Origin of the sequence: Pedobacter sp. JCM 36344, from assembly GCF_046546555.1 — a bacterium.
GTDB lineage: Bacteria > Bacteroidota > Bacteroidia > Sphingobacteriales > Sphingobacteriaceae > Pedobacter.
This window is the reverse complement of the sequence record NZ_JBKHKK010000001.1, coordinates 1-230686: the sequence shown is the minus strand read 5'-3', so window position 1 is coordinate 230686 and position 230686 is coordinate 1. Positions and strand designations below refer to the sequence as shown.

Below are 230686 nucleotides of genomic sequence, written 5' to 3'. Positions count from 1 at the left end.
ATTCCGGATGAATACCAGATCATGTACAACATGACCAATAAGAAAACTGGGGAGAAGAAGTTGCTAAGCGATAAGGAATACCTGAAAACCGAAATATGGAAAGATGACAATTGGGAAATTGTTGGAGATCCGGAAAGCAAACTGCTTAAAGCTGGTTACCAACCGAAAATTCGTGATTTGAAAATTACAGATGCCGGAGGAACGGATTATACTAAAGAAATTACTGAAAATCCGTATTACAACTTTGTTATTGTTGCATGGAATTTAAATGATACAGATGAAAAAGGCATCTCTGAACTTAATGCTTTAGCTTTAAATGCAACCGAACAATTTAATATAAGAACCGTTATGCTTACAGCCAATTCTGCCCAGGATGCAGATGCTTTCAGCAAAAGAATGAAGTTGTTCATGGAAGTTTTCTATGCTGATGCAGTTCCATTGAAAAGTATGGTTCGTGCAAACCCTGGAGTATTATTACTTAGAAACGGGGATATCATTGGCAAATGGCACTATAATCTTGTGCCTTCGTTCGACGAACTTTCTAAAAATTATTTCTCAAAATAGCTATGCTTCACTATGCCCTGAAGAAATTCTTATATGGATTCGCCGTGATGGCAGGGGTGATAGTTGTGGTGTTTCTACTATTCAACGTTTTGCCAGGAGATCCGGCAAGAATGACACTGGGGCAACGGTCTGACGTACAATCTCTGGAGGCAGTTAGGAAGGAGTTTGGCTTGGATCGTTCAAGGCCCGTACAGTTTTTTCTATATTTGAACGACCTCTCCCCAATCGGAATACATGATAATAATGCAGATTCGCGAAATAAATATCATTACCTAAAATTATTTTCTGTTGGCAGTGATGTCATTGCATTAAAGTTGCCCTATTTACGCAGATCTTATCAGACCAGGAGAGATGTGACTTCTATCTTGAGAGAAACAATTCCAAATACCTTTATCCTCGCCTTAACTGCGATGATTTTTGCGACGCTGATCGGTGTATTTCTTGGAGTAGTTTCTGCGGTAAATAAAGACACCTGGATAGACAAAGCAGCAAACGCCTTTGCAATTCTTGGAATTTCGACACCTTCATTCTTTGCGGGGATTATAATTGCCTGGCTTTTTGGATTTGTACTGAGCGATTACACCGGCTTAAGTATGTCTGGGAGTCTTTACAGTTATGATCCTTTCGAAGGGGAAATTATGACCTGGAAAAACCTAATGTTACCTATGGTAACATTAGGCTTAAGACCTCTGGCCATTATTGTTCAGCTGACGCGTAGCGCGATGCTTGACGTTTTGGCTCAAGATTATATCAGGACAGCGAGAGCGAAAGGGCTGAGCCGCAGTTCCATCATTTACAAGCATGCCTTAAGAAATGCGATGAACCCGGTAATTACTGCGATCTCTGGTTGGTTCGCCTCCCTATTAGCCGGATCTTTCTTTGTGGAGTACATCTTTGGCTACAACGGTCTAGGAAGAACAGCTGTTACCGCTTTGGAAATGTCTGACTTTCCAGTTATCATGGGATCCATTCTGTTCATCGCTCTGGTATTTGTAGTAATTAATATTTTAGTAGATATTTTATATGCCTTTGTTGATCCAAGGGTTAAATTAGCATAGTATGAGAATATTTTTAATCGGTTTTATGGGCTGCGGCAAGACTACTTTAGGCAAGAAGCTTGCTCAAAAGATGAGCTATAGTTTTATGGATCTTGATCATGAACTGGAGAAAGCAGCGGGTGTGTCTGTAAGCAATTATTTCTCGGCAAATGGTGAGGAGGCTTTCAGGATACTGGAAAAGGACACTTTGAATACGCTTGATTACCCAACTAACTGCATTATCTCCACAGGAGGCGGAACGCCATGCTTTTTTGACAACATGGAGTTTATGAATAGGAGTGGAATCACAATTTATGTGGATCTGCCACCGCTCGCTCTTGCGAAACGCCTGGAATACGGAAAGCATAAACGCCCGCTAGTTGCCAATATGGATGAACAGCAACTCGTTGCCTTTATTAAAGAAAAGCTTGAAGAAAGGAATCCTTATTATGAGCGTAGTTTTCTAACGGTGAATGGCATTAATATCACCACAGAACAGGTTAGAAATGAACTATTTCAGATCTTCTAAGTACTTTCGCGTTTCCGTCTCGATCAGATTTACTGCCGCTTTTATTGCGGATTCAACTTTAGTTGTTTCTGATGTAACTGGTAAGTTTTGTATAGTTGACAATGCGGCAACATAGTAATTGCCCCAAGTTTCCAAAATATGCTTCTCTTCGCTGAGTATCTTTCCAGAAGCAACAGCATCCCTACTTAAATCAAATTCAACCCTTAGGCGCTTTAAAGCTGCATCCCGCACTTCATTAATTGTAAACAAGGCTGTGTTTTCATCAGCATTTACAAGTGTGTAAGCAGCTGTTAATGCACTGATTCCCACATTTTTCAAGGTCCTTGCGGAAACCTTATCTAACCTATCATTGTCGGTATGGTAAAACATATCAGTAAAATGCCACATCAATAATCCTGGAATCTTATTTTGAATAAAAGGGGTATGGTCGCTACCTCCCTCAAATGGATTGTAGTTTACAGTCCACTTTGCATGTTTACCCTGCTCATTGCAAATTTTCACGATGAAGTCGTTGTAGTAGTGAGGAAACAGGTCTTTTTCTTTTGTATCGCCAGAGCCCCATTCACTGTGCTTGTCTGCTCCTCTTGTCCAGATAGCTGAAGGATCAGGCATTTTCTCAATCAGGAAACTCCCGCCTGTTTTTTGCGTATCCTCACCCACCATATCCAAACTCATGCCCCAAATGATTCCTTTTGCTCTCTCCTGATCCTCTTTGATATAGCGCTGAGTGGAAACAATTTCGTCTCCCCAAAGAAAAGTAATTGTGCGCTGTGGCTTCAATTTATTGTCTTTCAAGAGCATTGCTGTCACTCTGGCCATTTCGGCAAGCGTACCCACGCCTGTGGCATTATCATTCGCTCCCGGCTCTTGCACATGAGCACTAAATACAAAGCGTTCATCGGGAGCGACTGATCCTTTTACGTTGGCTACTATAGTCAATTCTTCAGAAGCATAAGAGTTAGCCTTGATGTTTACTTTCAGTTTGACAGGTCCTTTTGACAGCGCTTCCTTTAGGGTTTGTTTGGCTTGGTAGGATAAATTGATAGCCCAGCCTTTGTCGTCAGGATTATTGATCCCTGAAAACTGAATAGAGGTTGGATTCTTTTCAGGCTGTGTGTAAGCCGGCATTGAATACCCCAAGACGCCGATTGCTCCAGCAGTAATTGCTACATTAAATAGCCTTGCCGAACTGGTTTCTGAGAATATGATCGCTCCTTTGAAGTCTTGGTCACTCGCTTTATTAACTGCCGTAGCATCCAGATATATAACTTCCGCTGTCTGGCCTTCCGCAGGAGTAGAGGAAGAACCAATAGTAAGCATATTTCTATTAGTTTGAAATGCCAGAAAGGGCTTTGTTTGCCCCACTATCGTCAGGCTAGCATTAACTGGATCCCAGGCATTCTTTTTCATTGGCCGCTTTTCTAACCTGTAGGTAAGTGGCCCTTCCTTTTCATTGTCTTTTTGCAGTACAAATCCCGCTTTCTTAAGAATTTCCTCGACATGGTAAATGCTTTCATTGAAACCCTTATTTCCTGGCAGTCTCCACCTTTGCTCCACGAATGCAGTTGTTTCGTAAGCGTTAGACTTATTGAATGCCTTTCTGGTCAGGTTGAAGTAACGCGTTGTTGGATCTTGGGAAAACGCAGTTGATGCACCCAGCAGCAGAAGAAGTGTAAGCAGTTTGTTCATGGTTATAGGTTTTTCCAGATTTCATCAGCCTGCTTTTGTAGTATAGATGAAAATTCCGTTCTTGGTGGTAAGTTTAAATATGGATAGGTGACTTTGGAAAGATAAAGTCCCTGCGGATGAGCAGGAGTGATGAGGGCAGGGGTTTTAAGCAGGATTAAGTAGCTTTCAAATTCATCCAACGATAGCGTGCCGCTACCTATCTTAAGCAGTTGGCCCATGATGATTCTGATCATTTTACCTAAAAAGCGGTTAGAGGAGATTTGAAATCTTAGTCTGTCGCCCTTTACATCGACACTAAGCTTAGCTTCCATCACATTGCATATTGTATGCTCATATTTATCCGGACTGGTGCAAAAGGGCTTAAAATCCTTATACTTAGGTAACACAGCCGCAGCCAGTTTCATCTTATCGAAATCCAAATGGTCTAGTAAATAGAAAGAACTTAATCCATTTAAAAAAGGATCCTTGTAGGTGTGGAGGAAATAGTTGTAGGATCTGAAAACTGCATCGAATCGCGCATGAGGCTGTCCTTCCATAGGGAGAATATCAAATACCGCGATATTGACCGGCAGTGCTTTGTTGAGGCGAAACAGCAAGTCAAAGTCCCACTCCCTTTCAATATCCACATGAAAGAAGAATTGGCTTGCATGGACGTGTGCATCAGTGCGGCCACATCCATTGATAAATAACTGTGTTTTAAGAATGCTGCTTAGGGTCGTTTCAATTACACCCTGCACATTAAGTACCCCAGGTTGTTTTTGCCAGCCGTTGTATTGCAGTCCATTATAGCCGATGTGGAAAAAGTACCTCACGTTACCGTCTTCCTGCGCGTCTGTTTAATTCTTCGATTGGCATGTTCATTATTCTGCCAACCGGATCTTTTCCTTTATAGGTAATGACTTTAAGCATAGTTGCATCTTTCGGGGGCGTTAGCTTCTCTGTGTATTTTGGATAAAAGCGATCAGGGAATGAGTTGTCGAAACTGTAATAGATATCTAACCCTTCAACCTCTGAAGACAACTCGATCATTAGTTGCCTATCAGCTGATCTGCTAACACTAAATATTGGATCGTAAACACTCGGAGCATACTTGGTTTCTGCTATATCCAGTCTTTTGAAATGCTGTTCAACTTTAGGGAAAAACGTCTTCCAATTTTTTTTCTCTAAGGGAGACCATAAAGATTCTGAGATTGCAAAGCCTCTTGGCCAGGTCATATATTCTGCCTGTCTGATGTTATACACCTGCTCTGTCCAAAGATTGGCCTGACCACCCTTGATATATTTTGCATCGGAGCCATAAGGTAGAGGATCAAATTCATAGGATTTGCTGAGCCTCAACGAAGCGTAGACTTTCGGTTCAGTAATTGGATCTGCCTGCATGTAATCCAGGTAGGCATAAGTTGATGGGCTCATCACCACCTCATGTTTTTTCTTACTGGCATCGACTCCATTTTTTACGCCTCTCCAGCTCATCACCGCAGCACTTGGAGGCATGTCTCCATTTAGGATCTCATCCCAGCCCATGAACTTTTTACCTTTCGACTCTACAATCTTCTGAACACGTTTTTCAAAGTAACCCTGAACCTGATGCATGTCTTTAAGATTTTCACTTTTCATCAATGCTTTGATCGCATCGCTTTTTTGCCAAAAGTTTATCGGTGCCTCATCTCCTCCCATGTGTATGTATTCAAATGGGAACAGTTGAGCGACCTGAGTGATTACCGTATCTAAAAAACCGTATACTTTTTCATTTGCCGGGCAGAGTGTGTTGTCGATTAGTGCAATAGGAGGGGCTCCTTTCGACCAGTCCATGATACGCTCACCAGATCTCACCCGATAGTTTTCAGCTCCCTCAGTGCAGGATAATTCAGGGTAAGAAGCTATGATCGCCAGACTGTGGCCTGGAACATCAACTTCGGGAAGTATGTCTACAAAACGATTTTTAGCGTATTGAACGATTTCTTTGATATCTTCCTGGGTGTAAAATCCACCGTAGGTGCGCGGTTCATCAGCTTCAGGAGGCGAGAAGATGCCGAATTCTCCGACTTTCTTCACATTCCATGCGCCAACTTCTGTTAGCTTTGGCATTCCCTTTATTTCGATTCTCCAACCTTCATCATCAGTTAAATGCCAATGAAGCAAATTATATTTGTACCTCACCATTGCATCGATATATTGTTTCACCTCTGCTTTAGTGAAAAAGTGACGTGCGCAATCGAACATTAGGCCTCTCCATCCCACCCTTGGATAGTCGGTTACTTCAACACATGGCGCTGCCCACTCCACGTTTTCTACCAGTTCCTTTGCTTCGATCTCTTTTGGGAAAAGTTGAATCAGGCTCTGAGCACCATAAAATAAGCCCGCTGCTTTATTTGCTTTTATGGTGATCAAAGAAGGTGTTACGATGAGTGTATACCCTTCATTACCTATTGCTGCATTACTCTTGTCATTAAGGATTAATTTGATTGTAGCCGGGCCTTTAGTATCAGAGATATTGGAAACAAAGCTACCAGTAGGTGTAGAAAGTCTTTCCTGTAAAAAGGAAACGACTTGTTTAAGTTCAGGTATTGCCGCTGAGTGGATTACAACATTGGCAGGGAGTACAAAGTGTCCCTCCGTTTTTACAAGCGAGACTGGTTCAGGAATTATAGCTATTTCTGCAGTATGGTCGAATTTGCCAGCCATTTCTGCATTGAAATTATCAGAAACTATTGTCTGACTAAAAGCTGGAATCGTTAATATGAACAGTAGTAGTAATAAGGAAGATTTTCTCATAAGCTACGCAATTTACCAAATTATTTTAGGGCATCTAAAACGCGAAACAACTTTTTATTTATTCCCGACCCAGAATAGTTGTTGATATTAATGACAATAACGTATTTATTGCCACTGCCAGCAGTGTAGTAACCCGCGAACGCTGATACGTCATTAATGGTTCCGCTCTTTAATTTCATCCCATTATTTTCAGGCAACGACTTGTAGTAATCGACAAACCAGTCTTCTTGTTGCGCCTGAAATAAGACATTCGCCATTGCAAATGTGGTCACTCGTGTTCCTGGCGAAAGCCCACTGCCGTCCAATATATTTAATGCGTTTTTATCAATTCCTTTTTGCCCCCAATAGTTTACCACTGCTGTAGCACCGTTCTTAGTTGTAGGTGTCTTACCGGTTTTCCAGGCAATAGTCTTGATCAGATGCTCGCCATAGAGGTTTACGCTTTTTTTATTGAAACAATAGATGATTTCACTTAATGAAGGGGAAGAGATCGTCGTTAGCTTTTGTGAGACTACAGGCACCGGTTTTTTGTCGGCAATTAGAATTCTGCTTGTGGTGGCTTCTGCGGAAACCTTTATTCCAATTCGCTGAAGTGTATCCTGCAAGCGAAAAGCGGCGTCAAAAGCCGGATCCGGTAAGGCAGCAGAGATACCCGACTTCGGAGTTTCCAATCCCCATGTTCCTCTTAAATACGCGATGTTACTTAAAGCAGGTAAATAGGCATATACATTGTCGCCTGTTCCCTCGGCACCCGCCTTTAGCTCATTAACAATTTTTAGGTAAGGCATCGCAGGCACTGCTTTTATTATTGAAACTGAATTATCCGATCTGTTAGCGCGTAAATGCAGGTCAAATTGATTCTCTCTCCAGGTTAAGCCAGAGGCTCCGGAGCCGTAGTAATTTCCTACATCTTGCCATACCCAGCCATCAGGCGTCGTTTGTGTGCCCCAAACACTTTCATCTCCTATAACGCTACCATCAATCTTTTTAATTCCTGCATCTTTGATCGCTTGAACCCAAGAGTTTAGAATTGTTGCCTCTTTGCTGCTAGGGTATCTCCAAGAGCCTAGTGTAGGGTCACCACCGCCAACAATAATCAGATTGCCACTTAACGTTCCATCTATACTTATGGTGCCATTGTAGCCCAGCGTAGTTTGATATTTAAAATCCTTACCCAATACCCCAAATGCTGTTGCAGAGATTATTGTTTTTAATGTCGAGGCCGTGGAAACACCTAGGTTCTCGTTTCTTGCATACAAGATCTTCCCTGAGTTTGCATCCAATACGCAGAGCGAAACGGTAGCATACTTTGTTTGAATGTCCGCCAAAAGATTGTTATACGCTTGTTCAAGCTTTTGTGTTGGAGATTGTGCATGGCTTATGCCTGCTACAAGGATTAATATAATGATGAAAGATGTTTTAAGCATAGGTATAAAAAAACGTGATGTAAAAATAACAGCTCTGGTTATTTCTACATCACGTTCAACGTATTATTCTCGATAAACTATATCAGTTCTTTTCTTACCAGGTATTCAGCGATCTGAACAGCATTTGTGGCAGCACCTTTTCGTAGGTTGTCCGCAACTATCCACATATTCAGTGTATTAGGTAAGGATTCATCACGTCTTATCCTGCCAACAAATACCTCATCTTTCTCATGAGCATCTTTAGGCATTGGATATTTCGCATTTGCCGGGTCATCAACTACGATGATTCCTTCAGTTTTAGCCAGGATATCTCTTACTTCAGCAACGTCAAACTCATTTTCAAACTCAATATTGACAGACTCTGAGTGGCCGCCCATAACAGGAATCCTAACAGTGGTCGCAGTCACTCTGATGGTATCATCACCCATAATTTTACGGGTTTCCAAGATCATCTTCATTTCCTCTTTAGTATAACCATTGTCGGTGAATACATCAATTTGGGGAATCACGTTCAAGTCGATAGGGTAGGCATAGGCCATTGGTCCGTCCATGATACCTTTGCGCTCATTCATTAGCTGTTCGACCGCTTTAACGCCTGTTCCAGTAACCGACTGATAGGTTGACACAACAACGCGTTTTATCCTGTATCTATCATGCAATGGTTTCAAAGCGACCACCATCTGGATTGTTGAACAGTTGGGGTTAGCGATGATCTTGTCGTCAATTGATAAGGTATCAGCATTTACCTCAGGGACGATTAATTTTTTTGAGGGGTCCATTCTCCAGGCAGAAGAGTTGTCAATTACTGTAGTTCCAGCTTCGGCAAAACGTGGCGCATTTTCCAAAGAAGTACTTCCTCCAGCGGAGAACAAGGCAATATCAGGTCTCATTGAGATTGCAGTGTCCATGTTTACAACAGCAAACTTCTTACCCTTGAATGTGATTTGCTTACCAACGCTCTTTTCAGAAGCTACAGGAATCAATTCGGTTAATGGGAAATTACGCTCTTCTAATACCTTCAACATTACGGTGCCTACCAGTCCGGTAGCGCCTACTACTGCAATTTTCATGTTTTTTTAATTTGTTATCTATGCTCTTTTAATTGATATTTTTACGGTCTGATAAGTCTGCAAATATGTGGATTATTTACGTAAAAAAAGGGAAGGGGCTATTTTTAAACCACTTCCCTCTCATATTATAATACAGTTAGGTCTTAAATAAGCTCGTGATCTACGTAATCGAAACTCTTCTTAATGCTTACAAAAGGGTCTATGGAAAAGTTCTCTTGTTCTACAATAAGATGTTCCAATCCCGCCTCCTTAGCCTCCTTATAAATACTCTTAAAATCAATGGAGCCTGTTCCAACTTCGGTGTTTATTGTTTTGTCTGCCTTATCCATATCCTTTACATGCCACATAGGGAATCTTCCTGGATGCTTTTTAAAAAGCTCAATTGGATCGTTTCCAGATCTAACTACCCAGTACAGGTCCATTTCAAACTTCACATTGTCTTTGTCAGTTGACGAAAGTAAAGTCTCATAACCTGTTTCCTCACCATACTTTGTGAATTCAAAATCGTGGTTATGGTAGGCCATTTTCATTCCTGCAGCCTTCGCAACACCTGCTGCGGTATTTAGTCGCTCCGCAAGTCTTTTGAAATCTTCTATGCTTGTCCGCAAAGTTGGATTCAACCATGGGCAGGTAAAGTATTCCATACTCAGAGCTGCTGCGCCTTCAATAAGTGGTTTCAATTCTTCCACATTGCCGGATTTTATATAGCTATCCATGCTGAAGTGACCACTAGGTGCTGTTAGGCCATTTTCCGTAAGCAATGCTTTGAAGTCTTTGGCAGCCAATCCCCAGTAGCCGGTCTCTGCGGTATACCCGTAAGTTTCAACTTTCTTATACCCTGCCTGAGCAACTTTAGCGATTACTCCCTTAACATCTTTAGGCAATTGTTCTCTAAGTGTGTAAAGTTGAAGTCCAACTGCATTGGCCGAAGCTGAAGCAGTACAGTAAAAGTTTGGTAAAATGGCTACGCCCGCTGCCGCGATACTTGCCTGTTTTATAAAAGTTCTTCTTGAATTCATAAGCTACACATCGCAGATCATCACTGCATCATTTAGTGATTTAAATATATCTTTTTTACTTGGCAGAAATTCCTGTGCAAGGTAACCTTTAAAACCTGTTGATATAATAGCTTTAATGATTGCAGGATAAAACAACTCTTGGTTCTCATCTAACTCATGACGCCCCGGCACACCTGCGGTGTGGTAGTGGGAAATATATTGGAAGTTATTTTTAATGGTGCTGATTACATTACCTTCATCAATCTGCATGTGGTAGATATCATAAAGCAATTTAAAATTTTCTGAACCCAATCTTTTACACAACTCGACGCCCCAGGGGGTGTTATCGCATTGGTAATCTTTATGATTTACTTTGCTGTTTAACAGTTCCATCACCAACACAACATTATACTTTTCTGCGATTGGAAGAACTTGTTTCAGTCCGTCGACACAGTTTTTCCAACCCGTTTCATTATCTTTCCCACGTTTAGTACCGCTAAAGCAAATCAATTGCTTGTAACCTGCTTCAGCAACTTTTGGAATCATCTCTGTATAACGCTTAATCAAATCTGCATGGAATTTAGGTTCATTCCATCCATCGTCGATACCAAGTTCAGCACCGTTACATAATGATGAGTCGAGTCCATGTTTCTTTAAAGTTGCCCAGTCTCCAGGCCCGACAAGATCTATCGCTTTAATACCGATTTTTTTCGCTTCAACACATAGTTTATCCAGGTCTACATTACCAAAACACCAGCGACAAACTGAATGATTTACGTTTCCTTTTAGCATTGTATTTTTATATTCTGCTAGTGCAAAAGCAGGCAATGCTGCCGAAACACCTAAGGCGGCGGTTCCGGCAACAATATTTTTGAGTGCAGATCTTCTGCTAAGTTCAGATTTCATGATAATTGATTTATAATTCAAAAAGACTAGACACTTACTAAGCTTTCAGCAACCTTCTTTTTATTAGAGAAGAAGAGCGCAAAAAGTAAAAATACTGCAAGCGCGATACCCGCCGGAATAATCCAGATCATTTTCCAGTCAAAGCTTCCATCAGCCAACTTATAGCTATCAGTGATCATGCCTGCAACTTCAAACCCGATTAGCATTCCAACACCATAGGTGGCAAGTGTAATCAGACCTTGGGCAGCACTTTTGTATTTCTCACCTGCCGCAGCATTGGTGTAAATCTGACCTGCAACGAAGAAGAAATCATAACACACACCGTGTAAAGCGATACCGATGATTAACATAAAACTCAAATCACTAGCGTTACCAAATGCAAATAGCGCATAACGAACTGCCCATGCAATCATACCAATCAAGATAGTCTTTTTAAAACCAAAACGGGTAAAGAATACTGGTAATAGCAATAAGAAAAGAACTTCAGATACCTGACCTATAGTCATCTTTCCTGTCGGGTTATCTATACCTACGTTTGAAAGAAAAGGGTGGGCATTTTGGTAGTAGAAGGCTAACGGAATACAGATAAGAATGGAAGAGACAAAGAATATCGCGAAATCCCTATCCTTCAACAGTTTCAATGCGTCAAGACCAAGTATTTCAGAAATCTTAACTTTCTCTCCTGTAGAAACTTTAGGAGGTGTTTTTGGTAGAATGAAGCTGAATAAACCCAATATCACTGATACGATTCCACCCATTGCGAAAGTATTCTTAAGCATCCCGGCAGAAGTCGCTTCTGCAGTATCCCAGTGGAATATGTAGCTAATAGCCAAACCTGCTGCAATCCATCCAATTGTTCCGAAAACCCTGATGGTCGAAAACTCTTTTTCAGGATCTTTCATTTGGTTAAAGGATACAGAGTTTACCAATCCCAACGTAGGCATGAATAAAATCATGTAGCCTAAAACATAAGGATAAAAGGTGCTGATTTCTGTTGCATTGTACATTTGATACATCAAAACGGCTCCAACGAGGTGTAGCACACCCAGAATTCGCTCTGCATTGAAATATCTATCGGCAATAAGACCTATGATGAAAGGCGCGATTATAGCTCCCCAGGACTGTGTTGAAAATATGGATGAAGACTGCGCACCAGTGGCACCAAGGTTACTGCCAAGGAAAGTTCCCAATGTAACAAACCATGAGCCCCAGATAAAAAACTCCAGGAACATCATGATAGATAATTTTACTCGATTATTCGAATTCATTATTTTAATTATATCTTGTTTATTTACAGTTCTTTAATCATTACGTTGCGATACCAAACGTCTCCTCCATGATCTTGAAGTGCTATCTTACCTGTCTTGTAAGTAGCAAATCCGTTCCAGTCAGCAAACTTGCTTTGCTTTAGTAATGTAGCCCAGCTTGCATCCCAAAGTGTGGTGGTAACAATCTTAACGCCATTTAACCTAAGTTCAAGGCTTCCGTTTTTTGTAATAATTTCAGCGGTGTTCCATTCTCCAACAGGCTTAACAGGTTCTGAACTGCTCTTGATTATATCATACAAATCTCCAGCTCTGTGTTTTTGAATTTTTCCATCGTCGTGACCTTCGTTATCAAGTACCTGCATCTCTAAACCAGTACTGTAGGTAGCTCCGTATTTGGCTTTGTCCTCATGCACGAAGAAGATAATTCCACTATTTGAACCAGGAGCAACTTTCCAGTCTAGTTTTAAATGGTAGTTGGTGTACTCCTTGTCGGTAACAAGATCACCACCGCCGTCACCCTGTGTTTTGGCATCAAGAAATAAAGCGCCATCCTGAACTTTCCAGTGGTTACCTACCGTCGATTGTCCGTAAGTATGCCATCCATTGGTAGTTTTGCCATCAAAAAGTTTCATAAAACCCTTCGACGCCACAGTCTGATTTTTAGTGCTGCTGCAGCCTAGCGTTAAGGCAATGATCATCGCAGAGAAAATGTATTGTCTCATTATTGTTTTTTATAATTATTTAATTGTTACAAAGTCCAGCCTTCACGATAGTTACGCTTAACATACTGATTTACTTCCTCAAAATTCGTCACTCTCATGTTTGCATTGTCCCAAAGTAGCTTTTTAACACCACCTTTTAGATCGTGACCACGAACCGCAAGATTTGCCATTAACAAGGCTTCAGTTAATGGACCTGCAGTTTCAAACGAAGAACTAAGTTCGGTTTTGCCATAGCCGGCAATACATCCTTCCACCCATTGTTTGTAATGGCCATTCGAACCATCGGGTACACGTGCCCATTTCTGTTTTGCTTTAGCGTCTTTCATGCGTGATTTTGGAAGCAAGGTTGCCCCGTCAGAATAGGTGCTTGCATACATCTTTCCTTTGGTGCCAATAAATAAGGTTCCATTTCCTTCTTCACCACCCCATTTTTCATCCGGTAGAAGTTCAATAGGTCTTTCCGGTTGTATACCTCCGTCCATCCAGTGCATAGTAACATCACCTTTAGTTTTCGCGGTCTTAGGGAAAGTTAATGTGATGTGACTTGATGGAGGGCAACTCTCAGGGAATACACCTTTTTTGAATTCATCCACATAAACTGAACCTACGCTCGCCTGTACATCCTTTGCATAACGAATGTCTAAAACTCTGAAAGGAGCCTCCATTAGGTGACATCCCATATCTCCAAGTGCACCGGTTCCGTAATCCCACCATCCGCGCCAGTTAAACGGTACTAACTTATCTACGTAATCTTTTTGCGGAGCCGTACCTAACCAAAGGTTCCAGTCCAGTTCTTTAGGAATTTCAGCTTTGGTAGTTGGCCATGCAATTCCCTGAGGCCAAACAGGTCTGTTTGTCCAACAGTAGACCGTGTGAACATCACCGATTAAATCTGCATCATACCATTCAGAAAGTAAACGGGTTCCATCATTTGACGCTCCTTGGTTACCCATTTGAGTAACCACTTTATATTTTTTCGCGGCTTCCGTCAACATACGGGCCTCATAAATGTCATGGGTAAGTGGCTTTTGTACATAAACATGTTTGCCCAGCTGCATAGCATGGTGAGCGATGATCGCATGGTTATGGTCCGGAGTGGATACTGAGACGGCATCAAAGTTTTTTGATTCCTTATCATACATTTCTCTCCAGTCTTTATAGAACTTTGCCTTCGGAAAGTTTTTACGGGAAGTAGCCGCTCTTCTTTCGTCTACATCACAAAGGAAACCAATGTCGGCTTTGCCGCTTTTTGCGAACATAGCAATGTCCGATTCCCCTTTGCCACCAGCACCAACGCCGGCAACAATTAGCCTATCACTAGGTGCTAAAAATCCATTTCCTCCAAGAACATGACGTGGTACGATCATGAACGCTGATGCTGCAATTGCAGAAGTCTTTAGAAAGCTACGTCTTGAAGCAGCTTCCTGATCTTTTTTTATTTCTTCCATGGTTTAATTTGGTTGGGTTGTGAAATTATTTTTTTAAGGATAAAATGTATTTAACCATCTCTTTTGCATCACCTTTACTAACGGCAGGGTGTGGACTCATCGGAACTTCTCCCCATACACCAGAACCACCGGCGATGATCTTGTTAGCTAACATATCTATGTTCTCAGCAGTCGCCGGGTATTTTGCCGCTACATCTGCATAAGCAGGGCCAACAATTTTAACTTTTACATTGTGACAAGCTAGACAGTCAGATTTCTTTAGTAAGGCTTCGCCAGGCATAGCCGCTTTCGGGGTCTCTGCCTTTGCAGTTTGTTCTGCTGCTAGTGCAGGTGTCGCAGAAGCTTCGGTCGGCGGCACCCCTACCGGCCCCGCCGCTTGGGTTGCCGAAGAGCTGTCTGTTTGATTCGAATCAACAGTTTCAGCGCTCATAGCTGCCCCTGGATTAGTTTTGTTGGTGTCTAACAGATTTTTCTTTCTTGCGGCCCTTTCCTCCGGACTAGCGCAAGACGCGAATATTAAGGCTAAAAGTCCTAAAATAAACAGTTTGGATGTTTTCATTTGTGTGTATTTCTAATTATAAACCTAAAATTTTATTATTAAATTCTATGTCCCCGCCACCGGAGCTTGCGAAATCGTCAAACGCTCTATCAGTCACTTTAATGATGTGTTTTTTAATAAACTCCGCGCCTTCTTCAGCGCCAACTTGTGAGTCTTTAATTGAGCATTCCCACTCCATAACGGCCCAACCTTTAAAATCGTATTGCGCTAGTTTGCTAAATATAGTTCCAAAATCTACTTGCCCATCACCGAGAGAACGGTACCTTCCAGCGCGATTTGCCCAGCTTTGGTAACCACCGAAGGCACCTTGCTTACCTGTAGGATTGAACTCCGAATCTTTTACATGGAAAGCCTTGATACGCTCATGATAAAAGTCAATGTACTGTATGTAATCCAGCTGTTGCAGCACAAAATGTGAAGGATCATACAGCAAACACGCACGGGGGTGATTGTTTACTTTTTCAAGAAACATCTCGTAGGTGATGCCATCAAACAGATCTTCTCCAGGGTGGATTTCGTAGCAAACGTCCACACCACAGTTATCAAATTCGTTAAGAATCGGCATCCATCTCCTAGCCAGTTCTGTAAAGCCTGCATCTACTAATCCCTCAGGACGTTGTGGCCATGGATGGAACATATGCCATAATAAAGATCCGCTAAAGGTTGCATGTGCATTTAAACCTAGGTTTTGAGATGCTTTAGCGGCAAACATCAATTGCTGAACTGCCCATTCCTGTCTTGCTTTAGGATTATTTTTATATTGATCCGGAGCAAATGCGTCAAATGCCAGGTCGTAAGCAGGATTAACGGCTACCAACTGCCCTTGTAAATGTGTTGATAACTCAGTAATCTCTAGTCCATAAGATCCTACTTTACCAACCAGCTCGTCTGCATAAGTTTTGCTTTCTGCTGCTTTTTGAAGGTCAATAAATCTTGGATCGTTAGTAGGAAGCTGGATTCCTTTGAAACCTAAGCCGGCTGCCCACTCGCAAATTGTTTCTAATGAATTGAACGGTGCTTTGTCGCCGATAAATTGAGCTAAGAATACCGCTGGTCCTTTAATTGTTGTCATGCTTTTTAAGAATTAAAATCAAACCATTTTTGGTCAGACTGGCTTGATGCCACTACGCTATCAATAAATGTCATACCTCGCACGCCATCTTTCACTTTTGGGAAGTCTAACATCGCATCAGTAGGAGTTGTTCCGTGTATTTTTGCAGATAAAGTCAATGTGAAGTTTCTGTAAATATTTGCGAAAGCCTCAAGATAGCCTTCAGGATGTCCTCCCGGAACACGGGTATTGTATTTGGCAGCATCAGAAAGATAGGCTTGTCCTGCACGATAAACCTGTGTTGGCTCAGTCAGCCATTTTACCAATAAAGTGTTTGGCTCCATTTGATGCCATTCAAGACCACCTTTTTCACCATATATTCTTATAGCCAATGCATTTTCTTCTCCCGCTGCCACCTGCGATGCCGAAAGCACGCCACTGGCTCCGTTGTCGAACTTTAATAAGACGTTACCATCATCATCTAGTCCGCGACCTTCCACTACAATATTAAGATCAGCACAAAGTTTGGTAATTTTTAATCCTGATATATATTCTGCAAGTTGCGCTGCGTGGGTACCAATATCACCCATGCAACCACTTTTTCCACTTTTCTTTGGATCAGTTCGCCATGCAGCACCAGCATTTCCTTCGCGCTCAGTAAGTGTGCTTAACCATCCCTGAGGATACTCAACCATCACTTTCCTTATTTTTCCAAATGCGCCATCCTTAACCATTTGTTTGGCCTGTTTTACCATTGGATAGCCAGAGTAAGTGTGAGTAAGGCATAATAGCAAGCCTGTTTCCTCTACCTTTTGTTGTAACTGTTTTGCCTCATCTAATGAAAGAGCGATTGGTTTTTCGATCACTACATTGAATCCATTGTCTAACGCCATCATAGCTGGGCCAAAATGTGCGAAGTTTGGTGTAACGATAGTTATAAAGTCAATGCGTTTATCAGCAGGAAGTTTACTTTCCTTCTCGATCATTTCCTCGTAGGTAAGGTAAATCCTGTCTTCAGGTAAAAAAAGCATTTCGCCAGATTCGCGTGCCACATCAGGATTGATACTCAATGCTCCACAGCAGAATTCTACCTGACCGTCAATGTTTGCAGCTATGCGGTGTACGGCTCCGATGAATGCATCTTTACCTCCGCCTACCATGCCCATTCTAATTTTTCTCGTTTTCATTAAATTAAGGTTACCTATTTTGATTGTTTGAAACCAACCAATACAGCCTCTTCAAAATCATTAAATTGAAGTGATTCAAGACAGAAATGTTCTGGATCTGGCAGTTCATATTTGGTGGTTTCGTTAACTTAGTTGTGTGCTAAATATCTTTCGTTTTGTAATATTAAGAAAAAATAAATAGTTAGTGTTCTAAATACACAATTTAAGTAAAAATATTATGTTTTTGTTACTTAGGGCGTTTTTAATGCCCTGAAGGCGGTAACGCAGTTATTAGGAGTATCCACAGATCGAACTGAAACAAACGTATCACCTTGAATACGAACCTCAGCCTGCGACCTAGGCATTTAAAATTGAGAGTAGTCGCAATGACAGTCGTGCTCCTGATCGTACTTTATTTACTTTAGCACTCAGGAGCAGAAATAGGGTCATAGAAAACAACTTTTCAGTGGAAGTTTATTGCCGGGACTTTGACCAAGGCTGACTTTCCTCGTTGAGATATTGAAAGAAATTCAGCAAGGCGAAAAGGCTCAGTAGAGGTCAGGGTTTGTAATGAAGGGAAATGGTGTAATGTAAAACTTGTGATAGCAAATTCTCCATGTTATCGTCCTTGAAATAGCCTTGGTTAGCCTTTGACCTTATCAGTTCGTAACAAACTGCTTTAAAAATATCCCTGTACTGAAATGTGTTTTACTTATTAACTAATTTCGTTTTTCAAATGTTTTCTATATACCAAATAAATTGTTGCCGACTTGGGGGTGTTTGTGGCATTTTTATAACTTTGCCGCATCAATAAAAAACATGGCTGAAAAGATAATCGTATTTGGTTCGAATGGGCAAATTGGGACAGAACTGGTAAGTGCTTTACGTAAAACCTACGGAGAAGATAACGTGATCGCTTGTGATATCAGAAGACCGGATTATGACATCAAAAATTCAGGCCCCTTTGAATTCGTCAATGTTCTTGAAAAAGAGACGCTAAACGGTGTTTTTCAAAAGTACAAACCAACACACGTATACCTTTTAGCAGCATTACTTTCTGCTACGGGCGAGCAAAACCCAAAATTAGCATGGGATCTAAATATGAATGGCTTGCTGAATATCCTGGATTTGGCTATAACTTATAGAACTGCTAAAGTATATTGGCCGAGCTCGATTGCTGTTTTCGGCCCGAATTCGCCTAAGGACAATACGCCTCAGTTTTGTGTGATGGATCCAAATACGGTTTATGGAATAAGCAAACTAGCGGGCGAGCGCTGGTGCGAATACTACCACCAAAAGTTTGGACTTGATGTTAGAAGCATTCGTTATCCGGGATTGATCAGTTGGAAAGCTGCTCCAGGCGGCGGAACTACAGATTATGCCATTCACATATTTCATGAGGCCCTAAAAAAGGGCACTTATGCCTCGTTTTTGAATCCAGGTACAGAATTACCAATGATGTATATGGATGACGCCATCCGCGGAACCATTGAACTGATGAATGCGTCGGCAGATAGTATTTCCATGCGTTCCAGTTATAATTTCACAGGTGTAAGCTTTACGCCAGAAATTCTTGCAGCAGAAATTAAGAAGCATATACCTGATTTTAAATTGACCTATACAGACAATGATCCAAGGCAACTGATCGCCAACAGCTGGCCCAAATCAATTGATGATAGTTTCGCGAGAAATGACTGGGGTTGGAAGCCGGAGTTTGACCTGACTGAAATGACTGCAGATATGTTTAAAAACCTGCAAAAATAAGGCATGATAGTATTATCCTGAATTTATTTAGGGCCTCATAATAAATAATAAAAATCGTCCGTAACTTGTGAACTACAAGATATGGACCAAACTATAAGCAAACATGGGAAGAGCATTCGAATTCAGAAAAGAACGTAAATTTAAGCGCTGGGCCAAAATGGCAGTTCAGTTTACAAGGATAGGTAAAGAGATTGTCATGGCCGTTAAAGACGGAGGACCTAGCCCAGATACTAATTCCCGTCTGCGTACGGCTATTCAAAATTCAAAGGCCGTTAATATGCCAAAGCATACTGTAGATGCGGCCATCAAACGTGCATCTAATAAGGATGAAAACGGTTACGAAGAGCACGTTTATGAGGGTTATGCCGCTCATGGTGTAGCTATCCTTATTGAAACGGCTACCGATAATACAAACAGAACGGTAGCGAACGTACGCAGTTATTTCAATAAGACAGGTGGTGCGTTAGGTAAAACCGGGTCACTGGATTTTATTTTTAACCGAAAATCGATCTTCAGGTTTCTTCCTGCAGAAAAGGACCTGGAAGAATTAGAATTTGAACTAATTGATGCCGGTCTTGAAGAATTGTATTTGGAAGCTGACGAAGAAGGAACAGATGTCGCGGTGGTTCAAACAGCTTTCGAAGATTTTGGAAAAATGCAAAAGGCTTTAGAAGAACTTGGTGTTGAGATGAAAAGTGCAAAGTTGGAAAGAATCTCACTTTCGACCATGCCTATTACAGAAGAACAAGCTGTTGACGTCTTTAAATTAATTGATAAATTGGAAGAGGATGACGATGTTCAGGCCGTTTACCACAATATGGCTGAGTAAAAAAAGTGATTTGGCTGTTGAATGTCACTCATATCCAACAGCCATATCAAAATCTAGTTTTTAAGTTTGAAGGAGCTTTCCATCACGTCCATTGAATTTCCACCAATAAATATTTTGAAATCCCCCAGTTCAGAATCATATTTCAAGGCTGCATTATAGAACCTTAAGTCATCTGAACTGATCTTGAAAGTTACCGTTTTTTGCTCTCCGGGAAGCAATCTGATCTTCTGAAATCCTTTTAACTCCTTGACAGGTCTTGTTTCAGTACCTACCAAATCCTGTACATAAAGCTGGACTATTTCTCTTCCTTCTCTCGATCCGGTATTTTTTACTACGATTGAAGCGGTAACTGACCCTCCTTTCTTAAAGCTTGTGTTACTCATCTTTAAATCGCTGTAGGCGAAAGTAGTGTAGCTCAAACCATATCCAAATGGATATAGCGGATCATTATCTACATCTAGATAGTTCGATCTGAACTTTGAAAACCACTGACCTGCAACTAAAGGACGGCCAGTATTCTTATGGCTATAGTACAGAGGAATCTGACCAACATTTTTAGGGAAGGTCGTCGTCAATTTACCAGAAGGATTAACGTCGCCAAATAAAACATCCGTAACTGCTTTAGCAGTTTCTGTTCCACCAAACCAAACGTTTAGTATTGCCGGTACGTTCTGAGCCTCCCAACTCAAAGTCAAAGGTCTTCCAGAGAATAACACAAGTACTACGGGTTTTCCGGTTTTAAGTAATGCCTCAAGAAGTCTTTTTTGAGTTTCAGGAATGTCGAGATTCGTTCTGCTCGAGCTTTCGCCAGTCATTTCAGATGATTCTCCTAAAGCGGCAACTACTACATCCGATTTCTTTGCAATGTCAACAGCTTCTTTAATAATGTCTTCCTCAGATCGTGAATCTCTTGGAATATCGCGACCAAACATAGTTGCTCTTTTTTGATATTCTTCGTCAGCCATGAGGTTTGCGCCAAAACTGTGTAGTATTTTGACTTGCGAACCTAAAGCTGCCTTCATCCCATCAAGAAGTGAGACAGTATTTGCCAAGTCTGAATTGACACTCCATGTGCCAGGCATATTAGTTCCCGTATTTGATAATGGTCCAATAAGGGCTATAGTTCCTGTTTTTCTCAAAGGAAGAACGTTACCTTCATTTTTTAGCAACACAAAAGATTGTCCTGCTGCTTCGCGGGCGAGTTGCAAGTGCTCAGGTTTTAAAATTTCAGTCTTTGCACGTTCTTCGTTACAATATCTAAAGGGATCTTCAAATAAGCCAAGTTTATACTTTGCTTCAAGAATCAATCTGCAGGCCTGGTCAATCTGTGTCGTCTTTACTTTTCCTTGCTGTACAGATTTTTTTAAAGTGCTAAGAAATCCTTCTCCAACCATGTCCATGTCTACACCTGCATTTAGCGACAAAGCTGAAACTTTCTGTAAGTCACCCAAACCATGGTCAATAAGTTCATTTATTGCGGTGTAGTCGGTTACTACGAAGCCTTTAAATCCCCACTGCTTTCTTAAAAGGTCAGTCATTAACCACTTGTTAGCAGTAGCTGGTACACCGTTAATATCGTTGAAAGAGGTCATTACACTTCCCGCACCGGCCTCAATTGCAGCCTTATAAGGAGGGAGGTACTCGTTGTACATCCGGTTTAAGCTCATGTCTGTTGTGTTATAATCTCTACCTGCCTCTGCAGCGCCATAGAGCGCAAAGTGTTTTACACAAGCCATGATGGTATTATTTTTCGAAAGGTCATCACCTTGATATCCCTTAACCATTGCCATTGCAATCTGTGAACCCAGGTAGGTATCTTCACCTGACCCTTCAGAAATCCTACCCCATCTTGGATCCCTTGAAATGTCTACCATAGGGGAGAAGGTCCAATTTAAGCCATCTGCGCTCGCTTCTATTGCGGCAACACGCGCAGTTTTTTGAATTAGATCGATATCCCAGGTACAAGACATTCCCAATGGTATTGGAAAAGTAGTTTTATAACCATGGATAACATCCTGACCGAATATCATAGGAATTTTTAACCGGGTCTGGGTGACTGCAATTTCTTGTACCTTCCTGATTCTTGCAGGAGTCGTTAAACTGAAGATACCGCCAACTTGCCCTTTCCTGATTTTATCTTCGACACCAGTACTTACCACCGAACCTGTTGTCGCCTCTCCGCCCGTTAATAAGTTCAATTGGCCGATCTTTTCTTCCAGCGTCATTTTCAATAGCAGACCGTCAATGAATTTGTTCATTTTCTGATCGTGTATTGAAACTGCCTTTTTTTGCTGCGCATGAGCAGTCAGGCTTAGCAACATTGCTATGCAGAATATGTATTTAAACTTCATATTGTTGTTATTTTTTTTTTAGGTATGGAGTAATTTCTTTCGTCCAAATTGCATATCCCGCAGGCTTCATGTGAAGCATATCAGGTTGGAAGAGTTCTGGTCGGTTTGCACCAGTGCTGTCCAGCATTTTAGAGGTTATATCGATATATCCCGCATTCTTCTCTCCAGAAATGAATTCCTTGATCTTTGCATTAGCTGTCAAAATCACTTTAGAGAATTTCGCTCTAGAGGGACTTAGCTTCATGGAAATGAAAGTGATATTAGCCTTAGGAAGATTCTTGCGAAGGTTAGTAAAGAAAGTTACAAAACGATCATAAGTCTTATCTGATGTTGCGCCGGAGGCAACATCGTTTTCACCGCTATATATCACGACCTGCCTGGGTTTGTATACTAACACTAATTCTTTGATGTAATCATTTGCGTTAGTAAGTTCCGAACCACCAAATCCTCTGTTTATCGCATCGTATCTTTTGAAGGTTTGTTCTAAATCACTCCACATTCTTACTGAAGAGCTTCCAATAAAAACGATTCCATTACTTCTCGGCATGGAAATACTATCCGACTTTTCAAACTCTTTGATCTCATTCCAAAAAGGTTTATTCTGCGCAACAGCACTCATTGAAATCAATACCATTACAATCAGGGATTTTATGTTTTTAGACATGGTTTAAAATTTGAAGTTAATATAGTTATTTTTTAGAAGTTTGATCTTCGAATCCCAATTTCTTAAGTCCATCTTTAATCTCTGGATTGCTCATAAACAATTTCCACAATAGCCCTGTTCGATAGTTTTCTATCATCACTATTATCGGACCCTGATCAATCGCGAGATGTGATTTTGCGTACCAGTTTTTTTCTTCACTAAAAGCATCAATAAAACCATACTCAGTCCACAATTTTCCACCAAGGTCGAAGTAAAAATGCTTTAAAGCTTTCATTGAGTATTCAGGAGTATAAGGGAATGCCGACAATGCAGCAGTAGGGCTGATCACACCAAGATCTTCTGATGGCGAATGCGCGGCGTATCCAACCCAGCTATCGCTTGCTGTTAATCCCCAGCTGTTCTCACCGTATCCTTTAAAATTTTTGGGATTGGCAACAACATACGCCCTATTGATCAACGTATGGTTTTTGTTTTGTTCCCAATAATCAGCGTACCTGTCTTTTAATCCACGCGGGTCCAAACCCAAGAAGGAGTAATGAGAGAAAAATAGTGGGCCTCCATTATCAAAGCCCAATGGTAATTTGTAACCGTAGAACTCTTTACCATTCGTAAAGAAATTACTTTGTACCCAACCTCTGTGGTATATAGATGCAGGTACGGGGTATCTTGTAGCTGATGCAGCTAACACATAGGTAATAAGACATTCGTTATAACCTCTTAGCGGGAAATTCATCGCCCAGCCATTATTAGGGCTCCAATGCCAATATAAAACATCTTCCCCACCTTTCGTGAACCAGTCCCACTCTATGTCAGACCAAAGACCATTGATTCGATTTCTTAAGTCATTTTCTACAGGATTGTCAGCATTAAAGTACTGACGTACTGTTAATAATCCCTGGAATAAAAAGGAAGATTCTACTAAATCTGCTCCATCATCTTTGCGGCTGAAAGGTATGATCTTTCCTGTTCCTCCATTAAGCCAATGAGGAAAAACCCCGTGATATGCATCTGCCTTACCAAGAAATTTGACCATTTTCAATAAAAATCTTGCAGCTGTGTCTCTCCCAATCCATTTGCGCTCTGCGGCAACAATAGTTGCCATGACTCCAAATCCAGTTCCTCCTGTTGTTACTACTTCTGTTCCATAGTCAAAGGCAACATTGCTCCGTTCTCTCGCCATTCCACTTACCGGATGCGCGAAATCCCAGAAGTAACGGAAAGTTTGCTTTTGAACAAGGTCCAGCAATTGGTCATCAGTTAAATTCTTTTGAATCTTTAACTCCGGCTTTATCGATGCACTTTTATTTTGTGCGAATAAGCTGCCTGTGCTGAACGTTACTAATAAAAGCAGTAGGATTTTCTTCATAATGTTATAAGTTCGGACTATTAAAGCCAAGGCTCCTCATTCCAGTTTTGACTTCAGGGGTACTCATGAATAAGTTCCAAAGCAGTTTGGTCCTGTAGTTTTCAATCATGATTAGTATTGGGCCTTGGTCAATTGCCAATGTTGAGCTGGCAAACCATTGGTCTTGGAGCGAGAAGGCATCAATAAAACCATATTCCTTAAATAGTTTATCACCTAACTTGTAGTAAAAAAAGCGGAGTGCTTTCATTGAATTATCAGGAGTATAAGGCATGGAAGATAAAGCGGCGGTAGGTGCAATCACACCCCTATCATTAGTGGGTGAACTTGCTGTGTAGCCATTCTGGATATCGCTGGCAGTTAGTCCCCAGCAATTTTCACTATATCCATAATAATTCTTAGGATTCGCTATACAATAGTTGTAATTGATCTGCGTATGGGCCTTGGTTTGTGTCTCGTAGTTCGCATAACTATCTGTCAGGCCTATCGGATTGATGCCTAAGAAGGAATAATGAGAAAAAAACAAGGGGCCACCGTTTGGTTCTCCCAAAGGGAGCTGAGTCCCAAAATAGCTGTTCCCATTTCTCATAGTTCCATTTTGAGCCCATCCATTGTCATAAACTGATTTAGGTATCGCGTGCGTAGTTGAAGAGGCCGCCAGAACATAGGTGATTAATGCTTCATTCCATCCTCTTATGGGTAAATTTATATCCCAGCCGTAATTCGGGCTCCAATGCCAATACAGAACGCTTCCACCATCTCTTCTGTACCAGTCCCATTCTACAGTGTTATAGATTTGGCTGATGTCATTTCGTAAAGTAGTTTCTTCTGCTGATGCGCCATTAAAATACTGTCTGGCTGTAAGCAAACCTTGAATTAGAAGTGAAGTTTCTACCAGGTCGCCGCCGTCATCTTTGGTGCTGAACGGAATAACTTTACCGGTTGTCCCATCTATCCAGTGGGGATAAGCACCATGGAATCTTTCTGCGGTTTTCAAAAAGTTAACAATTTTTTTAACCCGGTCCAACCCTTCTGTTTTGCTAATGAAATTACGGCTTACACCCGTAACCAATGCCATAACACCAAAACCAGTTCCCCCTGAGGTAACCAAGTTACCTGAGGTATTCCGTTCTCTGGCCATGCCACTTACGGGGTGACCGAAGTCGTAAAAGTATTTAAAGGTCTGTTGCTGAACTTTGCTGAGTAATTCGTCATCTGATAGTCGTGGAAACTTATCACTATTGTCAAAACCAGTATTGAAGGTTATGGATACTTCTGATTCTAAACTCCCACCTGCTGCTGATTTCAATGTTTTCGAAACGATAACATTATAAACTTTAAAGCCTGATAGTGCAGCGGTTGGTTGGATAACGATTGTATTCCCATTTTCAATACTTGTTGTAAAAGCTACACTCCCCGCCGTTCCCAGGTCAGTAAAGCTTAGCGCGTTTGTTAGATTAGCGGAAGTAATGCTGGTGTTAAAAGTTATTTTTAATACGGGATTAAGAGATATGTTATTGAAGTTCCCGGCAACTGCTGCTTGATTGTTGATGCTGACAGCCGTTTGTTTAAAATAAGAAGGTTCTGCAGGTGCGTCGGTTCCTCCTTTCTTACAAGCAAGAAAAAGAAGAATGGCGGCGAATATGCAGAACCTTGATCTCATCATAATTTATCTTCCCTGTCTTTCTAATATTGATAAAGCAGAGACCTCGGTTGAAGTTAGTGCTTTATTATAAATCCTTACTTCATCAATTTTACCAGGGATGTAACCTGCCCAATCTTCACCAGGTGAGCCTGTTGTGCTGCTTGGTACAGTTTTAAAGTGCAATGCACCGAAAACGATTGGACCAACATTAGTAAAACGTATAGCAGTCATTCCAGAAACGGTATTGGTTCTTACCAGTGTTCCATTAACATAAGATTTAAAGTTACCAGCACCATCGTAGGTGATCAGGTATTGAACCCAATTGTTGAAGCCGTTAGCTACATCTTGAATGTTGTTATCTATTGTAACCCCATTGTCTCCATAGATAGTTTTAAAACGTGCAAGTGTATTGGTTCCACCATTTTCGAAGAAAATATTAATATTTCCCCAAAAGTTTTTAGTATCGCCAAGGCCAACTATACCTGTGGCACCAACATTCTGGGGTGTATTAACCCAGCAGCTTAAAGTGTATTGGGTCATTGCCTGCACTGCGGCACTAGCTGCTGCTGTTGCATATGCCTTTTTAGTTGCATCAGGATTTCCGGTTAATGCTTTGCCTTTTATTCCAGTCGTAAAAGTCATGCCGGCATTTGTTCCGTTTACTTTAGTGATAGAGTCTTGTACGCTATCACTGTTAAAATTATAAAAGGCGACGAGGTTGGCGGGAGATATCTGACTAGAAGCAGTATATCCACCAGCCGTAGGTGGTACGTCACCTGCTGGAAAATCGTCATCGTCATTTGATTTTGTGCAGGATGAGAGCAATACAGCTCCAACTAAAAGGCCCGCAAAGGCAGTTTTTATAGTGTTCATGGTAGTTACCTTTTAAGATTAATAATTTGGATTCGGAAGAAGTCTTCCACCACTCAAATCTCTTTGTTGTTGTGGAATAGGAAATACCTCATGTTTACCGGTGATAAACGGTTTTCCTAGCGCATTCATCACAGCACTAGCTTGTTTAGTACGAACTAAATCAAAGAACCTGTCACCTTCCATTGCCAACTCTAATCTTCTCTCGTTCCAGATATCTGAAATAGATGCTGAAGTCGTCAATAAGCCAGCTCTGCTTCTTACTCTTCTTAATGGAGTAGTTGCATCCTGACCAATATGTGTAGCAGCTTCTGCATTAATTAGCAGGACTTCTGCAAAGCGTAATATTCTGATATTCTTGGGCTTGTTGTCTTTATCATTTATGCCATTACAGCTGTTTGATTCAGAGAAAGGACTATGATATCCTTTATAGTTATAACGCTCATTCACAACCGCTGGTCTTGCTGGTAGTATAAATCCATCCCAAAGTGTCGTAGTCGCTGTTTCGCTAGTAAAAATAATAGTTCCTGCTCTTCTAACATCGCTTGCAGTATAAGCAGCTGCAAGATTTGCTGATGGGGTATTCAAGCCGAATCCTAAGTCACCCCCAGTATAAGTTTTTCCGTTTACCGTCTGTGCACCAAAAGTTCCTCTTGGCCCCTGGAAATTGCTATAGTTTTTGCTGATTGCATCACAGGAAATTCCTCCTGTAGTTTGCGTAGCAAAGTTTCCGGTCTGTACTTCGAAAAGTGACTCGATATTGTTAGCGCCTACTTCTCTAAATACTTCAGCGTAATTAGCGCCTAAATCATACTTGTTGGAATTCATTACAGCCAGAGACATATCATAAGCACCTTGCCAGTTTTCCTGATAAAGGTAAACTTTGGATAAAAGACCTTGCGCTGCACCTTTGGTGGCACGGCCGACAACTGCACCAGTTTCTGCTTTCATGGGAAGATTATCTGCTCCAAATTTTAGGTCGTCCACAATTACTTGGTAGATTTCTGCAGCAGTTGATCTAGTTTGATAGGCATCACCATTAGCTTGAGCTGGATTTGGGGTGTTAACCAATTTGATCACACCACCAAACTCTCTTACCAAGTTGAAATAAAGCAAGGCTCTGATGAATCTAACCTCACCGATTAAGCGAGTTTTTGTGGTTTCATCAATAGTACTTGAGTTCAAAATACCCAGGGCTTTATTTGCTCTGGAAATACCGAAGTAATTATCGTTCCACAGGTCGTTGAAGATCCCTGTGTTAGGATTATAATTGAACGCATCAAGGAATATTCCATCGAATCCAGGATCTGAATCAACAGATCCCTTATCTGAGTTGTCGGATGTAACATCACCAACTATGGCGAACTTCAGACCTACCGTTCCTTGTAAGTAAAGCGCGTTATAGACGCCGCCAACTAATTTATCTGCAGCAACAGGATCAATTAAAGCCTGTTCTCTGGTGAGGTCACCTTGTGGAGGGACATCAAGGAAGCTACTTTTACAGGAAACAACCAATAATGCTGATACCAGAAGTACCAGTGTTGTTATATTAAATATCTTTTTCATGATTTTCATTATTAAAATCCAAGGTTAATCCCAAAAGCAAATGTCCTTGTAGATGGATAAGTATTTACATCCACACCTTGATTCAGATTGGCTCTGTCACCAGCGGCAGTCAGGATCTCCGGGGTAAAACCACTATAGCCTGTCAAGGTGAAAAGGTTTTGTCCAGTTACATATAAACGCAGATTAGAGATCTTTGCTTTTGCAAGCATAGCTGTTGGAAGCGTATAACCAAGTGTTAGGTTATTCAATCTTAAGAAATCACCTTTCTCTAAGAAATAGGTTGAAGCCTGTAGCGCACCAGCAGTAGCTCGCGGTACTGTTGAACTTGGATTGTTAGGAGTCCAGCGATCTTTTGCAACTGAGGCCTCTATGTTATCCGTTAACTGGTTTGTACCTCTTGCTGCTTTCTTGCCATTGTAGATTTTACTTCCTGCTGTTCCATAAAAGCCAAAATTCAAATCCAAACCTTTATAACCAACATTTCCGTTGAATCCGTAGGTAAGTTTTGGTTGATAAGAACCGAAATAAGCCCTATCATAGTTGTCAATTTTACCATCTGGAACACCGGCAGGTCCACTGATATCTTTATAGATCAAGTCACCAGCTCTAGCATCTTTCTGAGCCGAAGCATCAATTTGAGCTTGGTTCTGAAATACGCCTGTATTTTCCAGCAGGAAATAACTGCCGATTGGGCGGCTATTATCTGTTCTAGTGACTGCAAAGTTTCCAACGAGGTCACCAACAAGAGGCTGACCACCGTTTAAACCTTCAACAAGATTTTTGTTGTGCGCTATATTACCTGAGAAGCCATATTTCCAATCGTCTCCGATCTGATCTGCCCAACCCAGTGAGAATTCTATACCTTTATTTGAAATGCTTGCAGCATTTGTAAGGTATTGGGTGTCTCCAAGAATACCTGGAAGTCCTACATAGATCAATGAATTATTCGTTTTTTTGCGATAATAATCCAATGTACCCGTTAATCTGTTCGCAAGAAGCGCAAAGTCTAAACCTGCATCATACTCATCAGTTATTTCCCACTTTAAGTTCGGATCGGTAACTTCATCGAAGGCAATACCTTGAAATACTTGTCCATTAAAATAATATGGGATATTTTGTCTGGCAATTGAGTAAAAAAGTGATGAGGCGATGTTATCATTACCTACACGACCAAAACTACCTCTCAATTTTAAGTTATTGAATACAGTTTGTTCCTTCATGAAACTCTCATTAGAGATATTCCATGCCACACCGGCTGATGGAAAATAACCCCAACGATTGTCTGCGCCATATTTAGAGGTACCGTCTGCCCTGAAACTTGCGGTTAATAAGTAACGATTGTCATAACCATAGTTTAATCTAGTTAAATAGGAGTTGCGGGTATATTTATCACCTGAGTTGCCTACAGACTGAGAACCTCCACTACCAGAACTCAGATACCACTGGTCTTGATTTGGCGCAATATCTCTTGCTGTACCTACCAAGCTGTTGAATTTAAACTGCTCCGCTGTAATACCTCCCAAGATTGTAAAATTGTGCTTATCGAAAGCTTTTGTGTAGGTAGCTGTATTGTCCCAAATCCACCTTGCCGCATCATTTTTAGTTAATGATAGTCTGCTGTTTGGTTGGGATTGATTTCCGCCAGCTACTAAGAAGGTGGAGGCATCATTAAGGTATTGGTAAGCATAACCAGTAGATTTCAAATAATCCAGATCAACTCCCATTGCTGACTTAAGGGTTAAACCATTAATTGGTTTATATTCTAAGGCGAAATTACCTTGAACTCTATTGTTTACTGCCCGATTGTAATTTTTATCAATATTTAACAATGGGTTTGCTACGTTACCGGCCAGGGAAGTATTGCCATATAGGTCTCCTGATTTTGCTGCAACTGTTGGCGCTGCACGATAAGAATCGCTAAATGCTCCAAAATTTGCACCTCTGGCATCTCCTCTCGTATATGATACTAGTGATGAGAGTTTCAGTTTACTACTTAAGATGTAGTCATTATTCGATCTTAAGGTAAAACGGTCATATTTATTTCCAGTCTGTATACCTTCATCGCTTAATAAACCTGCACTCAGGAAGTAGTTGATCTTCTCACTTCCACCAGATAGAGAAAGGTTATGGTTTTGCTGTAATGCGGTACGAAGAATAGCATCATACCAGTCTGTGTTTGTTCCAGTTAAACTAGAAGCAGGAATCAAATCTGTCCCACTACCATAGAATTTATTGGCTTCATTAAGGTATCCTGCATACTGATTTGCTCCAGCCATATCTACCAGATTTGTTGCCTGACGAACTCCAATGTTAGCATCATATGAAATTTTGTTGGGTCCATTAGCACCTTTTTTTGTTGTGATGATTATAACGCCATTTGCGGCACGCATCCCGTAAATAGCTGTTGCGGATGCATCCTTTAACACATCCATTGTAACAATGTCTGCGTTATTGATGTTTCTGATGTCATCAGTTAAAACTCCATCGACAACATAGAGTGGATTAGAACCTGAAAGTGTAGATCCTGTACCACGAAGTCTTACGGTTGGCAATGAGTTCGGTTCTCCTGAAGCGATTACCTGAACTCCTGCAACTTTACCCTGAATAGCTTGAGTAGGTGTTTGAACAGATTGACGTGCGATGTCTGCACCTTTCACCGATGCTACTGATCCAGTAAGATCGCTCCTCCTCTGTGTGCCATAACCAACTACTACAACTGCATCTAACTCTTGCGAAGAAGATGATAGCGATAAATTAATTGCAGTTCGATTGTTTACAGGGATTTCCTGAATCGTGTATCCAATGTAAGTGAATACCAATGTGCCAGTTGCGGGTGCGCTAATAACGTACTTACCGGAGGCGTCTGTAAGTGTTCCTGTTTTCGTTCCTTTTAGAATTACACTAACTCCCGGAAGTGGAAGGTTGTCGGCAGCATCAGTTACCGTACCCTGCACATTGATGTTTTGTGCAAAAGCTGTGTTCATACATAGGATCAAAAAAACAGAAAGAACACTTAGTCGAGTAAAATGTTTTTTCATGCTGTTTAATATTTAGTAGTGTAAATGTCCTGCTGATAATCTATCAAAACAAATTACTTGCCTCAACATTAATACATCAGCAGATTATTTGGTACTCACTTAACGTTTATAGTACACAACTTGTTTGGTAAATAACAGGTTTTTAAGTTGCTGAAACGCAGATATCAGTACTACCTGGTATTCAAGCTTAATACACATAAAAAGGATGGACTGAAAAGAGTTATGAGAGGTAATGATGTAGTGTTATATATCCATTAGGAACTCTACAAGGTTTTTGTCGTGCGGTACATCAAGCTTTTTCCTAAGCCTGTAACGTCGAATTTCGACTCCTCTTAGGGAAATATTCAAAAGTGAAGCCATTTCCTTGCTGCTCATATTCATGTGCAAATAGGCACAGAGCTTTAAATCATTAGGTACCAAATCAGGGTGGTTGGCCTTTAATTTTTTAAAGAAACTTTCATGTGCTTCATTAAAACTGCTTTCAAAAAGATTCCAATCACGCTCATCATTCATACCTTCATCAATAACTTTCTGGATCTTCCTTAATTGATCCTCCTCAAGTAGTTTTCCACTGGAGTCTTTCAGCTTATACATTTCCTGACTCAGTTTTTGCAACAATTCATTTTTGTAAACGAGGCTCATAGCAGAGTTTGCAATCTCCCGATTTTTGCCAGCCAGTTCTCCTTGTAGCTTTTCTGTTTGCAACTTGATGATTTGCTTTTCAGTGGCTTCAGCTTCCATTTTGATAAACTCTTCTTTTTCTAGTTCTAGTTTGCGTCTAAGTACTTGCTTGTCGGTGAGCAATTTCTTGTCGTAAAGCTTTTTAGATAATACTAATGAGGTTGCAATAATAATTAGGTAAAGGACTATAGCTATTCCAGATGCATAGAAAGGAGGCAAAATTTTGAATTTAAAAATAGAAATACTGGTTATTGCACCTTCATTGATCTTTGCTCTTACTTTAAATATGTAAGATCCGGCGTTTAAGTTCGTAAAGTCTTTCTCAGAAGACTCCGTCCAGTCTGACCACTGTTTTGAGTACCCATCAAGGAAGTATTGAAATCTAATTTTTGACTTCCTGTAATAAGGTAGGGCAAAGGCTATCCTTATATTGTTTCTAGTATAAGATATTTCTGGAATAGTCTTATTGTCAATTTTTTCCGTGATCAGCTTATAGGTATCTGTTACATCTGCGACCCTCCTGATTAACACCGCGGGAAGCTTTCCAGAATTATAAGCTCTAGTATCGGCAGCATTGTAGATCACAAAACCATCGTCCACGCTAATCAGGTATATTTTATTGCTTATTTTACTAATATTCTCATAGTATTGAACCATTCTGCCATCAAGCATGCTGAATCGATTCGAATCCACCTTAATTTTATCACCCTCTGTAAGGTCAGCGATTCCTACCTTCCCATCATTAATAAACCAATACTTACCTGATCCTGCATTTATGATTTTATTAGCGGTTGAAAATCCACCAAGTTTTTTATTCAGACTTTCGTATACAGAGAATTTATCGCTGATTTCGTCATAAAGCATAAAACCCTTATCTGTGGAGAATACAATTCTATTCTCCACATTAAAAATGTTGATATTGAATTCGCTAGATAATCCGTTTTTGGTGGTATAATTTTTTACATTTACCGCTTTCTTTAAATCTGGACTAAGTCTGATTTTGTAAAGTCCTTTATAAGCGTGGCTAACCCAAATGTCGCCCCGAACATCTTGCTCTACGTGTCGAGACGGTTCAGTAAAACCTGTAATTTGGTGCGAAAATATCCAATTTCCTGAGGCATCCTTCTTGAATATAACTAATCCAGTATAGCTTCCTTGTACTAAATAATTGGGGTTGTTTAATAAAGGTTTAGTTGTCCAGCCCCCCTTTATTGATGATATGTTCTCAAAATTTGCTCCCGCTATCCTGAATGTTCCGTCATTGTGACCACAAAGAAGTTGTCCATTTAGAACAGTGAGGTCCCATACCTGGCCTTGTGATCCAGGGATTAATTTAAAATCGAATGAGCTTCCATTTCCTGCAGGCCAAGGACTATAAAAGAGGCCTTGATTTGTGCCCAAGTAGATGTAATTTCCATACGTTATACTAGAGTAAACTGTTCCAAACTGACCGCTTTTGTCAAAGTAAAAATAAAGTGGGGAATTCAATTCTATCCTGTCAATCCCATTGTCTAACCCTGCCCAAAGATTTTGAGTGTTATCAGTAAAGAGACTTAGTACTGTGTTATTTTGTAATCCATGAGACTTATTAATACGCTGAATAACATTTCCTGATTCATCAATGATGATAATCCCATCTAATATGGTGCCGTAGGCATAATACTTATTAAGCAAACGGGCTCCGTTATTTAGTTGATGCGTTTTTAAAAAAGTATTAGCGGGAGAATTAAATATAGCATATTGCTGTCCATCATAAACATATAGTCCGTCTTTACTTGTTCCAATCAACAGTTTACCATCTTTATAAGGAAGTATAGATAGTATTTGTGACGGATTGATGTTGCCTGTGTTATTTAAAGGGATAAGTTTAGTTGCTTTTAATTCAAATAATCCTCTGCCTAAAGATTCCACATAAATACGGTCGCCTACCTTGTGCATGAATAGATAGATCCCTGGTCCGCTGATTACCTCTATCTTCCCATTTTGGAAAATATAGATGTTGGAGAACGACTGAAAAATAACCCGTCTACTATCGGTATAAATCTTCCAGATCTCGTCTTTTATGCCCTTATGATTCGGAATGAGACTGGTTAGTGAGGTGTATGTGAACCGGCCTTTTTTTATAGACCAGAATCCAAATTCGCCGAAAGCACCTACATAAACTTTGCCATTACCTGTGGTTACGGATCGGACAATTTGCTTATTGGGCATCTTATTTAGCTGCCAATACCCTCCGTCATAACTTAGCAAGCCTTCAGCGTTAGCAAAATACATTACTCCTTTGTCATCTTTGGCTACCGCCCAGTTTTGATTTCCGGAAAGGTATTCTGCCTTCAAATAATTCTGGACGTATGGAACACCTATACTTTTGATATCCTGAGCCTGCAGTACATTTGCGAGTGCTGTAATAATTACAAAAACGAAATAGACTTTGCTAATTTTTTTCATGAATTAGGATCCGGTAGCAGGTGCTTTTACTTGCTGCGAAACCTTCACATAATAACCTGTTCCATCGTAAGGACGCTTTCTAGGATTGCTTGTGCAGCTAATTGAACAACATCCCTGGAGGTCATTACCGCAATCATCACACTGGGTAACATGCTCATTGCATTCAGGATTTGCACAGTTGATCATTTTTGGTGTAATCTTTCCACAATTGTAACAGGTAGATACGACAGAGGGGTTGACTTTGTTCACGTCGACTGCAATTCGATTATCAAAAACGTAACACTTGCCTTCAAAATCTTCTCCTTTTGCCTCTTTTCCGTATTTTATGATGCCCCCGTGTAATTGATAAACATCACTAAATCCATGGTGAAGTAATAGTGCAGATGCTTTTTCACACTTTATACCACCTGTACAATAGGTGAGGACTTTTTTATCTTTGTATTTAGCAAGCTCGTTGATCTTTTCAGGAAATTCTCTAAAATTCTCTATGTCCAATGTAACAGCATTTTTAAATCTTCCCAGATTGTGCTCATAATTAGAACGAACGTCCAGGATAACTACATCTTCCCGATCTATCATTTTTTGAAACTCTATAGGCTCTAGGTGTTTCCCTGTCTGTTTATTTGGGTCGATGATGTTCGGATCTCTGAGGCCGGAATGAACGATCTCAGATTTGTACCTGCAATGCATTTTGACGAAGGAAGGGGCATCAACGTCGTCTATTTTAAAGTCGGTCTTTCTAAAGCGTTCATCGGCTTTGATGTATGCCATGTAAGCTTCACATGCCTCCTTAGTACCGGAAACCGTACCATTTAGCCCCTCATCAGCCACAATAATTCGGCCTACAAGATTTAAGGACTTACAGAAAGCAAGGTGATCTGTCGCAAATTGTTCTGCGTCTGCTATATAGCTATAACAGTAATAGAGTAAAGTTTGATAGGTCATAATTCATTGATACCGGTGCAAATGGCGTTTAATGCAGGGCAAAGGTAGGAAATTGTAGTTAAAAATTATTATCTTCATCGGCTCCATTAACCAAATTAATATGATAAATTCTAAAAGCTTTATATTTGCTGTCGTAATCTTAATTTCCAGTTTTAGCGTATCTGCACAAAACGTAAAATGGACGGAAAAAAAAGCCACTGACTGGTACGCTAAACTTCCATGGATGGCAGGGGCAAATTATACGCCTGCTTACGCAATAAATCAGCTGGAATTCTGGCAGTCGGCTACGTTTGATCCTGCTGTTATTGACAAAGAATTTAGTTGGGCAGAAGGAATCGGATTGAAAACCCTAAGGGTTTATTTACATGACCTGGCCTGGAAACAGGATGCAGCAGGATTCAAGAAGAATATTAATACTTTTTTAGCCTTAGCGGAGAAACATAAGATTAAGCCACTATTGGTTTTCTTTGATGATTGTTGGAACGCTAGTGGTACTGTAGGCGTTCAGCCAGCTCCAAAACCAGGTGTTCACAATTCAGGTTGGTTAAGAAGCCCGCTTCAGGCAGTTCATGATGACCCCAATCAGTGGGGATATTTGAAAGCTTATGTTCAAGATATACTTAAGACTTTTGGTAACGACAAAAGAATTCTTCTCTGGGATCTATATAATGAGCCAGGCAACTCTGGCTACGGAAGTAAGTCTATGCCTCTACTCAAGGCGGTGTTCAGTTGGGCCAGGGAGATTAACCCATCACAACCATTATCTGCAGGTGTGTGGGATGACAATTTAAGAGAATTGAATGTTTTTCAAATAGCTAACAGCGATGTTATAACCTATCATAGTTATGATAAAGCTCCAGTACATCAGAAGCGAATTAATGAATTGAAAGGCTCAAAAAGACCGCTAATTTGCACTGAATATATGGCAAGAAGAAACGGTAGCACTTTTGAAACTATACTACCGATGTTGAAGGATCAAAAGATCATTGCGATAAACTGGGGATTGGTTGATGGTAAGACGAACACCAAATATGCTTGGGATGAGCCGATAAAAGATGGTTCTGAGCCAAAGCTTTGGTTTCATGAGATATTTAGAGCTGATGGGAGCCCCTATAAGAAAGAGGAAACTGACCTGATCAAATCTCTAACACTGAAAAAGTAACTATCAGTTTTATCCCATTAGCCAAAATACCAAAGGAGTAATAGTGCGATTGCAGAAATTACGATGGCAATGATATAGCCCAATCGATCTCCCTTTCTATTACTTTTGAACTCGTATCTTCTTTTAAAATCTGCAGGTGTACGCATCTTTTCGTTTTATTTAATGATGAATTATGAGGTAGTTTTTCATAGAATTATTCATGGTGATAGGGCTCGCCTTTTAGAATGCTGAAAGCACGATAGAGTTGCTCAGCAAGAAAGAGGCGGACCATCTGGTGAGAGAATGTCATATCTGATAGCGATATTTTACCGTTGGCCCGATCATAAACTGTTTGGTCAAAACCATAGGGGCCACCAATTACAAATATCAACTGCTGAACACTTCCAATCATGTATTTGTTTAAATACTCTGAAAACTGGATAGAGGTGTATTTTTTACCCCTTTCATCCATAAGAATTATCATGTCAGGGTTGTTTATTTGCTTCAGTATTAGTTCTGCTTCTTTAGCTTTTTGTTGTGCTTCTGTTAGGTTTTTAGTGTTTTTGATGTCAGGTATGATCAGCATATTAAAGTTAATGTAGTGCTTAAGCCTTCCCAGATATTTATCTATCCCCTCTATCAGATATTTATCTTCAGTTTTACCAACAACAAGTAAAGTTATCTTCATCAATTACAATTTTTACGGGGTCATCACGCTATCTTTATCAAATCAACGCTGCGGTAGCAAAGCTGTTGTCTTAATTATTTCAGGTCAAATATAATGGTTAAAACAAGAGAAAGTATTTTAGCTTCTTATCAGAAGGATATTGCAGTTCAGGAAATAAAGATTGAAAAGCTGAAGGGTAACCTGAATAAAGTGTCATTATCTAGATTAGGGTTCTTTATTGTAGAGATACTTATTGTCGCACTGATCATTAGCGAAGGTTTCCATTGGTTACTTGGTGTGTTATTAATTGTTCCAATCATATTCTTTTTATACCTGGTGAAAAAGCAGGTAAATCTTCAGGGACAACTTAGCTATGCCAAGAAACTTCATTTTATTTTCGAAAACGAAGTGAATGTTATTCTAAGTGGTAAGCAAGGTTACGATACTGGGAACAGCTTTACGTCAGAACTCCATCCATATGCTTCCGATCTTGATATCTATGGACCAGGGTCACTTTATGCTTTAGTTAATCGGTCCAATACAATAACAGGGATGAAGCTTCTCGCGGATCGCTTGGGACGATCCTCTCCTGCAACAGAGATAGCTGAAAGACAAGAGGCCATCAAAGAATTTATAGAGAATATTGATAAGACATTTCATTTCAGGGCTGGGTTGCAAAACCAGGAACCTGAACAATTGGATATGTTGAAATACAAAGTTAGTCAGGAAATGCCTGGACAACTGACCTTTATTCAAGGTAGATTTATTCGGATGTACACGAAGGTTGCACCTTTCATTGCTGCCGCATTGTTAGCCGCTGCCATAGCTTATGGGGGGATTTTATGGCAGATATTTGGTTTGGATTTCCTTTTTAATTTATCGCTGGTATTTGTTTATCGCAAAGGTGTTTTTGGTATTTACAAGGGATTTGGAAAGAGTGCAGAGCTGTTTAATTCCCTAGCAGATACTGTTGCATGGACTAGAAGTGTGACTTGGAAAAGTGCCTACATCAATAGGCTGTTCGGGACTGAGGGCACTAATTTATCTTTGAGCGAAGAAATTAAAAAGCTATCTAAAATTATTGATGCACTTGATGCTGGTTTAAACTTTTTGCTCGCACCATTTTTACGCGGCTTTTTGTTATGGGACTTCCGTTGTGCTATCCGCCTGGATAAATGGCACAAAAAATCTGCCCTGAGCTTAGTCTCTGCGCTGGAAACAATTAGCCACTTTGAAGAATTAATTTCTTTTGCCACACTTGCACATAACGAGCCGAGTTGGATTTTTCCATTGATTACGCAGGAATTCAATTTCGAAACCGAAGCGATAGGTCACCCGCTGATTCCTGAATGCCAACGTGTATTGAATGATTTTCAACTTAATAGTACACCTACTACGGATATTGTAACAGGTTCAAATATGGCAGGCAAAAGTACTTTCTTGCGAACACTTGGAATCAATATGATTCTTGCCTTTGCAGGTGCTCCCGTTTGTGCAAGAAGATTGTCGCTTTCTATTTTTAGTCTTGTTTCCTACATGAGGATCAAAGATTCTTTGAATGATCAAACTTCTACATTTAAGGCAGAATTGAACCGGCTAAAAATGATATTAGACCTAACTGCTAATGATCCATATTCATTTGTATTGATTGATGAAATGCTTAGAGGAACGAACAGTAAAGACAAGTATCTTGGCTCAAAGGTATTTATAGAAAAGCTAATTAGTCAGCGTACACCTGCTTTGTTTGCTACTCATGATCTTCAACTCTCCGAAATGGAGAGTGATCATCCTAATGAAGTAAGGAATTACCACTTTGACATCCAGCTTTCTAAGGGGGAAATGAACTTCGACTATAAGTTAAAACATGGGCCATGTAAGACGTTCAATGCTGCCTTGTTATTGAAAGAGATAGGGCTGGCACTTAACTAATTCCCGCTAGCAAAATTAATGAGTTAAGGTTAACAGTATGTTAATATGATAACCTCATATTGTGGCTTAAAGGTTTTTGAATGATTAAAGCTTCAGATTTTGGTGATGATTTTTTATGGGGTATAGCGGTTGCCGCTGCTCAAATTGAAGGTGCTCCTGATAAATATGGCAAAGGCCCCTCTATCTGGGACACTTTTTCTAAGAAGCCGGGGAAAGCTTGCGACTTCTACCATCGTTTTCGTGATGATCTTGCTTTTGTCAAACTATTGAACTTTAAAGTTTTCCGTTTTTCTATTTCCTGGCCAAGGCTGTTGCCGTTTGGTTCCGGCCTAATCAATCAGGAAGGGATTAAGTTTTATCACGAAGTAATTGATGAGTGCTTAAGATTAGGTATTACGCCATACATTACGCTTTATCATTGGGATTTACCAGAAGCCCTCGAGCAAGAAGGTGGCTGGGCATCTTTTAGTGTAAATGGCGCTTTCAATAGTTTTGTGGAATTATGTGGACAAGAATATGGTGACAAAGTAAAGAATTGGATCGTGATAAATGAGCCTTTTGGCTTTACATCCCTAGGATATATGCTTGGCATTCATGCACCTGGTCAGACGGGTTTAACCAACTTCTTTTCTGCTGTCCACCATGCGGCAATTGCACAAGCAGATGGTGGTAGAATTTTACGATCGGAAGTGCGCAATGCCAACATAGGCACAACGTTTTCATGCTCTGAGATAATTCCTTTTACGGAGAGTGATGCTGATCACCTCGCCGCAAAACGTATGGACAGCCTTGTAAACAGGCTCTTTATTGAACCAGTATTAGGGATGGGATACCCAACAGCCGATTGGGAGCTTCTAGAGAAGTTTGCTATCAAGCATTCAACCTGGCGGCATACAGAACGTTTAACTTTCGATTTCGACTATATCGGACTGCAGAATTATTTTCCTTTAACAATTAGATATAGTCCTTTTGTCCCCATACTTCAAGCTTGGGAAGTAAAAGCTAAATCACGTAAGAAGTCATTCACGGCAATGGGCTGGGAGGTTAACGCAGATAGTTTCTACAATATCATCAAGCAATTTGCCGCCTATCCAAAGATCAAGCAATTGATGATTACAGAGAATGGTGCGGCCTATAAAGATGTCGTTGCTCCTAAGGGCAGAATTCACGATCAGGAGCGTATTGCGTACTTTGAGGCCTATCTAACTGCCTTACTCAAAGTCAAGAACGAAGGCATAAAAATTACCGGATACATGGCCTGGACATTAATGGATAACTTCGAGTGGGCTGAAGGTTTCGATAAGCGGTTTGGATTAATTTATACCGACTTTAAAACTCAGGAACGGACTATTAAGGATTCCGGATATTGGTTCAGGGACTTTCTTTCGCAATAGCGTATTTTCTAACATTTTTATTATATTTCAGGATATCAGTAAAATACTTATGGATAAAATTGTTGTTTTTGAGACTTACTATAACCCTATAGAGGCGAATATTGTCAAGGAGCGGCTGGTGGATAGTGGAATTCAGTGTTTCCTTTCAGATGAAAATACAATTACCATTAATCCATTGTACAACCAGGCAATTGGTGGAGTGAAACTACATTTGTTTGAATATGATGTAATGGCGGCAAGGAAGGTATTAGATGACCAGCACGTCCAAGTGATTCTCGCAGATGAGGTGGCTGGGTTTGATAACCATTCCGAGAGGATTTCAGAAGAAATGAAGTCAGACGAAACTTGTCCGAAATGCGGCTCTGATCACGTAGGATATGTTCAGGCTACTAAAAATCGTTTCAGTATACTCACTATGCTTTTTTCTCTATTACTAATGATTTATCCATTTAATGCCAAGAAGACACACCATTGCTTTAATTGTGGTAACGAATTTTAACCCATAAAAAAACTCCCGTTATTGGCGGGAGTTTTTATTTATAAATTAATATTGCTTATGCTTCAGCAGCTGCCGCTTTGGCTGCCGCTTCTTTTCTAATAATATTCAGTGCACCACCTGCTTTAAACCATTCAATTTGTTGAGCGTTATAGCTGTGATTTACAGAGATTTCTTCTTTAGAGCCATCTTCGTGGTTTAATACCAAGGTCAAAGGAATATTTGGTGTGAAGGTTGTCAAACCATTGATGTCAATTACATCATCCTCAAGAATTTTATCGTAATCTTCTTTATTAACGAAGGTAAGACCAAGCATACCTTGTTTTTTAAGATTTGTCTCATGTATACGGGCAAATGATTTAACCAATACCGCGCGAACGCCAAGATGACGTGGCTCCATTGCTGCGTGCTCACGACTTGATCCTTCACCATAATTTTCATCCCCGACAACGATTGAATCTAAATTTTTCGCTTTGTAAGCTCTTTGTGTTGCTGGAACGGGTCCATATTCACCTGTGAATGCATTCTTTACAGAGTCTGTTGAGTCGTTAAAGTAATTCACTGCACCAATCAACATATTGTTGGATATATTGTCAAGGTGACCACGGAATTTTAACCACGGACCAGCCATTGAAATATGGTCAGTAGTACATTTACCTTTTGCCTTAATAAGCAATTTCAAACCTTTAAGATCAGTACATTCCCATGCTTTGAATGGCTCAAGCAACTGTAACCGATGAGATGTTGGTGAAACCAATACCTGTACTCCGCTTCCATCTTCAGCTGGCTTTTGATAACCTGCGTCATCAACAGCAAAACCTCTTGGTGGAAGTTCATATCCAGATGGCTCGTCAAGTTTTACCTGTTCGCCTTTATCATTAGTAAGGGTATCTGTTAGTGGATTGAAACTTAAATCACCTGCAATCGCTAAGGCAGTTACCAGTTCTGGAGACCCTACGAAAGCAAAAGTATTTGGGTTTCCATCAGCACGTTTCGCAAAGTTTCTATTGAAAGAGTGAACGATGGTATTCTTCTCTTGCTTTTCAGCACCAACTCTATCCCACATACCAATACAAGGTCCGCATGCATTAGTGAATACCTTTGCACCGATGCCAGTGAATATCTCTAGGAAGCCATCTCTGGCAATAGTATGTCTGATCTGTTCTGAACCTGGGTTGATACAATACTCAGCTTTAGCAGTCAAACCTTTTGAGGATACTTGCTTAGCTATGCTTACCGCTCTTGAAATATCTTCGTATGATGAGTTTGTACATGAGCCGATTAAGCCTACTTCAATCTTCATCGGCCATCCATTAGCTTCCGCTACCTCTTTCATTTTAGAAATTGGTGTAGCAAGATCCGGCGTAAAAGGCCCATTTAAATAGGGCTCAAGTTCATCAAGGTTGATCTCTATAATCTGATCAAAGTAATGCTCTGGCGCTTCATAAACTTCCGGATCACCTGTTAAGTGCGCTTTGATTTCATTTGCTGCATCAGCAACTTCAGCTCTATCAGTGGCACGTAAATAACGTTCCATACTCTCGTCATAACCGAAAGTTGATGTGGTTGCACCTATTTCAGCACCCATATTACAAATTGTACCTTTACCAGTACAGCTCATGCTAGTGGCACCTTCACCAAAATATTCTACAATAGCACCGGTTCCACCTTTAACAGTTAAAATTCCTGCAACTTTAAGGATTACATCTTTAGCAGATGTCCAGCCATTCAGTTTTCCAGTAAGTTTTATGCCTATTAACTTAGGGAACTTGAGCTCCCAGGGTAAGCCTGCCATGACATCACAAGCATCAGCACCGCCAACGCCGATAGCTACCATGCCCAAACCACCTGCATTTACAGTGTGTGAGTCAGTGCCAATCATCATGCCGCCTGGAAACGCATAATTTTCAAGCACAACCTGGTGGATAATTCCTGCACCCGGTTTCCAGAAACCAATGCCGTATTTGTTTGAAACAGAAGCAAGGAAATCAAAAACTTCTTTACTTTCTGTATTTGCAGCTGGAAGATCTATTTCAGCGCCACTTTTGGCAGTAATTAAATGGTCGCAATGTACCGTCGATGGAACAGCAACTTGTGGTCTGCCTGCTTGCATGAATTGTAAAAGGGCCATTTGAGCAGTTGCATCTTGCATGGCCACACGGTCAGGAGCAAAATCAACATAGTCAGTACCCCTAACAAAAGAAGTGTTGGTATTTCCGTCCCAGAGATGGGAATAAAGAATCTTTTCTGAAAGTGTTAAAGGTCTGCCTACTAATTTACGTGCCGCCTCAACGCGGGGGCCAAAGTTTGCATACACCTTTTTGATCATTTCAATATCAAAAGCCATTGATAGTATGGGTTAAAAGGGTAAGTATTATATTATTTCTAGCGAATTTACAAAAAAAATAGGGGAGGGCCATCATCTGCATATCATTATATTATTTATACCTATTCTAAATAAATGCAGCGCGTCTTTTATAAAGAGTAAATGTGGAACGTCTACCCGAGCTGATCAAAGGTATAGCCCAGTTTGGAAAAATGTGCTAATACTCTTGGGAGTGCGTAGTATATCCTTTTTGAGGCTTTAATGCTGTCATGGAAAACGATTATAGAGCCATTTTTAGTGTGATTGATCACATTTTGCAGGCATTTTTCAGGACTCAAATTAACATCAAAGTCACCACTTAAGGTATCCCACATTACAATTTCCGTGTCAGGGTATTGCAACTTGATCTCACAGATTTGTGATTTTTTAATTCTGCCATATGGCGGACGAAATAAGTTTGTGCCGGTTTGCTGCTGGCACTTTTGAAAGTTTTGAATGTAAATATCATCGGACGTATCCCAGCCTTTTAAGTGATTAAAAGTATGGTTTCCAATGCTGTGTTCTGCATTTTTTATTCTTTCAAAGATTTGAGGATATTTTAAAATATTATCTCCAATGCAAAAAAAGGTTGCTTTAGCGCTATAGCTTCTTAAAGTTTTTAGTACAAAGTCTGTAACATCAGGTATAGGTCCATCGTCAAAGGTTAAATAAATGACTTTGTCGTCCCGTGTCTTGTTCCAGGTCAGCTGAGGATAATACCATTTTAATAGTAACGGAGATTTGACCAGGTACATGCTCAAAGATAGTAAACTGTAGTTGTACCTGAAAATTTACAAATTCAAAAAGTTGTTTATCTTATTATTGTGAAATTAAAATTATGAAGAAGCTTACCATAGCCTTATTATTTATTGTTCTTTCCGCAGGATTCGCTACTCAATCCAGTGCACAGGAAGTCATTACTATTCAACAAGCAGTGGAGCGCACATTGCAAAACAATTTGCAGATTAAGCAATCTAAGCTTAATGAATCTTTAAGTGAAGAAAATTTAAGGCAAGCTAAATATGATGTTTTACCTACACTTAACGGAAATGGAAACTATAGTTTAAATTTCGGTCGAAGTATAGATCCATCAACAAATCAATTCATAAGCCAGCGATTTTCTGGATTTAACGGAAACTTATCAGTAGGGATGGATCTCTTTGCTGGTTTTCAGAAGATGAACCAGATTAAGCAAAATAAAATTTTACTCAGTGCTGATCAGACTGCAACAGAAAAAATTAAGAATGACTTAGTCTTGCAAGTGGTAACTTCTTACATGCAGATCCTTTTTAACAGGGATTTATTAGCAGCATCAAAGCAACAACAGAATGTCGCTAAACTTACTTTGAATCAACAGCAACAATTGCTGGATGCAGGTAACAAGACGCTTGCAGACGTTTCTGAGGCAAAATCTCAGGCTGCCACAGCTGAATTGAATGTTACCAATGCTGAGAATGCACTTACCATCTCTGTTTTAACCCTGTCACAGCTAATGGAAATGCCAGCTAATACACCATATGATGTCCAGGCTCCGCTAGTTAACAGTTTTAGCGACAGCGGAACGGATACCAATATTCAGGAAGTCTATGAAAATGCCTTAAAAACTTTTCCAGATATCAAGCTTGCGTCATTGAGATCTGAGGTTTCATTAAAAGCTATGGATATTGCCAAGGGAAGTTATTTTCCGAGACTTACCTTAGGTGGAGGGGTAGGAACTAACTACTCCAGTGGGAGACAGGTTGTAATTTCCAGAACCCCAACTCTAAACCAATTTGGACAAACTGCCAGTGGTGAAGCTGTGTTTGTTCCGGGAAGCGACATTGTAACGGCTAAACAATCTTTTGGATCGCAATTTACAGACAACTTTAATCAATCAGTAGGGCTAAGACTTTCGATTCCGATCTTTAATGGGTTCTTAGTGCGCTCAAATGTACGCCGTGCTAAAATTAACTATCAGGGTAATATTCTTCAGGAGCAGACTGCCAAGAATAACCTTAACAAGGTCATCTCACAGTCTGTTGCTGATCTTCAGGCTGCCAGATCACGCTATTTATCGACGGAAAATGCTTTCATTGCGCAAAAGGATGCTTTTTTCGTAATCGAGCAGCGCTACAACGTTGGCTTGGTTAATTCGCTTGATTATAACACTTCGAGAACAAACAGAAACAAAGCTGAAACAGATTTTATACAAGCTAAATATGATCTTTTGTTCCGTGCAAAGGTGATTGACTATTATCTGGGAAGACAAATAACTTTTTAGTCCAAATTATTAATACTGAGCATAACATATAATAATATAAGTAAAAGATGAAATTAAAACCAATTTTAATAGCACTAGGCGTAATCATAGCTTTACTGGTAGTCGCAAAACTTACTGGTCTTATAGGCGGGAAGAAAGCAGAGAAAGTTACCATTGAAAAAGCTGCCGACAGAAAGGTAATTGAGACCGTTACTGCTAGTGGTAAAATACAACCAGAAACAGAGGTGAAGTTAAGCTCTGAAGTTTCAGGTGAGGTAACAGAGCTTTTAGTAAAAGAAGGTGATGTGGTTAAAAAAGGCCAATTACTTTGTAAAGTAAGACCAGACGTTTTGAAATCAGGGTTTGACCGTGCTAATGCATCCTATAGTTCGCAAAAAGCAGGTGTAGCATCTTCTCAGCAAATGCTTACCCAGAGTCAGGGTAATATGGTGAATGCCGAGGCGACCTACAAACGTAATGTAGAGTTGTTTAATAAGAAAGTGATCTCCGCTTCAGAGTTCGATGCTGCGAAAGCAGCCTATTTAACTGCCAAAACGAATCTCGGAAGAGCAAAAGCAGACTTAACTGCGGCAAAATTTATGCTTGAGCAGTCTGGCGCAACAGTTCAGGAAGCAGGTGCCAATCTTGCGAAAGCAACAATATTCGCCCCGGTAGATGGCGTGATCTCTAAGCTCTCTGTTGAGCTTGGCGATAGAATTCTTGGTACAGCTCAAATGGCTGGAACTGAGATCATGCGTATCTCAAACCTTTCCTCTATGGAGGTTAATGTTGATGTTAATGAAAATGACATCAATCGCGTGAACGTTGGGGACAGTGCTATAATTGAAGTTGATGCCTTTGCGGATAAGAAATTTAAGGGCGTGGTAACAGAGATCGCCAGTTCATCTAAAGACGTTGGTACTACAACCAGCGTGGATCAGGTCACAAACTTCAACGTTAAAGTGCGGATCATAGCTGATTCATATAGTAATGTTAAAGGTGGTGCCAAGGATTTGCCTTCTCCATTTAGACCGGGTCTTTCTGCAACCGTTGATATCGAGAGTCAATCCTTAAAAGGACTTGCAATTCCTATTCAGTGTGTATTTACTGAGGATGCAAGTAAAGTGAAGAAAGAAGGCGAATCAGCTCCTACAGATGCAAACTCGGATAAACAAAAAAGCAAGCTAACAGACAAAACGATCAAACAATATGTTTACCTGTATGCAGCAAATGGAACCGTCAAAAGAGCTGAAGTGACTACCGGTATTCAGAATGACCAGTATATTATTGTAAAATCAGGCCTAAAAGCTGGTCAGGAAGTAGTAACAGGGCCATACTCTGCTATTCAAAATAAACTCAAAGATGGTATGGCTGTAGAAAAAACAACTAAGGATCAGCTCTTTGCCTCTCCAAAATAAAATCAGTATTTACAGTCGTGATAAATAAGTAAATTGCCCCTGTCTAAAACATAAGGCCGGGGCTTTTTATTTATAAATTATGATACCTAAAGTTGCAATGATTGGTGGCGGTAGTTGGGCTACAGCTATCATAAAAATGCTTTCCGATAATACGCTGCCTAAAGAAATTTTCTGGTGGATGAGAAATACTGAAGCCATAAGCCATCTTCAAAATTATAGACACAATCCAAATTATCTGAGCTCTGTAGAAATCCGTATCCCTGCTCAAAACATATCAAATGACCTCTCAAAAGTCATTAAAGATGCTGATTATATTGTTCTGAATGTTCCAGCAGCCTTTTTAAAAGAAACCCTTGTTGGCATCACCGCAGCTCAGTTAAAGGGTAAGAAATTCATATCTGCTATTAAGGGTGTAGTTCCGGATGAGAACCTCATTATTGGAGAATTTCTTCACCAAAAATACAACATCCCCCTTTCAGATATTGTGGTTATAAGTGGACCATGTCATGCAGAGGAGGTTGCACTTGAAAAGCTTTCCTACCTTACGCTTGCTTCTGTAGATTTGAAACTTGCGGGTGCCTTGGCAGGAATGCTCAAAACGCGCTATATAAAAGCCAATATTTCTGATGATATCTTCGGAACGGAGTACGCAGCAGTTCTAAAAAATATCTATGCGGTGGCCAGTGGTATTTGTCATGGCGTCGGTTATGGAGATAATTTTCAGGCTGTGCTTATTTCCAATGCAATTCGGGAAATAAAAAGGTTTGTAGATGCGGTGCATCCAATAAACCGGGATATTAAAGAGTCGGCTTATCTAGGTGATTTACTCGTAACAGCCTATTCGCAATTTAGCAGAAACCGCACATTTGGAAATATGATAGGTAAGGGCTATACTGTCAAATCTGCCCAGTTGGAGATGAACATGATTGCTGAGGGGTACTTTGCTGTTAAATGTATCTATCACGTAAACAGAAAATACAAAGTAGACATGCCCATCTGCCGCGCTGTTTATGCTATACTCTATGAAAGGCATTCTCCAAGCACTGAAATGGCGCTACTCACTGAACAGCTGAATTAGAAAACAAAATTGTTTGTCGTTTGTTCCTAGTCTAAATCACTATACTATGAAAACGAAATATATTATTGGGCTACTAGTTATAGCACTAACAACGGTAACATCCTTTGACAGTATTGCTCAGGAGAAGAAAAAAACCGTAGGTCAAACCATTGATAAAACAGCAACTAAAGTGGGGAATAAAACAGCTGAAGTGGCAGTTAAGGGGACTTCAAAAGTGGCTGATAAAACCTGGAAAGGAATGATGGCGCCAGATGGTAGTAACGTTTACATTAACGGGAGTAACAAAAAATACTATGTTAATAAGAAAGGAGCAAAAATATACTTGAAAGCATCCCAAATAAAATCAAGGCCAAATAGCTAATTATAAATAAAAAGCCGGAATTTAAGTTCCGGCTTTTTTGTTATTATATAGGTTTAAGACCTGCGCTTTCTATCGCTACTTCCGCCTTCACGTCTCGGACCACTAGCGCTTCCGCCACGATCGTCACGACTTCTTCCGGAGAAATCTTTAAAACCACCGCCAGTACTGCTTCCGCCTTCACGTCTTCCGCCGCCACTGCTTCTGCGATCTCCGCTTCCGCCTTCACGTCTTCCGCCGCCATAGCCTCCGCTACCGCCACTTCTTCTTTCGCCACCGCCGAAGCCACGACCACCGCCGCCACCTCTGCGTTCACCACCGCCACCTTCACCTTCAGCAGTTTTCTCTATTCTAACGCCACGGTTGTTAAATTCAACAGCTTTGAAGTTTGCAAATAAAGAATCTACAGTTGCATTTTCAACCTCAAAGAATGAGTAAACACCTTTTAAGTCAATTTTACCTATACTTTTTCCGCTGATTTTTCCGTTGTTACAAACAAAAGATAATAGATCACCCCTTGTAAAATCGTCAACAGAACCAAGGTTAATAAATAATCGGGTATATCCTTCGCTACTTCTTGAACCTCTTTCGCCACGCTCACCACGTTCTCCGCGTTCTCCACGGTCGTCAGCAGATGAGTTTAAATCGGGAGCATTTTTGTAGTAATCTAAGAAACGATTAAACTCAAGCGAAGCAAAACGTTTGATCACATCATCTTTAGATAATTCCTTGAATTCTTCCATTATGCGTGGCATGTACTGCTCAATTTGATCGTCATTAACCTCCACATTATGAACCTTGTGAACCAAGCCAAACAATTGCTTTTCACAAACATCAAATCCTGTCGGAAGTTCTGCTTTAGTAAACTGCTTGCCAATAATTCTTTCAATCTGACGAATCTTGCCAATCTCTTTAGAGTTAACAATACAGATAGAAATACCGGTTTTACCAGCGCGGCCAGTACGGCCACTACGGTGGGTATAACTTTCAATTTCGTCAGGTAAAGAGTAATTAATTACGTGAGTAACGTTATTTACATCAATACCACGTGCAGCAACGTCAGTAGCAATAAGCAGTTGCATGTTACGGTCGCGGAAACGTTGCATAACCTTATCACGTTGTTGTTGAGAAAGATCTCCGTGTAAAGCATCAGCATTGTAACCATCTTTAATCAAGTGCTCTGCAACATCCTGGGTATCCAGTTTTGTTTTGCAAAATACTACAGCAAAGATTTCAGGGTTAAAGTCCACGATACGTTTCAAAGCAGCGTATTTATCTCTCGCACGTACTATGTAGTACTCATGTTCAATGTTTACGTTACCTGCATTTTTTGTACCCATGGTTAACTCTACTGGAGAGTCCATGTAATTTTTAGCTATTCTTCTAACCTCAGGAGGCATAGTTGCAGAGAATAACCATGTTTTTTTGTCGTCAGGAGTCGTGGACAAAATGTCGTTGATATCTTCCTGGAAGCCCATGTTCAACATTTCGTCAGCTTCGTCTAAAACTACAAATTTCACATTACTGAAATCTATAGCCTTACGGCCGATGATGTCTAACATACGGCCTGGTGTAGCCACTACAATTTGTACACCGATTCTAATTTCACGCAACTGCTGCATAATGTTTGCGCCACCGTAAACGGCAACTACATTAGCTCCAGAGATGTTTTTTGAGAAATTCTTGATGTCACTGGTAATCTGTAAGCAAAGCTCTCTGGTAGGGCATAAAATCAATGCCTGCGGCTTATTGCTTTTAAAGTCTATCAATTCCAACAGCGGCAAACCAAATGCGGCTGTTTTTCCTGTTCCTGTTTGGGCCAAACCAACAAAATCGTTATTGCCCTCTAACAGTACAGGAATACTTTGTTCCTGAATAGGTGTTGGATTTTCGAAACCTAAATCCTTTACAGCATTAACAACGTCATCACTTATCCCCAATTTACTAAATGGGTTTGTCATGTATCATAATTTATTGAGCCGCAAAGGTACAGTTAATAATTGGTATTTGCTAGATGCGTAACTAAATAAAAATGAGGAGATTAATTATCTTAGTCGTTCGGCAGATCTCAGCAATTGCTCGTCTTTCGTTATACCTCGTATTGCAAGTGCACAAAACACACCCGCTAAAATAGGTAGAGCAACACCCGCATCGTAGGTTGCACTACCCAATCCGCCGCTAATCTTCTGCGCGTAATTAAACGTCCAGAACGAAAGGAAAGCTATGAGTGCGATAATGGCTATACAAACGGTTTTTTGTACGGTTCTTCTTTTAAAATTGAAAATATTTGCTATACACAACACGCCAACAGCAATTACGCTGATGTAAAGTGGGGTAAATGTTTCTAATTTAATAGTGGTACCGTTCTCGTGTTGGAAAAGGCCGGTCGCCTGAATCCAAAATTCTTTGCTGCCCTGAACCCTGCTCACAACCGGAATCACTAATAATAAAAAAATCGTTATTGAAGCAAGTAGTAGCCAGATAGATTGAATTCTCTGTATCATATCAATTCCATAATTTTAACAAAGATATTAAAACACCTAAACTAAGCAATCAAAAAATAGATTTAGAACCCGTAGCTTTGCAGTGTTGAACACAAAACGGTATTTCATAGAGCTTGCGTATAACGGTACAAGTTACCATGGCTGGCAATTGCAGCCAAACGCAATCACCGTACAAGAATGTCTCGACAAAGCTTTAAGTACTTACTTTAGACAATCAATACATACCTTGGGTTGTGGCAGAACTGATTCAGGTGTGCATGCGCGACAGTTTTACGCGCATTTCGATATCGAATTTTTGGAACATATAATTTCCTTCACTAATAGCGACTTAGAACGAACAGTGTCGGGTATTAATTCGTTGCTGCCTTACGATATTTCAGTTAAAAGGATATTTTCTGTACGGGATGAGGCTCATGCAAGGTTTGAAGCTATCGAGCGAGCATACAAGTACTACATTCATTTTCACAAAGATCCTTTTAAGATTGATCGCTCCTGGTTGCTTAAGGGGACGCTGGATGTTGAGCAAATGAATGATGCTGCGGCGCTATTACTCAATTACACCGACTTCTCTTGTTTCAGCAAATCGCATACCCAAACTTTTACTAATAATTGTAAGATCACCCGGGCTTTCTTTCAGTTTGAGGATGATAGTTTAGTGTTTTCAATTACAGCAGACCGGTTTCTGCGAAATATGGTGCGTGCGATCGTTGGTACACTCCTAAGAATTGGTAAAAATGAGATCAGCCTGCTAGACTTTAAAGATATTATAGAAAGCAAAAGCAGGAGCAAGGCTGGACAATCGGTGCCGGCATGTGGACTTTACCTCGTTAGTATCAAATACCCATATTTTAATTAAGCTATGTCAAAGATCACTGGAGATGTAATAAATGTTGGCCTGCTGAAAAGAGTTTTTCAGTATATAAGGCCCTACAAAAACACCTTCGTCTGGGCAGTAATACTGACAATTCTACTTGCTGTTGTTGCTCCTTTGAGACCTATAATTATTGGTTACACATTGGATCAATATATATTCACTGGCAATTATCCTGGCCTACTCAATATGACGCTGCTAATGCTTATTCTATTGTTACTACAAACAGGTCTTCAATACAGCCACACTTTGTTAACCAATACATTGGGCCAGTCTGCAGTCAAAGATTTACGCATTAATGTATTTAACCACATCACCAAGCTCCGTTTAAAATATTTTGACAACACACCGATAGGTCAGCTGATCACACGAACGGTTTCAGATATGGAAACCATTGCGGAGATTTTTTCTGAAGGCCTGATCATGATCATCGGAGATGTGCTAATGGTTATCGTTATTGTTGGGGTAATGATAGCCCGGGACTGGACGCTTGCTGTTGTTGTATTGTTACCGGTTCCGCTTTTAATAATGGCCACATCGGTTTTCCAAAAAGCAATTAAGTCAGCTTTTCAGGAAATTCGTACAGAGGTCTCAAACTTGAACACTTACTTGCAGGAACATATTACAGGAATCTCTATTATACAATATTTTGCGCGGGAAAACCAGGAATATAAAAAGTTCGTAAACATCAATGGTCGTTATCGCGATGCCAATATTCGGTCCAACTGGTATTATTCGATCTTCTTTCCTGTAGTCGAGGTAATTTCCGCCATATCAATGGGATTACTAATCTGGTATGGATCTAAGACAATTCTGGCACATCCCTCAAGCATCAAACCCGGAATTATCACAGAATTTATTATGTATTTAGGAATGCTCTTTCGCCCAATCCGAGAACTAGCGGATAAATTTAATACGCTTCAAATGGGAATGGTGGGTGCGGAACGCGTGTTCAAAGTTTTGGACACCAATGAGGTTACTGAAAACAATGGCACATTTGCTCCTGATAAGCTGAAGGGTTCAATATCTTTTGAAAAGGTGTGGTTCGCTTACAATAATGACAAGTTTGTATTGAAAGACCTTTCCTTTAATGTTGAGGCCGGAATGACCATCGCACTGGTTGGTGCCACTGGGGCCGGGAAGTCATCGATTATTAACATTCTTAATAGATTTTATGAGATTCAAAAGGGTGAGATCAAGGTCGATGGCGTAAAAATACAGGATTATGAGTTGGATTATTTAAGAAGCAACATCGCTACCGTATTGCAGGATGTGTTCCTCTTTTCAGATACAATCTTCAATAACATTACTTTAAATAATCCTGATATAAAGATGGAACAGGTAGTTGATGCTGCAAAAAAAGTTGGTGCGCATGAATTTATTGAGCGTTTACCCGGAGGGTATCAGTACAATGTAATGGAAAGAGGGGCAACACTTTCTGCCGGTCAGGCACAATTGATTTCCTTCATTCGGGCATTAGTATGTAATCCATCTATTCTAGTTCTGGATGAAGCTACTTCTTCAGTTGATACTGAGACAGAAATGCTCATTCAACATGCAATTGAGAACCTAATGCGGGATAGAACATCAATCGTTATTGCACACCGCCTCTCTACCATCCAAAAGGCAGATCAGATTCTGGTTCTGGATAAAGGAGAAATAAAGGAAATTGGAACCCATCAGGAGTTGCTTAAGTTAGACGGATATTATAAAAAGTTATATGATTTACAGTTTAACTCCGTCGGCATTAAGCCCCCTCCTAATTAGCTAAATACAAGATTACCAGACAACCCGTATTTTATACGTACCTTTGCACGCCTAAAGGAAGAGTTATATGAGTGATTACAGTGATTTGATTTTAAACGATAAAAATTCCGGTAAAATAGAAGATCTAAAAAATGCCCTTGATGGAGTTGAAGTCACTTATGCACTTTGGCTTAACAACAGGAAGAATACACAGACAGGAGAAACACCTGATAGACTAGCAAATTATTTCCGTTACTTCTATAATGAAAAAGGAATGCAGTTCTACGTAAAAGATGAGCTTCCAAGAGAAATTAAAAATGCATGCTGGTCGGCTTACCGTGCCATATTCAGCAACTCTTAAATTACAGGGGCTAAAATGATGATCATTTTGGCCCCCTTAATTTTTACCTTGTTTTGAAACCCTTTATTCCTTGTTGGTTGATTCCTAATAACAATATATCATTAATGGTTAAGGCACTTCTAACATCCCCCTTAATATTGAACCCAGATTGTAGTTGTGGGACATAACTAAATCCTCCTTTTCCATCTCCACTCAACAAGATGCCATAATTTGCATCGCTCACACCAAACTTCAGTTTTGACCTGCTAATATTCCCACATAGTAACAAATCTTTTCTACCATCTTTATCATAGTCAACAGCAGTTATGGTATAAATCGGTGCATACTGCACTTGTATTGGTAATTTGATAGCAGAAAACTTACCTCCCTTATTTAAAAAGCACATTGTTTTCAACATGTTTGCTCTTAGTATCGACACGCCTTTTAACTCTTCGGCAGTGAATATCTCTTTTATACCTGCATCGGCGTAACTCTTATAATCCGAAAACCTCGTACGCATAATACTCATCTGATCCAGCAATTCATCCCGGGTGACGTAAGGATAGCTCTTTCCCTGAATGTAAAAGCAAAGTATCGGATCAACAGATCCATTGTCGTCGAAATCTTTATAGTACAATTCCGCGGGCTCTTGATCATTTACTTTGCATTGTGTATTCAAACCCATATTACCAACTACCAGATCTGGTTTTCCATCCCCATCTAAATCCTCTAAAAGAATTCTATTCCACCAACCGGACAGTTCCTTTCCAAAGTATTCTTTGGTCCTGTTTACAAGTTTCCCAGATTCATTGATCATTACTGTAATTGGCATCCATTCTCCAGCAAGTATCAGATCAGGCTTTCCATCTCCATTTAAGTCAGAGAAGGCGGCATCAGACACCATTCCAATATGCTGCAGTTTCGGGGATAAGGTTTCAATTTCATCTTTGAACTTCCCTTTTCCATCATTAATCAATAAATAACTGGCTGGTGTTTCAGGATAGCGCCCTGGAATCACCCTACCACCAACGAAAAGGTCAGGATAACCATCTCCATTTATATCCGCTACCTTGACACAACCTTTACTACTTAGTATTTTTGGGACTGCGGCAGCAGCTTTACGGAAGTTTCCTTTCCCATCACCTAGATAGAGCCTGTCTTGCAGTAATGGGTCATCCGGTATATAGCTGCCGTAGCCACCGCTGGCAACATACAAATCCAGACTCCCATCTCCATTTGCATCTAAAAAGACCGCATCGGCATCTTCAGATTTCTGATCTGCCTTAAATGCCGCATTGTCCTTCCGATTAAAGGAGCCATTCTTATTCTGTAGAAAGATAGTCGCCGGTTTATCTTTTGTGCCCCCCACGTAAATGTCCTCCAAACCATCACCGTTAATGTCGCCTTTTACGATGCATGGTCCATTGAACGATAATGGATTCGTAAGCAATGGCTGCCGCTTAAAATCATTTATTTCGTTTAAGGAGAGTTTGTATTCAACTGGAGATTTGATTTCTTCGAAAATCACAGGTTTTATTGCCGGACTAACGTATTGGCCTTTGACATCGACTTCCTTTAAAGTCAAAGTCTGATTCGGTTTTACATTTGTTAGCTTTTGTTCGCTTCCTGTCGGCCAAACTACTTTTAAGGAATCGATTGACTTAATAACACCAAGGCCAAAATGCATTACAGGGCTTACGCTGGACTGGTATCCTCTCGAAGGATTTTGTTCCAAATATTGAATGCCACCTTTTGAATACAGCCAAACCTTTGCGCCTATACCTTGTGTATTGCCTTTTGCACCCGCCAATTTAATTTTCAAATATTCATTTTTACTAAGATCCGCACAATTGTTTTGATAAATAGAAGCAACTAAATTCACATTGTTTACGATGAGATCCAGATCGCCGTCATTATCCAGATCGGCATAGGCTGCCCCATTACTATTTGAGGTCATGTCAATTCCCCAAGCGGTGCCCTTATTGCTAAAGGTCAAGTTTCCATTATTCTTAAATACATAGTTCTTGACATTTGATGATGGAATTTTATGGACGATCTCTAATAGATTGGCTTTAACAATAGCGGGGTCTGTATCTCTGAGAAAATCTCCCTGAAATTTAAGGAAGTCCATATCGGTATAATCCCGCAAGTAGCCATTACTTACAAAAAGGTCCTTAAATCCGTCGTTATCATAATCAGCAAAAAGAGGTGCCCAGCTCCAGTCTGTATTTGAAATGCCCGCAAGTTGACCAATTTCACTGAACGTTCCATTTCCATTATTTAATTGAAGCATGTTACGCATGTCCTGCTGATGAAAACCAAGTTTTAAACGAAGGTTGTTGTACTCGTAGTTATCTGGCGCAAATAGCTGCTTTTGTCTATGATTATCCTCTGGAAGCATATCAAGCGTCAGAATATCAGGTAACCCGTCGTTGTTTATATCTGCAATGTCGTTGCCCATGGAGTACATAGAGGTGTGACCAATTTGTTTGGCTAACTGATCAACAAACTTGCCCTTTCCATTGTTGATGTATAGATAGTCAGGAGAAGAGTAGTCATTAGAGATGTATATATCCGGCCATCCGTCATTGTTGAGATCTGCGATACCAGCGCCAAGCCCATAAGTGAAAGATGTGTTGATGAGTCCGGCAGCATCAGACACATCTGTAAATTTGTTGCTATCATTACGGTAAAGCTTTACCCTGATCTTGGGAGCAGGATCTTTTAAAACGGTCATAGGAGACTGATCATCCAGGGTAGTAAAAACTTTTGGGTTGTGATTCAAAAGAAACAGGTCAAGGTCCTGATCGTGATCGTAGTCAAAAAACACAGCTTGTGTACTGTAAGAATCATCATTTAAACCGAAAGACGGGGCTTCATCTTTAAAGATTGGTGATCCTGAACTGTCATTTCCTTGATTGATATATAACTTGTTTTGTCGGTTAGGAGCAGGCAAACCACCAGAGAAACACTGATAGATGTCCAGTTTGCCGTCTCCATTTACATCAGCCATTGTTACTCCGGTTTTCCACGATAGTTCAATCTCGGTAATCCCGGCCTTTAAGGTGATGTCTTCAAATTGCATATTTCCCTTGTTCAGGTATAGCTTTGCAGCCGTCATATTGCCTGAAAAATAGATGTCATCAAGGCCATCGTTATTTAGATCGCCAACTGAAACACCCCCTCCATTGTAAAAGTATTGGTAGGACATCACATTGACACGCGGACTTTCTTCAATGACGTTGTTAAAGTCAATATGTGTTTTTTCTGAAGGTAAGAGTGTAAACTGTTTTAGTTGTGTTAAGTCGGAAGATGAGCGCTTGCAGGCTGAAAATGAAACTACGAGGCAGAGCCAAAATGATTTGATATATTTTGAATGCGGGTACATTTGGTTAGTTCGAATTAATATACTCTGAAGTTAAGAACTTTATTTTAAAGTAAACCAAAACGTTATGTTGATTTGTTGATAAATTTTAGATGTGAATCAACTTTAATTATCCTAAATTGTTATCAATATAATTCAGTTACCAACTGCGAAAAAAGTCCTGTGAGCGGGTGATCCGTGAAGGGCAGGCAAAACATATAGAGGGTGCATCATAAATCATGATCACCCTTTTTTATTGTGGGGCCGAAGGGTAAAATGCTTCTTCCTCTTTCATGGTCTTTATCTGTTATTGATATTTTATGATGCTATCAGTTTACTTGGCAATTGGGCGACTGGTTTCCCTTTCATATTTTCAGCAACAAGGAAGGCAATAAATTTTGAGAAAACACTGATGTCACCAGTAACGCTGGCAGTTTCCAAGGATTTCATGTACTCATCCCTTTTTTCAACTGGTATCACCGTCCATGGATATCCCCCTGAGGCGAGCATTGTATTCATTAAAAATCTGCCTATTCTGCCATTGCCATCCATGTAAGGATGGATAAAGACAAAGATATAATGACCCAGAACTGCCCTTACTTCGGGATGTTGTTCCTTCTGCAAGAGTTCAAATAATTCAGGCATGGCATCACGCATCGCTTCAATACTCAGTGGTACATGCTTTGATGAACTGATATAGACTTGGTGACTCCGGTAGCCAGCCAGTTCCGAAGCTTTTAGTATTCCAGCTTGTACACTCGGATCAAAAAGTTCCCGGTACCATTTCTGATGGTCTTTCTCTGCTTGCAATCCTGCATTCTCTCCCTGTAGGATTTTTTCCAATGTTTTTTTTACTTCCTGGAAGGCCTGGAAATAACCTCTTGCAGCCATAGCATCTTTCTGTTGGCGATCTTGTTGGGAGCTATCTTTGTCCCATTCACCGCTGCTCACTTTAGCAATGAGCTCAGGGGTAACTTTGTAACGTTCGATGGAAAGTGAATGGTAAGCATCTGTTAGATAAACTTCATCCACTATTTTAATATATGCTTTCTTGTCCGCGGGTACACCAGGAGCTTTTGGGAAATCTTTTATAATGACTTCACTCATTTGCTGCCACATCAGTCGTATGCGATTGACAAAGGGAGATCGCTCACGTGGGCTGGTCGCTATTTGTAATTTTTCCTGAAAAGGGTCATCTTCCCTGATGTCATATCCCGCTTGCCTCATCGTATCAATAATTTGGTCGGCAATCCTTTCCCTTCCAATGTTCCGGAACGCACCGGCCAATCTCCCACTAATGGTAGAATGACCATTGTCCAGTAAAATAGGTAATAGTTCTGAGGCATCACTAATACTGGCCAAGGCGACGCGGCAATCCAGTGGTTTTGCTCGGTACACCCCTTCGGTGCTATAGACTAATGCCGCCTGCAGGTTGTATACTTGGATGTTATTGATGGTAGCCATCAATTCCTTTGCAGGAAGTTCTGCTCTATAGTTGAACAGAGAGGTTTGATGCGGGAAGGAAATGGGGCTGTTATTTGCTTTTGGTGAGCGCAGATGCAGTTGTGTAGGCAATGTCCAATTGCCCGCATGTAGCATGAGCGACTGGTCTGCAGAAAGGCACCAGTTTTCTTTATATTTTTGCCGAATAAATTTGGTACAGAAATCCCAATAGCAACTGTACCAAGATGTTGTATCTCCAGGAGCTTCAGAAGGATTGGATGAGATATACCAGCCTTTAGAAACTTCTTTTATAAAGCCATTATTCAACAGGATCTCCCGTTGGGAACGGCTTGGAATTTCATCTGTATGGATTCCTGCAGACCCTTCTTCCTGAAGTTTTTTTAGTGTTAATAATGCTTCTGCAAATTTTTCCTTTGGTGTTGCCATTGCCTTTTAATTTTGCTCTGCTATTTCTATTGTTTGTTGTTGTGCTACTTCTATTGTTTGTTGTTGTGCTACTTCTATTGTTTGTTGTAGTGTTAATTCTATTGTTTGTTGCAAATGTATGGTTATTATCTGTTTATCTCTCTTTTACTAGCCCCTAATTGGATAACCCAACCATTCTTGTTGCTGTTGCACCAAAAGGTATAACTTTATTAGCTTGCGAAATTGACCAAAAACAAGTATTCTGATAACCTCTTTGGAATATAGTAAGATTGAAAGATGAATTGGGTGTGGGAGGGGAGTCAAATCATTTTTTAACGCGTGAAAACGCAATACAAATACAATAGCTTTGATAAAGGACAGAATGACAACAATAGCAATAAGTTTCCTTTTGCGGCAGAGAAGTTGTTTTACAATGCCTCTTTTTTATTTCTGGCGATCAGCAGAATGGTATCCCTCAAAACCATTCTACCGATCCAGAAACAACTGCATCAAAATCTAGTCATTTGATGCTTTCCCTCTCACTTATCCCCTGTACACCTAATTACAATTTGTAAGCCAGCTCGCAAAAACTTACCTAAGACACTGGAAAAGCAACTTTTGTGGCATCCGTAGTTTTTAGGGTGGGAAATCTGATGGACAAGTTGAGTAAAGTTATACTGTACAAATCCCTTAGAATCTCTGCGCTGAATCTGGAAAGACGACCAGTATGCCGCGATTTCCCAAATCGCAAAAGCTGGCTTTTTTGCGATGAGATCTTGTATATTAGTCCAATGAAATCCATTTTCTCGAACCTAACATTTCAGGTTTTAGTTGCAATATCGCTCGGCATTGCTGTTGGAGCGTTGTTTCCCGGCTTTGCTCCACATGCAAAACTGATCAGCCAGAGCTTCATCAATATGATCAGCATGCTAATCGCTCCCATCATTTTTTTAACGATTGTGTTAGGGATTGCGCACATGGGCGACATGAAAAAGGTAGGGAGAGTAGGTGGAAAGGCATTATTATATTTTGAACTGGTGACTACTCTTGCGATCCTAATTGGTCTGGTTGTAGCAAATCTTCTGAAACCTGGTATTGGCATTAAGGGAGCCACTGGCGACGTAGATAAGATCAAGACCTATGCAGAACAGGCCAATGGAATAAATTGGTTGGAGTTTCTTGCACATATCATACCTCACAATATATTTGAAGCATTCTCTAAAGGTGAAATACTACAGATTCTGTTCTTTGCAATTCTTTTTGGGTACGGATTGAACAAAATGGGGGAGTCTGGGCAGTCCCTCCTAAGTACTTTCGACAAGATCTCCAAAGTGCTTTTCAATATCATGAAGGTTGTCATGCGAATCGCACCAATCGGAGCTTTCGGAGGAATGGCTTACAGCGTTGGTACCTATGGACTGGCTACCTTACTGCCTATGGCGAAGCTCATGGGTGCTGTATATTTAACTTGCTTCCTATTCATATTCGTGGTTTTGAATGCGATATGCAGGTTATACAAGTTTAGCCTTTGGCAATATCTAAAATACATCAGGCAGGAAATTCTTATTGTTCTGGGCACTTCCTCCTCAGAATCTGTATTGCCTAGTATGATGCAGAAGATGGAGGCTATAGGATGCGAAAAATCAGTCGTCGGCCTTGTCATTCCAACTGGTTATTCCTTTAATCTCGATGGCACAGCTATCTACCTTTCTATGGCAGTTATTTTCCTTTGTCAGGTATTTAATATAGATTTATCTATTGGGCAGCAGATAAGTATTATGGCCGTACTAATGGTAACTTCAAAAGGTGCTGCGGGGGTAACAGGAAGCGGCTTTATCGTACTTGCTTCCACATTGACAGCACTTAAAATAATGCCAGTGGAACACATTGCGATACTATTGGGAGTGGACAGGTTTATGTCTGAAGCTCGTGCAATTACTAACATGATAGGGAATGGAATTGCCAGCATAGTGATTGCCAAAAGTGAGAATGAATTTGATGAAGAAAAGTACAAACTCGCCATTCAGCCATCCAGTATTGAAAGAAACGAAGAAAATATATGAGAAATACCCTATTTACATTTTTATTTGGAGCCTCTTTGCTATTAAGCTGCGGGGGTGTTAAACAAAATTCAGTCGCTGAAGCCGAAAAGGGCTTTAAGCCGCTTTTCAACGGAAAGGATATCAACGATTGGTTCGTAAAGATCTATCACCATGAAGTTGGTGAAAACTTCGGAAACACATTTAGAGTTGTCGATGGTGTTGTTCAAATTCGTTACGATCAATACGGAGATTTTAATGATCAATTTGGTCACCTCTACTATAAAGTCCCTTTTTCCTATTATCACCTTAAGTTTGAGTATCGCTTTGTGGGTAAACTGCAAAAAGGAGCGCCGGATTATACCCTATTAAACAGTGGTGTAATGTTTCACTCACAAGATCCGCGGACAATGCTCAAAGAACAAGACTGGCCCATTTCCGTAGAGATGCAGCTTTTAGGTGGGCTAAGCGATGGTCGTTCGAGACCTACCGGCAACATGTGTTCTCCAGGCACCGATGTGGTTTATCAGGGTAAAATCTCTGCCGATCATTGTATCAATTCCTCATCAAAAACTTACGATGGCGATCAATGGGTTAGAGGAGAATTGATTGTGATGGGAGATTCCATCATTAAGCATATCATTAATGGAGATACCGTCCTTCAGTATTCCAAGCCTCAAATAGGCGGGGGTGTTGCCAATGGCTTTGATCCAAAGTATAAACAAGATGGGAAATTGCTAGGCAGTGGTTTTATTGCGTTACAAAGTGAAGGACAACCCGTTGACTTTAAAAATATCAGAATTAAACAGTTACGCAAATAAAACTCACGCCTCTATCTTTAATCGCTTTAATCGCTTTAGTCGTAATCCTTCTTGGCTTTTCAAAACACAGCTTTGGCCAGTCCAAATCAATCGACTCTTTGGCCTTAGAGACGACGATTCAAGACAGTAGGAAAAGTACTTTTGGGCAAAACGTTGTCTCTCCAAAGTCTGGGCTAAATCCAGTCGAATACTCCCGTTTCATCAACCGGGAATTTTCTGCTTCAGCGGTATTAAAGTACAACAAGCAATACACTAAAGTGGAGATTGCCACCGTAGTAGAAATGGATGGTAGTACCTCAACTTATACCGTAAAAGGAACAGGACCAGTAGCTATGAAAGAGGAACTCGTACGTATCCTTAAATTACTTCCCAAAAGCATTCCAGCAACTAGAGACGGCAAGCCCATTCGCTACCGTAACTACCAGCCCTTTGAGTTTACCTACAAACATGAAGATGTAAGCAATTGAATTGTTTTATGCTTTTTTTGTATTTGAACTAACTTTCGGAACCAGGACATGTAAAGTTCAATTTAGGACGATGTCAAGTTTTTTCAGGACTAGTGTAAAGCTATTCTAGGACTATACAATTTGACCTGCTACTGCACTAACGGCGCACTAACAGGGGGCAAAGAGCACATTCGTTGGGAAAAGGCATGGTTTTACCCAACGAATGGGCTCTGAGTTACCTAGTTGTTTCCTACTTGTTCAGACCACAGCCTGCTAGTAAAAGTACTTTTGGAATGAGGACCGATGGTAGTCGTTTCTTATAACTAAAGTAAATTAATTAAATTAAAATAATAATTACAAAATTAATAGGCGATTATTATGAAATTATTTGTACCTTGTAATATAAGATACTAATGTTCCTGAATGGGGCTTGTTAATCAGATTATCAACACCATTCGCATTAACTAGAAGCTGATTAATATCGCCGTTAACAACAGCATAACAAAGTTCCCGATCGCGATGCAACTAAAAACAATAAACTAACAGATCAAATTAAATGATCTGGAAAATGATCAGCCTCAGGCTGACATGTACAACGTTCCTCTCTTCTTAGTCACAATTCACCATTCACTTTAGGATTATTGCTAGCACTTATCCTTATTTCCAATTTGCACCATGATTGATCAAATGGGAATCTTGGTTGTTCGCTGTGAAGCGTTCAGCATCGCTCTTTGACGTATTAATAAATTTTGCCCTTAGGTTTTTCTCCTAGTTTGTACCCAACCCGTAGAATGTCCTTTAAATGCCAAACTGACCCTGGATAATATTGTATATCAAAACAATTTTATCTAAGTTTGCATCAAAATTAAAGATGCATGAGTGTTTTAGTAAATAAAGATTCAAAAGTTATAGTTCAGGGATTTACAGGTAATGAGGGCAGTTATCACGCTTCTCAGATGATTGAGTATGGAACCAATGTTGTAGGTGGTGTTACACCTGGCAAAGGCGGACAAATTCACCTGGACAGACCCGTATTTAATACAGTTAAGGACGCGGTTGATAAAGCCGGAGCTAACGTATCGATCATTTTTGTTCCACCAGCATTTGCCGCAGATGCTATAATGGAGGCTGCTGAAGCTGGAATCAAAGTTATTGTTTGTATCACTGAAGGTATCCCAACTAAGGATATGATTCAGGTTAAAGAATATATCTCCGACAAAGATTGCCGTTTAATCGGTCCTAATTGCCCTGGAGTAATTACCGCTGACGAAGCTAAGGTTGGTATCATGCCAGGCTTTATCTTCAAAAAAGGCACTGTAGGTGTGGTTTCAAAGTCTGGAACTTTAACTTACGAAGCTGTAGACCAGGTAGTAAAAGCTGGTTTAGGTATTACTACTGCAATTGGTATTGGTGGCGATCCAATTATTGGAACGACTACTAAGGAAGCTGTGGAGTTGTTAATGAACGATCCGGAAACTGAAGGCATCATCATGATTGGTGAGATCGGTGGTGGAATGGAAGCTGAAGCAGCATACTGGATCAAAGAAAACGGCACTAAACCGGTAGTAGGTTTTATCGCCGGACAAACTGCTCCTGCAGGTCGTAGAATGGGGCATGCCGGTGCGATTGTTGGTGGTGCTGATGATACTGCTGCTGCTAAAATGAAAATCATGGCAGAATGCGGAATCACTGTTGTTGAAAGTCCTGCCGAAATTGGCGAGGCAATGGTTGCGCTATTGAAAAAATAATAAGATCTTCTAGTATAAATAGGAAAGCTCTGTTGATTTATTCATCGGAGCTTTTTATTTGCTGACAATTTCATGGCAGTGCCCGGAAACTAGGTAGAAACGTTATGCGTATATTAGTTGAACTAATCGACACACACATGAAAGCATTGATTAATAAAACATTATTATTACTTGGCTTGTTTTTGACAGTAGGTTGCGCAGCGTATGCTCAGACTTCAAAGAAACAAGATCCCAAGAAAATAACCAAGGCTATGGAATGGAATAAATTAACGAAAGAAGAAGAAGATGTCATTGTGCGTAAAGGTACCGAATACCCTGGCACAGGAACATTGCTAAATAACAAAGAGAAAGGAACCTACGTTTGTAGACGTTGCAATGCACCGCTCTATAATTCAGAATCTAAATTTGATTCACATTGCGGATGGCCGAGTTTTGATGATGAGATCAAAGGAGCAGTGGTAAGGATTCCTGATGCAGACGGTTCACGCACAGAGATCGTGTGTGCAAATTGTAAAGCACATTTAGGACACGTCTTTATTGGCGAAGGTTTCACTGCAAAAAATACCAGGAGCTGTGTGAACTCGGTTTCTATGAGTTTTGTTCCTGATAAGAAATAAAATTATCTTAACTTATATTTGTATAATGCCTGGGAATAACTTTCTGGGCATTTTCTTTGGTAAGTAGTTAGTTTTCTTATGTTTGCCTGCTCACCAATCATAATAAATATGAAGTATTGTTTATTTTTATGCGGTATGCTTATTTCTTCTTTTGGCTTTGCCCAAAATTCTTCTGAAGAGCTTGTATCAGATATTTCCACTACCAGTACAAGAATGGTCCCTGAGTCGGGAGTAACAACCCACTCGAAAATTTCTTTGAAAGAAGGCTTTGCCACCTACTACGCAAGAAAGTTTGAAGGTAGAAAAACAACAAGCGGAATCAGATATCGTGGTAAAAACTTAACAGCTGCACATTTGACTCTACCATTTGGAACTATTGTTACTGTAACAAATCTTGACAACGGAAAAACAGTAGATGTGGTAGTGAATGACCGCGGTCCTCATTCCAAAAAGTACATGATTGACCTTTCTGAGGCTGCAGCAAAACAATTGGGCTTCTTTAAAAAAGGACAATCCCATGTTGAAATTAGTTATCAACTGCCAGATGAGGAGTCTTAACTAAACTGACGGATTAGCCAGTATTTTAAAATTATTAACAATTCAAAAGTTTCCCTAATCCCTTAAAAAGAAATAATTAGCTTTTCCCGAGATTGATTATGACCGAATTCTGATCTTATAAACATAGAATTCAGTGCTGGTGTTAACAACTTCGTTTCGCGCAAAAGCCCCCATAGTTTATATTTGTTTTAGTAAGGTTCTTTAATAAATCACACACAGATTTTTAGTTAAAGGTTTAATGTCTAATTGCTTAAGGTTAAACAAAAGCTTCAAAACTTTTCAACCTTCATCAATAGATATTGTTTCCTAGGCTATTGGAATTATTAAGGATTGCGCTATCATCATTAACTATTTAAACTCAGGGACTAATGCAAGAAGAAGTACTTTTAAAAGAAAACAAGGACAGGTTTGTCCTTCTGCCGATTAAATATCCAGCAATTTGGGAAATGTACAAGAAGAGCGAAGCTAGCTTCTGGACTGCAGAGGAGATAGATCTTTCTGATGATCAAAAACACTGGGATAACTTAAATAGTGGAGAGCGCCACTTCATCTCTCATATTCTTGCTTTCTTTTCGGCAAGTGATGGTATCGTAAATGAGAATCTTGCTGTTAATTTTATGAGTGAGGTGCAGCTGCCTGAAGCCCGCTGCTTTTACGGTTTCCAAATCATGATGGAGAACATTCATGCTGAAACCTACGCATTGCTTATTGACACTTATATCAAAGACCCTGAAGAAAAAGACCGACTTTTTCATGCCATAGACACTGTTCCATGCGTTAAGAAAAAAGCGGAATGGGCATTAAGATGGATTGAAGGTGGGAACTTTGCAGAACGTCTTGTGGCTTTTGCAGCAGTAGAAGGAATCTTCTTTAGCGGGAGTTTTTGCTCTATCTTCTGGCTTAAGAAACGAGGTCTTATGCCAGGATTAACTTTCAGCAATGAATTGATTTCGAGAGATGAAGGAATGCATTGCGACTTCGCATGCTTGCTTTACAGTATGTTAGAGAATAAACTAACTGAAGAAGCCGTTCATTCCATCATCAAAGATGCCGTTGAGATTGAAAAGGAATTCATTACGGACGCATTGCCAGTTGCATTGATCGGTATGAATGCGAAGTTAATGTCGCAGTACATCGAGTTTGTAGCCGATAGATGGGTAACTGAATTGGGTTATACAAAGATTTATAGTGCAACCAATCCGTTTGATTTCATGGAGATGATCTCGCTGCAGGGAAAAACAAACTTCTTTGAAAAGCGTGTTGGGGACTACCAAAAAAGTGGTGTTCTAACTTCAATAGAAGATAAGGCCTCGGCTTTCTCTTTAGACGATGACTTTTAGAACCCTATAACTGCTTATTAATAAAAATTTACATCACTAATTCCCTGAAAATATGTTCGTACTAAAAAGAGATGGCCGCAAGGAAGTGGTAAGGTTTGATAAGATAACCGCTCGTATTGAGAAGTTATGTTATGGTTTCAACCCAGAGCTTGTAGATCCAATCGATGTTGCCAAGAAGGTGATCGAAGGTTTATACGATGGCGTAACGACTTCCGAGCTTGATAATCTAGCAGCAGAGACAGCTGCCTCTTTAACTACAAAGCACCCGGATTATGCTTTACTTGCTTCTCGTATTGCTGTATCTAATTTACACAAGAATACCACAAAGTCCTTCTCCAAAACTATGGAGATGCTTTACAAATACATCGATGAAAAAACAGGCAAGCCATCTTCTCTAATCGCAGATGACGTTTGGGAAGTGATTAATGAGCATGCCGAACTTTTAGACAGCACTATAATCTACGATAGGGACTTTGGCTTTGACTATTTCGGTTTCAAAACGCTTGAAAAATCATACCTGCTGAAAGTTGCGGGTCAAATTGTTGAGCGTCCCCAGCATTTATTCATGCGTGTATCTGTAGGCATTCATAAGGGAGATATCGACAGTGCAATTGCTACTTACAATTTAATGAGCGAGCGTTGGTTTACACATGCAACACCAACATTGTTCAATGCGGCAACGCCTAAACCCCAGATGTCATCTTGTTTCTTGTTAACGATGCAGGATGATAGTATCGAAGGCATTTATGATACCTTAAAACAGACTGCTAAAATCTCTCAAAGTGCAGGCGGTATCGGTCTTAGCATTCACAACATACGCGCTACAGGAGCCTACATTGGTGGTACTAATGGTACAAGTAATGGTATCGTGCCGATGCTAAAAGTATTCAATGATACTGCGCGTTACGTAGATCAGGGTGGAGGTAAACGCAAAGGAGCCTTCGCTATCTATCTAGAGCCTTGGCATGCAGATGTGTTCAGCTTCTTAGACTTACGTAAAAACCATGGTAAAGAAGAACTTCGCGCACGTGATTTGTTTTATGCACTTTGGGTTTGTGACCTATTCATGAGAAGAGTCGAAGAAAATGGCGATTGGAGTTTATTCTCGCCAGATGAAGCACCAGGCTTGTCGGACTGCCATAGTGCAGAATTTGATGCGCTTTACGAGCGTTACGAGAAAGAAGGAAGAGCTCGTAAAACTATCAAAGCACAAGAACTTTGGTTCGCGATACTTGATTCACAAATTGAAACTGGAACGCCTTATCTCTTGTACAAAGATGCCGCCAACAGCAAATCCAACCAACAAAATCTTGGAACCATTAAAAGTTCAAACTTATGTACTGAGATCATCGAGTACACTTCAAAGGACGAGGTTGCCGTTTGTAACCTAGCTTCTCTTGCTTTACCTAGATATGTGGTGAACGGCGAGTTTGACCACCAAAGATTATATGATGTGACGTATCAGGCCACTTTGAACCTGAACAAGATCATCGATCACAATTATTATCCAATAGAGGAGGCTAAAAACTCTAACATGCGTCACAGACCAGTTGGTTTGGGTGTACAGGGATTGGCTGACGCGTTCATTTTGATGCGCTTACCATTTGAAAGTGAAGCTGCAAAAATCCTTAATAAGGAAATCTTTGAAACCATCTATTTCGCTGCAATGACTGCATCTCACGACCTGGCGGTTAAAAATGGTCATTACCAAACTTTTAAAGGATCTCCATTATCAGAAGGTAAATTCCAGTTCGATCTTTGGAATGTAACTCCAGACAGTAACCGTTGGGACTGGGAAACGTTGCGTGCGAAAGTAGTTAAGGATGGTGTTTATAACTCGTTATTGGTTGCACCAATGCCGACTGCTTCAACCTCACAGATCCTTGGTAACAATGAATGTTTTGAGCCATATACTTCTAATATCTATACAAGGAGAGTGTTGAGCGGCGAGTTTATCGTGGTAAATAAGCATTTGTTGAAAGACCTTGTGGCTTTAGGTCTTTGGACTCCACAAATGAAAGACAGGATCATTTTAGCCAACGGTTCGATTCAAGACATTGCCGAAATTCCTGATTATATCAAAGAACTGTACAAAACAGTGTGGGAGATCAAAATGCGTAGTATCATTGACATGGCCGCGGATAGAGGTGCATACATTTGCCAGTCTCAATCGCTAAACCTATTTATCAACGCACCGAATACGTCAAAACTAACATCTATGCATTTCTATGCCTGGAAGAAGGGATTGAAAACTGGAATGTATTACCTGCGTACTCAGGCGGCTTCTCAAGCTATTAAGTTTACCGTAGAGAATCAGGCTGGTAAAAACATGGAGCCAGTAATTCCGGCACATATTGAACAAAGCGCTGAAGAGATCGTTGAAGGTCCGGTATGTTCAATGGAAGAAGGCTGCATCAGCTGTTCAGGATAATTTTTTAACCAAGTATAAAGTTAAGGCTGGCCATGATGAAAATCAGACCAGCCTTTTAATTTTAATGTAATAAAGATGGTCGTCAAAGTAGATGCCACCCAGGTATCGTATATTTGTAACGGAAATGGCAAAACATGAGATTATTCCTTGCGAACGCTGCGGTTCAGCTATTGAATGCAAGGCAAATTCTTACACGAAATGCCAATGCAGCGTGATTCAGCTAACGCTGAACGAGATGCAGTATATCAGTGAGCAGCATGATGGATGTTTATGTGCACCCTGTTTATTCCAGATACAGCAGGAATATCAAGAGATATTCTCAAGTGAATCAACTTCTGGCGGCGCATTTAAGCAATAGCTTTCCGTAAAGCTTGCACACATTCCCACCCCTAGTTGGCATTCCAGTTTATTTATTTTGGCTAACTTTAGCAAAAATTATTTGTTAATAAACAATGGCAAAAGTACAAGTAGGATTGGTGCAAATGACTTGCACCAGTAATAAACAGGAAAACCTTGATAAAGCAATCTTTAAGATCAGGGAAATCGCAGTGCAGGGAGCACAGGTAGTTTGTTTGCAGGAATTGTTCACTTCTCTTTACTTCTGTGATGAAGAGAACTACGATAATTTTAAGCTTGCTGAAACCATCCCTGGACCATCAACTGACGCATTATCTATTGTTGCTGCAGAGTTGAACGTTGTTATTGTTGCTTCTTTATTTGAAAAAAGAGCGGAAGGTCTTTACCACAATACTACTGCGGTTTTGGATGCTGATGGAACTTATCTCGGAAAATATCGCAAAATGCACATTCCAGATGATCCCGGCTTCTATGAGAAGTTCTATTTCGCTCCTGGAGATATTGGTTATAAAGTCTTTAAAACAAAATATGCTAAAATAGGTGTATTGATCTGTTGGGATCAATGGTATCCAGAAGCAGCAAGGTTGACTTCTTTAATGGGAGCAGATTTTTTGGTATATCCAACCGCTATAGGCTGGGCAACTACGCAGGATCTACCTACAAATAGAGAACAATACAATGCATGGCAAACCATCCAGCGCTCACATGCTATCGCCAATGGAATACCTGTCGTCAGCGTTAACCGTGTTGGTGAAGAGGCAGGGGTGGAATTCTGGGGAGGATCGTTCGTATCCAATCCATTCGGAACCATCCTCTATCAGGCGTCACATAACGAAGAAGAACTTAAGGTTGTGGAAATCGACATGTCAAAATCTGATAGTTATAGAACGCATTGGCCGTTTTTGAGGGACAGGCGTATAGACAGTTATTCACAAATCACGAAAAGATATATTGATGACGAATCTATTTGACAATTCGCCTAAAAAGGCGGGATACAGTTTTCCCGCAGAATGGGCTAAACACGAAGCCACCTGGTTAACATGGCCTCATAAAGAGGAATCATGGCCAGGTAAAATAGACAACATCTACCCACCTTATTGTCAGTTTATAAAGGCGGTATCAGAAGGTGAAAAGGTACGGATCAATGTGAATGATGAAGAAATGAAGGCATTTGCAATTAGTAAATTAATGGAACAGGATGTTAATCTGGATCAAATAGAATTTTATTTCAATCCAAGCAATGATGCATGGTGCCGTGACCATGGCCCTGCTTTTCTTGTAAATACTTCCGCAGAATCAAAGAAGGTAATCGTAGATTGGGGATATAATGCCTGGGGGAATAAATATCCACCCTTTGAGCAGGATGACCTTATCCCAACCCTTATTGCAGAACATCTTGATATACCAGTATTTCACCCAGGTATTGTGATGGAAGGCGGCTCGGTAGAATTTAATGGTTCAGGGACAATATTGACTACTACGGCTTGTCTTTTGAATAAGAATAGAAATTCACATTTAACCAAGGAACAGATTGAAGAGTACCTTTTGGAATGCTACGGCGCTGAACAAGTACTTTGGCTTGGTGACGGTATTGTAGGCGATGATACGGACGGCCATATTGATGACATAACGCGTTTCGTAAACGAAGACACAGTGCTTACAGTTGTAGAAAGCAACCCATTAGATGAAAATTACATCCTGCTTCAGGAGAATCTTGCAGCTTTGAGAGAGATGCGTTTGTTGAATGGTAAACCATTAAACATAGTTCAGCTACCAATGCCATCTCCTGTAATCCATGAGGACACACGACTACCGGCATCCTATGCGAATTTCTACATCTCAAATGCTGCAGTTGTTGTACCTACTTTCAGTGATGTAAACGATGAAAAGGCCTTGGGAATAATTAGAGGCGTATTCCCTGACAGAAAGGTAATCGGAATTGATTCTACAGACATCATCTGGGGATTAGGAAGCTTCCATTGCCTGAGTCAACAAGAACCTGCAGTTTAAAAACACAGACGACCAAAACAATAGAAATAAATGAAGTTATTAGAAGGAAAAACGGCACTCATAACTGGTGCATCCAAAGGAATCGGGCGCAAGATCGCAGAGAAATTTGCTGAACAGGGCGCCAATGTTGCGTTTACCTACCTTTCGTCGGTTGAAAAGGGAGAAGCATTGGTAAGCGAACTGGAAGCGTATGGCACAAAAATTAGAGGTTACCGTTCTGATGCCTCGAAATTTGATGAAGCAGAGGTATTGATCAATGCTATTGTTACTGATTTCGGTGCCCTGGATATTATAGTCAATAATGCAGGAATCACCAAGGATGGTTTATTGATGCGCATGAGTGAGGAGCAATGGGATGATGTGATCAATGTTAACCTGAAATCGGTCTTTAATGTATGTAAGGCTGCTTCTAAAGTAATGATGAAAGCACGAAAAGGTTCTATCATCAATATGAGTTCAGTTGTTGGGGTGACAGGAAATGCTGGTCAGGCGAATTATGCTGCTTCAAAAGCAGGTATTATAGGATTCTCAAAATCATTAGCTAAGGAATTAGGCTCAAGAAACATCCGTACTAACGTAGTGGCTCCAGGTTTTATAAGGACAGAAATGACTGAAGTTTTGGATCCTAAGGTGGTGAAAGGCTGGGAAGATGGTATTCCGCTGAGACGTGCTGGAGAAACGGAAGACGTTGCCAATGTATGTGTTTTCTTAGCATCGGATATGAGTGCTTATGTGACCGGACAGGTATTGTCGGTATGTGGTGGTATGTTATAAGGACACAGATTTCTGTAAAAGTTTAGGAAGCGCTGGATATTTTCAGCGCTTTTTTAGCATCTTTACTTCAGACGTATGAGCGATTCCCTAACAGTATATACCATATTGGCCTTGTTTGGTTGTTTGCTTTCAGGGCTTTTATTGAGTTGGTTGCTGTATAGAAATGCGGAGCATCTAAACAAAAATACACGTTATGCATTAACTGGCGCCCGAGCGTTAATCATTACGACTATTGCTTTTCTGCTGTTCTTTCCGTTGTTAAGGAGCATTTCCTATGAATTGGAAAGGCCAATCATTATCATCGGACAGGATAATTCTATTTCCGTAGGTGCAATTAAGCCTCCAGGTTTTAACCAGGCGGCTTATGAAAAGGACCTTCAACATTTGTCTGAACAACTGAGCAGTAAGTTCGAGGTAAAAATCTACAGCTTTAGCGACAATGTCGAGTCCGGTTTTGATTTCAGTAACAAAGGTAAGATCAGTAATGCTGCAAAGTTTATTGACAAATTGAATGACGAACTTCTAAATCGAAATGTCGGCGCAGTAGTCATTGCCAGTGACGGAATTTTCAACAGGGGTGGGAGCCCACTCGACGATTTAAACAAACTTAAGGCACCTGTATACACCATCGCTTTAGGGGATACTATTCCTAAAAGGGACCTGTTGATCGCCAATGTAAATAGCAATGATATCGTTTATCTCGACAATGAGTTTACCGCTGAGGTACAAGTTCAGGCCTTTGAAAGCAATGGATCGCAGGCAGTGCTGAAAGTGCTACAGAATGGGAAGGAATTGCAAAGGCAATCAATTCCGATCAATGCAAATCCATTTGTAAAAACGTTGCCGGTCAAAATCAAAGCATCGAAACTAGGATTGCAAAAATATACGATATTGCTAAGTACCCTGCCTGACGAGATTTCTACAAGGAATAATAGTCAGCTTCTTTTTGTGGATGTCATAGATGCTAAGCAAAAGGTACTAATCGCTGCCGCTGCTCCTCATCCTGATATCACTGTATTTAAACAAGCCATCTCTGCTAACCAACGTTACGAAGTTAAGGTTGCTATTGCTGAGGATTTAAATACTTTAAATCCTAAGGACTACGGTTTGGTAATACTTTACCAATTACCTGTCGCTTCAAATATCGGTCAGCTTTTTTTAAATAAACTGAAAGAAAGTAACACTTCAATTTGGTACATTTTGGGGGCACAAAGCAATTTGGCGGCCTTTAATCAGTTTCAAAATGTACTAATCTACAACGGAGATGCCAGTATTTTGCGGGAAACCTATTCAACTGTTAATGCTGGATTCACTTCATTTGATATCAGCGATTCTGAGCTAAAAAGTATTAGTAGATTTGACCCACTATTAGCGCCCTTTGGTACGGTTAAGATTAATAGTGAATCCTCCATTGCGCTCAATCAAAGAATTGGAAAGATCAACACGCAGTATCCACAATTGCTTTTTAGCAGCGAGAATGGAAGGAAAGTGGGGTACTTAATTGGCGAAGGTGTTTATAAATGGAAACTAGGTGAGGCACTCGATGGGTCGACTGAATCTGTGACCAATAGTTTGATTTCTAAATCTGTTCAATATCTGTCGGTCAAAGACGATAAAAGGAAATTCAAAGCCTATACCCTAAAAAATACCTTTGACGAGAATGAGAACATTACTGTCAATGCTTTGCTCTATAATGATAGCTACGTTGCAGTGAATAAGCCGGAAGTGAACATCCAGATCAAGAATGAAAATGGTAAAGCCTACAAGTTTTTGTTTTCAAGAACAGAGGCTGCTTATCAGTTAGATGCAGGTACCTTACCTCCGGGTAGCTATACCTATGTAGCATCCACAGAATTCGGTAATAAGGAATTCAAGGTTTCAGGAATATTTTACGTAAACACTATTGTAGCGGAGTATCAACAAACCATTGCTAATCACCAGCTTCTTGGCAGTATGGCTTCACAATCGAACGGCAAAATGTACATGCCTAAAGACCTCATGAAAATTCTCAAAGATATTGAGCGCAATGACGAGATTAAAACCCTGAGTTATGAGGATAGAAAATACGAAGAGCTGATTAATTTTAAATGGTTATTCGTCATGATCATGTTGTTATTAACCATGGAATGGTTCTTTAGAAAAAGGAATGGGGAGATTTAATCTGCCTTTACCTCTTTAACAATTACAAAAACATCTTCATTATCTTTTTTCATGAAGTACTTCTCACGGGCAAACTTCTCTGCAGTATTGAGGTTGGTGTTTAGTTCGTTTAAATCTTTCTTAACGGTCTCAATTTCTTTTACGTAGAAATCTTTCTCTTCCTGTAATTTGTTCACCTGAGACTTAAACTCGTACTGTGCTAATATGTCATTCTTATCAAAGAATAGCATCCATACCACAAATGCAATTACACTTAGGAAGTATTTATTGCGAAGAAGTTCTAGCACGCGATTCATATAACCAAATATAAATGATAAATCGATATAAAGATATATAATTTGCTAAATCATACTGAGCTTTTGATAATAGTTTGCCAGTCTCATAAAAAACCCCCGACGCTATAAAGCCTCGGGGGTTCTTACAATGATCTGAAAGATCTATTTTTTGAAGTATTTGAAGTCTTTACCGATGAAACGTGCAGTTGCACCAAGTTCTTCTTCAATACGAAGCAATTGATTGTATTTTGCTATCCTGTCAGAACGTGAAGCAGAACCAGTTTTGATCTGACCGCAGTTCAATGCTACCGCTAAATCAGCAATTGTAGTATCCTCAGTTTCGCCAGAACGGTGACTCATTACAGAAGTATAACCATTAGATTGAGCTAAACTAACAGCATTGATGGTTTCAGTCAATGAACCAATTTGATTCACTTTAACTAAAATTGAGTTGGCAGTTTTCTTATCGATACCTGATTGTAAACGGGTAACATTAGTTACAAATAAGTCATCACCTACCAATTGTACCTTATCACCGATTCTATCAGTTAATAACTTCCAACCATCCCAATCATTCTCATCCATACCATCTTCAATGGAGATAATTGGATATTTTTCAGAAAGTTGAGCAAGGTACTCTGCTTGTTCAGCGCTGGTACGGATTGCACCTTTCTCGCCTTCAAACTTAGTATAATCGTATTTGCCGTCTTTGTAAAACTCAGAAGCAGCACAGTCGAACGCCAGGAAGATTTGCTCGCCTGCTTTGTAACCTGCTTTTTCAATCGCTTTGATGATCGTTTCTACTGCATCTTCAGTGCTATCGAAAGTTGGTGCGAAACCACCCTCATCACCTACAGCAGTCGAAAGACCTCTGTCGTGAAGAATCGCTTTTAAGTTATGGAAAACTTCAGTTCCCCATCTCAAAGCCTCAGAGAATGATGATGCACCAACTGGCATGATCATGAATTCCTGGAACGCGATAGGAGCATCAGAGTGAGAACCACCGTTAACGATGTTCATCATTGGAATGGGAAGAATGTTAGCATTAACACCACCAATATAGCGGTATAACGGCTGGCGGCTTTCTTGTGCTGCGGCTTTAGCCACTGCCAAAGAAACACCCAGAATAGCGTTAGCACCAAGGTTTCCTTTATTTTCAGTTCCGTCTAATTTAAGCATTAAGCTATCAATGGCGTTTTGCTCAAAGACATCCATACCTTTTAACTCATCGGCAATCTTATCGTTTACGTTGGCAACGGCTTTTAAAACACCTTTACCCATATACACAGACTTATCGTTGTCACGAAGCTCAACTGCTTCATGCATACCTGTTGAAGCACCAGAAGGTACTGCAGCACGGCCAAGGATACCATTTTCTGTAATTACATCTACTTCGATTGTAGGATTTCCGCGGGAATCAAGTATTTGTCGCGCACGAACATCAATTATTAAACTCATTTTTCTCTATATTTTGTTTGTAACTAAGCCTTAGTGTAGAATGTACAATTACTAAGGCAATATCCAAAGTTATAATAAATTTTAAAAACGGGACTATTCCCACTTAAAAACTTTTACAGCGACTGCATAAATACCTATGCCCCAAATAATCAGGATCATTATCTGGAATTTAACGTCCCATAATTCAGCTCCTTCAAAGGCTACTTTTCTCATGGCATCATTAAGGTAAGTTAGGGGTAAAGCGCGACTAATTGGCTGTAGCCAGGATGGAAAAGCATCGATCGAAAAGAAGGTTCCCGATAATAGAAACTGCGGTAATGTAATGATGTTAGAAATCGGCGGGATTGTACTCTCACTCTTTGCCATTCCGGATACTACGAAGCCGAATCCCATAAACACAATAAGCCCGATAAAAGCCAATACCAGCATATTCAATACAGTTATTACTCCATGTATAAGGGTAAACTTAAAAAAGAAATGTCCAATAACAATGATGAAGATTGCACCTAATAAAGCGAAACCTATTCTTGCAATTCCTTCCCCAAATACAATGCTGGATTTCTTTACCGGAGTGGCAAAAAAACGTTTAATTACCAGATTCTGGCGTAAGCTAAAAAACACAAAAGCGGTTCCAAACACACCAGTACTTAACAAGGAGAAACCGAGTTGACCAGGTAAAATAAAATCGATAGTCCTGTATGTTCTACCCTTTACTGTGCTTTCCCTCAAAGCTGCAATTGTTGGGGTAACATCTTTGGAATTTAGGCTATAAAGTAAGTTGTTTAAAACGGATTTAAGGATGTTACCCTTATCCATGGAGGCCGATGTGTATTGCACATTCACCAAATAGGCAGGTGTCCCGGAAGCGTTCTTTTGCACATCTATTACGGCAGCATAATTGCCTTTTTCTAATGCATTTTTGATATCCAAAGCGTCCTTATCTTTGACCAGATGGACCATGCTTACGCCTTCCAAAGCTTTGATCACAGGATTTTGAAGATCAGAGCCGGGCGAAACTGCAAGGTCTACCTTGATGCCACTTCCACCAAGAAAGCCAAAAACAAGAATAAATATCAAAGGGAACGCTAGGGTGAAAACTACTGCGGAAGGACTTCGCATGATAGACCGAAAACTTGCTTTGGCAAGCGCCAACGTGGCGTTTATATTACTGTAAGGCTTATTCATTTTCAAAATTAATTATCAGCTCTCCATTCCTTACCTGTCATGTGGATGAAAACATCCTCCAGATTGGCTTTTTTCACTTCTTTCTTACGCTCAAAACCACTGTTCACCAGGTTGTCTATCAAAGCATCAGGAGTATCTATAACGATGATCTCCCCCCGCTCCACAAATGCTACACGATCACAAAGCTGCTCTGCTTCGTCCATGTAATGGGTCGTAAGCACAACTGTTGTACCTGCATCTCTGATCTCCGTAATCAAATCCCAGAGGTTGCGACGGGCCTGAGGGTCAAGGCCTGTGGTAGGCTCATCAAGAAATATAATTTTAGGAGAATTGATTAATGTAGTTGCGATAGAGAAACGTTGTTTTTGTCCGCCAGACAATGCTTTGAACTTCGCTTTAGCTTTGTCCTGAAGATTTACCTTACCCAACATCTCCATAGGAGAGATCTTTACATCATACAAGCCGGAGAATAGTTCCAGTAATTCTACCAGGTTGAGGTTGGGGTAGTATCCTGCAGCCTGTAACTGCACTCCAATAATCCTTTTAATCTTGTTGGCATCGCTATCAACAGAAAAGCCATTAACAGTAATCTCACCAGATGTCTTTTCCCTAAGCGTTTCAATAATCTCTAAAGTGGTTGTTTTGCCAGCGCCATTGGGTCCTAGTAAACCAAAGATCTCATTTTCGTAAACATCAAATGTGATGCCTTTTACCGCGGTAAAATCATCATACTTTTTGATAAGGTTTTTGACGCTGATGATTGCCTCTTTTCTCTCCATGATCTAAATGTAATAAGGTTTTAAACAAAAAGAAGTAACCTAGGTTACTTCTTTTTGTTTACCAGGCTAGTTCGCCTTTTATCATTTCGATGAAGTCATCGAAGAGGTATCTCGAGTCGTGCGGACCAGGAGAAGATTCGGGGTGATACTGCACAGAAAAGGCTTTTTTACCTTTCACGCGAATGCCCTCTATCGACTGGTCATTCAGGTTAATATGTGTGATATCTACCCTATCAGATTTTCTAACCTCATCTGGCACCACACCGAAACCATGGTTTTGCGAAGTCACTTCGCAACGGTCTTTGATGATGTTCTTTACCGGATGGTTTAAACCCCTGTGGCCATTAAACATCTTCATGGTACCAATTCCATTTGCTTCAGCCAACAATTGGTGACCTAAACAGATACCGAACATTGGTTTATCAGCTGCTAAGATTTCTTTAACGGTTTGAATAGCATATGGCATTGCCGATGGGTCGCCAGGACCATTCGAGATAAAGTATCCATCAGCACCCCAGGCATTCATTTCCTCAAAAGTAGTTTTCGCGGGGAAAACCTGCACGTAAATATCTCTGTCATCAAAGTTTCTCAAAATGTTTTTCTTGATACCCAGGTCAAGCGCTGCAATTTTGTACGTCGCATCTGGAGAACCGTAGAAATAGGCTTCTTTGGTTGATACCTGAGAAGATAATTCTAATCCATCCATGGAAGGAACTTCTGCTAATTTGGCTTTCAATTCCTCAAGATCATTGATTTCAGAAGAAATGATTCCGTTCATAGCACCTTTATTTCTAATGTGGCGAACCAATGAGCGGGTATCAATATCAGAAATACCAACTATGTTCTCATCTTGAAAGTAATCCTGAATAGACTCAGAAGCTTCTTTGCGGCTGAAACCTATATTGTAGTTTTTACAAACTAAACCGGCAATCTTAATATTTTCAGACTCAGTTTCATCTTTGTGGATGCCATAATTACCAATGTGTGCATTGGTAGTAACCATGATTTGTCCGAAATAAGAAGGATCTGTAAAGATCTCCTGATAACCGGTCATCCCCGTATTAAAACAAATTTCACCGGTCGTAGTGCCGATTTTTCCAGCAGCTTTGCCATAATATACGGTACCATCAGCAAGTAATAAGATCGCAGGTAACTTTGTGTAGTTAGTCATGGGTAATTATAATAATGGGAAGTTTGATGAAGAAAAATGAGAAAAATGGAATTGGGAATGCGACGTTGATGTCGCTGTTGTTGTTAACAAATGTACTGTTAAATAACCCCTTCATTTCGGAGTACAAAGATATGTGTTTGAGCGATTAAATCAAGTGCTTTTTGAAAACAATAAAACTAAGGGCTAAAAATAATAAAACTGACTATCTTTCAGTCGGAAAACTTAAGTTTGCTCCAACAAAACGAAATGCCATGTCTGTAAATAAAGAAGTAAAACGCATTACTACCCATATTCTTCAGGAAATGAAGCACAATGGAGAAAAGATAGCCATGTTAACAGCTTATGATTTTTCAATGGCGAGTGTGCTTGACGATGCGGGTTTAGATGTGTTATTGGTTGGCGATTCTGCCTCAAATGTAATGGCTGGTCACGAAACCACTTTACCCATCACACTTGATCAGATGATTTATCACGCTCAAGGCGTGGTAAGAGGTGCTACAAGAGCATTTGTTGTCGTTGATCTACCTTTCGGCTCGTATCAGGGCAATTCCAAAGAGGCTTTAAATTCGGCAATCCGGATCATGAAAGAATCTGGTGCACATGGCGTAAAGCTTGAAGGAGGAACTGAAATTGCAGAATCAGTTTCCAGAATAATAACTGCAGGAATACCAGTAATGGGGCACCTTGGCCTGACTCCCCAATCAATCTATAAATTCGGAACCTATACAGTTAGGGCAAAGGATGAAGCGGAAGCAGAGAAATTGAAAGTAGATGCACTTGCTTTACAAGAGTTGGGATGTTTTGCGGTAGTGTTAGAAAAAATCCCGGCTAAGCTGGCTAAAGAAGTATCAGAAAGCCTGATTATCCCGACCATCGGGATCGGAGCAGGGCCAGACTGCGACGGTCAAGTGTTGGTAGTGAATGATATGATTGGCCTTACGAAAGGCTTCAAACCACGTTTTTTACGTCAGTACATGAACTTATATGACGGAATTCTTGGTGCCGCCAAATCTTACATCAACGATGTGAAGGCTAAAGATTTCCCCAACGAGAAAGAACAATACTAATGCCGGTAACCCACAAAGACGTTCTTTACGAAGACAACCACCTGATCGCAATCAATAAAAAGGCGGGGGATATTGTGCAGGTAGATGAAACTGGCGATGAGCCGCTGGATGAACAAGTAAAAAAATATCTTGCCATTAAATATAATAAGCCTAACAGTGCTTTCTTAGGTGTCGTGCACCGACTAGATCGTCCCGTTAGTGGTGTTATTCTCTTTGCTAAAACGAGTAAGGCTTTAGAAAGGATGAACGCCATATTTAAAAACAGAGAAGTTAAAAAGACGTATTGGGCGGTAGTTAGAAATAGACCCGGTAATATCTCGGGAACCCTTGTGCACTGGTTGGTCAAGAATCCGCAAAAAAACGTAGTGACACCACACAATGTAGAAGTGCCAGGAAGTCAGCGAGCAGAACTCAGCTATCGGTTAATCACAGAACTTGGCGATTACTATTTGATAGAGGTGGATCCGCTCACAGGCAGATCACACCAGATAAGAGTTCAGTTGTCCACTATGGGAACACCGATAGTGGGAGATAACAAATATGGCTATCCTAGAGGTTCGCGGAAAGGAAGCATATGCTTACATGCCCGCAGGTTACAATTTATACATCCTGTAAAAAAGGAGCCTGTTAACATCTTTGCCAAATTGCCTATTGACGGATTTTGGGAAAGATTCGAAAACTGCTAAATTACTTGCACGCTTCCGGATCAAAAACAATACTTCCTTCAAACTTGAGGGATGCCCTGTCCTTGAAAATGGCTTTCATTCCTTTAGTTTCTACTTCACCGAAACCTTCGTATAGTTTTCCTCCTTTTTTAAGGAAAACGATCTCACGGATGGAACGGACTCCTTCTGAGTTAAAGTCATATTCTGCAATAATGGTATCACCCTTAATTTCTCCGGCTATGGTTCCCTTGTTGCTGTCCTTCTCATATAAGCTATAGCTAAGGTCACCTGTTACTTCTTCGCCCGCTACTTTCAAAGTTAGCAAAGCAGTGTCTCTGTTCTTTGTATAAGCATAGCAGCCGTCACTGAAAGCTTCAGCTGCTTTAGCCATAGTAGTATCTGCAGTCATAGCCACTGAACTGTCGGCTTCTACACTTGTTTTTTTCTCACTATTACAAGCAGCCAGAATGGATGATGCCGCTACTAATGCTAAGATTAATTTTCTCATGTTTTGTTGGATTTTTTCTGAAATATTAAAATGGTTTAAGCAATAGCCTTACAAGGCCATTTTTGCTCCTAAAGCATACTTAATTCCACCTAATAAATGCGATAAAAATAAAGGGTCTGTATAGGATTCTTCCACATGGCCGAGTTCCGTATAAAATGAGCGTCCACCATCGAAATCGTGGTACCAAGCCATTGGATGATTGTTGTTATTTATGCCTCCTTTATAACTGGTCTCATCGATGGTAATCAAGACCTTTATATCAGGGTTTATATCTTTAAAGTTATACCATTCATCTTTACGTTTCCATACTTCAGGAAGGTGTTTTGTGGCGATCGTTTTCTTGTCGACCACGTTCAATGTAGCGATTTGTTGTTCAGGGTGACTAACAAAGTAGGCGCCAACCAGTTTTCCATACCAAGGCCAGCCGTACTCGGTGTCAGTAGCTGAATGGACTCCAACAAAACCTTTACCTGAGTTAATAAACTGTTCAAAGGTTTTCTGTTGCTCATCATTTAATGCGTCGCCAGTAGTGTTCAAAAAAATGACTGCTGCATATTTTTCCAAATTTTTAGAGGTAAATGCGGCAGAATTGGTAGTGGTATCTACTTCAAACTTGTTTTCCGCACCCAATTTTTGAATGGCAGCAGTACCAACTCCTATCGAAGAATGCTTGAAACCTGCTGTTTTAGAGAATACCAGCACCCGCTTTTTTTGTGCCGAAACGGTGTTGGGTAAAAGAAAAAAGACTAAAATAACTAAGCCCAGAAGATTTTTGTTGTTCATGTTCATGTGTTTATAAAGAATAAATATAGTAGAAATCCTTCACATAGGATTAAATTTTTATTACCACACCTCCATGAAAATATCTAGTAGCTGCAGCGTTATAGTAGCGATTTCCAACAGCATTCAAATCGTTACCTAAACTGTATTTTTGATTTAAAATATTATCAGCGCCAACGTATACCTCAAATGGCACTTTTCCGATCATCAATTGTTTTATGCCAGCTTTAGCTTGCATTAAGTGGTATTTTCTAGCGTAAGCGGTATTCGCATCATTAAGTGGAATACTACTGGTGTAATTGTGTTGCACAAAAAGGTAAAATCCTTTAAGCAATTGTACATCCGCACTGCTTACCACCACCGCTTTTGGTACACCTGTTAAAGCATTGCCAGAAAAGTCGCTGGCTGTTGATACGTAATCCACAAACTTGAAACGACTTAAAGTGTAAGCGTTTCTGATTTGAATAGCCCTAACTAAACCGAATGTTTTATACGGAAGAAGCCAGTATGAAAGGGAAGTTTCTAACCCCCATTGTTTGGTGCCGCCTGAATTTACAAAGAACTCTGCCATGTTTTGATCTACCCGCCTCACTATCGCACTTTTTAGGTTGTAGTAGAATCCCGTCAGGTCTAAGAATAACTTCTTATCCATCGCCTGAAGACGGAACCCCGTTTCATAATTCCATCCGTATTCTGGTTCAAGGCTTAGGTTGATCACGTTATTGGAAGGCCTTACTTCGCTGGTTGTTGGTGCCGAATAGCCTTTGCTTATAGAACCTCTAAGTGTCAAGTCGGAATTGACCAGGTAAGAAAGTGCTAACCTTGGCAAAAGTTGATTGTCGAACTTTCGTTCCCTCTTGGGAATTGGTGTGGGTTGTAAGGTTTCGTAATCATATTTGTTCAGGTTGGCACTTGCAGAGACCTCTACAAGGAGCTTTTCAAGGACATCAAAACTTAGCTGAGCAAACGCAAAACTCGATTTGGCAGTTAGGTCGTCGATCGATTGAACCGCCCCGGGTACACCAGAATTATTATCATAATTTTCGAATCCTGTTCCAGTGCGCGTGCTTTCCACCCCAACATTTAACTTAATGTTAGCTGCTTTCACGCGGGTATTGTATTCAAAGTAAGACCTTAAACCACGAGTATTTTCATCGCGCTTTTCGTAAGTGGTAATGAATGGGTTTTTAAAATCTGTATGGCTTGCATAAACAGAAAGTACGTGTTTAAATTTAGCCGTAATATCCCATGTGTTGGTGATACCTCCATAGATCGTTTTGCTGTAAATCCCGGCGTTTTGTTCTATTGCGCTTTTGGTAAAAGTTGTTGCCAGTCTGGATGTTCTTGGATTTGCCAAAAATTGAGCAGCTGTTAGACCACCCGGAGTGCTGTAGCTCAGGTCGGAATAGAAAACAAGTGCCTTCAGGTTTGCGTTTGGAGCGTAATCCAATTTCTGAAGCATTTGAAAATATTTGCGCTCCATATTGCTGTGCTCACGATAACCGTCGCTTCGCTGATACGCTTGACTTAGGCTTATAGCGTATTTTTTGAATTGCTGGGCAATATTGGCATTTTCGTGAAAAGATCCATATGCTCCGCCCTCGAGCTTTAGCCCGATTTGTGTGGTGTCTGAAGGATACTGTGGTTGCACCAAAATTACTCCTCCTGAATTTGCCCCAAAGATGCTGCCATGAGGTCCCTTCAAAATTTGAAGCTGTCCGGCAGCGGCGACGTCCAAGGCGTTTAGATAGGTATTTCCACCTGCATCTGTAAGTGGGAAATCGTCGAAATAAATCTTCACATTCCGTACTCCAAAAGGCGACCTCAGTAAGCTTCCCCGAATTGATAGTCGGTAACTGCCAGGAGAGCGCTCTTCCATACGAACACCGGAAACTGTGTTCACTGAGCTTACCAAAGAACTAGTGGATTGTTTATCGAATACCGTTTGGTCAACCAAACCTATGCTGCCGGTAGCACGCATCAATGGCTGTTCGGTAAAGTAGGGTTTGATAACGACTTCTTGAAGACGTTTTGTGGTGTCGGTTTTATTTTGAGCGAAAAGTTGAACGCCAGATAGCGTAAGCGCAAAAAGTAAACTTTTTTTCATGTGTTTAAAGCTAACTATTAGTTGTCAGAATCTATGCCCCCGTGTAAACGTTTCCTATGTAGGTTTCTGACACTTCGATGCCTTAATTTTCATTCGATTAATATATCTTTGGGCGATTTTAACGAAAGCATGTTTATCATAAACAATCCACTTTCATTTTTCATTCACATAATCATATTTATATAATATGTCGAACAAAGCAAAAATTATCTATACCAAAACAGACGAAGCGCCAATGTTGGCAACCTACTCTCTTTTACCAATTGTGCAAGCCTTTACCGCATCTGCAGGTATTGATGTAGAAAGCAGGGATATCTCTTTAGCAGGAAGAATCCTGGCAATCTTCCCTGAGTTCCTGAAAGACGATCAAAAGGTTGAAGATGCTTTGGCAGAACTGGGACAATTGGCCACAACCCCAGAGGCAAACATCATAAAATTACCTAATATATCCGCTTCGATTCCGCAGTTGGCAGCTGCCATTACAGAATTGCAGTCGCAAGGTTTTGCAATCCCCAATTATCCGGATAACGCGCAAACAGATGAAGAAAAAGCAATTAAAGCAAAGTATGCAAGAGTTTTAGGTTCTGCAGTGAATCCTGTGTTGCGTGAAGGTAACTCTGATCGTAGGGCGCCGAAAGCTGTCAAGAATTACGCAAAAGCAAACCCCCACTCCATGGGAGCATGGTCTGCGGATTCTAAGACTAAGGTGTTAAGCATGACCGAAGGTGATTTTTACGGATCTGAGAAGTCGGTTACAGTTGGGGAATCCAGTCAGTTTAAGATTGAGTTTGTTACTGCTGATGGTACGGTAGCTGAGCTAAAGGGTTTAGCTCCTCTCAAAGCAGGTGAAGTGATTGATAGTTCTGCCTTAAGTTTATCGGCGTTGAAATCCTTTGTCGTAAAAGCTAAAGAAGAAGCGAAAGAAGCAGGTATTTTACTCTCAGCGCATTTGAAAGCTACAATGATGAAGGTTTCCGATCCGATCATATTCGGTGCTGTTGTAGAAGTTTACTTTGCAGATGTATTCAGCAAATATGCCGACCTGTTCAAAGAGATCAATGTAGATACCAGCAATGGTTTAGGTGATGTCTACGCTAAGATCGCCGGAAACGCAAAGGAAGCAGAAATTAAAGCCGATATAGAAATGGCAATTGCTAAAGGACCAGCTATCGCAATGGTAAACTCAAATAAGGGTATTACTAATTTTCAAGTGCCTTCAGATGTTATCGTTGATGCTTCGATGCCAGCAATGATTCGCACATCTGGTCAGATGTGGAACAAAGATAATCAACAACAAGACACCCTTGCTATGATTCCAGATCGTTGCTATGCAGGCGTTTACACAGCGACAATTGACGATTGCAAAGCTAATGGTGCCTTTGATGTAACGACTATGGGTTCTGTGCCAAACGTTGGATTGATGGCGCAGAAGGCAGAAGAATATGGCTCACATGATAAAACTTTTCAGGCGACAGCTGATGGAATTTTCCGTGTAACTGATGCTGCCGGTGCTGTTTTCTTTGATCAGAATGTTGAAAAGGGAGATATTTTCCGGATGTGCCAGACTAAAGATGCCCCAATTCAGGACTGGGTTAAATTAGCCATTAACAGAGCGCGTTTATCTGCTACTCCTGCTGTTTTCTGGTTAGATCAAAACAGAGCGCATGATCAACAGATAATAGAGAAAGTAACTAAATATTTGTCTCAACATGACACGACGGGTCTAGATATCCGCATTTTGTCGCCTGTAGAAGCCACTAAATTTACGTTAGAAAGACTGCGTAAGGGAGAAGATACGATCTCTGTAACTGGAAACGTTTTGCGTGATTACCTGACTGACTTATTCCCAATTCTGGAACTAGGCACCTCTGCAAAGATGTTATCTATTGTTCCTTTGATGAACGGAGGCGGTCTATTTGAAACAGGAGCTGGGGGTTCTGCACCGAAACATATCGAACAGTTCTTGCAGGAAGGTTATTTGAGGTGGGATTCACTCGGCGAATTCCTCGCGCTAGCAGTTTCATTGGAGCATTTGGGTCAGACTCAAAACAATGCTAAAGCATTGGTGCTTGCAGAAACTTTAGATCTGGCTACAGAGAAATTTTTAGCGAATGATAAGTCGCCAGCTCGTAAGGTTGGTCAGATTGACAATAGGGGATCACATTTTTATTTGGCGTTGTACTGGGCTGAGGGGCTGGCCGCGCAGACTAAAGACAAAGAATTACACGATAGATTTATTCCATTGGCTAAGGTGCTTGCCAACAATGAAATACAGATAGTTAAGGAATTAATTGATGCACAAGGTAAGCCAGAAAACATCGGTGGTTATTACCATCCTAATGACGATCTGGCACTCAAAGCCATGCGTCCAAGCGCTACATTTAATAATGCATTAGCGAGTTTATAGCAACAACATCTAATAAATCTAAGCGCCCATTTGCATTTGCAGATGGGCGCTTTATTTGCGGCGCAAATGCTTTGTCCTTCACTCAAATAAAATACCGAAACAAATAAAGATCTGGTAGCGTTATACAGTATATAAAATATATGGCTATGAGCGCAAACGAGGATAATAATTCAGACAATAAAGGTTCAAATGATAAACTGCACAATTCAGATTTGGGCGAGACGAAGGATTTTAATAATTTATCGTTTAATAAAGAAAAAAATACATTTGAAGTAGATGTGAAGGGTGAGGATAAAGATTATGATCATCCATTTCCTTATGAAACGCCATCTGCAAACGGTGCTGATTTTAATTCCGATTATGACGAGGCCAACCCGTATATAGGCGATGAATACGCCAAAAAGGAAGATGCAATTCAGGATGATTTAGATGACCTAGGAATGCATGTTGATAGTGGAGAAAGTGTTGAGCTTGATCCTGAAGATGAGATTTTGGGACGTACTCCAGAAGATGAGCGTACCGATCTTGACGAGGAAGGATACCCGATAAACGATAGTCCAGTAAATTCTTAAGCTATTAAGTAAAAATTTAACTGGTAATATCAAGATTAAACATCTTCCGCATTTCTTCAAGTTTTGGGTTTTTTTCTAATAGATATTGATACTTTTCAGTGCTTGTGTATAATCTGTTCACTGCTACACGCTCCATTTGCTTGGTTTTAATGCTGATGTTAAAATTTCTGAGCTTGGGGCGTATTGCATTTAATAAATCAATCATTTCATCTTGCAAGAGACTTTCCTGAAGCTTATGTTCGATATGAACTAGGATAACATCGCCATCTTCTAATTTAGGATCAGCACTTGTTAACAAGGTGTAGACGTTGATTTTTCCATCTTCTTTAGCTTTACTGGCATAGCGATTCCAGCATTCAACAAGTTGCTCTTGAGAAACCGGCTCTTTTGCATCTCCCGTTATATACTTAGTCTCTTTATCATCATCACCTGTTGCCACCCTTTCCAAATCCGTCAATGAGGGAATTAAAGTTGCAAGTTTAGTATTCGAATACAGATTGTTCAGTGCGATTTTAGCGTGTAGAGCGGTGGCCGTAGCAAAAACCTTAGTAGTAGGAATATTGCTTACTGGTGCTGTGGAAATCGACTCTTCAAATTGGATCGGTGCCTCTTTTTGTGGCGCCGTTACCTCCGCGGCTTTGGGACTTTCCGGCTGCGGACTGGAAACTACGTTAGTTTTTTTTTTAATCTGATCTTCGTCAGTTAATGAATTGTCTTTAGGTATTTGTGCCAATTGAAGCACGGATGGGATGTGACACATCTTTATGAGAGACAGCTCAACCTGCAAGCGTTGGTTTTTACTGTTCTTGTAGTTTAGGTCGCATTGGTTAGCGAGGTTTAATGCAGTAAGTATAAATGACACAGCCGTTTGCTGGCTCTGTACATGGTATTTTTGCTTAATGTTTTCACTTACCTCCAATAACCTCGTTGTTTGAGGGTCTTTGGCCACTAATAGGTTTCTCAAATGATTGGAGAGCCCGTTGATAAAATTATTACCATCGAAGCCATTGTTTAAAATGTCATCAAACAAAATAAGCGCCTGACTAACGTTTGAACTTGTGAGGTATTCTGTAAGCTTAAAATAGTAATCGTAATCCAGGATATTCAGATTATCAATTACTGATTTATAAGTGAGGTTCTTATTGGTATAACTAACGATCTGGTCGAACATAGACAAAGCATCCCTCAAACCACCATCTGCTTTTTGCGCAATGATGTGTAAACCGTCAGCTTCTGTTGCGATATGTTCACGTTCTGCAATTGTCGTAAGCAGGGCTGCGATGTCGTCAACTTGAATTCTATTGAAATCAAAGATTTGACATCTAGAAAGTATCGTAGGAAGAATTTTGTGTTTCTCTGTTGTTGCTAAGATAAAGATGACGTAAGAAGGAGGCTCTTCCAACGTTTTTAAAAAGGCATTGAATGCGTTTGCGGACAACATATGAACCTCATCAATGATGTAGATCTTATACTTGCCTGCCTGTGGCGGAATCCTTACTTGTTCGATCAGACTTCTGATATCGTCTACCGAGTTGTTTGATGCAGCATCGAGCTCGTGGAAGTTGAAAGAGTGGCCGGTTTGAAAAGAAACACAAGAATCGCAGGTTCCACAGGCTTCCTGATCCGCCCTAGGGTTTGTGCAGTTAATCGTCTTAGCCAAAATGCGCGCGCAGGTGGTTTTTCCGACACCCCTCGGACCGCAAAAAAGAAAAGCTTGGGCGAGTTGATTGTTTTTAATGGCGTTTTTCAACGTTCCTGTAATGTGCTGCTGACCAACAACGGTTTCAAACGTTGCAGGGCGATACTTACGGGCTGAAACAATAAAGTTTTCCATTCGAGCACGAAATTAGAAATTTTTTATAAATCGATAAAGGTTTGTTGGGAAATAAAACTATTTTCGGGATATCAAACAAACAAATCTTTATGAAACGCTCAATCACTGGCTTATTGCTAGCCCTTCCTATGCTCTCTATGGGGCAACCAAATTATCAAAAAGGATATATAGTAAATAATTCAATGGATACCTTAAAGGGGTACATAGATTATAAGCCGAAAGTCAATACTGTACCATCCATCAGCTTCCGACAGGAACTGAACTCTCCGGCACAAGCCTTCACTCCAAATAGTGCAAAAGGGTATGGCATTAATGGGGCAGCGTCCTTCGAATCTTTCAATGTTCGCATTAGCAATGGCTCAACAAAAACGGAAGGCTTGAAGGTAGGTATTGATACCTCTTCCAGAAGAGCTTTTGTGTTTTTGAAAGTCTTGCAACGTGGACCTAATGTTACCATCTATTCCTATACCGATGAGATTAAGGAGCGGTTTTATATTAAGGGAAATGCGAGTACCGCGCCTTATGAGCTGATCAGAATGCGTTATATCGAGGCAAACAATAGCAGCAAAGTGGTAGGTGCCGACAGATATAAGGGGCAGCTGTTGTTTGAAATGAGAAGTTACAATGCCGGCACTGAGTTCTTTGAGGCCGACTTTGATGATTTAGCCTATTCAGAAACGGAAATGATTAAAGTTGCTGCAATGATCAACAGAATGCAGGTTCGTGTGGCTAAGAAGGGTTTCAGATTCTTTGTGGGAGCTGGGGTAGGTGGTACCGGTGTAAAATATACTGGACAGAATCCTCTTGCCAATGCGGAAGCTATTGCTACAGCATCTTATATGCCATCCTTTAATGTGGGTATAGATATGGCTGCGAAAACTTTAGCTGAAAGACTTATCTACAGAGCAGAGTTGTCTTTGTTTATGGGTAAGGACACTAAAGTTACTTATGGCCAGTATATTCATTCCTTTGACCATACCACGCTTTATTTAAGTCCCAAACTTTTATACAACGTATATAACACGACAATGCTAAAAGTCTATGCCGGTTTAGGAGCAGGGGCCAGCTATACCAGTTACAGCAACATCAAATCGGGCAAAACAGTTTCTGTAGCAATGAGCCCGGATGACTTCGATGAAATAATAATAGACTTAAAACCAACTGCATTTTCCTACAACCTCAATTTTGGGTTTGCGATCCGTAAAATTGAAGTTACTGCGATGTATACACCGCATTATAAGATCAGCGACTATGCCGGATTTAATGTGTTAATGGGAATCATGCATGCAGGAATCAAATATCGTTTCGACTGATAGTCAAACCTTTTGATTATTTAAATTTAATTCTTAGATTTGCAGCCCCGTAATAAAGTTACGGGATTAAATTAAAAACATAATATAACAATGAATCAGTACGAAACTGTTATCGTTCTAACCCCGTTGTTGTCGGAAGAGATTGCTAAAGAGGCATTAGCCAAATTCAGCAAGATCCTTACTGACAGCGGAGCCGAAATTGTTCAAGAGGACAATTGGGGTTTGAGAAAATTAGCGTATCCGATTGAGAAGAAAGCAAGCGGATTTTTTCACCTTACAGAATACAAATCTTCTGGAGAAGTGATTAGTAAATTGGAATTGGAGCTTAAGCGCGATGAGCGCGTATTGCGTTTCCTTACCATTAAGCTTGACCGTCATGCGGTTGCGTATAATGAGAAAAAACGTAGTGGTGCTTTTAATAAAAAACCTAAACAGGAGGCTGCAGTATAATGGCAAGGGATCAAATACAATATGTTACCGCCCCAAAGGTGGACGATAACAGAAAAAAATATTGCCGTTTCAAGAAAAATGGTATCAAATACATTGATTACAAAGACGCAAACTTTTTGTTAAAATTTATCAATGATCAAGGTAAATTACTACCACGTCGTTTAACCGGTACTTCACTGAAATTCCAACGTAAAGTGGCTCAAGCGGTAAAGCGTGCACGTCACATTGGTTTGTTACCGTTCGTTGCTGACCAATTAAAATAGGAACTGAGAGATGGAAATCATTTTAAAACAAGATATCAAATCCCTAGGGGAGAAAGATGATATCGTAAATGTAAAGCCGGGATACGGTCGTAACTACCTAATCCCGCAAGGATTTGGTCAGTTGGCAACTGTGTCTGCTAAGAAGGTTTTAGCTGAAAACCTAAAACAAGCTGCATTTAAACAAGATAAAATTAAGAAAGATGCTGAAGGTATTGCTGAGCGTTTAGCTGCGGTTAAACTATCAATTGGTGCCAAAGCAGGTGAGTCAGGGAAGATCTTTGGTGCAGTAAATACCATAATGATTGCTGATGCATTGAAACAACAAGGTTTTGATGTTGATCGTCGCCGTATTACTTTTGAAACTGAACCTAAATTTGTTGGTGAGTACATCGCTAACCTAAACTTACACAAAGAAGTGAAAGTTAAAGTTCCTTTTGAAGTTGTAGCTGAGTAATTTTAACCAAATATTTATAAAGCGTTCAGGTTTCCTGAGCGCTTTTTTTATGAGTATTTTTCTTAGGGCTTTCTCGTAGAGTGGGCTGTTTTATTATCTTTGAATGATGGAAAAATCGAAGTGGTCTGCACGTAAGACTAAGAATCCCCGGTTAAAAAAGATTAGCGCAATACTATCTAAATTATTGCTCTGGTTTTTAATGGTCACAGTACTTTGGGTCTTAGTTTACAGGTTCGTAAACCCTCCTATCACTTTGCTAATGGTTCAAAGGAACATCGAGCGGAGCAGTGATGATAAGCCTGCAAAGATGGAGAAGAAGTGGGTTGATTTTGAGGATATCTCAGATAACATGAAGCGCGCTGCGGTATCGGCCGAAGACCAGCTGTTCTTAAAACATATCGGCTTTGATGTTAAAGCAATTGAAAAAGCTTTTGAAACAAACAGAATGGGTAAAAAAATCAAAGGTGGAAGTACTATTTCTCAGCAAACTGCAAAGAATGTTTTTCTTTGGCCGGGCAGGTCCTGGATACGTAAAGGCTTCGAGGCCTATTTCACGTTGTTGATTGAGATCCTTTGGAGTAAGGAACGGATCCTTGAGGTCTATCTTAATGTTATCGAGATGGGAGACGGCGTTTATGGTGCTGAAGCCGCCGCTCAAGAGTACTTTGGTAAATCCTGCGGCAAATTAACTAAGTCACAATCAGCCTTAATTGCAGCCTGCTTTCCTAACCCCATAAAATGGACGCCAAGAAAGCCAACACAATACATTAAACATAGACAATACTTAATTCTTAGAAATATGAGAAGATTGGGTCCATTAGACCTTTAAGTTTATAACAAATGGGCGAACACGAGGTTGTGCCAGCTCTGCTCGAATGGAACCTGCCATTTATTCTCCAATTCTGCGAGGGTTTGAACCATATTGTTAAAAACAATAGTCTCAGATCTGACAGCTTTGATGTTTATCAATGTCTCAAAATTTTCTTTGCTGGCAACAACAACCTTCCCCTCAGCCAGGTAAGCTATATTAAATCTGTTGAACAAATCCACTCTATACTGGTGTTCAATTTCCTTTACCACCCTTACGGAGGCATCAATTGAGCAACCTGTAACCCCAGCAGTAGCCTCATCCACCGTAAACACCAGGAAGAAATTATGAAACACTTCGGCTTTTGCCTGTAGCTGGTGACCGTGTGCTTTCCACTGCGAAGCAAATTCAGAAATCTTTTGCTCAATCGCAACTACCTCTTCTTTGGTGAAAGCCCGGTCGCTTTGATAGATCCAAACTTTAGATTGTGGAGAAAAACTCATGATCAAAAATACATTTTTTTTTAACTTGATGCCTTCAAATCACTTCCCTAATGAAAAAGTTTACAATTAAGTTGAGAACATGCCTATTAGGACTCTTCTGTCTGTTTTTAATGGCTTTTTCCATTCCTACTGATCTATTTGAGGAAACGGCATTTATTCAAAAAATGCTAAAAGATCATTATGATGAGATCGCAATTAAGCCCGCTTTGAAGCGTTATGAATTGAATGTTACTAACAGTGGCTTTTGCCGATATAAACGTTTTTATGCTAGTGGAAAGGTAGAATACTTTTCCTTTAACCTTACTAAGTTTGCAGGTATCGATTACTATGGTACAGATAAAGCGGGTGATCTCTTGTTGAGAACGCTGGGAGATGATGTGATCGTGCAGACTTACAATGATCGGCAAGGCGATGTGGACAGTATGGCAAGCTATATGGCTATTCCTTTAAAGAATGTGGAAGCAGAGCAACTGTCTGAGCTAGCAGAACGTCTGGTTAAAATGAATGCACACTTATTGGCTCAAAAATAGTATAGACAGCACTTTCTTCATTTCGAGAAGCAACACTGATCTTCGTGTCGCCAGCATGTTGGGTAAATAGTTGTTGCACCAACTGCGGACAATTATTATCCTTTGATAAATGCGCCAGTAGAAGGTGCGTCATGTCATCAGACTTATGCGCCAGGAAAAGATCGAGTGCCTGCTTATTTGACAAGTGACCGCGACCACCAGAGATTCGGCGTTTCAAGAAGTACGGATAAGCGCTCTTGCTCAGCAATTCATCATCGTAATTGGCCTCTAAAAAAGCTGCGGAACACTGCTTAAAATAAAAAGTAAGCTGTTCGCAAGCAGAGCCTAAATCAGTGAACACCCCAACCTTAGTAGCTCCACAGGAAATCATGAAGCTAAAGGGTTCTGATGCATCGTGAATCTTAGGAAAGCCGATTACTTCAAGGCTGCCAATAGCAGTTGCGGTATGTCCGGAAATGTAGTTGATCAAGTCCTGTCGAAGGCTAAACCTGCAACCCATCAAGGTACCCGGAGTAATATAAATCGGAAGGTTGTATTTCGATGCGAGGTTACACAGTCCCTTGATATGATCCGTATGTTCGTGGGAAATAAATATGGCCTTCACCTTACTCAAGGAAAGACCCAAACGCAGCATACGCTTTTCTGTTTCCTTGCAGGACAATCCAGCGTCAACAAGAATAGCTTCGGTTTCATTGCCTATATAGTAACAATTTCCGTTACTGCCCGAGTTGAGGGATGCGATTTGTAAGTCGTTACAAGCCATTTGCCCTTACCGTGATTTCTGCGATGTCGAGAACCTGTACATTTTGATCTTCATCTTTTAGCTTAACACCATCGCTAAGCATGGTCATGCAGAACGGACAACCTGCAGCAATAATTTGTGGTTGCGTTTTCAAAGCTTCTTCAATTCTTTCGATGTTGATGTCTTTTTCTCCTTTCTCCGGTTCTTTAAACATCTGAGCTCCACCGGCACCACAGCATAGGCCACCAGATTTACAGCGTTTCATTTCGACCAGCTGTGCGTCAAGAACCTCGAGTGCAGCGCGCGGAGCTTCATAAATTCCATTAGCCCGACCAAGGTAACATGGGTCGTGATAGGTTATTTTCTTTCCTTTAAAGCTTTCGCCGCCTTCAGCTTTCAATTTACCCCCATTAATCAAGTCCTGAATTAACTGCGTATGATGTATGATGTCGTAATTGCCACCTAGCCCAGGGTATTCATTTTTTATGGTGTTAAAGCAGTGCGGACAACCCGTCACGATCTTTTTAATGTTGTATCCATTCAAGACTTCGATGTTGGTCATGGCTTGCATCTGGAAAAGGAATTCATTCCCTGCACGTTTTGCAGGATCACCTGTGCAGCTTTCTTCGGTTCCAAGAACTGCATATTTTATACCCACATGATGAAGGATCTTACAGATGTCGCGAGTCGTTTTTTGTGCACGTTCATCATAGCTGCCTGCGCAGCCCACCCAAAACAATATTTCAGGCTCTTCGCCCTTGGCTATCATTTCTGCCATTGTTGGCACTTCAAAATTTAATTGCTCGCTCATGTTTAACGCTATCTTTAAGCTTTGAATTTAGTTATCTTATTAGTTTTCTTTCGCCCAGTTCAAACGATCGGCTGGAGAGTATTTCCATGGGGCACCATTGTTTTCAATGTTTCCCAACATGTTGGCAATGCTTGATGGAGATTGGGATTCTTCCATTACTGCGTATCTTCTCAAGTCGGTAATGATGGCCAAAGGATCAATATTGATCGGACAAGCCTGTGTGCAGGCATTACAGCTTGTACAAGCCCAAATTTCTTCTCTACTGATGTAAGTGTCAATTAACGACTTGCCGTCGTCAAATCCATTCCCCCTCTTGTCAATATTCTTTCCAACTTCTTCCAATCTATCACGGGTATCCATCATGATCTTTCTTGGCGAAAGAAGTTTTCCGGTGATGTTAGCCGGGCAAACAGAAGTGCATCTTCCGCACTCGGTGCAAGTATAGGCATTCATCAAATTTACCCAGGTCAGATCATTCACATCTTTTGCGCCAAAGCGTCCTGCTTCAGCTTCCTCAGGCACAAACGAAGGATCCAGCATAGCCTTCACTTCATTGGTAACGCTTGTCATGTTGTTGAATTCTCCCAATGGCTCCAGGTTGGAGAAATAAGTATTGGGGAAGGCGAGCATGATGTGGAAGTGTTTGGAGTAGGGCAGGTAATTTAAAAAAGCAAATATGCCGATGATGTGAAACCACCAACAGCCTCTTTCGATAAGGATCAAGCTGCTTTCCGTATCTGGCAATAATCCCTGTAAATGTTGACTAATCGGGAAAGCACCCGCCACGATGTAGTGCCCGGATCCCAAGGCCTGAAGTTTAGCATCCGCAGCGTTCATCAGTAAAAATGCAGACATCAACAAGATTTCTACGATCAAAATGTAATTGGCATCAGATTTCGGCCAGTTGGTCATCTCGACTCCGGAAAAGCGTTTAAGCTTGATGATGTTTCTTCTGATGAGGAAAATGATACAGGCGAACCAAACACCAAAGGCAAGGAGTTCGAAAGAGCCGATAAGGCCATTATATAATCCGCCTAAACCGCCAAAGATCCGGTGCGTGCCAAATATCCCATCGATCATGATCTCCAGAACTTCCAGATTGATGATGATGAAACCGGCATAAACAACGAAATGTAGGAGGGCAGGGACAGGGCGGAAAAACATCTTCGTTTGTCCGAATGCTACTTTTAGCACCGTCATCAGTCGTTTTTGAGGCTGATCAGTTCTATCAACCGCCTTTCCGATCTTAATATTTCTAATGATCTTTTTAAGGTTGTAGCTGAATAAGGCGATTGCCGCTATTGTGAACGCTATAAATATGATTTGTGACACCATTTTTAAATATCTCTATAGTGAATGCTAAGTTAAGATATTTAGCTTAATTCAAATTACTATGCATGCATAAAGTTTAATATTTAGAAGCGATTTAAATAAATGGGTTGATCTGGATTTTTTTTCAAAAAAGATTTTGGTATTTAAAAAAAGACACTACATTTGCAATCCCAAACGGGAAGTAGGTACGGTAGCTCAGTCGGTAGAGCAATGGACTGAAAATCCATGTGTCGCCGGTTCGATCCCGGCCCATACCACTACTTAAAAAAGGTCTTTTTCTAACGGAAAAGATCTTTTTTAAGTATTCAACAGGTTTGTTTCGCATTTAGATACTATTATGTATTCATCATGAATGATAAATATTGTAAAACTGTATGAAAATGGGATCAAAGCTTAATTTTTAATCCTTGCTCCACAATATTTGGTGTTGATCAGGTTTTATATTTACGCATCTTTACTGCAAATCCGGAAGATGATCAAGACCATTTCCATTACTGAATTCTTTTCTTTGACTGAACAGGTGCCTCTGGTGGATGTAAGAACCCCGGCAGAATTTGAACAGGGCAAGGTCCCCGGCGCATTTAACATCCCCATATTTACCAATGAAGAACGCGTTAAAGTTGGCACTACTTACAAACAGATTGGCAGAGAACAGGCTATTTTATTAGGTTTTGACCTGACAGGCAGCAAATGGTCCGGCTTCATCAAACAGGCGCTAGAAATTGCACCATTTAAGAAGATCGCAGTTCATTGCTGGCGCGGCGGAATGAGAAGTGGCGCAATGGCCTGGGCATTTAACCTTTATGGCTTTGAGGTCTATCTAATCGAGGGTGGTTACAAAAATTACCGCAGGTGGTCGCTTAGTCAATTTGAGAAGCCTTATCGCCTCAACGTTTTAGGGGGCATGACGGGGTCCGGCAAAACCAGTTTACTCCATCAGTTTCGTACGATGGGGCAACAGATCGTCGATCTGGAAGAACTTGCACAGCATCAGGGTTCTTCTTACGGAACAATGAACAGTATGGTGCAGCCTACACAAGAACAATTTGAGAATGACCTCGCTTTTCAGCTCAACACATTTGACACCTCTAAACCGATATGGATTGAAGATGAGAGTCTGACCATAGGTAAAAGATGCATACCCAAGCCTTTGTGGGATCAAATGCGCAAAGCAAATCTGATTAACCTCATTGTTCCCCAAGAACAACGGGTTGAACTTTTAGCAAAGGAATATGGTAGTTTAGATAAAGTGTTTTTAGAGGAATGCACTCAGCGAATCCGCAAAAGACTCGGACCTGAACAAACGAAAAACGCCATTCTTGCAATAAACGAACACAGAATGGAGGACTTTGTTAAGCTGGTGCTGAACTATTATGACAAGGCGTACAGCAACGGTCTTAGCAAGCGCGATCAGAAAAGTATTCGCACTATTTATACTGAAAATACACATCCGCAGCCCAATGCGGTTAGGATCCTCGATTTATTAAAAGGAAAAGAACAATAACCCAATGGAAGATATTAAACTTACCCAATATTCACACGGTGCCGGCTGCGGCTGCAAGATTAGTCCAGCTATACTAGACAAGATTTTGCACAGTAGTGTTCCCTCGGCAGTTGATCCACTTCTACTCGTAGGAAATGACAAGCGGGACGATGCAGCTGTTTTTGACCTTGGCAACGGCACGGGACTAATTTCTACGACTGACTTTTTTATGCCAATTGTAGATGATCCCTATGATTTCGGACGGATCGCGTCTGCAAATGCCATCAGCGATGTTTATGCAATGGGTGGTAAGCCGATTATGGCCATCGCCATTCTGGGATGGCCGATCGACAAGCTTCCCGCGGAGGTTGCACAAAAGGTATTGGAAGGTGCCAGATCAATTTGCGCAGCCGCGGGAATCACACTTGCAGGAGGCCACAGTATCGATTGCCCAGAGCCAGTATTTGGATTGTCTGTAAATGGTCTTGTTGACATCAAAAACCTTAAACAGAACTCAACTGGTACTGCAGGTTGTCGTCTTTATTTAACGAAAGCAATAGGTGTGGGGATTTTGTCGACTGCACAGAAAAGAGGGATTCTACTTCCTGAAGACGCGGCTATTGCGTTAAAGAGTATGACGACTTTAAATAAGCTGGGGGAGATATTTGGAAAACTTGACAGTGTAAAAGCAATGACGGACGTAACAGGCTTTGGGTTATTAGGCCATCTAGCCGAGATGTGCGAAGGTAGCGGGCTCTCCGCAGTAATCGAATTTGATAAAGTTCCAGTCATCAAATCACTGCCACAGTACCTGGAGCAGAATTGCTATCCCGGAGGCTCGCAAAGAAACTGGAATAGCTATGGGCATAAAATTAGTAACCTTACAGATCTGCAAAGGTTTGTACTCTCAGATCCACAAACTAGCGGTGGATTGTTGGTAGCGGTTGCACCAGATGGTGTTGACGAATTTGAACGTCTACTTGAGGAAAATGGCTTAACTCAAAGTCATTTAACGTCCTTGGGCTATCTGGAAGATCGAAATCCTGAATATATAATAAGGGTCATTTAAAATTTCTTGGTCTTTTGGCTTCAACGATCAAAGTCAGCCGAGTTTGACTTACCATTTTAGTGTTTATACATTCAGCTAGCGATTTAAAAGAGTTTTTAACAAAAATAGATCTTTACGGATTCGTATCCCAAATAATTGGTATATGATCCCGGCATTCCGCTATTTTAATTTTAGACCTTTCCTACATTGCTCTTTAACGAAACATTCTGGTTGATAAGGGGTTTGTACTGAAACTTTGCAAATACCGCTGTGGTATGTGTTTTATGGGTGTTTCCTTAGGGCCGAGCGCTAGCAGACACGAAGCAGACCCGAAGCAGGCACGAAGCCGAGACATAGCTGAGGGCACTAGTAATAAACTAGTAACGCAGTTCTTTGTGGCCCTGAAATAGGGAAATGTAGTAGTAGATAGTACCATGATTAGCAGCAGCATTGGTTGATTGCTGAAACGAACCTACAATACTGATATTAAAAAAATGAAGGTTTTACACCTAAAATGGGGTGACTGCACACTTAAAGTGGTAAGTGTGCACATAAATCCTTAAGTGTTCAGTTAGACCGATATATGAATTTTAACGATAAATAGTAGGTTTTCTAAGCGAATGCATTAAAAATTTACTATCAAAAACCGTGGATTTGGGAGATACGAAGGTTTGTCTCAAAAACTAAGATATTATTTATGTTAAGACCTCAATCAAATTCTTCCCGATAGAATTCTATATAGCTGTCGTTTATTCATCGTCATATTAGTAGTTGATGCACTTCATAATTCAAAAATAATTTTATCAAAACAAATTCTAAGTTTATCGGTTAATATTATTAAGAGTTAAAATCATGAAAGCAACCTGGAACAATCAAGTCTTAGCAGAAAGTAACGACACAATTGTAATTGAAAACAATCATTATTTTCCTGCTTCATCTATAAAAAAGGATTTTTTTCAAGCTTCCAGCAAACACACTGCCTGCCCTTGGAAGGGTGAAGCATCTTACTATACTTTAGAAGTTGATGGTCAAAAAAACGAAGACGCCGCGTGGTATTATCCAAACCCAAAAGATGCTGCACAAGAAATTAAGGGTTACATAGCTTTTTGGAAGGGCGTAAAGGTTGAATAAACCAAGGTTAATGTAATATACTATATCGGCTGCAGTCAAGTATAGTCATCTGGAACGATGGAGGTGATAAGTCAGAACTGCATTTCACAATTATTTCAAATCGAACTGCGCGATAAGAAACTCTTATAACCGCTTGGAGTTACACCAGTAATTTTTTTAAATGTTCGGGAAAAGTGTGAAAGACCATCGAAACCCGTCATCCCTGCAATATCAGCATACTTGGAGCTCGTAGTTCTGATCAGGTGTTGGGCGCGCTCGATCCGCTTCTGGTTGATGTACGCTAATGGGCGTGAGCCAGTATTCCGCAGGAAAAGTCTGGAAAAATATTCAGGGTTTTGATTTGCTCTTTCAGCAAGCGATTTAACCGACAAAGGCTGATGTAAATAAATAGAAATGTAGCTGATGGATTCCATGATTTTTACAGGGATCAGTTCCAACTCGGTTTTTCCTAAAATTTCTGGGCTCGTAAATCTGGATACCATTTGATAAAGAATACCCTGCGTCTCCAGAAATTGGGTTGTATTCTGATCCATGTTAAGCTGTTGATATTCCTTATAATAAACATCTTTCTCGTAAATTTTAGGGTCGTCTGAACGATTGATTCCTCGTCCTGGGTTTACTGTTAACAACCGTTTAAAGTTTATTATATCAATATCCAGCGCTTTTACTTTAAATATTGATCTGTTGTTAGAAAAAATAGAACTACCATCGGATGATTCCTCAAAAAACTGAACAAAATACTGATTAAGGGTACTTTTACAAAACAAATTGCAGAGTGTGAAGCTTGGAATGATATATAAATACCCGCTTTCCAGTTCCAATATTTTCTCAAAATGGGAGATTTTGCCCTCCCCCGCTGCTATATAATAGATCCGGTGATAAGGACTGATTACATTGTTATAGTTCCATTTGGAATCCAATTGAACAAGATCAACATTCATAAGGGAAAAGCTATGCGATAATATTCGCTTCATCATAGTGCTAATGTAACAAATTTTACACGGTCTGTTTTGTGCTAAATGTTGTCTGTTTTGGTTTAATATAAAGAATGGCTGGTAACATACATTTGATGAAGTAACGGAATATGAAACACTACAGCATAGCAGCCACTCTGATCTTAACTATCTTCTTTAACATTCGCTGTTTTTCTCAACCGAAGCCAGATGATAAAGGACTAAAAGACTATTATAAGAATTATTTCCCTATTGGGGTGGCCGTAACACCCGGACAACTCAGGGATCCTGCGCAGCGTTCATTGATTCTCAAACATTTTAACAGTATCACTGCAGAGAATGCAATGAAAATGGGACCTATTCACCCTGAAGAAGACCGCTATAACTGGCGGGATGCAGATGCGATTGTAGAATTTGCAGTTGCGAACGGACTAAAGGTAAGGGGGCACAATTTATGCTGGCATAAACAGGCTCCAAAATGGATTTTTCTCGACCAGGCAGGAAACACGGTAACTAAAGAAGTATTACTTAATCGCCTGAAAGCACACATCTACGCGGTAGTTGGACGCTACAAAGGTAAAATTTATGCCTGGGATGTGGTTAATGAAGCAATTTCTGATAATCCCAAAATGCTTCTGCGCAATTCACTATGGTATAAGATCTGCGGTGAGGATTACATTGCCAAGGCTTTTGAATATGCACATCAAGCGGATCCAAATGCTGTGCTTTTCTATAACGATTATAACACGGAGTCCCCGGAGAAAAGAGAGCGCATATTCCAATTGTTGAAAAAGCTGAAAGACGCAGGGGTTCCTGTACACGCCGTGGGACTGCAGGGGCACTGGTCGATCATAGATCCCAGCGAAGCTTCCCTGAATGCATCCATTACTCGTTTCTCTGCACTTGATATTGACGTTCAGGTCACCGAATTGGACATGTCTGTTTATACCGATGGTAACATTGTTGAGCAGGCTAGTAATACCGAGAGTAGGGGCTTTAGCGCAGATCGGGAATACAAACAGCAAATGCAGTATGCGAAAATGTTCAGCATACTTAGGGCCAATAAAGCATCGATTACTGGAGTTACTTTCTGGAATCTGTCTGACAGGCATAGCTGGCTGGATAATTTTCCAGTACGGGGCCGCAAGAATTTTCCACTTTTATTCGACGACCAGTTAACGCCTAAAAAAGCCTACTGGGGAGTGGTGAATTTCTAATTATGAACAACACTTCCACGGACAGGGCGCTATGAACTGGCAACTAAAACTGGAGGAACTTGAAATAGGATTCTGCCTATCAACCTTGGAACTCGGTAAATATTAGTCCGAAGAAAGATATTTTAGGCATTTGGGCTGTTTATGCCGGTTAAATATTCAAGTGATTGAATTGTTAACCGCGGTGGCGAAGGTTTTTTTAATTAGGTTCGTCTAACCATCAGAAGATTTTGGAAGAACAATTTTTAGTTGACGAATTGCAGCAGGGAAAAGAAAGTGCCTACCTCTACCTGGTAGAAACTTATCGCGTCCGTGTGTTTAATTTGGTGCTGAATATTTTGCAGGACGAAGATGATGCGGATGATACGGCGCAGGAAGCATTTATACAACTTTATCATTCCATACACCAGTTCAAAAAAGACAGTACACTGGGTACTTGGATCTACAGAATAGCCGTTAGAAAGGCTTTAGACAAGTTGCGCCAGCGGAAGAACAGGCAACGTTTGCTTGGTTTTCTACCCTGGTGGATGCCGAAGGAAGATGTGGGAGCACAGCGTGCTTTTTACCATCCTGGTATTGCGCTAGAAAATAAAGAGAAGGCAGCCGATCTTTTTAAAGCAATAAATGCCCTTCCTGAGAAACAAAAAATTGCTTTCACACTCATCAAGGTCGAAGGTTTGAGTTACATAGAGGCGGGCGATATTATGGGACAAAGTGTTAAAGCAGTTGAATCATTGATATCAAGAGCGAAACAAAATTTGCAGGAACGATTACAGCAGTATCGAAACTAGATATACCATGAAAAATGACATTAAAATTTCTATTACCGATGATTATCTAAAGAGTTTAGCTGGAGCAACGCCTGCGGAAACAAAGGGGTTTTTCTATGAAAGGCTACTCGTTCGGATGAAAGCAGCGGAAACAAAAGAAGAATGGTTATTTCAATCTAGTCCCGCATTAATTGTAGGAGCCCTTTCTATTATGCTGGTTTTGAATATGGCGTTGTTTTTTAGGTATCCGGAAAAGGATAAATCTGACATACAGGTAACGTTAAAAGATTTTGCGGCGGCATACGACCAAACTTTATATAGCAATTATTAGATATGATGAATTTCAGAAAAAGCTTTACTAAGGTGTTGATCTTGCTACTTGTCTTCGCGAATGTTTTAACACTTGGAATGTTCTGGTTTAATCGGGATAGACCCAGGATTGTCAGGCACGCGGGTGGTCCTGCCGAATTCATTATTAAGGAACTGAACCTGAATAAAGACCAACAGGCAAAATATCTGGAACTGGTAGCTGCTCATCAGCAATCTGTAAAAAACGTACGTGCTAATTTGAAAGAAGCAAAAGATGACTTTTTCGACCTGCTGAACGAACCTGGCGTTACCGAAAGTAAAAAGACTGATGCGGCAAAAAAAGTGAGCATATATACAGAACGGATTGACATCATTACCCTTGATCATTTTGCAGCATTACGTGCGTTGTGTAACCCCGTTCAGCAGCAAAAATTTGCGAATATTATGAAAGAGGTGACTCGGATGATGGTACAGCCAGGTCCTGAACAGCCTGAACATGGAGGGCCGCCGCCCGATGGCGATATGCCCCCGCCACCATTTGCAGGGGATAGGTAATTAGTCGGACTAAAAAAATGTCGGATACCGAAGGGTTCTTGATAACGATACGTCTAAGTACTATAAACCTAAACTCAAACGTAAAAGATTATGAGATTCATTCGCTTAGATTTATCCGCTGTTTTGCTTTTGCTGCTGATGAATTCAGCATGTAAAAAATCTAATGAAGCAAAAGCTGAAGAAGCCAATCTGGTTGTAAAAACTGAAGTTTCTGCCAATGTGCCGGAAGTATTCAAAAAAGTCTACGGAGCATCCAGTATTACTTCTGACGGAACGTATGTTACCATTAAAAGTAATGGTCTACCGGATCACAAGAGTGCTTACTATGACCCGTCAAATGCGCTTTATGAGAATTTCACAGGTGCTACATTTGGCGGTTATCAATTTTCGAAAAATCCCAACACACTAACGGCGCAAAGCTACACCTTTAAAATACCCTTAAATCCAATGGTGGCTGCTGTACATGGCAGTACGCCGATGGGACCAATTGGAGTTGCCATAAATGGTATTCCCTTGTATAACCAATATGCCGGCGGAGGCGCGGCACTAGCTGGCGAGATTGTTAGTTTTGACCAAGGCTGGGGGCATCCAGATCCGGGATCGCACTACCACTACCATGTGGAGCCCATAAAGCTCACTGCGACAAAGGGTGCAGATGCGTTGCTGGGTTTTCTCCTTGATGGATTTCCAGTTTATGGCCCTAGTGAAAACGGTGCTCTTGTTGCCTCATCTTCATTAGATGCTTACCACGGCCACACCGGTGCAACTGCAGAATACCCTACCGGTATTTATCACTACCATTTTTCTGCAGTAGCGCCGTACTTAAACGGAAGTGGTTTTTATGGTACCGCTGGAACTGTAAGTTTCTAAATGAGGGCTGGCAAAATATTAAGCCTCCTGCTAGTCTTGCTTGTTGGAGTTATTGCCTGCAAGTTTACTGGTACCGGATCAACAAAAAAGTATACAGATATCCATAATCCTGGCTTCGTTTATCAACAGGATACTTTGTATTTAAACAGAGAACTTTACAGTGGCTATATCTATGCCTTGCATCTCGACGGGGATACTGCTTTGTTGAAGCGTTTTAATAACGGAATAGAAGATGGGATCACAAGAATTTGGTATCCGGGTAGGCTGCTGGCGGAGGAGCGATTTTATGAGATGGGCAGGAAAAGCTATATACATCGGGGCTGGTGGCCAAATGGAAGGATTAAGTTCAGGTATGAATTTAAAGAAGGAGAATTTGATGGAACAGTTGTCGAGTGGTACGAGACGGGGAAGCTATTCAAGCGATTCCATTATAGCAAGGGGCATGAAGATGGCGCGCAGCAAATGTGGTGGATCAATGGAATAGTACGGGCAAATTATGTAATAAAAAGTAGTAGAAGATATGGATTGCTGGGTACAAAAAATTGTGTTAACGATGCGGATAGCGTTTTTACTAGGTTGTAGCATTTTGTTTGCAGGATCCTGCAAATCCGATGTGAAGGATGCAGTTCTTCCTTATTACGATACCGCGGATTTTACACCGGTATTTGTGAAGGCACAACAAAACATAGACGTGAAAATACCCCATCGCATTGCAGATTTCTCTTTTACTGATCAGCACGATAAGGCCATTACCCAGAAAGACATTGAAGGAAAGATTCATGTTGCCAATTTCTTTTTTACGAGCTGCGGAAGTATTTGTCCGAAGTTAACTACTGGAATGGCGAGCGTGAGCGATTCTTACCTTAACGCGGGTGTTGTCATGCTGTCGTACTCGGTTAACCCTTCCACAGATAATGTAATAGCATTAAATGCTTATGCTGCTAAAAACGGCATAACAGATCCCAACTGGCATTTGCTGACAGGTAGTAAAAGTGAAATATATTCGATAGCAAGAAAGTCATATTTTGCTGAAGAAGACCTCGGACTGACGAAGGACAGTACTAGCTTCTTGCATACCGAGCATTTTTTGTTGATTGATAAAACTAGGCGTATAAGGGGTATTTACAATGGGACATTAGAATTGGAGATTGAGCAGCTGATCAAAGATATTGCTGAATTGAAAAAAGAAGGTTAAGGTTTCCTGCCAGCTATGACTATTTAAAATACATACTTATTTCGGAGTAATGCGTTTTAAGATCAAAGACAATATCCCAGCAAAAACCACATAACCCACAAAAACAAAGTAGCCTGGTAGCAAAGTAGTATTGTTCTGGGTTACCGTTATTAAAAGCTCTTCCTTGATATTTAAGTTAGAAAGCTGGCTTTCCAGGATGCCATTCAAGCCAATATACGTCATCGCTATTCCGACAACCATAACGTCTGCCATGTCCCATTTACCCAATTCAAAAGCCATGTACCTCACAACTTTATTCTCAGCATATTTATCTTTCCCCCAGATGTGTATACCCTTTCCGATCATGCGAACAAGGGGCAAGATGATCACAAATAGCATAATTAGGACACCTACCAATACTGAATCCGGTTTAGGTTGCGCCAGTAAAGATTGAATAATGCCAAGAATACTTTTGCTCTGGAAAAAGAGCACCTGATTCGTGAAGGCTAGTTTCTCTCCCAGTAAGATAAAATTAAGCGACTGTATCCTTGCATCAACTTCTATGATTGTAGCGGTAACGCCCACCAACAACAACACTAATGCAAATAGCAGCGAAAGGATAAATAGTGGTGTATGTAACCTCACCTGCTTCCTCATCAGCAGCCATAGACAAAGGGCAAGCAGAACGCATCCAAGCATGGCATAAGCATAGTTAAAAGTAAGCGTATGAATGTTGTTTAGCTGAGAATTTATCGTCTTCTCAAATGCGGCTGCATTGTTGACTTTGTATTTTCGATAGATACTATTGGTTACCGTAGAACTGGCTACCTGGGTATTGTCGTACGTCTCTTTTTCTAACTGATCCAATTTGCTTGTCGCAATGCTCTTCAGCCTTTTCCTACTCGCAGGACTGTTAACCGTGGTGATAATGATTCTTGCGAAAGTGGGTACCTGAGCACGGATCTCTTCTGGATCAACGAAGGTATTGAAGGCTAATTTTTTGAGTTTTCCACCCAGACTTTTCTGTGGTTTATTGAATTCTGCAAAGGTGGTGCTGACCAAGCCGTTCAATTGTTTTTCCACCGAAATCTGAAGCGCCTGTTTTTGTGCAGCGGTCATTTTGAAATCACTTACCTTGTTGTCCATGATCGCGGCAATCTTCGCGCGCCATTGATCGACAGAGAAAATACCGAAAGTAATACTGTGAGCAACGCTATAGTCTTCTTTAATTCGCTCCTGCTGATGCGAAAGTTCGGAAACCCTGTAGCCATAATAACCTTCTGCACCCAAAAGGGTCGTCAACCCAACAATTAGCAGGATACTGGCCAAGGTGATTTTTTTGGCAGAAGAAGCTGACCTTTGGCTAGTGTGAGTCATGAGGAGTAATGGATTTTAAAATGGTCGATAGTACAAGTCCGTACAATACAAAGCTGATGAATATGATAAAGCCGGGCTGCAATGCAGTATTGTTTGTAGTGATTACTGTTAAAAAATCGCTCTTTATGTTCAAGCTCTTTAACTGGCTTTCCAGTAGCCCGTTCAAGCCAATATAAACCATCAGGATCGCGATGACAATAACGTCTGCCATGCTCCATTTTCCCGATTGGAAAGCAAAATATTTGATGATCCCATTCTCTGCTATCTTCTTTTTACCCAATAAGTGAATCCCCGTGCAACTTAACTTGATTATTGGAAACAGAATGCTAAATACTAAGATTAGCCCGCCAACAGTTATCGAATCAACCGCAGATTGCGACATCAATACCCTCACTACATCAAGAATACTCTTACTCTGGAAGAATAATACCTGGTTTTCGAAGACCACATGTTCACCGAGAAGCACAAAATCTAATGATTTTATACGTGCATCTACCTCAATCATGGAAGCAGTTAAACCTATGGACAAAAGGATAAAGGCAAAAAGTAGCGACATGATAAACAGCGTCGCATGTAAATCTTTACGTTTTCTAAATACCCACCATAGTACTAAAACAATAATTATGCATCCCAACATCAGGAATGAGTAATTGTAAGTTGAAGTTTTGATTGTTGATAAAGATGAAGTCAGCTTGTTGTTTAATTCTTCTGAGGAAGAAACCTTGTATTTTTTATAAACTTTGGTGGTCGCCGCAAGAGTTACAGCCAAGGCACTGTCCACGTATTTGGTATGCTCGAGATCATCAAACTTGGACATGGCCATTTCGCTCATCTGCTTTTTGTTGGCTCGATTATCAACCTTAGCCATTATTATTGTAGCAAATCCTGGAACCTTTGCCCTGATCTTGTCTGTTTTTACAAAGGTTTTGATGGCGAACTTCTTAATTTTACCACCTATAGTCTTTTTTGGTTTATTTACCAAAGCTTCTGCTTTATCAATTAAAGCCATTATGACATGCTCTACTTCTTTTCGAAGCTCCTTTTTTTGTTTGGGAGTTAATGTAAAGTCGCGCACCTGATGATTTACGATCCCAGAAACTTTATCCCGCCACTGATCAACCGAAAATAAACCGAAAGTGATGTTATTGATGTTGGAGTAATCGTGCTTTATCTCTGCCTGTTGGGCCGACAGCTTATAAAGCTGATAACCGAAGTAACCCTCCAGGCCCAGCAACAAGGTGAGGCCGAGTATAAGCAATAGTCTTGGAACAATTGATTTTTTTTCCAAAGCAGAGGTTTCTGATGTTGTCAAGCGTATATTAATTTGGTGATAATCGTTTAGATTGCTGATATTGGACCTACGTAACAGATCACACTACAGTTTTACTCCAAATAAGTTTTTCGGACAGCGAAATATAGCGATAACAAAATGCCATAGCTGCCACCGCGTTCCACCCATTCGAGAATTTCCCACTGAGGATAGAACAACTCTGATCCTATTTTCCAGATAAAAAGTAAAAGAATAAACCGGTGGAGAGGGCGCACAGCGATAAAATATGCCCCACAAGCAATTTCGATTATTCCTATTATATAGCTTAGCAATATGGGATCTTTAAACCCGATTGACTCATATTGTCCAAGTAATCCCTTTTTACCAATTAAGTTTAGCCAACCGTGGCCAACTAATAAAAGGCAGGCTGTTATTCTTAGACAAAGGATTACCTTTTCCAGGTCTTCTTTGGAAATAGTGCCTGGAGGCTGCATCCTTTGAAACCATCCCTTGAAAGTTTTTGCGTTCGGACAAAGCAATAAAAGCGTTAGAGGCGCACCAAAATTTCCTGCCCGCTCGATTAGTTCCGCAAAAGGCTCGCCGGAGAGTGGACGCATAGCAGCTGTCATAAATCCCCATAATACCAACCATAACGCAACAGCTCTGATAGGGAAAAGTAACAAGCTAATACCCATAATTATGTCTACGATTCCTATTAGAGGCATGAGTTGATAGGCCATGGTTTGGTCAATTCCTGCTACGGCTAGATAGTTACACCATACAGCCTTTGTTATGATTCCAAATAATCCATGGCCTATTAAGCACATGGCCGAGGCTAACCTAAGCGTATGGTAAATCTTATGTTCAGTGCTCACGTTTTACAGGGGTAGAAGGTGTTTATTTTGGTTAGTTTTGGTAAATATGTAACAAATCTTTCAATGTTTGGGTATCAGGATGACATGAAGTTGTGGTTTTGGAACGCTATGAATTAACACACAATTCCTTTAAGCAAGAAGAAAAACTATATGTTATATTTGTGGCAGCACTTGCCACCACAAATTGGGGAATCGAATAAGCAAATTAAAGAATGAACGAGGTTACTGCAGGAGTTAAAAAACTCACCACTTGCGCCATATTACTGCTTTGCCTTATGGGCTGTGCAAAAAGGCAGACTGATCCGAAATTGACTAATAAGGACATTTCGATGGTGTTAGAACGGATGACACAGTTGATGATTCAGGATGTAACTAATCCCCCACTAGCTGCAAGATTCTATTCCTATGCATGCATTTCTGGCTATACCGTTCTAGTGCTAAATGATTCTACAATCGTGCCTTTGAAGGGTGTATTTAATGAGTTCCCGGATATTACAAAACCGCTAGATTCAGGCCATTATTCCTATCAGCTCAGTGCCATTCTGGCGATGACGGGTACGGCGAAAAAGATGCAGCCATCAGGTAAACAGTTGAATCAATTTGAACTGAATTTTCTAGACTCTTGTCGCAAGATTGGGTTTTCCGATGAGACAATCATTCGCTCACAGTCTTATGCCAACCAGATTGTAAAGCAGATCATGCTTTATGCAAAAAAGGACCGTTACAATAGGATCAGTAATTACCCACGATATACACCACTGAATACTGAAGGGAGCTGGTATCCCACTCCACCTGCATTCTTTTCACCTGTGGAGCCCTATTTCAATACGGTTCGTCCTTTTTTCATAGATTCCGCTGGAGCGTTTCGGTCGGTTCCACCAGTACCTTATTCAAAAGAAAAAAACTCCCCATTTTTTAAGTTGCTGACAGGTGTTTATAGAGATGGTGGCTCTGGGTTAACTGCCGAAACACGAGAAATAGCTGCATTTTGGGATTGTAATCCTTTTGCACTGAAAAACGAGGGACATTTATTGATAGGCTTGAAGAAGATTTCTCCGGGAGCACACTGGATTGGAATTACCGGGATTGCTTGTCAGAAAGCCAAGGTCGACTTCTCAAAAACACTCCAGATTTATACTGTGGTAGCTACAGGATTAACAGACAGCTTCATTAGTTGCTGGGACGAAAAGTACAGAAGTAATAGAATCCGCCCGGAAACTGCGGTAAGAAACCTTATTGATCCCAATTGGAAACCAATGCTGCAAACTCCGCCATTTCCAGAATATATGAGCGGGCACTCGCATATATCTTCTACGACAGCGACAATTCTTACCTACTTTTTTGGTGACAACTTCAGCTATAAAGATGATGTAGAAAACAAATACGGATTAAAATCAAGGAAATTTAAGTCCTTTAATAAGGCTGCAGAAGAGGCGGCTATAAGTAGATACTATGGTGGTATTCACTTTAAAGATGGTATCGAGAATGGTGTCAAAGTTGGCGTAAAAATTGGTGAGCACATCGTAAATGAGCTTAAAGCAAATAACATTAAGCCGCTAAAGTAAGATTTAAGAATTCTATTGCTCCGACTTTACGCATATCGGCTTACAACATTCATCACGCAAATCCTCCTTCTAAAAGCAAGGAAGAAGTAATTGATGTCAATACCAAAAGATCAGGTAACATCCACGAGACAATTTTGCACGAGCTGATGAAATAAAAATATTTCTTATATTGTATCTCCAAATGTATATATATGAACCAATTAGATCGCTTCGCCCCCAAGATGCTTTCAAAAGTATCCCTGCATTTTTCGGTTTTTAACATCGCTATTTTTGTATCGGCGCTAATCACATTTTCAGGCTGTAAAAAAGAGGATAAATCTGCTGAGAGAATTCCACAGGTTACTCTTTCTTCTCAGAAAGCGATAATAACATTCTATTTCCGGGCAGAAAAAAATCCAATACTTGTTAAGAGTGTAACCGCTGAAATTCTAGGAGATACCATCTATGCAGTAGCTTTTGCAGGTACCGACATTACTAAACTAATCCCTGATTTTACGTTCGATGGAGCTAGGGTTACTGTTGGAGAAGCAGAGCAGGTTAGTGGAACCACATCTAATGATTTCACAACGCTTTTGAAATATAATGTAGTTGCTGAAGATAAAACTCAAAAAACTTACATAGTCAAGTTTACAGATAATGGAATTGCAGCATTATATCTGAATACGAATGGCACTGCAATCACTAGTAAAGATGTTTATGTTACTGGAACGTTGAAACTAATAGGCAACTTCAAAGATGTGCTGTACGATGGAAAAACTGAGGTAAAGGGTAGGGGAAACTCTACATGGGATATGCCTAAGAAACCTTACCGCATTAAATTGGATAAGAAAGCCAGTTTATTAGGAATGCCTGAGAACAAAAACTGGATACTATTAGCCAATTATGCCGATAAATCTCTTATTCGTACGGAGCTGGCATTTTCGTTGAGCAGAAGCATTGGCCGCCCGTTTACAGTTGACTCCAGATATGTAGAGCTTTACCTCAATGGTAATTATTTGGGAAGCTATCAACTGACTCAACAAATTAAAGAGGGGCCAGGATTGGTTGATATTGAAGATCAACCCGATGGTACGACCACGCTTCCAAACATGTCTGGTGGTTACTTGATTGAGCAGGATCTATTCGCAAATGGCGAGCCTGTATATTTTTACACTACTAAGAAGATGCCTTTTGTAATCAAGTATCCTGACGAAGACAAGATCAATCAACAACAGAAGGACTATATAAAAAATCATTTCCAGAAGTTCGAGGATAAACTATATGCAGTTGATTTTGCCGATCCGGTGGATGGTTATAGAAAGTATTTTGATGTTAATAGCTACGTGGATCATTACATTGTAAATGAAGTGATCGGTAACCCTGACACGTTCAGAAGTACTTATTTGTTTAAAAAGCGTAATGATGATAGGATCTATACTGGTCCAATCTGGGATTTCGATAAGGCCGCTAATAATGATAAACGACTTGGTGATCAAGTCAATGGCTTAATGTCTAATTCCGCTTTCGAGCCCAAGATCTGGTTTAAAAGGCTTATGATGGATCAATCCTTCAGACAGCGCATACGCAATCGATGGAACGAATTGAGGCCTAAGATTCAAGGCTTACCTGAGGTGATAGCTCCACTACAAAAGAAGCTTGCTGTTTCGCAGGTGCGTAACTTCACAAGATGGGATATTCTTAACAAACAATCCTATCTGGAGCTCTATGTGTCTGGTTCCTATGAAGGTGAGATTGCGTACCTAAAAACCTTTTTAACCAATCACATTGCCTGGCTTGATGCGAAGTTTAATAGTGCGGAATACCAATAGCAAAAGTTTTTAAAGCATTATTTTTTTACCCAATTTGGCTGATTGTTTTGCTGCTTCTAAAATTCTGACTACAATTAAATTGTTCTCCAGAGAAGATAAATCCTTTCCAGGCTTTACTCTGCCCTTAAGAACAGCCGATAGATAGTCCAAGTGACTACTATAAGCTTTTGCTAATGGCTTGGCTGTAATTAACGTGTAGTTGTTACTGTTACTAGTTTTCGTTCTCAAAGTATTCGCGTTGACCGCCTGAATATATCCGGACTGACCAAAGAGTTCCATATCTTTTATATTAAATGGCCAGTTCCATGAGGCTTCTATAATACCTGTGGCATTTGGATACTCTACTAGTATAGTTGCATCGTCATCTACCTTAGGATACACATCTGGTTTAATTTGTTTGGTGACTGCTGTAACTGAGATTGGCATTGCACCGTCCATCAACCAGGTCATCATGTTGGCACCATAGCAGCCGAAATCAATAATCGCGCCGCCGCCATTCTTCTTGGGATCTGTTAGCCAACTTAGAAACTCTTTACTAACGCCGATTTCTTTCGGTCCCTGATGCCCGTCGTGAAATACCATCTTACGTATGTCGCCAATAGCTTTATCGTTTTTGAACCGCGTGTAAGCTTCCTGATTGCTATCATACCAGGTGGTTTCATAGTTTGTGAGCAAATGGATATTATATTTTCTTGCCAGTTGAGCCATGCGTTCTGCATGTTTTACTGATACCGCTAGCGGCTTTTCTACCATTACCGATATTCCGAGTGGTGCTGCTACTTCAACTACAGCAAGATGATCTTCAATTGCGTTAAAGGCTAGCACTACGTCGGGCTTTCTGACTTTCAATAAATCAGTGAGGTTAGTGAAGAACACAGAATCAGGTAACTTTGCACGTTCTTTGAAACGTTTTACCAGATCTTGATTTTCTTCAGCGATACCAATAATATTCACTTCTCCCTTGGCGTAACTATTCATGATGAGGTTAACGTGGTCATGACTTAAGCCGGCTAATACCACATTCAACTTAGCTTGGGCGTGAATGCTTAAACTCGTGGAGAAGGTGGCAATGGCAATAAGTCCGACTGAAAGGTATAATTTCTTAAAATTAATGTGTTGCATATGGAAGCTTTAAGGGTTTAATAGTTCATTCAGCAATTTAGTTATTCCTATCGTAATAACAGGTTCATTTTTTTTTTCAAAATCCTTAAAAGGATTTGGATTCAATCTAAATAATAACAATATTTGCATATAAAATCAGGTAAATGCAGAAAACCAAATCACAAATTTCCCTACCAACCGCCTGTTTCGACGAAGTTTTTAGCACAGAAAAAGGTGCTATATACCAGTCAGATGAAGAAGGTTGCTGGTATGTCGATTTTGCTGGTAAACTCGCCAAATTTGATTACCGAAATCTTTTAAAACTACAGAAGGCCGTTTACAAAATAGATATTGAAAACCTTCTTTTAAACAATGATAAGTCCCCGGATCTTGAAATTATTTTCATTTGTGCATGCGATCACTGCTACGTTTTGTCTTTAATAGAGATCATTTCATTAAAGGAATTGCTACAGGGTGCTTTCGTGATGCTTGATCTTAACCATATCATTTTCGATAGGTTGCATCGCTTAGTTGGTTGATTAACTTAGAATTAGAATCTTTCCAATTTGTACTAATATTCACCATTGCTGTTTTATTGCACTATTTTTGAACTGTATTTGTAACGGTGTGCATCTTTTATACTTTGCACTGCATACATTAAAAATAGTATTATGAAAGATATCATTCGCGCAAAGTGCCTAATCTCATCAGATATTGAAGCACTTATAAACCAACAAATAAAAAAGGAAGCTCATTCGTCAGCAATTTATCTTGCAATGGCTTCATGGTGTAACCAGAATGGTTTCGATTTTTCTTCCGATTATTTCTTCAAACAAGCAGAAGAAGAAAGAATGCACCAGTTAAAATTTTACAAATATGTGTTAGACATGGGTGGTTCAGCAATCTCGCCAGATATTACTAATGTTAAACAAGAATATAATTCATTTCGTGAGGTTTTCGAGGATGCCTTGGATCAGGAGATCAGTGTTACTCAATCCATTAAAAATATTGCTGCACGTTGCTACAAGGAGCAGGATTTCGTAACATTAGAGTTCTTGAACTGGTTCTTTAAAGAGCAAAGAGAAGAAGAGTACAAAGCTCGTCGTGCCCTGGAATTGTTTGATGTTATCGGAGAAGAAGGTACAGGAAGATGGGAAATTGACAAACACGTCAATAAAATCTCCTACCAAGAAACTTAAGGTTTACTAAACCTAAGCTGAAGGTACATGCTGACAAACAGTAGGTACCTTTTTTTGTTATATTGACACGATGTCGAAGAAAGAGAAGGATAAGAAGGATAAGAATAAGGATAAGAAGAAGAAAAAGAACTGCTGTGAAAAGTACCTCAAAGGAAAAAGATGTAAAAACTGTCCGTTAGCCTAAGCTATAACACCTCCGGCACCTTGGCTCATAACTGTCCTTCTCTCCAAGAAGAATCTTTGCTTCGCTAGCTACCTTTCTGAAAGAATATGTCGCTGGGCTCCCACAGCGAACACATACTGCATTTACTTTAGTTACCAATTCTGCTATGGCCATAAGTGCTGGAACAGGCCCAAATGGCTTACCAAGGAAATCCATATCTAAGCCTGCAACGATAACTCTGATCCCTTTTTGTGCAAGTTTATTACAAACCTCCGGAAGACCATCATCAAAAAACTGTGCTTCGTCTATTCCAACTACCTGAGTGTCTGCTTTTAGTAATAAAATAGCGGATGAAGTATCAACCGGAACAGATTGAATTGAGTTAAGGTCATGAGAAACTACCGCATTTTCATCGTAACGTGTATCCATTGTCGGCTTAAAAATTTCTATCTTCAGTTTAGCGATCTGTGCTCTTTTGATTCTGCGCAATAATTCTTCCGTTTTCCCGGAAAACATCGAACCACAAATCACTTCGATACTGCCGCAAAACTCTCCTCGTCTGTAATTTTGTTCGCTAAATAACATGTGTGTGGGGTAGTAATTGTCCGCTAATATCAGAATTTTGCACTATTTTTGAGTGTCAAGTTACCAACATAAAGTCTCATTTATTTCGTTATAAAGCTATGGTGAACCACAATAATATCTTTAAAAAGATAGGATATATTTTAAACGAATTGCAGGATCAGTATCAGTTCCTTTCTGAAAATCCTGACCAGCTTAGCGAACTTGAACTCGAGTTGTTTCTGGCTAATGCTAACTTTCTTTCGGATCATGTTCAGATCATTAAGAAGTTAACCATGAATCAGCCGATAAAAGAACTGCCTGAGGCTACTTCATTAGTAGAAGAAGTTGAGCCTTTTAAGGATGAGCTATCTCATGAGGATTCTGCACCTACTTTTGAGTTTGTACTAAGCGATAGATCTCCAGAAGAAACAGTAGACTTAGAAGAGGTTATTCAAGATAACCACCATGAAGAACAGGTGGAATATAGTACGCAGGAAGCTGAAGACATTGAGGAATATGATAATGAAGTTACCTATGTTGAGGCATCTATTGATGAGGTGGCTCCGGAACCTTTTCTGTTTTACAAGGAGATTCAACCCGTAGAACAAGATTTGCCAGTGTCGGCTCCTGTTTTGAAGGAAGATGATGTTAACGCCCAGGAAATTCCAAAGCAGACGCCTACTTTTAGTCCGGATAAGGTGGAAGAAAAGATAGTTCAGCCTTCTGCTACAGCACCTAAACCAACTTTAAATGATCTTCTCGCTGCCAGTAGTCAAAAGTCAAATAATTATAATGAAGAGAGTTCATTGGCGTCTGTTACAGACTTAAAAAATGCTGTAAACCTGAACGAGAAATTGTTGTATATAAAGGATCTTTTTAACGGATATAATCTTGCTTATTCAGAAGCTATCGATATCATCAACAAGCTCCCGGATCTGAAGTCCGCTGATACTTTTCTTCAAAATAATTATGCCGTAAAGAACAACTGGCAGGCCAAGCAGTCGACGGTTGATAAATTTTATGAGCTATTGAGGCAACGCTTTCCAGAGGCTTAAATAAAACCCATTCGATTTGAATCCAACTTAAGAAAGATAAATAACAACACTGTAAAACTCCATAATGACGACCCTCCATAACTAATGAAGGGGAGGGGTATCCCTATAACTGGAACGATTCCTATTGCCATCCCTATGTTGATGAACACGTGGAAGAACAGAATGCAAGCCACACAATAGCCATAAACCCTTGAAAAACTGGATCGCTGTCGTTCAGCGAGATTAATAAGTCGCAAAAGCAAGAAAATATATAGTCCGATAACAACGGAACATCCTATGAAGCCCCATTCTTCACCAATGGTAGAAAAGATGAAATCTGTACTTTGTGCTGGAACGTATCCATATTTTGTTTGTGTACCTTCAAGGAAACCTCGCCCCGTAAGCTGGCCAGATCCAATGGCTATTTTGGACTGGATTACATTGTAGCCAACTCCCTTGGGATCCATCTTAAGGCCAAGTATCAATTCGATCCTTGTCCGTTGGTGTGGTTTTAATATTTTTTCGTAGGTGAGTTTAACAAAGAAAAGATAGGCAATAGCTACAACCGTTACCAATATCGCAGAAAACATGATTTTCTGCTTTCTTTTGTTTTGGTAGACAAAGAAAGCTCCCATAGCAAGTATGATAGGAATCAATATTTGTATCGGCACTAAGAAATCTGCTACAAAAAGCACGATCATCCCTAAAAAAATCAGGAGGAAATAGCCTGATAAACCCTCCCTGTACATTGGGAACATAAACGCCAGAAATACCAATGCTGAGCCCGCATCTGGCTGAAGTAGGATAAGCGTTAATGGTAAGCCGATGATAGCTGCAGCAGTAGCTATTGATTTAATATCTCTAAATTTCGGGTTAAAGTTACTGATGTATCTGGCTAGCAGCAGGGAGGTGCCAAACTTAGCAAATTCAGAAGGTTGGAGTCGGAAGCCCCCACCAATAGAAATCCAGGCCTGATTTCCGGCAACTCGTGTGCCAATCAACAAAACCGCGATGAGCAGCAAAACCGTTATTCCATAGATTATCGGTGAAAATACACTGAAGAACTTTGCATCTACTAGTAATATAGAAAAACCCAGTACTAATCCTGCAAGGATATAGATAAGCTGCTTGCCATAACTACTTGTGAAGCTAAAAGCGGCAGATTCAGACGCATTAAATACAGATGCGTAAATATTTACAAATCCTACGGCGCAAAGCGCCATAAAGATGAGGATACTTATCCAATCCACATTGAAAAAGAAGCGACTACCTTGTTGCTTGATCATTTAAAAGTTTTATAGTTTTCGAAGTATCTGTTGCTTTTGGTTTTAATTTAAATTTGGGCTTTGGAGGCTCTGGCAAAACTATTTGTTTCTTCATCCATTCAACCTGTGCTAGTTTGTTGTTTGCCACACTATCCTTCAAGTATTTTTCGGTAATATAACTTGCAATGGGCGCAGCATAAGCACTTCCAAAACCTGCATTTTCCACAATAACAGCGATAGCAATCTTTGGGTTGTCTCTGGGTGCAAAGCCAATAAATACAGAGTGGTTCTTACCGCGCGGATTTTGCACAGTGCCTGTTTTGCCACACATGATAATATTGTCAATACGGGATCCAATCGCAGTTCCCCAGGCTGAGTTTACCGCTTCCTGCATTCCATCGATCACTGGATCGAAATGCTTAGCGTCAATGCCAACATAATGTTTCTGTGTATACTCTTTTTTAATCTCCCTATCTCTTCCAATCGCCTTTACTAAATGAGGCTTAACATAATAACCTTTGTTCGCAATTATTGCCATAATATTCGCAATCTGTAATGGTGTTGCATCCATCTCCCCCTGTCCAATAGCAAGTGAGATCACCGTTGAGTAACCCCAATATTTACTGTACTTTCCCGAATAATAGGAAGAGTCGTAAAATCTGCCCGTGCGTTCACCTGGCAAATCTATACCTAAGGTATCACCAAGGCCAAATTTAGATACCATTCGATGCCAGTCATCATATGCGACCTTTTGATTTTTATATTTTTTTTGTGTAATCAGCTTTTGGAAAACATAACAGGCATAGGTATTACACGACCGTGCTAATCCTCTTCGCAGTGCGATGTTACCATCTATGTGTTCACATTTTACAGTGTGGTTGCCAGCTTTGAAATACCCCGGACAATTAAACGTCGTGTTTGGATCAATCACTCCTTCTTGTAAACCTATCAATGCGTCTAGGGGCTTAAAAGCTGATCCGGGGGAGTAGTAGCCTTGAATCGGCCTAACATTAAAAACACGGTTTGGATTCTTGAGCAGGTCCATATAATTATTGCCTTGCGAGCGACCAACCATTAAATTTGGGTCATAACCAGGACTGCTAACAAAGGCTAGAATTTCGCCGGTTTTGGGCTCAATAGCTACAATACTTCCTATTTTGTTATGCATCAGCTCTTCGCCCAGCTTCTGTAAACGAATGTCTAGCGAAGAAATTAGCTGCTCCCCAGAAACGGCAGAAGTATCCAGTCTTCCCTCAGCATAACTACCCTTAGGTACATTATGAACGTCATATAATAATTTAGCTACACCTTTAACACCCCTTAACGACTGCTCATAGGCCTTTTCTACACCAGACCTTCCAATATAGTCACCCGATTTATAGTAACCATCGTACTTCTCTATCTCTTTTGGCGTGACCTCTTTGATGTAGCCAAGAAACTGGCCTGCAATGCTATCAGGATATTGCCTGATCGTTCTGCTTTGCACAAAAAATCCTGGAAAACGTGCGAGTTGTTCAGAGAGGCTTTGGTATATCTCGACCGACAGCTGCTTTTCAATCGCCTTTGGTTGGAATCTTGATATACGACGTGCTGTTTTAAAGTTTTTTATAAATTTAGCAGTATCAACACTTATTATGCGGCAAAGTTCCACCGTGTCAAATGGCTTTACATCATTAGGTATTGCCATTAAATCATATACCAATTCATTTCTAACAAGAACTTTTTCATTTCGATCCAAGATGACCCCCCTGGCCGGATAGGTATAGATCCGTCTTAAAACATTATTTTCTGCGGAAAGGAAATACTTATCGCTGAAGACCTGGATATAAAAAAGCGTTCCGAGAAGGATTAGGCTGACCACAATAAATAATCCCTGAACAATATACTTCCTGTTAAATAAGTTATCCATTAACGCGCTTTCCTACTATAAAATATGAATTCAATTAGTATCAGCAAAAATAGTGTAAATACACTACTTAACAAGCACCGTACTAGGGTGTACGAGAATTCAGTTATTCTAAAGGTTTCTAAAAGGAAAAGCACCAAGTGATGTGCAAAAGTGCAAAGTGTGGCATATAGTAAAAACCACTTAAAACCCATATTTCCTAGGGTAGGCTCAGGTTCGTCAAAGTTATCCCTGCTTACCGAAACTGAGATAAACAGAATTCTAACAAAAACTAACGTAACGCAGGCCGCAGTATGTACGCCAAGGGTATCGTAAAAAGCATCCATTGTTAAGCCTGTAATGAAGGCAATTAAATAAAGGAGCAGATTAGGAGTGCTAAATGGGAGTAATAGTAAAAATAGGATGTAAACGAACGGATTGGCAAGATTGTAGAAGTTCAGATTCCTTAATAGTAGGATCTGAAATAGGAGTACAATAAACCACCTTAGAATATTTACGATTACTAGCCTACTGTTCATTTGGTATTTTTGCTTCTATTTCCTTTTGTTCAGCTGCAAACTTATCTTTAATTACATAAACGTATTGTAATGTGCTAAAATCGTTTATCAGGCTAATTTCGATCAGTTTAAAGTTATCGCCCTTAGAGACTCCTGTATTTGTCACTTTACCAACTGGAATTCCTGCCGGAAAAGACGAAAAGTTTGAGGTGACGACCGTATCTCCGAGTTGTAGTTTGAAATGATTTGGAATATCTTTAATATAAGCTTTTCGGTAGTCAAGATTCCCTTCACCCCAGATTAAAGAGCCTACGGCATTATTTTTCTTTACGTTCACGCTAATAAATGTAGCCTTATGAAGAAGTGACCTGATGGTGGCAAAATGCTCCGAAACATCCATTATATAACCGACAATCCCACTTCCAGGTGATATTACTGGCATACCGGCAAGAATTCCGTTTAGTGTTCCCCTGTTAATCGTGATCACGTTGTTGCGTAAGGTGATGGAGTTTTTTACTACCCTGGCCGACAGATAGGTGAATTGAGGTACACCCAAAGTATCCTTTACGATTACATCTTTAGCAGTATCAATATTCTGCAGTTGCAGGATGTTTGTTTTAAGTTTTGCATTCTCTCTGGCTAAACTATCATTAACCATCCCTAAACTCATGTAGCGTTTTAAAACGTTAAGATTTGTGTAAACTTCTCCCACAACCTTATTGGTGCTGTTAACAGTTACACTCCGTTGGTATGCGTTGTTTTTGATGGTAAGAAAAAGCCCAAGAGTAAAGAAAATAATGAAAAAGAAGAATGCGTTGTATCTGCTTAAAAAAATCCAAAGGTTACGCATAGTGTGTTGATATATTGTATTTTTCCTTTAAGCGGTTTTGGTTTTTATTTTGAGCTCCCGATCTCAGTTGTTTTCTGTCGTCGTCATGTTTTTGTATCGCTATTTTGTGCTCTCGCTCTCCTGAATTTATTTCAGGACCTTGGCCCAGAGATCCTGAAATAAATTCAGGATAACGAGTGGTTTGAATGACGAGTAGTTGTGCTGACGTATGAGGTTAATCCGCTCCTACTGCATTAAAAATTTAAAGGTTCCAATGTTCTTCAAAGCGATTCCTGTTCCTCTTACGACTGCACGGAGTGGATCCTCAGCCACATGTACAGGAAGTTTAGTTTTCGCAGCAACCCGTTTATCCAGTCCTCTAAGCAATGCACCGCCACCAGTCAAATAAATACCTGTTTGATATATATCCGCAGAAAGTTCTGGAGGAGTGATCTCTAAAGCTTTCAAAATCGCCTCCTCTATTTTAGAAATTGATTTATCTAAGCAATGTGCAATCTCCGTGTAAGACACAGTAATTTGTTTAGGAACACCTGTCATCAGATCTCTTCCTTGCACAGCGAAATCCGCAGGTGGGTCAGTCAGTTCAGGCAATGCCGCACCTACTTCAATCTTGATTTTCTCCGCTGTCCGATCGCCAATCATGATGTTATGTTGTCTACGGATATAATTTACAATGTCTGAGTCAAAGTTATCTCCCGCAACGCGGATGGACTGGTCGCACACGATACCTGACAAGGCTATTACGGCAATCTCTGTAGTTCCACCGCCAATATCGATAATCATATTACCCATTGGTTCTTCAACGTCAATCCCAATACCTACAGCTGCCGCCATTGGCTCGTGAATTAGATAAACTTCTTTTGCGCCAGCGATCTCTGCAGAGTCACGTACCGCACGTTTCTCCACTTCAGTAATTCCCGAAGGAATACAGATTACCATTCTTAAAGAAGGGAACATCCAACCCTTACCGCCATTAAGCATGCGGATCATGCCTTTAATCATTGCTTCAGCCGCATTAAAATCAGCGATTACCCCATCTTTCAAAGGCCTAACCGTACGGATATTATCATGCGTTTTACCTTCCATTTGCATGGCTTGTCTACCTATAGCTATGATCTTGTTTGTTTGTCTGTCAAAAGCAACAATTGATGGCTCATCAACTACAACTTTGTCATTATGTATAATCAGTGTGTTTGCAGTACCTAAATCGATAGCAACTTCCTGTGTGAACCAATTAAATAAACCCATTTATAGGTGATATTTTAAGTATTTAAAATCCTGTGTACTATAGTAATGTAAAACTACAGCTTTTTATTGTATTCGGCTGTAAATAATTAGTGTTTAAAATGTCTGATACCAGTGGTTACCATAGCAATTCCTTTTTCATTTGCCATGTTTATAGAATCGGCATCTTTTATGGATCCACCTGGCTGTAAAACTGCTGTTATTCCTGCTTCTGCGGCGATTTCAATACAATCCGGGAATGGAAAAAACGCGTCAGATGCCATCACTGATCCTTTAAGATCAAACTTGAATGCATCCGCTTTAACGATTGCCTGCTTAAGTGCGTCAACCCTTGAAGTTTGTCCAACACCACTGGCTAATAACTGATCATTTTTGACGAAAACGATTGTGTTGGACTTCGTATGTTTAACGATTTTATTCGCAAAATGCAGGTCTTTCAATTCCTGTTCAGTTGGTGCAATTGTAGTGACTGACGTCATCTGATCCGGACCTTCAATAATCAAGTCTTTGTCTTGCTCTATAACACCATTTAACAACGTTTTGAACTGCTTAGTACTTAGCTCTACGTCGTTTCTTTGCAAAATCACTCTGTTTTTTTTCGCACGGAACAGCCCCACAGCTTCCGGTTGATAGGATGGTGCAATTAGCACCTCAAAAAACAATTTGTTGATTTCACTGGCGGTTGCCAAATCGATTTCTCTATTCGCAATTAAAACACCACCAAAAGCAGAAACAGGATCACATGCCAAAGCTACATTCCAAGCTTCTAAAATGCTTGCTTTAGAAGCAAGCCCGCAGGCGTTTGTGTGCTTCAAAATTGCAAATGTTGGCTCCTCGAACTCATCGATCAAGGCCACAGCGGCATCTACATCTACCAGGTTGTTGTAAGAAAGCTCCTTACCATTTAGTTTAGTGAACATCTCATTCAGGTCGCCGTAGAATACTCCTTTTTGATGAGGATTTTCACCATACCTCAATGTTTGAGACTTGCTGATACTTTGTTTGAATACAGTAAGAGGCTCTTCATTATTAAAATAGTTGAAAATTGCAGTATCGTAATTTGACGAAGTGTGAAATGCAGTTTTTGCAAAAGATTTACGTTGAGCAATGGTTGTCTCTCCATTCTGGCTGCTCAATTGTTCTACTAACGTAGAATAGTCATCTTTCGAGGAAATGATTACTACATCATTAAAGTTTTTAGCTGCCGCGCGGATCAATGAAATTCCACCGATGTCAATCTTCTCAATGATTTCCTCATCAGTACCACCTGATTTAAGGGTTTCCTCGAAAGGGTATAAGTCCACAATTACCAAGTCGATTTCAGGGATTTCGTATTCTGCAATCTGATCTTTATCAGAAGAAAGACCTCTACGATTCAAAATACCACCAAAAACTTTAGGATGCAACGTTTTAACCCTACCACCAAGAATTGATGGATAACCCGTTAGGTCTTCGACGGCCGTAACAAGCAGATTTAAATCTTTTATAAACTGTTCAGTACCACCTGTTGAAAAAAGTTGAACTCCTTGCGCTGCAAGTAGGCGAACTAAGGGCTCCAGGCCGTCTTTATAATATACTGAAATTAAAGCGTTTTTGATCTTAATTGATTGGCTCATCCGAGAAAAAATTTGAGCCGCAAAAGTAGTTATTTTTTTATCTTTTTTACAATGCTTTCTATTACTCTTGGGTAATGAAGGTGCTCCAACTGCTGGCCTTTAAACTTGATCATTTCCAAATTGTCTTCCTTTTCTATCCTATATTTTGCCTGATGAATAAACTCGCCTTCGTCGTAGTTTTCGTCTACATAATGGATTGTAATCCCTCCCTCTGTTTCTTTTGCATCCATCACGGCCTGATGAACAAAATCTCCATACATCCCTTTGCCGCCAAATTTAGGAAGGATGGCTGGGTGGATGTTAATTATTCTCCCAGGATACTCAGAGATAAGATTCTTCGGAATCAGCCATAAAAAGCCTGCTAGCACAATTAGATCGATGTCAAGGTTTTTTAACAGGTCGATAATGTTGTCGGTGTTGTAAAATTCATTCCTGTCGAAGATGTGACTAGGGATCTCAAAGTTATCTGCCCGCTGTAAAACGTAAGCATCAGAATTATTTGTGAGCACCAATGAAATTTCCGCATCAGGACTGCGCTTAAAATATTCCATCAGTTTCTGTGCATTCGATCCTGATCCGGAAGCAAATATGGCGATACGTATTTTCATTAAGCTAAAGATTTCTTAGATGTGCTTCAAAAATAACATTTTATGTTTTTAATGAAAGGTCTTTGCGTCTTTTTGTGACAGATTGTGAATTTCTACAAAAGCCACAGTTTTTAAATACCGTAAAATTTATGACAGATTCCCAGATTTGTTACAACCCATTACTAATTACATTAATATTGATGAAAAATATTTGCCGAATGCTTTTGTAATTTAAAAACATTAATTCTATATTTGCAGTCCGAAAAAAGCAGAAGGAAAGGGCTTGACCCTAACTATAAAATATTATAATAACAAAAAATGGCAAATCATAAATCTTCACTAAAAAGAATCAGGGCAAACGCAACTAAACGTTTACGTAATAGATATCAAGCAAAAACCACTCGTACGTTTATAAAAAGACTGCGTGCTGCTGAAGATAAAAAAACTGGTCTTGAGCTACTTCCAAAAGTAGTGTCAATGTTAGACCGTTTAGCTAAGAAAAGTGTTATCCACAAAAATAAAGCAGCAAACAATAAATCAAAGCTGACTAAGTTTGTTAATAACTTAAAATAAGTAGAGCTTTATAAAATATTAAAACGTCATGTGCAGCGCACATGACGTTTTTTTTTGCCTAAAGTTCAGCGGATGTTTTCCATATGAATGCATATGATCAAAAACTTGGAATAAAACTATGGGCAGAAGCAGATCGGCCCCGCGAAAAGATGTTGCTGAACGGCCGCCGTCACCTTACAGATGCTGAACTCATTGCCATCCTAATAGGATCAGGTAGTAGAAATGAATCTGCAGTTGACCTCAGTAAAAGGATTTTATCTTTTTACGATAACGACCTGGATAATCTGGGCAAAGCTTCGATTGTAGATCTGTCAAAATTTAAGGGTATTGGTGAGGCTAAAGCCATAAGTGTTGTAGCAGGACTGGAACTTGGTCGTCGCCGGAAGGAGCTGGGTAGTGCTAATGAAGTGCAGAAGATCACATCTTCAAGAGATGCTTTTAATATTCTCTTTCCGGTTTTCTCCGACCTCAACCACGAGGAATTTTGGATTTTAATTCTCAATCGTGCAAACTGTGTGGTCAGTAAGCAACTGATCAGCAAAGGAGGAATGGCAGGTACAGTAGCAGATCCGAAAATTATCTTCAAGGTTTCCCTGGAGCAGAACGGCGCTTGTATCATACTCGCACACAACCACCCTTCAGGCAATCTTAAACCAAGTCAGCAGGATATAGCCATCACCAAGAAACTGGTTGAGGCAGGTAAGATGCTGGATTTACTCGTACTTGACCACCTGATTTTCAGCAATAACTTATTTTATAGCTTCGGCGATGAGGGTTTAATATAATAATAGGATAAAATAATATCTTTGCGGTTTCAAACGGATATCATAAAATGAAGATTTCATACAATTGGCTTAAGCAATTCATCAAAACTGATAAAACACCACAAGAACTTTCATTGATCCTCACTGATATAGGTTTGGAGGTGGAATCGTTGGAAACAGTACAGCCTGTTGTAGGGGGTTTAGAAGGTTTGGTGGTTGGACATGTCCTTACTTGTGTTCAGCATCCAAATGCTGATCGCTTGCGTGTAACTACGGTTGATGTTGCCGGAGCAGAACCTTTGCAGATTGTATGTGGAGCACCAAATGTTTCAGCTGGACAAAAGGTTGTGGTTGCTGTTGTAGGTACTACCGTTCACCCGAATGAAGGCGAGCCATTTAAAATCAACAAGTCGAAAATAAGGGGAGAAGCTTCTGAGGGTATGATCTGTGCAGAGGATGAAATCGGTCTAGGTGCATCTCATGCAGGCATCATGGTGCTTCCTGAAGAAACTCTAGTAGGAATTCCTGCAAAACAATATTTTAAACTCGAAGATGATTATTTGTACGAGATTGGATTAACCCCAAACAGAGCCGATGCAGCTTCGCATTTGGGAGTTGCCAGAGATTTAGCAGCTTATTTTCGCACGCAAATCCAATTGCCTGATATCTCCCTATTTCAAGCTCCCGAAAATGCAGACCTAGTTAAGGTTGAAGTAGAAGATACGCTGGCTTGTCCGCGCTACAGCAGCTTGTCCATCACTGGCGTAACAGTTGCTCCATCCCCAGAGTGGTTACAGGATAAATTGAAAGTTATTGGAATCAGGCCAGTTAACAATATAGTCGACATCACCAATTATGTATTGCATGACCTTGGTCAGCCGCTTCATGCATTTGACGCAGATCAGATAAAAGGTAATGTGATAAAAGTTAAAAAGTGTGCTGAAGGTACGCCGTTCATTACACTTGATGGGGTGGAAAGAAAACTCTCTGCGGAGGACCTAATGATTTGTGATGCAGAAAAGCCCTTGTGTATTGCCGGAGTTTTTGGAGGTCAGGGATCGGGAGTTTCAGGAAGTACTGTTAATGTGTTTTTGGAAAGTGCTTATTTCAATTCCGTATCCGTTAGGAAGACCTCAAAGCGTTTTGCATTAAAGACTGACGCCTCGTTCAGGTTTGAACGTGGTACTGATCCAGAGATCACAGTATACGCGCTAAAACGTGCAGCATTGTTAATTCAGGAAATTGCAGGTGGAACTATCGCATCAGCGGTTTCTGATATTTATCCGCAAGAAATCAAACCTTTCAATGTCGACGTAACCTACGCAAACATCAATAAATTGATAGGTGCTCAAATTCCGTCAGAGGAGATAAAATCGATTATCACCGCTTTAGGAATTACTGTTGCTACGGAAACAACGGAGCGCCTGCAGCTGAGAGTGCCAAGCTTTAAAGTTGATGTTACCCGCGAGTGTGATATTACTGAGGAGGTTTTGCGGATCTATGGCTACAATAACATCGAAATACCAAGCAAGATCAATGCTTCCCTGTCTTATATCGCCAAGCCAAACAAAGAGCAAACTCAACATTTTGTTGCTGATATGCTCAGTGCAAACGGATACCTGGAGATTCTATGCAACTCGTTGACTAAAGGCGCTTATTCTAAGAAACCTGAAGAGGCGGTGCAGATTCTCAACCCGCTAAGTTCAGATTTGAATGTAATGCGGCAGGAATTATTGATGCCGGCTCTGGAAAGCGTTGCTTACAACCTCAATAGAAAAAGCGCCGACATTAAGTTTTATGAGTTCGGGAAGACTTACCATCTGATCAATGAAAAATATGTAGAGCGGCCACGTTTGCTATTGGTATTATCTGGTGCAGTACAATCCGAGCAATGGAATCAAAAGATAAGTCCGGTAAGCTTCTATAATTTAAAGTCTGCGGTGGATGCTGTTATCGGAAGGATGGGCATCAGCAATTATCAATCTGAAGAGTTGAGTGATGAGAACTTCGCTTTCGGCTTAAAATACTTTCGTGGCGACAAGGCAATCGTTTCATTTGGGGCGGTGAATGCTGCGGATAAGAAGAAAGCGGACATTGATAAAGACGTCTACTATGCAGATTTCGACTGGGACTTGTTACTTGATATCGTTAGAAAGAACAAGATCATCAACAAAGAAATCCCTAAGTTTCCTGCGGTGAGAAGGGATTTGTCGATGTTAGTAGATACGGCTGTTACCTTTGATGACTTAAAAACCATTGCCTTTAAGACAGATAAGAAGCTGATCAGGAGCGTTCAGGTATTTGATGTTTACGTAGGAGATAAGCTACCTGAGGGTAAGAAGTCGTATGCGCTGAACTTTACGTTACAGGACGATGAGCAGACTTTGACAGACAAACAGATCGATTCGGTTATGCAAAAGATTATATATAACTTAGCACAGACCGCCAAAGCTGAGGTTAGAAAATAATTTTATAGCTTTTAGGAAATAATTTTAAGAACAAATTTAATAGCGTAGATGTCTCCCGTTGCCGGCCAGTTAAGTTCAGTGTTAAATAAAACAGCTCGCCTGATCGAGCTTTGCAATGCTTTGCAAGAAGAAAATGACCTATTGAAGTTGGAAAATGAATCGGTAAAGGTTGCGTTAGACGGTTCTAAAATTAAGACCAAGGATTTGGAAGAGAAGCTGCGGGTTTTAAAGCTTGCGAAGAGTATTGAGGGAACAAGTGAAAAGTCTCTTGATATAAAGCAAAAAATTAACGAATTTGTGCGTGAAATTGATAAGTGTGTTGTATTGCTTAAGAAGTAAGGAATACCAGAAAGTGAAACAAAGCTAAGAAATGGGAGAGATCTCGATAAAAATAACTATTTCCGACCGTATCTATCCGTTAAAAGTAAATACAGAAGAGGAAGAAATTGTAAGGCGTGCAGCCAAGATTATCAATGAACGCATAAAGGACTATCAGGAGAATTATGCGGTTAGGGATAAGCAGGATTTGCTTTCTATGGCAGTATTGCACTACGCGACGGCGGTATTACGGGTGGAGAACAAGGTTCAAAATCAGGATACCGAGGTGGCCGACAAGGTCGAGGAATTAGATAGTTTATTAAGCGATTTTTTCTCCAAATAGGAGCGTTCTTTATAATTAGTACAAAAAATAACAAAGATATAGCCGCAGCTAGTTTTTGAGTTTCACTATTTTTAAAACTTAACACTTCAATATTTATAGGATTGAGAGGGTGTATTTCATTTACGTTCCGTACCTGAAAATGACTTAAATCCTAATTATAATTAGTTGAGGTTTTTAAAACGAGGGGCTTAGAAGTTAGTTGCGGTTTTTTTATAACAAGAATTTTTAACGTTAATGCATATTGCATGAATAGTTTTTTACATAAAATAGAATGGAAGTATTAGGGATAATAGGATATGTACTCGCCGGCTTAGTGATCGGTGTATTAATCGGCAGGTATCTGCTGCGCAGTCTGCTTAAAAAGCAAGAAACGGCAGTACAGAATAAAGTGAAAAAGATTCTTAAGGACGCAGAAAGTAATGCGGAGATCTTGAAAAAAGACAGGATGCTAGAAGCGAAAGAGAAGTTTCTTCAATTAAAATCAGAACACGAACAAGAAGTTACGACTAAGAATAACGCAATTAATCAACGTGAAAACACGCTAAAACAGAAGGAGCAATCCTTAAACTCTAAGCTTGAGAATGCTACACGTAAGGATCAGGAGATGGATAGCCATAGAAAGAACCTTGAAAAGCAGACAGATCTTGCTGTTAAAAAGCAGGAAGAAGTTGAGGTACTTAAAAACCAACACGTAAAACAATTAGAGACTATCGCCGGTTTAAGCGCCGAAGAAGCAAAAAACCAACTTATTGAAAACATGAAGCAAGAAGCGCGCACTCAAGCGATGATCCAGGTAAAGGATATTGTTGATGAGGCGAAGCTCACTGCTACCAAAGAAGCTAAGAAGGTCGTCATTCAAACCATCCAGCGCACTGCGGTTGAAGCAGCGATTGAAAATACCGTGTCTGTTTTCCATATTGAGAGTGATGAAATTAAGGGTAGAGTAATTGGTAGAGAAGGCCGGAATATTCGTGCTTTGGAAGCTGCTACTGGAATCGAGATTATTGTTGATGACACTCCAGAAGCAATCATCTTATCTGGTTTTGATCCAGTAAGAAGAGAAATAGCACGTTTAGCATTACACCGCTTGGTTACGGATGGTAGGATTCACCCTGCACGTATTGAAGAGGTTGTTGCCAAAACAAAAAAGCAGATAGAAGATGAGATCGTAGAAATTGGTGAGCGTACGGTGATTGACCTTGGTATCCATGGTTTGCATCCTGAGTTGATCAGAATGGTTGGTCGTATGCGTTACCGTTCTTCATACGGTCAAAACTTGTTACATCACTCCCGTGAAGTAGCGAATTTCTGTGCAACTATGGCTGCAGAGCTAGGTTTGAATGCTAAAATGGCTAAACGTGCCGGTTTACTACATGATATAGGTAAAGTGCCTGATGATAATCCTGAATTGCCTCACGCAATACTAGGTATGCAGCTCGCTGAAAAATATAAGGAACATCCGGAGATTTGTAACGCCATTGGTGCTCACCACGATGAAATAGAGATGACATCTATGATCTCTCCAATTATACAGGCTTGTGATGCAATCTCTGGTGCCCGTCCCGGTGCAAGACGCGAAGTTGTTGAGAGCTACATCAAACGTTTAAAAGAATTGGAAGAACTGGCAATGTCTTACCCTGGCGTAGAGAAAACATTCGCTATCCAGGCAGGTAGGGAGTTAAGGGTTATCGTTGAAAGCGAAAGAATCACTGATCAACAGGCTGAGTTGCTTGCGGCAGATATTTCCAATAGAATTCAAACAGAGATGACCTATCCTGGACAGATCAAAGTGACTGTAATCAGAGAAACCAGATCTGTTGCTTTCGCTAAGTAAGCAATTGAGCATTTATAAAAGCGATAGGTAATGCTATCGCTTTTTTTATTTTTACAGAATAAAGCCAAATACGCATGAAAACGATCGAGAGAACTGAAGTAGACATCCTGTTCGATAAATATGCAGAGAGTCATCAAAACCATACCAATGAAATTATTCATTGGATTTGTGTTCCTCTAATTGTTTTTAGTCTGCTGGGCATTGTCTGGGCAATACCATTTCCTCATCTTGAGTTTCTTGGGAGGTATAACGGATTTCTTAATTGGGCATCTTTCTTAATCGCATTTTCATTGTATTATTATTTTACTTTGTCGCCAGTTCTGTCCTTCATGATGCTGTGGATAATCGGTTTGATGAGTTATGGCGTAGTACAGTTGGAGTACTGGGAAGCTGCCGGCGGACCGGCGCTGTGGCTGTCTTCTCTTGCTATTTTTATATTAGCCTGGCTGGGTCAGTTCATTGGACATAAAATTGAAGGTAAGAAGCCTTCATTCTTAGATGATGTTAAGTTTTTGTTAATTGGCCCAATATGGTTATTGCACTTCATTTGCAAACGAGTGGGGATAAAATATTAATTCCTTGGCTACTTAACATGAAATTAACATTGCGGTAAACAAATGGTAATTTACACCTAACATATCCCTAACACTGTGGTAATAGCTTTGCTGAAAATTAATACATAGCAAATTGAAATCACAATTGAATCTTAAGAAGGCGTTAACCACATTACTTTTTGTAGTGCTGTGCGCAACAGTATTCGCACAAACAGGAAAAATTTCAGGAAAGGTATCCGACAAGAAAAGTGGAGAAACACTTATCGGGGTTACTGTTAAAATTAAGGGTACCACTACTGGTATGGCTACTGACGTAGATGGAAGGTATTCACTTCCTGGTTTAGCTGCCGGAAAATACACATTAGTGTTCCAATATGTTGGCTACAAAGGTAAAGAGATCAGTGACGTAATCGTAACTGCCGGAAAAACCACTGTCTTTGACCTGGTATTAGATGAAGCAGGGGGTGAAAACCTAAGTGAGGTAGTAATACAAGGTAGTTTTAAAAAGGAGAGTATTAATGCCTTGTACGCACAGCAAAAGAATAGCGCTTCGATCTCTGATGGTATTTCATCGGAAGCTATTAGGCGCTCTCCAGATAGAAACACATCTGATGTATTGAAAAGAGTTAGTGGAGCCACAATTCAGGATAACAAGTTTGTAGTTATACGTGGACTAAGCGACCGTTACAACACAGCCTTGTTAGACGGTGCTTCATTGCCAAGTACAGAACCAAATAGAAAAGCCTTTTCATTCGATATCGTACCCTCAAATTTAGTAGATAACTTAATAATCAGCAAAACTGCCACACCTGACCTTCCGGGAGATTTTACAGGTGGTGCTGTTCAAATTCAAACGAAAGATATCCCAGAACAAAACTTTATTAGTTTCGGTGTCGGTACTGGATATAACTCAGTTGCTACTTTTAACAATTTTCAAAGCGGACCAAGGACTGCCGGCGATTTTTTAGGATATAGCGATGGAAAAAGAAATCTTGCTGATAATTTTCCTACACGTAATAAAATTGTAGCTGGAACAGTAACTCCTGCACAACAAATTGCGGCTCTTAAGACATTACCTCAAGATTGGAACATCTACAATAATAGCGCTTTGCCAACCCAGAATTATCAATTTACAATTGGTAGAGTAAAGGATTTGAGCGATAACAAAAGGTTTGGTGCCATTGCATCCTTAACCTATCGTAACTCTCAGACAGTGAATAAGGATCTGTATAGAAATTATAATACTTACGACTATATCGACAATCAATACAAGTTCTCAACCAATGTTGGTGCATTAGCTAACTTTGCATACAATTATGGTGGTAGTAAGATCACATTTAAAAATATCTACAATAAGAGTCTTGACGATCAGTACTTATATCGTGAAGGAACTTACTCACAAAATAACGATCTAAGATACTATGCCTTCGATCTTATGGAGAAATCCTTGTTGAAGTCTACTTTAGAGGGTACCCATAAATTGGGAGATAATAATGCAAAGATCAATTGGTCTGCTGCCTACAGTAATATCAAAAATGACCAGCCTGACCAGAGGAAAATCAGTTACAACAGACAGATTTCAAGTGGTCCTGATGCACCGTTTACAGCAGCTATATTTAACCAAGGTAAAGAAAATGCAAGGTTAACCACTAAATTAAATGAAGATATATTTTCTGGAAGTGTGAACTATACACTGCCACTTAATATGTTCCAGAAAGCCTCTACATTCAAAGTGGGCGCTAATTCACAATACCGTGTAAGAGATTTTTATTCAAGATTCATCACACTTTCTCTTGACCCTACAAAGGTTGCAGACTTTGAAGCGATCTCACAAAGACCGGTTCAAACATTATTTTCTCAAACATTAATCAATAGAGGTGTTTATCAATTAGGTGACTTAGCGCTTCCATCAGATACTTATAATGGTACTTCATTCATCAATGCTGCTTATGCCATGTTAGATAACAAACTTGGCGAAAAATTCAGAGTAGTTTGGGGAGTAAGAGCAGAACAATTCAATTTAGATCTTAAAACCGCAGATGCTACACTTGCGCCGATCGTTAGAGACGAATTGAAAGTGTTGCCATCAGTTAACTTCACTTACAGTTTAACTGAAAAAAGTAATCTGAGAGCTTCATATTACAGAAGTTTGGCTAGACCTGAATTTAGAGAGTTAGCACCCTCATCATACTATGACTATGAGTTTTCTTCATCTTATTCAGGAAATCCCAACCTAAAAACAACAGATGTAGATAATTTAGATATCAGATATGAAATCTATCCAGAAGCTGGGCAAATCCTTTCCGTATCAGGTTTTTATAAAAGATTTAGGAATGCGATTGAAGGAGTATTGAATGACGAACAATCTCTGCCGAACACATCCTATTTCAATTCTAAAAATGCAAATGTATATGGTGTCGAATTAGAGTTGCGTAAATCACTCGACTTTTTAGGGGAATCCACTTTCTTAAAAAGCACCTCCATTTACTCAAATGTTACTCTAGTTAAATCTGTGGTGACCAATCCTACCGACAGACCTTATATAGATAAGAAAAGACCAATGGTAGGACAGGCTCCTTATGTTGTAAATGCCGGGATCCAATCAGCATTCCTGGAAAATAAGCTTTCATTCAATGCTTTATATAACCGTATTGGAAGAAGAATTAACAAAGCATCAGGGATCCTTTTCCCTAGTATCTGGGAAGCTCCACGTAATGTAGTGGATCTTCAAATAGGTTATAAAGTGCTGAAAAGTAAAGGAGAAGTTAAATTTAATGCAGGCGATATTCTGAATGATAACATTCTTTTCTACTGGGATCGTGACAATAGTAAAAATTATAGCGCAAATTCTACTGATGAGACAATTAGCAGATATAAACCTGGTAGTAATTACAGCTTATCATTCTCTTACACGTTCTAGTATTAAATTGATGTTAACATTATCTTCAAACAGACAACATACAATTAATACATACATAATACTGGCTTAAAATAGCAATATGATATTTGCAGTACAAAAAATGATTAGAAATAATAAAAGCAATAAAATGAGAAACAAACTATTAGTATTCGCCTTAGCACTTGTAATTGGTGTAACAGGATGTTCAAAAAATCCATCTTTAGTTGAAGAACCAGAAGGTCCTACTACTGGTGTAGTTGAAGTATCAGGAGATATCACAGCAAATACAAACTGGACTGCAGATAAGATTTATCTATTGAAGGGAAATATATTTGTAACTAACAATACTACGCTGACAATTGCTCCAGGAACTATTATCAAAGGTGACAAAGCTACTAAAGGCGCACTAATTATTTCTCGTGGTTCTAAAATCAATGCAGCTGGTACAGTAGACAAACCAATTGTATTCACATCATCACAAGCATCAGGTGCGCGTACTCCAGGTGATTGGGGTGGTTTGATCATCTTAGGTAAAGCGGTGTCCAATAATGGTACATCAGCTAACGTTGAAGGTATCCCGGCTTCTTTAGGAGAAAAGACTTTATATGGTGGAACTGACAATGCAGACAATTCTGGCGTATTAACTTATGTACGTATTGAATTCGCTGGTATTCCATTGTTGCCAGATGTTGAGATTAACGGATTAACACTTGGTGGTGTAGGTTCAGGAACAGTTATTGATTATGTGGAGGTTTATCGTTCTGGTGATGATGCTTTCGAATTCTTCGGAGGTTCAGTAAATGCAAAACATTTGATAGCCATCGGAACTGTTGATGATGATTTTGATACTGACAATGGTTACTCTGGTAGAGTCCAGTTTGCATTGGCTCAACGTGCACAGGTTGTAGCAGACGTTAGTGGTTCAAATGGTTTTGAATCTGATAACAACTCTGCCGGCTCGGCTGTTGCTCCACTTACTTCTGCAGTGTTTAGTAACATGACAATCGTTGGCCCACAACTTACCGCTACTTCTACAAGTGGTGTAAACGCAAACTTTCAACATGGCGTTCAAATTCGTAGAAACTCATCTATGAGTCTATTCAATTCTATTATAGGAAATTATCCAGAAGGTATTTTTATTGATGATGCGCTACCAGCAACTGGAAACAACTCATCAGCTAATTTCCTTTCTGGCGCTTTAGCGATTAAAGGCAACCTAATCTACGGTTCAAATACAAAATCAAACGAAATTAAAGCATCTTCAGTAGCTACCAAAGCATTGCTTGAAACAACTTTAAGAGCAGAAAACTCATTTGTTGCTGGTTCATCTATCACTGAATTGTTAACTGATCCATTGAAATATGGCTTAGATTTTAAAGCTGCTGGTAATGCTAACGCAGGTACACCAGACTTTACTATAAAATCTGGATCAGTTGCTGCAACTGGTGCTGCATTTACTAATGCTAAATTAACTTCTGGTTTTGAAGTTGTACTTTATAAAGGCGCTTTTGGAACTACTAACTGGGCTGCTGGTTGGGCAAATTTTGATCCACAAGTATTGCCTTACACTACTCCTGGTGCTGTAAAATAATATCTAAAAACTAAAATATTGTAATCCTTGAAAAGGCCCTGATCATTGATCGGGGCCTTTTCTTTGCCTAAAGCTTTCTCCTAAAAATGAGTTAACATATTCATAACATATCAACTCTAGCAGCTTGCGTTCAAAACGCGTATCTGTGTTAAATAGAATCCATGAAAACTTTTACTCAAACATTTCTTTTAGTACTACTTCTAATCGCTGCCAGTTCTTGCACTAAGGATGACGACCACATTGAAAATCTAGATGAACAAGGTTTAACTCAATGTCCCGAGAACTCAAACTGTAAATATGTACATACTAATAATGCTGATTTACCTAATCCATCCAGCACTACACCAAAGAATGGAAGTTATAGGGTGTTTTTGATTGAAATTAGTAGTAGGTTGAACACAAGATCGCTGTTTATTAAAGCTCCTATGAAAGGGAATGCTTTTTCATTAACTAATAAGGACATTCAAGCTGGTAATGTAATGCTGTTTAATATAAGCTGTCCTACTTGTTTCTCCAGTGTTGCAGCTTTTCAAATAATCGGAGGATATATTAGAGGAAAAAAATTGAATTCAACTGCCTCGTAAAGTAGCGAAAAATGGTTGTTAGAAACTAGGCTGTTCTTATCTGTAGAAAATACCAACATCAAAGATACGATCTCAATTAAGCAGTGCTACAATTACAACCCATAACATGCCGTATTCATTTATCGTAGTCAAACTTAACGGGTTGATAACTGTAAACCACCTGATACGTCAAATCTTTAAGCTTGGCACTTATCTTACCCATACTGAGGTCATCCTTTTGAGGGGTAGGCTCACAAATAGAGTAAACTTTACCATTATACAGAATTGGATCCCCAACCGGTTTATCAAACTGAACAGCCATGGTGATGTGCGTAGGATAAAGCAAGGCGATCATAGGTACATTATATATCTCTTTTACCAAATAGAAAAATAAAGCAACCCTGTCATCGCAATCGCTGTATTTAGAGAACAGGGTTTCTTCAGGAGATAGCCGTTTTTCTTTGCCAAAGTTATCTTCATCATTCTGATACAGAAATGCATATCTGGTAAAATTCATGAGGTAATCAACACCTTTTTTCTGTCCCATGCCAATTACATTCTTTTTAAGCAAAGGTATTAATGAACTATAAGTCTCTTTAGTTAACGGAATATTAAAGTAAGATTCAAAGTCTACGCCTGGATAGTTCCTGAATATTGCGTCCACCTCTGGATTGAGTTTGATGTTAAAATGATAAGCGCGATGCTTATAACTAAATTCTATCTTTTTCTCTTTATAGTTTTCAGGTTTAAAGTCGGGCATTCGGGTCACCTTATAGGAAAAAGCCCTTTTCGCCTCTGGTATCCCGATCATATCATATGTCGGGGCATCATTTAAATTGGCATGTTCATAATCATGGTAATTTAAGCACATGTATTTTTTATTCTTAAACATGATGAATGGTATGTCTGCAATTTCCTCATTATTGTATACGTAGAAAATAATCCTGTTATTTGCAATAGTAAGTCTTGCATCATAGCCTGACTTCACCATCAGAAACCACTTGTAGAAGGTATAACGCTCGTAATTGTCTTTTTTCGGACTGATAGCTTCTGCTGTTTTTCTGATTAATTGGTAATATAACCAATCATTCAAATCATGCTTTTCTTTGTAGTTCGTTAAAGAATCCAGAACAGGCCCGTAGTTGCTTTTATTTAAATGTTGGTAACTGCGATGGATGTAATCTTCGGTCAGTTCGATAGAGTCGCGCAGAACTATGCTGGAGTCGATATAGAGATTAAAGGTTTTATTGTAAAGCTCAAAACTCGTATTATACCCTTGCGCCTGACTTACTCCAGGTGCTATAGTCAAAAACAAAATTATACCCGCGGTTATTCTTTGCGACGCGCTCATAAGATGTTAATTTACATTATGGTAATATTAAATATACAATTAATTAACATACAACACATATTAAGTTTCTGCCTCATTTTGCTAATAAAGTAATAAATACTTAACAACTTCTTAATAGTCTAACTCTACATTTGTTGCATAGATACCTGGTTAGTATTTATAAGTTCGGTTTAGTTGATAATGGAAAGCCCCGATGGATGTCAGGGCTTTTTAATTTACTATTTGTTAACATTGAAGTCGTTGCTTAACATAATGATAATACATGAGTAACATGGAATTAACATAAATTTGCAATTATGAATAAGAAAAAACGTAAAGCTTTTAAAGAAGCTTCCAAAAAATCGGCTATCCAGGAAATAACAAAAACAGTTGTTGACCAATTAAATGTTATCACAGTTGATTTAGGTCAGGATTCGAAGAAACTTAAGAAAGAAATAGAGAAACGCTCTGCTCAATTAGCAAAAAAGCTGGTTAAAAAGTTAAAAATAGCTAAGCCTATTATTAAGGAAGTGATTATAGAAGAACTCGCTCCCGCTAGCGTCTAAAGATTTTTACCTATCCGTTCCAACATTTCAGTGGGTATATTCTGAGTATCTACCAATAAAAACCCATCCAAACAATCTGAAAACTTAGGATCTATATTGAAGCAGATGATCTTTGCATTCAAGTTCATATACTGCCTTAATAATACAGGTATCTTGATGTGAGTACTCTCAATGTCTGAGATCAAACTATCAAGATTTTTCAATGAGTCACTCGTTTCTACCAAAAGATCTTTATCAATACCAGATAAATCGGCTTTGAATTTGTTCTTAGGCTTCACAAGGTGAGCAAGTTCATAGTCGAAATGGTTCTTCGTGATATAATCAACAATCAGAGATTTAGAAAATTTAGAAAACTTATTGCTGATACTAACAGGTCCGAACATGTACCTGTACTGTGGGTTGTCCAATAAATATTTCAATATTCCCTTCCACAGCAAAAATAGTGGCAACGGTTTTTGCTGGTATTCCTTACGGATCCAGGACCTGCCCAACTCTATCCCTTTTCTTAATATTGGATAGAATGGCTCTTTGATCTTAAAAAGTTCCGAAAGATAAAAGCCCCTACGACCCATGGTATCCAGGATCTCATCACCTTTACCGATCCGGTAAGCACCCACAATGTTTTGCAAGTCTTTATCCCAAATAAAAAGATGACTGTAGTAAATGTCGTAGTTGTCCAGGTCAATCTTTTTATTAGTTCCTTCTCCAACTTCCCTGAAAGTAATTTCCCTAAGCCGGCCTATCTCTCTTAAAATGTTGGGAATGTTTACGGTGGGAGTAATGTACACTTCATAGCTTTTTTCGGTCCACACCCTGAAACCCTCAAGTTGCTCTACTTCTTCAACTATTTTGTTGCGGTCAGTTTCTTCAATAATCTGTTCAGGCTTCTTCTTTATTTTAAAAAGATTGATTGGATTAAATAGCTTTCGTTCCTCGTCAAGTCCGGTTCCTAATGCGTAAGTTCTTGCCCGAAGGAAATCCAACAGTTTATTTGTGTTGTTCTTGTAAGAAATATCCTCGATATTAATCGGCTTACCGATCCTCACCTTAATCTTAAGGCCTTGCTTATTTAAAAATTCTGAAGGAAGTTTGGCAGTTCTTAGTGTGGGATGTATAAAGCTGAGGATATTAAACAATACGCCATTGTTTCCATGGAAATAAATGGGCACAACAGGTACTTTCGCTCTTGCAATTAACTTTCCTACCACCGGATGCCATAGCCTATCGGTAATCTCCTGCTTGTCTAAACTAAAAGTCGATACCTCTCCTGCCGGAAAAATCCCTATAGGTGTTCCGCTTTGCAGCAGGTCGAACGTTGCTTTCAATCCGCTGATACTTGATGAATGCTGTACATTTTCAAAGGGGTTAACTGCAACAAAGAATTCGCTAAGATTAGGGATTTTTTTTAGGATAAAGTTGACCATCACCTTTGCTTCCGGTCTAACTGTGCACAGTAGCTTTACAAGTGCAAGGCCTTCAATACCCCCATAGGGATGATTTGCAATTGCGATGAAGCCGCCGGTTTTCGGAATGTTTTTTAGATCATTTTCGTCAAAGTCAATCTTTACTCCAATGGTTTCCAGAATCTTATCAACAAACTCTAATCCACTGAAATGCACATTCTGCGAAAAAACTTTATTGATATCATTGAGCTTCATCATCTCCATAAGTAGTGCTGCGAGGCCGGGAACACCCAGTTTGTCTATTTTTGTAGCCTTTGCAAACTCTTGAGTGGTGATGATTTTCATGTAGTTTTGTTTGAGGAATAATATGCAATCTCAAAAATAAGATTTATATTTTTAAATAACAGTGGTACATTAGTTCCACGATGAGAAAATGGCTAAATAACTACTTTGATTTTACCAAAAGTGAATTTAACGGCCTGCTGGTCTTGATCGTCCTTATTGCCTTAGTTACTGCAGCTCCCTATGCTTACTCGCTTGTTGTAAAGGACGAGTATAACGAGGAAGATTACCTTGTCGTACAAAGACTTATTCTTAAAAATGAAGACGAAACTGTTTCGGAAAAGCTTGACAATACTGGCTATAAGAAAAAATCAGAATATTCAGCTCGGAAAATGAAGGCATCGTTGTTTTCTTTCGATCCGAATCTGATTGATCAGGATGATTGGATTCGTTTGGGCTTGTCAGAAAGGCAGGCTGCTGCTATTATAAAGTATGTCGGGAAAGGAGGTCAGTTCAGGCAGGTGGAAGACTTGAAGAAAATGTATATAATTACCCCGGAGAAGTATCTCGAGATCTTCCCTTATGTGAAAATTGCAAAATCTTTAAAAAGCAGTGTCGGGAACGCAAACGAACAAAAAGGCCTGATTTTCAATCAGCCATCCGTGAAAAACGCAGACGGCATTAAAGTTAAGTCTAGCAACTTGTATCCCTCCAAGGCGGCAGTTATGGTAGAGATCAACGGTGCGGACAGTGCTAGCCTAGATGATATTAGAGGCATAGGACCGGCCTTTGCCCTAAGAATTTTGAACTATAGGGAGCGAATAGGTGGCTACGTGAGTAAGGAGCAATTAATGGAAGTATTCGGATTAGACTCCTTAAAATATTCGGAAATCAAAAATCAAATTAGGGTGGATGCCAGATCAATCAGGAGAATTAATATTAACACCGTCACAACAGATAACTTCCAAAACCATCCATATTTGCGTTTTAAGCAGATAAATGCAATTGTACAGTATAGGAAACAACACGGGAATTATAGTAATGTTGCAGACCTGGCCAAAGTTTTGGTAATTCCTGCAGAAACCATTGTTCGCCTGGCACCTTATCTTACCTTTTAATATGATAGCATCAAAAATAAAACACACTGTAAGGGATGTACATGATTTCCCAAAACCAGGAATCATCTTTAAGGACATCACACCAATATTGAAAGATTACAAATTATGTGCTGAAATAAGCAGAGAATTAATGCTGCAAGTGAAGGATTTGGAAATTGATGTAGTAGCAGGCATCGAAAGCAGGGGCTTTTTGTTCGGCCCGCAACTCGCACAACTTTTACAAGTACCTTTTGTGCCCATTCGCAAAGCTGGTAAGCTGCCATACAAAACCATTCAGGAATCCTATCACCTAGAGTATGGGTCTGCAATAATTGAATGCCATGAGGATGCATTACTGAAGGGACAACGCGTACTCATTCACGATGATCTTTTGGCGACTGGCGGAACTGTAGTAGCTGCAACAAAGCTTATCCAACAATTGCGGGCGGAGCTGGTTGGTTACTCCTTTATAATTTCCCTTGATTTTTTAAATGGAAAGGACAGGCTAAAGCCTTACTCCGAAAAGGTATTTTCACTGGCCTCTTACTAATCTACGCTCCGCTTATCCGGCGGCGAGGTAAAGAAAAATGGCTATCATCGCCAAAGCGACCATTTTTAAGATAAAAATGCAGAGTTGAGTGGTGATAGTTTTTGTTGGTTTGGTTGTCATTGTAGGCATTTAATTAATAATTTTTAATATCTTGTTGGCAAATTTAGCTTTTGCGGAAACTTCAATCAACTGAGAAAACACGCATGTTTTTAATATTAGATCCTTTACAAGTAGCGTAATGTCAAAAGAAAATTTTGGAGATTATTTAAAGAATTTCATTACTACAGTGCCGGCAGACTTAGAAAGTGAGCAGGCGCAATACTTCAAACAAACAATTCCTAAATTTCCTGAAGAGGCTATCTACATCTATTCTTTCAAAGAAAACCGAATGATTTTTGCCTGGGGTTGGGAAGAAGTGGTTGGTTATCAGGATGAGGAGATCAATATGATTGCTATTGTAAGTATGTCGGCACCTGAGTTTGCTCCATTTTCACGTGATCTTAATGATAAGGCGTTAAGGTTTATCCATAACAAGACCGAGAATTTGGAACAATACAGCTTCGCTATCGAGCTTAAAAAAATTCATAAAGATGGAAGCCTTGTGCCTGTCATCGCAAGAGTAGGGGTTTTTCGTTCAGAAAACGGGTGTGTTGAATCTATTATAGGGCGTTTTCAGATCAACAGAAGTCTTATTTTTGGCCGGGTTATGCGTTATGCCCTTTACGGTCCGGAAAGGAATAAGTTTGAAGAGGAGCTTAGTAAGGCTTTATTCAGTCACCTGGCTATTTCGAATAAAGAAAAAGAAGCGTTATCGCTTGTGGCAAATGGGTATTCATTCAAGGAAATTGCACACGAGCTTAAGGTGTCGCACTCAGCAATCGAAAAAAGAATCATCCCTTTATACAAACGATTTGAAGTAAAAAGTTTAACTCATTTAGTAAGTTTTGCGTATGACAACTTTATTCTTCCTTAGCTAGACTTCTTCAAGGTCAATTACTTTAATATTGGAATCGTCAACTCCGATCTGGTTGAGCAAGAGTTTCCATTTCTCTTCCAGCTTGCTGGTTGGGTCATCACTTCCCATCACCCATACTATATTTTTATCCCTAATATTTTCAATGTTATTGGGGCCGTTGTCTAAATTGTTCAAGATTTCATAGAACAGCCCGGTACTGATGATATCGCTGCGAACCGGTTTCCCGGGGTTTATGTCGTCAATTACTAAAAGGTCACATTTTCTCCAGTCCCAAAGAGATCTTTCGTACTCCCTTTCTGGTGGATCATAAAACATACTTAACAGTTTTACCGCAGTTACATAGCTGCAGCAACTGCTTTTAATGGAAGCCTCGGTGGCGAGTGCAACAGCCAATGTCGTTTTTCCAGTACCCTTTGATCCAAAGATTAGAATATGCTTTCCTTTCTGTTTTTGCTTTAAGAATTCGAGGATGTAAGTGACGTTGGCGTCTTTTATGGAATTGTTCCATTGGCTTAAACGCAACTGAAAAGGATATTCTGCGTTTTGAAGCAACATTTTGGTGGTATACCAGTAATAGGCGGGATAAGCGACAAGCAATGTTAGCCCACCAAGACCAAGTAACATTTCAAAGTGATAATTGCAGATCAGACTCGCCGCAAGCGCCCCTATTCCAAAATATACAAGATCTGTCAAAGTATCAAAGGTCACGTTGTACCAGGCAGGCTGAAAGATATACCTACCATTACTTAACGCTTCCTTTCTGGAAGACTCCTTCCAAATCAATGGTTTTAAGAAATTGTAAGTCTCAAAAAGAATCCAGCCTCCCCAAACTACAAAGGCCGACCAGTATTCGGCATTTGCAACAGGCGAATTGATTCGAATGAATGAAAGAAACTTTACGATGTTAGAATTTGTTGAGCTAAGAAAGAAATGGAGGACAACGGTGGGGATAAAGCCCAGAGAAAAGTGCCCAAATTGGTTTGCCAGCCAGGCATATGTTAGGGTAACTCCTCTATAGGAATCTTTGCCTATCAAGTCTCTGTTGAACTGTTGATAGATCTGGTACAAGGTGAATGGTCTCATGAAAATTAAATCTTAGCGTTGTTTGGTGGCCTAAATCTATAAAAAATTAAAAAGTTTCTAAGCATTTTTAATAGCTTAAAACAGGGATATAGGGATTCTGAACTAAATACCGTTTCGTTCTACTTTCAAGCGAATATACTATTGCCTTTCTTGGTGCATAATTTGTTATAATTGACTCAATTCAAGCAAGTAATATGTTAGAAATTATAAATAATTCTGAAGGATATAGCTTCAGTATCTCAGAGGATCAGCAGATGATCCGTGCGATGGTTAGCGATTTTGCGGAGAAAAGTATTCGTCCGCATGTGATGGAATGGGATGAGGTTCAACATTTTCCGATTGAAGTATTTAAGGAACTTGGCGCGCTTGGTTTAATGGGTGTGTTGGTGCCTGAAGAATATGGTGGTTCAGGACTGGGATATCAGGAATATGTAGACGTAATAGTTGGCATTGCTAAGGTTTGCGGCTCTATCGGACTCTCATTAGCCGCGCACAATTCCTTATGCACGGGCCATATTATGACTTTCGCAAATGATGCTCAGAAGCAACAGTGGTTGCCAAAGCTAGCAACTGCGGAGTGGATAGGTGCTTGGGGCCTGACAGAAGCTAACACAGGTTCTGATGCATTAAGAATGATGACTACCGCTGTTCTAGATGGTGATGAATACGTGATAAATGGTTCGAAGAACTGGATTACCCATGGAAAGAGTGGTGATGTGGCCGTAGTTATGGTAAGAACAGGAGAGAAAGGAAGTTCAAAAGGCATTTCTGCAATTGTAGTAGAGCGGGGAACACCGGGATTCTCCGCCGGAAAAAAAGAGAACAAACTTGGAATGCGTGCTTCTGAGACTACAGAAATGATTTTTGACAATTGCCGGGTTCCTAAAGAGAATTTATTGGGACAAGAGGGCGAGGGATTTAAACAAGCCATGAAGGTATTAGATGGTGGCAGAATTTCTATTGCTGCTTTAGCTCTGGGTATAGCCAAAGGTGCTTACGAAGCTGCATTGGCTTATGCCAAAGAACGACATCAATTTGGTCAACCTATCGCTAATTTTCAAGGCATTAGTTTTAAGCTAGCCGATATGGCTACAGAGATTGAGGCTGCAGAATTATTGATCAGACAGGCTGCCGATCTAAAAAACCGTAAATTGCCAATGACTAAAGAATCTGCAATGGCAAAGTATTTCGCATCAGAAGTCTCGGTACGAGTAGCTACTGAAGCTGTACAGATTTTTGGGGGCTATGGTTACACTAAAGACTTCCCTGTGGAGAAATTTTATAGGGATAGCAAATTGTGTACTATAGGTGAAGGAACTTCTGAAATTCAAAAGATAGTTATTGCGAGAGAAGTGTTGAACGGATAGGGTCTAATTGCGCCTGCCAACAGATAAGGGCTGATTCGGGTTGTGCTTTGGGTGTTGGCGCCTTGTACCCGGGGTGTTTACGCGGTGAGGCCGCCTTTTTCTTAGCAAGAAGGCGGCCTCACCGCGGCCTCACTGCGGCAGGAGGGCGGCCTGAGGTAAAGCACAACCCGACTGATGATATAGCACGTTCTTAGCTGATATTAAAAGTTTTTTACTGTAATACAGTGCGGAGATTACAAGTATAAACATTTCTTTGGATTAATGTTTTGATAATCAAATCAAACCTGTATCTTTGCAGTCCTAAAAACAACGAAAGGAGGTATTTTAACGTTATGATCATCATTAATATTAAAGACGGCGAATCACTTGATAAAGCCCTGAAACGTTTCAAAAAGAAATTTGAGAAAACGGGTGTATTAAGAGAATTGCGCAGTCGCCAAGCATACGAGAAAAAATCTGTTGCTCGTCGTACGGAAATTAAACACGCAGTTTACATACAAAATATGAACCTTGAGGCTTCTGTTTAGTATCTTAAGTTTACACATATAAAGCGCCGCCGGAAAAAATCCGGCGGCGCTTTTTTGTTTTGAAAGAATAACTTGTTCGGTATATTTTTTGTATATTGACCTTAACGAGCACCGCAATTTCTATTCATGGCAGTTGAACAATTTCTTATTTATTTACAGCACGAGAAACGTTATTCAAAACACACCGTTCAATCTTATGGAACAGATCTTCTTCAATTCAAAGACTTCGCGTGGCTAAAGTTCGAGACTGATCTGAAGGAGGTAACCTACCAAATGGCAAGAGAGTTCATCCTATACCTTTTGGATGATCTAAAAGTTTCAGAAAACTCCGTTAGGAGGAAACTCTCTACTGTAAGGAGTTATTATAAATATTGCATGCGGGCTGGTGTGGTATCGGCAAACCCATTTGCTCAGGTTAGATCTCCCAAGGTTCCGGCACGTTTACCTGTATTTGTTGCCGACAATAAGCTTGATGAGCTACTGGATTCAGATGTGTTTTTTGATGATAGCTTCCCATCGATAAGAGATAAGACGGTTATTGAATTGCTTTTCGGTGCTGGCATCCGGCTAGCAGAACTATTGACATTAAAAGATAGTGATGTTAATTTCTACGACGAAACGATTAAAGTTTTGGGCAAAAGAAATAAGGAAAGAATTATTCCTATAACTAAATGCCTTGTTAATCAGCTAAAAGCATACCTAGCGCTTAAATTGCTTCAAAATTTTAATAACAAAACCGGGGTGTTATTCGTTACAGATAAAGGAGCGGATGCTTACCCTAAAATGATTTATAGGATTGTTCAAAAATATCTTTCTTTTGTTTCTACACAAGAGAAAAAAAGCCCACATGTACTGCGTCATTCCTATGCGACCAGTTTATTAAACAGAGGGGCAGATTTGAATGCCATTAAAGAACTATTAGGACATGCTAGTTTAGCTGCCACACAGGTATACACGCACAATTCAGTCGAAAAACTAAAATCAATATATAAACAAGCCCATCCAAAGGCATAAAACAAGGAGGTAAATATGAAAATTACAGTTCAATCGATCCATTTCACTGCAGACCACAAGTTGTTAGATTTTATCCAGAAGAAAGTTGATAAACTTGATCAATTCATTGATCAAATCATTAGTGGAGAGGTTTATTTGAAATTAGAAAATGTTGATGATGAGGCAAACAAGATCAGCGAGATAAAATTAATCGTTCCTGGTTTGACTATGTTTGCAAAAGAACAGTGCAAAACATTTGAAGAAGCGACAGATTTGGCAATCGAATCCTTAAGAAAACAGATTACCAAACATAAAGATAAGACTAGAGTAAAGGCCAATGAGCACAAGGCAATTGTGAATGCGGGTGAAGTATCTGATTACTAGTGATATATTTCAGGCGGTTTAAGCTAAAGGATTGGCGGGATAGCTTCCGCCAATTTTTTTTGAAAATAATTTTGTGTAGGAAGTAAATTCTTGTAGATTTGCATTCCGTTTCAGAGAGGGCGTTGCTCTAATAAAAACGGGATGTTCTGTGAAAGATTAATATTATAGAAATACTTTACTTGCAATTGTAGTAAATGTATGATATAAGCCTCCTTAGCTCAGCTGGTAGAGCAACTGACTTGTAATCAGTAGGTCATTGGTTCGATCCCGATAGGAGGCTCTTTTTTTTGGGGGGATACCAGAGTGGCCAAATGGAACAGACTGTAACTCTGTTGTCGCAAGACTTCGAAGGTTCGAATCCTTCTCCCCCCACATTAAAGAAGCGAAAGTAGCTCAGTTGGTAGAGCGATAGCCTTCCAAGCTATAGGTCGCGAGTTCGAACCTCGTCTTTCGCTCATAATAAAATAGGTGAGCAATCGGCTATTTAAGGATTGTAAGCTGAGATTAGCCGAAGTAGCTCAGCGGTAGAGCACTTCCTTGGTAAGGAAGAGGTCATGGGTTCAAGTCCCATCTTTGGCTCAAATAATAAATGATGCTTTGTTAAGTCTGGTTAAACTCGGAAAGAACAAGGTTTTTTGTATTGAAAATTGTATCAAAACAATAAATTAATAAAAAGTTAACCTACTAATAAGTATAAAAACATGGCAAAAGAAAAGTTTGACCGCAGCAAGCCGCACTTAAACATCGGCACTATCGGTCACGTTGACCACGGTAAAACAACCTTAACAGCAGCTATCACTAAAGTGTTATCTGATGCTGGTTTATCTGAGGCGCGTTCATTTGAATCAATTGACTCTGCTCCAGAGGAAAAAGAAAGAGGTATCACTATTAATACAGCACACGTTGAGTATTCAACTGCTAGTCGCCACTATGCTCACGTTGACTGTCCAGGTCACGCGGATTACGTGAAAAACATGGTTACTGGTGCTGCGCAAATGGATGGAGCGATTATCGTTGTAGCTGCTACAGATGGTCCAATGCCACAAACTCGTGAGCACATTCTATTGGCTCGTCAGGTTGGTGTACCAACGTTAGTAGTTTTCATGAACAAAGTGGATATGGTAGATGATCCTGAATTACTAGAATTAGTAGAGATGGAGATTCGTGAATTGTTATCATTCTATGATTTCCCTGGTGATGATATTCCTGTTATTCAAGGTTCAGCTTTAGGTGGCTTGAACGGAGATCCTAAATGGGTTGGAAAAATCATGGAATTAATGGATGCTGTAGATAGCTACATTCCAATTCCTCCACGTTTAACTGAGCTTCCATTCTTAATGCCTGTTGAAGATGTATTTTCGATCACTGGTCGTGGTACTGTTGCAACTGGTCGTATTGAGCGTGGTGTAATCAACTCTGGAGATCCGGTTGAGATCTTGGGTATGGGTGCTGAAAATCTTAAATCAACTGTAACAGGTGTTGAGATGTTCCGTAAGATCCTTGATTATGGTGAAGCAGGAGATAACGTAGGTCTATTGTTGCGTGGTATTGAGAAAACTGATATCCGTCGTGGTATGGTTATCTGTAAACCAGGTTCTGTAACTCCTCACACTGATTTCAAGGCTGAGATCTATGTATTGTCAAAAGCAGAAGGTGGTCGTCATACTCCATTCTTTAACAAATACCGTCCACAATTCTATTTCCGTACTACAGATGTTACTGGTGAGATTTCACTAGCTGAAGGAACTGAAATGGTTATGCCAGGTGATAACGTTACGATCACAGTTAAATTGATCAACGCAATCGCAATGGAAAAAGGTCTTCGTTTCGCTATCCGTGAGGGTGGTAGAACAGTAGGAGCTGGTCAGGTAACTGAGATTTTAAAATAGTTTTTACAGCCCTTAGGGGGTGTTGAAAAGTTTTATAAAGTAAAAGCGAAGTACTTAGGCTTTATCAGCCTGAGTACTTTGCTTCTTAATTAGAATCTGTTTTTAAAATAGACATTAGATTACACACGGGAATAGTTCAACGGTAGAATAGAGGTCTCCAAAACCTTTGATCAGGGTTCGAATCCTTGTTCCCGTGCAAAAATATAATTATGGCTTCAGTAGTTCAATTTATTAAAGAATCGTATGAGGAAATGACCCAGAAGGTTACCTGGCCTACATGGGGAGAATTACAAAATTCTGCGGTGCTGGTTTTGGTAGCTTCACTTATCATTGCATTAGTTGTATTTGCAATGGATAAGGGATCTACACTTATGTTAGATACTTTTTATAAATCACTTTCTAATTAATATAGCTCAATGAACGATCAGTTAAAATGGTATGTAGTTAGGGCGGTTAGCGGAAAAGAGAAAAAGGTTAAACAATATATCGATTCTGAAATTAGCCGTTTAGGATTTTCTCATTTGGTTCCACAGGTATTGATTCCTATGGAGAAGTATTACCAGATGAAGGATGGTAAGAAGATTGCAAAAGAGCGCAATTTCTATCCTGGATATGTTTTGATTGAAGCTGTTTTAGATGGAGAACTAGAACATATTATTAAAAATGTTAACAGTGTGATTGGCTTTTTAGGAGATAAGGGTGGTAATCCTGTTCCGATGCGCCAAGCAGAAGTTAACCGTATTTTAGGTAAAGTTGATGAGATGAGCCAACAAAGCGAAACCATGAACATTGCCTATTATGTTGGAGAGAACGTTAAAGTAATGGATGGACCGTTTAACGGTTTCAACGGCGTTATCGAAGAGGTTAATGAAGAGAAAAAGAAATTAAAAGTTATGGTTAAGATCTTCGGACGTAAGACTCCTTTAGAGCTTAATTATATGCAAGTAGATAAAGAGTAGAATAAAGAACCTTAATTGTTACATTGCTTCCAACATTTAACATTGAGTATTACAAATTAACAAAAACAGAAAATGGCAAAAGAAGTCAGTGCACTTGTTAAATTACAAATCAAGGGCGGAGCTGCAAATCCATCGCCACCGGTAGGACCTGCGTTAGGTGCTAAAGGGGTTAACATCATGGAGTTTTGCAAACAATTCAATGCTCGTACCCAAGATAAGCCCGGTAAAGTATTACCAGTTGTAATTACTGTTTATGCTGACAAGTCTTTCGAATTCATCATCAAAACTCCTCCTGTAGCTATCCAGTTAAAAGATGCTACTAAATTAGCGAGTGGTTCTGCTGAGCCCAACCGTAAGAAAGTTGGTTCGGTGACTTGGGATCAGGTTAAGTCAATTGCTGAAGATAAGATGACTGATTTAAATGCTTTCACTATCGAATCGGCAATGAGTATGGTTGCCGGTACAGCACGCAGTATGGGAATCACCGTTAGCGGTGACGCACCTTGGACAAATTAATTAACAAAAAACAGTTTACAACAGTGGCTAAATTAACAAAAAATCAAAAAAAGGCACATGCTAAACTAGAATCTGGTAAAACGTATTCTTTAAAGGATGCGGCTGTCTTGGTAAAAGAGATAACTACCACTAAATTTGACGCTTCGGTTGACATCGACGTTAGTTTAGGTGTAGACCCACGTAAAGCCAATCAAATGGTGCGTGGTATCGCAACTTTACCTCACGGTACAGGTAAAACTGTACGTGTATTAGTTCTTTGTAATCCTGATAAGGAAGAAGAGGCTAAAGCAGCAGGTGCAGATTTCGTGGGTTTAGACGAATATGTGTCCAAGATTGAAGGTGGATGGACTGATGTTGACATTATTATCACTACTCCTGCTTGTATGGCAAAAGTAGGTAAACTGGGCCGCGTTTTAGGTCCACGTAACCTTATGCCAAATCCTAAATCAGGTACTGTAACCAACGATGTTGGTAAAGCAGTAACTGACGTAAAAGGCGGAAAGATCGATTTTAAAGTTGACAAAAGTGGCATTATACACGCTTCAGTGGGAAAAGTATCATTCCCTGCAGAAAAAATATATGAAAACGCTTTAGAAGTACTTCAAGTTATTTCTAAGCTAAAACCATCTGCTGCAAAAGGAACTTATTTTAAGAGCATTCACGTGTCTTCAACAATGAGTCCTGGAATTGCAATCGAAGCTAAATCAGTAACGGGGATCTAATTATTATGAACAGAGAAGAAAAACACGAACTAGTTTCAGCTCTTCAAGAGAAAATGCAAGAGTTCGGCAATTTTTATATTGCTGATACTTCTAGCTTATCTGTTGCTAAGATTAATAATATCCGTCGCAAATGTTTCGAAAGCGGGATTGAGATGCAGGTTGCTAAAAATTCATTGATCAGAAAAGCGATCGAAGGATTAGAAGGTGATTCATCAGAGATCTTTGCAGCCCTTAAAGGTCAGTCAGCATTATTATTTTCAACTTCAGGTAATGCTCCGGCAAAACTGATCAAAGCGTTGAGAAAGGGATCTGATAAACCAGTACTTAAGGCAGCATATATTGATTCATCTATATATGTTGGTGATAACCATTTAGATTCATTAGTAAGTTTGAAATCAAGAGAAGAGCTTATTGGAGATATCATTGGCTTATTACAATCGCCAGCTAAAAACGTTATTTCAGCGTTGAAGTCAAGCGGTAGCAAAATTGCAGGAATTGTTAAAACTCTACAAGAGAGAGAAGGTTAAGGAAACGCCTTATAAGTTTCATATTTAAATAAATTATTTTACGTAAATTTTTAAAAATCTATAAAATGGCAGATTTAAAAGCGTTTGCTGAGCAATTGGTAAACTTGACAGTTAAAGAAGTTAACGAATTAGCTCAAATCCTTAAAGACGAGTATGGTATTGAACCAGCTGCTGCTGCAGTTGCTGTTGCTGGCCCTGCTGCTGATGCTGCTCCTGCAGTTGAAGAAAAAACTACTTTTGATGTAATATTAAAAGAAGCTGGCGGTGCTAAATTAGCAGTTGTTAAATTGGTAAAAGATCTAACTGGTTTAGGTTTGAAAGAAGCAAAAGATTTAGTTGACGGTGCACCAAAGGAATTGAAATCTGGTGTTACTAAAGACGAAGCTGAAGCTTTGAAAAAGCAATTAGAAGAAGCTGGAGCTGTAGTTGAAATTAAGTAATCACTTAATTTCCCATCAATTTTAATCATAGACTCCGACTTTATAGTCGGAGTCTATACCTGTTTATAAACTTTTCATCTTGTTTGGTTGATGAAATTGTTTAACGGCTAACCAAACAAATAGTTTATTCTTAAAGTAAATTAACTTTAGTCCATTGGCAAATAAAGTCGACCAAAGAGTAAATTTTGCACGAAGTAAGCATATCATAGATTATCCAGATTTTCTAGATGTGCAGTTGCAATCATTCAGAGAATTTTTTCAGATAGAAACAACTTCTGACAACCGTCACACTGAGGGTTTGTTTAAGGTATTTGCTGAGAATTTCCCAATCACTGATTCCAGGAATATTTTTGTTTTGGAGTTCCTTGATTATTTTATTGATCCACCGCGTTATGATATACCTGAGTGTATTGACCGTGGATTGACTTATAGTGTTCCGTTAAAGGCGAAGCTTAAGCTTTCTTGTAATGACGCGGAACATGAAGATTTTGAAACCATCATTCAAGATGTGTATTTAGGAACCATACCATATATGACTCCTAAGGGTACGTTTGTGATTAACGGTGCAGAGCGTGTTATTGTTTCTCAATTACACAGGTCTCCAGGAGTGTTCTTCGGTCAAAGCCGTCACACGAATGGAACTAAGCTTTATTCTGCCCGTGTTATTCCTTTCAAAGGATCTTGGATCGAGTTTGCGACTGATGTGAACAACGTCATGTATGCATATATCGATCGTAAGAAAAAATTCCCGGTTACTACATTATTGCGTGCTATTGGTTACGACTCTGATAAAGACATTCTTGAGTTGTTTGATCTTGCCGATGAGGTTAAGGTTAGCAAATCAGGGTTGAAGAAATTTATCGGTCGTAAGCTTGCTGCAAGGGTTCTAAGAAAATGGACTGAAGATTTTGTTGATGAAGATACCGGTGAGGTAGTTTCTATCGATCGTAACGAAGTGATTTTAGACAGGGATACTGTTTTAGAAGATGACCACATTGATATGATTATTGATGCTGGCGTTAAAACTATTATCTTATCTAAAGATGATGGTGCTAGCCAAGCTGATTATACTATTATATATAATACTTTACAGAAAGATACTTCGAACTCTGAAAAGGAGGCTGTTGAAAACATCTATCGTGCTTTGCGTAACGCAGAACCGCCTGATGAGGAAACTGCAAGAGGTATCATTGAGCGTTTGTTCTTCTCGGATAAGCGTTATGACTTAGGTGATGTGGGTAGATACCGTATCAACCGTAAGTTGAAAATGGATACCCCTGATCACGTGAAAGTGTTAACAAAAGCAGATATCATTGCGATTGTTAAGTATCTGATCAAACTGATCAACTCTAAAGAAGAAGTGGATGATATTGATCACTTGTCGAATCGTCGTGTTCGTACAGTAGGTGAACAATTGTACGCTCAATTTGGTGTTGGTTTGGCTCGTATGGCGCGTACTATTCGTGAGCGTATGAACATCCGTGACAACGAGGTATTTACACCTACTGATTTGATTAATGCCCGTACTTTATCGTCGGTTATTAACTCTTTCTTTGGTACAAACCAGTTGTCTCAGTTTATGGATCAAACGAATCCATTAGCAGAGATTACTCACAAACGCCGTCTATCGGCTTTAGGTCCAGGTGGTCTATCGCGTGAAAGAGCAGGTTTTGAGGTACGTGACGTTCACTACACTCACTACGGTCGTTTATGTACAATTGAAACACCAGAGGGACCAAACATTGGTTTGATATCTTCACTATGTGTACATGCTAAGATCAATAACTTAGGTTTCATCGAAACACCTTACAAAAAGGTTGATAATGGTGTGGTTTCAGTTAATGAGCCAGTTATATACTTATCTGCTGAAGATGAGGATGGAAAAACAATTGCTCAGGCAAATGCTGAGTATGATGATAAAGGTAACTTCACTACTCCTCGTGTTAAGGCACGTTATGAGGGTGACTTCCCGATTATTGAGCCTGAGAAATTAGACTTAATGGACGTGGCTCCTAATCAGATTACTTCGATTGCTGCTTCATTGATTCCTTTCCTTGAGCATGATGATGCGAACAGGGCCTTGATGGGATCAAACATGCAACGTCAGGCGGTGCCTTTGTTGCGTCCGGAAGCTCCTATTGTTGGAACAGGTTTGGAAGGTCGCGTTGCACGTGATTCAAGAACATTGATCAATGCGGAAGGTGACGGTACTGTAGAGTATGTTGATGCTAATGAGATTACTATTAAATATATCAGAAACGACGACGATCGTTTAGTTTCTTTTGAAGGTGATAGCAAAACTTATAAACTAATCAAGTTCAAGAAAACCAACCAGAATACTTGTATCAACTTGAAACCGATCGTTAAGAAAGGTCAGAAAGTTGTTAAAGGACAAGTTTTATGTGAAGGTTATGCAACTGAAAATGGTGAGTTGGCGTTAGGAAGAAACTTAAAGGTTGCTTTCATGCCTTGGCAAGGATATAACTTTGAGGATGCGATCGTAATTAACGAGCGTATTGTTAGAGAAGATATCTTCACTTCATTGCACATTGAAGAGTTTGAATTAGAAGTACGTGATACAAAACGTGGGGAAGAGGAATTAACACCAGATATCCCTAATGTTTCTGAGGAAGCTACTAAAGATTTAGATGAAAACGGTATCATCCGTGTAGGTGCTGAAGTTAAAGAAGGTGACATCCTTATTGGTAAGATCACACCGAAAGGTGAATCTGATCCTTCACCGGAAGAGAAATTACTACGTGCGATCTTTGGAGATAAAGCGGGAGATGTGAAAGATGCGTCCTTGAAAACACCTCCATCAATCAAGGGTGTGGTAATTGATACTAAGTTGTTCTCAAGAGCTAAGAAAACTACCAAAGCTGAAGAGAAGGTAGCGATAGAGAAGTTAGATAAGAGATACAATTTAGCAACTACAAATCTTAAGAATGAGCTGGTAGACAAATTGTTCCAGATTGTAAATGGTAAAACATCACAGGGTGTATTTAATGTTTACAAGGAATTGTTGTTCCCTAAAGGAGCTAAGTTTACTCAAAAGAGCTTACAAGATTTAGAATTCGCCCACATCAATCCATACAAATGGACTACTGATGAAGACAAGAATGATCAAATAAAACTATTGATTCACAATTATGGCATTCGTGTAAACGAAGAGCTAGGTGCGTACAAGCGTGATAAGTTTGCGATTTCTGTTGGTGATGAATTGCCATCTGGTATTGTTCAAATGGCAAAAGTTTATGTTGCTAAAAAACGTAAATTGAAAGTGGGTGATAAGATGGCTGGTCGTCACGGTAACAAGGGTATTGTAGCCCGTATCGTTCGTGATGAAGATATGCCATTCTTAGAAGATGGAACTCCTGTTGATATTGTGTTGAACCCATTGGGTGTACCTTCACGTATGAACCTTGGACAGATCTACGAAACGGTATTGGCATGGGCCGGTAAAGAATTGGGTGTTAAGTTTGCAACTCCGATTTTTGACGGTGCTAAGCACAATGAAGTGGAAGATTGGATCGCTAAAGCAGGATTACCAGCTTCTGGAAGAACCTATTTGAATAACGGTTTAACGGGTGAGAAATTCGATCAACCAACAACTGTAGGTATTATCTATATGTTGAAACTTGGACACATGGTTGATGATAAGATGCACGCTCGTTCGATCGGACCATATTCATTGATTACACAACAACCGTTGGGTGGTAAAGCCCAGTTTGGTGGTCAGCGTTTTGGTGAGATGGAAGTTTGGGCATTGGAAGCATTTGGTGCTGCCAATATTCTACAGGAGATCTTAACTGTGAAATCAGATGATGTTATCGGTAGAGCCAAAACTTACGAGGCAATCGTGAAAGGTGAGAACCTTCCAACGCCAGGTGTACCAGAATCATTCAATGTATTGGTACATGAGTTGCGCGGATTAGGTTTGGATATTACGTTAGACTAAACACAAAAGAGCTATGTCTTACAAAAAGGATAATAAATTAAAAAGCAATTTCACCTCGATTACCATTAGTTTGGCGTCGCCTGAAGCTATTTTAGAGCGCTCAAGTGGTGAGGTGTTAAAACCTGAGACTATCAATTACCGTACTTACAAACCTGAACGTGATGGTTTGTTCTGTGAGCGTATTTTTGGTCCGGTTAAAGATTACGAATGTCACTGCGGTAAGTACAAGCGTATCCGTTACAAGGGTATTGTTTGTGACCGTTGCGGTGTTGAAGTAACTGAAAAGAAAGTACGTAGAGAGCGTATGGGACACATCAATTTGGTGGTTCCTGTAGCACACATCTGGTATTTCCGTTCATTGCCAAATAAAATTGGATATCTTTTGGGTCTACCTACAAAAAGGTTAGATCTGATCATTTATTACGAACGTTATGTAGTAATACAATCGGGAACAATGTCTGACGAAGGTATTCAGTATATGGACTTCCTTACTGAGGAAGAATACTTAGATATCCTTGATAAATTACCTAAGGAGAATCAATATTTAGACGATAAAGATCCTAATAAATTCATCGCCAAAATGGGTGCTGAAGCTTTAGAAGACTTATTAAGACGTATTGATTTAGATAGTTTATCTTATAATCTGCGTCACCAGGCAGCGAACGAGACTTCTCAGCAGCGTAAAAATGAGGCGTTAAAGCGTCTTCAGGTTGTTGAGGCTTTCCGAGGATCAAGAACACGTATTGAGAATAATCCGGAGTGGATGATCATTAAGATCGTTCCGGTTATTCCACCAGAGTTACGTCCGTTGGTTCCATTGGAAGGTGGTCGTTTTGCGACTTCAGATTTAAATGATTTATACCGTCGTGTGATTATCCGTAACAACCGTTTGAAACGTTTGATTGAGATTAAAGCACCCGAGGTTATTTTGCGTAACGAGAAACGTATGTTGCAGGAAGCTGTAGATTCGTTGTTCGATAACTCGCGTAAAGTAAATGCTGTAAAAACTGAAGGTAACCGTGCATTGAAATCACTTTCAGACATCTTGAAAGGTAAACAAGGGCGTTTCCGTCAGAATCTATTGGGTAAACGTGTAGATTATTCTGCTCGTTCTGTAATTGTTGTTGGGCCTAGCCTTAAATTACATGAATGTGGTTTACCTAAAGATATGGCAGCTGAGCTATTCAAGCCATTTATCATCCGTAAGATGATTGAGCGTGGCATAGTTAAAACTGTTAAATCTGCAAAGAAAATTGTTGATAGAAAAGATCCTTTAGTTTGGGATATCCTGGAGAACGTATTGAAAGGGCACCCTGTACTATTGAATCGTGCACCTACATTGCACAGATTGGGTATCCAGTCTTTCCAACCTAAATTGGTGGAAGGTAAAGCTATTCAATTGCACCCTTTAGTGTGTACAGCATTTAACGCGGATTTTGACGGTGACCAGATGGCGGTACATTTACCACTTGGTCATGCTGCTATATTGGAGGCTCAAGTTTTAATGCTTGCAGCTCACAATATCTTAAATCCGGCGAACGGTACTCCGATCACTGTACCATCTCAGGATATGGTTTTGGGTCTTTATTACATTACTAAAGGCCGTAGAACTGACGAAGGACGTGTAGTTAAAGGACAAGATGCAAGTTTCTATTCCCCTGAAGAAGTTATCATTGCTTACAATGAGAAACAAATCGACTTACATGCTTTCATTAAGGTGAAGGTTAATGCTAAAGGCGATGATGGTGTTATTGTAAATAAATTGATCGAGACAACTGTTGGACGCGTACTATTTAATCAAATGGTTCCGGAAGAGGTTGGTTACATCAATGAATTGCTGACTAAAAAATCGTTGAGAGACATCATTGGTGATGTAGTAAAAATCACTGGTATGGCGCGTGCGGCTAGATTCTTGGATGACATTAAGGAATTAGGTTTCCAAATGGCGTTTAGAGGTGGTTTGTCGTTCAACTTACAGGATGTTAATATTCCAGTAGAGAAACAAACACTATTGGTGCAAGCATCTGCAGAGGTTGAAGAGGTAAGGAATAACTATAACATGGGATTCATTACCAACAACGAGCGTTACAACCAAATCATCGATATCTGGACACGTATTAACAATAGACTTACCTCTTTTGTAATGAACCAGTTATCTAACGATAATCAAGGATTCAACTCGGTTTATATGATGCTTGATTCTGGAGCACGTGGTTCTAAGGAGCAAATTCGTCAGCTTTGCGGAATGCGTGGTTTGATGGCTAAGCCTCAGAAATCTGGTTCAGGTGGTGAGATTATTGAAAATCCGATTCTATCAAACTTTAAAGAAGGTTTGTCGGTATTGGAGTACTTTATTTCTACCCACGGTGCGCGTAAAGGTTTGGCGGATACGGCGTTAAAAACTGCGGATGCTGGTTACTTGACTCGTCGTTTGCATGATGTTGCGCAGGATATGATTGTTAACTCACCTGATTGCGGTACTTTGAGAGGTATGTATACTACAGCCTTAAAAGATAACGAGGATATTGTTGAGCCATTATATGACAGGTTATTAGGACGTATCTCTCTCCATGATGTATTTAATCCTTTGGATGGAGCATTATTGGTAGGAGCCGGACAAGATATTGATGAGGATATTGCGAAGGCAATTGAAGAATCACCTCTTGAAGGTGTGGAAATTCGTTCTGTATTGACATGTGAGAATCAAAGAGGTGTGTGTGCGCTTTGTTACGGACGTAATCTTGCAACTGGTAAACGTGTTCAAAGAGGAGAGGCTGTTGGTGTAATTGCTGCACAGTCGATCGGAGAGCCGGGTACACAGTTAACATTACGTACATTTCACGTGGGTGGTACTGCATCAAACATTGCTGCAGAATCTCAAATCATTGCTAAGTTTGACGGTGTTATCGAATTCGAGAATGTTCGTACGGTATCAACAAAAACTGAAGGTGGTAATACAGAAATCGTATTGGGACGTTCTGGTGAGTTTAAGATTGTTGAAGAGGGAACTGGAAAGGTTATCATGACCAACAACATTCCTTACGGATCATTCTTATATGTAACTGACGGTTCTAAAATAATTAAAGGAGATAGAATTTGTTCATGGGATCCATATAACGCTGTAATTATCTCTGAGTTTGCTGGTAAGATTGAATTTGATGCGATCGTGGAAGGTGTTACTTTCCGTGAAGAGTCAGATGAACAAACTGGTCACCGTGAGAAAGTTATTATCGATACACGTGATAAAACTAAAAACCCATCGGTACGGGTTGTTGACAAAAAAGGTGAATTGATCAGAAACTACAACATCCCGGTAGGAGCGCACATTGCGATCGACGAAGGGGATGCAGTTCAAACTGGACAGATCCTAGTTAAGATACCACGAGCTACAGGAAAAACAAGGGATATTACGGGTGGTTTGCCACGTGTAACTGAGTTATTCGAGGCACGTAATCCATCTAACCCTGCTGTAGTAACAGAGATTGATGGTGTGGTGACACTTGGTGGTGTGAAACGTGGTAATCGTGAGATGACCATTGAATCTAAAGATGGTGAGATTAAAAAATACTTGGTTCCATTGTCTAAACATATCCTTGTACAGGATAATGACTTTGTGAAAGCTGGTATGCCATTGTCTGATGGATCGATATCACCTGCTGATATATTAGCTATTAAAGGTCCTGCCGCTGTTCAAGAATATCTAGTAAATGGTATCCAAGAGGTATATCGTTTACAAGGTGTGAAGATCAACGATAAGCACTTTGAGGTTATTGTTCACCAGATGATGCAAAAAGTTCATATTGAAGATCCAGGAGATACCATTTTCTTAGAGAATAACTCTGTAGATCGTTGGGACTTTATGATTGAGAATGATGAGATCTATGATAAAAAAGTTGTTGTAGAAGCTGGTGATTCAAACACAGTGAAACCTGGTCAGATTCTTTCCTTACGTAAACTAAGAGATGAGAATTCTCAATTGAAACGTAAAGATTTGAAGCAAATTGAGGTTCGTGATGCAAGGCCTGCAACTGCGAGTTCAATCCTTCAAGGTATTACGCGTGCATCATTAGGTACGAAATCGTTTATCTCTGCTGCATCATTCCAAGAGACTACAAAAGTATTGAACGAAGCAGCGATTGCTGGTAAACGTGACAATATGCTTGGATTGAAAGAAAACGTAATTGTTGGACACTTAATACCTTCAGGTACTGGTGTACGCGGCTACGAGCGAATCATTGTAGGTTCACAAGAAGAGTATGACAAATTATTGGCTTCGAAACAAGAAGAAGTAGAAGCATAATATTTTAATACATTTTTTAAATCCCCCTTCTGTAAAGTTGGGGGATTTTTTTGTAATCTGGTTTTGTGTGCATTTCATTAGTACAATTATAATTAAAGCCTTAGTTTTGTGAGATGGAAGAACAGAATCAGGAGAATCAATTGAATATTGAGCTTTCCGAGGAAATCGCTGAAGGGATATTTTCAAACCTGGCAATCATTACACATTCTAATACGGAGTTTGTAGTTGACTTTATCAGAGTAATGCCTGGCGTGCCAAAAGCTCGTGTGAAGTCAAGGATTATATTGACGCCGGAGCATGCAAAACGTTTGCTTGGTGCTATGGAGGATAATATTGAGAAGTACGAGGCGGTTAATGGGCGCATCAAAACTCAAGAGGAGCCTCCAGGTTTTCCAATGAACTTCGGTGGTCCGGCCGCTCAGGCTTAGACCTTATCTTTCAAGTATTCGATTACCTCTTGTGTTTGATTGGGTTCAAACCAAGTTGTCGTTTCATCTCTTCTAAACCAGGTAAGCTGACGTTTGGCAAATCTTCGCGTATTCTGCTTAATTTTATCAACAGCTTCTTTCAAGCTGACGCTTCCGTCCATATAATCGAATATCTCAGAATATCCGACAGTATTTAAGGCATTGTATTTTCGGAACGGCCTGAGCGCTTTGACTTCCTCCAGAAGTCCTGCCTCAATCATCTGGTCAACCCGATTGTTAATCCTTGCATATAAAAGCGATCTATCCATATTGAGGCCAATCTTGATAATTGTAAATGGCCTTTGCTTTTTACTACTGGTCAAAAAAGAGGAAAGCTTTAGACCTGTGGAGAGAAAGAATTCTACACCTCGAATCATGCGCTGAGGATTTGACTGATCTACCTTTTCAAAGTATTCCGGATCATATTCCTTTAATGAGGCCTGAATAAAAGGGATGCCCTCTTTTTGGAACCTTTCATTTAGGGATTCTCTAACGTTAAGATCTATATCCGGGAGTTTATCCAAACCATTACATACAGCGTCTATATAGAGTCCCGAACCACCCACCATAATTGCAACGTTGTGTTTTCGAAAAAGATTTTGTATTGTTTCCAGCGCTTGCAATTCGAAATCACCCGTGCTGAAAAGGGTTTGAATGCTGTGGGAATTGATAAAGTGATGGGTTGCAGCCTTGAGTTCTTCAATCGATGGTTTTGCTGTACCAATTTCCATCTCTTTGAAAAACTGCCTCGAGTCTGCAGAAATAATTTCCGTGTGAAAATGCTGTGCCAATTTAATGGCCATGGCGGTTTTCCCGATTGCTGTCGGACCTACTATGACAACAAGGGTTTTCACAGACGCCATATGCAATTAATAATCTTCTTTATATTCTTCGTCTTCGTAGCTATCGTTATCTGCGAATTCATCTGAGTCCTGAGTTTCTTGCTCTTCGCTCTCTTCAACTTTCTCTCCAGCATTGATACCCCTGCCGCCCATGGCTTCTAGCTCCTCTGTATCTTCAGGGACAAAATTCAATTCATTGAGGAAGTCAAACTCTGTGGAAACAGGGTTGGCAGATACCGCAACACCACCAAGATTATTCTTATCGATTATTTTAGGGGCCTCCCCCAGACTTTTCACTAGATAGGGATATTCGATATTTGGATCAGTTGCAAGAATGATCTTTATTAATTCTACATGGAAATCAAATGGTCTCTCAAAATTATATATATAGTAAAATTTCTGATGTGGGTCTTCAATAAAATTACTCAGTTTGGAAGCCTCCATCAGAGAGACCTTTCTGTCAGTTTTCCGTTGCGTTGGTAGGTAAGCAATCTCGTCACCCTTGATCCAATTGTCTGTACTTACGTAAAATGACGATGATTTTTCAGGAGTGTAACCTGTGGAGCGATGGATCGCTTTGTGTAGGTCTTCAAAGGTTTGAGTTGATTTGATGTCTATCTCTCTAACCACTTCATCGAAATCCTCGAAACTTATTTTGAATCTGTAAATTGCCATTTGTGCTTGTTTTCCAGCTGTAAAATTAAAAAAATATAATATACTTTGTAGAATTGAATTACGGCATTGACGGGTTTAGGCCGAGTTCATCAGCCTTTTTCATCATAAACGCCAAAGCTTCATCATAATTATTAGTGATTTCACCTTCTAAAATTGCTTCTCTGATTGCGTTCTTTATAAGGCCTACTTCTTTACCTGCGCTCAATCCAAAGATGGTCATAATGTCGTTTCCGCTTATTGGAGGTTGCCAATTTCTAATCTTATCTCGTTCTTCCACATCTTTGAGTTTCTGCTTTACCAGCTCAAAATTGTTTCTGTATTTCTTGATCTTGTATTCATTCTTAGTGGTTACATCCGCATTGCAAAGCATCATTAAACTTTCAATGTCCTCTCCTGCGTCGAATAATAGTCTGCGCACTGCCGAATCTGAAACTACTTCCTGCGCTAGAACAATCGGTCTAAGATGCAGTTGCACAAGTTTTTGCACGTATTTCATCTTATCGTTTAGCGGTAGTTTTAGTTGGGCGAAGATTTGGGGAACCATCCTAGCACCTTTGTCTTCGTGACCATGAAAGGTCCAGCCATGTCCATCTTCGAAGCGTTTTGTTGGAGGCTTTGCAATATCATGTAAAATTGCTGCCCACCTTAGCCACAAGTCGTCTGTAACCTTACAAATATTGTCAAGCACTTGCAGTGTATGGTAAAAATTATCTTTATGACCTTTTCCGTTGATAATTTCCACGCCGTACAGGGCGGCCATTTGGGGGAAGATGAGGTGCAATAGACCAGTATTGAATAGATATTTGAAGCCAATTGATGGCAGGGGAGATCTGATGATTTTATTGAGTTCATCGGTAACACGTTCTTTCGAGACAATGCTGATTCGTTCTTTTTGCTTTGATATCGCCTGAAGCGCTGCTTCATCTATGCTAAAGTTTAGTTGTGATGCAAATCGAATAGCCCGAAGGATACGTAGAGGATCATCCGAAAACGTTACCTCTGGATTCAACGGAGTTCTAATTAGCTTGTTCTGGAGGTCTATCTGACCATTAAAAGGGTCTACAAGAGCGCCGTAGTTTTCCTTATTAAGAGATATCGCTAATGCATTGATAGTGAAATCTCTCCGTAGCTGATCATCTTGTATAGTTCCGTTTTCAACAATTGGTTTGCGGGAATCAGAGCGGTAGCTTTCTTTCCTTGCTCCGACAAACTCAAGTTCCAGTTCTTTATATTTTAACATTGCAGTGCCGAAGTTTTTGAAGACGGCGACTTTAGATTTGAGCGCTTGTCCGGCAAGTTCTGCGAATTCAATTCCGTTTCCTAGTACAACAATATCTATATCCTTCGATGGCCTTTCAAGAAAGATATCTCTGACATATCCGCCTATCACATAAGCTTCAATATTATGGAAGGTTGCTATATCTGCAAGAATCTTAAAAACAGGATGTTGTAAGTGTTTTTCCATCAATGGATGCAAAAGTACTAAAAACTTACCTTCTAATAAACGAGAATTGCCCTCCGGGAGCTAATTTCATTATTGTAGACGGTTTTTTTGGTGTACTTATTTCTTGCTCCCAATCAACAATATAATCCACGGCATCTTTGATTTTATCGCTGATCTCATCAAAGATTTGGGGAGTAGGGTCGCCACTAATATTTGCTGAGGTGGATGTAATTGGTTTGCGAAATCTTTGAAGTAGTTGCTGACAGAAGTCATGTTTAACCACGCGGACGCCTACCGTTCCATCTGCATTAATTACACTTTTTGCAAGATTTTTAGCTCCTGAAAAAATGATGGTAAGTGGATTCTCTGCATATTCAATTAAATCATAAGCAACGTCAGGAACTTCAGTAATATAGCTTTGAATTTTACTGTCATTGTCTAGTAAGATGATAAAGCTCTTATCAGAGGCTCTACCCTTAATTGAGTTGACCTTAGCTACGGCTTCTTCGTTTGTGGCATCACATCCAAGTCCCCAAACTGTATCTGTAGGATACAAAATGACACCGCCACTCTTCAGCGTATTAAGCGCTTTTTCTATTTCTGTTCTCATCTTCTGTAGGTATTGAGCTTATGATTATGAGCATCCTGATAAACCTTCATCATTTCGTTCGCAATCCGCTTATCATTAAACCGCTGAGCATATGCTAGGCCCGCTAGTTTCATTTGAATTTGGAGAGATGAATCTTCCAGAACCCTGTTTATCGTTCTAGAAAGTTCAGCGTAGTCTTCCGGGTTTACATAAAGGCTTCCGGCTCCTCCAGCTTCTTCTAAACAAGAGCCAGTTGCCGCGATGACAGGGACTTCGGAATAAAGCGCTTCAATAATGGGGATGCCAAAGCCTTCATAAAATGATGGATAGACGAATGCGGAAGCCATTTGATAGATTGAGGGTAACTCTGTAAAGGGTACATCCTCAAGGAAAATTACCCTATGTCTCAAAGATAATTTTTCAATTTCATCAAGTATCAATTTTTTGTAGGGCGTTTCTTTACCCACAACTACAAGCATATAACCTATTGAAACGTCGGGTAATGCTTTAACTAACGTTAAAAGATTCTTTCTCGTTTCGATTGTGCCAACGTTGAGGATATATTGATCAGGCAAGACAAACTTTTCTTTTACTTGCTGCTTTAAAATATCTTTAGCTTGAATTTTAAAACTCTCGTCGCAACCCTGATATACCACTTCTATCTTTTCTTCATCGATGTTAAAAAAAGAGATAATGTCCTTTTTGGTTTGCTCACTGATCGCCACAATTTTATCTGCGTGGGTACAAGCATACTTACATTTAAGCCTGTAGATAAACCGATCTATACGGCCGAAATAATGCGGAAACTTGAGAAATATTAAGTCGTGAATTGTGACTATTGAGGCGATCGCGGTTTTCTGTATTCCAAAAGGGATTTCATGACTTAGACCATGGTAGACGTCAATTTGATCGGCTAAGAGCTGGTTTTTAATTCTCAATGTTCTCCAAAGAAACTTAGATGAGGAGGGGAGCACGCCAAGCACGTTGTTGAGATTAAAGAAATGTTTGATCTGACGAGCCTCTTTAATTTTAGGTGTATAGACGAAGTATTGGTTTTGAGGGAAAAACTGAACGAGTTGTGTAATTAATGATCGGCTGTAATTGCCTAAGCCAGTTAAATTATTTGCTGCTCTTTTTCCATCAAAACCAATGTTCATTTAATTATACCGCTACATTATTTTCTCTCAACGCGTCGTTCAAAGATGTCTTTTTATCTGTTGATTCCTTCCGTTGACCGATGATTAGTGCGCATGGAACCTGGTAATTTCCAGCTGGGAACGATTTAGTGTAGCTTCCTGGAATCACAACAGAACGCGCAGGAACTATACCTTTGTATTCTTTCGGAGTGGATCCAGTTACGTCAATGATTTTTGTAGATGCGGTAAGTACAACGTTAGCGCCTAGCACCGCTTCTGTTTCCACCTTAACCCCTTCAACAACGATTGCTCTGGATCCTAAGAAGCAATTGTCTTCAATGATAACAGGGGCAGCCTGAATGGGCTCTAAAACACCGCCGATACCAACACCACCACTCAAATGAACATGTTTGCCAATTTGTGCACATGATCCAACAGTTGCCCAGGTATCAACCATTGTGCCTTCATCTACGTAAGCACCAATATTCACGTAGGACGGCATCAAAATCACTCCTTTCGCGAGGTATGCACCGTAACGAGCACTTGCTCCAGGCACAACACGCACACCAAGTTCTTTATAGTTAGTTTTGAGCTTCATTTTGTCGTGATAAACAAACGGGCCTACTTCGGTAATTTTCATTTGTCTGATAGGGAAATAAAGTATTACCGCCTTTTTAATCCATTCATTTATACCCCATGAGTTTAGCACGGGCTCTGCAACACGCAATTCACCTTTATCTAGCCGCATGATTACGGTTTCAATTGCTTCGCAATATTCATTATATTCTAATAAAGTTCTGTCTTCCCAAGCGGCTTCTACTAACTTTTTTAATTCTGATATCATCTTAATCTTTTAATTTCTGACAAAATAAACGAATTTTATGTATTGAGCGTTGTTTTTGTTGTGTATTTTTGATTTTTTATGACTGAGCAAGAAAAACTACGCATCGATAAATACTTATGGGCGATTAGGTTATTCAAAACTAGAAGCCTTGCCACAGAAGCCTGCAAAGCAGGAAGGGTGAAGTTCAATGGACAGAACCTAAAACCTTCGGCAATTGTCAAACCTGGGGATGTTTATCAGGTATCAAAAGGCATTGAAAAGAAGGTGATTGAGGTTGTTGAATTGCTTTACAACAGAGCAGAGTCTAAGATTGCGGTAACAAAGTACAATGATATTACGCCTGTGGAAGAGACCCATGCGTACAAATCTGTGTTTCATGCACCGACTCTTAAACGCGATAGAGGTACGGGAAGGCCTACCAAGAAAGATCGTCGTGAAACGGACGATTTGATTGAAGGAATGAGCCAGGAGGACTAATCCTTGATAATTGTTGACCGCCCCTACAGCAGCCCCGACAAATAGTTGTTGGGCAATAGCTCCTGTTTCTCATCCCAATTCTGCAAGTGGACAAAAACCTTTGATCCGCCCTGGCTACTTAAAAAGGTGACTACGTTGTGAATCTTATCCGGGATGTAGCTATTGGTCATTGAAGGCTTTTTAAGCATCTCCCGTTTCCAGAATTCCAGTTCTATTTTAATGTTTTCTTCTTGTTTCAAAAGATTCTGTTTTTTCTCTAAAAGGATATAAACGACGAAAGCCCGGAACGTGCCAGGCTTTCGTTATAGATTAAGATTAGCTACTATTTTTTGTAGGTTTCGTTAAGACCGATGATCACTTCACTAGTAACGTTTAGACTTTCATCAGCAAAAAGAATTGTAGGATTTGCTTTTGAATAACTCAAAACCATTTTAAAGCCTTTTTTCTTGGCGTAAGTTTTCAAATAGTCAGCAATTTTATCGTAAAGCTTTTCATTTTCAGCAGCCTGCTCAGTTTGAAGTGCAGCTCCAGCATTTTGCTGATACGCTTGCAATTCTTGTTGCTTGCGACCTAATCTCTCTTCGGTAGCCGCTCTCTGATCCGCAGGAAGCGTATTTGCCTGAGACTGATATTGAGCTACCTCACGTTGATATGCCTGTGCTTTTGAAGCCATATCTTGCTGTGCAGTTTTTGCTTTTCCCTGAAGTTTTACCTGAACATCTTTGAAGTACTGATATTTTGTAAGTAGGGAATCAGAGTTTACATAAACAATTTTTTCACTTTCAGATACTGCTGCTGTCTTGTCGGTTTTTCCGGCAGTTGAAGAAGCAGCATTTTTGTTTTGACAAGCAGACATAACAGATATGATGGCTGCAGCAGTAGCGATACTGCTTAATTTGGTTGTTATTTTCATTTGTTGTTTAAAATTACGAGCCCTTTAAGGCTTCCGCTATGGTTTTTTATTTATTTTTCTAAAGTTTTTTTGTTGTTGGTTAGTTTTCAAATTTAGATAAACTCCAGCAAATATAAAATTTCAAATTTAGTATCCTAAACAACTCTGTTTTTAACTGTTTTTTCACTGCTTTTGAGTCCAAATAGTTATTAACATTTATGGGTAAATTAACCATAAATGGTTATTTTTGAAGTTAATTGTTTCAATAAAATTTATGAGCGAAGAACAGGATTCAAAGTCAAATTATTCGGCAGATAATATACAGGTATTAGAAGGTTTAGAAGCGGTGCGTAAGCGCCCTTCTATGTATATAGGCGACACTGGCGTTAAGGGATTACACCACCTGGTTTATGAGGTGGTTGATAACTCAATCGATGAGGCTCTTGCCGGTCACGCAGATACAATAGATGTTAACATTCTTAAAGATAATTCCATAAGGGTTGAAGATAACGGTCGTGGTATTCCAACAGGAATTAATACGAAAGAGCAAAAGTCTGCATTGGAGATCGTAATGACGGTACTTCACGCGGGTGGTAAGTTCGATAAGGACACGTACAAGGTTTCTGGGGGGTTGCATGGAGTGGGTGTGAGTTGTGTTAACGCATTGTCAACCCACCTTAAGGCGGAGGTTCACCGTGAAGGTAAGATATGGGTTCAGGAATATAATATTGGTAAGCCACTTTACGAAGTTAAAGAGATAGGTACAACCGATAAGAGAGGTACCATCGTGACTTTTACTCCGGATGACACGATCTTTACTCAAACTGTTGAGTATCGTTTTGATACGCTTGCTTCAAGATTACGTGAACTTTCATTTTTAAACAAGGGTATTAAACTTACCCTTACAGATGAGCGTGAGGTCAACGATCAGGGTGAATTTTTAGTTGAAGAATTCCATTCACAGGGAGGTTTAAGGGAGTTTGTGCAGTTTCTTGATGGTAATAGACCTTCATTGATCTCTGAGCCTATCTATTTGGAAGGAATAAAAAATGGGATACCAGTAGAACTTGCGTTGCAGTACAACGACAGCTATGCTGAGAATGTTCACTCTTATGTGAACAACATCAACACACATGAAGGTGGTACTCATATCGCCGGATTTAGAAGAGGTTTAACCAGAACATTAAAGGCTTATGCGGATAAATCAGGCTTACTTAAAAATGTAAAGTTTGAGATTACCGGTGATGATTTTAGAGAAGGATTAACGGCAGTCATTTCCGTGAAAGTTCAAGAGCCACAGTTTGAAGGCCAGACTAAAACCAAGTTAGGAAATACAGAAGTGATGGGTGCGGTTGATATAGCTGTTGGTGAGGCTCTAGGTATTTATCTGGAGGAATATCCAAGAGAAGCGAGGTCTATCGTTAATAAAGTAATTCTTGCTGCAACTGCTCGTGCTGCTGCTCGGAAGGCTCGCGAAATGGTGCAACGTAAAAGTGTAATGGGCGGTTCTGGCCTACCAGGTAAACTTGCCGATTGTTCAGACAGTGATCCAGAGAAATGTGAGTTGTACCTTGTCGAGGGAGATTCGGCTGGTGGTACAGCAAAGCAAGGACGTGACCGTAACTTCCAGGCAATCCTGCCTTTGAAAGGAAAGATTCTAAACGTTGAAAAGGCGATGGAACATAAGATCTATGAGAACGATGAGATTAAGAACATGTTTACAGCGTTGGGTGTAAGTATTGGAACTCCAGAAGATGATAAAGCATTAAATATTCAGAAGCTCCGTTACCATAAGGTTGTAATCATGACGGATGCGGATATTGACGGATCACACATTACTACTTTGATCTTAACCTTCTTCTTTAGATACATGAAGGCTTTAATTGAGGCTGGTTACGTTTACATCGCGGCACCACCCCTTTATCAGGTTAAAAAGGGTAAAGAGTTTGAATATTGCTGGAATGACGCTCAACGTGATGCAGCAGTTCAACGTTTAAAAGGTGCGGGTAAAGAAGAAAGCGTTCACATTCAAAGGTACAAAGGTTTGGGAGAGATGAATGCTGAGCAGCTATGGGACACCACGTTGAATCCTGCTACCAGAACATTGATGCAAGCTACCATCGAAAATGCTGCTGAATGTGACCATACATTCTCAATGTTGATGGGTGATGATGTCGCTCCACGCAGAGATTTCATAGAGAGAAACGCTAAGTACGCGAAGATTGATGCCTAATCACTAATTGGGCCTGAAAATAATAAAGGTAATCCATCGGGTTGCCTTTATTTATATCATTTTTATCCAAGCAAATGATTTTCGTTTTTTCAGGTATAAGCGGTCATTATCGTTCTTGTAGGCCTCTCTTTCAAAGGAAATGTGATAATATGCCTTATTATGATTTTTAAATCGGGCAAGGTTGCTTAGGTAATTTAGAAGGTAAACTATATAGAAGAAGATGATCAACATTTCAAGTTGTTGTCTGAAATGAATTTGTTCATGTCTGATGATGCGTTCGTCCGCTTGGATGTTCTTAGTTTTGAAAAGCATGAAAGGATACAAAGCCATTGCTTGTGCTGGTAGAAATGACAGTGTAATCGGCCAGTATTTCATATAGCTAGTCATGAACTTTATGACATAGTTTCGTCTTCATCGATATCCTGTCCATTTAATGCCTCCAGATCCCCTTCATCCAAATCCGTCTCAGGATCATCACTCAAATCAAGTTCCAGATCGTCATTGGTATTGCCGGTATCATCCGCAGAATTGTACCCACGATTCACTTCCTCATTGATAGGCTTTTCCGATGATGTAGGGTAAGATTGCGCAGATAGTATCAATTCATTATCGACAGCCTGTTTGGTGCTTTCGCTTGATGGGGAAATATTTTCATTCTCAGTATTCATAACTCGTGATTTTAAGTGAAAACAACTGTAAGTAAGTTTAGTTTCTTTTAACGGGTATTCTTGAGACTACCCACATGACCAGGAGCGATAACGCGATCAAGATTAGGTAGCTGTACGAGAGATTGGTCTCATTTTTCGCCGGGACGAGGGCGATAATGATGTAACTCAAAAACGAGACAATAACGTAGTTAATCCCTCCTGTAAGCCCCCCGGCAATTCCGGCATTGGTTGGAAATCGACTTAAGCAGTAAGTAAAAAAACTATTGAAGGTGTAACCGGAAGTGGCGTGAATAACAAATGCGAAGCAGATCATCGAGTACAAATTCGAAACGAAGCCTGTACTTCCCAACATTAGAATGCCAAATAGCGCCTGCAAGCCAAGATTTAAAAATAGTTTCTTATTGAAAGGTTGATTGATGGTCGCTTTCCCAAATATCCCACCAAGCATAACTGCGCCGCCAAGAATTAGTGAGCTGTAACCTGCTACGATGGGAGTTAAGCCAAGTTGTTGCTCAATAATGAAGGGACCAGTCATGTTATAAATCATCACCATACTATAGGAGAGTCCAAGCATTACGATACCTAAGGTGAAACTGCTTGTTTTAATCATTCCTGTATAAATTGCAGAAATTGTCTTTAGGTTGAAAGCCATTTTCTGCTTGATCGTTTCTCCGCTGAAAACGAGCTCAAGTACCAAAATCAGCAGGGCGAACCCTGTTAGGAAGTAAAAGTTTGCCTGCCAGCCAAAATAGGTTTGAAGATACCCTCCAGCAAAGGGTGCTACAATAGGTGCTGTAGCCCATATTATTGAGAACATGCTCAAGTAATTTTTCAATTGAGCGCCGCTGTAGACATCAACGAAATAGGCGCGTTTGGAAACAACTATTGCTCCTACAGTTATTCCATGAATGATCCGCATGGCATAGATCATGTAGATATTGCCCGTATTTGCCACTATAACGCTTGCCAGCGCAAACACGATTAAGCTAACGATGTTAATTCTGTACCGACCAAAGGCATCTAGTAAACTGCCTACGAAAAGTTGCGCAACTCCATAACTGATAAGGAATAGGCTTAAAGTTAGTTGCACCTGAATGTCGCTCAGCCGTAAATCTGCAGCCATACTCGGTAATGATGGAATGTAAACATCTGTTGCAAAACCAGACAATGGAATTAATGCAAAGGCGAGCAGGGTAGACACGCGCTGATTTTTGGGTTTAAGGTGTTTTGTAAAAATCAAAATGTATATATTGAGTAGGTAAAGTTAGTGCAATGCCCATAAATCAAAATGGGTGTTTATCTGTTATGATTATAAAGTTACAAATGAAGATACTACTCACCGGCGCTACCGGATACATTGCACAAAGGTTATTGCCAGTATTACTGGAGAATGGGCACCATGTGATTTGCTGTGTTCGGGAAAAAATCCGCTTTGATACAGAAAAGTACAAAGGTTATAATTTGGAGGTCATTGAGATTGATTTTCTGAAAGAAGAGACCCTCAAAGCTATCCCGGAGGATATTGATGTCGCATATTATCTGCTTCACTCCATGTCTGGAGGTCTGAAGGATTTTGCTAAGCTGGAGAAAAAGACCGCAGAAAACTTTAAAACCCGGATGGAGGACACCAGAGTGAAACAGGTAATTTTCTTAAGCGGAATTGTTAATAGTCAAGAGTTGTCTAAACACTTGAGCTCAAGACAAGCTGTAGACCAGACCTTAAAATCTGATGTGTATGCATTGACTACGCTAAAGGCCGGCATTATCGTAGGATCTGGAAGCGCGAGCTTTGAGATCATTCGAGATCTGGTGGAAAAGCTACCAATAATGATTGCGCCTAAATGGTTACATACAAAATGCCAACCTATTGCGATCAGAGATGTGCTTGCATTTTTAAATGGCGTATTGCTAAAAGACTTCTCCTTTAACAAAAGCTATGATATTGCCGGACCAGAAGTACTTAGTTATAAAGAAATGTTGATGCGATTTGCGAAGGCCCGGGGATTAAAGAGAAAGATTATAATTGTTCCTGTAATGACTCCAAAAATATCCTCTTATTGGCTATATTTTGTGACGTCAACCTCTTATTCTCTTGCCTGTAATTTGGTTGAAAGTATGAAGGTAGATGTTGTCGCAGAGCCAAATGACCTTAATACAAAGCTGGAAATCGAACCTATGCCTTACGAAGAAGCGCTTAAACTAGCTTTTGGTAAGATTGAGCAAAACCAGGTGATTTCTAGCTGGCGTGACGCCGTGAATTATCAATTCTATGAAAAGGGGCTTTCTAACCTTGTTGAAGTCCCCGAAGAAGGTTGCTTTAAAGACCGAAGAACTGCCAAAGTGAATAATGTGGAAACTGCTTTGGAAAATATCTGGTCTATTGGTGGTGAAAAGGGCTGGTACTACGCCGATTGGTTGTGGGGGGTTCGTGGTTTTCTAGATAAACTATTTGGCGGTGTTGGTTTACAGCGGGGCAGAACAAATATAAATCAGCTCTTCCCAGGAAGAGTAATTGATTTCTGGAGAGTTATACTTGCTGACAAACAAGAAAAACGTCTGTTGCTATATGCAGAGATGAAATTGCCTGGAGAAGCATGGCTGGAGTTTAAAATTGACGATCAAAATATATTTCATCAAACGGCTACATTTCGTCCTGTCGGAATTTCAGGAAGGCTCTATTGGTATGCTGTACTACCTTTTCACTCGTTTATTTTCAAGGGAATGATGAAGAAAATAGTTTCCTAATAATCAGTATCTTTCGACCACTAATCAATTTATTCTCTGTTTCATGAAAATGTGGTGTTTCCTTATTCTATTCTTTTCTGCAAATTCATATGGGCAGCGTATGGATGCCGGAATGATTTTATTGAAAAATAGCAAACTGCCAAAAACAGCTGTTCTAAACTCAACGGTTGATTTGAATCCGGAAGATCCAATGCGAAGTATTTTGCAGAAACATAAGGGCGCTATAGTTTACGTAGATATTTGGGCGACATGGTGTGGACCTTGCCTTGCTGAGATGTCGAATTCTAAAAAGCTTCGTAATAAATTACAGGGTAAAGACGTGGTCTTTGTTTATTTATGCATTAACTCACCTAGTGAAAATCGCTGGAAAAAACTGATTTGCAGTAAGCAGATGGCAGGTGAAAACTATTTTTTTGATCAACAATACTCGGCTGCATTATCAGAAAGGTACAAGGTAAAAACAATACCCAGGTATATTCTTTTTGATCAAAACGGAGATGCCGTGAGTGAAGATGCCAAAAGACCTGGTGAAGATGCAGTATTGAGAACAATAAATGGTATGCTTTAACTATCTCTAAGAGTCAAATTTATTTTGGCAGCCAACGTTTTCAACTCTGTAACCAACCACTGATCTACCCCAAAGGTTTTCAAGACCTTAAATCCTTTTCATTCTAACTAAAAGTGAAGGCTGGTAATGCTATTTTTTTCCCCCCATCCATAGCAGATTCATGGGCAAGAATTCCTACACAAGTGATATTTGCCGACTGTTTGGCATCGGGAAACGGAGCTCGTTTATTGACCAAAGCATTTAGGAACTCATTTACAAGATGTGGGTGTGATCCTCCATGCCCAGATCCCTGGATGAAAGAAAGATGTTGATTGCTATCAGCGTCGTAAACACCACCAGTTGTGAAGGATTGTATTTCTTCCGGCAATAGATGCGCATAGTCCGGAATTTTTACCTTTTCAGGTACCTCACCATTATGTATAACTGAGTCCTCGTGCTCAACCAGTGTCCATTCAAAAGTTTTTTTGGAACCGTAGACGTCAAAACTCTCTCGATACTGTCTCGCAGTATTAAATAGTGAGCGTGTCACTTCTGCTGCAAGATCTGAATCTTTGAATTTGATGTGGCAACTTTCAACGGCAAAGGGCGATCCGTATTTCTCGATTAACGGTTCATCAATGCGGCCTGATCCAAAGCAAGAAACATACTCTGCATCCGCTTTTGCGATTGCAAGAACTGGCCCAACGCAATGGGTTGCGTAATGCATGGGAGGCAATCCTTCCCAGTATCCAGGCCAACCAGCCATTTCCTGCTGATGAGAAGCACGTAGAAACTGAATTTTCCCCAATTCTCCGTTCTCGTAAAGTTCTTTTACAAAGAGGAATTCACGACTATATATCACCGTCTCCATCATCATATAAGTGAGTCCGGTTTCGTGAACTGCTTCCACTATTTGACGGCATTCTTCAACTGTAGTTGCCATAGGAACAGTGCAAGCAACATGTTTTCCTGCTCTTAGTGCTTTTATAGATTGTTCTGCGTGGTTTTGTATTGGCGTATTAATGTGTACAGCATCAACATCAGGATCCTTAAGTAATTCATCATAATCACTATACCTTTTTTCGATTCCGAAGGCATCACCTATGGAGTTCATTTTTTCAGGATCGCGTTGACAAATCGCGTACATATTTGCGTTAGGGTGACGCTGATAAATTGGAATGAATTCTGCCCCAAACCCTAATCCTACTATTGCAATATTTATTTTCTGTTTCTCCATAATATTATAATTTTCACTTAGCTAAATGTTTTCTTCAAAAATGCAATTCCTTCGCTTGCAAAAGCATCCTGACTTTCTGCAAGTGGATGCCAGATACACACTGCTGCAGCAAGCTCCTGATTCTTTGGGGTAAAACTTTCAATTGATACCACACCGTTGTAGTTGATAGCTTCGAGCCCTTCTTTGTAAGCAGCCCAGTTTGTTTGTCCGGTACCTGGTGTACCCCGATAGTTTTCTGACACCTGAAAGTGTATTAACAGATTACCGGCTAGTTTTATTGCTGCTATTATGTCTGGCTCCTCAATGTTCATATGAAAACCATCAAGTATAATCTTTGCCGCTGGATGATTGATGTCCCTGACCAATCGCAACACATCCTTCGCGGTATTTATCAAATCAGATTCGAAACGGTTCAAAGGTTCCAAGGCTATCTCCAGGCCGCGATTTGCAGCCATCTCACAAACTATTCTTAGGTTTTGAACGGCTAGCTGCCATTCCTTTTCCCTCTGTTCTGGTGATACCATCCTAGCTTTGCCAACAGCCGAATAAATTGGCCCTGCGAAGAACTTTGTATCCCAGATCTGACAGAAATCCAGACAAGCCTCTATATATTGAAAGCAGTTTTGATGAACAGCAGGGTCTTCGCTAGTGAGATCCCTTGTTGGACCGAAAGCGCCACAAACAACTGCCTTTAGATTATATTGCTTAAGAGCAGCTTTTACAGCATTGCCGTCTATCAATGCAGGATCCTCTACTGCGATCTCAATATATTCATAGCCCATGCCGGCAACCTTCGAAAAGAGCTCATCTATAGAAGAGGTTTGAAAAGGGGAGGTCCACAACCAGGTGCTGACCCCGAATTTCAATTGTAACGACATATCTAAATTATTTAGTATCTCCGAAATTTAAACTAATGGTTGATTATTTTGTAACTCTACGACCTTGTAGCCCCCTTGAGACTTGAAATAGAAAATGAGGAGTATATAGCTAACCAGCATAATCAGCGGAAAAATAACGATGTAACTCAAGGCTTCCTTTTTAGCGGTGTCGCGAATCGTGGTGACAGTCTCTCGATCAGCCGGTGTGGCGGTCGCGAGTTTTGCTTGATCCAATGCCTTATATTCACCAAATAAACTTGTCTTTTGTTCTGTTACATAGGTGCTGTGGATAGCTGTATTATTTGATTGGTCGTAACCTGCAATTTTTTGATCGACAGATTTATCCTGAATAAAGCCCAAAATACCTGCGCCGATTACACCTGCAGCGATCATACCTAAACCTCCAGTTATATTAAGTGTCAACGCACCACCTTTTGGAAATTGTTCTGATACAAGGCCTAGCATTGTTGGCCAGAAGAATGATTTAGCTAAACCATAAATTGTTGCAGCCACCAAAATCATGATTCCAGTCGATGCAGATAGCATGTACAAACCAATTACTGCTACCCCAGAACATAGGGCTAGCAAGCCTAGCGAAGAAATCTTATGACTCAATGGACCAGCAAAAAACCTAAGCACAAACATGATGGCAGAAGTGTAAACTAAGACCCAGCCAGCCTGTAAGCCAATTTTAGTCATCTCTGGTGCCATCAAATCAGTGATCCAGCTGTCGGTCCCCAACTCTGTGGTTGCAAGAGGAATCATCACTAGTAGCAAGATGATAAATAGAGGTCGGCCAAAACTTCTTGTATAATAGCCAAATCCCGCGGTAATGAGTAAGGTTATAATTACGCTGATAGTGGTAGACCATCCAAACACAGTTCCAAGTTGGAAAATAATTAGTGCTACAATGATTAGTGCGCCTCCGGCTCCAACTTCCTGGAGCATTTCTTTGTAAGAAACACCTGCCTGAACACGTTCGTTTAGAGGGAATTTTAGAGAAATTGTCATAAATCCATAGATCAATGTAGGTATCAGAATCAGTGCGATTTTATATTCCCATGGGGTATTTACGCCAAGTGTTAATGCCATTATTCCACCTAAAACCAATCCACCTGCCCAACCGGCATGTAGAATACTTAACCATTTGATCTTTTGCTTAGGGAACATTGTCGCTACCACAGGATTCGCAACAGCTTCTACTGTTCCGTTACCAATTGCAACAATAAAAGAACCTATGTAGAGCATCCAGTAGCCGGTTGCAAAAATCGTGAGGGCCGCAGAAGCGATGTGACATACGATTGCAAATATCATTGCGGTTTTGTAACCAATTTTATCGATCACTAGACTGAATAGTACAATGCTTATCGCGAATGGCCATAAGCCAACCCCTGCAATTTCACCAAGTTGCGTTTGAGTAAGGTTAAAATCAACTCCCCATTGTGGCAAGATAAGTGCCCTTAGGATAAAGCCAAATGCTGTTGTTACCAGAGAGATGAAACACGCGTAAAAGAGTTTCATGTCAACTTTTGATTCTGACATACTGAATTAAATTAGGTTTATAGTTGGTTAATATTTCTAAATAGTTAAGGTATTACTTTCATCATACCATTCATTATTCTCCAGTGACCTGGGAATGAGCAGATGTAAGGATAGTTTCCTGTTGAAGCAGGAACTTTAAATCTTAATGTCTCGGACCCTTCAGGATTCACTAATCCCGTATGGAACAAAACTTCCGGCATATTTGGAACATATTGTGCTGCCGCTCCTTTAGGATCCTGAGCCAGTTTATCGGCCGCCGCACCAACTTTATCCATGCTTCCTTTTTGAAGAATCAATAAGTTGTGTTGCATAAAATCGATATTTTTAAATACTACCTCAACCGTAGTTCCAGCTTTTACAGTAAATGTTTTCAGGTCATACTTCATTGCGTTTACAATCGGACTAATTGTGATCACCTTGTCCACTTTAGCAACCGCAGGCAATGAGCCTGTTGTTTTCTCCGTAATTATTTCTACAGCGGATACAGGCATGTGTCTTTTAAGCGCGATAGTAAATGCAGTACCTAACCATTTGTCTGAACTATTTTCAGACAGTTTTTCTGCCGCTTGTAAATCTGAAACCAAAGCTGTAGAAACAGGTAATTCCGAAATCTTAAGCACCGCAGCAAGTCTGGTATTTAAATTTGAATCATTCAATAAACCAGCTTTCAATATTGCTGCTAATGAAGCAGAATTATTTGGTAAGACCTGTAAGGCGGCCTTCCTGACCCCTGCTGATGGATGGCTTAATGCGTCAACAGCAACAAGAAACGCTTCTGTATTTGCACCTTCAAATAAACCCAGGCCCTTTAATGTCCATAGGGCATGTATAGCGGGAGCATTTATGCCAAGCTCATCAACCTTTTTGTCACGAATAAGTTTATACAGGGAAGTTGCGATCTGTTTGTCGCCGCCTTCCACTATCAAACGTTGAGCAGTAGTTCGCCAGAACATATTGTCACTTTCCAAACCTGAAATCAATGACTTTGGATCTTTTTTATTCAGCGATTTGATCTTTGAAGCGACAGCATTTTTATAAACTATTTTATATATCCTTCCATGCGTTCTATCTCTCAAAGGATTGATGTAAGCGTTACCCTTTCCATTTTCAAAGCCCTCTGGAGTGGGATTGTGCTGTATGATGAAATTATACCAGTCTAAAACCCAAACTGCCCCGTCCGGGCCAACTTCTGTTTGCACGGGTCCGAACCACTCATCTGCACTGGCGATAAAGTTCCAGCCGTCTTTTTCTCTGAAACCTGATCCTTTAGCTTCCAAAATAGCCTCATGAACTACGCGTCCTGTTGGTTCATTGACAAAGCCAATGCGGTTCCAATATTTTTTTGGAAAGTTTCTCGCTGTGTACAAATTATGGCCAGCAGCGGCTGTAAAGCCGTTGTGAACGTCAACCTGGCGTAGATTCTTAGTAACTACATGCATCGCATAGTGCCCATCTATCTTTTCAACAGACTGATCAGCCGGTTTTCCAATTTTCGACAAGTAGGAGAAGGGTATTCCTAAAAAGGCACTATGTGTATTGTTTGCAGTAGATATGAAAACGTCATTATTTTCAGAGAATCCAATTCCCCAGGTATTGTTGCTGGTTCCGCCCAAAAATTCCATGTTTTTACCTGCTGGTGAAAAGCTGTAAATACCCTGACTAAACTTAAATTGCTGATCTCCAACTTTACCGTTAAAGCCGGAATAACCCACTGTACCCCAAATTTTATTGTCTAGACCGTATTTTAAGCTAGATGGACCGGCGTGCGTATCAAATGTGCCCCATCCGGTGATCAATTTCTCTCTAACATCTGCCTTATCGTCGCCGTCAGTATCCTTTAAAAAGATAAAATCAGGAGCCTGGGCTATAATTACCCCACCATTTGCGAAAGTAATGCTGGTTGGAATATTGAACTTGTCTGCAAAGACAGTAAACTTATCTGCTTTTCCGTCGCCATTCGTATCTTCACAAATCTTGATGCGATCCTGACCTTCACCTTTAACATCTCGTACCGTGTTCGGATAGTCGACGGTCTCGACGATCCATAGGCGCCCCCTTTCGTCCCATGCCATGGCAATAGGTTTGGTAATATCAGGTTCTGATGCAAATAGCTCCAATTTAAAATCCACAGGAATCTGAGTAAGCAATTGAGATTCTTCGGCGGTTAATGGTGCTTGTAACTGAAATCCTCCAGGTCTTTTTTCATAGTTAGGAAGTTTTGCATCTGAATAGTCCGGTGTCGGTTTCGCAAGCTTATTCCAGTCTTTTTTGGCAGCATCATTTACCGACCAAATTATGCCATTTTTTAGCATTTTCAAGAAGTCCGGATTCGTCCAGCTACGCTCATCGTGTCCGTACGCAGTATAGAAAACCTTCCCTTTTCCATAATTCTTAACCCAAGTGTAGGGTTCATGATGCGTTCCTTCAACCCGTTCAGTGAGTACGTGGATATCTTTAGCTATTTTTTGATGAACATAAGTTTCATCCCAGGTGCTGAAGGCATTTACTCCTTTCATAACCGGATGTTTTGCGTCAACTATTGTTGCGGAAAAAGTATCTGTTTTATGTTCCTTGAACTGACCACCGACCATATTTATATATCCAGGTGAATTCTGGAAACAGAATGAGGCGCAATGAACTGGAATAAATCCTTTACCACTTTTCACGTAATTTAACAATGCTTTTTCCTGAGCAGGATTGATTGTATCATAATTTGCATAGATCATCAATCCGTCGTATTTGGCTAAATTTGCTTCATTCAAATCATTAGGATCCGTGGTGTAAGAAATATTAATTCCATCTTTAAATAAAGCCTGAGAAACAATTTCCGCGAATTTCTCTGAAAAATGATGTTTACTATCATGTCCAAGAAGTAGAATTTCTAATCTGTTTGATTTGTTATCTGAAACAAAAGTTCCTTTGAAACTCAGTATAGAAACAAGTATAATGGCAGCAAGCGCCAGGTATTTTTTCATGGAGTGTATTATTTGGTTATTCATTTAAACAGGATATCTAATCTCTACAATTAAGAAGAGATAACCTTTCACTTTTTTATCCAATACTAACTGTATTATGTCATAATAAATGGTATTTTTACTTAAATGCATGCAATTATATAGTTTATGAAGGTAGCCATTCATAAGTCTGCTATTCCAGAAACTCAGATGTTTGTGGTTAAAGAATTGGAGGAAAGGCATTTCGATCCTACTTGGCATGCTCATTCAGAATATCAACTGTTTGTGGTGCTGGAAGGAACTGGTACCCGGTTCATTGGCGACAGTATCAAGTCGTTCCATGCGGGTGAACTGGTGTTTACCGGAGCCGATATTCCCCACCTTTGGCGGAGCGATGACCTCTATTTCAAAAAGAACAGTAATCAGTCAATTAAAGGAATAGTTATCTATCTGCAGGAGAACTTTTTGGGCGATCACATGATGGAAAAGGAAGAACTGGTGCTCCTCAAAAAGTTTTTTAAACGTTCATCCAGAGGTTTGGAATTTTATGGGGAGCGCAAACAGGTAATCATTTCTATGATGCAGGATCTTCTTTTAATGAATGGTCTCGAGAGCTTGATCCAGCTGCTAAAAATTCTTCTGGTAGTTTCACAGACAAAAGAATATAACTATATTTCCAACACCAAGTACACGGGACCATTCAACGAAAATGAGACCGATAGGATGAATAAAGTTTATGAATACGCTTTAAAAAATTTCCGCAAGAAGATTTCATTACCTGAGCTTTCAGCTATGCTTTACATGACGCCAACGTCCTTTAGCCGGTATTTCAGTATCAGAAACAATAAAACATTTTCAAGATTCATTACCGAGCTCAGAGTCAAGCACGCTTGTAAACTTCTTATGGAGACTGATCTGCCTATTTCTACAATATCTTATGATTGCGGGTTCAATACCCTGTCCAACTTTAATAAGCAATTTAAAGAGGTCATGTTTAAGAAACCCTCCGATTACAAGAATGAATACTTGAAGATGTAATAAATCGGTAATACCTGCTACTTATTGTGTAAATATATCAATGATCAATTCAATGGCAGAGCAGGAATTTTTAAACATGATAGCTATTCATCAAGGCATCATTTATTGCTTCCTTTAGAAAAAAAAGGCCACCGTTGGAATATCTGTAGATCTTACGTTCAATCTCTTTTCATAAGGATAGTTTTTGCGTCCGCCCTTTTGACTTTTCTTAGCCATAACATCGACTTCAAATAGTGAGAAATTCCTACTCAGGGGCATCGTTATCTGCATTGTGATATTTCAAATATTCCTACTGTGTTCGCTCTGGATGAAGAGATATAAAACCCTTGATAATACATTGGCGGCTTTTAAGGGATAGAAAGGAATATTCCAGGCTGCGTGTTTAAGGGTTGGTAGCCCATATATTTATCTCCGGAATAAAACCGATATCACTCATTCCTAACGTAGAAACTATGACTTCTGCGATTTCGAATCCCTTAAGTTTATTTTTTATATCTGCAGATATATAGCCTAGCTTATCCGCAAAAGGCGTGATTACTTCACTTGGGTTTACCTGAATGACCTTCACATTATATTTGCGTAATTCAGCCTGCCAGCACATAGTAAGTCCCGTCATTGCCGATTTGCTTGACACATAAGCAGAACCATTAGCAAACCCTTTTACAGCACCCATAGAGGATATATTAATAATGTTGCCCCTATTTTGTTCGATGAAATGTTTCGCGGCCAGTTTACCACAGATGAAAGCGCTTTTGGTATTAACCTCCCAGATCCTTGTAAAATCTTCAGTTGAGGTTTCTACTAATGAACCCATAAATCCAAGGCCCGCATTGTTGATCAACACATTTAATCCACCCATCTTTTCCAAAGCAAATTCAAATAAGTTTTCGAGATCAGATTCGTTAGCAACGTCTGCTCTGATGCCGAAAACATCCAGTTCTTTTGCAACCTTATCTACAGTGATAGCATCTCGTCCGCAAATTACAACCTGCGCGCCTTTTGCGCGCAATAGTTTTGCAGTTTCGTATCCAATACCTGATGTCCCGCCTGTAAGTATAACCTTTGCTGTATTTAAATCCATATCCAAATATCAATAAAAGAGAACTTAGATCAGCATTGGAATTATCTCAATAATTAGATGATGAAGATTCAGCTACTAACGCCACGATTTTTGGATCAACTTTAACCCAAGTTTCAGAATAGCTAACCTTCCCACCTGGAGTATCATAAGTGTCACTCATAATCAATAGGCTATCTTTTATTTGATATTTTATCTTATACGTTTTTCCAATCATTGGCTTATTGACAGCATCGACTATTGTCTCCGTATAGAAATTTTCATCAAGTTAAAATCTCGGAGCTTCCAACTTCCATCTAAAGGAGTGATATTCTGCTTGTTGATCAAACTGCTAAACGTCAGGATAAGAAAAGTTGCTAATAAAGTAAAAATCGTTTTCATGATAGATAACCTATCCAATGCCGGTTACTCAATTATTATTTGCATTAAGAAAAGCGAGGGTCTTGTCTGCTACCCGTTCTAAATGATTTGGCAATGTTTCAGCGGTGTACGGATGTGAAGCCCCGTAAACATGGTTGGCACCCTCTACCCTTTGAATTTGTGCCTTTAACTGTTTTTGCGCAAGCTCCTGAGCCACGCTAAAGTCTACGTTGACATCATTATCACCATGTAAAATTAGCCATGGAACGTCAATCTTTTTAGCTGCTTTTAAAATGTTATAGGCTTCCTCGTGTTCATTAAAATCTTCCAGAAGACTTTTATCTAAAGGCATCTTCTCCTTTGTCCTGGCATTTTCCACATATATTCTGCCAGTACTCAGCCAGTCTTCCTCCTGCTCCTTTTTCCAAAGACTGGAGAAATCGGCGATGGACGACCAGGTAACCAATTTTTTTACGCGCTTATCTTTTGCAGCCTCCAAAATGGCTAATCCACCGCCTCTACTATGTCCGACTAACGAAATTTCAGTACCAGGGAATTGTTTACTGGTATAGTCTGTCACCTGATCGATGTCAAATAATTCTTTGCTTATGGTATTAGCGGCAAAGCTTTCTAGGTCGGTGACATCGTTTGGCTTATCGGCTGTTACCCCGCTGTGAGATAGGTTAAACTTGAGATACCGATAGTTGTTCTTAGCAAAAAAATTAGCCATCAGGTTGTGTGCTCCCCAGTCTTTAAACCCCTTAAAGCCGTGAATAAATATTATTGTGCGTAGGTTGGAAGCTTCATCGTTGAAGGTGTAGTCGCCAAACATCACCTTTCCTTCCGCACCAGATATTTCAAATTCTTCTTTGCGTATCATGTGTTTTTCTTCTTGGATTAGCAATATAACAAATTTGGTTAAGGCTTGTTTAGCTAACTATTTGATTAAAAACACAGCATCTCCTTTATTTAAAATCTTTCTAAATAGTTCTTAATTACAGCCTAATGACAGTGGTGCAACGTCGTGTTATTACTTTTGTTACACTAAAAATAAATACGTAGTAACAATTGGAATATTTAAAGATCATTGCTTTCACCCATAAACAAATTGACCTAAAGTCTTTAGGGAAACTGGTTATCTGTGAGCAGACACTTGACGACAGGTTGAGAAATATTCAGTCAGAACTGGGTGTTAAAGAAATATTCTATGTAGGAACTTGTAACCGCGTTGAATTTGTTTTCACTTGTGCCAGCGAAATCAATAGAGAATTTATTCATCGTTTTCTTACTGTACTCAACATGGGTCTACCTGAAGAGTACATGGATCAGTTCATTGCAAACGTGTCTGTTTATGAGCAGGTGGAAGCATTTAATCACTTGCTTCGTACTTCTTGCTCCTTAGAAAGTCTTGTTGTAGGTGAGAAGGAGATTTTAGCACAGTTGCGTCGGGCGTATGAAGCTTGTCGCGTTGCCGGCTTCACCGGAGATTACATGAGAATGATCATGAATAGGGTGGTTAAAACTGCTAAGGAGGTTTACACCAATACCAATATCTCCAAAAACCCAGTTTCTATAGTTTCATTGGCCTATCGCAAGCTTCGTGATTTGAAGATGTGCGCCAACTCAAGATTGCTCATCATTGGGGCAGGAGAAACCAATAGAAACATCGCGCAATATCTTAAAAAGCATAAATATTCTAACTTTTCTATTTTCAACCGCACTGTAGAAAATGCAGAGCACCTTGCAAAGGAGCTTAACGGCACGGCATATCCGCTAACAGAACTTGAAAACTTTTCAGGAGGATTTGATGTGATCATCACCTGTACCGGAGCTACTGAACCGATAATTACAGAAGAGATCTATAAAAAATTATTAAATGGAGATACCGGTAAAAAGGTAATTGTAGATTTGGCTATTCCAAATGACACCGCTCCTGAAATTCTCGACAACTTCTCCGTACACTACATTGAGGTAGAGTCATTAAAAGAAATTGCCCGTAAAAATATTCAGGAACGTTACGATGAACTGGTAAATGCGGAGCACATCATAGAGGAAAATATCAAAGACTTCGAACTGGTTTTACGTCAGCGCAAGATCGAGATTGCCATGAGTGGCGTTCCTCAGAAGATCAAGGAAATTAAGCACACTGCTATCAATGCTATCTTTGCCGATGAAATCAATGGGATGGACGAAAGTTCCAGACTAATCCTTGAACGTGTAATGAATTACATGGAAAAGAAATGTATCAGCGTTCCAATGGTCATGGCCAAAGAGATATTGGTAAAGAATAGCTAAATTTGCGGAAAAATTAGCATCAGCGTGAAAAGACTTACTATTGGTACAAGAGGTAGCGACCTGGCTTTATGGCAAGCCAACTTTATTAAAGACAAGCTTGCATCAATTGGTATTGAAGCCGATATTAAGATCATTAAAACCCAGGGCGATAAAATCTTAAATCTTAGGTTAGACAAGCTAGAAGGCAAGGGTTTTTTTACCAAAGAGCTGGAAGAAGAACTTCTTGGCGCTACGATCGACATCGCTGTTCATTCACATAAGGACCTTCCAACGGTGCATCCGGCAGGATTAACAATTGCCGCTGTAACGGAAAGAGAAGATCCTTCAGAGTTATTGTTGATTCTTAAGGACTGTGTCGACGTAACCAAAAGGTTATCCTTAAAGCACGGTGCAATGGTCGGTACTTCTTCCAACAGGCGCACAGCGCAGCTACTCGCATTAAGGCCAGATCTCAATATCGAAGATCTTCGTGGTAATGTTCCAACACGTATCGGGAAGTTAAGGGATGAGAACTATGATGCGATTATGATCGCTAAAGCTGGTGTAAACCGCCTTCAGATTGACCTTTCAGAATTTCATATTGAAGTTGTTGACACTACTGAACTTGTTCCCGCGCCTGCTCAGGGTGCCCTTGCTGTTCAGATCAGAGACAATGATCACGAGTTGTTTGAGGCCTTACAGCAAATAAATCACTCAGAAACCGTTGAACAAATTGCGGTAGAACGTAAAGTGCTTAACTTGTTCGAAGGTGGTTGTCACATGCCATTGGGCTGTTATTGTAAGAAGGAGAATGGGCAGTATGAAGTTTGGACTTCTAAGGCTGAAACTGCCGAAGATTTCCCTGACCGTCTGTTCTTTCGTGTGCCTACCCTGGAGGGTTTGGCTGAGCGAATCGTAGCTAAATTTTCGAAAGACAGAAAGCGTCCATCAAAGGTTTTTATTTCTAGAGAAATTGGTGAGCATAGCTATTTCAGAAAAGCACTTGAAAAAAATAATATAGAGATTGAAGGCAGATCGTTGATCAGGACATTTCCAATTGTAAATGTACTTGATCCATTCTACCTTAAAAATATAGACTGGATTTTCTTCAGTAGTAGAAATGCAGTAGAGTACTTCTTTAAGCTAAAACCAACGTTGTCGAAAAGGATGAAGTTCGGTGTTGTTGGAAGAGGTAGTGAGGATGCCTTGCGTAAATACGGTGAACTTGCAGATTACGTTGGAGAAAGTGGCGATATTAAGGAGGTTGCTGATGATTTTGCTGCCTTGGTTGGTGGTCAGACCGTACTCTTTCCCAGAGCCCTGGATTCATTGCTAAGCATCCAAAAGTCACTCAAAGAAGATACTAAAATCATTGATCTACCAATCTACGAGACTGTTGTAGAAGAAAACATTGACCGCACATCGGCAGATGTGCTCATCTTCACAAGTCCGAGTAATGTAGATGCGTATTTCGCAACCAACCTACTCGAGCATGGTCAGCAGGTTATTGCTATTGGAAATTCAACTGGCAAGAAGTTCGACGAGATGGGTGTAACTTATTGCTTGCCATACTCGCCTGACGAGATTGGCTTGTCGGAAGCTGTTTTCGGTATAGATATTAAATAATGCGATAAATAGAGAGAGATGTTGCAGAGACCCCGCAGATTAAGAAAGAACCCTTTGGTTAGAGAAATGGTTGCAGAAACCAGGCTTTCTAAAGACATGTTCATTTACCCATATTTTGTAGTTCCAGGAAAAAATGTAATTCACGCTATCGATGCCATGCCTGGTATCAATCATTTTTCTGAAGACACCTTGTTGAAAGATGTAGAAAAGGGACTGCAGCTCGGGGTAAATAAAATTATGCTGTTTGGTGTTGGCGATGAGAAGAGTGAAAATGCGGCATCTGCTTACCACGACCATTCTCTCGTTCCTTCCGCTGTACGTTTATTAAAAAAGAACTTCGGTGATGACTTATATGTAGTGACGGATGTGTGTGTATGTTCTTACACTTCTCATGGTCACTGCGGAATACTGAAAAACGATTATGTGCAGAACGATGCAACGGTAGAAGTCATTGCCAGAATGGGTCTTACACATGCCCAGGCGGGAGCAGATATGCTTGCTCCATCAGATATGATGGATGGAAGGGTAGCTTCTATGAGGAGTGTACTTGATGGTGCTGGTTTTGAAAACACGGCAATTATGTCTCACGCTACCAAATTTGCATCTGCTTATTACGGGCCTTTCAGAGAAGCAGCGGATTGCGCGCCAAGCAAAGGCGACCGTAAAGCCTATCAGATGGATTTTAGAAATCCAAATGAGGCAGTGAGAGAGGCAATGCTGGATGAAGCTGAAGGTGCGGATGTACTGATGGTTAAGCCGGCTTTGGCTTACCTGGACATCATTCACAAATTAAAACAACAAACAGATTTGCCTATCGCATGTTACAATGTATCAGGAGAGTACTCCATGATAAAGGCAGCGGCAGAGAAGGGTTGGATTGACGAACAAAAAGTGGTAATGGAAACAATGCATGCATTTGCAAGAGCCGGAGCCAGTATCATTACGACTTACCATATCAGGGATATCGTAGAAAAGAATTGGATGTAATTATGTTAGAGTCTTTAAAAAAAATGTTTTCTGGTACTGAAGGTGAGGTTCCTGTAAATACAGGGAGTAAGCCTGATATTTCGAGAGAAAAGTCCGCTGAACTATATGCGAAAGCAAAAAACTATTTCCCTGGGGGGGTAAATTCACCGGTTAGGGCTTTTAAATCTGTATATGGTACACCACTTTTTATCCAAAAAGGTGATGGTTGTTACGTGTGGGATGCTGACGGCAATCAATTTATCGATTTCTGTGGTAGTTGGGGTCCTTTAATTCTGGGTCATAATAGTGCGAAGGTTCGTGAAAAGGTAACTGAAGTAATGCAGAACGGGATGAGCTTCGGCGCACCTACAGCCTTAGAGAATGAACTTGCGGAGCTAATTATCAGTAACAATAGATTTGTAGAAAAGATTCGTTTTACGAGTTCTGGTACAGAGGCAGTGATGTCGGCCATTAGGTTAGCCCGAGGCTATACAGGAAGAGATAAGATCATCAAGTTTGAAGGTTGTTATCATGGCCATACCGATTCTTTGCTGGTTAAAGCAGGATCTGGTCTGGTTACGTTTGGTGAAACCTCTTCTGCAGGTGTCCCTAAGTCCTTCGCCGATGAAACGATCGTAATTCCACTAAATGATATTTCTGCTATTGAGCAGGCATTTGCACAGTTTAAGGATCAGGTTGCGGCAGTAATTATAGAAGGTATCCCAGCTAACAACGGACTGCTTATGCAAGATGTTGAGTTTATTAAATCTCTGGAGAGAATCTGTAAAGAAAATCAAGCTTTATTGATTTTTGACGAAGTCATCACTGGTTTCAGATTGGGATTTGAAGGAGCAGCAGGACATTATGGCATTAAGCCTGACATAGTAACCTACGGCAAAATTATAGGTGGTGGTTTACCTGTTGGAATGTACGGTGCATCTACGGAAATTATGGGCCACATCTCTCCCGATGGGAATGTTTATCAAGCAGGTACGTTGTCGGGAAATCCAGTGGCAATGGCTGCCGGTATTGCACAACTTACGGAATTATTGAAGTCTGGTTTCTATAAAGACCTTAATGCTAAGGCAACCGAATTTTCAGAGAGTATACAACGGTTTGCTACAGCAAGGAGCTATAAATTTAAAGTATTCCACGTAGGGTCTATCTTCTGGTTCGCTTTTACGAACAAGGAAAAGATTCAAACTGCGGAAGATATTGACCCTGCAAGTATGGAGAGATTCAAGATCATGCACAGAGAATTGCTTAACCGAGGAATCTATCTTGGGCCATCGGGTTACGAGGTAGGCTTCGTTTCTGCAGCCCATACCAAGATCGAGTTGGAGAAAGCAAAGCGGGCAATTTTTGAGAGTCTTGACGTCGTATTCAGAACTAAGTAAATAATAGTTATATTTAAATGTAAATAGCTCACCCATTGAAAAAATCTATAGTCATATTCTACTTTCTTCTCTTGTATTCTGTGGTGCAATTAATCTCTTGGGGAACGCTTGTAGTAAAGCTACAGCCTTCAAGAATGGCGATGATAATGGGAGAGGGCTCCGTCTTCCTATTTTTACTGGGTATAGGTGCATACTTCCTGCACAGATCAATCAAGAAAGAAGACAAACTTCGTGAGCAGCAACAGAACTTCCTGTTATCTGTAACTCATGAGCTAAAATCTCCTTTAGCGGCAATCAAGCTTTCCCTACAAACTATTGTTAAACGTGATTTAGATAAAGTCAGACAAATGTCCTTGCTTAACAATTCTTTGAAAGATATTGAGCGATTGGATGATCTGGTAGAAAACATGTTATTAGCAACAAAGATTGAAAACAGGTCATACTCTTTTCCCAAAGAGGAGTTTGACTTTTCTGAAATGGTGGGCAAAATTACTGATAGGCTTCAAATCCACTCTTGTGGTTGTGAGCAGGTGATTAGTCCGAAAATACAACCGGGTATAAAAGTTACAGGCGATCCGTTTACGCTGTCATCTGTGGTAACAAATCTGGTAGAGAATGCAGTGAAATATTCTGGCCCCTGTGCAGAAGTTAGTGTGGAGTTGAAAAACAAAGATGGCCATCCTTTTTTAACAGTATCAGATAAAGGTCCTGGTATTCCTGATGGGGAGAAGATGCTTATATTCGATAAGTTTTATCGGGTGGGTGACGAAAATGTCAGGAAAGCTAAAGGAACAGGTTTAGGCCTGTTTATTGTTAAAGAAGTATTACAAAAACACGACGCTGATATCAGTGTTAGAGACAACATACCTCAGGGTGCTATTTTTGAAATTACATTTAGTTAATTATGCAACAGAAACTCAGAATACTATTGGTTGAAGATGAAGATCACTTATTGGATGCCATAAAATTAAACCTTGAACTAGAGGGTTACAAGGTTCATGCTGTTAAAGACGGCAAAATGGCTTTGAAAGTTTTCAAAGAGGAGCGTTTCAATCTAATCATTTTAGATGTCATGCTTCCAGAAATGGACGGTTTTCAGGTATGTGAAACCATACGTTTAGAAAACACAGAAGTTCCTATCCTTTTCCTTACTGCTAAAAACACCAGTGAAGATCGTGTTATGGGCTTAAAGAAAGGTGCTGACGACTACCTTGTCAAGCCTTTTAATTTGGAAGAACTGATCTTAAGGGTTGGAATTCTTGTCAAAAGAAGCATGAAAGCTGATGATTTGAAAGAATTAAACTCTTATAAAATTGGTGATAAAACCATCTACTTCAACTCTTTTGAATTAAAGCAGGATGATGGTGTTATCGTTCCTTTGACTAAAAAGGAGACCATGTTGTTGAAACTATTAATCGAACGTAAAAACGAAGCAGTTTCTCGTGAGCAGATTCTGGAAACAGTTTGGAATTACGACGTTTATCCTTCAACAAGAACTATCGATAACTTTATTTTAACCTTCCGTAAGTATTTTGAACCGGATCAAAAGAACCCGGTATATTTTCATTCCATTAGAGGCGTGGGTTATAAATTCACGGATATTCATTAATGTATAATGCCAAAGGCAGGTATGCGTTGATGGCGATATTCGTTATTGCAGCCATCGTATGCCTTTATTATAATCAAACACAGCTTGCGGCCTTTGGAGGGTTACTAGCTGCGTTTGTGCTTTGGAGCCATTTTAAGCATAGCTCGATTGTTCTTGCATCTAAGTATTACCAGCAGGGAAACTATGAAAGAACGGAGCGTATCCTTTTGGAAGTACCTAATCCCGACCGTTTAGCTAAAAAACGCCGTGGATATTATGAATTCATGAAAGCTAATATAGCTTTAAAGAACGGTGAGTTTGATCAGGCAGAGCATCATTTTCAGATTGCCAGCCGCTTCCCATTAGGTGGTACTAATGATAAAGCTTTTGTACTCATTCACCTTGCCAATCTTGCATTAAGGAAAAAAGATAAAGCGCGGAGCACGGCCTACATTCAGCGCGCAAAAGAACTGGCAGTGACGCCCAAAGCAAAAGAGATAATTACTAAAATAGAAATAGAAGCCAACGGCTTATAAGAACTCGAACACAGATGAACACGTTATTTTTAGATGCAGCATTTTCAAAGAAGACAGAGCGCCCACCAGTATGGATGATGAGACAAGCCGGACGCTTCATGCCTCAATACTGGGAAATTAAGAATAAATATTCTTTCCTCGAAATGTGCAAAACACCGGAGATTGCTGCGGATGTAACAATGCTTCCTGTGGATCTTTTAGGTATTGATGCAGCGATACTATTCTGCGATATTCTGGTAACTGGAGAAGCAATGGGTGGTGATCTAAGCTTTACGCAAGGAGTTGGTCCGAAGTTCGCTAATCCAGTTCGTACGCTCGCAGATGTTGATGCACTGGAGGTTGACGTATTAGATCGTCTACAGTATGTAGCGGATGCGATAAAAGTAATTCAGCAGCGCTTGAACGGTAGCATTCCTTTGATTGGATTCGCTGGTGCACCATTTACCGTAATGAGTTATTTGGTAGAAGGGGGATCGTCAAAGGATTTTAAACTCACCAAACTATTGTTGCACAACCATCCCGAGATTGCCCATAAGTTATTGGCTAAAATTGCAAAAGTTACTGCCGATTACTTAAACCTACAAATTGCTGCGGGAGTAAATGCAGTTCAGATCTTTGATAGCTGGGCGCTTGCTTTGTCTTGGAATGATTATCAGGAGTTTTCTCACCGTTATATTCAGCAGATTATTGCCAATCTTAACAGGAAAGATATTCCGGTCATATCCTTTTGTAAAGGAAGTTCTGTATTTGCACCTATGATGGCGGAGGCTCAGCCTGATGTGATCTCGGTTGATTGGAATGCAGACCTTTTAAACATTAAGAACGCACTACCTGCAGGTATTGCAGTTCAGGGAAATCTTGATCCACATATTCTGTATGCAGACCAATCTGTGATCAAAAAAGAGATTTATCGCTTATTTGAGCATATGCGTGGAACAGAGGGCTTCATCTTCAACCTCGGCCATGGTATTATGCCGGATATTCCTTTCGAGAATGTAAAGTACGCGATTGAAGTTGTAAAGGAATTTAGATACTAATATGGACCAGTACTATAACTACGTCCTTTCTGTTCATATCATATTCGTGGTAAGCTGGATGGCGGGGTTGTTTTATAGTGTTCGTTTGTTTATTTACCATACCGAGGCGAACGATCGTCCGGAGGTGGAACGTAATATCCTGAAAAAGGAATACGAAAAAATCGAGGCAAAGCTTTGGAACATTATCACCACACCAGCAATGGCACTCACCGTACTTGCTGGTGTGACGATGGTTTGTATCCGGCCATACCTATTAGATACCAACTGGTTCAGGGTCAAAATAGGCTTTGTTATTTTACTGCTGATCTATCATTTTATTTGTCAGCGAATAATGGGGCAACTCAAAGATGGAAAATGTACCATCAGTTCTTTTCATTTAAGGCTATGGAATGAGGTAGCCACGATATTGTTGGTGGCCATTGTATTCACTGTAGTATTAAAGAATGCTGTAGATTGGATCTACGGCCTAATTGGGTTGATCATCTTCTCGGCTGTTATTATGACGGCGGTAAAAATCTACAAGCATTACCGCAAAAAGCACGAGAAATAAAATAGTTATTTCTTCATGCAACCTTTTCTGTAGTTACTTCATCTACACTATACCAAACACACAATGAAGTTGATTAAACATAACATAGACGATTTACTGGAGGGCTGCAAAGCAGGCAACCGAAAGATGCAGGAGGCATTGTATATGCAGACTTCATCTAAGATGCTTGCAGTTTGTATGCGCTACGCAAAAGACCATATGGAGGCCGAGGATGTACTTCAATTGGGCTACATTAAGGTCTTTCAAAAAGTTAAGGAGTACCGTGGCGACGGTGCGTTTGAAGGATGGATCAGAAGAATCATGGTTAATACTGCAATTGAAAGCTATCGTAAGAATATTCGGTCGATGAATGTTGTTCCGATAGAAGATGCCTACGAACAGCCTTCAACCGGCTTTGATTTTAGTCGCCTGGGCATACAGGATCTATTGAAACTGATTCAAAACTTGGCAGATGGCTATCGTGTGGTGTTTAACATGTATGCAATTGAGGGGTATTCCCACAAGGAGATCGCGGAAACATTAGGCATTTCTGAAGGCGCAAGTAAATCTCAATTATCGAGAGCCAGAGGAATATTAAAGGAACAAATTACCAAAATGGAGAGCATTAATTATGGCACATATGCAGGATAAAGATTTTGATCAGTTATTTAAAGATCAATTTGAGGAGGCAGAGATTACACCATCAGCAAACTTGTGGAGTAATATCGAAAGGGAATTGTCACCTAAGAAAAGAGTTATGCTACCGGCATACTGGATGGCAGCGGCTGTTGTGATTATCGCGGTTATGGTCGGCCTGTTACTGCCTAAGGATCAGCCGATCAGACTTCGTGGATCTGTAGATTTTGTGGCAAGCAATCCCAATACAGCAACTATGGCACCTTCAAAAGCGGTAGAAGAGGTTATTGTGGAAGAAAAACAAAAGGAAAGCACCCCATTAATAATCGCCCCACGCTTAAATGAGAGCGATGTAAAAAAGGATTTCGAAGCGATGCAACCAATTGCTGTAAGTGCCCATCCTATTAATAAGGAAATTCATGACGCGTCAGCTATCACTGCTCAGGCATCGCAAGAGGCTCCTGAAAATGATGTAATGATAGCTAGAGTAGAAACTCCGCAAGAAGTAAAAGCTATAGCTGAAGTAGAACAACCTGAGCATAAAGGAATCAGAAATGTTGGCGATCTAATAAATATAGTGGTCAATAAGGTTGATAAGAGAGACAAGAAACTGATACAATTCAATACAGACGAAGACGATAACTCCTCTGTAGTAGCGATCAACATTGGCTTCCTAAGATTTAACAAAAGAGACAAATAACTGCACAAAGCATAAACCACACCACAATGAAACATTTTTTATTTTCAGCAATCATGGCAAGCGGACTTGCCATTGCTTCAGCTCCGACGGCATTCTCACAAACAGATACTGTGGTTACTGTAAAAACCACGACGACTACCACGACGACTAAACGTGGTTCGAAATTCAGTCTTATCATAGGTGTTAGTGATACTGAGCGGGCAAAGAAAGACAGCACACAGCGTGCAAACGAAAATAAGGGAAGATTTGTAGGTGGCATCACATTTACCAGGTTTGACCTTGGCTTCTCGAAGCTGATCGATAATGGCAACTTTACGCTTTCACCAACCAATGATTTCCTTGATTATAAGGCCGCCAAAACAAGTACCGTGTCATTTGATGTGCTACAGATCGGCTACAGATTCAACAGCAACTTTAAAGTTTACGTTGCCGGTGGTTTCGACTGGACTATGATACGCTTGAAAAAAGACATCACCATCCAGAAAAACAGCCCTGTTCTAACTTATGTAAATGAAAATATTCAGTTTTCTAAAAACAGATTGTCCAGCAGCTATGTCCATATTCCTTTGAACTTTGAACTGCGCACCAAAGAAAACGATAATGGCAAACGTTTCTATTTCGTAATAGGTCCCGAAGTTGCCTTCCTTTTAAATGGAAAAGTAAAACAGGTAAGTAACGAGAGGGGAAAGGAGAAGTTTAAAGATGACTATAACTTTGAGCCCTTCCGTTACGGCGGTACTGTTAGAATTGGGTACGGAGGTCTTGGAATCTTTACTAAATACTATGCGAACGATATGTTTGCAAGTTCAGCTCAAAAAGGTATCAAAAACTTAGCCTTCGGGATTACGTTAGGGTTGAACTAAGCTGAAAAAAGACACACACAAAACACACAAATAAAACCAAAGTCCTGCAGCTCGTACCTGCGGGACTTTTTAATTCAAAATGATTTATCTTTACATCGTGGAAGATCAAATCATCAGCGTTAGGGACCTGACCAAACAGCATCAATCGGCTCAGGTATCCGGCGTTCAAAACATTAGTTTTGACATCAAAAGAGGAAGCATAGTCGCTATTATAGGAGAAAGTGGAAGCGGGAAGTCGACACTTCTAAAATGCATCTACGGGCTTTTAAAGGCGGATTCAGGCGAAGTTTTGTTTAATGGGAAAAGAGTCCTTGGTCCTCATGAACAGCTAATTCCAGGGAGCAAAGAGATGAAAATGGTCACTCAGGATTTCTCTTTAAATATCTATGCGAAGGTATATGATAATATTGCTTCGATGTTGTCTAATACTAACGTACAGGCTAAGCAAGAAAAAACGGTCGAGATGATGAAACGCCTTCACATTGATCATTTAAGAGATAAAAAGATTACTGAACTGAGCGGTGGAGAGCAACAACGCGTAGCGATTGCGAAGGCACTGGTCAGCGATACTTCCGTTTTGTTACTTGATGAACCTTTTAGCCAGGTAGACGCCTTGTTAAAAAATCAATTGCGAGCAGATATTAAAAGGATTGCTTCTGAGACTGGAGTTACTGTGATTCTGGTGTCGCATGACCCGGCAGACGGACTTTTCCTTTCGAATGAATTGCTGATTTTAAAAGATGGAAAGCTGTTGCAGAAAGGAGCACCTCAAAACATCTACAATAATCCTGGGCACATTTATACCGCTCAGATTTTAGGCAATGCCGTGGTTGTTTGCCAGGGAGATGCGCTAAAACTAGGCATCACAACGGATCATCAAAAGATAATGTTTTATCCGGAATGGGTCGAATTGAAAAGTAGTTGGAACAGCAGACGGTTTGAGGTCCTTGATATTTATTATAAAGGATTCTACGAAGAACTATTGCTGGAAAGAAACGGTGTTGAAATTAGAGCAATTCAGTTGAATAGGGGCGCGCATAAAAAAAACGACCATGTTCAAGCGAGCATTGGTCGTTTTTTAGAATATGATTAATTTTTGCCTAAGGAACGTATTTAGAAGGCAGTACAACCAATTTTGCTGTTACAACTACATTAGGTTTTCTTGGCGCAGGAGCTTGTAAATCTGAACTCTGAATATCTATGTTTATCCCGCCATTAAACAATTCATAACTGTATGCATCGACGTCGAAAACATAGGGTAATTGAATGTAGTTACTACTGTTTAAAGGATGAGATAAATATACAAGTACACCCTCATCATCAACAGTAATCTTATCAATCTCCGACCTTCTCCACACATAAGTGTATGTCAGTCCATCCTGGCTTAAAACCCATTGATTCGGTTGAATGTTGACATTGTAAGTTCTGTTCGGCGTTTCCTGAATAATTGTGTCTTTTTTGCACGACACCAAGCCCAGCGTGGTGGTACAAAGGAGTAAAAAAAGGAGCTTTTTCATTTTGTTTGAGATTTGATTTGTGTGTAACAAATCTAAAGCAAAACTACTGCCACAAAATTGCCAAACAGTTACATCAAATATTCAAATAATATCATGTCGTTACCTACAAATCAAGGATGGTTATATGTTGTTTACCAGCCAATCACCAACTTCACTGGTTTTATATGCTTTGTTTGTACCTGAAAGATCTTCAGTTACAATACCCTCTTCCAAAGATTTGTTGACTACAGACCTGATTAACTCTGCTTCTTCTATTAAACCAAAAGCATCTTCAAACATCATGGCTGCAGAAAGAACCGTAGCCAATGGATTGGCAATATCTTTACCGGCTGCTTGTGGATAAGAACCATGTATAGGCTCAAATAAGGAGGTATGAACGCCGATTGAAGCAGATGGCATCAATCCCATAGAACCTGAAATTACAGAAGCTTCATCCGTCAGAATATCACCAAAAAGATTCTCAGTAATCATTACATCATAAGTATTTGGCCATTGCACCAGGCGCATCGCGACTGCATCAACAAACTCATAACTTACCGAAACCTCAGGATAATCTTTTTCCATGTCCTGAACGGTTTCTCTCCAAAGACGTGAGGTCTCCAGCACGTTCGCTTTATCTACACAGCAAAGTCTTTTGCTTCTTGTCATCGCCATTTCAAATCCTAGTTTAGCTAAGCGCTGAACTTCTGCTCTTGTGTAAGTACAAGTATCAAAGGCAGTATTTCCGTCATCTTTTCTACCTCTTTCTCCAAAATAGATGCCACCTGTCAATTCCCGAAGGATGATCAGGTCAGTACCTTCAATACGCTCTCTTTTCAAAGGCGAATTGTCAATTAAAGATGGGAAGGTAAACGTTGGACGAACGTTAGCGAAAAGACCAAGTTTTTTACGCATTTTTAAAAGGCCCTGCTCAGGTCTAACCGTTGCCTTTGGATCGTTATCATATTTCGGGTGACCTATTGCACCAAAAAGCACTGCATCCGCAGCCATACAAATTTCGTGTGTAGCGTCAGGATAAGGTTCGCCAACGGCATCAATCGCAGCAGCACCGGTCAAAGCAGCTGTCCAGGTAATTTCATGATTAAATTTCTTTGCAACGGCATCAGCTACTTTTACGGCTTGGTCTATAACTTCAGGGCCTATTCCGTCACCTGCCAACAGGGCTATATTTAATTTCATATGTTTTGAATGTTTATGGTTATTGCTGCAAGCAGCTTTCTTTTTTATTAAATGATGTTCAGCATTTTCTGAGTAGCTTTTATCGCCGAAACGGTCTGATCAGAATCCAGCCCTCTGGTTATAAATACCTTCAGGTCGATCTCCCAGGTAATAATGGTTTCGCAAAGTGCATCAGAATTACTTCCGGGAGGAATCCTCACCACATAATCTATTAGGCTAGGCAAATTGCGGCCATTCTCCTTATAAACGGTGGTAAGCGCATTCATGAATGCATCAAACTGTCCATCGCCTTGCGCGTGCTCTTCAAATTTAACCCCCTCAATCAATACTGAGATGGTTGCTGAAGGTCGTAAGCCCATGGCATTCATCAACGCATAAGATTCCACCACTACCTTTTCTTCGTAAAGGTTAGAGTCCAACACATCGGAGATGATATAAGGCAAATCTTCCTTGGTTACCGTTTCCTTCTTATCGCCCAGCTCAATTACACGTTGGGTAACCTTCTTTAAATCGGCATCGTTCAACTTTAATCCAAGTTCCTGTAAATTTTTCTCAATATTAGCTTTGCCCGATGTTTTTCCCAATGCATAACTGCGTTTCCTTCCGAATCGCTCAGGTAGTAAGTCATTGAAATACAGGTTATTTTTATTGTCTCCATCAGCATGTATTCCGGCAGTTTGCGTGAATACATGGTCTCCCACAACGGGTTTGTTGGAAGGGATTCTAACACCGGAAAATGTTTCCACCAGTTTACTCACTTTATAGATCGCAGATTCATTGATCTGAACCTCCACATCCGGAGCGAAGTCATGGATTACCGCAACGGCACTTGCCAGCGCAGCGTTACCTGCGCGTTCACCCATACCATTTACCGTTAAATGCAGACCGCTGATGCCAGCTTTTACGGCTTCCAGTACGTTTGCCGTTCCGAGATCGTAATCGTTATGGGCATGGAAATCGAAATGAATACTTGGATATTTTAAGGTCAGCTCTTTTACGAACTTATAGCTTTCGTGCGGTGTTAAAATTCCTAGTGTATCTGGTAGCATGATTCTTTTTACAGGTTGTGTTACCAGGAAATCCAGAAATTGTATAACATACTCCGGTGAATTGCGCATGCCATTACTCCAATCCTCCAAATAAACATTAGTAGCAATGCTGTGGCTGGCTGCAAGCTCGATCACTTGTTGGATCTCCGAGAAATGTTGCTCGGGAGTTTTCTTCAACTGATGTGTTAAGTGGTTTAACGAACCCTTCGTTAGCAGGTTTTGTACCTGAACACCTGCACTCACCATCCAATCAATAGAAACACCGTTATCAACGAAAGAGAGCACCTCAATCCGATCTGCATACCCGTGATCATGCGCCCAGCTCAATACAGATTTTACCGCTTTGAACTCGCCTTCAGATACCCTTGCCGAAGCAATTTCTACCCGGTCAACATGCAACTCTTCCAGTAATAGCTGGGTAATGGTTAACTTTTCTGAGATAGAAAAAGACACTCCCGATGTTTGTTCTCCATCGCGAAGCGTAGTGTCCATTATCTCTATTTTCCTTCTTTCCATTTACGGCGCTGTTAAAGAGGAAGCTGAGCAGCAAATTCCTCTATTTCAGGTTTGATGCTTTGCAAGTAATCGATATCGTCAAACCCATTAAGGATGTTGTGTTTTTTATAAGGACTGATCTCAAAGGTTTCTTTTTCTCCGGTCGCCAACAGCATGATCGTTTGTTCTGGCAAATTTACTTCCAGTTCCGTGTTTGGATCCGCAAAGATTGCCTCAAAGATCTTTTCAGCAAACTCCGGACTAACCTGAACTGGCAGTACACCAATGTTTAGGCAATTGTTCCTGAAAATATCTGCAAAAAAGCTGGATACTACACATCTGAAGCCATAATCATAAACCGCCCAGGCAGCATGTTCTCTCGATGATCCAGATCCGAAGTTCTTACCTCCAACCAAAATCTTACCGTTGTAAATCGGATTGTTCAATACAAAGTCAGCTTTAGGGGTATTGTCGCCATTGTATCTCCAGTCGCGGAATAAATTGTCTCCAAATCCCACACGCTCCGTCGCTTTTAAGAAACGGGCAGGGATCAGTTGATCGGTATCCACATTTTCAATCGGTAATGGAACTGCGGTACTGGTTAATATATTAAATTTATCGTAAGCCATTTTAATGTTTGTTTTTGTATGCTACAAAGTTCTTTTGAAGGTATTCTAAACGCCAGCAACTTCTAAATCCTGCATTAACGTTCTTGGATCTGTAACGACCCCGGTAATTGCCGCTGCGGCAGCAACAAGCGGACTAGCCAGCATCGTTCTGGAACCCGGACCTTGTCGCCCTTCAAAATTTCTGTTCGAAGTGCTAACCGCATACTTACCTGCAGGGATTTTATCATCGTTCATTGCCAGACAAGCAGAACAACCAGGCTGACGTAACGTAAAGCCTGCATCAGTTAAGATGTCTAATAAACCTTCTTCTTTGATCTGGCTTTCCACGATGTGAGATCCAGGAACCAACCATACCGTAACGTCTTCAGCTTTATGTTTACCCTTCACAAGGTCAGTAAAAGCCCTGAAATCTTCAATTCTACCATTTGTACAACTTCCCACAAATACAAAATCAACTTTCTTGCCGATCATAGAATCACCTTCTGAGAAACCCATGTAGCCTAAAGATTTAGCATAAGTAGTCGCACCACCTTCTGCATGTTCCGCATCAGGGATAGCTTTAGAAATGCCCATACCCATACCCGGGTTTGTACCATAAGTGATCATTGGCTCAATGGAAGAACCATCAAACGTAAGCTCTTTATCAAAAACAGCATCCGGATCAGTTTTCAAAGTTCTGTAGTACGCCAAAGCCCTGTCCCAAGCCTCGCCTTTCGGACTAAACTCTCTTCCTTTAACATACTCAATAGTTGTCTCGTCAGGAGCGATCATACCACCTCGCGCACCCATCTCGATGCTTAAGTTACATACAGTCATACGGCCTTCCATGGTCATGTTTTCAAAAACATCACCTGCGTATTCTACAAAGTAACCAGTGGCTCCCGAAGTAGATAGTTGTGATATGATAAACAAAGCCACATCTTTTGGAGTAACAGCTAATCCTAATTTTCCATTTACATTAATGCGCATTTTTTTTGGCTTCGGCTGCATGATACATTGCGTGGAAAGTACCATTTCCACTTCAGAAGTACCTATTCCAAAGGCAATAGCCCCAAATGCACCATGGGTAGAAGTATGTGAATCTCCACAAACTATCGTTGCTCCAGGTTGCGTTATACCATATTCCGGGCCAACGACGTGTACGATACCATTTTTCTGGTGACCTAAGCCCCAGTGGCTGATTCCATACTCATTTGAGTTTGATTCCAATGCTTTCAGTTGGTTTGCAGAAAGCGGATCTTCAACTGGCAAATGCTGATTGATGGTTGGCGTGTTGTGATCAGCCGTAGCAAAAGTGCGCTCCGGGTAAAGCACTTTAATTCCTCTGCTTTTCAACCCTAAAAAAGCTACTGGGCTGGTTACTTCGTGAATAAGATGGCGATCAATAAAAAGCACATCAGGTCCACCTTCTATCTTACGTACTACGTGAGTGTCCCACACCTTATCAAATAATGTCTTGCTCATTTTTTGTTTGATTATATTTGTTATTTGCAAAAACCGGTTATGCCAATAGTTGCTTTCCCATCATTGCTAACAGGTCGTTATCATTAATATCTATTTTTTGGTCTGCAAGGGTTAAAAAGCGGTAGTAAACTTCGCTCAATTCCGCTTTGCTCAGGTTAAAGCCCAAACGCTCCAGATGGAATTTTAAAGCATGCCTGCCGCTGCGTGCAGTAAGCACAATGCTGGCGTCAGGGAAACCTACATCTTCAGGTCTGATGATCTCATAGTTTTCGCGGTTCTTAAGGAAACCATCCTGGTGTATACCAGAGCTATGTGCAAATGCATTGCTACCCACGATTGCTTTGTTAGGTTGCACAGGCATACGCATCTGCGAGCTTACCATACGGCTCAGCTCATAGAAGTTCTTAGAATTGATATTGGTATACAAACCCAGAACCTGATGTGTTTTAAGGATCATTACTACCTCTTCAATAGAAGTATTACCGGCACGCTCGCCAATACCGTTGATAGTACCTTCAATTTGGCGGGCACCATTTTGCAAGCCCGCTATAGAGTTTGCAGTAGCCAAACCAAGGTCGTTGTGACAATGCACAGATATGATGGCCTGATCAATGTTTTTTACATTTTCTTTAAGAAATTTTATCTTGCTGCCATATTGGTCAGGCAAGCAATAACCATTGGTATCTGGTATGTTTACTACAGTTGCACCCGCCGCAATAACTGCTTCAACCATTTGGGCCAAATAATGCACGTCTGCTCTTCCTGCATCCTCTGCGTAAAACTCGATGTCCTCTACAGATTTTTTCGCATACTTAACAGCTTCAACCGCGCGCTCCAGAATTTCTTCTCTCGTGCTGTTGAATTTATGTTTAATGTGCATATCAGACGATCCTATACCAGTATGGATACGAGGTCTTTTTGCATACTGTAAAGCGGCAACTGCCGAATCAATATCTCCTTTATTTGCACGTGTTAGCGCACAGATAATGGGTTCAGAAACAGCTTTGGAAAGCTCAACAACACTCTGGAAGTCGCCCGGACTAGATATAGGGAATCCTGCTTCAATAACGTCAACACCAAGTGCCTCCAGTTCCTTTGCGATCTCAACTTTTTCTGACGTTGATAACTGACATCCGGGTACCTGTTCTCCATCACGAAGCGTGGTGTCAAACACATAAACTCTATTTGGATCGTGTAGCATAATTCTTAGTGTTTAGTTTGTATATGATTCTGTGCAATAAATATATTCTTCTTCATAGTATTATACGGCTTCCAATAAACTTTCTACAGATTTAACTGCGCCATTTTCTAATAATATTCTTTTTTCAATGCATTCCGGTAGTTGCGCTTCAAAATGACCTACATAAATTAAGGTGGTTCCATTCTTACAAAGTCCGTCTACCAGTTTGTTAAAGTGTTTTGTCTGTTGCTGATCCAGACCCTGACAAGGTTCATCCAGTATCAACAGTTCCGGGTTTTTAATAATAGTTCTGGCCAAGAGTGCCAGTCGTTGCTTGCCCAAGGGCAGCTCTGTCATCAGCACCTTGCTTTGCTCCAGCAAACCGAAATATTCCAGGAGTTCGTTAACCTGACCATGTCTGGTGGAACCTGGTTCGCAAAACAAACCTGAGCTGTCGTAGAAGCCGGATGCGACACTTTGCCATACTGTTGCCGAAGCGTCAAAGTACCAATGTAGCTCAGGTGATATCAGACCAATACGCGTTTTAATGTCCCAGATACTTTCTCCTGTACCACGTTTAAAACCAAAGAGACTGAAATCGTTAGAATATGCCTGAGGATGATCACCGCAAACTAAGCTTAATAAGGTTGATTTTCCAGAGCCATTTAGCCCTTGTAACAACCATTTTTCCCCTCGCTCTACCACCCAGTTGATATTTTTCAACACCTGCTTATCTCCATAACTGATAGATACACCGGTCATTTTGATCACGCTTCCTGAAAAAGTAGGGATGGGGCTTTCCCTTAAAAAGTCGGGAACAGCTTTAGCGGTTAACTCTTCATCACGTTCAGAAATACGTTCCTCATCAGAAATTTCCATTAGCTTTCCGTTGCTGATCTCCGCAAAGCGGTTGATACAAGCTGGTATTTCTACATCATTGCTGATCAGGATCAATTGCGTACCTTTTTTAGCTAAATCTTCCAACAGCCTATTCAGGTTTTCTCTGGATTGTTTATCCAAACCATTGTATGGCTGATCAAGGATCAGTAATTGTGGGGCAAGCCATATCCCTTTTATCAGCTGTAACTTTTTGTGCTCACCGCTTGATAACTGGATCAGGGTTGAATTTACGAGATCAGAAAAACAAAGTTGATTAACGATCGCCAAAGCTTCTTCAAAGTCGAGCCCTAGCTTTTCGCCATAGCCTTGCAATTCTGCGCGCACCGTAGCAGTAACTTCGGTCGATTGCTTATTGTAACGCTGCTGGTAATAAAAGTTGGACTGGCCTTCCAAATCCTTAAACTGGTACCAGTTGGCCGTATAATGTATAACCGGAGGCAGGGAAGCCTTCGGGTTAAAATTAATCTCTATTTTGCCATTTGCCTTAATCAATCCTGCAACGGCTTTTGCTAATGATGTTTTGCCACTTCCACTTGCTCCGCATACCAACCAATTCTCCGACGGATAAATAGTCCAGTTCAGATCCTGCAATACCGCTTTCTGACGGTACCATAGGTTTAGGTTGGTGATATGGACGACGGGCTTGGACATACTTCCTTACTTATGCTGTTTTTATAGCTTTCATTGCAGTCATTGCTTTTCTCAAAGTAGCACCGATAACTTCCACTTCATGAGAACGAATCGCTTCGTTTACTTCTATAAGTGCCCTGTTATCAACCGCAGCATCTTTGCCTTCGTTAAAGTTTTTACCAACTAAATCGGTATCAACTTTTTTCATGAAATCAGCTAACAAAGGTTTACAAGCCTGATCGAACAAGTAGCAACCATATTCAGCAGTATCAGAAATTACGCGGTTCATTTCGAACAATTTCTTACGTGCAATCGTATTTGCGATAAGTGGGGTTTCATGTAAAGACTCATAGTAAGCAGATTCTGGTTTAATTCCAGCCTGTACCATAGTTTCGAATGCCAACTCCACACCAGCTCTAACAAAAGCAACCATCAAGGTATAATTGTCGAAATACTCTTGCTCACCTATTTTAACATTCCCTGCCGGAGTCTTTTCAAAGGCTGTTTCGCCAGTTTCTGCACGCCATCCCAATAGGTTTTTGTCACCGTTGGCCCAGTCTTCCATCATAATTCGACTAAATTCACCGCTCATAATGTCATCCTGATGCTTCTGGAACAATGGGCGCATGATGTCTTTAAGCTCCTCTGAAATCTCAAACGCTTTAATCTTCGCAACATTGCTTAACCTGTCCATCATGGCAGTGATGCCGCCTTGCTTTAATGCCTCGGTGATTACTTCAACACCATATTGAACCAATTTAGAAGCGTAACCTGCATCAATTCCCTTTTCTACCATCTTATCGAAAGAAAGGATCGAACCTGTTTGCAACAAACCGCAAAGTATAGTTTGCTCGCCCATTAAGTCTGATTTTACCTCAGCCACGAAAGATGATTTCAATACACCAGCCTTATGGCCACCAGTACCTACGCAATACGCTTTTGCTTGCAATAAACCCTTTCCTTCCGGATCATTCTCCGGGTGAACAGCGATTAGGGTTGGTACGCCAAAGCCACGAACATATTCTGCTCTAACCTCACTACCCGGACATTTTGGAGCTACCATGATTACCGTGATATCTTTACGAACCTGCATGCCTTCTTCCACGATGTTAAAACCATGAGAGTACAACAGCGTAGCACCTTTTTTCATTAGGGGCATAATTGCGTTTACTACGGCAGTATGTTGTTTATCAGGAGTAAGGTTGATCACTACATCAGCATCAGGAATCAGTTCTTCATATGTTCCGACCGTAAAGTTGTTTTCTGTAGCATTTTTATAGGAATCTCTTTTTCCTTCGATAGCCTCTTTACGCAAGGCATAAGAAACATTTAAACCACTATCTCTCAGGTTTAAACCCTGGTTCAATCCTTGAGCTCCGCAACCTACCACTACCAGTTTCTTTCCTTTAAGGGCATCAATGCCGTCTAAAAATTCAGAACTGTCCATGAAGTCGCAGACACCTAATTGGTTAAGTTTTTCTCTAAGAGGTAGTGTGTTAAAATAATTTGACATCGTTCTATTTGTTTTTGATTTTATGGTTGTGTTTAAATTTTAGTTAATATAACGAGTGCCTACATTGTGAATACGTTCTTCTCGCTGTCCAAATACTCGTTTTCTATCACGTCTTGACCTGGTTTCTCTCTCTCAAACTCTCTCAGCTTCGCATTGAAACCTTCGCTATCCTTGATAATGGCTACCCTTGCGCTGCGAACAAATTCAATCAAGCCATACGGTTGCAATACTTCTATAAGTTTATCTGTCTCTTCTCTATGGCCGGTAGTCTCGAATACCGTGTAATCTTTACGTATCACCACCGCTCTTGCGCCATTCTCACGCAACAACCGCTCTACCGATACCTTCTCCGCAATTGTATCGGTAGGCACCTTATACAGTGCCAGTTCCTGCCAGATGATATCCTCGTTCGTGTTGTAGTATACCTTCAACACCTCCACTTGTTTCTCAATCTGCCGAGCTAATTTACGCACAACTTCTTCCGTTTCGGTAATCACAATGTTAAACCTGTGGATGTGCTCAATCTCAGATGGGGATACATTCAGGCTTTCAATATTAATCTTTCTTCTTGAAAATATAATAGCGATGCGGTTCAATAATCCGATCTGATTCTCCGTATAAACAGTAATTGTAAATTCCTGCTGCTGGTTGTTCTCTATATTAGAATTACTCATTGTCTTTAATTATTTAAGTCTGATTTCACTTACACTACATCCTTGTGGTACCATTGGAAACACATTGTGCTCCTTCGCCACCATCACCTCTAATAAGTAAGAGCCCTTGTGATTCAGCATTTCTTCCAATGAACTTACCAAATCCGCCCGCTCTGTTACTCTTTTACCTTTAATGTAATAGGATTCCGCAAGCTTGACGAAATCAGGACTCTTAATGTCAACAAATGAATACCTTCTCTCATTAAACAACTGCTGCCACTGACGAACCATTCCCAAAAACTGGTTGTTCAAAATCATGATCTTCACATCAACACCAGATTGCATAATCGTTCCGAGTTCCTGCAAAGTCATCTGAAATCCACCATCACCAATCACGGCAACTACAGTTCTGTCTGGCGTACCAAACTTAGCGCCGATTGCGGCAGGTAAGCCGAATCCCATTGTACCTAAACCGCCGCTGGTAATGTTACTTCTTGTCTTATTAAACAAAGCGTAACGACAAGCAACCATTTGATGCTGACCAACATCGCTTACAATAACAGCCTCGCCTTTAGTCAGCTCGTTCAGTTGATGGATTACTTCCCCCATCGACAACTCATCTCCTTCAGGATGAAGCTCTTTTTGAATCAGTTCTTCCTGCTCAATTTTATCGAATGCCCGAAACTCGGCAACCCATTCTTTATGCTCTTTTGCTTCTACAAGCGCAGTCAGCAAGGGTAGCGTTTCTTTACAATCACCCCAAACAGGAACATCAGCTTTCACATTTTTGTCTATCTCCGCAGGATCAATATCTAAATGGATTACCTTAGCCTGTTTTGCATATTTATCTAAGCGACCGGTTACCCTGTCATCAAATCTCATCCCGATAGCGATCAATACGTCGCAGGAGTTCGTTTGAACATTTGGACCGTAGTTTCCATGCATTCCCAACATCCCAACATTTAATGGGTGATCAGTTGGAATTGCACCTGCACCGAGGATAGTCCATGCTGCAGGGATACCGCTTTTTTCTACAAAAGCTTTGAACTCTTGCTCTGCACTTCCTAGCAATACGCCCTGACCAAACAAGATAAATGGTTTTTTAGCAGCATTGATCATTTCAGCAGCCGCTTCAACATATTCTTTACGAACATGAGGTTTCGGACGATAGCTCCGGATATGGTCGCATGGAACATAACCCGCGTAATCGAACAATTGCATTTGTGCATTCTTCGTGATGTCTACCAATACAGGGCCTGGTCTGCCGGTTCTGGCGATATAAAACGCTTTAGCTAATGCAGCAGGGATCTCACTGGCATCCGTTACCTGATAGTTCCATTTAGTCACCGGAGTGGTAATGTTGATTACATCAGTTTCCTGAAATGCATCAGTACCCAATAAATGAGCAAATACTTGTCCGGTGATGCATACCATAGGCGTACTGTCGATCTGTGCATCTGCCAATCCTGTTACCAGGTTGGTGGCACCCGGACCGCTGGTTGCGAATACTACGCCAACTTTACCTGATGTTCTGGCATAGCCCTGAGCAGCATGCGTAGCACCTTGCTCATGGCGAACCAATATATGTTGTAGTTTATCATTATAATCATATAATGCATCATAAATAGGCATGATGGCGCCCCCAGGATATCCGAACACAACTTCTGTTCCTTCTGCGATTAATCCTTCTAATAAAGCCACAGAACCCGTTACTGAAACAGTTGTTTTCGGCTCAGTCTGGGTGGTCAATTCTGCTTGTGCTATTTCCATAGTGGTATTTTTTAGTAAAAGTCGTTTAAAAATTATCCTGTGTAGGCATCTGTTACGCAGCCTTCACTTGCGTTACTAACTTGTTTCAGGTATTTGTACAATACCCCTTTTGTGACGGGTGGGGGCAACTGTGTCCAAGCCTCCCTGCGTGTAGCTAACTGCTCGTCAGATAGGTGAACATTGATTGAATTCGTAGTCGCATCTATGGTGATCACGTCATCATCATGAACCAAGGCGATGTTTCCACCTTCCCATGCTTCTGGCGTAATGTGACCCACAACAAACCCATGTGTACCACCAGAGAAACGGCCATCAGTAATAAGTGCTACTGATTTACCCAATCCTGCTCCAATAATTACCGAAGTAGGCTTGAGCATTTCGGGCATCCCGGGAGCTCCTTTCGGCCCAACTTGTCTAATCACCACCACATCGCCACTTTTCACTTTGCCGCTTTGAATGCCAGCGATCAGGTTTTTTTCTCCATCAAATACGCGTGCCGGGCCAACAAATTTCTCGCCTTCTTTACCGCTGATTTTGGCTACAGAACCCAAGGGTGCTAAATTACCGTACAACATTTGAAGGTGACCGGTTTTTTTAATTGGTTCCGTAACCGGGAATATAATTTTCTGTGTTTCAAAATCCAAATCTACCGCGTCAGCAACGTTCTCTGCAAGTGTTTTTCCAGTAACGGTGATACAATCACCATGTACCAAGCCTATTTTAATCAGGTATTTCAATACCGCAGGAACCCCACCAATTTCATGAAGATCCTCCATCAAGTAAGATCCGCTTGGTTTCAAATCACCAAGAACAGGAGTGCTGTCGCTGATTCTTTGGAAATCAGCCAGGGTCAATGGCAAACCAACTGATTTAGCCATCGCAATTAAGTGAAGCACGGCATTAGTTGATCCTCCTAAAACCATAACCGTAACAATCGCATTGTGAAATGCTTTTTCAGTCATGATATCTGATGGCAATATGTTTTTTTCTAGCAGAATGCGGATGTATTTTCCCGCCTCTTTACATTCCTTCTTTTTTTCTTCGCTAAGCGCCGGGTATGAAGAACTATAAGGTAAGCTCATTCCCAATGCCTCAATTGCAGAAGCCATTGTATTGGCAGTGTACATACCACCGCAGGCACCGGCACCCGGACAAGCATTTTTAATTACACCTTGAAAATCTTCTTCTGCAAGATTACCCGCAAGCTTTTGTCCTAACGCTTCAAATGCAGAAACGATATTCAATGCCTGACCTTTATAATTTCCGGAGTGGATACTGCCACCATAAACCATAATTGAGGGGCGATTTAAACGTCCCATTGCCATAATTGATCCCGGCATATTTTTATCACAACCTGGAATAGTGATCAGACCATCATAATATTGACCGCCACAAATGGTTTCAATCGAATCTGCAATCACATCCCTGGATACCAAAGAGTAGCGCATACCGTCGGTACCGTTAGACATCCCATCACTTACACCAATGGTGCCGAAGGTTAGACCCACCAAATCATTAGCCCAGACACCTTCTTTAACAATTTGCGCAAGATCATTTAAGTGCATGTTGCAAGTATTTCCATCGTAACCCATGCTGGCAATGCCGACCTGAGCTTTGTCCATATCGGCTTTGGTTAATCCAATTCCGTATAACATGGCTTGAGCCGCTGGTTGCGTGGGGTCTTGTGTGAAAGTTTTACTGTATCTGTTGATTTCTGGTGACTGTGACATAAGGTTGGTTGCTCTATTATATTATTTTGTTTTCTAATTCTTTTTTCATTTAAATGATCACTTCGTAATCCTGCTTCTCCAGAACTAGGCACTTGTAGGCGCGTTGCAGTGTTGAACCAGCACTCTCCGTCCAGGTCAATGGAAATTTATACTCATCTACGGACGCTAGTCCAATGATTTCTGTTGCAGTACCGCAGAAAAAAGCACTATCTGCATGTTTCAAATCTTTAACTGTAAGGTGTTTTTCGATCAAGTCGATTTCCAGAACGCCACATAATTTGATAATTGTTGCGCGGGTAATCCCTGCTAGAATATTTCCAAGGGGGGGAGTGTATAATCTTCCCTTTTTCTCAATGAAGATATTAGCGCCTGGAGCTTCTGCAATATTGCCATGCATATCTAGCAACAGCGCTTCGTCGTACCCTTTACTTCTGGCTTCCGTACTTGCCAGGATAGAGTTCACATAGTTGCCACTTACTTTGGCTTCAACTGGAGTGGATTTCGGATTTGGTCGCTCATAGCTGGATACCCCAACTTTCAACAGTTTATTACCGGAGTAAGCTTCCCATTCCCAGGCGCAGATCATGATGGATGATTCTTGTGCAGCGACCAAGGTCATGGCTGGCGGACAATAAATCAATGGCCTGATGTAAGCATCTTTAACATTATTTAACTCCAACAACTTATAGGTCTGCTTGATCAAATCGTCTATATCCCAGGTGAAGGGGATATGGACCAATTCAGCAGATCTTTTCAAGCGCTCGAAATGTTCACGAGCTTTAAAAATGCGCGTACCGTTGTGCGTACGATAAGCTCTAATACCTTCAAAAACAGCATATCCATAATGTAGGGATTGTCCGTACAGATCAGTTTTTGAATCAACTGCCTTTTCGAACTTCCCGTTTATATAGATTGTGGTATTTGAATTATAGTATTCCATTTTCTTTGGTATTGTTTAAATTATTTTGATCATTAAAAAAGCGCCATTTTTGGTGGCGCTTCATATTTTCTTGTTGAATATTTTATAGCAGCGCCTTTTTCTCCTGGTTTAGCAGAAGAATCACGTTAATAATGACAAAGAAAAAGACGTTAGCAATTGTGATCATAATTTTATAGTGTCATTATTTTTATAAAAACCAATTTAGGGCTTGCTGCCTAAAGTATCAATAGCCAATTGAAAATAAAGTAAAAAAAATAATATACTGTTAATTTTTATATTATAAATATAATATTTTGTTAAAAACTAAATATTCATATGATAAAGTGGCTGCTACTATACCGAATATGAAATCGGTATTCGGTATAGGTATTATGCAAGCATCATAAAATTGTTCTAATTCTTCCTAAAATTGAGAAAAGTCATTGGTAGTTTCAAAATGAAGCATAAAAAATTGCATTGAAATAAAACAAAAAGCCCCTTGAAATTAATCAAAGGGTCTTATAAATTTTATGATTTTAAATATTAAACAATCCCTTCAGCCAGGACAATAATTTTGTTTTTTAAAACCTCTACAACACCACCTTTGATAACGAAGGTTTCTTCGGATTCTTTAGTTTTGATAATTACCGGACCGTCTTCTAAAGTTGAAATAATAGGGGCGTGGTCTCTTAGTATTTGAAAAGATCCCATTGTTCCCGGTACTGTAACTGAAGTTACTTCGCCTTCAAAAACTTTCTTATCCGGTGTTAATATTTCTAATGTCATGCTTTATTGCTAATAGTAATGATTAGTTAACTTCAGCTAATAGTTTTTTACCTTTTTCGATAGCTTCATCGATGTTACCAACTAAGTTAAACGCTGCTTCAGGATACTCATCAACTTCACCATCCATGATCATGTTAAACCCTTTGATAGTATCTTTAATGTCAACGAGCACACCTTTCAAACCAGTAAACTGCTCTGCAACGTGGAATGGCTGAGATAAGAAACGTTGAACACGACGAGCGCGGGAAACGATCAGTTTATCTTCCTCAGATAACTCGTCCATACCAAGGATGGCGATGATATCTTGCAATTCTTTATAACGTTGTAAAGTTTCTTTAACTCTTTGTGCAGTGTTGTAGTGTTCGTCACCTAAGATAGCTGGAGACAAAATCCTTGAAGTTGAATCCAATGGATCCACTGCAGGATAAATACCAAGCTCTGCGATTTTACGAGACAATACCGTTGTGGCATCTAAGTGGGCAAATGTTGTAGCCGGAGCAGGGTCAGTCAAATCATCCGCAGGAACGTAAACGGCCTGTACAGAAGTAATTGAACCACGTTTTGTTGAAGTGATACGCTCTTGCATCAAACCCATTTCGGTAGCCAATGTTGGTTGGTAACCTACTGCTGAAGGCATACGACCCAAAAGGGCAGATACCTCAGAACCAGCCTGAGTGAAACGGAAGATATTATCAACGAAGAAAAGGATGTCTTTTCCAGCACCTTCGCCATCACCATCACGGAAATATTCAGCAACAGTCAAGCCTGATAAAGCCACACGTGCACGTGCACCAGGAGGCTCATTCATTTGACCGAATACCAATGTTGCTTTTGATTCTTTTAATTTTTCAGTATCAACTTTACTTAAGTCCCAACCGCCTTTTTCCATAGAATGAAGGAACTCGTCGCCATAGTTAATTACACCAGACTCGATAAACTCACGTAAAAGGTCATTACCTTCACGAGTACGCTCACCAACACCAGCGAATACAGATAAACCAGCATATGCTTTTGCGATGTTGTTTACCAATTCCATGATCAAAACTGTTTTACCAACACCCGCACCACCGAACAAACCGATCTTACCACCTTTAGCATAAGGCTCTAGTAAATCGATTACTTTAATACCTGTAAAAAGTACTTCAGTTTCAGTAGATAGTTCATCAAATCTAGGAGGAGCATTGTGAATTGGTCTGCCTCCAGTTTTATCTACCGCGTTAATACCGTCGATAGCATCACCCACAACATTGAATAAGCGACCTTTAATTTGGTCACCAACAGGCATTTGTATAGCTGCGCCAGTATCCACTGCTTGCATTCCACGAACAAGACCATCGGTCGAATCCATTGAAATTGCACGTACGCGGTCTTCACCAAGATGTTGTTGAACTTCTAAAATGACCTTTTGTCCGTTTTCTTTTGTAACCTCTAATGCAGAAAAAATCTTAGGTAAATGAGCATCGTCAGCAAAACTCACGTCAACTACCGGTCCTATAATCTGTGCTATTTTTCCAATGTTAGGCATATATTGTTTTGGGTAAAATTATAAATATCAAATTGTTAAAGGCCATTTTAGCAGCCCGCAATTCGGTTTGCAAAGTTAAAATTTTTCAGCAAGAATTATACATATATGTATAAAGATTTTTCAACAGCTTCGGGAAAGCATTTTATACTATCTTGACACGACAAAAATACCATCATTTAAAGCTATGAAAACCATCTTAGTAACAGGTAGTAACGGACTATTAGGCCAGAAAATTACAGAGCGAATTTTACAAACAAAGCAGTTCAATTTGATTGCTACTTGTAAAGGAGCCAATCGTTATCCAGTGAAGGAAGGATACACTTATGCAGAAATGGATATCCTTGACCCTGTTCAGGTACTGCAAGTCGTTAAAAAGGTTAAACCAGATGCGATTATTAATACAGCCGCCATGACTAACGTAGACACCAGTCATGAGCAACCTGAACTTGCCCGGCAACTAAACGTGGTAGCCGTTGAAACCCTAACTGCTATCGCTGCCTCAGAAAACATCCAGTTTGTACACCTGTCTACAGATTTTATTTTTGACGGCGCAGATGGTCCTTATGACGAGGAAGCAGCACCAAATCCACTAAGTGAATACGGTCGGACGAAATTAGCAGGAGAGGAAGTCGTTAAGCGCTCATCCGGCCCTTGGGTAATCATCCGCACGATTCTAGTTTACGGAATTGTGAACGACATGAGCAGGAGTAATATCGTTTTATGGGCCAAAGGAGCCATAGAAAGTAATAAACTGATCAACGTTGTGAATGATCAATGGAGAATGCCAACCTTGGCGGAAGACCTGGCAGATGGCTGCTTGTTGGCTGTTGAGAAAAATGCCCAGGGGGTGTTTAACATCTCGGGAAAAGACATGATGAGTGTTTCGGAACTGGTTGCGGAAGTGGCCGATTACTGGGAGCTTGATAAGCACATGATAAAAGAAATAAGTTCGGAGAGTTTAAATCAAGCGGCGAAGCGACCGGTAAAGACAGGCTTCATATTAGCCAAGGCGATAAACGAGCTAGGATACCAGCCGAGGAGCTTCAAGGAGGGGCTAGCAATAGTCGACGAGCAGCTCAGAAGGAGGGCTTGATATGACTTCTTAGTAAAACCCATATCGACCAGTTTCTCTTTTTATGGTTTGGGGAAAACCTTTTTTTTTAGGATTTGAAGTTTATATTTGCTTAAAAAAAAGATATGGCTTTACAAGTTGGAGATCAGTCTCCTGATTTTAAATTATTCAGTTCGGAATTGAAAGAAGTTTCGTTGGCAGATTATAAAGGAAGAAAGCTGGTAATTCAGTTCTTTCCTATGGCCTTCACTGGTGTTTGTACGGCACAACTTTGTACAATGAGAGATAGTTTTGGTTTCTATGAGGGTATGAATGCCGATGTTATTGGTATTTCGGTGGATTCTCCTTTTACGCTTGCGAAGTTCAAGGAAGATCAAGCTTACCAGTTTCCTTTGCTGTCTGACTTCAACAAAGAAGTTTCTAAGGCATTTGGTGCTTTTTACGAAGATTTTGTTTTTAATTTGAAAGGTGTTTCCAAGCGCGCTGCTTTCGTTTTAGATGAAGAAGGTAAAGTTCTTTATGCCGAGGTTCTGGAAGATGCGGGTAATATGCCTGATTTCGATGCAATCAAAAAGGTTATAGAAGCCTAGGCTACAAAATGTTAACGGACTGGTTTGAATAATTTGCGGAAAAAATTGTGAAATTGATTTCCAAGTATTACTTTTGCAATCCGTTAATGAAACGGAAAAATGCATTTGTAGCTCAATTGGATAGAGCATCTCACTACGGATGAGAAGGTTTGGGGTTCGAATCCCTACAAGTGCACAAATCAAGTTTCCCATATGGGAAAGTCTTTGAAAAACTTTACAAGGCCGTTGTAGATAATCTACAGGCCTTTTTGTTTATGGAGATGTCTTGTCTTTGCTCTTTGTTGCCTTTGTTTAGTGACAAGATAGTAGGATAAGACAGTATTTAAAGCAACTCGGCAATTCATTTTGCGGCCACTTTGGACCAAAATGAGGTGTCACCTTTAGTGAAATATGCAGGCCAAACCCCAAATGTCAACTACTTTATTCTGCCGTTCCCTCCAATAAAATCTTAATCATGAGCTCCAGTTCATCCTCATTTTTTTGATTTATAGTAAACTGCGAGAAAACCAATCGACCTTGTTTATCAATCAGAAAATTCACAGGTGCAAAACCTCTATTGTCCAAGTTGCCTTTGTCACGTTTGACCCGACGTGGGTCATCCAAAGAAAGAAAGCTGTATCCTGTTTTTTCCAGAAAAGATGATACATAGGCATTTTGGGCAGGAACAATATTTATTGCTAAGTACGCTATATCTTTGTGATTGAATTTTTTTATTACATTCTCAAAATGGGGAAATTCTTCTCTACAAGGGCCGCAACCCGGATACCAATAGGTGAGTAGCACAACCTTTCCTTTATAATCCGCAAGAGAAACGGTATCTACACCAAGCGTTTTTTTTAAGCTAAATTGTGTAGCAGGGCGAGCTATGGAATCGACCTTGTTCCATATGTCTTTTTTAATTTTGTGTTCATCTTTATTCAGCTTTTGCCCGTATTGATAAATCAGATTATTTATTTCCTTAGAGGGGTGCTGAAGGAATGCATTTATCAAAGATAAGTAGGCAGCATTATGCTTTCCCTGTAGGCTATAGGCATTCGCTTTCATCGACTCTAATACCTTATTAAAACCCAGATACTGTCCAAGACGCACATCTAATAAAGCCACCAAAGCTTCCGAACCTTTATTTAACTTGATTAGGCTGTCTGCTAAAGCTATAGTTTGTGCTTGTTTGACGTAATTTGTCCAAGTTTCTCGAAGCTCACCCGTCCTGCTCATTATTTTTGCCTGTACTATTGCATTTTTCAGATTGTCGAGTAAAAGTGCGTCAAAATATGGCTTAACGGCAATATTAGATACCTGAAATTTTGAGGGAGAAAACGTTTTAACAAGCAAGCCTAGATATTTTACTTTATTTTTAATATCCTTTGTTTTTTCACCGATCCAATATAAAGCAAGGGCGGAACTTTCACTTTGAGGGAAATCGTCAACTATCTTCAGTCCAAGATTAATAAATTTTTTGGGGTCTTTTTCAAAAAAGAATTGTACAAGCCGATAATCAACGTTCTTAGGTGCAATGTCAATAGCTTTCTGCACGTATTCTTTTGATTCAGTGAGAAGGCCCCACCGCTCAGCGTCCCGGGATAGTAAATACCAAGCCTCGGATAATTTGGGGTTATTTTCTACTGCGATCAACAAGTAACGTTTTGCTTCCGAACTTTCTATCCTTTCATAGTAACTGCCAATGGCATATGGGATAATCGCAGATTTTGGAAACTCTTTAATCCATCTTGTATATTGTTCATCTAATGCTACTGTATTGCGGCGCAGGGAATCGATTAGTTCTTTGTGGAATTTAAGACTGTCAGGATTAGATTGTATTTGTTGCTTCAATTTCGTTATCCTCTGATGAAATGCATAGTCTTTTGCAATGCTCGGTTGCTGAGCCTGGATAGTTCCGACACCTGTAATAAGAACGACTGTCAAAGCCGCAATGCATAATTTCGATTTCATTGAATTATGATTAATAATAATTTTTCCCCTAACATAGTTAGTTACGATTAAAGTTTTTTTGCAAATAATTCTCCTAATGAATATGCAATAACATTGTTTATTTAACCGATAAACTCTCAAGTATACAATGTTAAATACCGGCATACAACGGTGTTAACACATATTAACTGTCTTAAGCATGCCATTTCACATCAATTTGCTGTAGATTGGACATTTTCGTATTAAACCAAACAAGATATCACAGGCATTATCAAACAACCATCTTAGCAGCGCCATATTGCTTATCCCAGTTTTGCGCGGTGCTCTATTTTCGCCGCAACAGATAGACACCTATTTAATAATATCCAAGTGGAACTAACGCTTATAGATTCTGCCTCTATACACAATTGGTATAGATAATAAACGAGGTTCACAAATCTGGTTTTCTAATCTAGCATTTTTTGTTGGCTTTATTTCCTCCAAAGGGTACCTTAAAATATTTGACAGTCAATCCCGCAAGGGAACAAATAAAGTAAAAATGTATCAAGCGGCATTTTTCAAGCCGCTTGATATTCAATTAACCTGCAATAGCGCCACAGTTTAGTGTAGTGGGGTTATCATTTTCATCCCAACCGGACGGCATACATCCGCATCCTGTACCAGGACAATGATATGTCATGGTACACGTAGTTGTCCCGCACTCTACTTTTTTGGTCGTTGCGCTTTCACCGCTTGCACCCATTACTTTTTACTTGAGCCCGGCTTAAGTTATTGTAGTCAGACTCGGTTTTTTTAACAAATTCATTGATGCTGGCTTCGAGCTTGAGGATGGTGTTTTCAGCGGTAAATTTGATTTCTTTATAGTCTTTTGTGGTGATTGCATCCGCAAGCAATAACTCGCATGATTTAATGATTTTAAACAATAGTATAATCGATTTCTACCTTTAGAGGCGCTATCGATTAATAAGTAGTTACACTTCGAGCAGAACATTATCCCCCGTAAGGTTTTCAGTAATTAATGGTTCATGTATGCTTTCTACCAGGTAGCGTTCTTCAGTACCTAATTTTGGCACTATTACTTTTCCGCAATAACAAGAGTTACACACTGCGCACCAAAAACTGACCTTACCGCTTTTTAAGCCCTGCCTGCGGATAAGTTTCCAGATGCTATTTAATTAATCCAACTTCAGGCTGTTGACTTTACGCTGCAACACTCCCCAATGTTCTTTGATGGTGGATTTTTAATGCCTAGTTGTTTAATATCGACAGAATAGCGCTTAGAAAACATACGATTTAACGTTAAATTCACATACCGGTCTACTGAACACTTAATACTTAACTGCGCAGTCAGCATTTTAGCTGTACACTTAAGGATTTATGTGCACACTTACCAGTTTAAGTGTTCAGTTAACCCATTTTAGGTGTAAAACCTTCTTTTTTTTAATATCAGTATTGTAGGTTCGTTTCAGCAATCAACCAATGCTGCTGCTAATCATGGTACTATATATTACTACATTTCCTTATTTCAGGACTACAAAGAAGAGCCTCAGTGGTTCATTACTAGTTGCCTCTGCAATGTCTCGGCTTCGTGTCTGCTTCGGGTCTGCTTCGTGTCTGCTTCGGCTCGGCCCGAAGCAAACAGCCATAAAACACATAGCAAAGCGGTATCCGAAAAGTTTCAGTATAAACCACATATCAACCAGAACGCTTCATCAAAAGGCAAAGTGGGAAAGGTCTAAAATTAAAATGTCGGAATGCCGGATCAATTAGTTCGCCTTTAAGAGTTGTGTTGTGGTTTAGTTGTAGTCGGCACAAGTAGTCGGCGTAAAACAGTCAGCGTAGATGAGAACTGGGTATAAGGAAATGAAGGCACAACACATGAGTTGCTTTGTCTACCTATTCTGTTTATGATGACTTGGGCAACCTTCGGTACTTGGTGCCCCCGGTGTTCAGTTCGACAAGTTTTGCTGAAACCGATGCATCATTCAGGGGTCTGGTATATGCTTACCGTTATGACAGGAGGCGAAGGCTGGTAAAAAAGAAACTTCCTGTTAAAGGCTGGGAGTTTATGGTATACAACAAACTGGACCAGCTGGTGATGACCCAGGATTCGGTACAGCGTGGTGTATCTCCCCAGCAATGGACCTTCAGCAAATATGATGATTTGGGAAGATCGTTATAACTTTGCGGGTGAGCTGAAATCCAGTGTGCGCAGGCATTGCCTGGCCGGGGTGTAGAGTCTGTATGTTAAAAACGACTTCAGTTATGACCACATGGGCAGGGCTGTTGATACTTACCAAAAAACAGGGAATACCAGTGCTACCACGGCGAACAGTTCAGTGTTGCTGTCCAGGCTTGTCTACAATGAGGTTGGCCAGTTGAAGAACAAAAGCCTGCACAGTACCAATTTTGGGAGCAGCTTTGCTCAGCCGGTGAGCTATGTCTATAACGAGCGTGGATGGCTGAGTTCACAATCATCAACGCTGTTTACCCAGGAACTGAAATACAATGAAGCAATTTCAGGGGCAACCGCGCAGTACAACGGGAACATTGAGCGCCAGGAGTGGACAGGGAGCAAGTACTACAATTACGGTTATGACGGGTTGAACCGGTTGACTTCTGCCATAGCCAGCACCGGCAACAATGAGGAGCTGAGCTATGATAAGATGGGGAATATTCTTACCCTGCAGCGCAAGCTGACCAGCGCCTTTGTCGACCAGTTGAGTTACACCTATGCTACAGGGAGCAATCAGTTGAACAGCATTGCAGATGGGAATGCGAATACCTCTGCAGAGTACCAGTTGGCTGGAACGACCAGCTATAGCTATAACGGCAACGGGAGTATGACGGCAAGGACCAATTCTGGCAGTACAGCGAACAACATTTCCGGTATTACCTACAACCACATGGGCCTACCCAAAGCGATGACGAAGGGTGGCAATATGCTGACTTACACATATGATGCCTCTGGCAGTAAACTTCGAAAGGTTTTTGGAGCGTTGAGTAATAATGATTATATTCAAGGTATCCATTATGAGGGTGGTGCCTTTGCATTTATACAGAGTGCTGAAGGCCGGGTGACCAGGAATGGCAGTGGAACGGATCCGGTTTACCTGTATGAATATATGCTGGCTGATCACCTGGGTAATGGAAGGGTGTACTTTGATATCAATGCGGGATCGGCAAGAAAGATCCAGGAAGAGGAATACTATGCTTTTGGCAAGGCAGTACAGGTCGGCTCGGTTCTGGGATCGGAGAACAGGTACCAGTACAATGGCAAAGAGAAGCAGGATGAACTGAAAATGCTGGATTATGGAGCAAGGTTTTATGACCCGATCATCGGTAGATGGAATGTGATCGATCCTCTAGCTGAGCAAATGAGACGGTGGTCTCCATACAATTATGCTTTCAATAATCCAATTAGGTTTATTGACCCTGATGGAATGTGGCCTTGGCCATCTATGGCTGATTTAAGGAAAGCATATACTTCTACTGTATCTACTGTTTCCAAGACTTACGATAAATCCGTAGCAACCACAAAGAGCGCTTATAATCAAACTGCATCTGCGGTTACTAAAGCTGGGATCGCAACTCAAAAATGGACTGCAGAAAATAAGGAAACTCTTTTAAGCGTGGCGAAAGGTATGCAAGATGTAGGTGACAAAACAGTTGTAGTTGGAGGGATTGCAGCTGTGGCCGGGGCGCCAATTGCTGGGGTAGGCGCCGCACCAGGAGCAGGACTTGCGGCGGCAGGTAAGGCAGTTTCATTGGCTGGGGCGGGTCTAGAAATAGTTGTAGAATTAGTTGGAGGTAGTGGCAAAAATGCTGCAGTTACTTCAGCAAATGAAGCAACCTATGAGGTTATTGGAAGAATAGGAGATAAAGCGGTAGATCAAATGATACCAGGGCCAACGCCAAGTCTTTCGCCACAAATTAAAGAAGGGGTTAAACAGGCGATGGGGCTTATAGAAAGTGGAGTCAAATCACAAACAGATAAAACGGTCGATAAGCTAAGAGACAAAGACAAAGATAAATAGTATGGATTTTAAACTTTTTTTTATTGGCGTTGGCTTTTTAATAGCGGCATATCTGATATACCGAAATGTTAGAAATGAAAAGCCTTCTTCAGAAAAAAAAAATTGGGAAGGCCCTACACTTTCTACCTATATTGGTTTATGGGGTAGTGTTATTATGTGTACTATGGTTGGTATAGGATTTATCTTTAAATCGTTGCCAGCTCAAATTTAACTGTAGATTATGGAATTTGAAATGTTCATCAAGTTACTCTCGTCATTTTTGTTTTTATCAATTGGCCTAATGGCAAAATTCTCAAATAATGATGGATGGAGTACCATTAAAAAATATTGGCTTTTTTTTGTTGTTATTGGGGCAATTTCACTAATTTATATCATCTACAAAATAATATAAATTATAGCCGTGTATCTCTCGTAATTGTGACTGAACAAGAGCAAAGCCTGGTTCATTGAGCCAAGCTCTGCTGTTTATCTAATAGGCTGTATATACACTTAGTTGGAATTGCAACACTTTACTAGAGATTTTTTTCTAGGCATTAATTTCAGTATTCATTAATAGTACCCCAAATTCAGCCGGAGTTATAAAACGGAATAAAAAACGCTTTCCTGCCGACTTTATGTTCCAGATGACTAGTGAGGAACTATCGGATTGGAAATCACAGAACGTGATATCCAATAAAGAGAAGATGGGCTTAAGGAAGCCACCAAATGTCTTTAGTGAACAGGGCGTGGCGATGTTGTCAAGCGTGCTTAACAGCGAAACGGCCATAGAGGTAAATATACAGATCATCAGAACCTTTACCCGTATTAGGCAGATGTTGAGCAAACATACCGAACTTCGTCTGGAAGTAGAGAAAATCAAAAAAAAACTGGATAACCAGGACAAGAACATGGAGGTGGTATTCCAATATCTGGATGAGCTGCTGGAGAAGAAAGACCAGCTTGTGCCGGAACGAAAAAGTATCGGTTATAAAATCAACAATGATAGGAAATAGTGGTCCCGGGCAAAAGGAACAGCTAGCTCGCTTGAGGGTTCGCTTCCCCCTGACCCCTTTGCCCTTAGCTTGGCCGACCCTTCGGTGGTTGAAGGAACCGCCCTAAAGCTAAATAAACATAACACGAATTATAGAACAGCCGCACGAAGTCCTCCTACGGCCAAAGCTGTTGCTATAATGTGTATTATTTTAAATAGCCGCACCGCCCGACGCTCCGCCGCCTCCCTCCGGTCAGTCAGTGGCGAAGCCTGCGGCAGCATGGTATGGATAATTTGTTGCTGGATGCCTATAGGTTCAGTTCAAGACTGGTCGGGGGAACAGCGGTAGCACTCGGTAGGAGGGGAAAGTGCTCCAGCTCAGCCTCGTACCAATGGAAAGATCCGCTCGCTCCCCCGGCACATCCGAAGCTCTTTCCATTGGTACGAGGGGAGGATGGCACCAAAGGAATGTAAAAGTCCCGGAGGGAACAAAAAAAATGCACCAACAACAGGCTTGCAAAGCCTGAACAAAAAACTAATTTTACCGTAAGGAACGTTCTTTTATACCAGCCGAAAATTGCGGTAGGCATTACGATTACGGCGCAAGGTTCTATGATCCGATCATCGGAAGATGAACAGTGGTGATATTGGGACTTTTGGTGTATCGGAGCTTGACCAGAAAGGAACTTAAAACCCTGCGTCGGGAACATTCGAAGATAAGAGAGGGTAAATTACAAATACCAGCTACAGATAAAAAAAATGGAATAAATCTAAACTTGCAGTCCTATCAGATCCTGAGTATTCAGGAATACCATTTGCTGATACGTCCCAAACTCCAAGATAGAACAGAAAGGCTTTTTACAGGTATAAACGATCTAGAAAGCCTAAAAAACAGTTTGCTTCACCTGAGCCATGGCCTTCGAAAAATCAATCCAAAGCTAAAGAGTGCCATTCAGATACGCCAAAGTGTAATTGTCGAATGGCTAAAGGAAAAGACCTGCGTACGGCCCAATATACGGCAGGGCACCGTTATGTAAGTTTAAAAGAACGTTAGATGTTATCCGTTGAGATGAGGGCAATAAAAGTAGAATAACTACCTTTATACTTATGTAAATTGTGAATGATGGATATTGCCCTAAAATATAAGATAGTAGAAAAGATCATTCAGAGCACTGATGATAATCTGCTGAACGAAATAAAATCATTGATCGGTCTATCGGAGGCCGATTTCTGGACAGAAATCCCTGTAGAGGTAAAACAGACCATTCATAAGGCAAAGTCAGAGCTGGACCGTGGCGAGGGTACTCCCCATGCACAGGTTATGACCGAAATAAAGAGCCGTTTTCTAGGCAGATAATTTGGCAGTTTATTCCATTATTTGGTCTCCTACGGCCAAGATTAGCTATTACCGGATATTGGAATATCTAAATGATAAGTGGACGTACAAAGAATTGGAAGCTTTTGTAAAACGGACAGAAGAAGTGATCGACCTTATTTATAAAAACCCCTTGCTCTATCCCCGTTCAAAGGAAAGCGACACCCATAAATGCGTAGTGTTAAAAGCAGGTGTGCCTGTTCTACAGAATAAAAGATAATCGAATAGAACTTTTGGTGTTCTGGGATACCCGTCAGGATCCAGCCAAAATAGTTTTATAACGCCCCGGGCAGCTTAAAGTTAGCCAGTTGGCTGGAAGGGGCTTACTTGTCCCTGTCTTTGCCGCCCTTATCTAACAGACGAGGCATTCATTGAAGATGATTTAGGAGTATATGGTGATGATGCTATTGAATTTATTATATCTTATGGAAAAATATTTAATGTTGATGCTTCAAATTTTATTGCTGATAATTATTTCAGTGCCGAAGGCGACGTAATATTACCTGCTTTGATAAGATTATTTACAAGTAAATCTAAAACTCAAAAAAAGAAGTTGACCGTTGGTCATTTGGAAAAAGGAATAACATTCGGCCGATTAGATGAAGATGTTATAAACAATTAACATTTTAAGGATTGTCGTCCTAACAACGGTGAGTGCATTAATGAAAGAGCAATTTCAAGCTACTAATAGTAAGAAAAATGTAATACCAGATTTTTTTACAACAAGGTTGAATACCCAGCTAAGTATCCTCTGGTTTAGACCAAAATCACAGCGGCATCTTTCGGCGCCATCCCATTAATTATTTCACTTATACTGTTCAGTGTAATTGAAGCAATCTGCGCCAGCGCATCTTCCGTAAAGAAAGCCTGATGACCAGTAAGTAAAACATTAGGAAAGCTCATTAGCCTTTGTATGTCGTCATCTTCAATGATACTTCCAGAAAGATCTTTGAAAAACAACTTTTCTTCCTGTTCATAAACATCTATTCCCAAATACGCAATCTGACCCGACTTTAAAGCTTGAATTACATCATGTGTATTTAGTAAGCCTCCCCGGCTGGTGTTAATAATGGTTACATTCTTCCGCATCAACTCTAATGATTTCGCAGAAATTAAGTGATGATTCTCAGCGCTAAGTGGACAATGTAGAGAGATGATCTCTGAAGATTGCAGCAACTCATCGAACTCCTTGTACTGAACGCCAATGCTTTTCAGACCCTCATCTTCAAAAGGGTCGTAGGCGAATACCTTACATCCAAATCCCAGCATGATCTTACAGAAAGCTTTGCCTATTTTCCCAGTTCCAATTACCCCCACTGTTTTTCCATGGAGGTTAAAGCCCATTAAACCATTCAAAGAAAAGTTCTGTTCCCGAACCCGGTTGTATGCTTTATGGGTTTTCCGGTTTAAAGTTAAAAGCATCGCCGTCGCATGCTCTGCAACTGCTTCCGGAGAATAGGCAGGTACCCGACAAACTCTTATGTTGAACTTTTTAGCAGCAGCTAAATCCACATTATTAAAGCCCGCACAACGCAAGGCTATGATCTTTACTCCCTTATTTGCAAGGGTTTCGATCACCTCTACAGTTAATTTATCATTCACGAATACACAGACCACTTCGGTGCCTTGGTCAACCGCATTCACGATATGCGGACCAAGATGTGTTTCCCAGAATTCCAGTTGAAATCCATAGTCCTTATTGTGATCCTCAAAGAACGTTTTGTCGTACGGCTTGGCAGAAAAGAATGCAATCTTCATTTCTAAAGATACATTTAATTATATTGTGGCCTTACCTATCGAGTAGCAGTTAATATGGATAACGAAAATAAACATGACGACTTAAAAATTGAGTTAAGAACACTTACAAAAGATGACTATTTGGGGCTAAAAGCTTCCATGATTGAAGCTTATTCTGAATGGGAGGGAGCGTCAGTTTGGGGGGAGCAGCATATCAATAAATTGATAGAAATCTTTCCGGAAGGTCAGATTTGTCTTGTGGTAAACGATGCAATTGCAGGCTGTGCTTTGTCACTTATTGTGGATTATGAGCTCTTTGGAGACAACCACACTTACGGCCAAATTACGGGCAACTATACTTTCTCTACACATGATGAGGAGGGAGATGTGCTTTACGGGATCGACTTCTTCGTACATCCTGATTTTAGAGGGATGCGTATCGGCAGAAGGCTCTACGATGCAAGAAAGGAAATTTGTGAACGCCATAATTTAAGGGCCATCATTGCAGGAGGAAGAATACCTGAGTATAAAAACTATGCAAGTCAGCTTACGCCTAAGGAATATCTGCTCAAAGTTAAGGGTAAAGAGATCCATGATCCAACACTATCATTTCAGCTGGCGAACGACTTCCACGTTAGAAAAATACTAAAAGGCTATCTTCCAGGTGACACACAGTCGCTTGAGTACGCCTCACTTTTAGAATGGAATAATATTTATTACAACGAAGAAGCTAAACATATCAATTCTAAAAAATCAGTAGTGAGACTGGGACTAGTACAATGGCAAATGAGGCCATTTCCAAGTCTAGAATCCATTGTGGAGCAGATTGAGTTTTTTGTTGACGTAATTAGTGATTATCAAAGTGACTTCGTCATGTTCCCTGAGTTTTTCAATGCACCACTAATGTCTGCTTATAATCACCTAGGCAGTGCCGATGCCATGCGTGAAATTGCGAACTTCACTATTCCATTACGTGATAAGTTTATGGAACTTGCCGTTAGCTATAACATCAATATTATAACGGGAAGTATGCCTTATCTGGACAATGGGATGCTGTATAATGCAGGCTTTTTATGTAGAAGAGATGGCTCTTCTGAGATGTATAGAAAGATTCACATCACCCCGGCAGAAAAAAGCGGATGGGGAATGGTAGGCGGCGATTCTATTGTTACATACGATACAGACTGCGGTAGAATTGGTATTCTAATTTGCTATGATGTGGAGTTCCCTGAGTTACCTAGACTTCTAGCCGAGCAGGGAATGCAAATCCTGTTTGTTCCTTTCATGACAGATACACAGAATGGTTATACCAGAGTAAGGAGTTGTGCACAGGCGAGAGCCATTGAAAATGAATGTTATGTCGCCATTGCCGGCAGTGTTGGTAACCTTCCCAAAGTCCACAACATGGATATCCAATATGCCCAGTCGGCCGTATTCACACCTTCAGACTTTTCTTTCCCAAGTAATGGAATTAAGGCCGAGGCAACGCCTAATACAGAAATGACTTTGATTGCAGATGTAGATGTAGATCTTTTGAAAGAGCTCCACAACTTTGGTGCGGTTAGGAACTTAAAGGATCGTAGATTAGATATTTACAAGATCTTAAACAAGAGCAAGAAATAATGATGCTTATGAGAAAGTGTTATACCTCAATTATATTTTTACTATTATCTGTGACATTTTATAGCTGTATACGAGAAGGTACTTACAAAATCACAGGTGAACTAGGCCTGCCAGATCAATCTGTAGTAACCTTATGGCCAGACGATAATTCTCATCAAATTGCTGGTGTTACGGTAGCAGACCATAAATTTCAAATGAAGATAGAAGCATTGGATGAAGGAGTTTACAACCTCTTAATAAGTTGGAAAAACCCAAACCGCCAGGCGCAAATTTTAAAGAATGGTAGTCGATTGGGTACTCCAGATACCTTATTTTCGAGAACTAGAATTTATCTAGACCCCAACTCAGATTATCATATAACTAGTCCAATCAAAGACATCTCAAATGTTTCTATTCCTACCCGGACTAATCTTAACCCTTTTCCAATTAATGTAAATACAAATTCCGAAGCAACGAAAGAGTTACAAAGCTATCTCGCAGTGATATCCAGGGTCACTTTGGTGTTTCAGAAGAAGCTTGATAGTTTAAACTTTTTAGCAACGGTTGCACAAGCTAAAGACGACATGATCAACTACAGGAAAATTATGGATGAGTATGAAGGACTTGACGATGGGTTCTTTAAAGGAGAGATATTTCGAGCGAGGGAAGCTTTTATTGATCGTCACAAAACATCTCCAGTCAGTGCTTACCTAATCGCTACAGCACCAGACTTAAAGGACAAAAGGGTTTATTATCAACAGGCAGTACGTAAGCTGGATGCAGCGCTTCAGCAGAACAGATATACAATAGAAGCAAAAAGAAGATTGGCAATAAAATAAATCTTCTTATATTTAGGATGCTAACCAAATACGCTCTATATGAAAAACGCATCTCGGCTGATTATCTGCATTCTAATCCCCTTGTTTTTGACTTCTTGCGATAAGGAAAGCGTCCTAACTATTAAGGCGACCGGCTTCGATTACAATGCTGTAGTTAGTGTCTATCCATCAACAAACTCTGCCAAAGCTATCCTGGTAAAAAGCCTTAAAAGTGAACCGCAAATATATAAGGTCCGGTTAAAGAAAAGTAGTTACGGCAGACTAGAGTTAAGTTCCAAAGGTAATCTTTCATTTTGGATCTATCTGGATGAAGGTGCCCAAGAGGTAGAATTTGATGCTAACAATAGCTCCAAATATCCTGTGATAAGTTCTTCCTCTAAACAAGGTATGGAGATCATTAGCTATTACAAGCTGGAGGCGCATATGTTAAAAGCACTTAATGACAGTATGAGGGTCGCGAAGGAAATGCTGAACAATTCCACCCCAGAAACAGTCACACAGGCGGCCAACAACTACAACCGCTGGACTGAGCTTAAAGGCGAACAGCATTATAATATTGTTAAAGAATTTGCCAAGGGAAATCCTGCATCCCTTTTTACATTAATGATGATTGAAGAAGATGGCTTTCTTGGTAAACACGGTAAAGGGTACCTCGAGCTGATCAATAATCTTTCAAACGAGGTTAAAGATAGTAAAGAAGGTAAAAATCTTATTTTTGAAATAACCAAAGCATCCAGTCGGGAGTTAGGTGCAAAGATGTCAGATGTTTCAGGTACAAATCCTTCCGGAAAGCCCTTTGATCCCAAAATACTTAAGAAGGTCAATCTTTTTATTTGCTGGCTTTCTTATGATAATGACTGCAGGGTAAACAATGCAAAACTGGTATCATTATACGAACAATACAAAAATCGGGATGTGGAATTCATAGGCATATCTTTAGATAAGCATAAGAAATGGTGGACCACCGTGATCAAGGATGATAAACTTATCTGGCCACAATATTCTGATTTGCTCCATGCCAAATCGCCTAACTTAGGAAGCCTTAGTACCCAAAGATTGCCATATATGTTTCTAACAGATCAGTCTGGGATCATCCTCTCCCAAGATCTCGGAATTGATGCTATCGCAATGGATTTGGAAACCTACCTTAAGCCCGGGCCTCTGCCACCTCTTTAACTTTTTGCTGCGCTTTTGGTTTGCCTATAATTTTACCTAATCAATTTCAATATCTTCCACTCCATTCTTTATTAACTATGAAACAATTAGCCTTCATCCTTGTATTTCTTTTCATTTCACTTAAGGCAATGCCACAAGATGACAATGCCAAGGTCAAAGAATTTATTACCAAAGGTATTAAGTTGCACGATGAGAAAAAATATGCGGAAGCAGTTCTCAGTTATAAAGAGGCATTAAAGATCGAACCTGAAAATCCCAATGCCAATTATGAGATCGCCTTTACACTAATGAGCACAGGAGCGAATAAAGATGCGATCCCCTATCTGGAGCGAGTGACTAAAACAAAAAATGGTACTACAGCCAGTGCATATGATATGTTAGGAAGCATTTACGATGATCTGGATGAAAAGGAAAAAGCTATAGCGAACTTTAAGATGGGTATCGAGGCTAATCCAGGTAATCAAGGAATTTACTACAACATTGCCATTACTTATGGAAGAATGGGAAAAGATAAGGAGGCACTGTCCTATCTAATTCAGTCGTTGAAGATGAAACCTTCACATTCAAGCAGCCACAGGTTGTATGCCCTACTGACTATGAATAATTCTCTTACAAAGGTGGATGCTGTACTGGCATTTTGTAACTTTTTGATCTTAGAGCCCAATTCGGAACGATCAATTTCTGCCTTTAAAGACCTTCAGGTGCTTCTAGGATCTGGTGTAGCCAAAACCGAAAAAGGCAGTAACATTTCTATTGGATCAGGAGGCGATTCTGAACGAAACGCTGCAAACCTGGCAGTTAGCATGTCCAGTCTCTCGGCAGGTTTAATCCCTGGTCTTTCGGAGATTGAAAAATTACAGCAACAATTAAAAATGATTTTCTCTACAATAGGAGAACTTTCGGCTAAAACGGCTAGTAAGGAGTTCCTTTGGTCGTTCTATGGTGATTACGTTGATAAAATAGCCAAATCGGAGTTTATGCCGGTGGTTGCCCACATCATCGGTTTCACGGCTAATCAAAAGGAGAACCAGCAATGGATTAATGAAAACCAAGTGCAATTTGTCAACTTTAAAAAATGGCAAGAGGCAAATGCGAGAAAGGAGTTGTAAATTACACGAGACGTGTTACGCTTCTCTAGAGCTGAAAGCAGGACAAGAAGGGATTTTTAAGGGTAAAGGAACCTTGACAAACATACAGTTTGATTTAGAATTAGATATCTCCAGCCTTGCTAACATTGAGAATTACGAAGTTTTTAGCCTCTCTTCAAACCAATTTTTCGCGAGTAGTTACGAGATCAGCGGAAGAATATCAATCTTAACTGCGTAGTTTAAATTGTATCTATTTTGTTCTAGCAACTTCCTTCCAGTATGGACCATCTCTTCTTGTCCAACAATGTGTCTCAAGTTCCTTATCGTGATGTGTTTGATTGGCCTAATTCTTAATATCTCTTGGTCGGCGTTGCCGAATAGCATGTAATATAATGATTATATATATTTTGTAAAATAGTTTAAATAATTTGCATTTAATATTTACTTAACACTTGGCTGTTAAATTTACTGATATAAACATATGAAGAACCTAACGTAGGCAGCTTTTATATCGCTGGTTACCATAATTTCGAGTTGTAAAAAAAATTCGCTGAGTAAAATCGGCGAGCAGCTTGAAGGAAGATGGGAGCTTTCGTCGATTAAAATAAATCTGAAAATCCCTTGTCTACGTTTCATATAAACTTATCGCCAGTGATTGGAAAGTTACCGGCATAAGAAAGGGGACAAATCCTAAGACTCATCCCCCTAAATTAACGCTCTCGCAACAAAAGTACGATTTATTTTGACAATCGCAATTATCTTTTCAAAATTTTCATTTTTGGATAAGCAGGCAGCTCAGGTTTTATGGGTTACACTACGGCCAAATAATAATTCACGATTTATGCTGGTATATATATACTAT

General features: G+C 40.2%; 207 protein-coding genes, 7 tRNA genes and 1 pseudogene (1 of these 215 cut by a window edge). 122 read left to right on the top strand and 93 right to left on the bottom strand.

The genetic code is table 11. The features are described 5' to 3' along the window. The 3 genes in view from ACHFIZ_RS01075 to ACHFIZ_RS01065 are tightly spaced (at most 2 nt apart) and all read left to right on the top strand, a layout consistent with a single transcriptional unit that may run on beyond the window. Positions 1–564: the end of a BT_3928 family protein gene (locus ACHFIZ_RS01075; protein ID WP_410881980.1), read on the top strand. The gene continues 588 nt to the left of window position 1, outside the view; only the last 564 of its 1152 coding nucleotides appear in the window; the start codon falls outside the window, past its left edge; its stop codon occupies positions 562–564. 2 nt (positions 565–566) lie between these two features. Further along, the gene (locus ACHFIZ_RS01070) at positions 567–1622 is read left to right on the top strand and encodes an ABC transporter permease (protein ID WP_410881978.1); all 1056 of its coding nucleotides are present in this window, start codon (positions 567–569) and stop codon (positions 1620–1622) included. Position 1623: 1 nt separating this feature from the next. After that, positions 1624–2130 carry a shikimate kinase gene (locus ACHFIZ_RS01065; RefSeq protein WP_410881976.1) on the top strand — a complete coding sequence of 169 codons (507 nt, stop codon included), beginning with the start codon at positions 1624–1626 and terminating at the stop codon, positions 2128–2130. Here the strand turns inward: ACHFIZ_RS01065 and ACHFIZ_RS01060 are convergent. The 13 genes from ACHFIZ_RS01060 to ACHFIZ_RS01000 all read right to left on the bottom strand — a co-directional run bounded on the left by ACHFIZ_RS01060 (position 2113) and on the right by ACHFIZ_RS01000 (position 17230). Further along, the gene (locus tag ACHFIZ_RS01060) at positions 2113–3819 is read right to left on the bottom strand and encodes a M28 family peptidase (protein ID WP_410881974.1); all 1707 of its coding nucleotides are present in this window, start codon (positions 3817–3819) and stop codon (positions 2113–2115) included. The two genes, ACHFIZ_RS01065 and ACHFIZ_RS01060, sit on opposite strands and share 18 nt — an antisense overlap. 2 nt (positions 3820–3821) lie before the next feature. Next, positions 3822–4631 (bottom strand): tRNA pseudouridine synthase A, encoded by an 810-nt coding sequence (locus ACHFIZ_RS01055; RefSeq protein ID WP_410881972.1) that lies wholly within the window; start codon positions 4629–4631, stop codon positions 3822–3824. 1 nt (position 4632) lies between these two features. Further along, positions 4633–6594 (bottom strand): beta-N-acetylhexosaminidase, encoded by a 1962-nt coding sequence (locus ACHFIZ_RS01050; RefSeq protein WP_410881970.1) that lies wholly within the window; start codon positions 6592–6594, stop codon positions 4633–4635. Between the two features lie 20 nt (positions 6595–6614). Next, positions 6615–8021 carry a D-alanyl-D-alanine carboxypeptidase/D-alanyl-D-alanine-endopeptidase gene (gene dacB, locus ACHFIZ_RS01045; protein WP_410881968.1) on the bottom strand — a complete coding sequence of 469 codons (1407 nt, stop codon included), beginning with the start codon at positions 8019–8021 and terminating at the stop codon, positions 6615–6617. A gap of 77 nt (positions 8022–8098) precedes the next feature. Continuing rightward, positions 8099–9091 (bottom strand): aspartate-semialdehyde dehydrogenase, encoded by a 993-nt coding sequence (locus tag ACHFIZ_RS01040; RefSeq protein ID WP_410881966.1) that lies wholly within the window; start codon positions 9089–9091, stop codon positions 8099–8101. Positions 9092–9234: 143 nt separating this feature from the next. Continuing rightward, positions 9235–10110, bottom strand: coding sequence for a sugar phosphate isomerase/epimerase family protein (locus tag ACHFIZ_RS01035; RefSeq protein WP_410881964.1), 876 nt, complete (start codon positions 10108–10110; stop codon positions 9235–9237). 3 nt (positions 10111–10113) lie between these two features. Further along, positions 10114–10995 (bottom strand): hydroxypyruvate isomerase family protein, encoded by an 882-nt coding sequence (locus ACHFIZ_RS01030; RefSeq protein WP_410881962.1) that lies wholly within the window; start codon positions 10993–10995, stop codon positions 10114–10116. A 26-nt stretch (positions 10996–11021) separates the two neighbouring features. Continuing rightward, positions 11022–12263 (bottom strand): nucleoside permease, encoded by a 1242-nt coding sequence (locus ACHFIZ_RS01025; RefSeq protein WP_410881960.1) that lies wholly within the window; start codon positions 12261–12263, stop codon positions 11022–11024. Between the two features lie 23 nt (positions 12264–12286). After that, positions 12287–12985, bottom strand: coding sequence for a DUF1080 domain-containing protein (locus ACHFIZ_RS01020; protein ID WP_410881958.1), 699 nt, complete (start codon positions 12983–12985; stop codon positions 12287–12289). 26 nt (positions 12986–13011) lie between these two features. Then, entirely contained in the window at positions 13012–14433 is a 1422-nt protein-coding gene (locus tag ACHFIZ_RS01015; RefSeq protein WP_410881956.1) for a Gfo/Idh/MocA family protein, read from the bottom strand. 25 nt (positions 14434–14458) lie between these two features. Then, positions 14459–14992 (bottom strand): c-type cytochrome, encoded by a 534-nt coding sequence (locus tag ACHFIZ_RS01010; protein ID WP_410881954.1) that lies wholly within the window; start codon positions 14990–14992, stop codon positions 14459–14461. Positions 14993–15008: 16 nt separating this feature from the next. Continuing rightward, a complete protein-coding gene (locus ACHFIZ_RS01005; protein WP_410881952.1) occupies positions 15009–16064 on the bottom strand; it encodes a sugar phosphate isomerase/epimerase family protein in 1056 nt (351 codons plus the stop codon). Positions 16065–16069: 5 nt separating this feature from the next. Beyond that, positions 16070–17230: a Gfo/Idh/MocA family protein gene (locus tag ACHFIZ_RS01000; RefSeq protein ID WP_410881950.1), complete on the bottom strand. Its 1161-nt coding sequence runs from the start codon at positions 17228–17230 to the stop codon at positions 16070–16072. Positions 17231–18028: 798 nt separating this feature from the next. On the opposite strand from ACHFIZ_RS01000, the gene ACHFIZ_RS00995 reads away from it, so the two are divergent. Both ACHFIZ_RS00995 and ACHFIZ_RS00990 read left to right on the top strand, forming a co-directional pair. Next, positions 18029–18973, top strand: coding sequence for an NAD-dependent epimerase/dehydratase family protein (locus ACHFIZ_RS00995; protein ID WP_410881948.1), 945 nt, complete (start codon positions 18029–18031; stop codon positions 18971–18973). Between the two features lie 103 nt (positions 18974–19076). Continuing rightward, positions 19077–19802, top strand: coding sequence for a YebC/PmpR family DNA-binding transcriptional regulator (locus tag ACHFIZ_RS00990; protein WP_410881946.1), 726 nt, complete (start codon positions 19077–19079; stop codon positions 19800–19802). A 53-nt stretch (positions 19803–19855) separates the two neighbouring features. On the opposite strand, the gene bglX is transcribed toward ACHFIZ_RS00990, so the two are convergent. The 9 genes from bglX to ACHFIZ_RS00945 all read right to left on the bottom strand — a co-directional run bounded on the left by bglX (position 19856) and on the right by ACHFIZ_RS00945 (position 35376). Beyond that, positions 19856–22153 (bottom strand): beta-glucosidase BglX, encoded by a 2298-nt coding sequence (bglX, locus tag ACHFIZ_RS00985; protein ID WP_410881944.1) that lies wholly within the window; start codon positions 22151–22153, stop codon positions 19856–19858. A gap of 7 nt (positions 22154–22160) precedes the next feature. Beyond that, a complete protein-coding gene (locus tag ACHFIZ_RS00980) occupies positions 22161–22817 on the bottom strand; it encodes a GDSL-type esterase/lipase family protein (RefSeq protein ID WP_410881942.1) in 657 nt (218 codons plus the stop codon). Between the two features lie 25 nt (positions 22818–22842). After that, a complete protein-coding gene (locus ACHFIZ_RS00975) occupies positions 22843–24183 on the bottom strand; it encodes a glucoamylase family protein (protein WP_410881940.1) in 1341 nt (446 codons plus the stop codon). Positions 24184–24187: 4 nt separating this feature from the next. Then, positions 24188–25846: a glucoamylase family protein gene (locus tag ACHFIZ_RS00970; RefSeq protein WP_410881938.1), complete on the bottom strand. Its 1659-nt coding sequence runs from the start codon at positions 25844–25846 to the stop codon at positions 24188–24190. Positions 25847–25849: 3 nt separating this feature from the next. Continuing rightward, positions 25850–26698 (bottom strand): LamG domain-containing protein, encoded by an 849-nt coding sequence (locus ACHFIZ_RS00965; protein WP_410881936.1) that lies wholly within the window; start codon positions 26696–26698, stop codon positions 25850–25852. A gap of 18 nt (positions 26699–26716) precedes the next feature. Further along, positions 26717–28261 (bottom strand): RagB/SusD family nutrient uptake outer membrane protein, encoded by a 1545-nt coding sequence (locus tag ACHFIZ_RS00960; protein WP_410881934.1) that lies wholly within the window; start codon positions 28259–28261, stop codon positions 26717–26719. An 11-nt stretch (positions 28262–28272) separates the two neighbouring features. Next, on the bottom strand, positions 28273–31245 hold the full coding sequence (locus ACHFIZ_RS00955; RefSeq protein ID WP_410881932.1) for a SusC/RagA family TonB-linked outer membrane protein: 2973 nt from the start codon (positions 31243–31245) through the stop codon (positions 28273–28275). Between the two features lie 297 nt (positions 31246–31542). Continuing rightward, complete coding sequence (locus tag ACHFIZ_RS00950) at positions 31543–34428, bottom strand: triple tyrosine motif-containing protein (RefSeq protein ID WP_410881930.1); 2886 nt, start codon at positions 34426–34428, stop codon at positions 31543–31545. 3 nt (positions 34429–34431) lie between these two features. Then, positions 34432–35376 (bottom strand): rhodanese-related sulfurtransferase, encoded by a 945-nt coding sequence (locus ACHFIZ_RS00945; protein WP_410882246.1) that lies wholly within the window; start codon positions 35374–35376, stop codon positions 34432–34434. A 97-nt stretch (positions 35377–35473) separates the two neighbouring features. On the opposite strand from ACHFIZ_RS00945, the gene ACHFIZ_RS00940 reads away from it, so the two are divergent. Then, entirely contained in the window at positions 35474–36535 is a 1062-nt protein-coding gene (locus ACHFIZ_RS00940) for a glycoside hydrolase family 2 TIM barrel-domain containing protein (protein ID WP_410881928.1), read from the top strand. A gap of 17 nt (positions 36536–36552) precedes the next feature. Here ACHFIZ_RS00940 and ACHFIZ_RS00935 read toward each other — a convergent pair whose 3' ends face one another. After that, the gene (locus ACHFIZ_RS00935; protein WP_410881926.1) at positions 36553–36681 is read right to left on the bottom strand and encodes a hypothetical protein; all 129 of its coding nucleotides are present in this window, start codon (positions 36679–36681) and stop codon (positions 36553–36555) included. Between the two features lie 47 nt (positions 36682–36728). Then, positions 36729–37202: a 23S rRNA (pseudouridine(1915)-N(3))-methyltransferase RlmH gene (gene rlmH / locus ACHFIZ_RS00930; RefSeq protein WP_410881924.1), complete on the bottom strand. Its 474-nt coding sequence runs from the start codon at positions 37200–37202 to the stop codon at positions 36729–36731. Between the two features lie 93 nt (positions 37203–37295). On the opposite strand from rlmH, the gene ACHFIZ_RS00925 reads away from it, so the two are divergent. The 3 genes from ACHFIZ_RS00925 to ACHFIZ_RS00915 all read left to right on the top strand — a co-directional run bounded on the left by ACHFIZ_RS00925 (position 37296) and on the right by ACHFIZ_RS00915 (position 41003). Beyond that, positions 37296–39110: a MutS-related protein gene (locus tag ACHFIZ_RS00925; protein ID WP_410881922.1), complete on the top strand. Its 1815-nt coding sequence runs from the start codon at positions 37296–37298 to the stop codon at positions 39108–39110. Between the two features lie 80 nt (positions 39111–39190). Then, the gene (locus ACHFIZ_RS00920; protein ID WP_410881920.1) at positions 39191–40504 is read left to right on the top strand and encodes a glycoside hydrolase family 1 protein; all 1314 of its coding nucleotides are present in this window, start codon (positions 39191–39193) and stop codon (positions 40502–40504) included. 49 nt (positions 40505–40553) lie between these two features. Continuing rightward, positions 40554–41003, top strand: coding sequence for a DUF2007 domain-containing protein (locus tag ACHFIZ_RS00915; protein WP_410881919.1), 450 nt, complete (start codon positions 40554–40556; stop codon positions 41001–41003). A gap of 55 nt (positions 41004–41058) precedes the next feature. Here ACHFIZ_RS00915 and ACHFIZ_RS00910 read toward each other — a convergent pair whose 3' ends face one another. Together ACHFIZ_RS00910 and ACHFIZ_RS00905 are read right to left on the bottom strand one after the other, a co-directional pair. Further along, the gene (locus ACHFIZ_RS00910) at positions 41059–43347 is read right to left on the bottom strand and encodes an aconitate hydratase (protein ID WP_410881917.1); all 2289 of its coding nucleotides are present in this window, start codon (positions 43345–43347) and stop codon (positions 41059–41061) included. Positions 43348–43499: 152 nt separating this feature from the next. Beyond that, positions 43500–44120, bottom strand: a complete 621-nt coding sequence (locus tag ACHFIZ_RS00905) for a polysaccharide deacetylase family protein (protein WP_410881915.1) — start codon at positions 44118–44120, stop codon at positions 43500–43502. An 83-nt stretch (positions 44121–44203) separates the two neighbouring features. On the opposite strand from ACHFIZ_RS00905, the gene ACHFIZ_RS00900 reads away from it, so the two are divergent. The 4 genes from ACHFIZ_RS00900 (at position 44204) to ACHFIZ_RS00885 (ending at position 48461) form a co-directional block, all read left to right on the top strand. Next, the gene (locus ACHFIZ_RS00900) at positions 44204–45625 is read left to right on the top strand and encodes a TolC family protein (protein WP_410881913.1); all 1422 of its coding nucleotides are present in this window, start codon (positions 44204–44206) and stop codon (positions 45623–45625) included. 47 nt (positions 45626–45672) lie between these two features. After that, positions 45673–47022 carry an efflux RND transporter periplasmic adaptor subunit gene (locus tag ACHFIZ_RS00895; RefSeq protein ID WP_410881911.1) on the top strand — a complete coding sequence of 450 codons (1350 nt, stop codon included), beginning with the start codon at positions 45673–45675 and terminating at the stop codon, positions 47020–47022. Between the two features lie 79 nt (positions 47023–47101). After that, positions 47102–48100 (top strand): NAD(P)H-dependent glycerol-3-phosphate dehydrogenase, encoded by a 999-nt coding sequence (locus ACHFIZ_RS00890; RefSeq protein ID WP_410881909.1) that lies wholly within the window; start codon positions 47102–47104, stop codon positions 48098–48100. A gap of 46 nt (positions 48101–48146) precedes the next feature. Then, a complete protein-coding gene (locus ACHFIZ_RS00885; RefSeq protein WP_410881907.1) occupies positions 48147–48461 on the top strand; it encodes a hypothetical protein in 315 nt (104 codons plus the stop codon). A gap of 53 nt (positions 48462–48514) precedes the next feature. Here ACHFIZ_RS00885 and ACHFIZ_RS00880 read toward each other — a convergent pair whose 3' ends face one another. Together ACHFIZ_RS00880 and ACHFIZ_RS00875 are read right to left on the bottom strand one after the other, a co-directional pair. Further along, the gene (locus ACHFIZ_RS00880) at positions 48515–50419 is read right to left on the bottom strand and encodes a DEAD/DEAH box helicase (protein ID WP_410881905.1); all 1905 of its coding nucleotides are present in this window, start codon (positions 50417–50419) and stop codon (positions 48515–48517) included. Positions 50420–50503: 84 nt separating this feature from the next. Then, positions 50504–50962, bottom strand: coding sequence for a DUF4293 domain-containing protein (locus ACHFIZ_RS00875; RefSeq protein WP_410881903.1), 459 nt, complete (start codon positions 50960–50962; stop codon positions 50504–50506). 82 nt (positions 50963–51044) lie between these two features. Here ACHFIZ_RS00875 and truA point away from each other — a divergent pair, with 82 nt between their 5' ends. The 3 genes from truA to ACHFIZ_RS00860 all read left to right on the top strand — a co-directional run bounded on the left by truA (position 51045) and on the right by ACHFIZ_RS00860 (position 53940). Next, a complete protein-coding gene (truA, locus tag ACHFIZ_RS00870; protein WP_410881901.1) occupies positions 51045–51818 on the top strand; it encodes a tRNA pseudouridine(38-40) synthase TruA in 774 nt (257 codons plus the stop codon). A 3-nt stretch (positions 51819–51821) separates the two neighbouring features. After that, positions 51822–53600 (top strand): ABC transporter ATP-binding protein, encoded by a 1779-nt coding sequence (locus ACHFIZ_RS00865; protein ID WP_410881899.1) that lies wholly within the window; start codon positions 51822–51824, stop codon positions 53598–53600. A gap of 67 nt (positions 53601–53667) precedes the next feature. Then, positions 53668–53940 (top strand): hypothetical protein, encoded by a 273-nt coding sequence (locus ACHFIZ_RS00860; protein ID WP_410881897.1) that lies wholly within the window; start codon positions 53668–53670, stop codon positions 53938–53940. Between the two features lie 43 nt (positions 53941–53983). Here ACHFIZ_RS00860 and ACHFIZ_RS00855 read toward each other — a convergent pair whose 3' ends face one another. Continuing rightward, positions 53984–57307 carry a VCBS repeat-containing protein gene (locus ACHFIZ_RS00855; RefSeq protein WP_410881895.1) on the bottom strand — a complete coding sequence of 1108 codons (3324 nt, stop codon included), beginning with the start codon at positions 57305–57307 and terminating at the stop codon, positions 53984–53986. A 294-nt stretch (positions 57308–57601) separates the two neighbouring features. Continuing rightward, positions 57602–59173, bottom strand: coding sequence for a Fic family protein (locus ACHFIZ_RS00850; RefSeq protein WP_410881893.1), 1572 nt, complete (start codon positions 59171–59173; stop codon positions 57602–57604). A gap of 318 nt (positions 59174–59491) precedes the next feature. Here ACHFIZ_RS00850 and ACHFIZ_RS00845 point away from each other — a divergent pair, with 318 nt between their 5' ends. From ACHFIZ_RS00845 to ACHFIZ_RS00780, 14 genes are all read left to right on the top strand, one after another. Then, positions 59492–59680 carry a hypothetical protein gene (locus ACHFIZ_RS00845; protein ID WP_410881891.1) on the top strand — a complete coding sequence of 63 codons (189 nt, stop codon included), beginning with the start codon at positions 59492–59494 and terminating at the stop codon, positions 59678–59680. A gap of 263 nt (positions 59681–59943) precedes the next feature. After that, positions 59944–61215 (top strand): C4-dicarboxylate transporter DctA, encoded by a 1272-nt coding sequence (dctA, locus tag ACHFIZ_RS00840; protein WP_410881889.1) that lies wholly within the window; start codon positions 59944–59946, stop codon positions 61213–61215. After that, the gene (locus tag ACHFIZ_RS00835; protein ID WP_410881887.1) at positions 61212–62012 is read left to right on the top strand and encodes a DUF1080 domain-containing protein; all 801 of its coding nucleotides are present in this window, start codon (positions 61212–61214) and stop codon (positions 62010–62012) included. The genes dctA and ACHFIZ_RS00835 overlap by 4 nt, the downstream gene beginning before the upstream one ends. A gap of 98 nt (positions 62013–62110) precedes the next feature. After that, positions 62111–62479, top strand: a complete 369-nt coding sequence (locus ACHFIZ_RS00830; protein WP_410881885.1) for a hypothetical protein — start codon at positions 62111–62113, stop codon at positions 62477–62479. An 854-nt stretch (positions 62480–63333) separates the two neighbouring features. After that, the gene (gene sucD, locus ACHFIZ_RS00825) at positions 63334–64206 is read left to right on the top strand and encodes a succinate--CoA ligase subunit alpha (RefSeq protein ID WP_410881883.1); all 873 of its coding nucleotides are present in this window, start codon (positions 63334–63336) and stop codon (positions 64204–64206) included. Positions 64207–64343: 137 nt separating this feature from the next. Continuing rightward, positions 64344–64823, top strand: coding sequence for a methionine-R-sulfoxide reductase (locus tag ACHFIZ_RS00820; RefSeq protein WP_410881881.1), 480 nt, complete (start codon positions 64344–64346; stop codon positions 64821–64823). Positions 64824–64931: 108 nt separating this feature from the next. Then, positions 64932–65381, top strand: coding sequence for a septal ring lytic transglycosylase RlpA family protein (locus ACHFIZ_RS00815; protein WP_410881879.1), 450 nt, complete (start codon positions 64932–64934; stop codon positions 65379–65381). 368 nt (positions 65382–65749) lie between these two features. Next, complete coding sequence (locus ACHFIZ_RS00810; protein WP_410881877.1) at positions 65750–66721, top strand: ribonucleoside-diphosphate reductase small subunit; 972 nt, start codon at positions 65750–65752, stop codon at positions 66719–66721. A gap of 52 nt (positions 66722–66773) precedes the next feature. Next, entirely contained in the window at positions 66774–69152 is a 2379-nt protein-coding gene (locus ACHFIZ_RS00805; protein WP_410881875.1) for a ribonucleoside-diphosphate reductase subunit alpha, read from the top strand. Positions 69153–69243: 91 nt separating this feature from the next. Continuing rightward, the gene (locus tag ACHFIZ_RS00800) at positions 69244–69510 is read left to right on the top strand and encodes a cysteine-rich CWC family protein (RefSeq protein ID WP_410881873.1); all 267 of its coding nucleotides are present in this window, start codon (positions 69244–69246) and stop codon (positions 69508–69510) included. 94 nt (positions 69511–69604) lie between these two features. Next, entirely contained in the window at positions 69605–70480 is an 876-nt protein-coding gene (locus tag ACHFIZ_RS00795; protein ID WP_410881871.1) for a carbon-nitrogen hydrolase, read from the top strand. After that, complete coding sequence (locus ACHFIZ_RS00790; protein ID WP_410881869.1) at positions 70464–71519, top strand: agmatine/peptidylarginine deiminase; 1056 nt, start codon at positions 70464–70466, stop codon at positions 71517–71519. The genes ACHFIZ_RS00795 and ACHFIZ_RS00790 overlap by 17 nt, the downstream gene beginning before the upstream one ends. Before the next feature lie 30 nt (positions 71520–71549). Then, positions 71550–72293, top strand: a complete 744-nt coding sequence (fabG, locus tag ACHFIZ_RS00785) for a 3-oxoacyl-[acyl-carrier-protein] reductase (protein WP_410881868.1) — start codon at positions 71550–71552, stop codon at positions 72291–72293. 75 nt (positions 72294–72368) lie between these two features. Beyond that, positions 72369–74453, top strand: coding sequence for a hypothetical protein (locus tag ACHFIZ_RS00780; protein ID WP_410881866.1), 2085 nt, complete (start codon positions 72369–72371; stop codon positions 74451–74453). Here ACHFIZ_RS00780 and ACHFIZ_RS00775 read toward each other — a convergent pair. The 5 genes from ACHFIZ_RS00775 to carA form a co-directional block, all read right to left on the bottom strand. Continuing rightward, positions 74450–74749: an FtsB family cell division protein gene (locus ACHFIZ_RS00775; RefSeq protein ID WP_410881864.1), complete on the bottom strand. Its 300-nt coding sequence runs from the start codon at positions 74747–74749 to the stop codon at positions 74450–74452. The genes ACHFIZ_RS00780 and ACHFIZ_RS00775 overlap by 4 nt on opposite strands. Positions 74750–74890: 141 nt before the next feature. Continuing rightward, positions 74891–76186: a phosphopyruvate hydratase gene (gene eno / locus ACHFIZ_RS00770; protein ID WP_410881862.1), complete on the bottom strand. Its 1296-nt coding sequence runs from the start codon at positions 76184–76186 to the stop codon at positions 74891–74893. A gap of 93 nt (positions 76187–76279) precedes the next feature. Next, a complete protein-coding gene (locus ACHFIZ_RS00765; RefSeq protein WP_410881861.1) occupies positions 76280–77371 on the bottom strand; it encodes an ABC transporter permease in 1092 nt (363 codons plus the stop codon). Positions 77372–77379: 8 nt separating this feature from the next. Then, positions 77380–78150 carry an ABC transporter ATP-binding protein gene (locus ACHFIZ_RS00760; RefSeq protein ID WP_410881859.1) on the bottom strand — a complete coding sequence of 257 codons (771 nt, stop codon included), beginning with the start codon at positions 78148–78150 and terminating at the stop codon, positions 77380–77382. Positions 78151–78208: 58 nt separating this feature from the next. Further along, on the bottom strand, positions 78209–79321 hold the full coding sequence (gene carA / locus ACHFIZ_RS00755; RefSeq protein ID WP_410881857.1) for a glutamine-hydrolyzing carbamoyl-phosphate synthase small subunit: 1113 nt from the start codon (positions 79319–79321) through the stop codon (positions 78209–78211). 251 nt (positions 79322–79572) lie between these two features. Here carA and panB point away from each other — a divergent pair, with 251 nt between their 5' ends. After that, entirely contained in the window at positions 79573–80388 is an 816-nt protein-coding gene (gene panB, locus ACHFIZ_RS00750) for a 3-methyl-2-oxobutanoate hydroxymethyltransferase (RefSeq protein ID WP_410882244.1), read from the top strand. After that, positions 80388–81074: an RluA family pseudouridine synthase gene (locus tag ACHFIZ_RS00745; protein ID WP_410881855.1), complete on the top strand. Its 687-nt coding sequence runs from the start codon at positions 80388–80390 to the stop codon at positions 81072–81074. Before panB ends, ACHFIZ_RS00745 begins: the two co-directional genes overlap by 1 nt. A 1-nt stretch (position 81075) precedes the next feature. Here the strand turns inward: ACHFIZ_RS00745 and ACHFIZ_RS00740 are convergent, their stop codons facing one another. From ACHFIZ_RS00740 to ACHFIZ_RS00730, 3 genes are read right to left on the bottom strand one after another with little or no spacing between them, the layout of a single operon-like run. Then, positions 81076–81561 (bottom strand): hypothetical protein, encoded by a 486-nt coding sequence (locus ACHFIZ_RS00740; protein WP_410881853.1) that lies wholly within the window; start codon positions 81559–81561, stop codon positions 81076–81078. Positions 81562–81609: 48 nt separating this feature from the next. Beyond that, entirely contained in the window at positions 81610–82344 is a 735-nt protein-coding gene (locus ACHFIZ_RS00735; protein WP_410881851.1) for a ThuA domain-containing protein, read from the bottom strand. A gap of 49 nt (positions 82345–82393) precedes the next feature. Further along, the gene (locus ACHFIZ_RS00730; RefSeq protein ID WP_410881850.1) at positions 82394–84448 is read right to left on the bottom strand and encodes a TonB-dependent receptor; all 2055 of its coding nucleotides are present in this window, start codon (positions 84446–84448) and stop codon (positions 82394–82396) included. A gap of 187 nt (positions 84449–84635) precedes the next feature. Here ACHFIZ_RS00730 and ACHFIZ_RS00725 point away from each other — a divergent pair, with 187 nt between their 5' ends. Both ACHFIZ_RS00725 and ACHFIZ_RS00720 read left to right on the top strand, forming a co-directional pair. Further along, positions 84636–86855, top strand: coding sequence for an NADP-dependent isocitrate dehydrogenase (locus ACHFIZ_RS00725; protein ID WP_410881848.1), 2220 nt, complete (start codon positions 84636–84638; stop codon positions 86853–86855). 146 nt (positions 86856–87001) lie between these two features. Then, positions 87002–87427: a hypothetical protein gene (locus ACHFIZ_RS00720; protein ID WP_410881846.1), complete on the top strand. Its 426-nt coding sequence runs from the start codon at positions 87002–87004 to the stop codon at positions 87425–87427. Positions 87428–87443: 16 nt separating this feature from the next. Here ACHFIZ_RS00720 and ACHFIZ_RS00715 read toward each other — a convergent pair whose 3' ends face one another. Further along, positions 87444–89261, bottom strand: a complete 1818-nt coding sequence (locus ACHFIZ_RS00715; RefSeq protein WP_410881845.1) for a DNA polymerase III subunit gamma/tau — start codon at positions 89259–89261, stop codon at positions 87444–87446. Positions 89262–89350: 89 nt separating this feature from the next. Here ACHFIZ_RS00715 and ACHFIZ_RS00710 point away from each other — a divergent pair, with 89 nt between their 5' ends. The 5 genes from ACHFIZ_RS00710 (at position 89351) to mtgA (ending at position 92570) form a co-directional block, all read left to right on the top strand. Continuing rightward, positions 89351–90574, top strand: a complete 1224-nt coding sequence (locus ACHFIZ_RS00710; protein WP_410881843.1) for a hypothetical protein — start codon at positions 89351–89353, stop codon at positions 90572–90574. A 90-nt stretch (positions 90575–90664) separates the two neighbouring features. Continuing rightward, the gene (gene rpsF / locus ACHFIZ_RS00705) at positions 90665–91024 is read left to right on the top strand and encodes a 30S ribosomal protein S6 (protein ID WP_410881842.1); all 360 of its coding nucleotides are present in this window, start codon (positions 90665–90667) and stop codon (positions 91022–91024) included. Beyond that, a complete protein-coding gene (rpsR, locus tag ACHFIZ_RS00700; RefSeq protein WP_410881840.1) occupies positions 91024–91287 on the top strand; it encodes a 30S ribosomal protein S18 in 264 nt (87 codons plus the stop codon). Before rpsF ends, rpsR begins: the two co-directional genes overlap by 1 nt. 10 nt (positions 91288–91297) lie before the next feature. Further along, entirely contained in the window at positions 91298–91741 is a 444-nt protein-coding gene (gene rplI, locus ACHFIZ_RS00695; protein WP_410881838.1) for a 50S ribosomal protein L9, read from the top strand. A 103-nt stretch (positions 91742–91844) separates the two neighbouring features. Continuing rightward, the gene (gene mtgA, locus ACHFIZ_RS00690) at positions 91845–92570 is read left to right on the top strand and encodes a monofunctional biosynthetic peptidoglycan transglycosylase (protein WP_410881836.1); all 726 of its coding nucleotides are present in this window, start codon (positions 91845–91847) and stop codon (positions 92568–92570) included. 2 nt (positions 92571–92572) lie between these two features. On the opposite strand, the gene ACHFIZ_RS00685 is transcribed toward mtgA, so the two are convergent. After that, positions 92573–93052 carry an ABC transporter ATPase gene (locus ACHFIZ_RS00685; RefSeq protein WP_410881834.1) on the bottom strand — a complete coding sequence of 160 codons (480 nt, stop codon included), beginning with the start codon at positions 93050–93052 and terminating at the stop codon, positions 92573–92575. A 50-nt stretch (positions 93053–93102) separates the two neighbouring features. Here ACHFIZ_RS00685 and ACHFIZ_RS00680 point away from each other — a divergent pair, with 50 nt between their 5' ends. Beyond that, positions 93103–93582, top strand: coding sequence for a hypothetical protein (locus ACHFIZ_RS00680; protein ID WP_410881832.1), 480 nt, complete (start codon positions 93103–93105; stop codon positions 93580–93582). Here ACHFIZ_RS00680 and ACHFIZ_RS00675 read toward each other — a convergent pair. The 3 genes from ACHFIZ_RS00675 to ACHFIZ_RS00665 are packed head-to-tail and all read right to left on the bottom strand — an operon-like array spanning position 93548 to position 96470. Continuing rightward, on the bottom strand, positions 93548–94345 hold the full coding sequence (locus ACHFIZ_RS00675) for an MBL fold metallo-hydrolase (RefSeq protein ID WP_410881830.1): 798 nt from the start codon (positions 94343–94345) through the stop codon (positions 93548–93550). The genes ACHFIZ_RS00680 and ACHFIZ_RS00675 overlap by 35 nt on opposite strands. Further along, positions 94335–95135: a (Fe-S)-binding protein gene (locus ACHFIZ_RS00670; protein ID WP_410881829.1), complete on the bottom strand. Its 801-nt coding sequence runs from the start codon at positions 95133–95135 to the stop codon at positions 94335–94337. Before ACHFIZ_RS00670 ends, ACHFIZ_RS00675 begins: the two co-directional genes overlap by 11 nt. A 39-nt stretch (positions 95136–95174) precedes the next feature. After that, positions 95175–96470: a 4Fe-4S dicluster domain-containing protein gene (locus tag ACHFIZ_RS00665; protein ID WP_410881827.1), complete on the bottom strand. Its 1296-nt coding sequence runs from the start codon at positions 96468–96470 to the stop codon at positions 95175–95177. Between the two features lie 181 nt (positions 96471–96651). Between ACHFIZ_RS00665 and ACHFIZ_RS00660 the strand changes: the two genes are divergently transcribed. The 4 genes from ACHFIZ_RS00660 (at position 96652) to ACHFIZ_RS00645 (ending at position 100129) form a co-directional block, all read left to right on the top strand. Next, positions 96652–96724 (top strand) — tRNA-Phe (locus ACHFIZ_RS00660). 170 nt (positions 96725–96894) lie between these two features. Continuing rightward, positions 96895–97971 carry a tRNA 2-selenouridine(34) synthase MnmH gene (gene mnmH / locus ACHFIZ_RS00655; protein WP_410881825.1) on the top strand — a complete coding sequence of 359 codons (1077 nt, stop codon included), beginning with the start codon at positions 96895–96897 and terminating at the stop codon, positions 97969–97971. A gap of 4 nt (positions 97972–97975) precedes the next feature. Next, the gene (gene selD, locus ACHFIZ_RS00650; RefSeq protein ID WP_410881823.1) at positions 97976–99019 is read left to right on the top strand and encodes a selenide, water dikinase SelD; all 1044 of its coding nucleotides are present in this window, start codon (positions 97976–97978) and stop codon (positions 99017–99019) included. Positions 99020–99850: 831 nt separating this feature from the next. After that, positions 99851–100129, top strand: coding sequence for a DUF427 domain-containing protein (locus tag ACHFIZ_RS00645; protein WP_410881821.1), 279 nt, complete (start codon positions 99851–99853; stop codon positions 100127–100129). 95 nt (positions 100130–100224) lie between these two features. On the opposite strand, the gene ACHFIZ_RS00640 is transcribed toward ACHFIZ_RS00645, so the two are convergent. After that, a complete protein-coding gene (locus ACHFIZ_RS00640) occupies positions 100225–101106 on the bottom strand; it encodes a helix-turn-helix domain-containing protein (protein ID WP_410881820.1) in 882 nt (293 codons plus the stop codon). A 107-nt stretch (positions 101107–101213) separates the two neighbouring features. Between ACHFIZ_RS00640 and ACHFIZ_RS00635 the strand changes: the two genes are divergently transcribed. The 7 genes from ACHFIZ_RS00635 (at position 101214) to ACHFIZ_RS00605 (ending at position 105995) form a co-directional block, all read left to right on the top strand. After that, positions 101214–102299: an endo-1,4-beta-xylanase gene (locus ACHFIZ_RS00635; protein WP_410881818.1), complete on the top strand. Its 1086-nt coding sequence runs from the start codon at positions 101214–101216 to the stop codon at positions 102297–102299. Between the two features lie 227 nt (positions 102300–102526). Beyond that, positions 102527–103087, top strand: a complete 561-nt coding sequence (locus ACHFIZ_RS00630; protein WP_410881816.1) for an RNA polymerase sigma factor — start codon at positions 102527–102529, stop codon at positions 103085–103087. Positions 103088–103094: 7 nt separating this feature from the next. After that, entirely contained in the window at positions 103095–103397 is a 303-nt protein-coding gene (locus ACHFIZ_RS00625; RefSeq protein ID WP_410881814.1) for a hypothetical protein, read from the top strand. A 2-nt stretch (positions 103398–103399) separates the two neighbouring features. Next, positions 103400–103930, top strand: a complete 531-nt coding sequence (locus tag ACHFIZ_RS00620; RefSeq protein ID WP_410881812.1) for a Spy/CpxP family protein refolding chaperone — start codon at positions 103400–103402, stop codon at positions 103928–103930. A gap of 90 nt (positions 103931–104020) precedes the next feature. Further along, positions 104021–104800, top strand: coding sequence for a YHYH protein (locus ACHFIZ_RS00615; RefSeq protein ID WP_410881810.1), 780 nt, complete (start codon positions 104021–104023; stop codon positions 104798–104800). Beyond that, positions 104801–105382 carry a toxin-antitoxin system YwqK family antitoxin gene (locus ACHFIZ_RS00610; protein ID WP_410881809.1) on the top strand — a complete coding sequence of 194 codons (582 nt, stop codon included), beginning with the start codon at positions 104801–104803 and terminating at the stop codon, positions 105380–105382. It begins immediately after the preceding gene. Further along, the gene (locus ACHFIZ_RS00605; protein ID WP_410881807.1) at positions 105354–105995 is read left to right on the top strand and encodes an SCO family protein; all 642 of its coding nucleotides are present in this window, start codon (positions 105354–105356) and stop codon (positions 105993–105995) included. The genes ACHFIZ_RS00610 and ACHFIZ_RS00605 overlap by 29 nt, the downstream gene beginning before the upstream one ends. A gap of 36 nt (positions 105996–106031) precedes the next feature. Here the strand turns inward: ACHFIZ_RS00605 and ACHFIZ_RS00600 are convergent, their stop codons facing one another. The 3 genes from ACHFIZ_RS00600 to ACHFIZ_RS00590 form a co-directional block, all read right to left on the bottom strand. Continuing rightward, the gene (locus ACHFIZ_RS00600) at positions 106032–107351 is read right to left on the bottom strand and encodes a paraquat-inducible protein A (RefSeq protein ID WP_410881805.1); all 1320 of its coding nucleotides are present in this window, start codon (positions 107349–107351) and stop codon (positions 106032–106034) included. Continuing rightward, positions 107338–108663, bottom strand: coding sequence for a paraquat-inducible protein A (locus tag ACHFIZ_RS00595; RefSeq protein WP_410881803.1), 1326 nt, complete (start codon positions 108661–108663; stop codon positions 107338–107340). Before ACHFIZ_RS00595 ends, ACHFIZ_RS00600 begins: the two co-directional genes overlap by 14 nt. 71 nt (positions 108664–108734) lie before the next feature. Then, the gene (locus ACHFIZ_RS00590; protein WP_410881801.1) at positions 108735–109496 is read right to left on the bottom strand and encodes a DoxX family membrane protein; all 762 of its coding nucleotides are present in this window, start codon (positions 109494–109496) and stop codon (positions 108735–108737) included. A 212-nt stretch (positions 109497–109708) separates the two neighbouring features. On the opposite strand from ACHFIZ_RS00590, the gene ACHFIZ_RS00585 reads away from it, so the two are divergent. Further along, the gene (locus tag ACHFIZ_RS00585; protein ID WP_410881799.1) at positions 109709–111061 is read left to right on the top strand and encodes a vanadium-dependent haloperoxidase; all 1353 of its coding nucleotides are present in this window, start codon (positions 109709–109711) and stop codon (positions 111059–111061) included. A 191-nt stretch (positions 111062–111252) separates the two neighbouring features. Then, positions 111253–112869: a CotH kinase family protein gene (locus tag ACHFIZ_RS00580; protein WP_410881797.1), complete on the top strand. Its 1617-nt coding sequence runs from the start codon at positions 111253–111255 to the stop codon at positions 112867–112869. A gap of 9 nt (positions 112870–112878) precedes the next feature. On the opposite strand, the gene ACHFIZ_RS00575 is transcribed toward ACHFIZ_RS00580, so the two are convergent. Beyond that, positions 112879–113991, bottom strand: a complete 1113-nt coding sequence (locus ACHFIZ_RS00575) for a Gfo/Idh/MocA family protein (RefSeq protein ID WP_410881795.1) — start codon at positions 113989–113991, stop codon at positions 112879–112881. A gap of 143 nt (positions 113992–114134) precedes the next feature. Between ACHFIZ_RS00575 and ACHFIZ_RS00570 the strand changes: the two genes are divergently transcribed. Both ACHFIZ_RS00570 and ACHFIZ_RS00565 read left to right on the top strand, forming a co-directional pair. After that, positions 114135–114509 carry a hypothetical protein gene (locus tag ACHFIZ_RS00570; protein WP_410881793.1) on the top strand — a complete coding sequence of 125 codons (375 nt, stop codon included), beginning with the start codon at positions 114135–114137 and terminating at the stop codon, positions 114507–114509. 132 nt (positions 114510–114641) lie between these two features. Continuing rightward, positions 114642–115169, top strand: coding sequence for a ferritin (locus ACHFIZ_RS00565; protein ID WP_410881791.1), 528 nt, complete (start codon positions 114642–114644; stop codon positions 115167–115169). Between the two features lie 175 nt (positions 115170–115344). Here the strand turns inward: ACHFIZ_RS00565 and ACHFIZ_RS00560 are convergent, their stop codons facing one another. After that, a complete protein-coding gene (locus ACHFIZ_RS00560) occupies positions 115345–115917 on the bottom strand; it encodes a thymidine kinase (protein WP_410881790.1) in 573 nt (190 codons plus the stop codon). Between the two features lie 98 nt (positions 115918–116015). On the opposite strand from ACHFIZ_RS00560, the gene ACHFIZ_RS00555 reads away from it, so the two are divergent. Continuing rightward, positions 116016–116951, top strand: a complete 936-nt coding sequence (locus ACHFIZ_RS00555) for a hypothetical protein (protein WP_410881788.1) — start codon at positions 116016–116018, stop codon at positions 116949–116951. On the opposite strand, the gene rodA is transcribed toward ACHFIZ_RS00555, so the two are convergent. From rodA to purN, 7 genes are all read right to left on the bottom strand, one after another. Beyond that, a complete protein-coding gene (gene rodA / locus ACHFIZ_RS00550; protein ID WP_410881787.1) occupies positions 116948–118216 on the bottom strand; it encodes a rod shape-determining protein RodA in 1269 nt (422 codons plus the stop codon). The genes ACHFIZ_RS00555 and rodA overlap by 4 nt on opposite strands. Further along, positions 118197–120104 (bottom strand): penicillin-binding protein 2, encoded by a 1908-nt coding sequence (gene mrdA, locus ACHFIZ_RS00545; RefSeq protein WP_410881786.1) that lies wholly within the window; start codon positions 120102–120104, stop codon positions 118197–118199. Before mrdA ends, rodA begins: the two co-directional genes overlap by 20 nt. Next, a complete protein-coding gene (locus tag ACHFIZ_RS00540; protein WP_410881785.1) occupies positions 120104–120619 on the bottom strand; it encodes a rod shape-determining protein MreD in 516 nt (171 codons plus the stop codon). The genes mrdA and ACHFIZ_RS00540 overlap by 1 nt, the downstream gene beginning before the upstream one ends. Beyond that, positions 120609–121448: a rod shape-determining protein MreC gene (mreC, locus tag ACHFIZ_RS00535; protein ID WP_410881784.1), complete on the bottom strand. Its 840-nt coding sequence runs from the start codon at positions 121446–121448 to the stop codon at positions 120609–120611. Before mreC ends, ACHFIZ_RS00540 begins: the two co-directional genes overlap by 11 nt. A 225-nt stretch (positions 121449–121673) precedes the next feature. Beyond that, positions 121674–122696, bottom strand: coding sequence for a rod shape-determining protein (locus tag ACHFIZ_RS00530; RefSeq protein ID WP_285058856.1), 1023 nt, complete (start codon positions 122694–122696; stop codon positions 121674–121676). Positions 122697–122782: 86 nt separating this feature from the next. Further along, positions 122783–124309, bottom strand: coding sequence for a bifunctional phosphoribosylaminoimidazolecarboxamide formyltransferase/IMP cyclohydrolase (gene purH / locus ACHFIZ_RS00525; RefSeq protein ID WP_410881783.1), 1527 nt, complete (start codon positions 124307–124309; stop codon positions 122783–122785). A gap of 29 nt (positions 124310–124338) precedes the next feature. Beyond that, positions 124339–124917 (bottom strand): phosphoribosylglycinamide formyltransferase, encoded by a 579-nt coding sequence (gene purN, locus ACHFIZ_RS00520; RefSeq protein WP_410881782.1) that lies wholly within the window; start codon positions 124915–124917, stop codon positions 124339–124341. Positions 124918–125214: 297 nt separating this feature from the next. Here purN and rpsT point away from each other — a divergent pair, with 297 nt between their 5' ends. The 10 genes from rpsT to ACHFIZ_RS00470 all read left to right on the top strand — a co-directional run bounded on the left by rpsT (position 125215) and on the right by ACHFIZ_RS00470 (position 136824). Next, positions 125215–125469: a 30S ribosomal protein S20 gene (rpsT, locus tag ACHFIZ_RS00515; RefSeq protein ID WP_410881781.1), complete on the top strand. Its 255-nt coding sequence runs from the start codon at positions 125215–125217 to the stop codon at positions 125467–125469. A gap of 83 nt (positions 125470–125552) precedes the next feature. Then, the gene (gene radC / locus ACHFIZ_RS00510) at positions 125553–126254 is read left to right on the top strand and encodes a RadC family protein (protein ID WP_410881780.1); all 702 of its coding nucleotides are present in this window, start codon (positions 125553–125555) and stop codon (positions 126252–126254) included. 47 nt (positions 126255–126301) lie between these two features. Continuing rightward, complete coding sequence (pheT, locus tag ACHFIZ_RS00505) at positions 126302–128701, top strand: phenylalanine--tRNA ligase subunit beta (protein ID WP_410881779.1); 2400 nt, start codon at positions 126302–126304, stop codon at positions 128699–128701. A 48-nt stretch (positions 128702–128749) separates the two neighbouring features. Further along, positions 128750–129040: a hypothetical protein gene (locus ACHFIZ_RS00500; RefSeq protein WP_410881778.1), complete on the top strand. Its 291-nt coding sequence runs from the start codon at positions 128750–128752 to the stop codon at positions 129038–129040. 31 nt (positions 129041–129071) lie between these two features. Further along, positions 129072–129362 (top strand): cell division protein ZapA, encoded by a 291-nt coding sequence (locus ACHFIZ_RS00495; RefSeq protein ID WP_410881777.1) that lies wholly within the window; start codon positions 129072–129074, stop codon positions 129360–129362. A 271-nt stretch (positions 129363–129633) separates the two neighbouring features. Continuing rightward, positions 129634–131196 (top strand): ribonuclease Y, encoded by a 1563-nt coding sequence (rny, locus tag ACHFIZ_RS00490; RefSeq protein ID WP_410881776.1) that lies wholly within the window; start codon positions 129634–129636, stop codon positions 131194–131196. A 74-nt stretch (positions 131197–131270) separates the two neighbouring features. Further along, positions 131271–131771, top strand: coding sequence for a DUF962 domain-containing protein (locus tag ACHFIZ_RS00485; protein WP_410881775.1), 501 nt, complete (start codon positions 131271–131273; stop codon positions 131769–131771). 124 nt (positions 131772–131895) lie between these two features. Beyond that, positions 131896–134670 carry a TonB-dependent receptor domain-containing protein gene (locus ACHFIZ_RS00480; protein ID WP_410881774.1) on the top strand — a complete coding sequence of 925 codons (2775 nt, stop codon included), beginning with the start codon at positions 131896–131898 and terminating at the stop codon, positions 134668–134670. Positions 134671–134797: 127 nt separating this feature from the next. Then, on the top strand, positions 134798–136240 hold the full coding sequence (locus ACHFIZ_RS00475) for a hypothetical protein (protein WP_410881773.1): 1443 nt from the start codon (positions 134798–134800) through the stop codon (positions 136238–136240). Between the two features lie 161 nt (positions 136241–136401). Further along, the gene (locus ACHFIZ_RS00470) at positions 136402–136824 is read left to right on the top strand and encodes a hypothetical protein (RefSeq protein ID WP_410881772.1); all 423 of its coding nucleotides are present in this window, start codon (positions 136402–136404) and stop codon (positions 136822–136824) included. A gap of 115 nt (positions 136825–136939) precedes the next feature. Here ACHFIZ_RS00470 and ACHFIZ_RS00465 read toward each other — a convergent pair whose 3' ends face one another. After that, positions 136940–138154, bottom strand: a complete 1215-nt coding sequence (locus ACHFIZ_RS00465; protein ID WP_410881771.1) for a hypothetical protein — start codon at positions 138152–138154, stop codon at positions 136940–136942. A gap of 296 nt (positions 138155–138450) precedes the next feature. Between ACHFIZ_RS00465 and ACHFIZ_RS00460 the strand changes: the two genes are divergently transcribed. Then, positions 138451–138699, top strand: coding sequence for a hypothetical protein (locus ACHFIZ_RS00460; RefSeq protein ID WP_410881770.1), 249 nt, complete (start codon positions 138451–138453; stop codon positions 138697–138699). Here ACHFIZ_RS00460 and ACHFIZ_RS00455 read toward each other — a convergent pair. Beyond that, positions 138696–140447 carry a lysophospholipid acyltransferase family protein gene (locus ACHFIZ_RS00455; RefSeq protein WP_410881769.1) on the bottom strand — a complete coding sequence of 584 codons (1752 nt, stop codon included), beginning with the start codon at positions 140445–140447 and terminating at the stop codon, positions 138696–138698. The genes ACHFIZ_RS00460 and ACHFIZ_RS00455 overlap by 4 nt on opposite strands. Positions 140448–140527: 80 nt before the next feature. On the opposite strand from ACHFIZ_RS00455, the gene ACHFIZ_RS00450 reads away from it, so the two are divergent. The 3 genes from ACHFIZ_RS00450 (at position 140528) to ACHFIZ_RS00440 (ending at position 143004) form a co-directional block, all read left to right on the top strand. Beyond that, a complete protein-coding gene (locus tag ACHFIZ_RS00450; protein ID WP_410881768.1) occupies positions 140528–141502 on the top strand; it encodes a ComEA family DNA-binding protein in 975 nt (324 codons plus the stop codon). A gap of 1 nt (position 141503) precedes the next feature. After that, positions 141504–142031 (top strand): adenine phosphoribosyltransferase, encoded by a 528-nt coding sequence (locus ACHFIZ_RS00445; protein WP_410881767.1) that lies wholly within the window; start codon positions 141504–141506, stop codon positions 142029–142031. Positions 142032–142269: 238 nt separating this feature from the next. Beyond that, entirely contained in the window at positions 142270–143004 is a 735-nt protein-coding gene (locus ACHFIZ_RS00440) for a LuxR C-terminal-related transcriptional regulator (RefSeq protein WP_410881766.1), read from the top strand. Here the strand turns inward: ACHFIZ_RS00440 and ACHFIZ_RS00435 are convergent, their stop codons facing one another. Continuing rightward, positions 143005–144090, bottom strand: a complete 1086-nt coding sequence (locus tag ACHFIZ_RS00435; RefSeq protein ID WP_410881765.1) for an ATP-binding protein — start codon at positions 144088–144090, stop codon at positions 143005–143007. Positions 144091–144284: 194 nt separating this feature from the next. On the opposite strand from ACHFIZ_RS00435, the gene ACHFIZ_RS00430 reads away from it, so the two are divergent. The 19 genes from ACHFIZ_RS00430 (at position 144285) to ACHFIZ_RS00340 (ending at position 161100) form a co-directional block, all read left to right on the top strand. Next, entirely contained in the window at positions 144285–145457 is a 1173-nt protein-coding gene (locus tag ACHFIZ_RS00430) for an acyl-CoA dehydrogenase (protein ID WP_410881764.1), read from the top strand. A gap of 332 nt (positions 145458–145789) precedes the next feature. Then, entirely contained in the window at positions 145790–145984 is a 195-nt protein-coding gene (rpsU, locus tag ACHFIZ_RS00425; protein ID WP_410881763.1) for a 30S ribosomal protein S21, read from the top strand. 126 nt (positions 145985–146110) lie between these two features. Next, the gene (locus tag ACHFIZ_RS00420) at positions 146111–146998 is read left to right on the top strand and encodes a tyrosine-type recombinase/integrase (protein WP_410881762.1); all 888 of its coding nucleotides are present in this window, start codon (positions 146111–146113) and stop codon (positions 146996–146998) included. A 15-nt stretch (positions 146999–147013) separates the two neighbouring features. Beyond that, positions 147014–147361, top strand: coding sequence for a ribosome hibernation-promoting factor, HPF/YfiA family (hpf, locus tag ACHFIZ_RS00415; RefSeq protein ID WP_410881761.1), 348 nt, complete (start codon positions 147014–147016; stop codon positions 147359–147361). A gap of 207 nt (positions 147362–147568) precedes the next feature. Next, positions 147569–147641: transfer RNA gene (locus ACHFIZ_RS00410), tRNA-Thr, on the top strand. Positions 147642–147650: 9 nt separating this feature from the next. Further along, positions 147651–147733 (top strand) — tRNA-Tyr (locus ACHFIZ_RS00405). A gap of 10 nt (positions 147734–147743) precedes the next feature. After that, positions 147744–147816, top strand: a tRNA-Gly gene (locus ACHFIZ_RS00400). A 52-nt stretch (positions 147817–147868) separates the two neighbouring features. Then, a tRNA-Thr gene (locus ACHFIZ_RS00395) sits at positions 147869–147940 on the top strand. Between the two features lie 122 nt (positions 147941–148062). Next, positions 148063–149250, top strand: coding sequence for an elongation factor Tu (tuf, locus tag ACHFIZ_RS00390; RefSeq protein WP_410881760.1), 1188 nt, complete (start codon positions 148063–148065; stop codon positions 149248–149250). A 125-nt stretch (positions 149251–149375) separates the two neighbouring features. Beyond that, a tRNA-Trp gene (locus ACHFIZ_RS00385) sits at positions 149376–149446 on the top strand. A gap of 13 nt (positions 149447–149459) precedes the next feature. After that, positions 149460–149657, top strand: coding sequence for a preprotein translocase subunit SecE (secE, locus tag ACHFIZ_RS00380; RefSeq protein WP_410881759.1), 198 nt, complete (start codon positions 149460–149462; stop codon positions 149655–149657). 9 nt (positions 149658–149666) lie between these two features. After that, the gene (gene nusG, locus ACHFIZ_RS00375; protein WP_410881758.1) at positions 149667–150209 is read left to right on the top strand and encodes a transcription termination/antitermination protein NusG; all 543 of its coding nucleotides are present in this window, start codon (positions 149667–149669) and stop codon (positions 150207–150209) included. Positions 150210–150281: 72 nt separating this feature from the next. Continuing rightward, positions 150282–150725 carry a 50S ribosomal protein L11 gene (rplK, locus tag ACHFIZ_RS00370; RefSeq protein ID WP_037443979.1) on the top strand — a complete coding sequence of 148 codons (444 nt, stop codon included), beginning with the start codon at positions 150282–150284 and terminating at the stop codon, positions 150723–150725. 23 nt (positions 150726–150748) lie between these two features. After that, entirely contained in the window at positions 150749–151447 is a 699-nt protein-coding gene (gene rplA / locus ACHFIZ_RS00365; RefSeq protein WP_410881757.1) for a 50S ribosomal protein L1, read from the top strand. 5 nt (positions 151448–151452) lie between these two features. After that, on the top strand, positions 151453–151974 hold the full coding sequence (gene rplJ, locus ACHFIZ_RS00360) for a 50S ribosomal protein L10 (protein WP_410881756.1): 522 nt from the start codon (positions 151453–151455) through the stop codon (positions 151972–151974). 65 nt (positions 151975–152039) lie between these two features. Beyond that, positions 152040–152414 carry a 50S ribosomal protein L7/L12 gene (rplL, locus tag ACHFIZ_RS00355; protein WP_410881755.1) on the top strand — a complete coding sequence of 125 codons (375 nt, stop codon included), beginning with the start codon at positions 152040–152042 and terminating at the stop codon, positions 152412–152414. A gap of 154 nt (positions 152415–152568) precedes the next feature. Then, complete coding sequence (gene rpoB, locus ACHFIZ_RS00350) at positions 152569–156372, top strand: DNA-directed RNA polymerase subunit beta (RefSeq protein ID WP_410881754.1); 3804 nt, start codon at positions 152569–152571, stop codon at positions 156370–156372. Between the two features lie 13 nt (positions 156373–156385). After that, a complete protein-coding gene (gene rpoC / locus ACHFIZ_RS00345) occupies positions 156386–160672 on the top strand; it encodes a DNA-directed RNA polymerase subunit beta' (protein WP_410881753.1) in 4287 nt (1428 codons plus the stop codon). Between the two features lie 113 nt (positions 160673–160785). Continuing rightward, positions 160786–161100, top strand: coding sequence for a DUF3467 domain-containing protein (locus ACHFIZ_RS00340; protein ID WP_410881752.1), 315 nt, complete (start codon positions 160786–160788; stop codon positions 161098–161100). On the opposite strand, the gene miaA is transcribed toward ACHFIZ_RS00340, so the two are convergent. From miaA to ACHFIZ_RS00310, 6 genes are read right to left on the bottom strand one after another with little or no spacing between them, the layout of a single operon-like run. After that, on the bottom strand, positions 161097–162002 hold the full coding sequence (gene miaA, locus ACHFIZ_RS00335; RefSeq protein ID WP_410881751.1) for a tRNA (adenosine(37)-N6)-dimethylallyltransferase MiaA: 906 nt from the start codon (positions 162000–162002) through the stop codon (positions 161097–161099). The genes ACHFIZ_RS00340 and miaA overlap by 4 nt on opposite strands. A 6-nt stretch (positions 162003–162008) precedes the next feature. Further along, positions 162009–162656 (bottom strand): IS1096 element passenger TnpR family protein, encoded by a 648-nt coding sequence (locus ACHFIZ_RS00330; protein ID WP_410881750.1) that lies wholly within the window; start codon positions 162654–162656, stop codon positions 162009–162011. A 58-nt stretch (positions 162657–162714) separates the two neighbouring features. Then, on the bottom strand, positions 162715–164121 hold the full coding sequence (locus ACHFIZ_RS00325; RefSeq protein WP_410881749.1) for a CCA tRNA nucleotidyltransferase: 1407 nt from the start codon (positions 164119–164121) through the stop codon (positions 162715–162717). 25 nt (positions 164122–164146) lie between these two features. Then, complete coding sequence (locus ACHFIZ_RS00320; RefSeq protein WP_410881748.1) at positions 164147–164710, bottom strand: L-threonylcarbamoyladenylate synthase; 564 nt, start codon at positions 164708–164710, stop codon at positions 164147–164149. After that, complete coding sequence (locus tag ACHFIZ_RS00315; protein WP_410881747.1) at positions 164707–165846, bottom strand: glycosyltransferase family 4 protein; 1140 nt, start codon at positions 165844–165846, stop codon at positions 164707–164709. Before ACHFIZ_RS00315 ends, ACHFIZ_RS00320 begins: the two co-directional genes overlap by 4 nt. A 4-nt stretch (positions 165847–165850) precedes the next feature. Beyond that, a complete protein-coding gene (locus ACHFIZ_RS00310) occupies positions 165851–166669 on the bottom strand; it encodes a 2,3,4,5-tetrahydropyridine-2,6-dicarboxylate N-succinyltransferase (protein ID WP_410881746.1) in 819 nt (272 codons plus the stop codon). 78 nt (positions 166670–166747) lie between these two features. Between ACHFIZ_RS00310 and ACHFIZ_RS00305 the strand changes: the two genes are divergently transcribed. Next, entirely contained in the window at positions 166748–167146 is a 399-nt protein-coding gene (locus tag ACHFIZ_RS00305) for an RNA-binding S4 domain-containing protein (protein ID WP_410881745.1), read from the top strand. Between the two features lie 23 nt (positions 167147–167169). On the opposite strand, the gene ACHFIZ_RS00300 is transcribed toward ACHFIZ_RS00305, so the two are convergent. Both ACHFIZ_RS00300 and ACHFIZ_RS00295 read right to left on the bottom strand, forming a co-directional pair. Continuing rightward, positions 167170–167385 (bottom strand): hypothetical protein, encoded by a 216-nt coding sequence (locus ACHFIZ_RS00300; protein ID WP_410881744.1) that lies wholly within the window; start codon positions 167383–167385, stop codon positions 167170–167172. An 83-nt stretch (positions 167386–167468) separates the two neighbouring features. Beyond that, positions 167469–168059, bottom strand: coding sequence for an OmpH family outer membrane protein (locus ACHFIZ_RS00295; RefSeq protein ID WP_410881743.1), 591 nt, complete (start codon positions 168057–168059; stop codon positions 167469–167471). Between the two features lie 253 nt (positions 168060–168312). Between ACHFIZ_RS00295 and gyrB the strand changes: the two genes are divergently transcribed. After that, a complete protein-coding gene (gene gyrB / locus ACHFIZ_RS00290; RefSeq protein ID WP_410881742.1) occupies positions 168313–170271 on the top strand; it encodes a DNA topoisomerase (ATP-hydrolyzing) subunit B in 1959 nt (652 codons plus the stop codon). 51 nt (positions 170272–170322) lie between these two features. Here gyrB and ACHFIZ_RS00285 read toward each other — a convergent pair whose 3' ends face one another. The 3 genes from ACHFIZ_RS00285 to ACHFIZ_RS00275 are packed head-to-tail and all read right to left on the bottom strand — an operon-like array spanning position 170323 to position 172179. Next, entirely contained in the window at positions 170323–170646 is a 324-nt protein-coding gene (locus ACHFIZ_RS00285) for a hypothetical protein (protein WP_410881741.1), read from the bottom strand. A 17-nt stretch (positions 170647–170663) separates the two neighbouring features. Beyond that, a complete protein-coding gene (locus tag ACHFIZ_RS00280; RefSeq protein WP_410881740.1) occupies positions 170664–170939 on the bottom strand; it encodes a hypothetical protein in 276 nt (91 codons plus the stop codon). Positions 170940–170976: 37 nt separating this feature from the next. Beyond that, positions 170977–172179 carry an MFS transporter gene (locus tag ACHFIZ_RS00275; protein ID WP_410881739.1) on the bottom strand — a complete coding sequence of 401 codons (1203 nt, stop codon included), beginning with the start codon at positions 172177–172179 and terminating at the stop codon, positions 170977–170979. 83 nt (positions 172180–172262) lie between these two features. Here ACHFIZ_RS00275 and ACHFIZ_RS00270 point away from each other — a divergent pair, with 83 nt between their 5' ends. Together ACHFIZ_RS00270 and ACHFIZ_RS00265 are read left to right on the top strand one after the other, a co-directional pair. Continuing rightward, positions 172263–173684: an SDR family oxidoreductase gene (locus ACHFIZ_RS00270; RefSeq protein ID WP_410881738.1), complete on the top strand. Its 1422-nt coding sequence runs from the start codon at positions 172263–172265 to the stop codon at positions 173682–173684. Positions 173685–173727: 43 nt separating this feature from the next. Continuing rightward, on the top strand, positions 173728–174252 hold the full coding sequence (locus tag ACHFIZ_RS00265) for a TlpA family protein disulfide reductase (RefSeq protein ID WP_410881737.1): 525 nt from the start codon (positions 173728–173730) through the stop codon (positions 174250–174252). Between the two features lie 103 nt (positions 174253–174355). On the opposite strand, the gene ACHFIZ_RS00260 is transcribed toward ACHFIZ_RS00265, so the two are convergent. From ACHFIZ_RS00260 to ACHFIZ_RS00245, 4 genes are read right to left on the bottom strand one after another with little or no spacing between them, the layout of a single operon-like run. Continuing rightward, positions 174356–175468: a Gfo/Idh/MocA family protein gene (locus ACHFIZ_RS00260; protein ID WP_410881736.1), complete on the bottom strand. Its 1113-nt coding sequence runs from the start codon at positions 175466–175468 to the stop codon at positions 174356–174358. Positions 175469–175485: 17 nt separating this feature from the next. After that, positions 175486–176346: a sugar phosphate isomerase/epimerase family protein gene (locus tag ACHFIZ_RS00255; protein ID WP_410881735.1), complete on the bottom strand. Its 861-nt coding sequence runs from the start codon at positions 176344–176346 to the stop codon at positions 175486–175488. Positions 176347–176373: 27 nt separating this feature from the next. After that, a complete protein-coding gene (locus ACHFIZ_RS00250) occupies positions 176374–177888 on the bottom strand; it encodes an MFS transporter (RefSeq protein ID WP_410881734.1) in 1515 nt (504 codons plus the stop codon). Positions 177889–177932: 44 nt separating this feature from the next. Continuing rightward, entirely contained in the window at positions 177933–180863 is a 2931-nt protein-coding gene (locus tag ACHFIZ_RS00245) for a PVC-type heme-binding CxxCH protein (protein ID WP_410881733.1), read from the bottom strand. Positions 180864–181010: 147 nt separating this feature from the next. On the opposite strand from ACHFIZ_RS00245, the gene ACHFIZ_RS00240 reads away from it, so the two are divergent. Continuing rightward, entirely contained in the window at positions 181011–181880 is an 870-nt protein-coding gene (locus ACHFIZ_RS00240; protein ID WP_410881732.1) for an AraC family transcriptional regulator, read from the top strand. Between the two features lie 382 nt (positions 181881–182262). On the opposite strand, the gene ACHFIZ_RS00235 is transcribed toward ACHFIZ_RS00240, so the two are convergent. After that, a complete protein-coding gene (locus tag ACHFIZ_RS00235; protein WP_410881731.1) occupies positions 182263–182961 on the bottom strand; it encodes an SDR family oxidoreductase in 699 nt (232 codons plus the stop codon). A 406-nt stretch (positions 182962–183367) separates the two neighbouring features. Next, on the bottom strand, positions 183368–184198 hold the full coding sequence (locus ACHFIZ_RS00230) for an alpha/beta hydrolase family protein (protein ID WP_410881730.1): 831 nt from the start codon (positions 184196–184198) through the stop codon (positions 183368–183370). A gap of 188 nt (positions 184199–184386) precedes the next feature. On the opposite strand from ACHFIZ_RS00230, the gene hemA reads away from it, so the two are divergent. The 13 genes from hemA (at position 184387) to ACHFIZ_RS00165 (ending at position 196563) form a co-directional block, all read left to right on the top strand. Further along, positions 184387–185613, top strand: a complete 1227-nt coding sequence (hemA, locus tag ACHFIZ_RS00225; protein ID WP_410881729.1) for a glutamyl-tRNA reductase — start codon at positions 184387–184389, stop codon at positions 185611–185613. Between the two features lie 24 nt (positions 185614–185637). Next, positions 185638–187218: a hydroxymethylbilane synthase gene (gene hemC, locus ACHFIZ_RS00220; RefSeq protein ID WP_410881728.1), complete on the top strand. Its 1581-nt coding sequence runs from the start codon at positions 185638–185640 to the stop codon at positions 187216–187218. A gap of 18 nt (positions 187219–187236) precedes the next feature. Further along, complete coding sequence (hemB, locus tag ACHFIZ_RS00215; RefSeq protein ID WP_410881727.1) at positions 187237–188205, top strand: porphobilinogen synthase; 969 nt, start codon at positions 187237–187239, stop codon at positions 188203–188205. Positions 188206–188207: 2 nt separating this feature from the next. After that, a complete protein-coding gene (hemL, locus tag ACHFIZ_RS00210; protein ID WP_410881726.1) occupies positions 188208–189581 on the top strand; it encodes a glutamate-1-semialdehyde 2,1-aminomutase in 1374 nt (457 codons plus the stop codon). A gap of 35 nt (positions 189582–189616) precedes the next feature. After that, complete coding sequence (locus ACHFIZ_RS00205) at positions 189617–190483, top strand: sensor histidine kinase (protein WP_410881725.1); 867 nt, start codon at positions 189617–189619, stop codon at positions 190481–190483. 2 nt (positions 190484–190485) lie between these two features. Then, positions 190486–191190, top strand: coding sequence for a response regulator transcription factor (locus ACHFIZ_RS00200; RefSeq protein ID WP_410881724.1), 705 nt, complete (start codon positions 190486–190488; stop codon positions 191188–191190). Beyond that, a complete protein-coding gene (locus ACHFIZ_RS00195) occupies positions 191190–191705 on the top strand; it encodes a hypothetical protein (RefSeq protein ID WP_410881723.1) in 516 nt (171 codons plus the stop codon). The genes ACHFIZ_RS00200 and ACHFIZ_RS00195 overlap by 1 nt, the downstream gene beginning before the upstream one ends. A 14-nt stretch (positions 191706–191719) precedes the next feature. Further along, complete coding sequence (hemE, locus tag ACHFIZ_RS00190) at positions 191720–192742, top strand: uroporphyrinogen decarboxylase (protein WP_410881722.1); 1023 nt, start codon at positions 191720–191722, stop codon at positions 192740–192742. Between the two features lies 1 nt (position 192743). Beyond that, a complete protein-coding gene (hemJ, locus tag ACHFIZ_RS00185; protein ID WP_410881721.1) occupies positions 192744–193292 on the top strand; it encodes a protoporphyrinogen oxidase HemJ in 549 nt (182 codons plus the stop codon). Between the two features lie 63 nt (positions 193293–193355). After that, on the top strand, positions 193356–193922 hold the full coding sequence (locus ACHFIZ_RS00180) for an RNA polymerase sigma factor (protein WP_410881720.1): 567 nt from the start codon (positions 193356–193358) through the stop codon (positions 193920–193922). Continuing rightward, positions 193903–194607: a hypothetical protein gene (locus ACHFIZ_RS00175; protein WP_410881719.1), complete on the top strand. Its 705-nt coding sequence runs from the start codon at positions 193903–193905 to the stop codon at positions 194605–194607. Before ACHFIZ_RS00180 ends, ACHFIZ_RS00175 begins: the two co-directional genes overlap by 20 nt. 26 nt (positions 194608–194633) lie before the next feature. Further along, the gene (locus ACHFIZ_RS00170) at positions 194634–195470 is read left to right on the top strand and encodes an outer membrane beta-barrel protein (RefSeq protein ID WP_410881718.1); all 837 of its coding nucleotides are present in this window, start codon (positions 194634–194636) and stop codon (positions 195468–195470) included. 97 nt (positions 195471–195567) lie between these two features. After that, positions 195568–196563 carry an ABC transporter ATP-binding protein gene (locus ACHFIZ_RS00165; protein WP_410881717.1) on the top strand — a complete coding sequence of 332 codons (996 nt, stop codon included), beginning with the start codon at positions 195568–195570 and terminating at the stop codon, positions 196561–196563. A gap of 7 nt (positions 196564–196570) precedes the next feature. Here ACHFIZ_RS00165 and ACHFIZ_RS00160 read toward each other — a convergent pair whose 3' ends face one another. From ACHFIZ_RS00160 to atpD, 14 genes are all read right to left on the bottom strand, one after another. Beyond that, the gene (locus tag ACHFIZ_RS00160; RefSeq protein WP_410881716.1) at positions 196571–196987 is read right to left on the bottom strand and encodes a hypothetical protein; all 417 of its coding nucleotides are present in this window, start codon (positions 196985–196987) and stop codon (positions 196571–196573) included. A gap of 120 nt (positions 196988–197107) precedes the next feature. After that, positions 197108–198166 carry a 3-isopropylmalate dehydrogenase gene (leuB, locus tag ACHFIZ_RS00155; protein ID WP_410881715.1) on the bottom strand — a complete coding sequence of 353 codons (1059 nt, stop codon included), beginning with the start codon at positions 198164–198166 and terminating at the stop codon, positions 197108–197110. A gap of 47 nt (positions 198167–198213) precedes the next feature. Then, positions 198214–199731: an alpha-isopropylmalate synthase regulatory domain-containing protein gene (locus tag ACHFIZ_RS00150; RefSeq protein ID WP_410881714.1), complete on the bottom strand. Its 1518-nt coding sequence runs from the start codon at positions 199729–199731 to the stop codon at positions 198214–198216. Positions 199732–199742: 11 nt separating this feature from the next. Continuing rightward, positions 199743–200339: a 3-isopropylmalate dehydratase small subunit gene (gene leuD, locus ACHFIZ_RS00145; protein WP_410881713.1), complete on the bottom strand. Its 597-nt coding sequence runs from the start codon at positions 200337–200339 to the stop codon at positions 199743–199745. Between the two features lie 45 nt (positions 200340–200384). Then, positions 200385–201803: a 3-isopropylmalate dehydratase large subunit gene (gene leuC, locus ACHFIZ_RS00140; RefSeq protein ID WP_410881712.1), complete on the bottom strand. Its 1419-nt coding sequence runs from the start codon at positions 201801–201803 to the stop codon at positions 200385–200387. A 37-nt stretch (positions 201804–201840) separates the two neighbouring features. Continuing rightward, positions 201841–203004 (bottom strand): 2-isopropylmalate synthase, encoded by a 1164-nt coding sequence (locus ACHFIZ_RS00135; RefSeq protein WP_410881711.1) that lies wholly within the window; start codon positions 203002–203004, stop codon positions 201841–201843. 60 nt (positions 203005–203064) lie between these two features. Then, positions 203065–204534, bottom strand: coding sequence for an ATP-binding cassette domain-containing protein (locus ACHFIZ_RS00130; RefSeq protein ID WP_410881710.1), 1470 nt, complete (start codon positions 204532–204534; stop codon positions 203065–203067). A gap of 10 nt (positions 204535–204544) precedes the next feature. Continuing rightward, positions 204545–206026 carry a ketol-acid reductoisomerase gene (gene ilvC / locus ACHFIZ_RS00125; RefSeq protein WP_410881709.1) on the bottom strand — a complete coding sequence of 494 codons (1482 nt, stop codon included), beginning with the start codon at positions 206024–206026 and terminating at the stop codon, positions 204545–204547. Between the two features lie 59 nt (positions 206027–206085). Continuing rightward, positions 206086–206700: an acetolactate synthase small subunit gene (gene ilvN / locus ACHFIZ_RS00120; protein WP_410881708.1), complete on the bottom strand. Its 615-nt coding sequence runs from the start codon at positions 206698–206700 to the stop codon at positions 206086–206088. Between the two features lie 9 nt (positions 206701–206709). Further along, on the bottom strand, positions 206710–208449 hold the full coding sequence (gene ilvB, locus ACHFIZ_RS00115; RefSeq protein WP_410881707.1) for a biosynthetic-type acetolactate synthase large subunit: 1740 nt from the start codon (positions 208447–208449) through the stop codon (positions 206710–206712). Positions 208450–208481: 32 nt separating this feature from the next. Then, complete coding sequence (gene ilvD / locus ACHFIZ_RS00110; RefSeq protein ID WP_410881706.1) at positions 208482–210179, bottom strand: dihydroxy-acid dehydratase; 1698 nt, start codon at positions 210177–210179, stop codon at positions 208482–208484. 49 nt (positions 210180–210228) lie between these two features. Next, positions 210229–211119, bottom strand: coding sequence for a branched-chain amino acid transaminase (locus ACHFIZ_RS00105; protein ID WP_410881705.1), 891 nt, complete (start codon positions 211117–211119; stop codon positions 210229–210231). 522 nt (positions 211120–211641) lie between these two features. Continuing rightward, positions 211642–211884, bottom strand: a complete 243-nt coding sequence (gene atpC, locus ACHFIZ_RS00100; protein WP_410881704.1) for an ATP synthase F1 subunit epsilon — start codon at positions 211882–211884, stop codon at positions 211642–211644. Between the two features lie 22 nt (positions 211885–211906). Beyond that, entirely contained in the window at positions 211907–213409 is a 1503-nt protein-coding gene (atpD, locus tag ACHFIZ_RS00095) for a F0F1 ATP synthase subunit beta (RefSeq protein WP_410881703.1), read from the bottom strand. 184 nt (positions 213410–213593) lie between these two features. Here atpD and ACHFIZ_RS00090 point away from each other — a divergent pair, with 184 nt between their 5' ends. The 3 genes from ACHFIZ_RS00090 (at position 213594) to ACHFIZ_RS00080 (ending at position 215246) form a co-directional block, all read left to right on the top strand. Next, positions 213594–214502, top strand: a complete 909-nt coding sequence (locus ACHFIZ_RS00090) for an SDR family oxidoreductase (RefSeq protein WP_410881702.1) — start codon at positions 213594–213596, stop codon at positions 214500–214502. 104 nt (positions 214503–214606) lie between these two features. Then, positions 214607–215071 carry a redoxin domain-containing protein gene (locus ACHFIZ_RS00085; RefSeq protein WP_410881701.1) on the top strand — a complete coding sequence of 155 codons (465 nt, stop codon included), beginning with the start codon at positions 214607–214609 and terminating at the stop codon, positions 215069–215071. A gap of 101 nt (positions 215072–215172) precedes the next feature. After that, a tRNA-Arg gene (locus ACHFIZ_RS00080) sits at positions 215173–215246 on the top strand. A gap of 245 nt (positions 215247–215491) precedes the next feature. On the opposite strand, the gene ACHFIZ_RS00075 is transcribed toward ACHFIZ_RS00080, so the two are convergent. Further along, positions 215492–217021: a redoxin family protein gene (locus ACHFIZ_RS00075; RefSeq protein WP_410881700.1), complete on the bottom strand. Its 1530-nt coding sequence runs from the start codon at positions 217019–217021 to the stop codon at positions 215492–215494. A 1867-nt stretch (positions 217022–218888) separates the two neighbouring features. On the opposite strand from ACHFIZ_RS00075, the gene ACHFIZ_RS00070 reads away from it, so the two are divergent. The 8 genes and pseudogenes from ACHFIZ_RS00070 to ACHFIZ_RS00035 form a co-directional block, all read left to right on the top strand. Next, positions 218889–219182 (top strand): hypothetical protein, encoded by a 294-nt coding sequence (locus ACHFIZ_RS00070; RefSeq protein ID WP_410881699.1) that lies wholly within the window; start codon positions 218889–218891, stop codon positions 219180–219182. A gap of 91 nt (positions 219183–219273) precedes the next feature. Beyond that, positions 219274–221037, top strand: coding sequence for an RHS repeat domain-containing protein (locus tag ACHFIZ_RS00065; protein ID WP_410881698.1), 1764 nt, complete (start codon positions 219274–219276; stop codon positions 221035–221037). Position 221038: 1 nt separating this feature from the next. Further along, entirely contained in the window at positions 221039–221248 is a 210-nt protein-coding gene (locus ACHFIZ_RS00060; protein ID WP_410881697.1) for a hypothetical protein, read from the top strand. Between the two features lie 325 nt (positions 221249–221573). Continuing rightward, positions 221574–222029 carry an ORF6N domain-containing protein gene (locus ACHFIZ_RS00055; protein ID WP_410882242.1) on the top strand — a complete coding sequence of 152 codons (456 nt, stop codon included), beginning with the start codon at positions 221574–221576 and terminating at the stop codon, positions 222027–222029. Positions 222030–222292: 263 nt separating this feature from the next. After that, the gene (locus ACHFIZ_RS00050) at positions 222293–222481 is read left to right on the top strand and encodes a hypothetical protein (protein WP_410881696.1); all 189 of its coding nucleotides are present in this window, start codon (positions 222293–222295) and stop codon (positions 222479–222481) included. Positions 222482–223127: 646 nt separating this feature from the next. After that, entirely contained in the window at positions 223128–223364 is a 237-nt protein-coding gene (locus tag ACHFIZ_RS00045) for a hypothetical protein (RefSeq protein ID WP_410881695.1), read from the top strand. Position 223365: 1 nt separating this feature from the next. Continuing rightward, positions 223366–223602, top strand: a complete 237-nt coding sequence (locus ACHFIZ_RS00040) for a hypothetical protein (RefSeq protein WP_410881694.1) — start codon at positions 223366–223368, stop codon at positions 223600–223602. 144 nt (positions 223603–223746) lie between these two features. Continuing rightward, positions 223747–224004, top strand: a pseudogene (locus ACHFIZ_RS00035) (DUF1493 family protein); the annotation flags it as partial. A 134-nt stretch (positions 224005–224138) separates the two neighbouring features. Here the strand turns inward: ACHFIZ_RS00035 and ACHFIZ_RS00030 are convergent. Then, complete coding sequence (locus ACHFIZ_RS00030; protein WP_410881693.1) at positions 224139–225140, bottom strand: 2-hydroxyacid dehydrogenase; 1002 nt, start codon at positions 225138–225140, stop codon at positions 224139–224141. 54 nt (positions 225141–225194) lie between these two features. On the opposite strand from ACHFIZ_RS00030, the gene ACHFIZ_RS00025 reads away from it, so the two are divergent. The 4 genes from ACHFIZ_RS00025 to ACHFIZ_RS00010 all read left to right on the top strand — a co-directional run bounded on the left by ACHFIZ_RS00025 (position 225195) and on the right by ACHFIZ_RS00010 (position 229845). Next, positions 225195–226742 carry a GNAT family N-acetyltransferase gene (locus tag ACHFIZ_RS00025; RefSeq protein ID WP_410881692.1) on the top strand — a complete coding sequence of 516 codons (1548 nt, stop codon included), beginning with the start codon at positions 225195–225197 and terminating at the stop codon, positions 226740–226742. Positions 226743–226750: 8 nt separating this feature from the next. Then, positions 226751–227560 (top strand): hypothetical protein, encoded by an 810-nt coding sequence (locus tag ACHFIZ_RS00020; protein WP_410881691.1) that lies wholly within the window; start codon positions 226751–226753, stop codon positions 227558–227560. Positions 227561–227599: 39 nt separating this feature from the next. Beyond that, positions 227600–228736: a TlpA family protein disulfide reductase gene (locus ACHFIZ_RS00015; protein ID WP_410881690.1), complete on the top strand. Its 1137-nt coding sequence runs from the start codon at positions 227600–227602 to the stop codon at positions 228734–228736. 77 nt (positions 228737–228813) lie between these two features. After that, positions 228814–229845: a tetratricopeptide repeat protein gene (locus ACHFIZ_RS00010; protein ID WP_410881689.1), complete on the top strand. Its 1032-nt coding sequence runs from the start codon at positions 228814–228816 to the stop codon at positions 229843–229845. Between the two features lie 177 nt (positions 229846–230022). Here the strand turns inward: ACHFIZ_RS00010 and ACHFIZ_RS00005 are convergent, their stop codons facing one another. After that, complete coding sequence (locus tag ACHFIZ_RS00005) at positions 230023–230208, bottom strand: hypothetical protein (protein WP_410881688.1); 186 nt, start codon at positions 230206–230208, stop codon at positions 230023–230025. Positions 230209–230686: the final 478 nt, after the last annotated feature.

Excerpts from the sequence above, each read along its gene's own strand:
- ACHFIZ_RS01070 (WP_410881978.1), top strand. The coding sequence starts at position 567 with ATGCTTCACTATGCCCTGAAGAAATTCTTATATGGATTCGCCGTGATG.
- ACHFIZ_RS01065 (WP_410881976.1), top strand. The coding sequence starts at position 1,624 with ATGAGAATATTTTTAATCGGTTTTATGGGCTGCGGCAAGACTACTTTA.
- ACHFIZ_RS01060 (WP_410881974.1), bottom strand. The coding sequence starts at position 3,819 with ATGAACAAACTGCTTACACTTCTTCTGCTGCTGGGTGCATCAACTGCG.
- ACHFIZ_RS01050 (WP_410881970.1), bottom strand. The coding sequence starts at position 6,594 with ATGAGAAAATCTTCCTTATTACTACTACTGTTCATATTAACGATTCCA.
- dacB (WP_410881968.1), bottom strand. The coding sequence starts at position 8,021 with ATGCTTAAAACATCTTTCATCATTATATTAATCCTTGTAGCAGGCATA.
- ACHFIZ_RS01040 (WP_410881966.1), bottom strand. The coding sequence starts at position 9,091 with ATGAAAATTGCAGTAGTAGGCGCTACCGGACTGGTAGGCACCGTAATG.
- ACHFIZ_RS01035 (WP_410881964.1), bottom strand. The coding sequence starts at position 10,110 with ATGAATTCAAGAAGAACTTTTATAAAACAGGCAAGTATCGCGGCAGCG.
- ACHFIZ_RS01030 (WP_410881962.1), bottom strand. The coding sequence starts at position 10,995 with ATGAAATCTGAACTTAGCAGAAGATCTGCACTCAAAAATATTGTTGCC.
- ACHFIZ_RS01025 (WP_410881960.1), bottom strand. The coding sequence starts at position 12,263 with ATGAATTCGAATAATCGAGTAAAATTATCTATCATGATGTTCCTGGAG.
- ACHFIZ_RS01020 (WP_410881958.1), bottom strand. The coding sequence starts at position 12,985 with ATGAGACAATACATTTTCTCTGCGATGATCATTGCCTTAACGCTAGGC.
- ACHFIZ_RS01015 (WP_410881956.1), bottom strand. The coding sequence starts at position 14,433 with ATGGAAGAAATAAAAAAAGATCAGGAAGCTGCTTCAAGACGTAGCTTT.
- ACHFIZ_RS01010 (WP_410881954.1), bottom strand. The coding sequence starts at position 14,992 with ATGAAAACATCCAAACTGTTTATTTTAGGACTTTTAGCCTTAATATTC.
- ACHFIZ_RS01005 (WP_410881952.1), bottom strand. The coding sequence starts at position 16,064 with ATGACAACAATTAAAGGACCAGCGGTATTCTTAGCTCAATTTATCGGC.
- ACHFIZ_RS01000 (WP_410881950.1), bottom strand. The coding sequence starts at position 17,230 with ATGAAAACGAGAAAAATTAGAATGGGCATGGTAGGCGGAGGTAAAGAT.
- ACHFIZ_RS00995 (WP_410881948.1), top strand. The coding sequence starts at position 18,029 with ATGGCTGAAAAGATAATCGTATTTGGTTCGAATGGGCAAATTGGGACA.
- ACHFIZ_RS00990 (WP_410881946.1), top strand. The coding sequence starts at position 19,077 with ATGGGAAGAGCATTCGAATTCAGAAAAGAACGTAAATTTAAGCGCTGG.
- bglX (WP_410881944.1), bottom strand. The coding sequence starts at position 22,153 with ATGAAGTTTAAATACATATTCTGCATAGCAATGTTGCTAAGCCTGACT.
- ACHFIZ_RS00980 (WP_410881942.1), bottom strand. The coding sequence starts at position 22,817 with ATGTCTAAAAACATAAAATCCCTGATTGTAATGGTATTGATTTCAATG.
- ACHFIZ_RS00975 (WP_410881940.1), bottom strand. The coding sequence starts at position 24,183 with ATGAAGAAAATCCTACTGCTTTTATTAGTAACGTTCAGCACAGGCAGC.
- ACHFIZ_RS00970 (WP_410881938.1), bottom strand. The coding sequence starts at position 25,846 with ATGATGAGATCAAGGTTCTGCATATTCGCCGCCATTCTTCTTTTTCTT.
- ACHFIZ_RS00965 (WP_410881936.1), bottom strand. The coding sequence starts at position 26,698 with ATGAACACTATAAAAACTGCCTTTGCGGGCCTTTTAGTTGGAGCTGTA.
- ACHFIZ_RS00960 (WP_410881934.1), bottom strand. The coding sequence starts at position 28,261 with ATGAAAAAGATATTTAATATAACAACACTGGTACTTCTGGTATCAGCA.
- ACHFIZ_RS00955 (WP_410881932.1), bottom strand. The coding sequence starts at position 31,245 with ATGAACACAGCTTTTGCACAAAACATCAATGTGCAGGGTACGGTAACT.
- ACHFIZ_RS00950 (WP_410881930.1), bottom strand. The coding sequence starts at position 34,428 with ATGAAAAAAATTAGCAAAGTCTATTTCGTTTTTGTAATTATTACAGCA.
- ACHFIZ_RS00940 (WP_410881928.1), top strand. The coding sequence starts at position 35,474 with ATGATAAATTCTAAAAGCTTTATATTTGCTGTCGTAATCTTAATTTCC.
- ACHFIZ_RS00935 (WP_410881926.1), bottom strand. The coding sequence starts at position 36,681 with ATGCGTACACCTGCAGATTTTAAAAGAAGATACGAGTTCAAAAGTAAT.
- rlmH (WP_410881924.1), bottom strand. The coding sequence starts at position 37,202 with ATGAAGATAACTTTACTTGTTGTTGGTAAAACTGAAGATAAATATCTG.
- ACHFIZ_RS00925 (WP_410881922.1), top strand. The coding sequence starts at position 37,296 with ATGGTTAAAACAAGAGAAAGTATTTTAGCTTCTTATCAGAAGGATATT.
- ACHFIZ_RS00920 (WP_410881920.1), top strand. The coding sequence starts at position 39,191 with ATGATTAAAGCTTCAGATTTTGGTGATGATTTTTTATGGGGTATAGCG.
- ACHFIZ_RS00915 (WP_410881919.1), top strand. The coding sequence starts at position 40,554 with ATGGATAAAATTGTTGTTTTTGAGACTTACTATAACCCTATAGAGGCG.
- ACHFIZ_RS00910 (WP_410881917.1), bottom strand. The coding sequence starts at position 43,347 with ATGGCTTTTGATATTGAAATGATCAAAAAGGTGTATGCAAACTTTGGC.
- ACHFIZ_RS00905 (WP_410881915.1), bottom strand. The coding sequence starts at position 44,120 with ATGTACCTGGTCAAATCTCCGTTACTATTAAAATGGTATTATCCTCAG.
- ACHFIZ_RS00900 (WP_410881913.1), top strand. The coding sequence starts at position 44,204 with ATGAAGAAGCTTACCATAGCCTTATTATTTATTGTTCTTTCCGCAGGA.
- ACHFIZ_RS00895 (WP_410881911.1), top strand. The coding sequence starts at position 45,673 with ATGAAATTAAAACCAATTTTAATAGCACTAGGCGTAATCATAGCTTTA.
- ACHFIZ_RS00890 (WP_410881909.1), top strand. The coding sequence starts at position 47,102 with ATGATACCTAAAGTTGCAATGATTGGTGGCGGTAGTTGGGCTACAGCT.
- ACHFIZ_RS00885 (WP_410881907.1), top strand. The coding sequence starts at position 48,147 with ATGAAAACGAAATATATTATTGGGCTACTAGTTATAGCACTAACAACG.
- ACHFIZ_RS00880 (WP_410881905.1), bottom strand. The coding sequence starts at position 50,419 with ATGACAAACCCATTTAGTAAATTGGGGATAAGTGATGACGTTGTTAAT.
- ACHFIZ_RS00875 (WP_410881903.1), bottom strand. The coding sequence starts at position 50,962 with ATGATACAGAGAATTCAATCTATCTGGCTACTACTTGCTTCAATAACG.
- ACHFIZ_RS00865 (WP_410881899.1), top strand. The coding sequence starts at position 51,822 with ATGTCAAAGATCACTGGAGATGTAATAAATGTTGGCCTGCTGAAAAGA.
- ACHFIZ_RS00860 (WP_410881897.1), top strand. The coding sequence starts at position 53,668 with ATGAGTGATTACAGTGATTTGATTTTAAACGATAAAAATTCCGGTAAA.
- ACHFIZ_RS00855 (WP_410881895.1), bottom strand. The coding sequence starts at position 57,307 with ATGTACCCGCATTCAAAATATATCAAATCATTTTGGCTCTGCCTCGTA.
- ACHFIZ_RS00850 (WP_410881893.1), bottom strand. The coding sequence starts at position 59,173 with ATGGCAACACCAAAGGAAAAATTTGCAGAAGCATTATTAACACTAAAA.
- dctA (WP_410881889.1), top strand. The coding sequence starts at position 59,944 with ATGAAATCCATTTTCTCGAACCTAACATTTCAGGTTTTAGTTGCAATA.
- ACHFIZ_RS00835 (WP_410881887.1), top strand. The coding sequence starts at position 61,212 with ATGAGAAATACCCTATTTACATTTTTATTTGGAGCCTCTTTGCTATTA.
- sucD (WP_410881883.1), top strand. The coding sequence starts at position 63,334 with ATGAGTGTTTTAGTAAATAAAGATTCAAAAGTTATAGTTCAGGGATTT.
- ACHFIZ_RS00820 (WP_410881881.1), top strand. The coding sequence starts at position 64,344 with ATGAAAGCATTGATTAATAAAACATTATTATTACTTGGCTTGTTTTTG.
- ACHFIZ_RS00815 (WP_410881879.1), top strand. The coding sequence starts at position 64,932 with ATGAAGTATTGTTTATTTTTATGCGGTATGCTTATTTCTTCTTTTGGC.
- ACHFIZ_RS00810 (WP_410881877.1), top strand. The coding sequence starts at position 65,750 with ATGCAAGAAGAAGTACTTTTAAAAGAAAACAAGGACAGGTTTGTCCTT.
- ACHFIZ_RS00805 (WP_410881875.1), top strand. The coding sequence starts at position 66,774 with ATGTTCGTACTAAAAAGAGATGGCCGCAAGGAAGTGGTAAGGTTTGAT.
- ACHFIZ_RS00800 (WP_410881873.1), top strand. The coding sequence starts at position 69,244 with ATGCCACCCAGGTATCGTATATTTGTAACGGAAATGGCAAAACATGAG.
- ACHFIZ_RS00795 (WP_410881871.1), top strand. The coding sequence starts at position 69,605 with ATGGCAAAAGTACAAGTAGGATTGGTGCAAATGACTTGCACCAGTAAT.
- ACHFIZ_RS00790 (WP_410881869.1), top strand. The coding sequence starts at position 70,464 with ATGACGAATCTATTTGACAATTCGCCTAAAAAGGCGGGATACAGTTTT.
- fabG (WP_410881868.1), top strand. The coding sequence starts at position 71,550 with ATGAAGTTATTAGAAGGAAAAACGGCACTCATAACTGGTGCATCCAAA.
- ACHFIZ_RS00780 (WP_410881866.1), top strand. The coding sequence starts at position 72,369 with ATGAGCGATTCCCTAACAGTATATACCATATTGGCCTTGTTTGGTTGT.
- ACHFIZ_RS00775 (WP_410881864.1), bottom strand. The coding sequence starts at position 74,749 with ATGAATCGCGTGCTAGAACTTCTTCGCAATAAATACTTCCTAAGTGTA.
- eno (WP_410881862.1), bottom strand. The coding sequence starts at position 76,186 with ATGAGTTTAATAATTGATGTTCGTGCGCGACAAATACTTGATTCCCGC.
- ACHFIZ_RS00765 (WP_410881861.1), bottom strand. The coding sequence starts at position 77,371 with ATGAATAAGCCTTACAGTAATATAAACGCCACGTTGGCGCTTGCCAAA.
- ACHFIZ_RS00760 (WP_410881859.1), bottom strand. The coding sequence starts at position 78,150 with ATGGAGAGAAAAGAGGCAATCATCAGCGTCAAAAACCTTATCAAAAAG.
- carA (WP_410881857.1), bottom strand. The coding sequence starts at position 79,321 with ATGACTAACTACACAAAGTTACCTGCGATCTTATTACTTGCTGATGGT.
- panB (WP_410882244.1), top strand. The coding sequence starts at position 79,573 with ATGTCTGTAAATAAAGAAGTAAAACGCATTACTACCCATATTCTTCAG.
- ACHFIZ_RS00745 (WP_410881855.1), top strand. The coding sequence starts at position 80,388 with ATGCCGGTAACCCACAAAGACGTTCTTTACGAAGACAACCACCTGATC.
- ACHFIZ_RS00740 (WP_410881853.1), bottom strand. The coding sequence starts at position 81,561 with ATGAGAAAATTAATCTTAGCATTAGTAGCGGCATCATCCATTCTGGCT.
- ACHFIZ_RS00735 (WP_410881851.1), bottom strand. The coding sequence starts at position 82,344 with ATGAACAACAAAAATCTTCTGGGCTTAGTTATTTTAGTCTTTTTTCTT.
- ACHFIZ_RS00730 (WP_410881850.1), bottom strand. The coding sequence starts at position 84,448 with ATGAAAAAAAGTTTACTTTTTGCGCTTACGCTATCTGGCGTTCAACTT.
- ACHFIZ_RS00725 (WP_410881848.1), top strand. The coding sequence starts at position 84,636 with ATGTCGAACAAAGCAAAAATTATCTATACCAAAACAGACGAAGCGCCA.
- ACHFIZ_RS00720 (WP_410881846.1), top strand. The coding sequence starts at position 87,002 with ATGAGCGCAAACGAGGATAATAATTCAGACAATAAAGGTTCAAATGAT.
- ACHFIZ_RS00715 (WP_410881845.1), bottom strand. The coding sequence starts at position 89,261 with ATGGAAAACTTTATTGTTTCAGCCCGTAAGTATCGCCCTGCAACGTTT.
- ACHFIZ_RS00710 (WP_410881843.1), top strand. The coding sequence starts at position 89,351 with ATGAAACGCTCAATCACTGGCTTATTGCTAGCCCTTCCTATGCTCTCT.
- rpsF (WP_410881842.1), top strand. The coding sequence starts at position 90,665 with ATGAATCAGTACGAAACTGTTATCGTTCTAACCCCGTTGTTGTCGGAA.
- rpsR (WP_410881840.1), top strand. The coding sequence starts at position 91,024 with ATGGCAAGGGATCAAATACAATATGTTACCGCCCCAAAGGTGGACGAT.
- rplI (WP_410881838.1), top strand. The coding sequence starts at position 91,298 with ATGGAAATCATTTTAAAACAAGATATCAAATCCCTAGGGGAGAAAGAT.
- mtgA (WP_410881836.1), top strand. The coding sequence starts at position 91,845 with ATGATGGAAAAATCGAAGTGGTCTGCACGTAAGACTAAGAATCCCCGG.
- ACHFIZ_RS00685 (WP_410881834.1), bottom strand. The coding sequence starts at position 93,052 with ATGAGTTTTTCTCCACAATCTAAAGTTTGGATCTATCAAAGCGACCGG.
- ACHFIZ_RS00680 (WP_410881832.1), top strand. The coding sequence starts at position 93,103 with ATGAAAAAGTTTACAATTAAGTTGAGAACATGCCTATTAGGACTCTTC.
- ACHFIZ_RS00675 (WP_410881830.1), bottom strand. The coding sequence starts at position 94,345 with ATGGCTTGTAACGACTTACAAATCGCATCCCTCAACTCGGGCAGTAAC.
- ACHFIZ_RS00670 (WP_410881829.1), bottom strand. The coding sequence starts at position 95,135 with ATGAGCGAGCAATTAAATTTTGAAGTGCCAACAATGGCAGAAATGATA.
- ACHFIZ_RS00665 (WP_410881827.1), bottom strand. The coding sequence starts at position 96,470 with ATGGTGTCACAAATCATATTTATAGCGTTCACAATAGCGGCAATCGCC.
- selD (WP_410881823.1), top strand. The coding sequence starts at position 97,976 with ATGGAAGATATTAAACTTACCCAATATTCACACGGTGCCGGCTGCGGC.
- ACHFIZ_RS00645 (WP_410881821.1), top strand. The coding sequence starts at position 99,851 with ATGAAAGCAACCTGGAACAATCAAGTCTTAGCAGAAAGTAACGACACA.
- ACHFIZ_RS00640 (WP_410881820.1), bottom strand. The coding sequence starts at position 101,106 with ATGATGAAGCGAATATTATCGCATAGCTTTTCCCTTATGAATGTTGAT.
- ACHFIZ_RS00635 (WP_410881818.1), top strand. The coding sequence starts at position 101,214 with ATGAAACACTACAGCATAGCAGCCACTCTGATCTTAACTATCTTCTTT.
- ACHFIZ_RS00625 (WP_410881814.1), top strand. The coding sequence starts at position 103,095 with ATGAAAAATGACATTAAAATTTCTATTACCGATGATTATCTAAAGAGT.
- ACHFIZ_RS00620 (WP_410881812.1), top strand. The coding sequence starts at position 103,400 with ATGATGAATTTCAGAAAAAGCTTTACTAAGGTGTTGATCTTGCTACTT.
- ACHFIZ_RS00615 (WP_410881810.1), top strand. The coding sequence starts at position 104,021 with ATGAGATTCATTCGCTTAGATTTATCCGCTGTTTTGCTTTTGCTGCTG.
- ACHFIZ_RS00610 (WP_410881809.1), top strand. The coding sequence starts at position 104,801 with ATGAGGGCTGGCAAAATATTAAGCCTCCTGCTAGTCTTGCTTGTTGGA.
- ACHFIZ_RS00605 (WP_410881807.1), top strand. The coding sequence starts at position 105,354 with ATGCGGATAGCGTTTTTACTAGGTTGTAGCATTTTGTTTGCAGGATCC.
- ACHFIZ_RS00600 (WP_410881805.1), bottom strand. The coding sequence starts at position 107,351 with ATGACTCACACTAGCCAAAGGTCAGCTTCTTCTGCCAAAAAAATCACC.
- ACHFIZ_RS00585 (WP_410881799.1), top strand. The coding sequence starts at position 109,709 with ATGAACGAGGTTACTGCAGGAGTTAAAAAACTCACCACTTGCGCCATA.
- ACHFIZ_RS00580 (WP_410881797.1), top strand. The coding sequence starts at position 111,253 with ATGAACCAATTAGATCGCTTCGCCCCCAAGATGCTTTCAAAAGTATCC.
- ACHFIZ_RS00575 (WP_410881795.1), bottom strand. The coding sequence starts at position 113,991 with ATGCAACACATTAATTTTAAGAAATTATACCTTTCAGTCGGACTTATT.
- ACHFIZ_RS00570 (WP_410881793.1), top strand. The coding sequence starts at position 114,135 with ATGCAGAAAACCAAATCACAAATTTCCCTACCAACCGCCTGTTTCGAC.
- ACHFIZ_RS00565 (WP_410881791.1), top strand. The coding sequence starts at position 114,642 with ATGAAAGATATCATTCGCGCAAAGTGCCTAATCTCATCAGATATTGAA.
- ACHFIZ_RS00560 (WP_410881790.1), bottom strand. The coding sequence starts at position 115,917 with ATGTTATTTAGCGAACAAAATTACAGACGAGGAGAGTTTTGCGGCAGT.
- ACHFIZ_RS00555 (WP_410881788.1), top strand. The coding sequence starts at position 116,016 with ATGGTGAACCACAATAATATCTTTAAAAAGATAGGATATATTTTAAAC.
- rodA (WP_410881787.1), bottom strand. The coding sequence starts at position 118,216 with ATGATCAAGCAACAAGGTAGTCGCTTCTTTTTCAATGTGGATTGGATA.
- mrdA (WP_410881786.1), bottom strand. The coding sequence starts at position 120,104 with ATGGATAACTTATTTAACAGGAAGTATATTGTTCAGGGATTATTTATT.
- ACHFIZ_RS00540 (WP_410881785.1), bottom strand. The coding sequence starts at position 120,619 with ATGAACAGTAGGCTAGTAATCGTAAATATTCTAAGGTGGTTTATTGTA.
- mreC (WP_410881784.1), bottom strand. The coding sequence starts at position 121,448 with ATGCGTAACCTTTGGATTTTTTTAAGCAGATACAACGCATTCTTCTTT.
- ACHFIZ_RS00530 (WP_285058856.1), bottom strand. The coding sequence starts at position 122,696 with ATGGGTTTATTTAATTGGTTCACACAGGAAGTTGCTATCGATTTAGGT.
- purH (WP_410881783.1), bottom strand. The coding sequence starts at position 124,309 with ATGAGCCAATCAATTAAGATCAAAAACGCTTTAATTTCAGTATATTAT.
- purN (WP_410881782.1), bottom strand. The coding sequence starts at position 124,917 with ATGAAAATACGTATCGCCATATTTGCTTCCGGATCAGGATCGAATGCA.
- rpsT (WP_410881781.1), top strand. The coding sequence starts at position 125,215 with ATGGCAAATCATAAATCTTCACTAAAAAGAATCAGGGCAAACGCAACT.
- radC (WP_410881780.1), top strand. The coding sequence starts at position 125,553 with ATGAATGCATATGATCAAAAACTTGGAATAAAACTATGGGCAGAAGCA.
- pheT (WP_410881779.1), top strand. The coding sequence starts at position 126,302 with ATGAAGATTTCATACAATTGGCTTAAGCAATTCATCAAAACTGATAAA.
- ACHFIZ_RS00500 (WP_410881778.1), top strand. The coding sequence starts at position 128,750 with ATGTCTCCCGTTGCCGGCCAGTTAAGTTCAGTGTTAAATAAAACAGCT.
- ACHFIZ_RS00495 (WP_410881777.1), top strand. The coding sequence starts at position 129,072 with ATGGGAGAGATCTCGATAAAAATAACTATTTCCGACCGTATCTATCCG.
- rny (WP_410881776.1), top strand. The coding sequence starts at position 129,634 with ATGGAAGTATTAGGGATAATAGGATATGTACTCGCCGGCTTAGTGATC.
- ACHFIZ_RS00485 (WP_410881775.1), top strand. The coding sequence starts at position 131,271 with ATGAAAACGATCGAGAGAACTGAAGTAGACATCCTGTTCGATAAATAT.
- ACHFIZ_RS00475 (WP_410881773.1), top strand. The coding sequence starts at position 134,798 with ATGAGAAACAAACTATTAGTATTCGCCTTAGCACTTGTAATTGGTGTA.
- ACHFIZ_RS00470 (WP_410881772.1), top strand. The coding sequence starts at position 136,402 with ATGAAAACTTTTACTCAAACATTTCTTTTAGTACTACTTCTAATCGCT.
- ACHFIZ_RS00465 (WP_410881771.1), bottom strand. The coding sequence starts at position 138,154 with ATGAGCGCGTCGCAAAGAATAACCGCGGGTATAATTTTGTTTTTGACT.
- ACHFIZ_RS00460 (WP_410881770.1), top strand. The coding sequence starts at position 138,451 with ATGAATAAGAAAAAACGTAAAGCTTTTAAAGAAGCTTCCAAAAAATCG.
- ACHFIZ_RS00455 (WP_410881769.1), bottom strand. The coding sequence starts at position 140,447 with ATGAAAATCATCACCACTCAAGAGTTTGCAAAGGCTACAAAAATAGAC.
- ACHFIZ_RS00450 (WP_410881768.1), top strand. The coding sequence starts at position 140,528 with ATGAGAAAATGGCTAAATAACTACTTTGATTTTACCAAAAGTGAATTT.
- ACHFIZ_RS00445 (WP_410881767.1), top strand. The coding sequence starts at position 141,504 with ATGATAGCATCAAAAATAAAACACACTGTAAGGGATGTACATGATTTC.
- ACHFIZ_RS00440 (WP_410881766.1), top strand. The coding sequence starts at position 142,270 with ATGTCAAAAGAAAATTTTGGAGATTATTTAAAGAATTTCATTACTACA.
- ACHFIZ_RS00435 (WP_410881765.1), bottom strand. The coding sequence starts at position 144,090 with ATGAGACCATTCACCTTGTACCAGATCTATCAACAGTTCAACAGAGAC.
- ACHFIZ_RS00430 (WP_410881764.1), top strand. The coding sequence starts at position 144,285 with ATGTTAGAAATTATAAATAATTCTGAAGGATATAGCTTCAGTATCTCA.
- rpsU (WP_410881763.1), top strand. The coding sequence starts at position 145,790 with ATGATCATCATTAATATTAAAGACGGCGAATCACTTGATAAAGCCCTG.
- ACHFIZ_RS00420 (WP_410881762.1), top strand. The coding sequence starts at position 146,111 with ATGGCAGTTGAACAATTTCTTATTTATTTACAGCACGAGAAACGTTAT.
- hpf (WP_410881761.1), top strand. The coding sequence starts at position 147,014 with ATGAAAATTACAGTTCAATCGATCCATTTCACTGCAGACCACAAGTTG.
- tuf (WP_410881760.1), top strand. The coding sequence starts at position 148,063 with ATGGCAAAAGAAAAGTTTGACCGCAGCAAGCCGCACTTAAACATCGGC.
- secE (WP_410881759.1), top strand. The coding sequence starts at position 149,460 with ATGGCTTCAGTAGTTCAATTTATTAAAGAATCGTATGAGGAAATGACC.
- nusG (WP_410881758.1), top strand. The coding sequence starts at position 149,667 with ATGAACGATCAGTTAAAATGGTATGTAGTTAGGGCGGTTAGCGGAAAA.
- rplK (WP_037443979.1), top strand. The coding sequence starts at position 150,282 with ATGGCAAAAGAAGTCAGTGCACTTGTTAAATTACAAATCAAGGGCGGA.
- rplJ (WP_410881756.1), top strand. The coding sequence starts at position 151,453 with ATGAACAGAGAAGAAAAACACGAACTAGTTTCAGCTCTTCAAGAGAAA.
- rplL (WP_410881755.1), top strand. The coding sequence starts at position 152,040 with ATGGCAGATTTAAAAGCGTTTGCTGAGCAATTGGTAAACTTGACAGTT.
- rpoC (WP_410881753.1), top strand. The coding sequence starts at position 156,386 with ATGTCTTACAAAAAGGATAATAAATTAAAAAGCAATTTCACCTCGATT.
- ACHFIZ_RS00340 (WP_410881752.1), top strand. The coding sequence starts at position 160,786 with ATGGAAGAACAGAATCAGGAGAATCAATTGAATATTGAGCTTTCCGAG.
- miaA (WP_410881751.1), bottom strand. The coding sequence starts at position 162,002 with ATGGCGTCTGTGAAAACCCTTGTTGTCATAGTAGGTCCGACAGCAATC.
- ACHFIZ_RS00330 (WP_410881750.1), bottom strand. The coding sequence starts at position 162,656 with ATGGCAATTTACAGATTCAAAATAAGTTTCGAGGATTTCGATGAAGTG.
- ACHFIZ_RS00325 (WP_410881749.1), bottom strand. The coding sequence starts at position 164,121 with ATGGAAAAACACTTACAACATCCTGTTTTTAAGATTCTTGCAGATATA.
- ACHFIZ_RS00320 (WP_410881748.1), bottom strand. The coding sequence starts at position 164,710 with ATGAGAACAGAAATAGAAAAAGCGCTTAATACGCTGAAGAGTGGCGGT.
- ACHFIZ_RS00315 (WP_410881747.1), bottom strand. The coding sequence starts at position 165,846 with ATGAACATTGGTTTTGATGGAAAAAGAGCAGCAAATAATTTAACTGGC.
- ACHFIZ_RS00310 (WP_410881746.1), bottom strand. The coding sequence starts at position 166,669 with ATGATATCAGAATTAAAAAAGTTAGTAGAAGCCGCTTGGGAAGACAGA.
- ACHFIZ_RS00305 (WP_410881745.1), top strand. The coding sequence starts at position 166,748 with ATGACTGAGCAAGAAAAACTACGCATCGATAAATACTTATGGGCGATT.
- ACHFIZ_RS00295 (WP_410881743.1), bottom strand. The coding sequence starts at position 168,059 with ATGAAAATAACAACCAAATTAAGCAGTATCGCTACTGCTGCAGCCATC.
- gyrB (WP_410881742.1), top strand. The coding sequence starts at position 168,313 with ATGAGCGAAGAACAGGATTCAAAGTCAAATTATTCGGCAGATAATATA.
- ACHFIZ_RS00285 (WP_410881741.1), bottom strand. The coding sequence starts at position 170,646 with ATGAAATACTGGCCGATTACACTGTCATTTCTACCAGCACAAGCAATG.
- ACHFIZ_RS00280 (WP_410881740.1), bottom strand. The coding sequence starts at position 170,939 with ATGAATACTGAGAATGAAAATATTTCCCCATCAAGCGAAAGCACCAAA.
- ACHFIZ_RS00270 (WP_410881738.1), top strand. The coding sequence starts at position 172,263 with ATGAAGATACTACTCACCGGCGCTACCGGATACATTGCACAAAGGTTA.
- ACHFIZ_RS00265 (WP_410881737.1), top strand. The coding sequence starts at position 173,728 with ATGAAAATGTGGTGTTTCCTTATTCTATTCTTTTCTGCAAATTCATAT.
- ACHFIZ_RS00260 (WP_410881736.1), bottom strand. The coding sequence starts at position 175,468 with ATGGAGAAACAGAAAATAAATATTGCAATAGTAGGATTAGGGTTTGGG.
- ACHFIZ_RS00255 (WP_410881735.1), bottom strand. The coding sequence starts at position 176,346 with ATGTCGTTACAATTGAAATTCGGGGTCAGCACCTGGTTGTGGACCTCC.
- ACHFIZ_RS00250 (WP_410881734.1), bottom strand. The coding sequence starts at position 177,888 with ATGTCAGAATCAAAAGTTGACATGAAACTCTTTTACGCGTGTTTCATC.
- ACHFIZ_RS00245 (WP_410881733.1), bottom strand. The coding sequence starts at position 180,863 with ATGAAAAAATACCTGGCGCTTGCTGCCATTATACTTGTTTCTATACTG.
- ACHFIZ_RS00240 (WP_410881732.1), top strand. The coding sequence starts at position 181,011 with ATGAAGGTAGCCATTCATAAGTCTGCTATTCCAGAAACTCAGATGTTT.
- ACHFIZ_RS00235 (WP_410881731.1), bottom strand. The coding sequence starts at position 182,961 with ATGGATTTAAATACAGCAAAGGTTATACTTACAGGCGGGACATCAGGT.
- ACHFIZ_RS00230 (WP_410881730.1), bottom strand. The coding sequence starts at position 184,198 with ATGATACGCAAAGAAGAATTTGAAATATCTGGTGCGGAAGGAAAGGTG.
- hemB (WP_410881727.1), top strand. The coding sequence starts at position 187,237 with ATGTTGCAGAGACCCCGCAGATTAAGAAAGAACCCTTTGGTTAGAGAA.
- hemL (WP_410881726.1), top strand. The coding sequence starts at position 188,208 with ATGTTAGAGTCTTTAAAAAAAATGTTTTCTGGTACTGAAGGTGAGGTT.
- ACHFIZ_RS00200 (WP_410881724.1), top strand. The coding sequence starts at position 190,486 with ATGCAACAGAAACTCAGAATACTATTGGTTGAAGATGAAGATCACTTA.
- ACHFIZ_RS00195 (WP_410881723.1), top strand. The coding sequence starts at position 191,190 with ATGTATAATGCCAAAGGCAGGTATGCGTTGATGGCGATATTCGTTATT.
- hemE (WP_410881722.1), top strand. The coding sequence starts at position 191,720 with ATGAACACGTTATTTTTAGATGCAGCATTTTCAAAGAAGACAGAGCGC.
- hemJ (WP_410881721.1), top strand. The coding sequence starts at position 192,744 with ATGGACCAGTACTATAACTACGTCCTTTCTGTTCATATCATATTCGTG.
- ACHFIZ_RS00180 (WP_410881720.1), top strand. The coding sequence starts at position 193,356 with ATGAAGTTGATTAAACATAACATAGACGATTTACTGGAGGGCTGCAAA.
- ACHFIZ_RS00175 (WP_410881719.1), top strand. The coding sequence starts at position 193,903 with ATGGCACATATGCAGGATAAAGATTTTGATCAGTTATTTAAAGATCAA.
- ACHFIZ_RS00170 (WP_410881718.1), top strand. The coding sequence starts at position 194,634 with ATGAAACATTTTTTATTTTCAGCAATCATGGCAAGCGGACTTGCCATT.
- ACHFIZ_RS00160 (WP_410881716.1), bottom strand. The coding sequence starts at position 196,987 with ATGAAAAAGCTCCTTTTTTTACTCCTTTGTACCACCACGCTGGGCTTG.
- leuB (WP_410881715.1), bottom strand. The coding sequence starts at position 198,166 with ATGAAATTAAATATAGCCCTGTTGGCAGGTGACGGAATAGGCCCTGAA.
- ACHFIZ_RS00150 (WP_410881714.1), bottom strand. The coding sequence starts at position 199,731 with ATGGAAAGAAGGAAAATAGAGATAATGGACACTACGCTTCGCGATGGA.
- leuD (WP_410881713.1), bottom strand. The coding sequence starts at position 200,339 with ATGGCTTACGATAAATTTAATATATTAACCAGTACCGCAGTTCCATTA.
- leuC (WP_410881712.1), bottom strand. The coding sequence starts at position 201,803 with ATGAGCAAGACATTATTTGATAAGGTGTGGGACACTCACGTAGTACGT.
- ACHFIZ_RS00135 (WP_410881711.1), bottom strand. The coding sequence starts at position 203,004 with ATGCTACACGATCCAAATAGAGTTTATGTGTTTGACACCACGCTTCGT.
- ACHFIZ_RS00130 (WP_410881710.1), bottom strand. The coding sequence starts at position 204,534 with ATGTCCAAGCCCGTCGTCCATATCACCAACCTAAACCTATGGTACCGT.
- ilvC (WP_410881709.1), bottom strand. The coding sequence starts at position 206,026 with ATGTCAAATTATTTTAACACACTACCTCTTAGAGAAAAACTTAACCAA.
- ilvN (WP_410881708.1), bottom strand. The coding sequence starts at position 206,700 with ATGAGTAATTCTAATATAGAGAACAACCAGCAGCAGGAATTTACAATT.
- ilvB (WP_410881707.1), bottom strand. The coding sequence starts at position 208,449 with ATGGAAATAGCACAAGCAGAATTGACCACCCAGACTGAGCCGAAAACA.
- ilvD (WP_410881706.1), bottom strand. The coding sequence starts at position 210,179 with ATGTCACAGTCACCAGAAATCAACAGATACAGTAAAACTTTCACACAA.
- ACHFIZ_RS00105 (WP_410881705.1), bottom strand. The coding sequence starts at position 211,119 with ATGGAATACTATAATTCAAATACCACAATCTATATAAACGGGAAGTTC.
- atpC (WP_410881704.1), bottom strand. The coding sequence starts at position 211,884 with ATGACATTAGAAATATTAACACCGGATAAGAAAGTTTTTGAAGGCGAA.
- atpD (WP_410881703.1), bottom strand. The coding sequence starts at position 213,409 with ATGCCTAACATTGGAAAAATAGCACAGATTATAGGACCGGTAGTTGAC.
- ACHFIZ_RS00090 (WP_410881702.1), top strand. The coding sequence starts at position 213,594 with ATGAAAACCATCTTAGTAACAGGTAGTAACGGACTATTAGGCCAGAAA.
- ACHFIZ_RS00085 (WP_410881701.1), top strand. The coding sequence starts at position 214,607 with ATGGCTTTACAAGTTGGAGATCAGTCTCCTGATTTTAAATTATTCAGT.
- ACHFIZ_RS00075 (WP_410881700.1), bottom strand. The coding sequence starts at position 217,021 with ATGAAATCGAAATTATGCATTGCGGCTTTGACAGTCGTTCTTATTACA.
- ACHFIZ_RS00065 (WP_410881698.1), top strand. The coding sequence starts at position 219,274 with ATGGGCAGGGCTGTTGATACTTACCAAAAAACAGGGAATACCAGTGCT.
- ACHFIZ_RS00060 (WP_410881697.1), top strand. The coding sequence starts at position 221,039 with ATGGATTTTAAACTTTTTTTTATTGGCGTTGGCTTTTTAATAGCGGCA.
- ACHFIZ_RS00050 (WP_410881696.1), top strand. The coding sequence starts at position 222,293 with ATGGATAATTTGTTGCTGGATGCCTATAGGTTCAGTTCAAGACTGGTC.
- ACHFIZ_RS00045 (WP_410881695.1), top strand. The coding sequence starts at position 223,128 with ATGATGGATATTGCCCTAAAATATAAGATAGTAGAAAAGATCATTCAG.
- ACHFIZ_RS00030 (WP_410881693.1), bottom strand. The coding sequence starts at position 225,140 with ATGAAGATTGCATTCTTTTCTGCCAAGCCGTACGACAAAACGTTCTTT.
- ACHFIZ_RS00025 (WP_410881692.1), top strand. The coding sequence starts at position 225,195 with ATGGATAACGAAAATAAACATGACGACTTAAAAATTGAGTTAAGAACA.
- ACHFIZ_RS00020 (WP_410881691.1), top strand. The coding sequence starts at position 226,751 with ATGAGAAAGTGTTATACCTCAATTATATTTTTACTATTATCTGTGACA.
- ACHFIZ_RS00015 (WP_410881690.1), top strand. The coding sequence starts at position 227,600 with ATGAAAAACGCATCTCGGCTGATTATCTGCATTCTAATCCCCTTGTTT.
- ACHFIZ_RS00010 (WP_410881689.1), top strand. The coding sequence starts at position 228,814 with ATGAAACAATTAGCCTTCATCCTTGTATTTCTTTTCATTTCACTTAAG.
- ACHFIZ_RS00005 (WP_410881688.1), bottom strand. The coding sequence starts at position 230,208 with ATGCTATTCGGCAACGCCGACCAAGAGATATTAAGAATTAGGCCAATC.